This window comes from Streptomyces cinnamoneus (genome assembly GCF_002939475.1).
In the GTDB taxonomy this organism is placed as follows: Bacteria; Actinomycetota; Actinomycetes; order Streptomycetales; family Streptomycetaceae; genus Streptomyces; species Streptomyces cinnamoneus_A.
This window is the reverse complement of sequence record NZ_PKFQ01000001.1, coordinates 2,400,603-2,625,106: the sequence shown is the minus strand read 5'-3', so window position 1 is coordinate 2,625,106 and position 224,504 is coordinate 2,400,603. Positions and strand designations below refer to the sequence as shown.

Below are 224,504 nucleotides of genomic sequence, written 5' to 3'. Positions count from 1 at the left end.
CGGACGAGGCCCGCACCGGGGGCCGGCCGCCGGGCGCCGGGGCCCCCTCGGCCACCGGGCCCTCCGCCGCGGACCGGCCCCGCCAGCCCGCCGGCAAGTCCACCCGCAACCTGCCCGGTCTCGCCTTCGCCGCCGTGGGCGTGGCCCTCGCCTGGGCCGTGCACCGGCTCGTCCCCGCGGTCCCCATGCTCACCGCCGCCGTCGTCCTCGGCATCGCCGCCGCGCACGTGCCCGGCATCCGGGCACGCGTGCGTGGCGCCGGAAAGCCGGGGCTGACGCTCGCGGGCAAGCGGCTCATGCGCGTCGGCATCGTGCTGCTCGGCCTCAAGCTCAGCCTGGACGACGTGCTCGGCCTCGGCTGGGCGACCGCGGCGATGGTCGTGGCGGTGGTCGTGGCGACGTTCTTCGGAACGCTGTGGCTGGGCCGCCGGCTCGGGCTGCGCGGCGACCAGCCCCTGCTGATCGCCACCGGCTACTCCATCTGCGGCGCCTCCGCGATCGGCGCCGTGAGCGAGGTGTCGGGCAGCGACGAGGAGGACGTGGCCACGTCCGTGGCCCTGGTGACGCTGTGCGGCACGCTCGCCATCGCCGTCCTGCCGCTGCTGCACCACCCGCTCGGCCTCGACGACGCGCAGTTCGGGCGCTGGGCCGGAGCCAGCGTGCACGACGTCGGCCAGGTCGTGGCCACCGCCCAGACGGCCGGTTCCGCGGCGCTCGGCGACGCGGTGCTGGTCAAGCTGATGCGCGTGGCGCTGCTCGCGCCCCTCGTCGCCGCCGTCGCCGTGTCCGCGCGCCACCGCCGCCGGAGCGGAGGGCAGGCCGCCGGGGCGTCCGGGACCTCCGGCAAGCGGCCGCCCCTCGTACCGCTCTTCGTCGTCGGCTTCCTCGCGGCGGTCGCGCTGCGGACGACCGGCTGGGTGCCCGGCAGCTGCCTGGAGGCCGCCCAGCACGCCCAGGAACTGCTGCTCGCCGCCGCCCTCTTCGGCCTCGGCAGCGCCGTCCACCTGCCCTCACTGGTCCGCACCGGCGGGCGGGTCGCCGCGCTGGGGCTGTGCTCGTGGGTGGTCGTGGCGGGGGTCTCGTACGGGGGCGTGCTGCTCACCACCTGACGTCCGGCCGGTTCCCCGCGCCGGAACCCGAGGAGGGGACGGGGCCCGGCAACGACCGCCGGGCCCCGACCGGGGCGTAGCCGGGGGTGGGGTCGTGGGGTCGTGCACGAGGGCAGGTCGTGGCCGGGGGCGGGCCTGGAGGGACGCAGGTCGTAGGCGGACCCCCGCCGGGCCCTTCGGCGTGGCGCCTCCCGGATCCGCCGGCGCAGAGCCTCCCGGCCCTTCGGCGTAGGGCTTACGGACGACGGAAGTCCGGTCGCCGGACAGGCGCGGCGCGAGCCCTCCGCTTCCTACGCTTCTCGCCATGACCGCCACCGACGCAGACGCCGCCGACCGGGGGACCGGCGACGGCGTCCTCGGGCGCCGCCACCGCGCCCTGACCCTCGGGATCATCACCGTCGTCTCCCTCATCGCGTTCGAAGCCAGCGCCGTCAACACCGCGATGCCCGTCGCGGCCCGCGCGCTCGACGGCGTCGGGCTGTACGCGTTCTCCTTCTCCGCCTTCTTCACCGCCAGCCTCTTCGCCATGACGCTGTCGGGGGAGTGGTGCGACCGCACCGGCCCGCTGACGCCCCTCTTCACCGGCATAGCCGCCTTCGGCGCCGGGCTGGTGGGCGCCGGTTCGGCGCAGCGGATGTGGATGTTCGTGGCCGCCCGGGGCGTCCAGGGCCTGGGCTCGGGGCTGGTGATCGTCGCCCTCTACGTGGTCGTGGGGCGGGCCTACCCGGAGCGGTTGCGGCCGGCGGTGATCGCGTCGTTCTCGGCGGCGTGGGTGGTGCCGGTCATCGTCGGGCCGGTGGTGGCGGGCACGGTGACGGAGAACGTCGGCTGGCGGTGGGTCTTCCTCGCCATCCCCGTGCTGATCGCCCTGCCCCTCGCCGTGATGCTGCCGGCCCTGCGCAAGCTGCCGCCCTCCGAGCGCACCGGGTCGGTGGACGGGCGCCGCGTCCTCCTCGCGCTCGGCGTCGCCGCGGGCGCCGGCCTCCTGCAGTACGCCGGGCAGGAGCTGCGGCCGCTGTCCCTCCTGCCCGCGGTCGCCGGCCTCGCCCTGCTCGTGCCGTGCGTACTGCGCCTGCTGCCGGCCGGCACCTTCCGGGCCGGGCGTGGTCTGCCGTCGGTGCTGCTGCTGCGCGGCCTGGCCCAGGGCTCCTTCCTGGCCGCCGAGACCTTCGTCCCGCTGATGCTGGTGACCGAGCGCGGGATGTCGGCCACGCTCGCCGGGCTGTCCCTCACCGGGGGCGGGCTGACCTGGGCGCTCGGCTCGTACACCCAGAGCCGCCCGCGCCTGGAGCGCCACCGGGAGCGGCTGTCGGCCCTCGGCATGGCCGTGCAGGCCCTGGCGGTGGCGGCGGTGCCGCTGGTGCTGATCGACGCGGTGCCCGTGGGTCTGGTGGCCCTCTCGTGGCTCCTCGTCGGCTACGGCATGGGTCTGACGATCTCCAGCTGTTCGGTCCTGACGCTCCGCCTCTCCCGGCCCGGTGAGGAGGGCGCCAACTCCGCCTCCCTCCAGGTCTCCGACGCGCTCGGCAGCATCACGCTCGTCGGCCTGGCGGGTGTGCTCTTCGTCTCGTCCGGCGGCGCCTCCGTCGCCGCCGCGGAAGACGGCACCGCGGCGGCCCCGCCCCTCGCCTTCGTCGCCGTCTTCGCCCTCGCGGCGGCGTCCGGGCTGGCCGGCGCGTGGGCGGCCACCCGGCTGAGGCCGAGGGACCAAGGGGCGGCCGGCGGGTAGGCGCCGCGACCGGCCGGCGTCGCCGTGTGACCTCGGTCCCACCCTCGGGTGAGCCCCGTCCGCGCCACCCGAAGGGCGCACGGAGCACCGGTAGGCTGACGCGGTTGCCGATTCGCCGACCAGCCGACGGAGACCGTGACTACCACCACCGCGAACCACCATCTCTCGCCCGCTTTCCCCGGCCGGGCCCCTTGGGGTACCGCGAACAAGCTGCGCGCCTGGCAGGAGGGCGCGATGGGGAAGTACATCCAGACGCAGCCGCGCGACTTCCTCGCCGTGGCCACCCCGGGCGCCGGAAAGACCACCTTCGCCCTCACCCTCGCGTCCTGGCTGCTGCACCACCACGTCGTCCAGCAGGTGACCGTGGTCGCGCCCACCGAGCACCTGAAGAAGCAGTGGGCGGAGGCCGCCGCCCGCATAGGCATCAAGCTCGACCCGGAGTACAGCGCGGGCCCGCTGGGCCGCGAGTACCACGGCGTCGCCGTGACCTACGCCGGTGTGGGCGTGCGGCCCATGCTGCACCGCAACCGCTGCGAGCAGCGCAAGACGCTCGTCATCCTCGACGAGATCCACCACGCCGGCGACTCCAAGTCCTGGGGCGAGGCGTGCCTGGAGGCGTTCGAGCCGGCCACCCGGCGGCTCGCCCTCACCGGCACCCCCTTCCGTTCCGACACCAACCCCATCCCCTTCGTCACCTACGAAGAGGGCAACGACGGCATCCGCCGCTCCGCCGCCGACTACACCTACGGCTACGGCAACGCGCTGGGCGACGGCGTCGTGCGGCCGGTCATCTTCCTCTCGTACAGCGGCAACATGCGCTGGCGCACCAAGGCGGGCGACGAGCTGGAGGCCCGGCTCGGCGAGCCGATGACCAAGGACGCGATCTCGCAGGCGTGGCGCACCGCCCTCGACCCGCGCGGCGACTGGATGCCGAACGTGCTGCGCGCCGCCGACCAGCGGCTGACCGAGGTGCGCAAGTCGATCCCCGACGCCGGCGCGCTCGTCATCGCCTCCGACCAGGAGTCGGCCCGCGCCTACGCCAAGCTCATCCGGGAGATCACCGGTGAGGGCGCCACGCTCGTCCTGTCCGACGACAGCGGCGCCTCCCAGCGCATCGACGACTTCTCGCAGGACGGCTCCCGGTGGATGGTCGCCGTCCGTATGGTGTCCGAGGGCGTGGACGTGCCGCGCCTCGCGGTCGGCGTGTACGCGACGACGATCTCCACGCCGCTGTTCTTCGCCCAGGCCGTCGGCCGCTTCGTGCGCTCCCGGCGGCGCGGTGAGACCGCCTCCGTCTTCGTGCCGACGATCCCGACGCTGCTGACCTTCGCCAACGAGATGGAGGTCGAGCGGGACCACGTCCTCGACAAGCCCAAGAAGGAGGGCGAGGAGGATCCGTACGCCGAGTCCGAGAAGGAGATGGACGAGGCGAACAAGCAGCAGGACGAGGACACCGGCGAGCAGGACATGCTGCCCTTCGAGGCCCTGGAGTCCGACGCCGTTTTCGACCGGGTCCTCTACGACGGCGCCGAGTTCGGCATGCAGGCCCATCCGGGCAGCGAGGAGGAGCAGGACTACCTCGGCATCCCCGGCCTGCTGGAGCCCGAGCAGGTGCAGCTGCTGCTCCAGAAGCGGCAGGCCCGGCAGATCGCGCACAGCCGCCGCAAGCCGGACGAGCAGGCCGACCTCCTGGAGATCCCGGCCGAGCGGCGGCCGGTGGTCACGCACAAGGAGCTGCTGGAGCTGCGCAAGCAGCTCAACACCCTCGTCGGCGCGTACGTCCACCAGAGCGGCAAGCCGCACGGTGTGATCCACACGGAGCTGCGCCGGGTCTGCGGCGGTCCGCCGTCGGCGGAGGCCACGGCGGGGCAGCTCACCGAACGCATCAACAAGGTGCGCGAGTGGGCCACCCGCATGAAGTGACCTGAGCGACGCGGCGGGGCCCGGACGACACGTCCGGGCCCCGCCGCCGTGCGGAGGGCGGATACGGGCGTGATCAGCCCTCTGCGGCAGCCGGCAGCGCGGCAGCGCGGACACGGGCGTGATCACCCGTCCGCGACGGCCGCCGAGCGCGGGGCAGGGGCGCCTCCGCACGGGCGGCAGGCCGCCGGCGACCCCGGCCGGCCTGCCGCATCTCCGCGGCGCGTCGTCCCACCTCTGCGCCCAAGTCCCGTGTTTTCCCCGCGCCATGCCCGGATTGTGGGCAGACTCTTCCGCTGAGCGGACCGGCGGCGCTACGGTGCCGGTCACGCACACGCCCCGTGGCAGCGCCGCCGCGGAGCGCAGCCGGACCATGCGTCAAACCACCGGCGGCCTCTCTTCGCGCGCTGCCGGACGGGACCGGCGGCGCACCCCACCGTGACGAGGGCCGCCCTCATCGGAGGAGGGGCGTCGTGACCGCGGAGACTTCGCAGACGCTCGACAGAGGACTGCGCGTCCTCAAACTGCTCGCCGACACCGATCACGGTCTGACCGTCACCGAGCTGTCCACCAAGCTCGGCGTCAATCGCACGGTCGTCTACCGTCTGCTGGCCACCCTGGAACAGCACGCGTTCGTGCGCCGCGACATCGGCGGCCGGGCCAGGGTGGGCCTCGGCGTGCTCAGGCTCGGCAGGCAGGTGCACCCGCTGGTGCGGGAGGCGGCCCTGCCCGCCCTGAGATCGCTGGCCGAGGACATAGGGGCCACCGCCCATCTCACCCTCGTCGACGGCGCCGAGGCGCTCGCGGTCGCCGTCGTCGAGCCGACCTGGACCGACTACCACGTGGCCTACCGCGCCGGGTTCCGGCACCCCCTGGACCGTGGCGCGGCCGGCCGGGCGATACTCGCCGCCCGCCGGGGCGAGGTCGACGACCCCGGGTACGCGCTCACCCACGGCGAACTGGAGGCCGGGGCGAGCGGGGCGGCGGCGCCCCTGCTCGGCGTGAGCGGGATCGAGGGGAGCGTCGGCGTGGTCATGCTCGCCGACACGATCCCCCAGCGGGTCGGGCCCCGGGTCATGGAGGCGGCGAAGGAGGTGGCGGACGCGCTGCGGTAGCCCCGGCGTGCCGGCCTCCGGCCGGCGCCGGCACCGGCCGCGGGCGGCCCTGGCCGCCCGCGTCCGGCACCCGGGCCGCTCGTGGCCCGCCCCCACCGGGCCGCCCACGTGCCGCGGCCGACTCACGCGTCAACTAGATTCGCAGCATGCCAGCTGAGACCCCGTCCGCGCCGGCGGCCGCGAAGAACAAGCGCACCCGTACGCTCGCCCTCTGTGCCGTGCCCGTCGTCGCCCTGCTCGCGGTGGCCGCGTCGGTGCCGCTGCCCTTCGTCATCGCCCAGCCGGGGTCGACCACGGCGAACGTGCTCGGCGAGCACAAGAACAAGCCGGTGATCACCATCACCGGGGCGGAGACCCGCCGGACCACCGGGCAACTGCGCATGACCACCATCGAGGCCACCGGCCCCGGCACGGACGTCAGCCTGGGCGACGTGGCCGACAGCTGGTTCCGCACCGACCGGGCCGTGATGCCGCGCGGTTCCGTCTACCCCGCCGGCCAGTCCGACGAGCAGATCGAGCGGCACAACGTCGCCGAGATGGAGAAGTCCCAGGACGCCGCCTCCCAGGCCGCCCTGCGCTACCTCCACCGGTCGCCCGGCGACGTGAAGGTCGACCTCAGCCTCGCCGACGTCGGCGGCCCCAGCGCCGGGCTGCTCTTCGCGCTCGGCATCATCGACAAGCTCGACGGCGACGGCCGCGGCGGCGACCTGACCGGCGGGCGCAGCATCGCCGGCACCGGCACCATCGAGCCGGACGGCACGGTCGGCGCGGTCGGCGGCGTCTCCCTCAAGACGCAGGCGGCCGGGCGGGACGGCGCCACCGTCTTCCTCGTGCCCAAGGGGGAGTGCTCGGACGCGCAGGCCGAGCTGCCCAAGGGCATGCGGCTGATCCCGGTGACCGACCTCAAGGACGCCGTGTCGTCCCTGCGGAACCTGGCGGCCGGGCAGCGCGTGCCCACCTGCGGGTCGTAGGCACGCGGCGGCACGCCCCCGCCCCCGGCGCGGTCCCCGGCCCGCAGTCCTCAAGCCCCAGGTCCTGAAGCCCTCAGTCCTCCGACGCCTGCTTCACCAGCGGGATGATCCTCAGCGGCACCGGATTCTCCATGACGATCGCCGTGGACGCCCGGACGATGCCCTCGAAGCCCACCACCCGGTCGATCACCCGCTGGAGATCGGCGTTGGAGCGCGCCACCAGCCGGCACAGCATGTCGCCGTGCCCGGTGGTGGTGTGCAGTTCCAGCACCTCGGGGACCGACGCCAGGTGGGTGCGGACGTCCGCGCCCTGGCCCTGCTTGATCTCCAGCGTCGCGAACGCCGTCACCGGATAGCCCAGCGCCGCCGGATCGACCTGCGGGCCGAAGCTGCGGATCACCCCCTGCGCCTGGAGCCGGTCCAGCCGCGCCTGCACCGTGCCGCGGGCCACGCCCAGCCGCCGGGAGGCCTCCAGCACGCCTATGCGGGGCTCCTCCGCGAGCAGCTCGATCAGCCTGCCGTCCAAACGATCGATCACCCTGACCCACCTCTCGTGGTCATCCTGTACAGAACGTCCGGCACCACCGGGAAACCGCTGGGCACATTGCCCAGCAGATACGCAAACTATTGCGCACCTTGTGGATCGGAGGGACCCTGCGGCCATGACTCAGACCACGGATCACACCCTCTCCACCGAACGGCAGGCCGACCCCTTCCCGGTCAAGGGGATGGACGCGGTGGTCTTCGCCGTCGGCAACGCCAAGCAGGCCGCCCACTACTACTCCACCGCCTTCGGCATGAAGCGCGTCGCCTACCGCGGACCGGAGAACGGCAGCCGCGAGACGGCGAGTTACGTCCTGGAGTCCGGCGGCGCCCGGTTCGTCTTCACCACCGTGATCAAGGCGACCACCGAGCACGGCCGGTTCCTCGCCGAGCACGTCGCCGAGCACGGTGACGGCGTCGTCGACCTGGCCATCGAGGTCCCGGACGCGCGTGCCGCGTACGCCTACGCCGTCGAGCACGGCGCCACCGGCCTGACCGAGCCGTACGAGGTGTCGGACGAGCACGGCACGGTCGTCCTCGCCGCCATCGCCACCTACGGCCAGACCCGCCACACGCTCGTCGAGCGCGCCGGCTACACCGGCCCCTACCTGCCCGGCTACGCCGCCGCCGACCCGATCGTCGAGCCGCCGGCCAAGCGGAACTTCCAGGCCATCGACCACTGCGTGGGCAACGTCCAGCTCGGCCGGATGGACGAGTGGGTCACCTTCTACAACAAGGTCATGGGCTTCACCAACATGAAGGAGTTCGTGGGCGACGACATCGCCACCGAGTACTCCGCGCTCATGTCGAAGGTCGTCGCCGACGGCACCCGCAAGGTGAAGTTCCCGCTCAACGAGCCGGCCATCGCCAAGAAGAAGTCGCAGATCGACGAGTACCTGGAGTTCTACGGCGGCCCCGGCGTCCAGCACATCGCGCTCGCCACGAACGACATCGTCGCCACCGTACGGGCCATGCGGGCCGCCGGCGTGCAGTTCCTGGACACCCCGGACTCCTACTACGACACGCTCGGCGAGTGGGTCGGGGAGACCCGCGTGCCCGTCGAGACGCTGCGCGAGCTGAAGATCCTCGCCGACCGCGACGAGGACGGCTACCTGCTGCAGATCTTCACCAAGCCCGTGCAGGACCGGCCGACCGTCTTCTTCGAGATGATCGAGCGCCACGGCTCCATGGGCTTCGGCAAGGGCAACTTCAAGGCCCTCTTCGAGGCCATCGAGCGCGAGCAGGAGCGGCGGGGCAACCTCTGACGGTCCCGCACCCCTGACGCGTTCGCGATCTTCCCCCTGCCGCCCCCGGGTGGCAGGGTGAGGGCATGGGCGATCTGACCGAGCTCCTGCGCGAAGGGCTGCCCGCCGAGGCCGTCCTCACCGACCCCGACGTCACCGGCTCCTACGGACGCGACATGGCGGGCTTCTGCGCCGCCGGCGCCCCGGCCGTGGTCGTCCTGCCCCGCACCGTCGAACAGGTGCAGCACGTCCTGCGGACGGCCACCGCCCTGCGCGTGCCCGTCGTGCCGCAGGGCGCCCGCACGGGCCTGTCCGGGGCCGCCAACGCCACGGACGGCTGCATCGTCCTCTCCCTCGTCAAGATGGACCGGATCCTGGAGATCGACCCCGTCGAGCGGATCGCGGTCGTCGAGCCGGGCGTCGTCAACGCCGTCCTCTCCCGCGCCGTCGCCGAACACGGCCTCTGCTACCCGCCGGACCCCTCCAGCTGGGAGCAGTGCACGATCGGCGGCAACATCGGCACCGCCTCCGGCGGGCTGTGCTGCGTCAAGTACGGGGTCACCGCCGAATACGTCCTCGGCCTCGACGTGGTCCTCGCCGACGGCCGGCTGCTGACCACCGGCCGCCGCACCGCCAAGGGTGTCGCCGGCTACGACCTCACCCGCCTGTTCGTCGGCTCCGAGGGCAGTCTGGGCGTGGTCGTACGGGCCGTCCTGGCGCTCCGGCCGGCCCCTCCCGCGCAGCTCGCCCTGGCCGCAGAGTTCCCGTCCGCCGCGGCGGCGTGCGAGGCCGTACGGCAGATCATGGCGCGCGGCCACGCGCCGTCCCTGCTGGAGCTGATGGACCGCACCTGTGTCCAGGCCGTCAACTCCCTGGCCAAGATGGGCCTTCCGGAGACGACCGAGGCCCTCCTCCTCGCCGCCTTCGACACCCCCGACCCCGCCCCCGACCTCGCCGCCGTCGCCGCCCTGTGCACGGACGCCGGAGCCACCGAGGTCGTCCCCGCCGAGGACGCGGCCGAGTCCGACCTGCTGCTCGAAGCCCGCCGGCTGGCCCTGCCCGCCCTGGAGAGGCTCCGGCCCGCCACGATGATCGACGACGTGTGCGTGCCGCGCTCGCAGCTCGCCGCCATGCTGGAGGGCACCGCCGCCATCGCCCGCGCGCACGACCTGACGATCGGCGTGTGCGCGCACGCCGGCGACGGCAACACCCACCCCGTCGTCTGCTTCGACCCCGCCGACCCCGACGAGGCGCGGCGGGCCCGCGCCTCCTTCGAGGAGATCATGGCGCTGGGCCTGGAGCTGGGCGGCACCATCACCGGCGAGCACGGCGTGGGCCTGCTGAAGAAGGAGTGGCTGGCCCGCGAGGCGGGCCCCGTCGCCATGGAGGTGCAGCGCGGCATCAAGGCCGTCTTCGACCCGCTCGGGCTGCTCAACCCCGGCAAGGTGCTGGACGTTCCCGGCGATCACTCCATCGGGTTCCCCGCCGCCACCTGACCGCACCCGAAGGGGCCACTCCCGCTCCCTCCTCCAGCCCCCGCTCACGCGCCGGAGGCCAGCAGCTCCGCCAGGCCCTCGTCGAGCGCGAGCCACCCGCGCTCCGCCCCCGCCGGCACCGCCCGCAACGTCCGTTCCAGCCACTGGGCCAGCGGGCCCGCGGGCGCCCTGAGCAGGGCCCGTCCCTCCGGCGAGGACAGCGCCACGCCCACCACCGCCCGTCCCGCCTCCATGCCCGGGAACACCCGCACATCCCCCTCGCCGACCGCCCGGAACACCCCCTCCACCAGCAGGTCCCTGGCGAAGGTCCAGGTCACCGGCCTGTCCGAGCGGACGTGGAAGGTGATGTGGACGGCCAGCGGATCGGCCGAGCGATAGCTCAGCCGGGCCGGTACCGGGATGCTGCGCCCCGCCGACAGCACCATGTCGAGGTCCAGCGATCGTTCCACCACGATGTGCATCAGTGCGCCCTCTCTGCCGTGCTTCCTCGGTGCACGGCTCCTCGCGCCCCGCACGGCACGCCGCGCGCACGAGGACCCGCAACCGTAGAGAGCGTGCGTAGCCCGGGTCATGACGCGGCTTCACGTGACCGGCGGGATTTTTTTCCGGGCGGCGGGACAGTCGCACGTGTGAGTGGTCCGGCCCCGGGGAGAGGCACGTAAAGGCAGGGGCCGTTCAGTGAGCGCTCGGAGTTCGCACGCGCAGCCGGCCGGTCAAGGGGACCCGACCAAGGGTGCCGTGCTGCCGGCAAAGGCTGTTCCGGGCCTTTCTTGGGGCGCGGGGCCGGGCGACTGGGAGATACGGGGGCCCGTGGCGTGCCCGGGCGCTGGAACCGGACCATTTGCTTGTCTCGGCGGAAGGACCCGTCGCCGGCGTTTTCTCCGGGCTGTCCGGTGGGCCGCGGGTGCCCCGGGGCGGTGGGTTCAGACCTGGACCATCTCGAAATCCTTCTTGGGGTTCCCACTTTCAGGGCACGTCCAGTCGGCGGGCACATCCACCCACCGCGTCCCCCGGGCAATGGCCTCTTCCGGAAGTCCCATTTCTTCCTCGTAGAGCCATCCGCAAATCGGGCACATCCAGCTTTTGTATTCCATGGAGTCCTCTTTGTGTTTGATCGGTGGTGGATACAACGAACGTATCGCGGCTGCATCCGAAGCCGATCGGTTTGCGCCATGGCGGTGATGGTCTTCGCATCGACTCGCAGCAGATTCGACGTCATGAGGCAAGAGAGTCGATGGACGTCGCGGAGGGGTGACACGTCACGACCCGGCCACCCTCCGGCCGCGGAAAGGGAATGTCGCCGTGGGTGGGGCCGTCCCCCCACTCGTCACACCTGCCCCAACAGTGCCCATCCTGGGAGGCTCTCGTCGTCCATGCCGACGGGCCGGAAGCCGCGGAAGCACGATGATCCGGCCGGTGGCGCCATCCGGTCGAGTGATCTCGCGCTTCTCCCGGACGCCTGCGCGATGCTCTTCGTACAGTTTTGCGAATTTATCCCGACCGGGTGCCGTGCACTTGGCTCCGATGTCTTCTCGCGGTCGCTCGAACGCGGACTTTCGGTTGGTCTCCTTCTTCCTGGTCGTCCGTTCTTCGTTAATGTCGTCCAGGACAGGCGGAGGCGGCTCCCGGCCGCTGTGGTACGCAGGACGCGTACCCCGTGCTCGATTCGAGGGTCGTGGTCCGTCCCCGCTCGCGTCACCATGCGATCAGGGGTCGTCGATGCCGGAGACGGCGGACAGGTCAAGAGTGTTGTTCATGAACGGAGTTGGGGGCGTCGATGACCTCACCCAGCCTTGATGGGAATGTGCCCGGGCCAGGCTATTACCCCGACCCGTCCATCCCCGGCTACATCCGCTACTGGAGCGGCACCGCCTGGGTGCCCGGCACCAGCCGGCCCGCGCCCGCCGAGGGCGAGCCGATGCCCGCGCCGCCCGCCTCGGTGGCCGCGTCGCTGCCCGCGCTCGCGGCACCCGTGCCGCCCACCGCGCGGCAGGCCCCGCAGACGGCGGGGCGCCCGGCGGAGGAGACGGGTCCGGTGTTCCTGGACGAGGAGCCGGAGCCCGGGCAGGAGCGGGCCGCGCGGGGCGGCGCCTGGCAGGCCGACGCCACCCGGCAGGACGGCTTCGGCGGCGAGAACGACCGTCGGGTCTCCTGGGGCGACGCCTCCTCTGCCGCCCCCGAGCACGCCTCCGCCCTGCCGAAGGCCCGCGACCCGCGGCTACCCCCCGCCGGCGCCCCCGACGCGGCGGCGGCCCCGGCGGACGGCGGCGCCCCGGCGTCCGGCGCCCCGGGCCGCGGCACGCTGCAGATGCGGCCCCGGCCGCAGGGTGCGGCCCCCAGCGGCCCGCAGACGCGGCCGGCGGTCGGCGAGCAGCGCGCGGAGCCCGCCCCGGCGGCCGTGCCCGCCGCGCAGGCGTGGCCCGGCCCGCGCACCGAGGAGCCGCCGGCCGAGCCGCTGCGCGCGGCCTCGCTGCCCGTGCGGCGCGAGGAGAGCGCCCCGGTGCCCGCCGCCGCGGTCCCCTCCCAGGCCCAGGCCCAGGCCCCGGCCTCCGCGCCCGCCCCGTCCGCCGACCGGCCCGTGGGCTGGGCGCAGCAGGTGCACCAGCTGGCCCAGCAGCAGCCGCAACCCGGCGCGGGCGAAGGGGTGATGCCCTGGAAGCCGCCCGTGGACGACCCGTTCCTGCGGGCCGCGCGGGCGCAGGGCCGCCCGGCGCCGCTGGGGCGGCGGCTCGCCGCACGGCTGCTGGACACGGTGGTGCTGGGCGCGGTCGTGTCGGCCGTGGGCGTGCCGCTGTGGGGCAAGTCCGTCGAGCACATCGACGCCAAGGTGGAGCAGGCCCGGCAGACCGGCCGGACGGTGACGGTCTGGCTGATCGACGGCACGACGGGCACCTACCTGGCGATCGTGGCGGCCGTGCTGCTGGTCGTCGGCGTGCTGTACGAGGCGCTGCCGACCGCCAAGTGGGGGCGCACGCCGGGCAAGAAGCTCTTCGGCCTGCGGGTGCTGGACATCGAGTCGCACGACACCCCCTCCTTCGGCCGGACGCTGCGGAGGTGGCTGGTCTACGGCGGGCTGGGCGTGCTCGCCGTGGGCGTGGTCAACGCGCTGTGGTGCCTGTTCGACCGGCCCTGGCGACAGTGCTGGCACGACAAGGCCGCCGGCACGTTCGTGGCGTCCGCGGACGACGGGCGGGACGGCTGACCCGGACGGCATACGGCCGGATGCGCCGGACGGGGGGCTGGGTTCTACTCGGGCCATGAGCACCGATCAGCCGGAGCAGCCGCCCGACGACGATCCGTTCCGCAAGCGCCCGCCGGAGCCCGGGGCGCAGCCCCCGCCCTACCCGGGCGCGGCCGCTGGGGGCGGGGGCGCCTCGTTCGGCGCGCCCGACCCCCTGGCGGGCATGCCGCCGCTGGCGAGCCGCTTCAAGCGGCTGATCGCGCGCATCGTCGACGGCCTGCTCGTGAGCATCCCCGTCAGCGCGGTCTTCTACGGCGCGTACTGGGGTCACCACCCGTGGAACGACCAGGGCAGGTCCACGGGCTTGGGCATCATCATCTCCGTCGTCTACTTCGTCTACGAGGGCCTGATGCTCACCTCGCGCGGGCAGACCGTCGGCAAGATGCTGATGAAGATCCGCGTGGGCATGCTGGAGAACGGCGCGATCCCCGCGGGAACCCCCGGCTGGACGCGCGCCGCCGTCTACTCCCTGCCGCAGATCGTGCCGTGCTGCGGCTTCGTCTTCTGGCTCGTCAACGTGCTGTGGTGCACCTGGGACGAGCCGTACCACCAGTGCCTCCACGACAAGGCGGCCAAGACAGTGGTGGTCTCAGCCGTGCACTGAGTGCTCTCCCACGGCGTGCGTCGCCGCCCGTCCCACGGGCGCCGCGGCGCGCGCGGGCGTCGCGGGGCGCCCGGCGGGGCGGGCCGCGGCCCGGGCCTGCCGGCGGGGGACCGCGAAGGCGACGGCGAGTCCCAGGGCGAGGGCGGCGAGAGCCACGACCGCCGCCGTGCCGCCCGACACCGTCGGTGACAGCAGCAACAGGGCGACGGTCGAGATGACCACGGTGGCCGAGCCGTAGGCGATCTGTGCAGGAGTCGGACGCGGCATGGCGGGATCCGTCCTCAAGGCATCGACATAAGGGGGGCAGAGCCGGGCTGGTGCGTACCGCTATTCGACTCTACGGGGCTCTCTGCCCTGAGGGAACTGCCAGTAAGCGTGACCTAACCCACGGTGCTGGGAGCACAAGGGGCGCACAGGGTCGTCGGCCCGTCAGAACACGAGACCGGCGCGCCCGTTGTCATCCGATATCCGCAAGTTAAAGATCGCATAACGTACTTGCTCAGCGGTGTGCAGTCAAGGTCTGTCTTTTCTTGCTTCTCTCCGGTCAAATACCTCCACAGTTCTTACTGGGGAGGACATTCACAAGTGAAGAGCAGCCAACGGAGGATCGCCAGATCCGCCGCAGTGTCCGTCGTGGTCGCGGCCGTCGGCACCGCGACCCTGATGGCAGGGGTCGCGCAGGCGGCGGGCGTGACCGGCCCGGCCGACCGGGGCCCCGCTCCCGTCGAGCGCCACGACCCGGCGCAGGTCGGCAGCAACGTCGAGCACGACCTCAAGGGCCCGTTCAGCAAGAAGCAGGAGGCCCAGCGCAAGGCGGCGCTGGAGCAGGTCATATCCGGGGACGCCCGGACCGAACAGCGCGGCGCCTCGAAGGTCGTCCAGCTCGGCAGGGGCAAGTACGTCGAGCTCGGCCGCGAGAAGACCGACAAGATCTTCACGATCCTCGTCGACTTCGGCGACAAGGTCGACGACACCACCATGTACGACCCGGACGGGCCCGACGGCCCCAAGCCGCCCGTCAAGAAGTACGGCGGCAAGCCCGGCCCGGCGCACAACACGATAGCCAAGCCGGACCGTGCGAAGGACAACAGCACGGCCTGGCAGAAGGACTACAACCGCCAGTACTTCCAGGACCTCTACTTCTCGCACGACAAGGACAAGGAGTCCCTGGCGAAGTACTACGAGAAGCAGTCCTCGGGCCGCTACTCGGTCGACGGCCAGGTCACCGACTGGGTCAGGGTCCCCTGGAACGAGGCCCGTTACGGCTCCAACTACTGCGGCTCCACCAACTGCCCCAGCGCCTGGGACCTGATCCGCGACGCGGTCAACCAGTGGGTCGCGGACCAGAAGGCCGCCGGCCGCAGCGACGCCGACATCAAGGCGACGCTCGGCCAGTACGACCAGTGGGACCGCAACGACTACAACCACAACGGCAACTTCAACGAGCCCGACGGTTACATCGACCACTTCCAGATCGTGCACGCCGGCGAGGACGAGTCCGCGGGCGGCGGCGCGCAGGGCAAGGACGCGATCTGGGCCCACCGCTGGTACGCCTACGGCTCGGACGCCGGCAAGACCGGCCCCGCCGGCAACAAGGCCGGCGGCACCCAGATCGCCGACACCGGCGTCTGGGTCGGCGACTACACCATGCAGCCCGAGAACGGCGGCCTCGGCGTCTTCGCCCACGAGTACGGCCACGACCTGGGCCTGCCCGACGAGTACGACACCACCGGCACCGGTGAGTCGTCCGTCGCCTTCTGGTCCCTGATGTCCTCCGGCTCCTGGCTGGGCACCGGCAAGGAGACCATCGGCGACCTGCCCGGCGACATGAGCGCCTGGGACAAGCTCCAGCTCGGCTGGCTCAACTACGACAAGGCCAAGGCCGCGACGCGCTCGACCCACAAGCTGGGCGTCGCCGAGTACAACACCCGCGACAAGCAGGCGCTCGTCGTCGACCTTCCCGCGAAGAAGGTCACCACCGACGTCGTGAAGCCCGCCGAGGGCGGCAAGCAGTGGTGGAGCGGTCAGGGCGACGACCTGAAGAACACCCTCACCCGGAACGTCGACCTCACCGGCAAGTCCAAGGCGACCCTGGACCTGTCCGGCTGGTGGGACATCGAGGAGAACTACGACTACCTCTACACCGAGGTCTCCACGGACGGCGGCGCCAACTGGACCCCGGTCGACGGCACCGCCGACGGCAAGGCCATCACCCGTGACGGCGGCGACAAGCCCGCGCTGACCGGTGTCTCCGGCGCGTACAAGAAGCTCTCGTACCCGCTCGACGCCTACGCCGGCAAGAAGATCGGCCTCCGCTTCCGCTACGCCACGGACGGCGGCACCTCGGGCAAGGGCTTCGCTGCCGACGCCATCACGCTGACCGCCGACGGCACCGCCGTCTTCGCGGACGGCGCCGAGGGCGACGACAACGGCTGGACGGCGGGCGGCTTCTCGCGCATCGGCGCCTCCTTCACCAAGGAGTACGCGCAGTACTACATCGCCGAGAACCGGCAGTACGAGTCGTACGACAAGACCCTCAAGTCCGGCCCGTACAACTTCGGCTTCAAGAGCACCAAGCCGTCCTGGGTCGAGCACTACCCGTACCAGACCGGTCTGCTGATCTGGCAGTGGGACACCTCGCAGGCGGACAACAACGTCGGCGTCCACCCGGGCACCGGCCGCATCCTGCCGGTCGACGCCCACCCCAAGGCCGAGAAGTGGGCCGACGGGTCGCTGATGAAGAACCGCTTCCAGGCCTACGACTCGACGTTCAGCTGGTTCCCGGCCGGCGGCTACACCGTGCACTCCGACGGCGTCGCGGCCCGCGTCAAGGGCAAGCTGGGCGTGCCGGTCTTCGACGACCACAAGAACACGTACTACGACGCGTCGAACCCCACCGGCGGTGTGAAGATCACTGACACCAACACCCGGATCCGGATCCTCACCCAGGCCCCGAGCGGCTCCACGATGACGATCCAGGTGGGCCCGTCCACCAAGTAAACCCCTGCTGAGCGGTTTCGCCGCAGGTCAGCACCGTACCGGCCGTCGCCCTCTAGCGGGTGGCGGCCGGTCGTGCCGAGAATGCCTCACATGATGGTCTTATTGACACCCTTTCCCACAGGGGGGTGGTGAGGCCCATGGCAGGCGGTGGGTACGCACAGCTCCCCGACGGCAGTGTGGTCGTCGCCCTGTCCCTGGCCGCGCCGCCCGACGGCGGCGCCGCCCCCGGCGCCCGCGTGCGCGTCCTCGTCCACGCCGCGAACCGCCAGCGGGCCCTCACCCGGCTGCGCAACCTCGGCCTGCGCGCCGTCTACCTGCGGGGCAACACCGAGCCCCCGACGCCCGACGAGATCACGGCGGTGCTCCACCACCCGGACGGGATCCTCTGGCGGCCCGTGCCGCACCGGGACAACGAGTCCTGGCACCCGATCGCCGGCCTGCTGCGCGGACGGCCCGCCGGAGCCGCCGAAGCGGGCTGAGACAGGTCTTAGCCGCCCAGGACGACCGGCTTGCCGCTCAGCTCCACGCCGGCCTCCCGGAGCTCCTCCAGCGTGCGGTCGGTGGTCTCCCGCGCGACCCCGGCCGTCAGGTCCAGCAGCACCCGCGTGGTGAAACCCTCGCGGCGGGCGTCCAGGGCAGTCGCCCGGACGCAGTAGTCGATGGCGATGCCGACCACGTCCACCTCCCGCACGTCCCGCTCGCGCAGCCACTCCGCCAGCGCCGTGCCGTTCTCGTCGGTGCCCTGGAAGGCGCTGTAGCCCGCCTCGTAGGCGCCCTTGTCGAAGACCGCCTGGACGGCCCCCGAGGTGATGGCGGGGGAGAAGTTGGGGTGGAAGCCGCTGCCCTCCGTGCCGGCCACGCAGTGGCGCGGCCAGGAGCGCTCGAAGTCCGGGCGGTCCGAGAAGTGCTCGCCGGGTTCGACGTGCATGTCGCGCGACGCCACGACGTGCGCGTACCCGGCCGGAGCCGCGGCCACCAGGTCGGTGATCGCCGCGGCGACGTCGGAGCCGCCGGCCACCGCGAGGCTGCCGCCTTCGCAGAAGTCGTTCTGCACGTCGACGATGATCAGTGCACGATTCATGGTGCGGATCCTTTGTGAAGGGCCCTCGGCCGACGGTGCGGGACGGTGCGGATCAGCGGATCGACTGCGATCGGTGCGGTCAGTCGACGATCGGTCGACGCGGTCGGATGCCAAAGATGTGATCAGCTGCCGATCACTCCCATGTGACCGAGGGTAGTGATTGCGGTGGGGTTGCGGGAGGGCGCCCCGGGATCGCCGGCGGGGCCGCCCGGGCGTACGCGGCGGTGTGCCCGCCCGTGCCCGGGGCCGCCCCCGCGCCCCCCGCGGGCTCAGACGTACTCGGTGGGCAGGACGGGCTCGCCCCGTGAGAGCTGGGTCGCCGACATCGGCAGCTCGGCCCGCGCCGCCGCGTGCCGGTCACGCGCCGCGTCCAGGGGCTCCCGGGCGACCACCTCGCCCGCCCGCACCAGCTCCACCAGCAGCTGCCGCCCGGCCAGCTCCGGCGGCACCTCGCCGGTGCCCACGACCTCGGCCTCGGCCACCCCGGCCGCGTCCAGGCGCCGGGCGGCCCACTTGCGTCCGCCGTGCGAGGACTTGCCGCCCATCGACTTCTTGGCCACCGGCCGCAGGTCCTCGCCCAGGCCCGGGGCGTCCGCGCGGGCCACGAGCTTGTAGACCATCGAGCAGGTGGGATGGCCGCTGCCGGTCACCAGCTGAGTGCCCACGCCGTAGGCGTCCACGGGCGCGGCGGCCAGCGAGGCGATCGCGTACTCGTCCAGGTCGCTGGTGACCACGATCCTGGTGTCGCGGGCGCCCAGCTCGTCCAGCTGCTGCCGCACCCGGTGGGCCAGCAGGAGCAGGTCACCGGAGTCGATCCGCACCGCGCCCAGGCCCGTCCCGGCGACCTCGACGGCGGTCTTCACGGCCTCGTGCACGTCATAGGTGTCCACGAGCAGGGTCGTGCCCTCGCCGAGCGAGTCCACCTGCGCGGTGAAGGCGTCCCGCTCGCTGTCGTGCAAAAGGGTGAAGGCGTGCGCACTGGTGCCGACGGTCGGAATGCTGTAGCGGAAACCGGCGGCCAGGTCGGAGGTGGAGGAGAAGCCGCCCACGTAGGCGGCCCGCGCGGCGGCCACGGCCGCCAGCTCGTGGGTGCGCCGCGCGCCCATCTCGATCAGGGGCCGGCCGCCCGCGGCCACGGCCATCCGCGAGGCCGCGGCGGCGACCGCGGAGTCGTGGTTGAGGATCGAGAGGATCACGGTCTCCAGCAGCACCGCCTCGGCGAAGGTGCCCTCCACCCGCATGATCGGCGAGCCGGGGAAGTAGACCTCGCCCTCGGGGTAGCCCCAGATGTCGCCGCGGAACCGGAAGTCGGCGAGCCAGGCCAGCGTGGGCTCGTCCACGATCCGCCGGTCCGCCAGGAAGTCCAGCACGCCGGTGTCGAAGCGGAAGTTCTCCACGGCGTCCAGGACCCGGCCGGTGCCGCCCACGACGCCGTAGCGGCGGCCGTCGGGCAGCCGGCGGGTGAAGACCTCGAAGACCGAACGGCGCGCCGCGGTGCCGGACCGCAGCGCACCTTGCAGCATCGTGAGTTCGTACCGGTCGGTGAAGAGCGCCGTCGACGGCACCGTCACCGGCAGTCCCAGGTCCGCAGTGTTCATGAAAGCGATGCTACCCCCAATACTCGTCAGAGTGACGATTTCCCGGGCTCCCCCTCTCGGGGCACGGGATTCCGTTTGCCCGGGACCCGTTTGTGCGTCGGGTGCCGTCGAGTGGCAGCATGGGAAACGTGAGTGTTGCACCGGTCGAGATCGAACGGCCCGAGACGGGCGAGTCGCCGTACGCGGTGGCGGAGCCTGACGTCCCCTGGGTGACCCTGGTCCACAACGACCCCGTCAACCTCATGAGTTATGTGACGTATGTGTTCCAGGCCTACTTCGGCTACTCCAAGGACAAGGCGCACCGGCTGATGCTCGACGTCCATCACAAGGGCCGCGCGACGGTCTCCAGCGGCAGTCGTGAGGAGATGGAGCGCGACGTGCAGGCGATGCACGGCTACGGGCTCTGGGCGACCCTCTCGCAGGACCGTTGATGGCCGGGCACTTCGAGCCGCTGCCGGGCGGCGGGGCCGCCGTGGCCCTGGACGAGGTCGAGGTCTCCATCCTGCGCAGCCTGGCCGTCCAGTTGCTGGAGCTCATCGGGCCGGGTGAGGCCGAGGGCCCCGAGGCCGCGGACCCGCTCGCACGCCTGTTCGCCGAGGGTCCCAGCGAGCCGCCCGCCGACCCGGCGCTGGCCCGGCTCTTCCCGGACGCCTACGGCACCCCCGGCGCCGAGCAGGACCAGCAGGAGCGGGCGCACGCGTCCGAGTTCCGCCGCTACACCGAGAACGACCTGCGCGCCCGCAAGCGCGAGGACGCCCTCGGCGTCGTGCGCTCGCTGGACTCGCTGACCGTGGCCGGCGACAGCGCCGCGGTGCTGCGGCTGTCGCCCGACGGCTGCCGGCAGTGGCTCGGCGCGCTCAACGACCTCCGGCTGACCATCGGCGCCCGGCTGGAGATCACCGACGAGGACGACGGCGAGGCCCTCTTCCGGCTGCCGGACGAGGACCCGCGCAAGCCCATGGTGATGGCCTATCTCTGGCTCGGGGGGCTCCAGGAGACCCTCGTGGAGGCACTCATGTCCTGAGCGCCCCGGAATGGCCCATTCCGGGGTCGTTTCGCCGGCCCCCGCTCAGAGGTGGCTCAAATCCGCATAACGATCAAGTCACCGTGGTGGTGGCTATTGGTAGCCCCGGTCACCTGTGTCCGGATTTTTTTGTGCGGTGCGCCACATCCGCGTCGATGATCTCATCTTTACACGTGATACTTCTTGCCGACCTGCCTCTGTGACGCCACCCCTGTCACAGCGGAAGCGCTAGCCGACCGACCGTCGGCGCTGAGCAGGACTCCATCCGGGGGGATCGGAACCCGATCCGGAGCAACCGGATCGGTATGGAGAAAGGCGCACCACCATGACCTCTGAGCAGGTCGCGGACCGCACCGCCGGCGACGCCGCGGTGCAGGACGGCAGCGGAAGCGGCAAGGAGGCTTCCGAGGGTTACGAGCGGGGGCTCGGCAACCGACAGATTCAGATGATCGCCATTGGTGGCGCCATCGGCACCGGTCTGTTTCTCGGCGCGGGCAGGGCTATTTCCAAGGCCGGACCCAGCCTGATCCTGGCCTATGCGATAGCGGGCCTGGTCATCTTCTTCATCATGCGAGCGCTCGGTGAGCTGCTCATGTACCGCCCGGTGTCGGGCTCCTTCTCGGACTACGCCCGGGAGTTCCTCGGCCCCTTCTGGGGCTACGTGACCGGATGGACGTACTGGCTCTTCTGGGTCGTCACCGGAATCGTCGAGGTGACCGCCGCGGCCTCCTACGTGCAGTACTGGAACAAGTCGATCCCACAATGGGTCTCGGCGCTGGTCTTCACCGTCATCCTCTACTTCGTCAACCTGATCTCCGTGAAGCTCTTCGGTGAGCTGGAGTTCTGGTTCTCCATGGTCAAGGTCACCGCCATCATCGGCATGATCCTGATCGGTGTCGGCGTGCTGACCATCGGTTTCTCCGACGCCGGTGACACCGCCACCGTCACCAACCTCTGGAACGACGGCGGCTTCTTCCCGCACGGCGTCGGCGACACCCTGATGACCCTGCAGATCGTGATGTTCGCCTTCCTCGCCGTCGAGCTGGTCGGCGTCACCGCGGGCGAGGCGAAGGACCCGGAGAAGACGCTCCCCAAGGCGATCAACACCGTGCCGTGGCGCATCGCCGTCTTCTACATCGGCGCGCTGATCATCATCCTGGCCGTGGTCCCGTGGGGCGAGTTCATGCCGGGCGTCAGCCCGTTCGTGGCCGCCTTCCAGAAGATCGGCCTGCCGGCCGGCGCCGGCATCGTCAACTTCGTCGTCCTCACCGCGGCGCTGTCGTCCTGCAACTCGGGCATGTACTCCACCGGCCGCATGCTGCGCGACCTGTCGCTCAACGGCCAGGGCCCGAAGTTCTTCGGCCAGCTGACCAAGAAGGGCCTGCCGCTGCGCGGCACCACCTTCTCCGCCGCGCTGATGCTGGTCGGCGTCGTGATCAACTACGAGTGGCCGGGCAAGGCGTTCGACTACGTCGTCTCCTTCGCGACCATCTCCGGCATGTGGGCCTGGATCGTGATCCTCGTCGCCCAGCTGCGCTACCGCCGCAAGGCCGACCGCGGCGAGCTCCCGCAGTCCGCGTTCCGTGCCCCCGGCGCGCCGTGGACCAGCCTCTTCGCCCTCGCCTTCATCTTCATGGTGATCGTGATGATGGGCATCGACAAGGACGCGCGGGTCTCGCTGTACTGCGCCCCGGTCTGGGCCGCGATCATGTGGGTCTCCTACCTCGTCCTGAAGAAGCGGAACCCGCAGGCGTTCGAGCGCAAGGACTACAGCCTCACCAAGTAGTCCGCACCGCAGTGGGCCCCCGTCGTACCGACCCCGGTACGGCGGGGGCCCGTGCTCTTCCCCCCCGCGCCGCCCGACGGCCACCCCCAAGGGGCACTTCGCGCGCCGCACTATTCTCAAGCGCATGCTGACCATCACACAGGCCCTGTACGACCAGATCGTCGCGCACGCCCGCGCCGACCACCCCGACGAGGCGTGCGGCGTGGTCGCGGGCCCCGCCGGCAGCGGGCGGCCCGAGCGGTTCGTCCCCATGCTCAACGCGGCCCGCTCGCCCACGTTCTACGAGTTCGACTCGACGGACCTGCTGAAGCTCTACCGCGAGATGGACGACCGCGACGAGGAGCCCGTCGTCATCTACCACTCCCACACGGCCACCGAGGCCTACCCCTCCCGCACGGACGTCACCTACGCGAACGAGCCGGGCGCCCACTACGTCCTGGTCTCCACCGCGGACACCGACGGCTCCGGGCCGTTCCAGTTCCGCTCGTTCCGCATCGTGGACGGGCAGATCACCGAAGAGGACGTCCAGGTGGTGGCCGGCTCCTGACCCTGCCCACAGGGCAAGATCGAACGGTCCGGATGCCGGGACGAACATACGGCGGCTGTACAGGGAATCGATACGATGCGGCCACGGTTGTCCCCTAGGAACCTCTTCGCACTCCGACAGGAGCTCACCCATGGCCATCGAGGTCCGCATCCCCACCATCCTCCGCACCTACACCGACGGCCAGAAGGCGGTCGAGGGCGGCGGCGCCACCATCGATGAGCTGTTCAAGGACCTGGAGAGCCGCCACCCCGGCATCCGCGAGCGTCTCGTCGACGAGGCCGCCGGGGGCGAGCTGCGCCGCTTCGTGAACGTGTACCTCAACGACGAGGACGTCCGCTTCCTGGCCGGCATCGGCACCGAGCTGGCCGACGGCGACAGCGTCACCATCCTCCCGGCCGTCGCCGGCGGCAAGGCCTGACGGCCCGCGGGAACCGCCCGATCATGCGCTACGAGAGCCCCCTGGCCGCGGTCGGCAACACCCCGCTCGTCCGCCTGCCGCGCCTGTCGCCCAGCGACTCCGTCCGGATCTGGGCCAAGCTGGAGGACCGCAACCCCACCGGGTCGGTCAAGGACCGGCCCGCCCTGCACATGATCGAGCGGGCGGAGGCGGACGGGCGGCTGACCCCGGGCGCCACGATCCTGGAGCCCACCTCCGGCAACACCGGTATCTCCCTGGCCATGGCCGCCCGCCTCAAGGGCTACCGCATGGTGTGCGTGATGCCCGAGAACACCAGCGAGGAGCGGCGCCAGCTGCTCGCGATGTGGGGCGCCGAGATCATCCCCTCGCCGGCCGCCGGCGGCTCCAACACGGCTGTGCGCGTGGCCAAGGAGCTGGCCGGGCAGCACCCGGACTGGGTGATGCTCTATCAGTACGGCAACCCCGACAACGCCGGTGCCCACTACGCCACCACCGGCCCCGAGATCCTCGCGGACCTCCCCGAGATCACCCACTTCGTCGCCGGCCTCGGCACCACCGGCACCCTGATGGGCGTCGGGCGCTACCTGCGCGAGCACCGGCCCGGCGTCGAGATCGTCGCCGCCGAGCCCCGCTACGACGACCTGGTCTACGGCCTGCGCAACCTCGACGAGGGCTTCGTGCCCGAGCTGTACGACGCCACCGTCCTCACCACGCGCTTCTCCGTCGGCAGCGAGGACGCCGTCCGCCGCACCCGCGAACTCCTGGCCCAGGAGGGCATCTTCGCCGGCGTCTCCACGGGGGCGGTCCTGCACGCCGCGCTCGGCGTCGCCCGCAAGGCCGTACGGGCCGGCAACAGCGCCGACATCGCCTTCGTCGTCGCCGACGGGGGCTGGAAGTACCTCTCCACCGGCGTCTACACCGCTGCCACCACCGAAGAGGCCGTCGAGGCGCTGCACGGACAGCTGTGGGCATAGCCCAGTGCGCCCCCTGTCCGCGCCGGTCCGTAAAAAACAGAACTGTGCACGGGTGAACTGCTACTACCGATGTTGGCAAGCGGCTGACATCATCCCGTAGGAGACGCACATGAACTGTCCCGCATGTGGATCTTCGGACATGAGGCAACTCAACAATGGAAACTGGCAGTGCGGAAACTGCGGCGCAGTCACGGCTGGACCGTGCAGCGTGGGATGCGCTCGCCCCAGAGACACGTGAGCGCCTCGCGGCGTTCATGTCGCCCGAGGTGTTCACGGTGACGGCCGGCAGCAAGGAGTCGGCCGAGCGCTTCCAGCGCTTCATGGACACCCTGGACCGCGCCGAGCGGCACCGGCCGCTGTAGGCGCGCGCGGGCACCGGCGGGGTGCCCCTGTCCGACGCGCCCTCCTCCGCACGCTCCGGCCGAAGGGCCCCGACCGCGCTCCGTCCCGGGCGCGGGCCGGGGCCTTCGTGCTGCAGCCGGCCACCGCCGGGGTCAGGTCCGTCCTGGTGATTCCGCCCACACGCCACCCCGCGAAGGAGCCACCGCTCGTTTCTCGCCTTACCCTCGACTGCACCGCATGGCCACGTAAAACGCCATAACACCCGTCAACCGCATGGCCCCCCGTAACCAGCCCACGGAGGTTCAGGCCCGTATGAAGCTCACCGTCGTCGGATGCTCGGGCTCGTTCCCGTCCACGGAATCGGCCTGCTCGAGCTATCTGGTGGAGGCCGAAGGCTTTCGGATCCTCCTCGACATGGGCAATGGCGCCCTCGGCGAGCTGCAACGCCACATCGGTCTCTACGACCTCGACGCCGTTCTCCTGTCTCATCTGCACCCGGACCACTGCATCGACATGTGCGGCTATTTCGTCGCCCGTTACTACCGCCACGACGGCGGCCGCGCCCACGCGATCCCGGTCTACGGGCCCGAGGGCACCGAGCGCCGCCTGGTCACGGCGTACGGGGACGTGCCGGACGAAGCCTGCATGAGCGAGGTCTTCGACTTCCGCACGCTGACGCCCGGAGGCTTCGCCCTCGGCCCCTTCACGATCCGCGCGGACCGGGTGCGCCATCCCGTCGAGGCCTACGCCTTCCGCGTCGAGCACGAGGGCTCCTCGCTGGTGTACTCCGGTGACACCGGCCCCTGCGAGGCCCTGCGCAAGCTGTCGGAGGGCGCGGACCTGCTGCTGTGCGAGGCGTCCTTCACGCACGGCAAGGAGGACATCCCCGATCTGCACCTCACCGGCCTCCAGGCGGGCGAGACCGCGGCCGCGGGCGGCGTCGGGCGGCTGGTGCTCACGCACATCCCGCCCTGGACGGACCCGCTGACCAATCTGCGCGACGCGCGCTCGGTCTACGAGGGGCCGGCGGAACTGGCCCACGCGGGCGCGGTGTACGAGTTCTAGCGGAGGCCGCCCGCCGCATGACGAAGCCCCCGGAACCGTGTGGTTCCGGGGGCTTCGGCGATGTGGACGGGCCGGCCGTCAGGCCTTGGTGACGTCCTCGAGCTCCTCCTCGGGCTCACGGCCCGGGGTGGGGAGGTTGAACTTGGTGATCGCGAAGCGGAACACCACGTAGTAGACCGCCGCGAAGGCGAGGCCGATCGGGATGATCAGCAGCGGGTTGGTGGCCTTGCTCCAGTTGAGCAGGTAGTCGATGAGGCCGGCCGAGAAGCCGAAGCCGTCGTGGACGCCCAGGCTCCAGGTGACCGCCATGGACAGACCGGTGAGCAGCGCGTGCACCACGTACAGCAGCGGGGCGATGAAGAGGAAGGTGAACTCGATCGGCTCGGTGACGCCGGTGACGAAGGAGGTCAGGGCGAGCGAGATCATCATGCCCAGGACGGCCTTGCGGCGCTCGGGGCGGGCGGAGTGCGCGATGGCGATCGCGGCGGCCGGGAGGCCGAACATCATGACCGGGAAGAAGCCGGACATGAACTGGCCGGCGTCGGGGTCGCCGTGGAAGAAGCGCGGGATCTCGCCGTGCCAGACCTGGCCGGCCGAGTCGGAGAAGCTGCCGACCTGCTGCTGGAAGAAGGTGTTCAGGAACTGGTGCATGCCGACCGGGATCAGACCGCGGTTGAACACGCCGTAGATGCCGGCACCGGCGGAGCCCAGGCCGGTGAGCCAGTCGCTGAAGTCGGTGAGGGCGTCACCGATGGGCTGCCAGGCGAGACCGAAGAAGACACCGAACAGCACGCCGATGAAGGCCATCAGGATCGGCACGAGACGGCGGCCGTTGAAGAAGCCCAGCCAGTCGACGAGCTTGGTGCGGTGGTAGCGCTGCCAGACGATGGCGCTGACCAGGCCGACCAGGATGCCGCCGAGGACGCCCGGGTCCTGCGGCTTGCCCTTGGGCAGGGCCTCGGTGATCGTGCCGTCCGCCGGGAACGCGGTGAGCACGTTCTTGTAGACGAGGAAGCCGACCAGGGCGGCGAGGGCGGTCGAGCCGTCCGCCTTCTTCGCGTAGCCGATCGCGACGCCGATGCAGAACAGCAGCGGCAGGTTGGCGAAGACGGCGTCACCGGCGGTGGCGAAGACGGTGGCGACCTTGCCCCACTCCAGGCCGTCCTTGCCGAAGACGTCGTCCTGGCCGAGACGGAGCAGGATGGCCGCGGCGGGCAGCACAGCGACCGGCAGCTGAAGGCTGCGGCCGATCTTCTGCATGCCCTGCAGCAGGCCGGCGCCCCACTTCTTCGCGGGGCTCTCCTTTTTCGCCTTTTCGGGCTTTTCAGGCGCCGCCTTCGCCGCCTTCGCTGCCGTACTCATCGGATTCCTCCAGGTGAGGCGGGCGCTCGGGGAAAGGGGGACGGCCCGCATTATGGTCTACACCAGTGACTGGTTTAGACCTGTTGTAGCACGTGAGTCGGGCATAAAGGAATCCGTCGTTCCGAGTGGCCTGGGCCACACACGCGAAGGCGGTGCGACGCGTCGCCTCTGCGTCACACCGCCCTCACGGGACGTTCATCCAGCCCACCTCTACCCACCCGGCGGCGGGCCGAACTACTTCACGTTCTCCTTCTCGGTCTCCTCCGCCAGCTCTTCCGGTTCGCGCCCCGGAGTCGGCAGGTCGAAGACCGTGATCGCGAACCGGAAGACCGCGTAATAGACGACCGCGAAACACAGCCCGATCGGGATGATCAACCACGGTTTCGTCGCCAGGCCCCAGTTGATGACGTAGTCGATCAGCCCGGCCGAGAAGCTGAACCCGTCGTGCACCCCCAGCCCCCAGGTGACCGCCATCGAGACGCCCGTCAGCAGCGCGTGCACCACGTACAGCAGGGGCGCGATGAAGAGGAACGAGTACTCGATCGGCTCGGTGATGCCCGTGACCAGCGACGTCAGGCCCACCGACAGCATCATCCCGCCGACCGCCTTGCGGCGCGCGGGCCGGGCGCAGTGCGCGATCGCCAGCGCCGCCGCCGGCAGCGCGAACATCATGATCGGGAAGAAACCCGAGGTGAACTGCCCCGCCGTCGGGTCCCCGGCCAGGAAGCGGTTGATGTCGCCGTGCACCACCGTGCCGTCCGGCTTGGTGTACGAGCCGAACTGGAACCACACGAAGACGTTGAGGAACTGGTGCAGGCCCACCACCAGCAGCGCGCGGTTCGCCACCCCGAAGATCCCGGCGCCCGTGGCGCTGAGGTCCACCAGCCACTTGGAGAAGCTCGTGAGCGCGTCGCCCACCGGCGGCCAGATCCACAGGCACAGCGCCGCGAAGACGATCCCCACGAACGCCATGATGATCGGCACCAGACGGCGGCCGTTGAAGAAGCCCAGCCAGTCCACCAGCTTCACGCGGTGGAAGCGCTGCCAGAACCAGGCGGCCAGCAGGCCCATCACGATGCCGCCGAACACCCCCGGGTTCTGGTACGCGGCCGCCGCCGGCGCCCCGGCCGGGGTGACGCACACCCCGGCCAGCAGGCCCAGCGCGGTGTGGGTGGACCCCGGCGGGCACGGCTCCGGGAACTGGTGCAGCACCGCGTAGTAGACGAGGAAGCCCGCCACCGCCGCCAGCGCCGTCGAGCCGTCCGCCTTCTTGGCCATGCCGATCGCCACACCGACCGCGAACAGCAGCGGCAACCCCAGCGAGGAGTCGAGCAGCGCCCCGCCCGCCCCGGCCATCACCTTGGCCACGTCCGTCCAGCCCAGCCCGTCCTTGCCGAACACATCGGGCTGACCGAGCCGGTTGAGGATGCCCGCCGCCGGCAGCACCGCGATCGGCAGCTGAAGACTGCGCCCCATCTTCTGCAGACCCTGGAACAGGCCGTGCAACCGCTTCTTCCTCCGCGGGGCCGCCGCGGCGATCGAACTCATGTGTCCTCCCGGCTGCTGGCATACTGGTGTAGACCACTTGCGGCGCGGATTCCGGCCCCCGGGAGCGCGTCTGCCGGGTGGTCGCCATCCTTCGTCAGATGGTGGACAAACGCCCGCATAGTTGGTCTGAACGTGGGTTACCGTGTGAAAGCCGGTCGGCGGCACCGCCGAAAGGCGTAAGACAACCAGGAGTGCACATGGCCAGCAAGGCTGAGAAGATCGTCGCCGGCCTCGGCGGGATCGACAACATCGAAGAGATCGAGGGCTGCATCACCCGCCTCCGCACCGAGGTCAGCGACCCCTCCCTCGTCGACGACGCCGCCCTCAAGGCCGCCGGCGCCCACGGCGTCGTCAAGATGGGCACTGCCATCCAGGTCGTCATCGGCACCGACGCCGACCCGATCGCCGCCGAGATCGAAGACATGCTGTGAGCTGAACCACCGAGCTCCACGGGAGCCCCGTCCCGGTAACCGGCCAAAACGGTCAACCGGAACGGGGCTCCTCTGTTGTCCCGATAGGCTCATCACCATGTCTCGCATCGACGGCCGCACCGCCGACCAGCTCCGCCCCGTGACCATCCAGCGCGGCTGGAGCAAGCACGCCGAAGGATCCGTCCTCATCTCCTTCGGCGACACCAAGGTCTTCTGCACCGCCAGCGTCACCGAGGGCGTGCCCCGCTGGCGCAAGGGATCCGGCGAGGGCTGGGTCACCGCCGAGTACTCGATGCTGCCCCGCTCCACCAACACCCGCGGCGACCGCGAATCCGTACGCGGCAAGATCGGCGGCCGCACCCACGAGATCTCCCGCCTCATCGGCCGCTCCCTGCGCGCCGTCATCGACTACAAGGCCCTCGGCGAGAACACCATCGTCCTCGACTGCGACGTCCTCCAGGCCGACGGCGGCACCCGCACCGCCGCCATCACCGGCGCCTACGTCGCCCTCGCCGACGCCATCACCTGGGCCCAGGGCAAGAAGCTCGTCAAGCACGGCCGCCAGCCGCTGATCGGCACCGTCTCCGCCGTCAGCGTCGGCATCGTCGACGGCGTCCCCCTCCTCGACCTCTGCTACGAGGAAGACGTCCGCGCCGAAACCGACATGAACGTCGTCTGCACCGGCGACGGCCGCTTCGTCGAGGTCCAGGGCACCGCCGAGGCCCAGCCCTTCGCCCGCGACGAACTCAACAGCCTCCTCGACCTCGCCGTCGCCGGCTGCACCTCCCTCGACGCCGCCCAGCGCGAGGCCCTCGCCACAACCCTCTAACCAGGGGCAACCCTGGGGCCCCTCCCCGGCGTTCCTACGCATGCGGACACGCGTCCGCACCCGAAGGGCAGGCGCGCGGCCCCCGCCGCGCGCCCGTCGTCACCCAGGGAGGGGACTGTTCCATGCCCGCACGCCGCCGTCTCGCCGTCACCGGCACCGCACTCGCCGCCGCCTTAGCGGTCATCCCGCTCGCCACCGGGTGCGACGCCGCCAAGAAGGCGGTCGACTGCGCCCGCGTCGGCGTCGAGATCACGGGCAACGCCGACGACCTCCAGCGCACGGTCTCCGACGCGAACGGCACCTCCGACGCGGCCGACAAGATCCTCGACACCCTCGACCGCGACACGAAGAAGCTCAAGGAGAAGACGGACAACGTCGACGTCCGCAAGGTCCTCGACCACCTCCAGCAGGCCCTCACCAACGTCCGCGACGCCCTCCGCGACGACCGCAAGCCCGACCTCACGCCCCTGAAGGACGCCGCCGGCGAACTGGGCAAGGTCTGCACGAGGGACTGACCGGGCCACCCGGGATAATCCCCCTATGAAGCGCCTGATCCTCGCCACCCGCAACGCCAACAAGGTCACCGAACTCCGCGCCATCCTCCAGACCGCCGGCCTCGACGTCGAACTCGTCGGCGCCGAGGCCTACCCGGACGTCCCGGACGTCAAGGAGACCGGCGTCACCTTCGCGGAGAACGCCCTCCTCAAGGCCCACGCCCTCGCCCGCGCGACCGGCCACCCCGCCGTCGCCGACGACTCCGGCCTCTGCGTCGACGTCCTGAACGGCGCGCCCGGCATCTTCTCCGCCCGCTGGGCCGGCAAGCACGGCGACGACAAGGCCAACCTCGACCTGCTGCTCGCCCAGCTCTCCGACATCGACGACGCCCACCGGTCGGCCCACTTCGCCTGCGCGGCGGCCCTGGCCCTCCCGGACGGCACGGAACGCGTCGTCGAGGGCCGCCTGGAGGGCACCCTCCGCCACGCCCCCACGGGCACGGGAGGCTTCGGCTACGACCCGATCCTCCAGCCCCTGGGCGACAGCCGCACCTGCGCCGAGCTGACGGCGGAGGAGAAGAACGCGATCAGCCACCGGGGGAAGGCGTTCCGGGGGCTGGTGCCGGTGGTGCGGGAGCTGTTGGGATAAGGAGATGGCCTGCGAATCGATATGTTGAATCGCAGGCCATTTCCGTGCGGCGGAAGGGATTCGAACCCTCAAGCCCGATCAAGGGCCACAGATCCTAAGTCTGCTGCGTCAGCCAGTTGCGCCACCGCCGCCAGTCGCCAGCCATGCTATCGGGCTGGGGGCGGCAGCGGCTCCACGGGTTCAGATCCAGGACGACGTCTGCCTCGTCCGCCTTCGGCCCCGGCACCAGGTGCTGGTCACGGCGTGACAGTTGGGGCGGAGCAGCCGGAGATCCTCCCGTCGCACACCACCCCTCGCACACGTCAACGACCGCACCTCCGTTCGGTGGCGTCGTCCGGGTGGGGAAGCAGACAGCCGCCGAAGGGAACGCGGGGCGTCGTTTCACCGTCACTCAGGGGGGACGGGACAGGCCCGTGGAACGTGTGACCCGCCCGGAGCGAGGAAGAGAGCCCGATGACCGACCGCGTCGTGGCCCGGTGGGCCCGTGTGCGCACTGTTGCGGCGATCCTCGTGGGGATGGGTGTGCTGGTGCTCGGCGGGGTGTGGCTGGAGCAGGCCACCGACCGGGCGAGCGTCGTGGACAGGGCGCCCAAGACCGCGGCGGCGCAGAAGGCCCGTGCCGACGGGCGGGAGTCGCAGGTGGAGGTCGAGGAGTCGGCCTCGGCGACGCGGCCCGGTGTGCGGGACTGCGGGATCGGGGAGCCGGTCCAGGAGCCGGCGTTCATCACCTTGGACTGCGCGAACGCGGGCCGGGTGGCGAGCGGCATCCACTGGGACGCCTATGAGAGCGACGGGGCCGCGGGCACCGGTGTGGTACAGGTGTCGGGAGGGGCGGGTGCCGTGGCCGGCAAGTCGTTCCCGGCGCGGTTGCGGCTGTTCGGGCCGAAGAACGTGGACGGTCTGATGGCGTTCACGGCGCTTGAGGTGACGTACACGGGCGCCACGCCCACGGGGAAGTCGATGGAGGTGTTCTCGATCGCGTGATGGGCATGGGCATTCGTGGCCGGATCGCGCTCGCGATCTCCTTCGTCACCGCGCTGGCCGTCGTGGTGCTGGGGGTGGCGGTGCATCACATCTCCGGCCTGGAGCGGGACAGCCAGGCCATGGCGTACCAGGACGAGCTGCTGAGTTCGGCGCTCCAGGTGTACCAGCGGGACGGTTCGCTGGCGCTGGGCGCGCAGCTGGACGACGCGACGTTGCCGTCGCCGCTGGCGCGGGTGGTGGTCAAGGGCGAGTCCGGCATGTACATCAGTGGCGGTGACGACCCTCGCGTGTGGGCGGCGACGCCGGTGGGGGACGGCAAGGTGCTGTCGGTGTCGGCGTCGTACCCCGCCCGTGACCCGTTGCAGACGGCGCTGGACAAGGCGCTGGTGGTGGCGGGCGCGGCGACGGTCGCGCTGATGGCGGTGGTGGCGTGGTTCGTGGCGCAGAGCCTGTCGCGGCGGCTTCGGCTGAGCGCGGCGGCGGCGCGGCGGATCGCGGCGGGGGAGACCCCGGACGCGGACGCGCTGAACGGCGGCGGCCGTGACGAGGTGGCCGAGCTGGGCCGGTCGGTGCACCACATGGCGACGTCGTTGGCGGCGCGGGTGTCGGCGGAGCGGCAGTTCACGGCGGACGTGGCGCATGAGCTGCGGACGCCGGTGGCGGGCCTGGTGGCGTCGGCGGAGCTGCTGCCGCATCCGCGTGCGGTGGAGATGGTGCAGGAGCGGGCGCAGACGCTGCGGGCGCTGGTCGAGGACCTCCTGGAGGTCTCGCGGCTGGACGCGGGTGTGGAGAGCGCGCAGTTGGACGCGGTGGAGCTGCCGTCGCTGGTGCGCGGGATCGTCAAGCGGGCGCGGGGCCAGCGCGGGGTGGAGGACGTGACGGTCGCGGTGGTCGGCGAGGGCCGGATCGTGGCGACGGACGCCCGTCGTGTGGAGCGGATCCTGGTGAACATCCTGGCCAACGCGGCGAAGCACGGCCGGCCGCCGATCGAGGTGACGGTCGAGGGCACCCGGATCGTCGTCCGGGACCACGGTGACGGTTTTCCGCCGGGGCTGGTGGACCAGGGGCCGCGCCGGTTCCGTACGGCGGCGCCGGAGCGTGGCACGGGCCATGGCCTGGGGCTGACGATCGCGGTGGGGCAGGCGGCGGTGCTGGGGGCGCGGCTGGAGTTCGGTGCGGCGGAGGGCGGTGGCGCCCGGGCCGTCCTCGACCTGCCGGAGGCCGAGGACGTGCCGGAGGAGGGCGCGCCGGTGTGCCGGGGCGGCGCGAGGGTCGCGGGGGCGTGAGGCCGCGGGGGCCGGGGTGCCGCCGGGCTGGTGCGGGTTAGAGGCCCAGGTCCTTGATGATCTTGGCGACGTGGCCGGTGGCCTTCACGTTGTAGAGCGCGCGCTCGACCTTGCCGTCCTCGTCCACGATGACGGTGGAGCGGATGACGCCGGTCACGGTCTTGCCGTACAGCTTCTTCTCGCCGAAGGCGCCGTAGGCCGTGAGGACCTTCTTCTCGGGGTCGCCGACGAGGGTGACCTTGAGGTCCTCCTGCTCGCGGAACTTGGCGAGCTTCTCCGGCTTGTCGGGGGAGACGCCGATGACGTCGTAGCCGTGGCCGGCGAGGAACGCGAGGTTGTCGGTGAAGTCGCAGGCCTGCTTGGTGCAGCCGGGGGTGAGGGCGGCGGGGTAGAAGTAGACGATGACCTTGCGGCCCTTGCGGTCGGCGAGCGAGACCTGCTTGCCGTCCGCGTCGGGCAGGGTGAAGGCGGGGGCGGTGTCACCGGGCTGGAGTCGCTCGCTCATGACTCTCCTCGTGTTGGCGTCGTGGTGGCCTGGACGGTCCCGAGCGTAGTCAGGACGCTCGGGTCACGGAACGGGGGTGCCGCGGGGCACGGGGCCGCGCCAGCTGACAGACTGTAGTCATCACTCTTCATCATTCTTATCGACGAGACGGAGGCAGCGCGGTGGCGGAAGCCAGGACCCCTGCGCAGATCGAGGCGGACATCGCCCGCCGGCGGCAGGATCTTGCCGTGGTGCTCGACGAGATCGGGGTGCGGATGCACCCGAAGACGATCGTCGGTGATGCCAAGGCGAAGGTCGCCTCGAAGGTGGACCAGACGGCGGGCCGGGCGTATGTGGCGGCGAACCGGGTCGTGTCGGAGGTGCGCGCCCGGTTCGTGACGGAGGACGGTCAGCCGCGTCTGGAGCGGATCGTTCCGGCGGCGATGGTGGCGGTGGGGATCGTCGGCCTGCTGACCGTCCGGTCGTCGAAGGCGTCGAAGGCGTCGAAGCCGGTGAAGCGTTCGCGCGGCCGCAAGCGCTAGGCGGGTGCCGCCTCCGTTCCGGCCCGATGCCGGGCGGATGGCGGCCCTGTGGTCTCACTTGGGGGCCCGGCCAGGTACGGTCATGGCGTGAGTACGCATACCACCCACGACAAGCTCCCCATCCGGATGCTCCACGACCGGGTGTTGGTCCGGACCGACATTCCCGAGGGCGAGCGCCGTTCCACCGGCGGCATCGTCATTCCGGCGACCGCGGCGGTGGGCCGCCGGCTGGCCTGGGCCGAGGTGGTGGCGGTCGGGCAGAGCGTGCGCACGGTGGAGCCGGGGGACCGGGTGCTGTACGACCCGGAGGACCGCGCCGAGGTGGAGGTCCGGGGCGTCGCGTACGTGCTGATGCGCGAGCGGGATCTGCACGCGGTGGCCGCGGAGCGGCTGGAGGGGTCGGAGGACTCCACGGGGCTGTACCTCTGACCTGCCCTTTACCCCTTTTTCGGGCGTTTGTTCGCCCTGATGCGTGCCTGTTGATACCGTCGTAGGCACCCGACGAGACGCGCCGTACCGGGTCAGGACAAGACGACGCACCCCCTGGAAGCGATTCTCCCCGGAGGTGCCGTCATGGCATGGGTCCTGCTCGTCGTCGCCGGTCTGCTCGAGGTCGGCTGGGCGGTCGGCATGAAGTACACCGAGGGCTTCACGAGGCTGTGGCCGAGCGTGGGCACGGTCGCGGGCATCGTGGCCAGCATGCTGCTGCTGGCGCAGGCCGCGCGGACGCTGCCGATCGGCACCGCCTACGGCGTGTGGGTCGGCATCGGCGCGGCCGGCGCGGCGGTGCTCGGCATGGTCGTGCTGGGCGAGCCGGTGACCGCCGCGCGGATCTTCTTCATCTGTCTGCTGCTGGTGGCCGTGGTCGGCCTGAGGGCGACCTCCGGCCACTGACCGCCGCCGGGCCCGCACCGTGGCCGCCGGTCAGTAGTCGTCGTATCCCAGCAGGTCGCGCTGCCGGTCGGCCGGGTGCCGTTCCTTGTCGTTGGGCGGGAACGGGCCGAAGGTCGGCGGGCCGGGTGGTGTGGGGAAGCCGGGCGGTGTGATCGGCGGCGGCACCGGGACCGTGGGCGGCCGCGACGGGAACGTCGGTGCCGGCGGTGTCCGCGGCGGCACCGACGTGGCCGGCGGGGGGCTGCTGGCCGCCGGGGGCGTCGTGGGCGCGGGCGGTTCGAGCGTCGGGACGCCGGCGCCGCTCTGCAGCTGGAGGTCGAAGTCCTTCGGCTCGGTGCCCTCCAGCGCGTCGGCGGTGTAGGCCGCCCAGATCTGGGCCGGGAAGCCGCCGCCGTTGATGCGGGCCCGGCCCGCGGCCCCGTACAGCGGCTTCTGGTCGCCCGTCTCGGAGTCCTGGCCCATGACGGCGACGACGGTCGCGAGGTCCGGGGTGTAGCCGGCGAACCAGGCGGCCTTGTCCTCCTCGGCCGTGCCCGTCTTGCCTGCCGCCGGCCGCCCCGCGGCCTGCGCGGCCCGGCCGGTGCCGCTCTCGACCACGCTCTGCAGGATCGAGGTCGTGGTGTCGGCGGCCTCGCGCGAGACGGCCTGCCGGACGTCCTCGCCGTCCGGCAGCGTGAGGTCCTCGGCGCTCTTGGAGACCTTCTCGACGAGCGTGTACGGGCCGTGCCGCCCATGGTTGGCGAGGGTGGCGTAGGCCTGCGTCATGTCCAGCACGCTGGCGGTGGCGACGCCGAGGGCGATCGAGGGGGTCGCGGTGAGGTCGGGGGTCCGGGCGGGGATGCCGAGGGACACGGCGGTGTCCTTGACCTTCGCCGGGCCGACGTCCTGGGCCATCTGGGCGTAGACGGCGTTGACCGACAGGTCGGTGGCCTTGGTGACGGTGATGTGGGGGTTGGAGTAGTCGTCCTCGTTGGCGGGGGCGTAGCCCACGGGCCCGTCGGGGCCCTGCACCTGCCGTTTGTTGGTGCCGTCGTAGACCGTGTTGGGCGTGATGGGCTGGCCGTTCTGGGTGGTGGAGCCGTTGTCGACGGCGGAGGTGAAGACGAACGGCTTGAAGGTGGAGCCCACTTGGTAGTCGCGGCGGGTGGCGTTGTTGACGTACTGCTTGGTGTAGTCGATGCCGCCGTAGAGGGCGACGACCTTGCCGGTCTTGGGATCGATGGAGGCGCCGCCGGCCCGTACGTACCGGTCGGCCTTGTTGTCGTCGCTCAGCTCGCTCATCAGCTGGTCGCGCACGGCGGCGGTGAACGCGTCCTGTTTCTTGCGGTCGATGGTGGTGGTGATGCGGTAGCCGCCGGTGGCCAGCGTCGTGTCGTCGACGATCTTGTTGCTGATGAGGTAGTCCTTGACGGCCTCGACCACGTAGCCGCGCTGTCCCGACATGCCGAGACGGGCCTTGGCCTTGCCGGGCGTGGGGAACCTCATCGCGGCGCGCGCGTCGCGGTCGAGCCACTTCTTCTTGACCATGCCGTCGAGGACGTAGTTCCAGCGGGCCAGGGCGCGCGGCTTGTTCTCCGGGTGGGCGCCGACGTCGTAGGAGCTGGGGGCGTTGAGGAGGGTGGCCAGGTAGGCGCCCTCGGCGGTGTCGAGCTTGTCGGAGTCCTTGTTGTAGTACGCCTGGGCTGCGGCCTGGATGCCGTAGGCGTTGCGGCCGAAGTAGCTGGTGTTGAGGTAGCCCTCCAGGATGTCGTCCTTGCTCTCCTCGCGGTCCAGCTTGATCGCGATGAAGAACTCCTTCACCTTGCGGCTGATGGTCTGTTCCTGGCCCAGGTAGTAGTTCTTGACGTACTGCTGGGTGATGGTGGAACCCGACTGCTTGCCCTTGCCGGTCGCGGTGTTCCAGGCGGCCCGCAGCATGGCCTCGGGGTTCACGGCGGACTCGGAGTAGAAGTCGCGGTCCTCGGCGGCGAGGACGGCGTGCTGGACGTCCTTGGGGACCTTGCTCAGCGGCACGCTCTCCCGGTTCACCTCGCCGTCGCGGGCGAGCTGGGTGCCGTCGGAGTAGAGGTAGACGTTGCTCTCGGCGACCGCCGCCTTGTTGGCCGCGGGGATGTCGACCAGCATGTAGCCGGCGACCAGGCCACCCACGATCAGCAGGACGATCAGCAGGAAGCCGCCGAGGACCATGCGCCAGGTGGGCAGCAGCCGGCGCCAGCCGGTGCGCCGGGGCCGGCGGGGGGCACCGGGCGGTCCGCCCGCCGGTGCGCCGGAGGCGCCGGTGCCCCGCGGTGCCCAGCCCGGCGGCGGGTGGCCAGCACCAGCGGGACGCTGCTGTGACTGCTCGTCGCTCATGTCTCCTGGGACTCCTCGGCCGCCGCCGGGGTTGTGCGGCCTCGGCGGAGCGGTGTCGTGGGGTGCGGTTCCGGACAGGGGCGCGCTCCGCAATGAGCCCCTCAAGACACTGTCGCATCATGCGTTCTGACTGAAGGGCGCAGCGCACGTTTGTCGGCTCCATAAGGGGCGTTCGGGTCAGTCCGACCACACCTTGGGGTGAAAATCCGTGGTTCGCGGTGGCTGTCGCGGGCTAGGCTCCTGCGGCTCGGGTGGGGCGGCCGAGGGGGTGGGCCGGGTGACGTGACGCGACCAGTGAGGGGGTGAGCGGGATGCGGCTGTACGCGGCGGTGGCGGTCAGCGGCTTCCGGCGCCACGCGACCTACCGGGTCGCGACGGCGGCCGGCGTGTTCACCAACACGGTCTTCGGCTTCATCGTCGCCTACACCTTCGTCGCCCTGTGGGCCGAGCGCCCGCACCTGGGCGGCTACGACCGTACGCAGGCGCTGACGTTCGTCTGGGTGACGCAGGCGTTGCTGGCGGCGGCGTCCCTGCTCGGCGGGGGCTTCCAGGAGGAGCTGCAGGAGCGCATCCGGTCGGGGGACATCGTGGTGGACCTCTACCGGCCCGCCGACCTGCAACTGTGGTGGCTGGCGGCCGAGCTGGGGCGGGCCGCGTTCCAGTTGCTCGGCCGGGGCGTGGTGCCGCTGGCGGTGGGCGCGCTGGCCTTCGAACTCGCGCTGCCGGCGGATCCGTTGCTGTGGCTGGTCTTCCTGCTGTCGGTCCTGCTGGGCATCGTGGTGGGCTTCGGGCTGCGCTATCTGGTGGCGCTGTGCGCCTTCTGGCTGCTCGACGGCGCCGGGGTCAACACGCTCAGCGGGCTGCTGTGCATCTTCTTCTCGGGGATCCTGCTGCCGCTGAACGTCTTCCCGGGGGCGCTGGGCGAGGTCGTGCGGGTGCTGCCGTGGGCGACGATGCTCCAGGTGCCGGCGGACGTCCTCCTGGGGCGGCACCACGGGGCGGGGCTGGCGGCGGCGCTGGCGTTCCAGGCCGCGTGGGCGGTGGTGCTGCTCGGCGCCGGGCGGGCGGTGCAGGCGGTGGCCACCAGGAAGGTGGTGGTGCAGGGTGGCTGAGGCGCGTACGGGCGGACGGGAGGCCGTCCGCGCACGGGACGACGCCGGGCCGGGCGCGTACTCCCGCGCCTACCACGGCGTTCGGGCCTACGGTCTGATCGTCGGGATGTGGGTGCGCTCCACGATGGCCTACCGGACGTCGTTCGTGATGATGACGGCCGGCAACTTCCTCGGCTCCGGGCTCGACTTCGCCGGCATCCTCATCATGTTCTCGCACATCGAGGTGCTCGGCGGCTTCAGCCTGGCCGAGGTGGCCTTCCTCTACGGCGCCACCAGCGTCTCCTTCGGCCTCGCGGACCTCCTGCTCGGCAACATGGACCGGGTGGGCCGCCGGGTGCGCGACGGAACGATGGACACCCTGCTGGTGCGGCCCGTGCCGGTCCTCGCGCAGGTGGCCGCCGACCGCTTCGCCCTGCGCAGACTGGGCCGCGTGACGCAGGGCACGCTGGTGCTCGTCTGGTCGCTGTCCCGGCTGGACATCGCGTGGACGCCGGTGCGGCTGCTGCTGGTGCCCGTGATGCTGGTCAGCGGGGCGGCGATCTACGGCGCGGTGTTCGTGGCGGGCGCGGCCTTCCAGTTCTGGGCGAACGACGCCTCGGAGGTGCAGAACGCGTTCACCTACGGCGGGGCCACCCTGTTGCAGTACCCGCCGACCGTGTTCGCCACGGAGCTGGTGCGGGGCGTGACGTTCGTCGTGCCGCTGGCCTTCGTCAACTGGCTGCCGGCGCAGCGGGTGCTGGGCCGGGACGATCCGCTGGGGCTGCCGGGCTGGCTGGACTTCGCCTCGCCGCTGGTGGCGCTGGCGTGCTGGGTGCCGGCGGCGCTCGCGTGGCGGGCCGGGCTGCGCGGCTATCGCAGCACGGGGAGCTGAGGGGCTGATGGGGAGATGACGACCGTGGACGACTTCATCGTGCTCGACGGCGTCGAGAAGGTCTTCGACGTGCGCCGCAAGGCGGGTTTCCTGCGCCGCGAGCGGCACCGGGTGCGGGCGGTGGACGGCATCAGCTTCCGCGTCCCGCGCGGGGAGATGGTCGGCTACATCGGCCCCAACGGCGCCGGCAAGTCGACCACCATCAAGATGCTCACCGGCATCCTCACCCCCAGCGGGGGCCGGCTGCGCGTGGCGGGCATCGACCCCTCCCGCGAGCGTACGCGGCTGGCGCGCCGCATCGGCGTGGTCTTCGGGCAGCGCACGACCCTGTGGTGGGACCTGCCGCTGCGCGACTCCTACGGGCTGGTGCGCCGCATGTACCGCATTCCCGACGCCCGTTACCGCGCCAACCTCGACCGCTGCGTCGAACTGCTCGACCTGGGCGAGCTGCTGGACGTCCCGGTGCGTCAGCTCTCGCTCGGCCAGCGGATGCGCGGCGACATCGCGGCCGCCCTGCTGCACGATCCCGAGGTGCTCTACCTGGACGAGCCGACGATCGGCCTGGACGTCGTCAGCAAGGCGAAGGTGCGGGAGTTCCTGCGGGACGTGAACGCCGAGCAGGGGATGACCGTCCTGCTCACCACGCACGACCTGACCGACATCGAGCAGCTGTGCAAACGGGTGATGGTCATCGACCACGGGCGGCTGGTCTACGACGGGGGCCTGGACGGCCTGCACGCGGTGGGGGAGAGCGAGCGGACGCTCGTCGTCGACCTGGAGCGGGAGTTCCCGCCGATCGACGACGTGCCGGGGGCGCGTCCGGTGCGCGTCGAAGGCCCGCGCCAGTGGCTGGCCTTCGCCGCGAGCCTGAGCGCCGCGCCGATCGTCGCGGCCGTCGCCGAGCGGTACCCGCTGGTGGACCTTTCGGTGCGCGAGCCGGACATCGAGGAGGTCATCGCGAGGATGTACGCGGACCGGGCCGACCCGTAGCCTGCGGAGCCAAGGGTTCCGTCCGGTGCAGGCCTTAGTGTGGGTTGCCATGAGCAGCGAACTTCCTGAGATGCGAGCCTCCGACGCGGAGCGTGAGCGTGTTGCCGAGGCGTTGCGCGAGGCCGTCGCCGAAGGGCGGCTGGACATGGAGGAGTTCGACGAGCGCCTGGAGGCCGCCTACAAGGCCCGTACGCACGCCGACCTGGAGCCGCTCGTACGGGACCTGCCGGTGCCGTCGGCCGCGTCGGCCGCCCCGGAGCGGGCGGAGGCGGGCGACTGGGCCGCCCGGATCGGCGGTACGGCGACCTCCCGGGGCGCCGTCGGCATCGTCGGCGGCTTCCAGCGCAAGGGCGGCTGGACCGTGCCCCGTGTGTTCACGGCCTTCTGCTTCTGGGGCGGCGGTGAGATCGACCTGCGCGAGGCGCGTTTCGAGGACCGCGAGGTGGTCATCCGCTGCATCGCCGTCATGGGCGGCATGCAGGTCACCGTGCCGCCGGACCTCGACGTGCACGTCAGCGGCATCGGCGTCATGGGCGGCTTCGACGACAAGGCCTCCGGCACGGGCACTCCGGGCTCGCCCACGGTGCGCGTCACCGGCTTCGCCTTCTGGGGCGGCGTCGGCGTCGACCGCAAGGTCACCAAGGCCGAGCGCAAGCGGCTGCGCGAGGAGCGCCGCGAGCAGCGGCGGCTGGAGCGCGGCGACGGGTGGGGGGACGGGCGCAAGACGCTGGAGTGATCGTTTCCGCAGCCGCTCCCCGACCGGCTCCCGCCGCCCCCGCCCGCTCAGAGCGCCGCGGCCGGCTGCGCCTTGAGCTTCTCCACGTCCAAGGTGTCGGCCATGGCCCGGTAGCCCGCGTCGCTCGGGTGCAGGTGGTCGCCGCAGTCGTACGCCGGCAGCAGCCGCTGCGGCTGCTCCGGGTCGCGCAGTGCCTGGTCGAAGTCCACGACGTCGTCGAAGACGCGCCCGGCGCGGATCTCCTCGTTGACCCCCTGGCGCACGGCCTCGTGCTGGGGACCGGCGCCCGTGCGCCCGCCGAACGGCGTCAGAGTGGAGCCGATCACCCGCAGGCCCCGCAGGTGCGCCCGGTCGACCAGCTGCCGCAGCCCCGCCGTGATCCGGCCGGGGTCGGCCTGCTGGGGCTGGCGCAGGATGTCGTTGATGCCCAGTTCCACCACCACGACGCGGACGCCCGCGCGGGAGAGGACGTCGCGGTCGAAGCGCTCCAGGGCGCTGGGATTGGCGGTGGGCGACGCCCCCTGGCCGCTGAGCAGGACGCGGTTGCCGCTGATGCCCTCGTTGAGGACGCCGTAGCGCGGGGCGCCGGGCTCGCTGTTCAGGCGGGCGGCGAGGTAGTCCGTCCAGCGGTGGTCGGCGTCCACCGTGGCGGACACGCCGTCCGTGATCGAGTCGCCCAGCACCGCGACCGAGCCGTGGGCCTCGGAGTTCCAGACGTCCACACCGGTGAGGTAGCGCCAGTAGGTGGTCCGGGTGACGAAGGGCGCGCCGTCGGTGGCGTCGGCCTGGTCGCCGTCCGCGAGGTAGGACGTCTGGCGGGCGTGCGGGTGGAAGGTCGCCGGGCCCGAGGGCGTGGGCGAGTACGTGGTCACCAGCAGGTCGGCCGCGTAGGGGACGGTGAACCGGACCGGGTCGCTGACCAGCGCCTGACCCGCCGGGATGATCGCCGTGGGCTGCCCGCCGAAGGTGATCGGCCGCATGCTGCCGGGCTCGGCGGCCGGGCTGTGGGGGGCCGCGGCCAGCGCCAGGGTGGCGTGGCTGATGGCCAGGGGCTGGGTGCCGTAGAGGTTGGAGAGCTGGATGCGGGCGCTGCTGCCGGCGAGCGTGGTGTGTACCACGTTCCGGATGGTCTGGTCCGCGAATCCGTGCGCGGTGTTCGGTTCCGCGGCCGCGGGGGAGGTGGACCAGGAGCCGGTCCAGCCGCCCGTCACGGCGGGCGCGGCGGAGCGGCGGGGCGCGCGCGGGCCCCGGTCCGAGTCGTCCCCGGGGCCGCCGACCCCGAGGAATATCGCGGTCGAGACCACGATCACCACGGCCGCCAGCGCGGCGAGCACGGCGTAGGCCGCGCCGCGGGGCAGGGGTGGCCTGTTCATGTGCGGATGTCTCCTGGGGACGGCGGAGCGTACGGCTCCGGTGGGGGGAACCGGGGTCGGACAGCCGGCCGGCGGCGGCACCCGCGCGGTCCGGCCGCCGCCTCATGATCCCACGTGGGGTGGGGGCGGTCGCGGCGGCAGGGGGGAGGCGGGGGCGCGTGCGCCGGGTCGCGAGCGACGTGACCGGTGCGACTTGTCAGACGCGGGGAACTCATGGACCGTTCCCCGAGTCGGTCGGGTAGGGACAATGCACGTGAGGACGGCCGGACCGGTCGGAACGGGTGGTGCGGATGAAAAGGTCGCAGGGCTCGCGGCAGGGTGCGCAGGATCTTCGGGGCCGCCGGAGTGGGGGGAGCGGCCCGGGCGGGCGGCCGGCTGGCGGCCGGGAGGCGGGCGCGGCGTCCGCTGCTGGAGTGATGCCCACTGCGCCGGGCGGATTCACCTACAGCGCGGCCGACGAGGAGAAGCGGCGCGGCGTGCGCCGCATGAAGGCGCTGGCGACGGGCCTGCTGCTGGCCGTCGCCCTGGTGTACGCGCTCGCGACGTGGGCGCAGACCTCGACAGCCGCGGGTGCCGGCGCCTGGGCCGGTTACGTGGCGGCCGCGGCGGAGGCCGGCATGGTCGGTGCGCTGGCCGACTGGTTCGCCGTCACCGCCCTCTTCCGGCGACCCCTCGGCCTGCCGATCCCGCACACGGCGATCATCCCGACCAAGAAGGACCAGCTCGGGCAGAACCTCGGTGAGTTCGTCGGGGAGAACTTCCTCTCCGGCGAGGTGATCCGCCTCCGGCTGCGCGCCGTCGGCATCGGCTCCCGCCTGGGCGCCTGGCTCGCCGAGCCCGCCCACGCCGACCGGGTGACCGCCGAACTGGCCACGGCGCTGCGCGGCGCCCTGACCGTCCTGCGCGACGCCGACGTGCAGGCCGTGGTCGACGAGGCCATCACCCGCCGGGCGGAGGCGGTGGAGATCGCGCCGGGCGCCGGCGCCCTGCTGGAGAAGGTCGTCGCGGACGGCGGCCACCGCAGGGTCGTCGACCTGGTGTGCGTACGGGCCCACGACTGGCTCGTCGAGCACAGCGACTCGGTGATGCAGGCCGTCACGGGAGGCGCCCCGGGCTGGACCCCGCGGTTCGTGGACCGCAAGGTCGGCGAGCGCGTCTACAAGGAACTGCTGCGCTTCGTGACGGAGATGCGCGACATGCCGGACCATCCGGCGCGCGGCGCGGTCGACCGCTTCCTCGCCGACTTCGCGCACGACCTCCAGACGGACGACGACACCCGGACCCGCGTCGAGCGCCTGAAGTCGGACGTGCTGGGCAGGGGCGAGGTGCAGGACGTGATCGCCTCGGCCTGGTCCTCGGTGCGGGCGATGGTCGTGGCGGCGGCCGAGGACGAGCGCAGCGAGCTCCGGCAGCGGACCCGCGCCTCGATCCTCTCCCTGGGCGCCCGGATGACGGCCGACGACCGGCTGCGGGGCAAGGTCGACGGCTGGCTGGAGGACGCGGCCGTGTACGTGGTGACGACCTACCGGGACGAGGTCACCTCCCTGATCACGGACACCGTCGCCGGCTGGGACGCGGAGCACACCTCCCGCAAGATCGAGGCCCACATCGGCCGCGACCTGCAGTTCATCAGGATCAACGGCACGGTGGTGGGCGCGCTGGCGGGCCTCGCGATCTACACGGTGTCGAGGCTGCTGGGGGCGTAGTCCCGGGTCGGGGACCGGTTCGGGGACCGGCTCGGGGCCGGCGGGAAGGGGCGGTTAAGGGGAAGGAATCCACCCCGCCACGACCTAGGGTCGACGTCGTGTTGAAGAAACGTCCCACTTTGCTGTGGCTGCTGGCCCCGTACGTGCTCTACCTGGGCGTCCTGCCCTTGGTGGACCGCGTCCGCCCCACCGTCCTCGGCCTGCCCTTCCTCTTCTTCTGGCTGCTGCTGGCGACCCTGCTGACCCCGCTGGCCGTCTTCCTCGCCTGGCGGGGCGACCGCAGGCGAGGCCGCGCATGAGCGCCGACGCGACGATCGCCACAGCCGTCTTCGGCGTCTTCATGGTCCTCACCGTCGCCCTGGGGCTCCTCGCCGTCCGCGGCCGGGGCAGCGGCGGCGGCATCACCGAGTGGTCGGTGGGCGGCCGCAGCCTGGGGACGGTCTTCATCTGGGTGCTGATGGCCGGTGAGGGCTACACGAGCTTCAGCTACCTCGGCGCCGCCGGCTGGGGCTACAACTACGGCGCCCCGGTCCTCTACGTCATCGCGTACATGTCGTGCGGCTACGCCATCGGGTACGTCGTCGGCCCCACCCTGTGGGCCTACGCCCGCCGGCACGGCCTCGTGACCATCACGGACATGGTGGCCCATCGCTACGGCCGCCCCTGGCTCGGCACGGCGGTTGCCGTCCTGGCGACGGTCTGCCTGCTGCCGTACATCCAGCTCCAGATCACGGGCATGGGCGTGGTCGTCTCGACCATCTCCTACGGCGCGATCAGCCTGAACTGGGCCTACTTCATCGCGTTCGCCGTGACGACCGGCTTCGTGGTGGTGAGCGGGCTGCGCGGCAGCGCCTGGGTGTCGGTGCTCAAGGACGTGCTGGTCATCGGCACGCTGGGCTTCCTCGCCGTCTACGTGCCCCTGCACTACTTCGACGGCTACGGCCCCTTCCTGGACCGCGTCGTGGCGGAGAAGCCGGACTGGCTGACCTTCAGCGGCCACGGCGGCAGCGGCCTGGACGGCAGCTGGTTCGTCAGCACGAGCCTGCTGAACTCCCTGACGGTCGTCATCTTCCCGACCACCGTGGCGGGCTATCTGGGGGCGCGCAACGCCGACGCCCTGCGGCGCAACGCGATGCTGCTGCCGCTCTACAACGTGCTGCTGTTCGTGCCGATGCTGCTGGGCATGGCGGCGGTCTTCGTGGTGCCGGGGCTGACCGGCGCGGGGTCGAACCTCGCGCTCTTCAAACTGGTGGTCGACTCGCTGCCGGCCTGGGCGGTGGGCCTGATCGGTGTGGCGGCGGCGCTGTCGTCGATCGTGCCCATGGCGGTGTTCATGCTGGTCATCGGCACGATGTGGGGCCGCAGCGCGCTGGGCGCCGTTCCCGCGCTGGCCCGGCGGCCGGACCGGCAGAAGGCCGCGGCGCAGATCGTCGTGGTGGCGTCCGGGGTGCTGGCCCTGGTCATGACCTACACCGCCCCCAACACGCTGGTGCGGCTCTCGCTCATCTCGTACGAGGGCATGGCGCAGCTCGTACCGATGATCCTGCTGGGCCTGGTGTGGCGGCGGTTGACGCTGTGGGGAGCGGTGAGCGGTCTGGTGGCGGGCGGTGCGCTGGTGTGCGCCCTCGTCTTCACCGAGCACGACCCCGTGGGGGGCGCGAACGCCGGGGCGGTGGCGCTCGGGCTGAACGTGGCGGTGGCGCTGGTGGTGTCGTGGCTGGGGCCGAAGCCCGTGGACGCGCGTCCCGACGACGAGGTGCTGGCCCGGGATCCGGGGCGGGACGGGTCCGCCGGTGCCGTTGTCGGTGGCGGGGTCTAGGATCGGGACCAGTCGGTGAGATGCGACCGGGAGTTCGATCCGGTCGCGCTCGCCCCGGGGGTTCGACGGAGGGGGAGTGCCGTGGTGAAGACCACGCTGCGTACGCACATGAGCGTGCTGCTCTATGTCCTCGCCGAACTGTTCCTCGCGCAGAGCACCTTGAGCGGTCTGATGAGCGCCGTCGCGTTCGCCGCCGCCACCTCCGTCGTGACCGCCGCCGCGCTGCTGCTGAGCGCCGTGGCCGCGGCCCGCACGGGCAGCGGGCCGCTCACGCCGACGCGCATACGCACCGCGATACGGGACCGGGAGCTGCGTACGGCGTTCCTCGCCCAGCGCGATCCCGACGCCCAGGGCCGTCGACGGCCCCGAGCGCCCGGCCGTCCCCTCCTGACGGCCGCATAGGCGCCCCGCGGGCCCGAGGGCCCGTGGACATGCCGGTAAGTCACCCCGGCATGTCACCGACGTCCGCGGACCGACCGCAGCCACGCCGCGTTCCCGCCACACCCCCGTGCCCCTCCGCGCACCGGTCGCACACCGGTCGATGGACGGGTGGGGGCCCGGCCGGCCCTGCTTCAGGCAGGCACCGGCCGGGCGCCGGGCGGCACCGGGCGGGCTGCGGACCTCCGCAGCGTCGCGCCAACCCATGCGGCTCGTCACGCCGAACGCGCAGTTCCCGCTTCTTTCGGCACGACGGGACCCCTGGAGGGCTCACCCATGTCTCTTTTCCCGACCCTTGGTTCACTTCTCTCCCACCTCGCCGACGCGCTCGACCCGCTGTTCGGCGCCTCGGCGACGGCCGCTGCGATCATCCTGGTGACGCTGGGCGTACGGCTCGCCCTGCACCCGCTGGCCCGGTCGGCGGCGCGCGGCGAGCGCAGGCGCGCCGAGTTGGCCCCGCAGGTGGCGAAGCTCCGGCGCCGCCACAAGAACGACCCGGAGCGGCTGGTCCGCGCGATGGGTGAGCTGCACAAGAAGGAAGGAGTGTCCCCGCTGGGCGGCTTCCTGCCGATGCTGCCCCAGCTGCCGGTGTTCTACGTGATGTACCACCTGTTCTCCACCGGCTCCGGCGGTTCCGGACTGCTCGACCACGCGCTGCTGGGGGCGCCGCTCGGCGGCCGCTGGGCGGACGCGCTCGGCGACGGCGGGGTGTTCGGCGCCCGGGGCCTGGTCTATCTGGGCCTGTTCGCGCTCGTCGCGGCGGTCGCCACGTGGACGTACCGCACCGCCCGCGCGGCGGCGGCCGCGCTGCCCGGCACGGACGGCACGGCGGGAGCGGACGACCCGGCCACGGCGGCGATGGCGAAGGTGGCCAAGGTGGCGCCCCTGCTGTCCTTCGGCACGCTGGTCACGGTCGCCGTCGTCCCGCTCGCGGCCGGGCTGTACCTGGTGACCAGCACGACCTGGAGCGCGGTGGAGCGGGCCTGCCTGAAGGGGCTGCGCACGCCGCGGACCGGGGGCGGGAAGAGCGGGAGCAAGGGCAAGTCGGCGGTGGCGTAGGGGAGAAGCACCGTCCCCACCCCGGCGGGGAGCCGTCCCCCACCCCGGCGGGGAGCCGTGGGTCACACAGGGGGAGTCGTGCGTCACACAGGGGTCCAGGGACCGAAAGGGGGCTTGTGGAGTGGACGTCCGTTCTTGGACGATCAACGCGGGGCCGACGACGTTGTGAGGCGGGGGTGGGGCGATGAGACTGCTGCGTGTCGGGCCCGCCGGGGCGGAGCGCCCGGCGCTGCTGGAGGAGGACGGGACGCTGCGCGACCTGTCCGCGCTGGTACGGGACGTGGACGGGGCACTGATCGGCGACGAGGCCGCGCTGTCCCGCATCCGGGCGGCAGCGGGGGCCCGCATCCTGCCCGCCCTCGACCCGCACGGTCTGCGGATCGGCCCGCCGCTGGGCCGTATCGGCAAGATCGTCGGCATCGGGGTGAACTACCGGGACTTCGTCGCCACGGCCCGCATGGCCACGCCGGCCGAACCGGTGCTGTTCCTCAAGGCCCCGGACACGGTCGTCGGCCCGGACGACACCGTGCTGGTGCCCCGCGGCAGCGAGAAGACGGACTGGGAGATCGAGCTGGCCGTCGTCATCGGGCGTACGGCGCGCTCTCTGCGGACGGACGACGAGGCGATGGCGGCGGTCGCCGGCTACGCCCTGGTGAACGACGTCTCGGAACGCGAGTTCCAGAACGAGCGGGGCGGCCAGTGGGACAAGGGCAAGAACTGCGAGACCTTCAACCCGCTGGGGCCCTGGCTGGTGACCGCCGACGAGATACGCGACCCCCAGGACCTGCGCATGCGGTTGTGGGTCAACGGCGCGCTGATGCAGGATTCCAGCACGGCGGAGCAGATCTTCCCCGTGGCCTTCCTGGTGCGCTATGTGAGCCGCTTCATGACGCTGTATCCGGGGGACGTCATCAATACGGGCACACCGGCGGGGGTGGCGGTCTCCCGCCCCGCGCCGAAGCCGTATCTGCGGGCCGGGGACGTGATGGAACTGGAGATCGAAGGACTGGGACGGCAGCGGCAGCAGGTCAAGGACGCCTAGCGGCCGACTGAAGGGCGAGACGGGGGCGTGAGGGTGGTCCGTACGGGGGCACGCATGCGTGTACTGCCGCGTTCCTTCCCGACGGCTGGGCATATTTTCGGATATGAGTGAGGAGGAGCGCGCACGCTGGCGGCCCACCCGCCCGGCGGCCACGGTCACGGCCGCCCTGATCAGCGTGGGGGGCGTCCTTCTGGCCTGCGCCTTCACCGCCGCCGACCGCACCGAACCGGTGCCGGCCGGCCCCGGGCCCTGCGTGCCGGGTACGTGCCCGGAGACGTACCCCGAGCCGCACAGCGGGCCCTTCGCCGGCCGGGACAACGGCGTGAACGTCTTCGTCGGCGGCGACTTCACGGTGCGCCAGGCGGCGGGCGAGGCCGAGGGGCGCGTGGTGACCCTGGGTGCCTTCCAGATGGCCAAGGGCGGGGGCGTCCCGGAGTACTACCGTGTGGGCGCGGCGGGCACCGGGTCCCGGGTGCCGCCCGACAACGGCCTGCCGTACCTGCGCGTGGGCGGTGACCTGCGGATCGCCCCGCACCAGCGGCTGCTGGCCGAGGAGGGCACGGCCTCCGGCACCGTGGCGTACGCCGGCGCCCTGACGGGGACGGTCGCCCCCAAGGCGGCGCACGACGAGGCCGCGGTCGCCGAGTACCGGCAGCTGCGCGAGGAGCTGACCTCGGCCAGCACCTGCTACGCGTACGACAAGGGCGTGCCGCGCAAGGCCACGGGCACCGCGGTCAACCAGGGGAACCGCACGCTCTTCACCGGCGACGGGAAGTCCGCGCTCCAGGTCTTCAACGTCCCCTTCGACCTCACCGGCCGGTCCGACGCCCCCCAGGACCTCGTCTTCGAGGCCGTGCCGCGCGACGCCACCGTCCTGGTCAACCTCACCAACGCGCGCGGCAGCGCGAAGAAGGTCGTCAACAGCTCCGCCACGGCCCTCGTCGGGGTCCGCCGCGAACGCCTGCTGTGGAACATCCCCGACGCGAAGGAGATCCGGCTCACGGGCAGCGGCCAGCTCGACGGCGCGGTGCTCGCCGGACGCCGCGCCGGCCTCACGCATCTGACGGTGCCGGTGGTGAACGGGCGGTTCTTCACGGCCGGTTCGCTGACCCACGAGTCGGGGGCGGGCGCGGCGGGCCAGGCCATCCACGCCTACCCCTTCGAGGGCACCCTCCCCGAATGCGGCACGGGCCCGACCGCCGACCCGGACACGGCCGAGCCGGCCCCGTCCCCGGTCCCGAGCGCCCCCGCCACGCTGCCGGCCGACGCGGCGGCCGGCCCGCCCGACGTCGCGGGGGCGGCGGCCGTGGCCGGGGACGCCCGCGGGCTGTCCCACGGCGGCCCGCCGATGGAGACGTCGATGGCGGTCGGCGCCACGCTGATCGCCCTGGGCGCCGGCCTGGCGCTGACGGTGCTGTACCGGACGCGGCCGGAGGACTGAGGGGCGGCACGGCAGGGCGGAGGCGGGGGCGGGGCAGGGTGGGGGCAGGGCGGGGGCGCGTGAGGTTCTGACCGTGGGCGGTCAGAACCAGTGCAGGCAGTGCGGGGGGCGCTCGGCGCGGAAGAGGGCGTCGGCGAGGGCGGCCGCCCCCGGGCGGTGGGCCCGGACGTGTCCGGCGCGCACGAGCGTGCTGGGGGTGGTGCCACCGAGGTAGACCGAGCCCAGGTCGCTCACGTCCAGGGACAGGTCGGGCTCCCGGTCCGTCGGTACGCAGTCGGCTTCGCCGCCCCGGACGGTCAGCAGGTAGCGGCCGTGCTCGCCGAGGAACGGGTCGTCGACGTCGAGGACGAGCTCGCCGTCCGCGCACCAGCCGCGCGCGGTCAGCGCACGCGGGACGTCCAGCAGCCGCACCCAGAGCCAGTCGTCGTCGCTCACCTGGCCGGCGCGGAAGTCCTCAAGCTGCCAGCGCAGCGGGTGCTCGGGCGGCAGGCGCTTGAACACGACCTGGGTGACCAGGTCGTGTCCGAGTACGAACCGGGCCAGGGCCGTGAAGGCGGCGTCGTCGGTGGCGATGGTCTCGTCGACGGTCAGGGTGTTGGACTCGACCGAGTAGCTGGCGTACCCGTCCGGGACGCCGTCGGGGTCCCGGTGGACGGCGACATGGCGGGGTGCCGACGACACTGGGGGCTGCCCGGCGCCCAAGGCCCACCAGCGGTGCGGCCGGGACAGCGCGCCGGGCTGGGCGCGGCGGTACCGGTCGTAGACCTCTTCCAGGATCCCGCCGCACTCGGCACGCCGCAGCAGCTCGACCGAACCGGTGTCCGAGCCGGCGTCCGGGCCGGCGTCCGAGCCGGTCGCCGGGATGCCGGCCGTTCCGCGGGCCCGGGGGCGGGCGAAGGCGGCCTGGTGGCGCGCCACGGTCAGCTGCTGCGCGTAGGTCGCCGGTCCGTAGCCGAACCGGCGGTAGATCAGCGCCTCGGAGGCCAGCAGTACCGAGAGGAACTCCCCTCGGGATCGCAGCTCGACGAGCTGATGCCGCATCATCGCGGTGAGCACGCCCTGGCGCCGGTGCGAGGGCAGGACGCCGACGCCGGTCACGCCGGCGGCCGGGACGAGGGCCTCACCGGGCAGAGTGAGCTCGAAGGAGTACGCGCTGGCGGTACCGACGGGCCGCCCGTCCGCGGCCACGGCGAGCAGACTGCGGTCCGTTTCGAGCGCCGACCACCAGAGCCCGCCGCCGTCCTCGGCCGGGGTCTCGGGGAAGCGGCCGAACGCGGCGTGAAGGGTGTCGACGAAGACGTCGAGATCCTTGTCGGTCGTAGGACGGATCTCCATTGCTGCCGCTGCCTCCCCGGGATACGGGCACCACGGGTCGTGGTACCCCGCCACAGTGCAGCGGTGACGCGTGGCCAGGGCAAGCGAATTACGGCCGGGCGGCGGCTGGCCCCGGCACCCCGGCCCCGGGCCGGACCCGGCGGGCCCGGGGTGAGTCGCGGGCCCCGGGGTGAGTCGCGGTGGGGCCGGGGTGAGTCGCGGGTGCTGGTGCGCGCTTCTAGAGAGTGCCGTCTGTGAGGGCTCGCGTGAAGAAACGGAACTCGGCGGGGCTGAAGGTGAGTAGGGGGCCGTGGGGGTGCTTGGAGTCGCGTATGGCTATGGGGGCGGGGTGGGCTTGGGTGGCGACTTCTACGCAGTTATCGCCGCCAGAGCTGTAGCTGCTCTTGTGCCAGAGGGCCTGCGGGGTGATGGTCATCTGCGTGCCTCCTGCTCGCTTCTCAGCTTGCTGGCTTCTGCGCTCTCGCTCTGTAAGGCGATGACGAATGCCGACCATGCCTCGCGGCGGAACAGAAACCCGCCGCGTGAAGGGGTTTTGCTGTCGCGTATGGCAATCGACCCGTCGGGGGTGTGCTGCCACTCCAAACACGACGGGTTCTGATCCCCACTGTATGAGGACTTACGCCATCTATGTGCAGAGAGTCTGTTGTGTAACACGTGGTGCCTCTCAGCTGTCACCCTCTAAATCGCGGGCGATGGACGAGATGAGGTCGACGGACTGTTGTGAGGACAGTGCCGCTGCCCGAAGGCCGTCCAGGGCGCTTCGGTATTTCTCGACTGTCTCATCTTCTTCGAGGTACAGAGCGCCGTCGAGGTACTCGACCTGCACCACGTCCAGGTCCAGCGGGTCTGGGTACGAGTAGAGGACGAATGAACCGCCCGTTGCTGTAAACGCCCCTTGAGAGAAGGGGATGACCTGAATCGTCATCATGGGTGGTCGATTCAACGCGATCAAGTGGCGCAGTTGGGCGGCCATGACCTTCGGGCCGCCGAGCTGCTGGCGCACTACACCTTCCGGCATGATGCAGAGATAGCTGGGCGCGTTGTCCTGCTGGAAGATCTGCTGGCGGTTCATGCGTAGGTCGACGAAGAAGTCGAGCTTTTCGGTGCTCATCTGCTTCTGCTCGGCGCCGGCCATGACTGCGGTCGCGTACTCCCTCGTCTGCAAGAGACCCGGGATGACTTGACTCTGGAAGGCGCAGATCTTGGCGGCGTCGGACTCGAGAGTCAGCAACTCCTTGAGCCCCGGCGGGAGGGCGTCGCTGTGCTGGCGCCACCAACTTCGCTTGCGACCCTCGGAAGCCAGTGCGATGAGCCAGTCGCGGGTCTGCTCGTCTTTGACCTGGTAGAGGTTGAGCAGCGTCTCAAGCTCCAGGCGTGTGACGCGATGGCGTCCGGTCTCGATGCGGCTGATCTTCGTGTTGTCGCCGTGGATTGCTTGTGCCGCTTCGATGGCGCTGACCTGCGCCGCTTCCCTCGCATCCTTGAGGGCACCTCCCAGCCTCCGACGTCGGGCTGTGCGGCGCGCTGGTTGTCCCATGTCTGCCTCCCCGGGCTCGTGTGACCACGCCTGGTGCGCGCATCCTCCCCAACCGTGGTCTGCAATCGCCACCCGGAAGAGTTCAATTCTCCAATTTGTAGCTCTGCCGCTTGCAGCTTCCCGGATGCTGGGTCCACCGTGAGACGGCGCTGCCGAGAGGCGCTGCGGCGCTAACTAGGGGTGCCACTCGCTGAGTTGGCGCAGAGGGCTTCCGGGGGAAGGTGGCGTGGATGACGTACAGGCCTGGCGCATACGTCGTAGACACCCGCGAGAACAGACTCGCGCAGGTGATGGGCGGCACTGGTGTGCGCGTGCAAGTGCAACGTCCCGGCGGTGGGTTGCAGTGGGAAGTCCCCGCCACCGCACTGCGCCTGGCCACGCGCGCCGAGCGCGAAGCCGCAGGGTTGGCCGGAACCGCCGCACCCGTGGGCTGCCCCGAGTGCCGCGAGCTGACCGCCGCGCAGCGGGCCGCCGTGGACCGGGGTGACCGGGCTCTCGCGGTGACCAGGACGATCGCGGTGCGGAGCCACTACCGCGCGAGCCACGCCTCGTACGAGGCGGAAACGTGGTGACCCGCGGACGGGCAGGGGATTGCCCGCACCGTGGCGGCTGGGCGGGAGGCGGGGGCGAGCTGCGGTGCGGGGAGTGCGGGACGCGGCACTTCACGGAGTACGGCGCGTTGCGGCCACCGGGGTTGCCCCAGGCCGTCGTGCCCGCCGCGTGGCAGCGCATCCGCCCCAGGCGTGCCGTCGGCTTCGCTTCGGTGGGGCAGTGAATGCGGCTCTGCGGGGTGCGGCTCTCGTCTCGCGCCTTCGGCGCAAGGCGCCGGCAGCGGAGGGGAGGGGGAGGGGCTGGGGTCCGGTCGCCGGTCCGGCGGGCCGGTCGTCGGCCGGGGTCACCGAAGCCTCCGCTGCGCTCCGGCGCGGGCTGCTGCCGCGATCCTTCCGGAGGCCCGGTGGGTGGGCGCGAAACGCCACCCGTCGCTGCGCTCCTCAGGCGTGGGGTGCGTCCCCGACGAAGTCCAGCAGGTCCTGGTTGAGCCGCTCGGGGTGGGTCATGAAGTTGCTCCTGGGCGATGGGGTGTCGCTGGGGCAGCTCTCGCCCGGCGGGGATCAGGCCGTCGATTACTCCGGCGTAGCGGGACCAAGGTGCCCTTGATATCTTCTGCTCGCGCGACGTCCACCCCGGTCGAGACAAGGGAGGTTGATGAATATGGCCCGCCAGACGCTTCATCAGCATGCCCTCATCCGGGCCGCGCGAGCGTGATCCGCGGTCCGGTCGTCTGAACGACCAGGAGTTTCGCGTGTCTTCTTTCTTCCTTGCTGCCGGTACGGATCTGATCACCGACCGCCTCGCGCTGCGGCCATGGTCCGCCGACGAGATCGCCACCGTGGTGGGCGACGGCCGGTCCGCGCACTGGGCCGAGGACTTCCCCGCCGAGGGCGACCGCGTCATCGCCGGCTTCATCGGAGCGCAGGCGGACCCGTCGAGCGAGCACGCCCACCGTCAGATCGTCGAGCGCGACAGCGGCCTGGTGGTCGGCAGCATCAGCCTGCTCTGGCCGCCGAGCGACGGCCGGGTCGAGTTCGGGTACGGCGTCGTGCCCTCGCGGCGCGGCCGCGGCTACGCCCCCGAGGCCGCACGGGCCCTCGTGGCGTACGCCCTGGCCTCGCCGAACGTCCACACCGTCTACGCCGACGTGGAGTTGGCGAACCCGGCCTCGGTCCGCGTGCTCGAGAAGGCCGGGCTCGAGCGCCGGAGCAGCGACGACGTCACGGCCCGCTTCCGCGCCGTGACGCCGGAGCCGCACCGGGCGTAACCCCGTAGGGCCGGTGGCGGATGGACCCTCGTCGCCGGCCCGCACCGATTGGATCTTCGGCTGTCCCCTGGTGTAGAACTCTCCCTCGTTTGACAAGATCACGACACTTTTTGGCTCACGGGGGAATTGACATGAAAACGACTCGGCGTTTCGTCAGCGCGCTCGCACTCGTCGCCGCGGTCGGCGGCCTCGCCGCCTGCGGGCCCGAGGACGACAAGGCCGGCGGCTCCAGCGCCTCCTCGCCGGCGGCGAAGCAGACCGACGGCGGCGGCTCCGGCGACCAGGGCGGCGGCGACTGCGGGCAGCCGCCGAAGCTGCCGGCCGGCCACAAGATGGTCGAGATCGCCGTGCCGCCGTCGAAGGGCTCGATGTCCGCCAAGGACGCCAAGCCGACCTGCACGCCCAACGACTGGATCTACCACGGCCAGGGCGAGGCGAAGTACTACACCTTCACCGCCGGCGAGGTGAAGGCCGAACTCGCCACCGGGTCCGGCTCCACCAAGACGGTCCCCGTCGGGGAGCTGTGGATGCACGCCGGCGACTGCATGACGGACACGAGCGCCGTGAAGTCGCCCTACAGCTGCTCCGGGAACATCTACGACATCACGCTGGACGGCGAGGGCAAGGTGAAGACCATCAAGGAGATCTGGCACCCCTGACGGCGACCGCGCGGGTGGGTTCCCCTCCCGCCGCTTTCAGCCCAGGGCCGGTGAGGGGGCTTGCGGCAAGAGCCCCTGACCGGGCCGCGCGGCGCCTGCCCCGGCGGTCAGGCCGCCGTCCACTCCACGAGTTTGACGACCGTGTTCCAGTTGCGGCTCGTGGCGACGATCCCGCTCTTCGCCGGGGTGGCCCTCGTCAGGACCTCCGCGAGCTTGGAACGGCCCAGGCCGTCCGGCGCGTAGAGGTAGAGCGCGCGGTCCCCCAGCCGGAACTCCTCGGGTGCGTACCGCGCCGCCTCCACGGACGCGAAGCGCGCCGCGTCGACCGGCTCGGAGAAGAACGTGACGTGCAGCTGCCTGCCCTCGAGCGAGGCCGCCGGGAACGGGCACGCGTCGGCCACCGCCCGCAGGTACGCGTGACCGCGCACGAGGACGCCGACGTCGAACCCGAAGCGCTCCCAGATGGCCTGCCGCAACTGCGCCGCGAGCGCCTCCTCGTCCTCGACGGCGCTGGTGAAGACGGCGTTGCCGCTCTGCAGATACGTGCGTACGTCACCGTGCCCGAGCTCCGTGAGCAGCTCCCGCAGGCCGGCCATGGGCACCTTCTTGTGGCCGCCCACGTTGATCCCGCGCAGAAGCGCCGCGTACGCCTTCGTCGTCATGGGCTCACCCTAAGCAGAGCCCGCCACCTACTCGTACAACTTGTCGGCGTACGACGTGCCGTAGTACTGCTCCAGTTCCTCCAGGCTGTCCTCGGGGCGCTCCAGGGCCTTGGAGATGCGGGCGCGGGAGGGGGCCGCGTCCGGGGTCCAGGTCTCCGGCTTCCACAGGGCGGACCGCAGGAACGCCTTGGAGCAGTGGTAGAAGACCTCCTCGACGTCCACGACGAGGGCCAGTCGGGGGCGGTGGCCCTTGACGACGAGGTCGTCGAAGAAGGGCGCGTCGCGGACGACGCGGGCCCGGCCGTTGATCCGCAGGGTGTCGCCGCGGCCGGGGATGACGTAGAGCAGGCCCACGTGGGGGTTGCTCAGGACGTTGAGGAAGCCGTCGACGCGGCGGTTGCCGGGGCGTTCCGGCACCACGACGGTCGTGTCGTCGAGGACGAGGGTGGAGCCCGCCGGGTCCCCCTTGGGGGAGACGTCGCAGGAGCCGTCGGCGGCGGCCGTCGCCACGAGGAGGAAGGGCGACGACGCGAGCCATTGCTTGTCGATCTCGTCCAGGCGCCTGCGGACCTTCTGCGCGGCGGCAGGGACCGGCGGGCCCAGCATGTCCCGCAGTTCGGCCTCCGAGGTGACTTCCACTATCTCGGCGGTGGTCATCGGTGCGTCCTCCCTCTCGTTGGGGATCAAGCCTCCTGAGCCTAGGTCAAGGCATTGCGCGGCGTGCGTGCGGGACGGCGGGGCGGGGGTCCGGGAGCCCGGCGCCCGATGCCGCCGGAGTGGTCTTGCCCGTCATCGTCCCGCCCCACCAGGCCGGTTGGCCAGCCGCTCCGGGGTCCCGCCCCCGGTCGCCCCTAGGGCCGGCCCCCGGCAACGCCCAGGAACCTCTCCAGCCCCTCCACCACCAGCGCGTGGTCCGCTGCCTGCGACAGTCCCGACACCGCCACCGCGCCGACGACACCCGTGCCGCGCACGCGCAGCGGGAACGCCCCGCCATGGGCCGCGTAACGGTCCGCGTCGAGGCGGGAGGCGTCCTCGAACGTGCGGCCCTTGGCCCGGAAGCGGGCGCCCACCAGGAAGGAGGACTCCGCGTACCGCTCGACGACGCGGCACTTGCGGTCGACCCAGGCGTCGTTGTCGGCCGACGTGCCCGGCAGGGCGCAGTGGAAGAGGCGCTGCGGACCGCGGCGGACCGTGACGGTCACCGCCGCCCCGCGCTCCCGGGCCAGACCGGTCAGCAGCGAGCCCAGCCGCCAGGCGTCGTCGTGGTCGAAGCGGTCCAGGACCAGCCGGCGCTCGTCGTCCTCCAGCCGCGCCACCTCGTCACCGGCGTGGGGGCCGCCGTAGCCGGCCGCCCGCCCGCTCAACAGCCCTCCTTGAGCGTCACCGTCCGGCCCTCGGCTGCCGACACCTTCGCCGCCTCCAGCACCCGCAGCGCCGCGGCCGCCTCCGCCGCCGTCACCGGCGGCCGTCCGCCCGTGCGCAGGGCCTCCGCGACGGCGGCGTAGTACGCGGGGTAGTCGCCCGGCAGCGTCGGGACCGGCTCGCCGCCGCCCGTCAGGGGTGACTCCCCGGCGCCGAGGCGGCCCCAGGAGGCGGGGGGCTCCACGCCCCACGCGTCCTGGGTGCCGCCCGGCCGCAGGCCCTCGCGCAGGGCCGCCTCCTGCGGGTCCAGTCCGTACTTCACGTAGCCCGCCGCGTCGCCCAGCACCCGGAAGCGGGGGCCGAGCTGGGCGGTGGTGGCGCTCATCCACAGGTGGGAGCGGACGCCGTTCGCGTGGGTGAGGGCGATGAACGTGTCGTCGTCCGCCTCCGCGCCGGGGCGGCGGACGTCGGCCTCGGCGTAGACGGTGACGGCCGGACCGAAGAGGGTCAGGGCCTGGTCGACGAGGTGGCTGCCCAGGTCGTAGAGGAGGCCGCCGATCTCGGCCGGGTCGCCGGACTCGCGCCAGCCGCCCTTGGGGTGGGGCCGCCAGCGCTCGAAGCGGGACTCGAAGCGCTGGACGCGGCCGAGGGTGCCGTCGGCGACGAGTCCCCGCACGGTGCGGAAATCGTTGTCCCAGCGGCGGTTCTGGAAGGCGCTGAGCAGCAGGCCGCGCGCCTCGGCCAGCGCCGCCAGCTCCTCGGCCTCCGCGGCGGTCGCCGCCAGCGGCTTGTCCACGACGACCGGCAGCCCCGCCTCCAGGGCGGCCCGGGCCAGTGGGACGTGGGTGCGGTTGGGGGAGGCGATGACGACCAGGTCGAGTTCGCCCGCCCGGGCGAGCAGCGCGTCCGCCGTGTCGGCCGTACGCACCTGGGGGTGCTCGGCGAGCGCCTGCTGCTGTCGCTCCGGGTTGGCCGTCACCACGGTGTCCAGGACGAGGCCGTCCGTCGCGGCGACGAGGGGGGCGTGGAAGACAGAGCCCGCCAGTCCGTAGCCGATGAGGCCGACGCGAAGGGGGGTGCGGGGGGTGCCGGTGGTGTCATCATCCATGCCCTCCACTTTGGCAACGCTGTTGCGTAAGTGCAAGCGGAGGGGACAATGGGCCTGTGAACGACCCCGTGACCCTCCCCGGAGCCAACCTCGGCGCCCTGCGCGACCACAATGCCGCCGTCCTGCTCGGCCTGCTGCGCGACGCGGGCGAGCGCGGCGCCAGCCGGACCGAACTGGCCGGGCGCACGGGACTGACCCCCCAGGCCGTCAGCAAGATCGCCGCACGGCTGCGGGCGGCCGGCCTCGCGACCGAGGCGGGCCGGCGGGCCTCCACCGGCGGCAAGCCGGCGACCGCCCTGCGGCTCGTGCCCGAGGCGGCGCGGGCCATCGGCCTCCACCTCGACCGCGACAGCGTCACGGCCACCCTCGTGGACCTCGCGGGCACGGCCCTCGCCACCCGCAGCGCCCCGCTCGCCTTCGGCGCGGGCGCCGAAGCGGTGCTCGACGCGGTGGCGGCCGAGGTCGCCGCCCTGCCGGCGGCACCCGGCGCGCTCCTGGGGGCCGGCGTCGCCGCCCCCGGCCCCCTCGACCACCGCGCCGGCGTCCTGCACCGCGTCACCGGCTTCCCCCAGTGGGACGGCTTCCCGCTCCGCGACGCCCTCGCCGCCCGGCTGGGCCTGCCGGTCGTACTGGACAAGGACACCAACGCCGCCGCCCTCGGCCTCGTCCTGCGCGCCCCCCGCGACGCGGGCTCCTTCGCCTACCTCCACCTCGGCACCGGCCTCGGCGCCGGACTCGTGCTCGGCGGCCGGGTGCACCGGGGGGCCCGCACCGGCGCGGGCGAGTTCGGCCACCAGGTGCTGCGGCTGGACGGCCCCGCCTGCCCCTGCGGCAGGCGCGGCTGCCTGGAGGCGCTGTGCCTGCGGGCCGTCGCCGACGGCGACACCGCCCTCGCCGCCCGCCTCCTCGGCACCGGCGCCGCCAACCTCGTCCAACTCCTCGACATCGACCGCGTGCTGCTCGGCGGCGGGACGGTGCTGGCCGGCCCGGACCCCTACGTCCACGGCGTGCGCGCCGAACTCCCCGCCACCGTTCCCGTCGCCGTCACCCCCGCCGGCGCGCGCACGGTCGTCGAAGGCGCGGCGGAACTCGTCCTCGCCCCGCTCTTCGGGCGCTCCGGCCACGCTTTCGCCCTCCGCTCGGACGAAACGACGATCAGCTCATCGGGCGGTATATGACGGCGGCTCGGGTGCGCGGGCCGCCCCCGTGGGATGACTTCAGTCCGTACGGCCACGCCCGTACGGATCCTGTGCGGCCCGGCCCACGGCCACCGCACGACGGAGTCCCCACCCGCGAAGGCCCGGTGATGTCCGAGATGCCCACGGCCCCCCCGACCCGTGCCCCCGGGCCCGCCCGCCGGGCCCTTCCCGTCGCCGCGGCCGCCCTCGCGCTCCTCGCCGCCACCGGCACCGCGCCCTCCTCCGCCGACACCCCGCAGCAGCACTGCGGCGACCCCGGCCGCGCCGACTTCCCCCTCACCTCACGGCTGAGCGGCGGGCCCGACGCCTACGAACGCGGCGCCGCCCCCCGCACGTGGCAGCTGGAGCTGCGCAACGTCACCGGCGCCGAGTGCCGCTCCATCCACCCCGTGGCCGTGCTCGCCGACAAGGGCCGCGCCCTGCGGCCCGACCACTTCCACCTGGACTTCTACGACAAGAACGGCGGCCGCTGGCTGCCCGTGCGCTTCGAGCGGACCGACGAGGCGGAGAACGTCGGCGTCCTCGACGACCGCGCCTCGGACTTCCCCGGCTTCGCCATCCCCGCCCACGGCTCCGTCGCCGTGCCCCTGCGGCTGGCCTTCACCCCCGCCGCCCCCGGCGGACCGGTGACGGCCAACGTCACGGCGGTGCAGAAGCGCGGCACCGACGGCGCCTGGGTGGGGGAGTCCGACGACTACACGTTCGCCGTCGAGCCCGCCGCCGGCCCCGCCCCGGAGCCCGCCGGCCCCCCGCGGCACCCCGGCGGGGCCGCGTCCCCCTCCGGCTCCCCCGCCCCGGGCGTGCTCGCCGACACCGGGGACCTGGGCGCCCTCCTCGGCGCGGGAGCCGTCGCCTGCGCCCTGCTGGCCGTCGGCGCGGTCCTGGTCGCCGGAGCGCGGACGACGCGGCGGAAGCCCCCGGCCGCCGACTGATTAGGCTGGGGGTGTCGGAACGGCGCACGAGCGGTGCCGTTCCGGCGTACCAGGGTCACGCCCTCGCGAGGCCGCCCAGCACGGCAGGAGGCCACTGTGGCAGAACGCAAGCCGATCGAGTCCTGGCTCACCGACATGGACGGTGTGCTGATGCACGAGGGGATCCCGGTGCCCGGCGCGGACTCGTTCATCAAGCGCCTCCGCGAGTCCGGCAAACCCTTCCTGGTGCTCACCAACAACTCCATGTACACCCCGCGCGACCTCCACGCCCGCCTCGCGCGCATCGGCCTCGACGTGCCCGTCCGGAACATCTGGACCTCCGCCCTGGCCACCGCCCAGTTCCTGGCCGACCAGCGGCCGAACGGCACCGCCTACGCCATCGGCGAGGCCGGCCTGACCACCGCCCTCCACGACATCGGGTACGTCCTCACCGACGCCGACCCCGACTACGTGGTGCTCGGCGAGACCCGCACCTACAGCTTCGAGGCGCTCACCAAGGCCATCCGGCTGATCAACAACGGTGCCCGCTTCATCGCCACCAACCCCGACGAGACCGGGCCCTCCGCCGAGGGCGCCCTGCCCGCCACCGGCTCCGTCGCCGCGCTGATCACCAAGGCCACCGGGCGCGATCCCTACTTCGTCGGCAAGCCCAACCCGCTGATGATGCGGGCCGGCCTCGACGCCATCGGCGCCCACTCCGAGACCAGCGCGATGATCGGCGACCGCATGGACACCGACGTCCTGGCCGGGCTGGAGGCCGGCATGGAGACGTTCCTGGTCCTCACCGGCCTGACCCGGCCCGAGGAGATCGACCTCCACCCCTTCCGGCCGTCCCGCGTGGTCGACTCGATCGCGGACCTCGTCGAACTGGTCTGACCCGCCCGCCCCGGATGCGCCGCGGGCGGGCCCGGCGCCCCGATGTAGCTCCTATCGGTTCGGATGATCGCCATATGGAGCAATACGGCTACGGAGCGGATGCGACACCCGCCGCGGGCGGTGAGTCTCTGGAGTACCAGGAGGTTCACCATGGCTTCAGTCCGCTTCGCCCTGTGCGGCGCCGTGGCGGCGGTGGCCGCCGCCGCGGCACCCGTCCACGCCCACGCCCACGACGGCCCCGCCACCGGGGCCCGGGCCATCGAGCTCGCCCCGGTCGCCGGCAGACCCGGCGGCGAGGTGAAGTTGCACGTCTCCGGCTGTGCCGGCGACCGGGCCACCGCCGTCTCCAAGGCGTTCGTCAGCGACGCCAGACTCGCGCGGGACCCCGCCGGGCTCTACGCCGAGGCGACCGTCCGCGACACCGTGCCCGCCGGCAGCTACCCCGTGCGGGTCGACTGCGACGGCCACAGCGCGACGGCCCACGGCCGGCTGACCGTCGTCGACAAGGCGTCCCTCGACGACCGGGCGAGGGACCTGCCCGGGCCCGGGCCCGCGGAGGACGACGAGCCCCCGGACGGCCGGGGGTACGACGACGCGTCCCACGACGAGTCCGGCCCCGGCGGCGCCTACCGCGAGGAGCCCGGCCCCGGCGCGTACGACGAACGCAGCGACCGCGCCCCCCAGCACCACCCGCACGGATCGCCGTTCGCCCCCGTCCCCGCGGGCGGCGGCGGCACCCGGCCCGCGGCGGCCCCCGAGGCGCCCGACACCGCCGGGCTCGTCCTGGCCGGCGTCACCGCGGCCATCGCGGGCGCCCTGATCTGGCACCGGCGGCGCACCGGCTCGGCCCAGCGGTAGCGGCGCGGGAAACGATCCGTGGCCCTCTCCGAAGCGCCCCTGCGCGGTGCCGGCCGCCTGCTCGGCGCGGTCGTCTGGACCGTGCTGCTGGCGACGCTGTGGCTGTGGGGGCGCGAGATCACCGAGGTCCCCCACGGCACCGGCCCGGGCGCCGGCGGCGTGACCGCCGCCCGCCTCGCGCCCGGTGCCGGCCACCGGCCGCTGCCCGCGGCCAGCCCCCGGGAGCTGGCCATCGAGGCCGTGGACGTCCACGCGCCCGTCGAACCGCACGGACTGACGCCCGAGGGCGCGGTGGAGCCGCCGCCCTACGAGCGCCCCGGCGCCGTCGCTTGGTACCGCGACGGGCCCCCGCCCGGCAGCGCCGGGGCCGCCGTCATCGTCGGCCACGTCGACACCCAGCGCGCCCCGGCGGTCTTCCACCGGCTCGGCAGCCTCCGCCGCGGCGCGAGGGTCAGCGTCGGCCGGGCGGACGGCACCACGGCCGAGTTCACGGTCGAGGACGTCTTCCTCGTCCGCAAGGACGGCTTCGACGCGGAGAAGGTCTACGGGCCGCGCACCAGCGGCCGCGCCGAACTGCGCCTGATCACCTGCGGCGGCGACTACGACCACGACCGGCACGCCTACAGCGCCAACGTCGTCGTCTCCGCCTACCTGACCGGAACCACGCACACCGGCGGCACCGGCCGTGTCTGAGCCCTGGCGGCCCCCGCGGCCCCGTCGCCCGACAGGGCGACCGGCCACGTGTCGTGGCATGACTCCCAGCGGCCCGGGGCACGTCTGTGCCAGCATGAAAAGGCACCTCCATATGCGAAGCCTCACAAGGCAGTTCACAGGCACCTCCACCGGCAGTACACCCGAGGGGGAGTGGATGTACGGCACCAACCCCGGCCGCCCGCGCCGGGCCGGCCGCAGGGCACGGGCGTGGACGGGAGCGGCGGCGGGGGTGCTGGTCCTCCTCACGGTCCCCGGCTGTTCCGACTCCTCCGAGGGGGCGACGCCCGAGAAGGCCGCCCCCGCCCAGGCGCCCGCGCAGCGGCCCAAGACCACCGCTCCCTTCTGGGTGAACCCCGACGGCACGGCCGCCCGCGAGGCCGCCAGGCTGCGCCGCGAGGGCAAGGACCAGGAGGCCGAGCTGATCGCGAAGATCGCCGACCAGCCGGTGGCGGAGTGGATGGGCGTCGACGACCCGGAGGGCCAGACGCGCGGCTTCACCCAGGCCGCCGCCAAGGCCGACCGCGACGCGCTGCTGGTGCTCTACAACATCCCCCACCGCGACTGCGGCCAGTACTCCCAGGGCGGAGCGGCCGACGGCGACGCCTACCGCGCCTGGCTGGAGCAGGCCGTCAAGGGCATCGGGGACCGCACCACGACGGTGATCCTGGAGCCGGACGCGCTGCCGCACATGGAGGACGGCTGCACGCCCCAGCAGTTCCACGAGGAGCGCTACGCCCTCCTCAAGGAGGCCGTCGGAAAGCTGAAGGCGCTGCCGAGGACGAAGGTCTACCTGGACGCGGGCAACCCCAGCTGGGTCACGCCCGCCGACCGGATGGCCGAGCCGCTGCGCCGCGCCGGCATCGACCAGGCCGACGGATTCGCCCTCAACGTCTCCAACTTCCAGACCACCCAGGACAACAAGGAGTACGGCCACCGCCTCTCCCGGCTCCTGGGCAACAAGCACTTCGTGGTCGACACCAGTCGCAACGGCAACGGCCCGCTCTCCGGCGGGAACCACGAGAAGGCCTGGTGCAACCCCTCCGGCCGGGCCCTGGGCGAGCCCCCGACGGTCCGGACCGGGGACTCCCTGGTGGACGCCTTCCTGTGGGTCAAACGGCCGGGGGAGTCGGACGGCACCTGCAAGGGCGGCCCGGAGGCCGGGCGGTGGTGGGAGACGTACGCGCTGGAGCTGGCCCGGAACTCCCGCTGAGGGCGGCCGCTCCCGCGCGCCCGCTCACTCCTGGTCCTTCTCCTTCTCCTCTTTCTTCTCCCGCTCCTTCTGCTTCTCCTGGTCCGCCTTCGCCAGGTCGTCGGCCACCGGGACCTTGACCCACACCGCCTCCGACGGCGTCCCCCTGTCGTCGATCACGTTGAGCATGTACCAGCCGGGCGGCACCAGCGAGGGGTCCTTGGGGACGGTGACCGTGACGCCGTCGGACGTCGCGGTGAAGTCCAGGGCGATGGAGCGCTGTTCGATGTTGGTCACGTGGGTGAAGGATCCCGGCCGGATCAGCCTGACCTTGGCGACCTTCCCCGTCGCGTGCGTGCGGTACGAGGTCTGCTCGCCCAGCTTCACGGTCCGCGGTTCGGTGTCCTTGATCTCCGGGCGTCCGTCGCGGAAGAGGTAGGGCGGGGTGTAGAGGTCGATCTGCTGCTGGAAGGTGCCCGGCCTGGTGTTGGCCTCGTCCCCGAAGAGGGAGTCGGAGCCGAACGTCATGACCCGCCCGTCGGGCAGCAGCAGCGCCCCGGAGTGGTAGTTGCGGCCCACCAGCGGGTCGGCGACCGGCCGCGTCGCGCCCGCGCCCGGGTCGTAGAGCTCGGCCCGCAGGACGTTGGAGTCGCTGCGGCCCCGGTAGTCGCCCGAGCCGTTGGTGGTCAGCACCGTGTCGTCCGGCAGGATGACGCTGCTGGGATAGCGGACCTTGGCGTAGAGGTCGGGGCCGTCGTGGAAGCGCGGCTTGTCGGCGTGCAGGTCGACGATGCGGGTGCGGGCGGTGGACTTGCGGTCCTCGCCCACCCCGCCGCCGCCGAGGACCATGTACCGCTGCTGCTGGGCGGGCGGCAGCAGGACGGACATCGAGGTCTCCAGGACGTCCGGGTCGCTGATGCCCGGGACCTCGGTGAATTCGTTGCTCTCCACGTCCCACAGGCCGGGGGTGCGGCCCTTGTCGGCGGGGCCGTAGCCCGCGTTGGACCCCGTGTAGAAGATCTTGCCCTTGTCGGTGAGGAAGAGGGCCGGATAGGTGGGGAAGAAGCGCTCCTGGGGGAGGTAGGTCCACTTCTTGGTGGCGGGGTCGTAGACCTCGTTCTTCCCCGGGACGACCTGGCCGATCTCGTCCAGGCCGGAGACCGAGAGCACCTTGCCGTCCTGGAGGGTGGTCAGGGTCGGGTACCAGCGGGCCTCCTCCATCGGGTCGACCGTGACGTACCGCTCGGCCACCGGGTCGAATTCGAAGGAGTCCCTGATCCCCTGGAAGTCCTTCTTGTCGAAGGAGAGCTTGTTGGCGATGCCGTAGGAGTTCCGGGCGTCGGCGCCCTCCAGGCCCACGACGGTGTAGTTGTCGGTCGTCCCCGTCTCGTTCTTCTGGCCCTTGTCCAGGGCTTCCACATAGACGCGGGCCGTGCTGGCCGTGACGGTGACCTTGCCGTCCTTGGTCTCCTTCTTGGCCCGCGGGACGAGGACGGCGTCCTTGGACTCGAAGGTCTTGTGGTTCTCCTTCCCGGTGAAGCGGGTGCCCGCCGGGAAGGTCATGGGTTTGTCGGGGTTCTCGTTGTGCACGATCATCAGCCCGCCGGCCTTGGTGACGTCGCCCTCCAGCTTCTCGTACCGCTGGGTGCCGCCCGCCACCAGGAGTTTTCCGTCGGGCAGCTGGGTGTGGCCCGCGCAGAAGAGGTCCTTCGGGGTCGGGATGTTCGTGAAGGTGTTCCGCTTCGGGTCCCACAGGACCGTCCGGAAGGACTTGGCCTTGAAATTGGCGGCGTTGTTTCCGGAGCCCGCCACCAGCAGCACCTTGCCGGTGTGCAGCAGGGCGGCGTGAATCGTGTTGATGCGGTACTTGCGCGGGACGTCGACCACGTCCCAGTGACCGTTCTTGGCTTTGTAGGCGGGTCTGTTGATGGTGTAGTCGTGGTACTGGCCGGCGGCGTATCCCCAGATGGCCGGGCCGTTCATGCCCGCCAGGACGACGACGACCGCCGCACCGACGGCCATGCGGCGGGTGCGGCGGGTGGGCTGGAACCTCATCGCTGACGTGCCCCCTCGGGCTGGGGGGCGGGACGTCCGGACCGGTACAGGGTCCACCCCCAGGCGGCGATCGGCGCGAGGGTGACCGCCAGCGCGAGCGACGCCCAGGTGCGCATGGCCACGTGGGTGTGGCCGAGGACGAAGGACGCCACCAGCGACCCGCCGAAGACCAGCAGGAAGAAGAGGTGGATGCGGAAGGTGCCGAAGAGGGTGTCGGGGCTGGCCGAGTCGCCCTTCGGGGTCACCACGAACGTGCTCTTGCGGCGCAGCACCGCGTCGGTGAGCGAACGGGCGTAGACCGGCGCGGAGAGCGCGGACATCACCATGCCGGCGAGGCCGCCCGACCCCTCGGGCTCGTGCGGGGAGACGTTGTGGCGGCGGTTCCAGATGTAGAGGCCGATCTGCAGGGCGGCGGCGTCGCTGTAGAGCATCATCCAGATCTCGGAGTTGATCGAGATGCCGGAGGCGCCGAGCCCCAGGAAGAGCGCGCAGCTCAGGGCGCCCAGCATCCAGTTGATCGCGGTCATGGGGTAGTAGATGACCATCAGGGTGTAGTTCAGGAAGGTGCCCGGCGACAGCGTGAACGGACCTTTCCAGTACTGCTTGAGGATCGTTTCGTAGGTGCCCCGGGACCAGCGCAACTGCTGGGTGAAGAAGTCCGTCCAGGCGTTCGGTCCCTCTCCCACGGCGAGGACGTCCGGGGTGTAGACCGAACGCCACCTTCTGCCGGTGGCCGGGTTGCGGTGGCGGTGCAGCTCGAAGCCGGTGGCCATGTCCTCGGTGATCGAGTCGTACAGGCCGCCGATCTCCTTGAGCGCGCTGATCCGCACGGCGTTGTTGGTGCCGACGAACATCGGTGAGCCGTAGCGGTTTCCGGCGCGCTGGATGAGGGCGTGGAAGAGGAACTGCTGGCTTTCGGCGGCCTTGGTGACCGCCGTGTCGTAGTTCCCGTACACCTGAGGTCCAACGACAAAGGCGACATCCTGGTCACGGAAGTAACCGAGCATGCGCTCCAGGAAGTTGGGCAGCGGGACGTGGTCGGTGTCGACGGAGGCGAAGAAGTCGTAGTCGTCGCCGTGCGCGTCGAGCCAGGCGTTGTAGTTGCCGTGCTTGGTCTTCGCCCGGTGCGGCCCCTTCGGCTGGTTCCACTTCTCCACGCCCTTGCGGCTGAAGTGGTGGACGCCGAGCCGCCGGCAGACCGCTTTGACCTCGGGGTCGTCCCCCTCGTCCAGCAGCCAGACGTGCACCGGGCCACGGTGGCGCACCCGGACGGCCGCCTCCAGCGTGCGGGTGACCATCTCCAGCGGTTCCTTGCCCGGAACGAAGGAGGTGAGGAAGGCGACTTTCGTGCCCGTCTCCGGGACGACCGGTATGGGGTCCCGGGCCACCAGGGTGGCGTGGGCGTTGGACGTGACGTTCAGGGTGCGGAACAGCTCGATCAGGCCGATGGACACGAGCATCACGGTGTCCAGGACCCGCATCAGCGGCGTGCCGTTCTCCCGCTGGGTCCAGTGCGAGGGCTGCATCAGCCACACCAGCAGCCCCAGGGAGACCACGGGGGCCGCCCCGAGCAGCAGCGCGGCCTTGACACGGTGCGGCTCGTCGGCGAGCAGGCTGCGGTAGCGGACGCGGTACGGGCCCGGGGACCCGCCGGGCGGGGCGGGGTCGGTGAGCGGGCCGGCCAGCCGGCTGTAGTGCTCGTAGTCGAAGCGCGGCAGCGGCTCGCGCTGCCGGGGCGGACGCGGCTGGGGCGGGTCGGTGGGCCGCGGCCGGTCTCTCGCGCCCGCCGGGGCGGGCACGCGCAGGCGCGCGGTCACCGACGGGTCGTAGGTCTGCTGCCGGGCGTCGGCAGGCGTAGACGTCATGAGTCATTCCCCCCGCACGCATGGTGACTGCGTGTGTGCCAGTTCATGACCCGCGGGCCCCCCTCCGGCCGCACGGGCGCGACGGTGCCGGCTCCCTCCGGCACCGGCCAACTCACTGGTCAGACACTGACCTTGGAATGAGCAGTGCGTTTCAGGATCTCCGACCCCGCGCCATGATCGCAAGGGTGAAACACGGTGTTTACCGGGCAAAGCGGTACGTCGAACGAAGATGCGTGCGAACGTTGCAGAAGTGGTCACTTCTGACGCGCATGTGAGTTCGTATCGCAGGAAGAACGACTCAGGGCCCCTCACCTGAGGTGAGGAGCCCTGAGTCTCGCGTGCGCCGCCAGGGACTCGAACCCCGGACCCGCTGATTAAGAGTCAGCTGCTCTAACCAACTGAGCTAGCGGCGCCTGCTGACAGAGAAAACTCTACCTGACGTTCGGGGGTGCCTCCGACCACCCCTCAGTGGACCGTAGGGGCCCACCCGCTGTCGGATCACCGCAGTCCTGTCCCTTTTGTTCACCTAAGAGGTGATTAGTTGCTACGGATTGTCACCGTTCGGGCGACATGCGGTTTCGTTCGGTCGCTGAGAAGCTGTCCCGAAGCGGTGCCCGAGTGGAAAGAAATTCACGAAAGGCGGCGAGGAGATGTCCGGTGTCATACCCCGCCAGGGCGCCCGCCGACGGCGGAGCGCCGTGCGCGGCACGCTGGTGGCGGCCGTGGGGGCCGCAGTGATAGCAGGTTCGGGTGCGGTCGCGGTGGCCGCGGAGTCGCCGGTCCCGGCCCCGGGGCGAAGACCCGGCGTGTCGGCCGGGAGGCGCGGCGGCCCGGAGCCCGCGGTCGCCTACGCGCTGCGCCATGTGGGTGACCCGTACCAGTACGGCGGCCGCGGCCCGCGCCGCTGGGACTGCTCGGGCCTCGTCCAGCAGTCCTACCGCCGGGCCGGGGTCCGGCTGCCGCGCCTGGCTGCCGACCAGTACCGCGCCACCCGGCGGGTGCCGCGGGCGCAGCTGCGCCGCGGCGACCTCCTCTTCTGGTCCGGCAACGGCCGGGCCTCCGGGGTGCACCACGTGGCGATCTACCTGGGCGGCCGGCGTTACGTCGAGGCCGCTCACGCCGGCACCAAGGTGCGCGTCTCCAGTTTCGCGAAGCACAACGCGCGCATGTTCGGCCGCGTGGCCCGCCCCGGCCGGCGCTGACGCGCCCCCTCCCCCCCTCCCGCCCGCCCCGCCGGAAGTGCCCGGCGGGGCGCCGTCGTGCCATGCCCGGGAAGATTGAAGAAGAAATTGGCCTGGACATGACCATTGGCTGGTACTAGCCTCCGCCTTGGTCTAGACCGCAATTCACTCGACTCACGGAACCCCCCACGTTCTTCGAGGAGTGCGTCATGCGCAAAAAGATCAGTGCGGCGGTCATCGGCTTGGGCGCCGCCTGTGTCTCGGTCCTCTCCACCGTCCCGGCCAGCAGCCACGGCTCCCCCGACTCACCCACCAGCCGCCAGGTGTACTGCGCGAACGGCACGGTGAGCGACTGCGGCGAGATCCAGTGGGAGCCCCAGAGCGTCGAGGGCTCCAAGGGCTTCCCGTCGCGCGGCCCCGCGGACGGCACCATCTGTTCCGGCGGCAACAGCCGCTTCGCCGAGCTCGACGACCCGCGCGCCGGAGGCTGGCCGGCCACGGCGGTCACGGCCGGGCAGAACTACAGCTTCCGCTGGAAGCTCACCGCGCGCCACGCCACCACGGACTTCCGCTACTACCTCACCAACAGCCACTACGACCCCACGAGACCGCTGACCCGGGCCGATCTCGACCCGCAGCCCTTCCTGACCGTCCCCTACGGCGGCCGGATCCCGGACGCCACCGTCACCCACCAGGGCCGGATCCCCTCCGGGAGGTCCGGCAAGCAGCTGGTCCTCGCCGTGTGGACCATCGCCGACACGGGCAACGCGTTCTACGCCTGCTCCGACGTCGTGCTCTGAGCCGGAGAGCCGTGGGGCGGCCGCTGGCCGGCCGCCCCACGGTGCTCACGCCGGCGCTCCCGCGCCGTCACTTCTCCCCGGGGTCCCGCCGGAACGCGATCCTGGCCAGCACCCCCGCGACCACCAGCGCGACCACGGCCAGCACGGCGTAGTCCGGCACGGCGTTGCCCACCCGCGAGGCGAGCTGCTCCAGACGGAACTCCTGGTCGGCGTCCAGGACGCCGGGCAGCCCGGTCGTCCCGTCGTACGCCAGGAACAGCACCCCGATGCCGATGAAGAACAGGCCCGAGACCAGCGACGTGGTGTGCAGCCGCAGCCGCCCCAGCCGCAGCTCCCGGCCGCGCAGCCAGCCGCGGCCGCCCAGCTGGAAGCGGTCCCAGAACAGGGCCAGCACGAACAGCGGCAGCGCCATGCCCAACGCGTAGACGGCCAGCATCGACGCCCCGTACACCGGATCACCGCCCACGGCGGTCACCGTCAGCACCGCACCCAGGATCGGTCCGGCGCAGAAGCCCGCGAGTCCGTACACACAGCCCAGCAGGAAGGTGGACGCGGCCGAGCGCGGGGTGATGCGGCCGGCGGCGGCCTGCGCCTTCCTGGACGCGAAGCCGAGGCCCAGGATCTGGGCGGCCCCCAGGGCGATCACCGTCCAGCCGCCGGCGGTGACCAGCAGGTCGCGGTGGCCGTTGAAGAGCCGGCTGGCGGCCGTGGAGGCGGCGCCGAGCGGGACGAGCGTGGTGGCGAGGCCGAGGTAGAACACGCCGGTGCGGGCGAGCAGCCTGCCCGGACTCGCCAGCGAGTAGGCGAAGAACGCGGGCAGCAGCAGCGCGCTGCACGGGCTGACCAGGGCGAGGGCGCCGCCCAGGAAGGCGGCCAGGTAACCGATGTCGGTCACTTGCCCGGCTTCCCGGCCGCGTCCTTCACCGCTTTGGCCTGGGTGATGGCGGCCTCGAACTCCTTCAGCGGCTGCGCGCCCGCCAGCGGCCGGCCGCCGACGAGGAAGGACGGGGTGCTCTGCACGCCGAGGGAGTAGCCCTCCTCCTGGTCCTTCTTCACCGCGGCCGCCGCCTCGTCGCCGTTCATGTCGGCGCGGAACTTCTCGACGTCCTCGACGCCGGCGGTGCGGGCCATGTCGGCGAGCTTGTCCTCGGCGAGGGCGTCGCCCTTGCGGAGCTTGGCGAAGGCCTCGTCGTGGAACTGCCAGAACCGGCCCTGCCGCCCGGCGGCCCAGGACGCGCGGGCGGCCCGCTCGGAGTCCTTGCCGAAGATCGGGAAGTTGCGGAACTCGATGCGCAGCACGCCCGCGTCCACGTACTTCCTGACCAGCTCGGGCTGGGTCTCACGGGTGAAGCGGCCGCAGAACGAGCACTGGTAGTCGGCGTACTCCACGAGCACGACGGGCGCGTCGGCCTTGCCGACGGCGAGCGGGTCGCCGTCCTTGCGCCGGCTGGTGGCCTGCTCCAGCTGGTCGTAGGTGCTCTGGCGCGGGTCGAAGGAGGGCTGGGTGCCGGCGGCGGACGACTCGTGCTCGGCGGAGCCGCCCCCGCTCTTGCCGATGGCGAGGCTCGCGGCGACGATCGCCACGACGAGGGCGACGACCGCGCCTATGGCCGCGAGGCGGCGGGAGGGCGTGGAAAGACGTGCGGACATGGGGAAGGGACTCCCGGGGTCGTACGGAATCTGGGCATGCCGGAGCACGGCCCGGACAGGGGCCGTGACGGGCGGGGCTAGATCCGCAGGACGGGGAGCAGTTCGGCGCAGCCGGCGACCGGCAGCGGCGGCGCCCTGGGAGGCGTGACCTGCCGGGCGCGGGCCCGGAGGGGGGCGGCGCGCGGGGTGCCGGGGGCGGTGAGCGGGTCGGCCTGCGCGTGCGCGACGGCGACCTCGGCGCCCTTGAGGGGCAGGTCCTGCTGGTGGCAGCTGCCGCCGGTGCCCCGGTCGTCGGCGCGGGGCGCCGCCTGCTCGACCGGGTCGCCGGTCGCGGCCGTGTACCGCGCGGCGGACGCGCCCGCGGAGACCGGGGAGCCCGCTCCGCACACGACGGGCCCGAGGACGAGTGCGAGGAGGAACAACAGCGCTGCGGCCGCCGTGCGGCGGCGGTGCTGCGGCACGTGTCGTCTCCTCTCTGTCCCGGTACGCGTCAGGGGGCGGCCCCCATGCTACGGGCCGCCCCCCCTGTGCCGTACGGACGTGGATCACGCCCGGCCGTCGGCGACGGCCCGCAGGGCGGTGCGCTGGGCGAACCAGAGGAGGGAGACGGTGGTGGCGGCCATCACCACGGCGAAGCCGAGGTGGCCGGCGGTGGAGGTCACGGCGAGGCCGGCCGCGGTGAGCACCGCGTGGCTGCCGAGCCGCAGGGCGACCAGGCCGACGGCGAGCTTGCGGGTGCTCTTGCCGCGCCACAGCCGCTTGGCCAGCTGGAGCCGCGAGCGGAGGACGGTGAGGGAGGCGACGATGTTGACGACGCCCAGGGCGCCGAGCACCCACAGGCTCTGCGGGTAGGCCTTGAACAGGTCGTAGGCGGCGGACATCATGCCCTCGAAGCCGAAGAACCAGGTGGGGAGCGGCTTGATGGCCGGGTCGCCGGCAGCCGTGGCCAGGCTCTCGCGGGGGGCTTCGGTGGCGGTGATCGTCGCGGTCGTCATGGAGAAAAGTCTCCCGGCGCGGGCGGGGCCGGGGCAGATCCGTCGGTCACCGGCCGCGGATGACATAAGTCATCGGGCGGCCGCGGGTGTCGCGCCGACGACGAAGGCCCCCACCGTGAGGTGGGGGCCTTCGTCTGTCTGTGCGCCGCCAGGGACTCGAACCCCGGACCCGCTGATTAAGAGTCAGCTGCTCTAACCAACTGAGCTAGCGGCGCCTGCTGACAGAGAAAACTCTACCTGATGTCGAGGGGTGCTCCGAACCACGCGTCACTCGGGCCCCTGCCGCCCCCGGTGCGGGGGCGGTCCCCGCGGGGGGTGGCAGGGGCTACAGGGCCATCGAGAGCAGCATCGGGCCGGCGTGCCGGTTGAGGGCGGCGGCCGCCTGGCGCAGCCGGTGGGCGTGCTGGACCGGGAGCGACAGCGCCAGCGAGCCGACCGACCGTCCGGCGGTGACCGGCACGGCGGCGCAGACGGTGCCCACCGCGTACTCCTGGAGGTCGAGGACGGGCACGGTCGCCGGCTGGGCGTCGAGCTTGCGGAAGAGGACCTGCTCGTTGGTGATCGTCCGGGAGGTGAGCCGGGCGGTCCTGTGGCGCGCGAGGTGGTCGCGCCGGTCGTCGTGGTCGAGCTGGGTGAGCAGGCACTTGCCGAGCGCCATGGCGTGGGCGGCGGAGCGGAAGTCCACCCACTCGTTGACCTTGGGGGCGCGGGGCCCGTCGGCGTACTGCGTGATCCGGATCTCGCCGTCGACGTACGTGCTCAGGTAGACGGCCGCGCCTATGGTGTCGCGCAGCGCGGACAGCGCGTGCTGGAGCTTGCGCGCCAGGCCCGCCTTGCGGTCGCCGCCCGACAGCAGGGCCAGGGCCTCGCCGGTGACGTAGCCGCCGTCGGCCGTCCGGTCCACGTACTCCTCGCGGCACAGCGTCGCCAGCAGGTGCGCGAGGTGGGCCGGGGGCAGCCCGGTCTCCCGGGCGATCTGGCCCTCGCTCACGCCGCCGCTGTACTTGGCGACCGTCTCCAGCACGCGCAGGGCGTACTGCACCGAGTGGAACGGTACGGTCGGCTCCGGCTTGAGCGCCACGGCATCCCCTTAGCGGTTTCCTCTCGGCTGTCCGCTCTCCACGATAAGGGCGAAAACCGCGGCGCGGAGAGGGTGTTGAGCAGAATTGAGCCGGGTTGCGTACCCCATGTACTGGAGCTTGTGACCTTGGCATATGCCCGTGTCGCGAGGTGGGGGGCTGGAATAACCGGAGTTTGTCTCCGGTTCCCTGAGGTCGGGCGTGGAACCGTTCCACGCGCACCACCGATCAGGGAGGCGGGCCACCGTGGCCGATGCACAGGACGACATGATCCGGGCGAGCGCCCTCGGCAGCGCCCCCGTGCCGCTGTCCGTACTCGACCTCGCGCCGGTCGGCAGCGGCCGGACGGCCCGGCAGGCGCTCGGCACGACCGTCGAACTCGCCCGGCTCGCCGAGCGGCGCGGCTACCACCGGCTGTGGGTGGCCGAGCACCACTCGATGCCCGGCATCGCCAGCTCCTCCCCGGCCGTCGTCCTGGCCCACCTCGCCGCCCACACCGAGCGCATCCGCCTGGGCTCCGGCGGCGTGATGCTGCCCAACCACGCCCCGCTGGTGATCGCCGAGCAGTTCGGGACGCTGGAGGCCCTCGCCCCGGGCCGGGTCGACCTCGGCCTGGGGCGGGCCCCCGGCACGGACGGCGCCACCGCCGCGGCCCTGCGCCGCCAGGACCGGCTCGCCGAGGGCGCGGACGAATTCCCGCAGCAGCTCTCCGAGCTGACGCGCTTCCTCGACGACGACTTCCCCGAGGGCCACCCCTACGGCCGGATCCACGCCGTTCCCGGGCCCGTGCAGGGCCGGGTGCCCGGCGGGGTGCAGCGGGCGGACCGGCCCGTCGTCTGGCTGCTCGGCTCGTCCGGCTTCAGCGCGCGGCTGGCCGGGCTGCTCGGCCTGCCGTTCTCCTTCGCGCACCACTTCTCCGCGGCCGGCACCCTGCCCGCGCTGGAGCTGTACCGGGAGTCCTTCCGGCCGTCCGCCGTCCTCGACCGCCCGTACGCCAAGATCGGCGTGCAGGCCTTCGCCGCGGACGACGCGCGCGAGGCGCGCCGCCAGGTCCTCACCGGGGCCCTCGCGATGCTGCGGCTGCGCACCGGGCGGCCGGGGCTGATCCCGTCGCCGGAGGAGGCGGAGCGGTACGCCTTCGGCCCCGCCGAGCAGGAGTTCGTCGCCGACTGGCTGCGCAACGTGGTCTTCGGCACGCCGGACGAGGTGCGCGCGGGGCTGGACGCGCTGGTCGAGCGGACCGGGGTGGACGAATTGATGATCACCACCAACGCGCACGGCCCGGCCGCGCGGCTGCGCAGCTACGAGCTGATCGCGGACGCGTACGGGCTGCCGGGCGGCGGACCCGGGCCCGCCGCCCGCTGAACCGGGGCCGGGCGGAGGCCCCGGTGTTCAGGAGCGCACCCCCGTGCTCAGCAGCGCCGAGATCCGCTCGGCCGGCACCGGGCGGGAGTAGAACCACCCCTGCCCGGTGTCGCAGCCGATCCGGCCCAGCCGTTCCGCCTGCTCCGCGCTCTCCACGCACTCCGCCGTGACCGTCAGACCCAGCCGGTGCGCGAGCTGGACGAGGGCCTCGACGATCGTCTCGTCGGCGGGGTTCGGGTGCTCCTGGGTGCGGAAGCCGTGCACGAAGGAGCCGTCGAGCTTCAGCGTGGAGACGGGCAGCCGGCTGAGGTAGGCGAGGTTGGAGTAGCCCGTGCCGAAGTCGTCGATGGCGATGGCGACGCCCATGTCGCTGAGCGCCTGGAGCTGTTGCAGGGGGCGGCCGCCCGAGCCCATCACCGCCGACTCGGTGAGCTCCAGCTGGAGCAGGCTCGGCGGCAGCCCGGTCTCGGCGAGGATCCCGGCGACGTCCGCGACCAGGTCGGAGTCCCACACCTGACGCACCGCCACGTTCACGCTGACCACGAGCGGCTCGCAGGGGTGGTCGAGCTGCCAGCGGCGGGCCTGGCGGCACGCGGTGGCGAGGACCCAGCGGCCCAGCGGGACGATCGCACCGGTCTCCTCCGCCAGGCCGATGAACCGGTTCGGGGCCAGCGTCCCGAACTGCGGGTGGTGCCAGCGCACCAGCGCCTCCACCCCCCGTACGACGCCGTCCCCGAGCCCCACCAGCGGCTGGTACTGCAGGTCGAACTCCTCGCGCTCGACCGCCGGGCGCAGGGTGCTGGAGAGCGTCTGCCGGGTGACCCGGTGGGCGTTGCGCTCGGGGTCGAAGAGGGTCCAGCGGGCCTTGCCGTCCGCCTTGGCCCAGTACAGCGTGGTGTCGGCGGCCTGCATCAGCTCGGTGGCGTGCGTCCCGGCCGCCGGGCGCTCGACCACGCCGATGCTCGCCGACACCGCCAGCCGCTGCCCGGAGACCTCGAACGGCCGCGAGAGCGCGGACTGGACGGACGCGGCGAGGTCGATCAGCTGCTCGGTGCCCCGGGACTCCTCCACGAGCAGGGCGAACTCGTCGCCCCCGAGCCGGGCCACGAGGTGGCCCCCGGGCGCCGCGCACTCCGTCAGTCGCCGGGCCACCGCGCCGAGCAGCCGGTCGCCGGCACCGTGGCCGAGGGTGTCGTTGACGGCCTTGAACCCGTCCAGGTCGAGGTAGCACAGGCCGATCCGGCCGCTGCCGCCCGCCACGGCCGTGGCGGCGAGCGCGGCCGCCAGCCGCTCGAAGAACAGACTGCGGTTGGGCAGTCGGGTCACCGGGTCGTGCATCCGCAGGTGCCGCAGCCGGGCCCGCAGGTCGCGCCGGTCGCTGATGTCGGCCACCGACAGCAGCGCGTCGCGCGTCTCGGGCAGCGGGGTGACGGTCACCTCGGCCCACACGCCCTGCCCGGCGGCCGGTCTGAGCCTGCGGGTGCAGTGGAGGCGGTCGCGGCGGCCGAGCAGCACGTCGCGGTAGGCGCTCCAGGTCCGGGAGTCCTCCGTCAGCCCGGTGAACTCCGCCGCGGGGGAGTCCTGGAGTCGGGCCGGGTCGGTGCCGAGCAGCGCGCCCAGCGCGTCGTTGGCGGTGCGTACGAGGCCGTCGCGGTCGACGACGGCCATGCCGAGCTCTGCGGCTCGGAAGGCGGCGCGGAATTCCTGAGAAGTGACGTGACGTTGCGTGACGACTGGCGTGACGACTGGCGGCTCGGAACCGGGCGTGCCGCCCTTGCCGTCGAGTGTTCCGCTCAACGCTCGCTCCCGCGTGGCATGTGTTCCCGCACGGTTCCCGTGCGGGTTTCGGGTCTCTCGTACGCGTGGTGGAAAAGGCGGCAAATGGCCGCCTGTAGGGGGATTCCGTGCTGGAAGTGTGGCGAGCATAGAGCCCGCGCAGGGCCCGTTCCAGCGGCCCGGCCGTGAGCGGGGGAGCCGTCGGCGTGGGGCCGACCGATTGTGTCTGTCCATGCCCGCCCGTGCGCGTTCCCGCCCACGGCGGCATGACGCATTTGTCGACTGCCGTTCTCGATTGACCATCCGTGACCGAGTGTGATGTACCCAGAAGTCGGCTTAGTCACTCGACTGGGGTAGTGAAACGGGGCATAACACCGCAAATAACAAGAGGGTGGATGAGGTCTCCCGATTCCGTCCCCGGAGGTCGACGTGGTGCGTCCGCAGACACCCATGGGAGTGGACCGGCCGCGCTTGCGCTGCATGGAGCGGTCCCGGCTGCGCCGTTTGGGGGCCGTGCTCACCTGTCTGTGCGCCATCGCCACCACCATGGTCGCCGCCCCGGCGCACGCGGCGGGGCCCGGCGGCCCCTGCGCGCTGCCCCGATCCCAGGCACACCACTCCGAGGGCCTGGACACCTGGAACAGCGAGTACCCCCGCCCCGTCGGGCGGCTCGACGCCGTCATGGTCTTCCTCTCGTTCCCGGACTCCAAGCCCTTCGTCACGCCCGACCGGCTCACCGCCGACCACTTCCCCGGCACCTCCCGTTTCTTCGAGCGGGCCTCCTACGGGAGGTTCTCGCTGCGCGTCCACTCCCTGAAGCGGTGGTTCCAGATGCCCCGGCCCTCCGGCGAGTACCACATACAGCGCGACTGGGACGGCGAGCAGCGCTCGGCCTACCTGCGCGACGCCATCGCGGCCGTCGACAAGAGCGTCGACTTCCGGCGCTACCACCTCGTCTACCTCGTCGCCGACCCGGACGCGCCGGGCGTCGACTCGGACGCGACGAAGGTGGTCAACCTCGACGAGCCCGTGCGGGTCGACGGCACCGAGCTGCGCCGCGTGGTCACCGTCTTCGAGCACCACCCGCCGGACCGCAACGTGCTCGCCCACGAGACCGGGCACGTCCTGGACCTGCCCGACCTGTACCACCGGCCCACGGACGGCAAGGGCGACTGGGACACCCACGTCGGCGACTGGGACCTCATGGGCAGCCAGTTCGGGCTCGCCTCCGACCCCTTCGGCTGGCACAAGTGGAAACTGGGCTGGCTGGCCCCGCGCCAGGTCGACTGCGTCAACGCGCAGGGCGCGAGCGCGCACACCCTCCTGCCCATCGAGGCGCCGATGCGTCCGGGCGTGGACGCCCGCACCCGGCTCCTGGTCGTCCGCACGGGGGCGAACAGCGTCGTCGCCGTCGAGGCGCGGGGTGCCTCCGGCAACGACTCGGCCACCTGTACGGAGGGGGTGCTGGTCTACCGGGTGCGCAGCGACACCGCCTCGGGCGCCGGGCCCATCCAGGTGCTGGACGGCCATCCGGGCGGCCACGCCTGCTGGGGCGAGTCCGTCTACCCGCCCCTCGCGGACGCCCCGCTGGGCGTCGGCGAGTCCCTGAACGCGGTGTCCGACGGTGTGCGGGTGGAAGTGCGGGGGCGCGCGCCGAACGGTGCGTGGAGGGTGCGGGTGACGCGGGGGTGAGGGCCGCCCGGGGGCCGCCGGGCGCACGAAGAGCAGGGCGCGCGACGAAGGGCCTCACCTTGCGGTGAGGCCCTTCGTCTGTCTGTGCGCCGCCAGGGACTCGAACCCCGGACCCGCTGATTAAGAGTCAGCTGCTCTAACCAACTGAGCTAGCGGCGCCTGCTGACGTGGAAGACTTTAGCACCCTGATCCGGTGGAAAGAAAATCCGTATGTTTCAGCCCGTGCTTCCCTTGGGTACCCCGCCCGCCCGGGCCGCCCGGACACAGGCCCACAGGAGCACGTCCGCGCCGGGCAGCCAGGGGTCACGGCTCTCCGGGGCGACCAGCCAGCGGGAGGCCGGCGGCTGGGGCTCGGCCTCCTCGGGCGCCGGGCACGGCGGCGGGACGGTCACGGCGTCGCCCGTGCCGAAGTACAGCAGCGGCGGTGCCGCCCGGCCGCCGCGGCCCCACTCCTCCCAGCCCAGCAGCGCCGGCAGCCGCTGGGCCGTGCCGGGGGCGGCGAAGAGCAGCAGCCGGTCCCGCTGGGCCGCCACCGGGCCCGTGCCCGGCCCGGACGGCGCCCACAGGCGGTCCAGCATCCGGCGGCCGAACAGCGCCGGAGCGCTGATCACGTCGAAGACCGTGCCGCACGGCAGCACGACCGTGGACAGCGGGCTCTCGGCCCACAGGGCGTGCACGCTACGGGGGAAGCGGCTGGCGGAGGCCAGCCAGTCGGACCCGGGGAGGGTGACGAAGGCCGACGCGGGCCGGTGGTGGGCGGGGCGTGGGCCGTGGTGGGTCTCGTACGTCCGGGAGCTCATGGCCCTATCGTCCGCGGCGGGCGGGGGGTCACCCGGGGTACTTGCGGGAAATCGGGACACCGTGGCCGACGGTGCGCTACTTTGTGGGCCGCATATGCCAGCGGCCCATGATCGAGGACCATGGGCCGTACGGGTCAGTCGACCGGGCTGCCGCCGCGCAGCAGGTCACGGCCGAATTCGACCATCTTCTTCGCGTAGTCCTCGCTCCACTCGGCGCGCTCCGCGATCACCGCGGTCGGCAGTCTGTCGAAGCGCCGGGGATCGGCGAGCTGAGCCGCCGCCACCGCCTGGTACTCCGTCGCCCGGTCGGCTGCCGCGCGGAAGGCCAGCGCCAGCTCCGTCGAGCGGGCCAGCAGCTCACGCGGGTCCTCGATGGACTCGAGGTCGAAGAAGTGCTCCGGATCGGCGACGGCCTCGGGTGGCTCGAAGAGCAGCTGCGCGGGCTTCAGGCGGCGGGGACCGCTGTCCGCCGCGCCGGGAGCCTGCCTCGGCTCGCACATGTAGGTACCTCCAGAATCGTCTGCACCGTCATCCATTGTCCTGCCGTGCGCAAGTGCGCCCCGCCTCCGGGCCCCGCGCCCCGCCCCACCAGCGGCGGGGCGGCGTGTCGCCCGGCCGCCGGTCGGGGCGCCGGGTGCCCGGGCGCCGGTCACGGCCGCCAGGCGATCCGGTGCTCCGCGAGGTGGGACAGCACCGCGTGGTTCGCCTCCCAGCCGTCCGGGAACTTCACCGTCACGCCCAGCTGCACCGGCTCCGTCGAGGGGTGCTCGTCCAGCAGCCGGTCCACGCCCGCGCGGCAGACCACGACGCACGCGTGGCGGTGCCGCGAGGCCAGCACGCACAGGCGGCCCGTCTCCAGGTGGAAGGCCGTCGCGTCCGGGCGCCCCGACAGCGGGTGCAGCACGACCGTCACGTCGAACTCCCGGCCCTGGAGCCGGTTGGCCGTGTCCACCGTGACCCCGGCGACCCCCAGCGACGCGAGCGCCGCCCGGACGGCCGCCGCCTGGTCGCGGTGCGCGGTGCCCACCGCCACGCGGTCCGCCGTCAGCGGCACCGGCTCCGGGCCGCGCTCGCTGGTCACCGCGCCCCCGCGGTCCAGCAGCCGCCGGACGACCAGGGCCACCGCGCCGACCGCCTCGGGGTCCGTGCGGGGCGTGTGCCGTGCCGGCAGCTCCAGCAGGCCCCAGCCCGACGCGGCCGCCTCGTCCAGCACCCGGTCCGGGCCGGAGCCGTCGGACGGCACGCCGAAGCCCAGGTGCCGGTCGCCGTGGTCCGTGCCGCTGCGGAAGGGCGTGTAGGGGTAGAAGGCGTCCGAGACCAGCGGCGCGGCCGAGGCCGGCAGCCGCCAGGACACCGGCAGCCGGTGCTGCGGCAGCTCCGGATTGTGCGCCAGCAGCGTGCTGACGGCACTGGCCGAGGGATCGTAGGACAGCCCCGCCCACTGGGCCGAGCCGTCACCGCCCACGACGCTGAACGGGTCCAGCTGGCCCGGGTCCCCCACGAACAGGGCCCGCTCGAACAGCCCCGCCACCGCCAGCAGCGCGTCCGACCGCATCTGGTAGGCCTCGTCGACGATCGCGTGCCCCCAGGGCTCGGCGACCTTGGTGTGCGCCCACTTCGCGGCCGTGGAGACGACGACGTCCAGCCCGGCGAGCTCCGCCGCCCTCGACGACGTCACCACGGAGCCGAGCGCGTCCAGCGCGGGGTCGTAGGGCCGGCGCTCGCTGCTGTGCAGCCGGCCGACGGGCAGGCCGGGATCCTGCTCGGCCAGCCGCAGCACCAGATCGTCGACCTGGGCGTTGGTCTGCGCGACGATCATCAGCGGGCGGCCCGCGGCGGCCAGCTCCCGGGCGGCGCGCACCACCAGCGTGGACTTGCCCGCCCCCGGCGGGGAGTCCACGACGACCCCGCGGTGCGGGCCGTGCAGGGTGTCGCGCAGGATCGCGTCGGTGGCCGCCTTCGCCGCCCCGGCGGGGTCGAAGGCGACGCCGCGCACCATGCGTACGGTCACAGGTGGTCCTCCGCGGTCACCGGGTCGGGGGTGTCGTCGGGAGCGGCCGGCGGGCCGCCGTGGGTCCACGGCGTCCGCTCGGGCCCGGGCAGCTCGGGTCCGCCCCGCGGCGCGTGCTCGAAGAGGGTCCAGCACACCCGGTCGCCGGGCTCCGGCACCGTGCCGGGATCGGGCTCCCTGCCCCGCCCCATGCCGCCCGTCAGCCGCACGGTCAGACCGGCGCCGCCCGGCCCGGACTCCGCCGGGCCCACGAACTCCGCCGGCTGGGACCTGCCGTCCGGCAGCGCCCGGTGCAGCTTCACGCCCTCGGACAGGTGCGGGGCGTCCTCCGTGCGGACGGTCACCAGCGGCCGGGGGCGGGGCACCTTGGCCTGCGAGTACTCCATCACCACGGCCGTCACCTCCCCGGCGAACGCCTCGCCGGCCAGCCGCCGGGCGGCCATCACCAGCGGGTCGTCCAGCGCCTCCTGGGCGTCGAGCTGGGCCTGCGCGCCCTCGCGGGCGGCGAGCTTGCGGGCGGCGGTCACGGCGTCGTCCCGCCGCGGCTGAGGGGGCTCCCCGGCCCGTACGCGGTCGCGGTGCGCGGTGTACGACCAGCGGTCGCGCTTCCAGCGCTCGGCGACGTGCGCCCCCTCGGGCAGGGCGCGCAGCAGGTCGACGCCCTGCCAGACGGCGTCCCACGTCGGGCGCAGCTGTGCTTCCAGCAGGGAGCGGATCTCCTCGCCCGCCCCGGGCACGCCGGCGTCGTGGCGGGCGAGGGCGGGGGCCAGGAGGGCGTTGTCGAAGGCCGGGTCCGTGGCGGGGCCGGCGGGCGGGTGGACCAGCTGTCCGTCGGGGTGGCGGGCCAGCTCGGCGCGGAGGGCGGCCTCGGGGGCGGAGAGCCCCGCGGGGGGATCGATCCAGGCGAGCAGGGCGCCCAGGTGCTGGTCCTCCAGCACGCTCTGGCCCGTCGCCCAGTGCCGGCCGAGCAGCTGGGTCATCGCCAGCAGCAGCGACGAACCGGGCACGCGGGCCCGCTCGCCGAAGTGCGTCAGCCACCGCCCCAGCAGCGGCACCCGCGGGGGAGCGGGATGCGGAGCCTCCGGCTCCTGCTCGGCGGTGCGCCGGAACCGCATGGAACGGCCGAGCAGGCGGACGTACTCCACGCCCGCCGCGCCGGGCACGAGCAGCTGTGGCGCGTCGGCGCACAGCTCGACCTCCACGGTCACCTTCTCGCCCGTCTCCGGGTCGGTCTCCTTGCGCAGCTCCGGCTCGACCACGTCGCCGAACTCCTCGACGAGGGGCAGCATCACCTCGGCCAGCTCGGCGAGGAACGCCGACCGCAGGTCGCGGTCGCGCGGCTGCGGCACGACCAGCAGCCGGGGCGCCCGCCGGTCGGTGCCCACCATCGCCCCGAGCGGAGCACCCGTCTCACCGGCGGTGGTCAGCGGCACGAACACCACGGGCCGCGCCGCCAGGTGCCGGTGCCGCACGGTGGCCAGCGGCCGGGCCCGTCCCTCCCGCACGGCCTCCAGGCGCGCGAGCGTGCTGATCAGCGACATGCCGCCCCCGCCAGGGCCTCCGCCCGCAGGGCCTGAGCCCGGCGCAGGGCCGCGACCGTGGGGTCGCCGGGGTCGCCGGCCTCCCCCCGCGCCGCGGCCAGGACCGACTCGACGGTCGTCAGGGAGCCCAGCTCGGAGCGGACGGCACGGCCGAGGGCCTGCACCGCGTCCGCCTCCCGGGCCCGGGCGCGGCAGTGGAAGGCCAGCTCGCACGCGGCCAGGCACTCCGGGGCGTACGCCGCGGCGACGGCGTCGACCGCGGCCGCGAGCTCCTTCTCGGGCCGGGTCGCGGTGCGGCCGTCGTCGGCCAGGCACAGGTCGAAGGTCGTGCCCTCGGGCAGCGCGGCGGCCAGGTCCGCCACCTGGGTCAGCCGCGCGAGCTGACGCCGGGTCGTGGACAGCTGCTTGCGGACGTCCACGAGCGCGGCGGCCGGGACGTTGGAGAAGTTCCGGGGGCAGACCAGCAGCGCCCGGTGGCGCACCGCGGCGTGCTCGGCGGCGTGCTCGGCGACGCCCTCCAGGGCGAGGACGTACACCGCCGCCTGCCGCGCGGCCGCACCCACCTTCGCGGAGTCGGCCGCGCCGTCGATCATCGCGAAGGACTTGATCTCCACGACGGTCCAGCCGCCGTCGGGGTGGACGACCACTGCGTCCGGCTCCAGATACGCGGGCGTGCCCCCGACGGTCAGGGCCAGCAGGGGATGGTCCAGCAGGGCCCACCGCCCGGCGGCGGTGGCCTCGCGCAGGGCGAGGGCCGTGCGGGCCGTACGCCCCTCGGGGCCGGCGGCGGAGAGGTCGGGCACGTCGACGTCGTCCGGGCCGGGCACGGGCGTGCCGTCGGCGAGCCGCTCGTGCAGCAGCCGGATCAGCTCCGCGCCGCCGTCGGCCTTGACGCGCGCCTCGAAGGAATGGCCGCGGACGAAGGCGAACTGTGACTGGCCGAACGCGGCCGGCGCGCCCAGCGCCCGCGCCAGCGCGCCCTTGTCCACCCCGGCGCCGTCGAGCAGGGCCCGGCGGTGGCAGCCGGGGTTCGCGGCCAGCGCCGCGAGGGCGCGGGCGTCCAGGGGAACGGGCGCGGCCGGGCCGCGCAGCTCAGCGAGCCGCTGTCGCAGCGCTGTCGGGGCTGCCCTCTCCGGCTTCGCCCCGGGCCTGCTGTCGGGGGATGTGGTGGTCACTGGCGTCCGCCTCGCGAAGTGTCTCCGGCGCTCCCGGGCGGCCGGCTCCGGCCGGGGAGCCGGGGGCGGTCGTCCGGGGAAGCGCTGTACCCGCCGAAGTCTCGCATCCGCCACTGACAGCCGCGTCCGCCTCGGTGGTTTTCCCGGCCACCGGGTGGGTGAAGCGGCTGCGGACGTGGTCGGTGAGCCGCAGCACAGGGCCGGCCAGCAGGTAGCCGGCGCCCATGACAGCGGCACCGGCGGCGGCGTCCAGGAAGTAGTGGTTGGCGGTGCCCATGACCACGAGGGTGATGAGCAGCGGGTAGAGCACGCCCAGGGCCTTGCCCCAGCCGGAACGCGTGTGGCGCCAGAGCACGGCCCCGCACCACAGGGCCCAGCCCACGTGGAGGCTCGGCATGGCCGCGTACTGGTTGGTCATCCCGCCGAGTCCGCGCGGGGCGCTGGCGTCGCCGCCCCACCAGCCGTACTCCGAGTACTGGCGCATCGTGTCGATGAAGCCCACACCCTCGTCGAGGAGGCGGGGCGGGCAGGTGGGAAGGAGGGTGAAACCTATGAGGCCGATGAGGGTGGACGCCAGCAGCCAGGTCCGCAGCTTGCGGTAGTGCTCCGGCCGGCGCCTGAACAGCCAGACCAGGAGGGCCGGGGTCAGCAGGTAGTGGAGGGAGGCGTAGGCGAAGTCGGCGGGTATGCCGAGCAACGGATGATCGGTGAACAGCCGGTTGAGCGGGTGCTCGAAGTTTATTCGGAACGTTTTTTCAAAATCGAGGATCGACAGCCCGTGATCCACGGCCGACTGCACGTCGCCCCGGACCAGCAGCCGGCCCGCCGTGTAGAGCCCGTACACCACGGCGATGAGCGGCAGCTCGGTCCACCAGCGCGGCCGCTTCCCCAGTGGTGCGGTGCGGTACATCGGAAGGCTCTCCAGGGGTTCAGGCGGCCGACAAGGGCGATATGCAACCGTACGGCGTACGCCGCGGCGCACGCACACCGCCCCGCGCCTTCCTCGGATCCCGCAAGGCGCGGGTGAGGAGACGCCTGCTCCGGCGCGAAGGTTGCCTCCGGGTGACGTGAGTGATGATGGAGACGGAAAGTCCCCGCACATCTTGAGGAGCCCTCGCATGGCACCGCGCATCCTGCTGGCCCGGCACGGACAGACGGAGTGGTCGCTGTCCGGGAAGCACACCGGCCGCACGGACATCCCGCTCCTCGACGAGGGGCGGCGCGGCGCCAAGCTGCTGGGCGAGCGGCTGCACCGCGCGCCCTGGGACGCCCTTCCGGACACCGAGGTCCGCACCAGCCCGCTGGTGCGCGCCAAGGAGACCTGCGAGCTGGCCGGCTTCGGCGACCGGGCCGCCGACTGGGACGCGCTGATGGAGTGGGACTACGGCGCGTACGAGGGCATGACCCCGGCCGAGATCAAGGCCGGCCGTCCCGACTGGCTCATCTGGCGCGACGGGGTCCCCGAGGGGGAGACCATGGCGGAGGTCACGGCGCGGGCGGACGAGGTCGTGGCGTGGGCCCGCTCGGCGGACCGGGACGTGCTGGTCTTCGCCCACGGCCACATCCTGCGCACGATCGCCGCCCGCTGGCTGGGCGAGGACATCTTCTTCGGCTCCCGCATCCGCCTGGACCCCACCTCGCTGTCCATCCTCGGCTGGGCCTACGGGGCGCCCGCGCTGGAGCGCTGGAACGACACCGGCCACCTGGCGTAGGAGGGCGGGCGTCCCTAGACCGTCTGCGCCGCCGCCGCGTGGCGGGTGAGGAACTCCGCGACCGCGGGGTTCGCCGCGTACCGCCGCAGCACGCGCGCGGTGGCCGTCAGCATCGTCCGGATGCGGGCCGACTGCACCTGGTCCAGCAGCTCCAGGGCCCGCCCGCCCGCGGCGGCCGCCTCCTCCGCGGCGCCGTCGCGCGCCAGGTCGCTCGCCAGCTGGGCGGTGTACAGCGCGATGTTGCGCGTGAAGTGCCGGTCCTGGAGGGCGACCGCCCGCTCCGCGTGGTCCGCCGCGCGGCGCCAGTCGCCGAGGGCCGACCAGCACTGGGCCTCCAGGCCCTCCAGCTCGGCCTCCCCGAAGAAGGTCATCCACTCCGGGTCGGCGTCGCTCCGCCCGCGCTCGAACAGCGCCCGGGCCCGCAGCAGCGCCTCCTCGCAGGCGGGCCGGTCCTCCAGCCGCGCCCAGCCACCCGCCTCCCGCAGCGCCAGCAGGGACATCAGCCGTGCCGAGCCCAGCTGCCGCCCCGCCCGCTGGGCCGCCTGGGCGGCCCGTACGGCCTCGCGCGGGCGGCCCGCGTCCCGGGCGAGGAAGGCGGTGTTGCAGAAGGCGTGCGCCTCCAGCGCCGGGTCGCCGGCCACCCGGGCGGTGGCCAGGGCCTCCGCGTAGTGGGAGCGGGCGTCGGCGAACCGGCCCGAGTCGTGGGCCAGCCAGCCCACCGAGATCGCCAGCTCGCCCGCGCCCGCGTGCAGCCGGTCGGCCACGGACTGCCGCCGCGTCTTCGCGTCGAGCAGTTCGTACGCCGCCTTCAGCGGCCGGTTGGCGCGCCGGTAGAGGCCGTCCGCGCCGTGCCGGTCGTCGAGCAGCCGGATGCGCCGGACCGCCTGCTCCACGGCCAGCGCCTCGCTCTCGCCCGCGCGGCGCTGCGCACGGGCGGGCGGGGCGCCGCCCAGGGAGACGGCGGCCACGGCGGCCGTACCGGAGGTCATGAACGCGCGACGCCGCACGTCGCTCTCCTTGCTGCTCTCGGTGGAGCTGTCCGCCGCACGGGGGGTACGGCTTTCGGCGGGGCTCTCGGAATGCCCGGGGGGCGCGGAGCCCTTCTTGCGCGCCCCCCGTCCGCGCACCGCCTCACGCGGGGCGAAGCCCATGTCCGCCAGGTCCCGGCCGGGGAACATGTGCCGGAACACCCGCTCGTAGGCGTAGTTGGGACAGCGGATCTCGCCGGACTCGACGCGGCCGACGTAGCGCGCGTCACACGAGACGTGCTCGCCGATCTCACGGGCGGCCCGGCGCACGGCCGCCGCGAACTCCCCAGGTGAGCGCTGCCCTCGCAGCTCCCGGAAGGCGGTGTTCGGACGGGGGGACGAGGACGCGTGGGGCGACGCCATGGCCGGACCCTCTCCGTGGCGAGCCGCTTCGCGGGCACCCCGCGGAGCGGGCGGCTGTGCTGCCGTGTGGCGTGACGACCGTACCGGCTGTGGCGGGACGACTACACCTGGTTTGGCTACAAAACGGATATCCCACCTGCGATCCGCCATGAACTGCCATCCTTTGCGGCGGCATGGCGCCGTAGCCGTTGACGCGCCCGGGCCGTTGAACCCCTTGAGCGCGCTCGACGCGGAGCGGCACGGCGTGAGGAGGGTTTCCCGTGGTGGAGGCCGGAGTGGACATCGGCGGCTCGCGGACGACGGCCCTGCACCAGCCGCGTCAGGACCACAGCCCGTCGGCCGGGGTAGCGACCGAGGCGGGGCCCTGCGACCTCGTCACCGTCCCCGCCCGCCAGGGCTTGGAGGCGGTGGACATCCTGCGGCTGCGCGACGGCGTCGGACCCGTGCTGCACGACGGCGACTGCGACACCCTCGGCTTCCTCGTCCCGGCCGGCACCGCCGCCGCCTGGGACGTCCCCGGCAGCGCCTGCACCCAGACCCACGGCCGGGGCCTGCGCCTGGGCCCCGTCGCCGAGCCCCCCGTCAACGGCACCGGCTGGCTCGTGGCCCCCGACGCCGCCTACGCCTCCGCCACCGACCCGGCCGTGCTGCGCGCCGCCCTCGGCGAGGCGGCCCGCACCATCGAGGCCGTCGACCGCTGCCGTTAGGTCCCGCCCGGGCGAGGGCACCCGCCGCCACCGGCGATACTGGACGGATGGCGAAGGGCAGGCGGAGACAGGAGCGCGCACGCGCGGCGGAAGCGATATCCGCGCAGGTGGCGGGCGGTCTCGCGGAGCTGGTCCCGGACCGTGACCGGCCCCGGGCCAGGACGCTGCTGATCGACGGGGCCCCGCAGTCCCACGTGGACCTGGACGACCCGGCTCACCTGGACTTCTCCTACCAGCGGCGGCTCGGCCACATCGCCGACCTGGTCGCACCGCCCGGCAGGCCCGTCCAGGCCGTGCACCTGGGCGGCGGCGCCTTCACCCTCGCCCGGTACGTCGCCGCCACCCGGCCCCGGTCGACCCAGCAGATAGTCGAGATCGACGCGCCGCTCGTGCAGTTCATACGGTCCGAGCTGCCGCTGGAGGGCACCTGGCGGATCCGGGTGCGTGCGACCGACGCCCGGGAGGGTCTCGGCAAGGTGCCGGACGGCTGGGCCGACCTGATCATCGCCGACGTCTTCAGCGGCGCCCGCACCCCGGCGCACCTCAACAGCGCCGAGTTCGTGGCGGAGGTCCGGCGGGCGCTGCGACCCGGCGGCTTCTACGCCGCCAACCTCGCCGACGGACCGCCCCTCACCCACCTCAAGGCCCAGCTGGCCACCGTGCGGACCGTCTTCCCCGAACTCTGCCTGACCGCCGACCCGGCCGTGCTCCGCGGGCGCCGCTTCGGCAACGCCGTGCTGCTGGCCTCCGACCGCGAGCTGCCCCTCGCCGAGCTGACCCGCCGCGCCGCCACCGACCCGCACCAGGGGCGGGTCGAACACGGCCGCGCGCTGGAGGACTTCACGGGCGGGGCGGCACCCGTCACCGACGCGAGCGCCCGGCCCTCCCCGGCGCCGCCGCCCTCCGTCTTCGAATAGCCCCTCGCCACCGGCGCCTCACCCCTCCCGGCGGTAGGGCGGCAGCTGGCCCGTGCGCATCAGCTGCGCGTACCAGCGCGCACTGGACTTGGGGACGCGGGCCTGCGTGGCGTAGTCGACGTAGACCATGCCGAACCGCTTGCTGTAGCCGTACGCCCATTCGAAGTTGTCGAGGAGCGACCACAGGAAGTAGCCGCGCACGTCGGCGCCGTCCGCGAGGGCGCGCAACAGCGCGTCGAGGTGGGCGTGCAGGTAGGCGATGCGCTCGGGGTCGTGCACCGCGCCGTCCGCGTCCGGCTTGTCGTCGTACGCCGCGCCGTTCTCGGTGACCAGCAGGGGCAGGCCGGGGGCCTCGTGGGTGAAGCGCATCAGCAGGTCGTGCAGGCCCGTGGGGTCGACCGCCCAGTCCATCGCCGTCCGCTTGCCCGGCGGCTGATGGAAGGTCACACCCGTGGCACCCGGCCAGGGGGAGGGCTCGCCGCCGGGGACGGGGCGGCCGTCAGTGGCGGCTGACACCACGGTGGGCGCGTAGTAGTTGACGCCCAGCGCGTCGAGGGGGTGCTTGATGACGCCGGTGTCGCCGTCGCGGACGAACGACCAGTCCGTGAGCACGGCCGTGTCGGCCAGCAGGTCGTCGGGGTATGCGCCGTGCAGCATGGGCCCGGTGAAGATACGGGTGGCCAGGGCGTCGATGCGCCGCTGAGCGTCCAGGTCCGCCGGGGAGGGCGTGTGGGCCCGGACGGCGGCGGGGTTGAGGGTCACCGACAGCCGGGCCGCCGGGGGGAGCACGGCGCGGAGCGCCTGGGCGCCGAGCCCGTGGGCCAGGTTGAGGTGGTGGGCGGCGCGCAGGGCTGCCTCGTCGTCCGTCCGGCCGGGGGCGTGGACCCCCGAGGCGTAGCCCAGGAAGGCGCTGCACCAGGGCTCGTTGAGAGTGGTCCACAGCTCGACGCGGTCGCCGAGCGCCAGGCCCACGAGGTGCGCGTAGTCGGCGAAGCGCAGTGCGGTCTCGCGTGCGGGCCAGCCGCCGGCCGTCTCCAGCTCCTGGGGCAGGTCCCAGTGGTAGAGGGTCACCACCGGCCGGATGCCGTGCGCGAGGAGGTCGTCGACGAGCGCCCGGTAGAAGTCCAGGCCGCGCCGGGCGGCCGGGCCCCGGCCGGTGGGCTGCACGCGCGGCCAGGAGACCGAGAAGCGGTACGCGCCCAGGCCCAGCGCGGCCATCAGCCGCACGTCCTCCTGCCGGCGGTGGTAGTGGTCGGCGGCCGTGTCCCCGGTGTGCCCGCCCAGCACCTTGCCGGGGGTGCGGCAGAAGGTGTCCCAGATGGAGGGCGTCCGCCCGTCCTCCAGGGCCGCCCCCTCGATCTGGTACGCCGCGGTGGCGGCGCCCCACAGGAAGTCCGGCGGAAAGTTCACGGTCATTCGAAACGCTCCGGAGTAAGGGGAAGGGGACGACGCGTGGATCAGCCCTTGACCGCACCTCGCATGATGCCGCCGACGATCTGCCTGCCGAACAGCGCGAAGGCGAGCAGCAGCGGCAGGGTGCCCAGCAGCGCGCCCGCCATGATCACGGCCTGGTCGGGCACGTAGCCGCGGCCGAGCCCGGTGAGGGCCACCTGCACGGTCGGGTTCTCCTGGGTCAGCGCGATGACGGGCCAGAAGAAGTCGTTCCACGCCTGGACGAAGGAGAGCATCGCCAGCACGGCCATCGCGGGCCGGGCCGCGGGGAAGACGACGTGCCACACGACGCGCCAGCTGTTCGCGCCGTCGACCCTGGCCGCCTCGACCAGCTCCGCGGGCAGCGCCTCCACCAGGTACTGCCGCATGAAGAACACCCCGAAGGCGCTGACCAGCGTGGGCAGCACCACGGACTGCAGCTGGTCGGTCCACCCCAGCCGGGCGGTCATCAGGAACAGCGGGACGACGCCGAGCTGCGGCGGGACCATCATCGTGCCCACCGTCAGCAGCAGCAGGCCCCGCCGCCCCCGGAACCGGAGCCTGGCGAAGGCGAAGCCGGCGATCGTGCAGAAGAAGACGGTGCCCAGCGCCACCGTCCCCGCCACCAGCACCGTGTTGAACAGCGCGAGCCCCATGTGGGCCTCGCCCCACGCCCTGACGAGGTTGTGCGGCAGGTCGCCGCCGAACCACAGGGGCGGTGGCGTGCGGGCGAGCCGCGTGTTGTCGCGCGAGGCGGTGACGGCCGTCCAGAACAGGGGGAACAGCGAACCGAGGGCGAACAGCGACAGCACGGCGTAGGCGAGGGGCCCGCCGTGCAGGTGCCGTCCCGCCCGGTGGACCGGGGCCGCCCGCCGTCCGCCGCCCGTCCTCCCGCGCACGCGCATCCCCCTATCCGTCCCCGCCGCGCCGCCGCGCGACCAGCCCGCCCACCGCGGCGATCAGCAGCAGGAGCAGGAACATCGTCCAGGCCACGGCCGAGGCCCGCCCGAGGTGGTAGTTGAACCAGCCCTGCTCGTAGAGGTAGAGGCCGAGCGTCTGGAACTGGTGCGAGGCCCCGCCCTTCTGCCCGGCCGCCCCGCCGAAGAGGAGCGGCTCGCCGAAGAGCTGGGTCGCCCCGATCGTCGAGACGACGACCGTGAAGAGGATCGTCGGCCGCAGCGCCGGCACGGTGACGTGCCGGAACTGCTGCCGGCGGGACGCGCCGTCCAGCGCCGCCGACTCGTAGAGCTCGTCCGGCACCGCCTGCATGGCCGCCAGGTAGATCAGCGCGTTGTACCCCGTCCACCGCCAGATCACGATGGAGGCGACCGCGCACTGCGAGCTCCAGGTCCCGTTCTGCCAGTCGACCGGGCCGATGCCCAGCGCACCCAGCGCCCAGTTCACCATGCCGTAGTCACGCCCGTAGAGCAGCACGAAGACCAGCGTCGCCGCGGCCACCGACGTGGCATAGGGCGTCAGCAGCGCGACCCGCCAGAACGTGGCGGCCCGCAGCCGGTGGTGGAGCAGATGGGCCAGGCCCAGCGCCATCAGCAGCTGCGGGACGGTCGAGAGCACACCGATGGTGAAGGTGTTGCGCAGGGCGTTCCAGAAGAAGTCGTTCTCCAGCAGCCGGACGTAGTGGTGCGCCCCGGCCCACTCCGTGTGGTGCAGGGAGGTCAGCTCCACCCGGTGCAACGAGGCCCAGCCCGTGTAGAGGAGGGGGAAGAGCCCGAAGGCGGCGAAGAACAGAAGAAAGGGCGCCACGAACGCGTACGGGCTGTAGCGCAGGTCCCACCGGTAGAGCCGGCCGCGCCAGGGCCCCGGCCGCGACCGGCCGCCCCCGCGCTCCCCGGGCGCGGCCCGGGCGTCCTCCGCGACCGAGGTCGTGGCGGTCATCCGTCCACCACGTTCGCGATCTCCCGCTGCGCCGCCTCCCAGCCCTGCCGGGGGGACCTGCCCTGCTGCTCGACCTGGGCGATGCCGACGTCGGTGAACGCGAGCCCGATCTGCTGCTCCCAGGGGCCGAAGACGAGGGTGGGGATGTCGCGGGCCGCCGCCGTGAAGATCTCCCCGGTGGGGGCGCCGCTGAAGTAGGGGTTCCGCGCCCGGCCGACCTCCGGCATGGCGTACGCGGCGGGGGTGGAGGGGATGCTGGCCTGCCGCTCGAAGAGCCTGGCCTGCTGGGCCGGTGCGGTGAGCCAGACGGCGAGGTCGATCGCGGCGGCCTTGTGCCGGGCCGCCTTCGGGACGCCGATGAAGGAGCCGCCCCAGTTGGCGGGCCGGGGGGCGGCGGCCACGTCCCACTTGTTCCGGCCGGCCGGCCCGGACTTCTCCTTGATGTAGCCGAGCATCCAGGGCGGGCAGGCCACGGTGGCGAAGCGCCCGTTGGCGTACGCCTGGTCCCAGGACTTGTCGAACTGCCTGAGCCGCGCGGTCAGGCCGGTGCGCACCGCCCGCATGGCCAGGTCCCAGGACGCCCTGACGGCCGGGCCGCTCCCGTGGAGGGGCCGGCCGTCGCGGGTGTAGTAGCGCTCGGCGTAGCCGTGGATCGAGGCGTTGTAGAGGCCGGCCGCCGAGTCGCTGAAGACCGTGCCGGCCGGGGCCCGCCTGCGGTAGGCCCTGCCGGCGGCGAGGTACTTCCGCCAGTCACCGGCCCACAGCCTGCCGACCGCCGCCCGGTCGGTGGGCAGCCCGGCCCGCCGGAAGAGGTCCTTCCGGTAACACACGGCGATCGGCCCGATGTCGGTGCCGAGGCCGATGGTCCGGCCGGTGCGCGTGGTGGCCTGGGCCCACTTCCACGGCAGCCAGTCGGACCTGCGGACCCCCTTCGCCCGCGAGAGGTCCTCGAATAACTCCGCCTGCCCCGCCGCCAGCTCGTGGACGTTGCCGACCTCCATGGCCTGGATGTCGGCCAGTCCGGCGCCCGCGGCGAGGTGGGTGAGCAGCTGGGGGTAGTAGACGTCGTTGCGCTCGATCACGCTTTCCTTGATCACCACGTCCGGGTGCAGGCGCTCGTACTCCTCGTAGAGCCCGGCCTGCTTGTAGCCGAACACGCCGAAGGTGCCGATCGAGACGGTGGTCCTGCCGCCGCCCCCGGGTCCGCCCCGGCCGTTACCGCCGTCCTGGGCGCAGCCCCCGAGCAGGCTCGCGGCGAGGACGAGCACGACGCCGATGACGAGGACCACCGCCCGGCGCCGGTACGGACCGCTCGACCACGCCGCCACTCAGCGCTCGGGGACGACGTTCTCGGCCTGTGGGCCCTTGGGCCCCTGGGTGACGTCGTAACTGACCCGCATGTTCTCCTCAAGGGACTTGAAGCCCGTTGCCTGGATGGCGGAGAAGTGGACGAACACGTCCGGGCCTCCGTCGTCCTGGGTGATGAAGCCGAACCCCTTGTCGGCGTTGAACCACTTCACTGTGCCTGTAGCCATCGGTCTGACCCTTCGTCCGGTGCCGACACTTCAGCTTTCCCGGCTACGGGGCGAACTTCCCTCATCCGCGCCGTGCGTCACTCCTGGGGACTACAAAACGACAGGAGCCCGGTCCGCTTTCGCGAACCGGGCTCCTGCTCGGTGAGGGTGAGTAACGGGACTCGAACCCGCGACATCCTGGACCACAACCAGGTGCTCTACCAGCTGAGCTATACCCACCGTGTCCGGTGCGTTTCCCACCGGCCGAGAAAAAGTGTACAGGGTCTTGAGGGGTGCTCGCTCCCGGCTTTCGCCGTGCCGGGAGCGAGCTGCGTCACGTCCCTCGGAACATCACTCCGACAGGCCAGTCACGCGGGCAGGACGTGCCGGGCCGCGATCGCCTTCGCCGTGTCGGAGTCCGGGCCGGGCTGCGGCACGAAGACCGCCTCGCGGTAGTAGCGCAGCTCGGCGATCGATTCGCGGATGTCGGCGAGCGCCCGGTGGTTCCCGCTCTTCTTGGGGCTGCCGAAGTAGGCGCGCGGGTACCAGCGGCGCGCCAGCTCCTTGATCGAGGACACGTCCACGATCCGGTAGTGCAGGTGACTCTCCAGAGCGGGCATGTCCCGCAGCAGGAATCCCCGGTCGGTGCTGACCGAGTTCCCGCAGAGCGGGGCCTTGCCCGGCTCCGGGACGTGCTGGCGGACGTACTCCAGGACCTGGCGCTCCGCTTCCTCGAGCGTGGTCCCGCCGTCCAGCTCCGCCAGCAGCCCGGAGGCCGTGTGCATCTGGCGCACCACCTCGGGCATGGTGGTGAGCGCCTCGGCGGGCGGCCGGATGACGATGTCCACGCCGTCCCCGAGGATGTTCAGCTCAGAGTCGGTGACCAGGGCGGCCACCTCGATGAGCGCGTCGTCCGACAGCGAGAGCCCGGTCATCTCACAGTCGATCCACACCATGCGATCGTTCATGCGTCTCACCCTACGGGGCGTTCCCGCTGGCCGGGCAGGCGTGGGGTGTAGAGGTCGGATTCCGGCTTGCCCGGGTCCGCGGCATTCGCCCCCGGACCACCTCCATGGCCCGGCATATGACCGATATGCCCGCTATGGGGAGGTGCTGCGCCCAGCGGCGCCCCCGTCATCGCGTGGGAGGCCGCCAGAGCCGTGCGGCGCATCGCCATCAGTGACGGCTCGCCCGCGCGCGGTTCGACCGGCTCCGGCCGGTCGAACCGGTCACCGCGCTCCGCACGGTCCGCCCGCTCGCCCCGCTCCGGACGGTCCACCGTGCCGCCCTGCGGACGGCGTGCCCGGTAGGCCGCCCGGTAGGCGGCCGGGGAGGACCCCAGCTGCCGCCGGAAGTGGCCGCGCAGTGCCACCGGCGAGCGGAAGCCGCAGCGCCCGGCGACCTCGTCCACGGAGTAGTCCGAGGTCTCCAGGAGCCGCTGCGCCTGGAGCACCCGCTGAGTGATCAGCCACTGCAGCGGGGCGCTCCCGGTGAGCGAACGGAACCGCCGGTCGAAGGTGCGCCGGCTCATGTACGCGCGGGCCGCCAGCGTCTCCACGTCGAACTGCTCGTGGAGGTGCTCCAGCGCCCAGGCGACGACCTCGGCGAGCGGGTCGGCGCCGATCTCCTCCGGTAAAGACCTGTCGAGGTAGCGCTCCTGCCCGCCACTGCGGCGCGGCGGCACGACGAGGCGGCGGGCCAGGGCCCCCGCGGCGTCGGCGCCGTGGTCGGTGCGGACGATGTGCAGGCACAGGTCGATGCCCGCCGCGGTGCCCGCGGAGGTCAGGACGTCCCCGTCGTCCACGAAGAGCTCCCGCGGGTCCACGTGGACCGACGGATAGCGCTTCGCGAGCGTGGGGGCGTACATCCAGTGGGTGGTGGCGGGCCTGCCGTCGAGCAGTCCGGCGGCGGCCAGTACGAAGGCGCCGGTGCACAGCCCTACGATGCGGGCGCCCTCCTCATGGGCCCGGCGCAGCGCGTCCAGCGCGGCGGCGGGTGGCGGCTGGGTGATCGACCGCCAGGCCGGCACGACGACGGTGCCCGCCCTGGAGAGCGCTTCCAAGCCGTACGGTGCGGTCAGTTCCAGGCCGCCGGTCGTTCGCAATGGCACATCTTCGCCCGCGCACACCAGCAACCGATATCGCGGAACCCCGGCGTCCTGCCGGTCGATCCCGAAGACGGAGAGCGGAATGGAGCTTTCAAAGATAGGGCCGCCGCTGAAAAGCAGCACTGCGACGATCTCCCGGCGGCGGCGTCCGGAGAGCTTGCGCGCCGTCTCCGGTACGGTCGTGGAGTCCTGGCTCATGGCGCTAAGCCCCCCTCGGCGGTCGAGTCCTCTCGGTCCTGCACGTTTCCCCTCGGTCCTGAACGGTTCCCCCGCCGGTCATGGCCAAGATCGAATCTACTGCGTCGTTCGGAGACGCGACGACCAGTTCACCACCCGCCTCTAAGTCGACATGACAACTTGGCGCGAAGCGTTCGATCACGAAGCGTTGCACTTGCAGGGCGCGGTGAAAAGTACGCCTCTCGCCCCTGCCCACACTCCGTAGGCGGGAACCGCCCTGTGCGGTCCTTTCCTTGCTGGTCGACCGGCTGTTTGGAGGGCCTTCGGCCAAGGTGTGAAGTTCGGCCGGAACTTGGCTGAAAACCGTCGGGTGCAGGCGTGCGAGGGGGTCAGTCCAGGGGGTGGCCGGAGCCCGGGCGGCGGGGTCCGCGATGGCTCCCCCCGCCGGTCCGGCCGTGCCGTCCGCGGTGCGACGCGGACTGCTCCGCGAGGGCCCTGGCGGCGGTGCGCTCGGACTGCCGCAGAAGGGCGCGGCAGGCGCAGGTGAGGGCGACCAGGCCGGCCGCGGTGCCGGCGGCGCCGCCGAGGGACTGACCGCACATCAGCAGCACGACCGGGACCAGGGCGCAGCTGAACGCCGCCCAGCGGACCACGTCGCTCACCGGATCGGGGGACCCCCCCTCTGGGGCGTCCTCGCGGGCGACATCACGGGTTCCGGGCACGGAGCGACTCCCTGCTGGCAGCTGCTGGCGGTACTACAACGCCGGTCCGGGGGCGTGAGTCACTGGCCGGTGGGTACCAGGGAGTAGGGCCCGGGCCATTGCGCTACGCGCCGCGCTCGTGCATGCTCCGGGGAACGCCCGCGGGGTCCCGGTCCCGTGCGGCGGCCTCTGGGCAGGCAGCGAGTGTCGCCGTACCCTGGGGGGTAAGCACTTGAAAAGATGAATCCCGGACGGATTTGGCCGTCCAAGATCCATCAGCTGCGCACCCCTCGACAACTCCAACCAGCCCACCGCCGATCCCCTCAGTCCGAGGACTTCCTTCGCCGAGACACCGATGGCCGGTCACGAATTCTCCGAACCTGCGGACCGCAAGCGGATCGCCGATCAGACGGCGCATCCGGAAGCGGCGGAAGAAACACGTCGTTCCTGCGATCCGGCGTTCCAGCACGGCGTCGTGGTGGGCTTCGACGGGTCTACGTCGAGTGAACGCGCGCTTGCGTATGCAATCGGCATGGCGCGCCGTGCCGGCTCCGGTCTGATCATCGTCCACGTGGCCAACCGGCTGCCGACGACCGTCTGGGCGGGCTGTGAACCGCCGGTCTTCGTGGACGTCCCCGATCACCGCACCGAAGTGCTGGGCCTGGAGCTGGCCTGCGCCGACTATTTGTCCGAAGTGCCCTGGATTCTTGTGGAACGTGGCGGGGACATCTGCCATGAACTCGAAGAGGTCGGCAGGGAGTACGCGGCGGACGCGATCGTGGTGGGTTCCACCCACGGCCTGGTCGGCCGGATCTTCGGCTCGGTGGCCGGACGGCTGGCGAGGCGGGCGCAGCGGCCCGTCGTCGTCATCCCCTAGCGGCCGGAGCGCCGGCCGGTGCGGCCAACTTCCTTGGCACCGCGCGGATATGGCGCCGAACGCGGCTTGACAGCGCCGTGAAATCTACTCGCGCGTAGAGGTGGCAGCCGCCGTCGGGCCGGGTACAACACCGGCAGCCGGGCCGGGGGCGACCCCGGCGGACGGCGCTGTGCGTGCCGCCGTGCGGGAGGTGACGGTTCCCGGGACCGGTGGCATCGCCGCCGGCGCGAGGGCGACGCCGGCGCAGGGGAGGCGGTCCCCCGCGCGCGTGGTGGCACGCGCGGGGAACCGTCCCCTTTCTCGCGGCGAAGCCGCCGCCGCTCTCGCGGAGGGGGTCGTTCGCCGCCGGGGTGACCCGGTCGGCGGGCGCGGGGACAGGCCGCTCCCGGACGGGTCACCTGGTCACTCGACCGTGACCGACTTGGCCAGGTTGCGCGGCTTGTCGATGTCACGGCCCATGGCCTTCGCCGTGTAGTAGGCGAAGAGCTGGAGCGGGATGCCCATGAGGATGGCGTCCAGCTCGTCCTCGTTCTTGGGCACCACGATCGTGTGGTCGGCCTTCTCCTGCTCCTGGTGCGCGACGGCGAGGATGCGGCCGCTGCGGGCCTTGATCTCCTCCAGCGCGGCGCGGTTCTTCTCCAGCAGCTCGTCGTTCGGAACGATCGCGACCGTCGGCATGGCGGGCTCGATCAGGGCCAGCGGGCCGTGCTTGAGCTCGGAGGCGGGGTAGGCCTCGGCGTGGATGTACGAGACCTCCTTGAGCTTGAGGGATGCCTCGCGGGCGACCGGGTAGCCCCGGACGCGGCCGATGAACATCATCGACTTGGCCTCGGCGTACTCCTTGGCCAGCTCCTCGATCTGCGCCTCGTTCGCCAGGATCTCCTCGATCTGGGCGGGCAGCTTGCGCAGGCCCTCGATGATCCGCTTGCCGTCGGCGACCGACAGGTCGCGGGTGCGGCCCAGGTGCAGGGCGAGCAGGCCGAAGGAGACCACCATGTTGGTGAAGCACTTGGTGGAGACGACGCAGACCTCGGGGCCGGCGTGGACGTAGATGCCGCCGTCGGTCTCGCGGGCGATCGCCGAGCCGACCACGTTCACCAGGCCGAGGACGCGGGCGCCCTTGCGCTTGAGCTCCTGGACGGCGGCGAGGACGTCGTAGGTCTCACCGGACTGGGACACCGCGATGTAGAGGGTGTCGGGGTCCACGACCGGGTTGCGGTAGCGGAACTCGGACGCCGGCTCGGCGTCGGCGGGGATCCGGGCCAGCTCCTCGATCATCTGGGCGCCGATCTGGCCGGCGTGGTACGAGGTGCCGCAGCCGAGGATCTTCACGCGGCGCACGGCGCGCGCGTCACGGGCGTCCAGGTTCAGGCCGCCCAGGTGCACGGTGGAGAAGCGGTCGTCGATGCGGCCGCGCAGCGCGCGGTCCACGGCCTCGGCCTGCTCGTGGATCTCCTTGTGCATGTACGTGTCGTGGCCGCCCATGTCGTACGACTCGGCCTCCCACTCCACGGTGGTCGGCTGGGCGGAGGTGCGGGAGCCCTCGGTGGTGTACGTGCGGTAGTCGTCGGCCTTGAGGGTGGCCATCTCGCCGTCGTCGAGGGTGACGACCTGGCGGGTGTGGCTGACCAGGGCGGCGACGTCGGAGGAGACGAACATCTCCTTCTCGCCTATGCCCAGCACCACGGGGGAGCCGTTGCGGGCGACGACGATGCGGTCCGGGAAGTCGGCGTGCAGGACGGCGATGCCGTACGTGCCCTCGATGTGGCGGACGGCCTCGCGGACCTTCTCCTCCAGCGTCGCGGCCTCGGAGCGGGCGATGAGGTGGGCGAGGACCTCGGTGTCGGTGTCGGAGACGAAGACGTAGCCCTCCGCCGTCAGCTTGGCGCGCAGGTCGGAGGCGTTGTCGATGATGCCGTTGTGGACGACGGCGACCTTCTCCTCCGCGTCCAGGTGCGGGTGGGCGTTGACGTCGTTCGGCGCGCCGTGGGTGGCCCAGCGGGTGTGGGCGATGCCGGTGGTGCCCGCGAAGCGCTTGGGCAGGCGGGACTCCAGCTCGCGAACGCGACCCTTGGCCTTGGCGGACTTCAGGCCGCCGGCCTTGCCGCTGGCGTGCAGGGCGATGCCGGCGGAGTCGTAGCCGCGGTACTCCAGGCGCTGGAGGCCCTCCAGCAGCAGGGGTGCGACGTCACGCTTGCCGATGTATCCGACAATTCCACACATAGGTGACCCTCCCAGGTAAGCGTTCGATGGTGCTCGGTGCGAAGACGGCGGTGGCGGGCGGCGGGGAAGCGGGAACGGGGCGGCCGTGCGGGACCGTCCCCTGGTGCTCCGGCCGCCTCAGCCGTAGACGATGCGGCGCAGCTGCCGCAGCGAGAGCTCGGGTGGAGCCACCGCGCGGTGCGGCAGCTCGGCCGCGATCCGCTCGAAGATCTCCGCGTTGTTCAGCCCGCCGGACTGTAGCTCGCGGTGGCGGCGACGGACGAATTCCTCGGCCGTCTCGTCGAAGTACGCCAGCACGTCCAGCACCACCCGGGTGGCCTCGCCGCGCTGTAGCGGCGTACTGCGCACCAGGTGGTCGACCAGGTCGTCATGGGACATGCGGCGTTCGAGCACCCGTCGATACTGAGGGGAACGAAAGTGTTTCGCAAGAATCCTGCCCGAAATCGGGCAGGCGCGCCAGTGAATCTGGGGGGATACGACTAGAAACGCTTGAGGATGGCCTGTTTTGCCGCGGTGAACTCCTCGTCCGTGAGGACCCCGGAGTGGTGCAGCTCACCCAGCTCGCGCAGCCGGCGCAGCAGGGCGTCGTGATCGTCGGCGGCCGAGGCGGCCGGGTGCGCGGCCTCGGCGGCGGGGGCCCGGCCCGCGGGGAGGGCGGCGAGCGGCCCGGGCGGCGCCGGCTCGGCGACGGGGGCCGCGCCCGGGTGGGGCAGCCGGGCCACGACGGCGGCGGCCACCAGCGCCATCAGGGCGTCCTTCTTGAAGCCGAACAGTTCCACGGCGTGCGGATCGTGCTTGGGCGGGGCCTCGGTCGGCGCATGGGGCACGGTGAAGCGGAGGTAGCCGTTCTCCAGCCCGGCGGCGGGCTGCCACTCCACGCCGGAGACCTGGGTCACGGGGAGCAGCCGGGTGCCCGACGACTTCTTGCCCTCCTCGGTCTTCCAGTTCCACTCCAGCCGGATCCGCTCGCCGTCGAACGAGGCCGTGCCGTCGCCGGCGCCCACCGAGATCGGCACGGCCGGCCCCGGCAGCAGGTAGCGGTCGGTGGGGCCGGCCGGGACCTGCTCCAGCAGCAGGGCGTTGCGCACCTCGTCGACGAAGTACTCGGCCACGCCCGTGCGGTCCGCGTCGACGGTCAGCTGGTACGGGTCGGCGGACTCCGGCAGCCGGCCGCGGGTCACCTGGGACAGCGGGTCCGCGCCGCCGCGCAGTCGCAGCCGGAGGCGGCCGCCGCGGCGGGCGGGCTCGAAGGCGAGGCCCGCCACCGCCGCGAGCGGGACCGCCAGCTCGCCAAGGGTCTGCCGGAGCACGTGGACCCCGCGCTCCCTGCCGGGCACGATCCGTATCGTGTCGCCGTCGAAGACCCAGGTGCCGTCCGTCTGGAGGATCTCAGCCATGGACGGGATTCTCTCAAACCGATCTTGCCGCAGGGGTGGCGCGGACCACCCCTGCGCCCGGGCGGCACCGGGTCAGTCCGTCAGCCCCAGCTCCCGGGCGATCAGCATGCGCTGCACCTCGCTCGTGCCCTCGCCGATCTCCAGGATCTTGGAGTCGCGCCACATGCGGGCGACCGGGTACTCGTTCATGAAGCCGTAGCCGCCGTGGATCTGGGTGGCCTCGCGGGCGTTGGTGACGGCCACCTCGGAGGAGTAGAGCTTCGCCAGCGCGGCCTCCTTCTTGAAGGGCTCGCCGTGGATCAGCCGGGAGGCCGCGTCCCGCCAGGCCACGCGCGCCGTGTGCGCCCGCATCTCCATGTCGGCGATCTTGAACTGGATGGCCTGGTTGGCGCCGATCGGCCGGCCGAAGGCATGGCGCGTCCCGGCGTAGGAGACGGACTCGTCGACGCAGCCCTGGGCCAGGCCGGTGGCCAGCGCGGAGATCGCCACGCGCCCCTCGTCGAGTATGCGCAGGAACTGGGCGTAGCCGCGGCCCTCCTCGCCCAGCAGGTTGGCGGCCGGCACCCGCACGTCGGAGAAGGACAGCTCGCGGGTGTCCGAGGCGTTCCAGCCGACCTTGGAGTAGGGGGCGGCCACCGTGAAGCCGGGCGTGCCGGACGGCACGATGATCGAGGAGATCAGCGGCTTGCCGTCCTCCTTGCGGCCGGTGACGGCGGTGACGGTCACCAGGCCGGTGATGTCGGTGCCGGAGTTGGTGATGAAGCACTTGGTGCCGTTGATGACCCATTCGCCCGTGGCCTCGTCCCGGCGGGCGGTGGTGCGGGTGCCGCCGGCGTCCGAGCCGCACTCCGGCTCCGTCAGGCCGAACGCGCCCAGCGACTCGCCCGAGCACAGCTTCGGCAGCCACTGCCGCTTCTGCTCCTCGGTGCCGAAGCGGAAGATCGGCATCGCGCCGAGGGAGACGCCCGCTTCCAGGGTGATGGCCACGGAGGAGTCCACCCGGGCCAGCTCTTCGAGGGCCAGGCCGAGAGCCAGGTAGTCGCCGCCCATGCCGCCGTACTCCTCGGGGAACGGCAGGCCGAACAGCCCCATGCGGCCCATCTCCCGCACGATCTCGTACGGGAACTCATGGCGCTCGTAGTAGTCGCCGATCTTGGGGGCGACCACGTCGTGCGCGAACTCCTCGACCGTGCGGCGGAGTTCCTCGTGCTCGGGGGTGAGGCGGTGGTCCAGCGACATGGCTACGGCTCCTGGTGGGAGAGGGCGCGAAGGGTGCGGGACGGGCTGGGTCGGCCCAGGTGGCCGGCCATCCACACGCTGGTGGCGGTGAGGAGGCCGAGGTCGACCCCGGTGGAGACACCGAGGCCGTTGAGCATCCAGACGAGGTCTTCGGTGGCGAGGTTGCCGGTGGCGCTCTTCGCGTACGGGCAGCCGCCGAGGCCGCCGGCGGAGGCGTCGACGGTGGTCACGCCGTGCCGCAGCGCGGCGAGGGCGTTGGCGAGGGCCTGGCCGTAGGTGTCGTGGAAGTGCACGGCCAGCCGGCCGGTCGGCACGCCCGCCTCGTTGAGCGCGGTCAGCAGCGCGGTGACGTGGCCCGGCGTGGCGACGCCGATGGTGTCGCCCAGGCTCAGCTCGTCGCAGCCGAGGTCGAACAGGCGGCGGCTGACGCGGACCGTCTGCTCGATGGGGACGGCGCCCTCCCAGGGATCGCCGAAGCACATGGAGAGGTAGCCGCGCACGCGCGCGCCGGCCTCCCGCGCGGCCGCCACGACGGGGGCGAACATGGCCAGCGACTCGTCCACCGTGCGGTTGAGGTTGGCCTTGGCGAACGCCTCGGTGGCGCTGCCGAAGACGGCGATCTCGCGGGCGCCGAGCGCGAGGGCGCGGTCCAGGCCGCGCTGGTTGGGGACGAGCACGGGGAGCCGGGCCGGCACGTCGCCGAGCATCGGCATCAGCTGCTCGGCGTCGGCCAGCTGGGGCACCCACTTCGGGTGCACGAAGCTGGTCGCCTCCACGGTGTCCAGGCCGGCGGCGGCGAGGCGGTGGACGAACTCGGCCTTGACCTCGGTCGGGACGACCGTCTTCTCGTTCTGCAGGCCGTCCCGGGGGCCGACCTCGTGGATGCGCACGCGCGCGGGGAGCGAGGGGTCGGGGACGGTCATGGGAAGTCCCGTGCTCATGACTCCTCCCGGGGCGTGACGACGGCGAGGACCTGGTCCATGGCGACCGTGCTGCCGGCGGTCACGTCCAGCTCGGTGACCGTGCCGGCGTGCGGGGCGGAGATGACGTGCTCCATCTTCATCGCCTCCACCACGAGCAGGCTCTGGCCGGCGGTGACCTCGTCCCCGACGGCGGCCTTCACGAGGGTGACGGTGCCGGGCATGGGGGCGGTGAGCGTGCCGGCGTGGGCGCCGGCGGCGCCGCCGGTCAGGGCGGCCTGGACGGGGTCGTACGGCAGGAGGTGCCAGGTGTCGCCGTCGTGGGCCAGCCAGACGGCCCCGTCGGGGGCGTGGGCGACGGTGAGGGTGCGGGTGGTGCCGTCGAGCTCAAGGGTGGCTCGTTCGCCGGTCCCGGGCCCTGGGGGCGGCGCGGATTCCGGGAGCGGGCCCCCGGGGCGCCGGGAGGGCAGCAACCTCGCGCTGCCGGAGGCGGCGGGGACGTCCTCTCCCGAGGGCGTCAGCCGGAACTCCGCCTCGGAGGCGGCACCGCGCACGTGGACCGTCACCGGGGCGTGGCCCGGGACGCGGAAGTGGTGGGCCGTCCAGGCGGCTTCACCGCCGAGGCGCCAGCCGCTCGGCACCGAGAACGGGTCCACCCACCCGGCCGGGGGCCGGGGGGCGTGCCCCTCGTTCCGGGAGGGGGCGGGAGCGGGGGACAGCTCCGCCTGGCGCAGCAACCCGCCCGCCACGTACACCTCCTGCGGCACCTCCGCCGGAACGAGCGCCGCCGCGTCCCGGTCGACCAGGCCCGTGTCGAGGTCGCCCGACACGACGGAGGGGTGGGCCAGCAGCCGCCGCAGGAACCCCACGTTCGTGTCCACGCCGAGGACCGTGGTCTCCGCGAGGGCGGCCCTGAGCCGCCGCAGCGCCGTGGCCCGGTCCGGTCCGTGGGCGATCACCTTCGCGAGCATCGGGTCGTACGAGGTGCCGACCTCGACGCCCTCCGAGAGGCCGGAGTCCACCCGGACGCCGTCTCCCGCCGGCTCGCGCAGCAGGCGCACCGTGCCCGCCGACGGCAGGAAGTCGACGCGGTCACCGCTCACGCGGGCCGTCTCGGCGCAGATCCGCGCCTCCACGGCGTGGCCGGTCAGGGTCACGTCCTCCTGGGCGACGCCCAGTCGCTCGCCGGCGGCGACGCGGATCTGCCACTCGACCAGGTCCAGGCCCGTGACCAGCTCCGTCACCGGGTGCTCGACCTGGAGACGGGTGTTCATCTCCATGAAGTAGTACGAGGAGGGGTCGCCGCCCGGGACGATGAACTCCACCGTCCCCGCTCCCGCGTAGCCGCAGGCGCGGGCGGCCTGCACGGCGGCCTCGCCCATGCCGGCGCGCGTGGCGTCGTCCAGCAGGACGCTCGGCGCCTCCTCGATGATCTTCTGGTGCCGCCGTTGCAGCGAGCACTCGCGCTCGCCGAGGTGGACGACGTGGCCGTGGCCGTCCGCCAGGACCTGGATCTCGATGTGCCGGGGCCGGTCGACCCAGCGCTCGACGAGCAGGGTGTCGTCGCCGAAGGAGCCGCGCGCCTCGCGCCGCGCCGCCGCGATCTCCTCGCCCAGCAGCGCCTCGTCCCGCACGAGCCGCATGCCCTTGCCGCCGCCGCCGGCCGACGGCTTCAGCAGCACCGGCATCCCGATCGCGCGCGCCGCCGCGGCCAGCTCGGCGTCGCTCAGGCCGCTGCCCGTCGAGCCCGGCACGACCGGCACGCCCGCGGCCCGCACGGTCTCCTTGGCGCGGATCTTGTCGCCCATCAGCTCGATCGCCGGGGCGGGCGGGCCGATGAAGGCCAGCCCGGCCTCGGCGCAGGCACGCGCGAAGGCGGCGTTCTCGGCGAGGAAGCCGTAGCCGGGGTGCACGGCCTGGGCACCGGAACGCGCGGCCGCGTCCAGCAGGCGCGGTATGGACAGATAGCTCTCCACGGCGGCCGCCGGGCCGATCCGGACGGCGGTGTCGGCCTCGCGGACGTGCCGGGCGTCCGCGTCGGCGTCGCTGAACACGGCGACGGAACGGATGCCGAGCGCGCGCAGCGTGCGGATGACCCGCACGGCGATCTCGCCTCGGTTGGCGACAAGGACAGTCTCGAACATGTTCCGCCTCACATCCGGAAGACGCCGTAGCCGGGCTCGCCCAACGGCGCGTTGGCACACGCGGTCAGGGCCAGACCCAGCACCTGCCGGGTCTCCAGGGGGTCGATGACGCCGTCGTCCCACAGCCGCGCCGTCGCGTAATAGGCGCTGCCCTGCGTCTCGTACTGCTCGCGGACGGGGGCGCGGAAGGCCTCCTCGTCCTCCACGCCCCACTCCTCGCCGCGCGCTTCGAGCTGGTCGCGCTTGACGGTCGCGAGCACCGAGGCGGCCTGCTCGCCGCCCATCACCGAGATCTTGGCGTTGGGCCACATCCACAGGAAGCGGGGGGAGTAGGCCCGTCCGCACATCGAGTAGTTGCCGGCGCCGTAGGAGCCGCCTATGACGACCGTCAGCTTGGGCACGCGCGCGCACGCCACGGCCGTCACCATCTTGGCGCCGTGCTTGGCGATGCCGCCCGCCTCGTACTGCCTGCCGACCATGAAGCCGGAGATGTTCTGGAGGAAGACCAGGGGGATGCCGCGCTGGTCGCACAGCTCGATGAAGTGCGCGCCCTTCTGGGCGGACTCGGAGAAGAGGATGCCGTTGTTGGCGATGACACCAACCGGGTGGCCGTGGATCCGGGCGAAACCGGTCACCAGGGTCTGCCCGAACTCCGCCTTGAACTCGGCGAAGCGTGACCCGTCGACGACGCGGGCGATGACCTCGCGCACGTCGTACGGCGTCCGGGAGTCGACCGGGACCGCGCCGTAGAGGCCCGCCGGGTCGGCCGCGGGCTCCTCCACCGGCTCCACGGACCACGGCAGCTCGCCGCGCGCGGGAAGCGTGGAGACGATGGTGCGGACGATCCGCAGGGCGTGCTCGTCGTTCTCGGCGAGGTGGTCGGTGACGCCCGACACCTTCGAGTGGACCTCGCCGCCGCCCAGTTCCTCGGCCGTGACGACCTCACCGGTCGCGGCCTTCACCAGCGGCGGGCCGCCCAGGAAGATCGTGCCCTGCCCGCGGACGATCACCGCCTCGTCGCTCATGGCCGGCACGTAGGCGCCGCCGGCCGTGCAGGAGCCGAGGACGGCCGCGATCTGCGGGATGCCGGCGCCGGACATACGCGCCTGGTTGTAGAAGATCCGGCCGAAGTGGTCGCGGTCGGGGAAGACCTCGTCCTGCATCGGCAGGAAGGCGCCGCCGGAGTCGACCAGGTACAGGCAGGGGAGCCTGTTCTCCAGGGCGATCTCCTGGGCGCGCAGGTGCTTCTTGACGGTCAGGGGGTAATACGTGCCGCCCTTGACCGTGGCGTCGTTGGCGACGACGACGGTCTCGCGGCCGGACACCCGCCCGATGCCGGCGATGACGCCGGCGGCCGGGGCGGCCCCGCCGTACAGGCCGTCGGCCGCCAGGGGTGCGATCTCCAGGAACGGTGACCCGGGGTCCAGGAGGGCGTCCACGCGGTCGCGCGGCAGCAGCTTCCCGCGCGCGGTGTGCCGGGCGCGCGCCTTCTCGCCCCCGCCCAGGCGCGCGGCGGCGAGCTTCTCGCGCAACCGCGCCACCAGCTCGCGGTGCGCGGCCTCGTTGGCCCGCCAGGCGTCGGACGCCGGATCCACGGCGCTCCCCAGCACCGGTGCCTGCTGCATGTGCTCGAGCTCCCTTGCTCGGTTAATGAGCGTTAACACATCCGCCTTCAGGTTAACGACCACTAACGCCGCTGTCTAGAATTACCTTCGTGAAAGACGCACCGTCCCGTCCCCGGACCGCCTCCGCCCCCACCCGCCGCGAGCAGATCCTGGGCGAGGCCGCCCGGCTCTTCGCCGAGCGCGGCTTCCACGGCGTGGGGGTGGACGAGATAGGGGCCGCGGTCGGCATCAGCGGCCCCGGCCTCTACCGCCACTTCGCCGGCAAGGACGCGATGCTGGCCGAGCTGCTGGTGGGCATCAGCGGGCGGCTCTTCGCCGGTGGCCGGCAGCGCGTCGCCGAGGCCGCCGGGGCGGGTGGCGGCCCGGCCGCCGTGCTCGACTCGCTCATCGACGGCCACATCGACTTCGCCCTCGACGACCGCGCGCTGATCACCCTCCACGACCGCGAGCTGGGCCAGCTGCGCGACAGCGACCGCAAGCTGGTGCGCTCCCTCCAGCGCCAGTACGTCGAGCTGTGGGTCGACGTCGTGCGCCAGCTGTACCCGGGCGCCGCGGAGGCCGAGGCCCGGGCGGCCGTCCACGCCGTCTTCGGGCTGCTCAACTCCACCCCGCACCTCGGCCGCCCCGGCGCCCTGCCCGGCCGCGACGCCACGGCGGCCCTGCTGCGCCGGCTGGCCCTGGGCGCCCTGGCGGCCCTGTCCGGCTGATCCCCGGGCCCCGGGGCGCGGCCGGCCGGCCCCGCACCGAACGGATCTGGACAGCCCGGTGACCGGCGGGTAACTTCCTGCCAGAGGCGCTGAGCAAGCGCTTACCCATGGCGCGGGAGGGCGACAGGCATGCGGCGCACGGAGTGCAACGAGGACCACGGAGGGGACCGCCGGCCCATGACCGAGCCCTCCACACCCCTCGACGACCTCCTCGGCCTGCTGGACCTCGAGCAGATCGAGCAGGACATCTTCCGGGGCACCACCGACCGCCCCATCCTCGTGCCGCGCGTCTTCGGCGGCCAGGTCGCCGCGCAGGCCCTCGTCGCCGCGGGGCGCACGGTTCCGGACGACCGGGCGGCGCACTCGCTGCACTCCTACTTCCTTCGCCCCGGCGACCCTGCCGTGCCCATCGTCTACACCGTCGACCGCATCCGCGACGGGCGCTCCTTCACCACGCGCCGCGTGGTCGCGGTCCAGCACGGCCAGCCCATCTTCCACCTGTCCGCCTCCTTCCAGACGTACGAGGAGGGCCTGGAGCACCAGGAGCCGATGCCGGCCGCCCCGGACCCGGCGTCGCTGCCGACCGCCGCCGAGACGCTCGGCGCCCACGCCGGGCTGCTGGGCGGCCCCGACGTCGTCCGGCGGATCCTGGAGGCGCGCGAGGCGGTGGACCTGCGCTACGTCGACGGGCCGCCGTTCGCCAGCGTGGGCGAGCCCCGCGAGCCGAAGTCGCAGGTCTGGTTCCGGACGAACGGCAAACTGGCCGACGATCCGATGCTGCACGTCTGTCTGGCCACGTACGTCTCGGACATGACGCTCCTGGACTCCGTGCTGCTCGCCCACGGGCGCGGCGGCTGGGCGGTGGGGGACGTGGTCGGCGCGAGCCTGGACCACGCGATGTGGTTCCACCGCCCCTTCCGGGCCGACGAATGGCTGCTCTACGACCAGGAGAGCCCCACGGCGCAGGGCGGCCGGGGCCTGGCCCGCGGGCGGATCTTCACGCAGGACGGGCGGCTGGCGGTGTCGGTCATCCAGGAGGGACTGGTGCGGATACCGCAGGGCTGAGGCGGGCTCGGCAGCCTGTCACGGGAGCCTCCCCGTTACCATTCTGAGTGATCGTCAGGGGACGCACGGGGAGGGGACGCGCATGACGCGCGAAGGCGCGCCGATGGCCATGGCGCTCAGAGGGCTGCTGATGGCAGGGGGCGTGGCCGTGATGGTCCTCGGCGTCGTCCTGCTGTTCTTCTGGCACGCGGAAGTCGTCGAACTCACCGGCGCCCCCAGGCTGGTGTCGGCACTGGGCCTGCGAGCCGCAGAAGCCGCCGTGCTCTACGGCGGCTCCTGGCTGGTCGTCCGGGGCTGGAACGGCGGCCCCCGGCGGAACGGCTAGCGCGTGTCTCTTTGATGGGTTGGTCAGTTGATCGGATGTATCTGTCCGGTTATTGATCACTGATGCGATGTGGGGACGGATCGAGCCGCTGATGCCGGCCGATCCGGTCCGCGGGCGGCGGTGGGCGGACCACCGCCGCACCCTTGAGGCCATCGCGTGGAAGTACCGCACCTGTTCGCCCTGGCGTGATCTTCCCGACGAGCTCGGCTCGTTCCAGACCGCTCACAAGCGGCTGATCCGATGGGCAGTGGACGGCACCTGGGAAATGATCCTCGCCGCTGTCCTGGCGGCAGCGGACGCCGACGACGACATCGACTGGACGGTGTCGGTGGGCTCCACGGTCGTCCGAGCCCACCAGCACGCTGCTGGAGCCCGCAAAAAGGGGCGGCCTGCTTCGGCGAGCCCGCCGATCACGCGCTCGGCCGCTCCCGCGGCGGGCTGAGCACTAAGGTCCACCTGGCCGCGGACGGTCACGCACGCCCCCTGGCCTTCACCATCACCGCAGGCCAGGCCGGTGACGCGCCCGCCTTCGAGACGGTGATGTCCCGCATCCGCGTGCCCCGCACCGGGCCGGGCAGACCCCGGACACGGCCCTTCGCCGTCCTGGCCGACCGCGCGTATTCTTCACGAGCCATCCGCACCCATCTGCGGCATCGAGGCATCCGAGCGGTCATTCCGCAGCCGTCCGACCAGGTCGGCCACCGTCTGAGACGAGGCCGGCTCGGTGGCGTCCGCCCGGCTTCGACCGCGAGGCCTACAAGCAACGCAACACCGTCGAACGCTGCATCAACCGCCTCAAGCAATGGCGCGGCATCGCCACACGCCGCGACAAACTCGCCATCGCCTACCAGGCCGCACTCCACCTCGCCGCCATCCTCATCTGGGCACGACAATAACCAAAGAGACAGAACCTAGCCCCCGAGCCTCTGGCCCAGGGCAGCCGCCCCCGCACACAGCTCCCTACCGCCGATAACACGGCAGTGGCAGACTGGTAAACGGGGCCCCTCCCGGAAGGGGGCGGCGTATGGACCACTCGGACGCGACTCGGCCCCTGGAGGCGTTGCCCGAGATCGAGGAGGCGGCCGCAGCCGAGCTGCTGTCGCAGCTCAAGACCTCGCTCGGTACGTATCAGCAGCTCCTGGACGACCTGCAGGCACAGCGCATCGACTTCGATTCCTTCCGTCGCCAGGCGTTCCGTGCCGGGCTCATCATGCGTGACAACGGCGCTCTGCTCCTCGATCTGTCGACTGCGACCTGGTACTGGTACGACGGCATCCGGCTCCGCACCATGGGCTCCTTCCGGGACCAGGAGCCACCGGCGGACCGGGCGGCGGGCGGATCCGCGGCCGCGGAGGGCTGAGCCATGGCTCCACCGGGAGAGAACCAGGCCCTGCAGACCGCCTTCGAGGCGTGGATCGTCAGGCAGCAGAACAACGCGAGGATCCTGGGCAAGGGCCTGCTGGAGATGGAAGACGCCCTGGCCAACGGCACCAAGCAACTCGGCGATTACTACGGGCCCACCCTGGAGGAAACTGTCGAGGAGCATCTGCAGTCCCTCCGTCAGGCCTTCTCCGCCGCGCAGGCCGACCTGCATGCCGCCGTGGAGGCCGGGGCCGCCGGGTTCAAGGAATTCCTCGCCAACACGGCGAAGTGGTCCCCCCAGGCGATCGCCGCGTTCCTGCAAGACAACGCCACCAAGGTCGGCGGCCTGGGAACCGCTGCCCGCGTCGCCGCCGGCCGCGTGGCGACGGCGGCCCCCGCCGCCGGTGCCGACGCGGCGACGATCGCACCGGGCGCGACCGCCCCCGGCGCGGCAGCCGGCGAAGGAGCCGCTGCAGGCGAGGGGGCCGCACTCGGTGAGGGCGCCGCGGCGGGCGAAGGAGCCGCCCTTGGTGAGGGCGCCGCCCTTGGTGAGGGCGCCGCAGTCGGTGAGGGCGCCGCAGTCGGTGAGGGCGTCGCCGTGGGCGAAGGCGTCGCCGTCGGCGAAGGCATCGCCGCGGGCGAGGCCGTCGCGGCAGGCGAAGCCGTGGGCGGTGCGGCCGCCGCCGAGGGCGTGGGCGGCATCGCGGGGCTCGGCCTCGGCTCACTGCTCACGGGCGGCGTGATCATCCTGGCGCTCGCCGGCGGGGCGGTCTACCTCTGGAACCGCACCCACCAGGAGGCGCCTGCGCACCCGCCGTCCGCCCCGGCCCCGCAGCAGCCCGGCAACCCCGCGCCGGGGAACCCCTCGTCGCCCCAGCCGTCGAACCCGTCCACCCCGTCGAACCCGCAGCCCGCCGCTCCCACGAGCTTCGACGTCAACGGGACGTACAACGGCACCCTGAACGGTGCTCGTTGCGAACAACCCGAGTGCTTCGTGACGATCACCAAGCAGTCCGATCCCTCCGGACCGGGCCCCGACGAGGCCGGGCACATCACCGTCACCCTCACCGAGGTGAACTACACCCCGGCGTTCACCGGGGTGGCCAGCACCGTGAACGAGACGCTGGGACCGATGGACGCGAAGCTGCTCCAGGACGGCACCGTCCAGGGTTCGGGCACGACGACGGACACCGACACCAGCCCCGGCGGCAATACCCGGACCGGGCCGTACACGATCAGCGGGAACATCGCCAACGGTACGACCGGGTCGCCCTCCTACACCCTCACCCTGACCCTGGACGGCCAGTACAGCCTCACGGGCACGCGCTGAGCGCCCCGTAGGGGCGCCGTGGTGCCGCATGACGAAGATCCGCCGGACAGGCCCTAGTAGTGCTTTGTTAGGTGGTGTCGTAGGGCTGCCATGGGACGGTCTGTCGGCAGGTGGGGCAGGTTCCGGTCCAGGTGGCGATGAGCTGCTGGAGGAGGTCCAGGGCCTGGTAGAGGGTCAGGCCCTGGCAGGGGCTTTTGGGTGTGTCCGCTGTTCGGTCAGGAACAGATGGGCGGCAGTGACGAGGGTGACGTGCCGGTGCCAGCCGGCGAACGAGCGGCCCTCGAAGTGGTCCAGGCCCAGGGCTGTTTTCAGCTCGCGGTAGTCATGCTCGATCCGCCACCGGGCTTTCGCCAGACGGATCAGATCCTTGGCGGGGAGGTCGGCCGGCAGGTTCGAGATCCAGTACTTCACTGGTTCGCTTTCGCCCTCGGGCCATTGGGCGATCAGCCAGGACAAGGGGATGGTGCCGTCGGCAGCCGGCTTCGGGCGACGGCCCGCGAGCCGGACGCGCAGGAACACGAAATGCGAGCTCATTGCCGCTTTCGATCCCTTGCGCCAGGTCACGGTCCGCCCACGGCTGCGACCTGCGGCCAGCACATGCTCGCGCAATGACACCGGCCGGGTGCGATAGCGGGGCAGTGGCCTGGGGCCGAGCCCGCCGTATTCACGCTGGTGCGGCACCGCGTCCTGGCCGTGGGCGGTCATCTCGCCCTTGACCTGGAGTACCCAGGCCAGGCCGCGTTCGTCCAGACCGTGACGGAAATCGGCGTTCGCGCCGTAGCCGGTGTCCGCGACCAGGGCAGCAGGCCGCAGCCCGCAGCCGGCGAGTTCGTCGAGCATGTCCAGGGCCAGCTGCCACTTGGCCCGGTGACGCTCGCTGCCGGGGATCCGGCAGGCCTGCCTGCGGACCTGCGCGTCGGGACCGTCCCAGGCAGCGGGCAGGAACAGGCGCCAGGACAGCGGGCACGAGGCCTCCCCGGAGGCGGCATGGACGCTGACACCGATCTGGCAGTTGCCGACCTTGCCTAAAGTGCCGGAGTACTGCCGGGCGACCCCGGGCGAGAAACGGCCGTCCTTGGGGAAACCGGTGTCGTCCACCACCCATACCTGCGGCCGGACCACGGCCACAGCCCTCCACGCCAGCCGGGCCCGCACCTGCTCGACCTGCCAGGTCGAAGACGTCATGAACTGCTGCAGCTGCTGATGATCGACACCAAGCCGCTCAGCCATCGGCTGCATCGACTTCCTGCGGCCGTCCAGCAGCAGCCCCCGCAGATACAACCCGCCCTTCGCCCGCTGATCCCGCCGCACCAACGGCGCGAACACATCCGACACGAACTCCTCTAACCGGCCCCGCACCGCGGCAAGCTCCCCAGCCCTCATACAGCCAGCGAACTACCGCCCACCCACCACGACAAGGGCCACCTAACAAAGCACTACTAGTGACCTGAGTCAGAGATCTTTTGGTAGTTCCGTCCGATGTCGCTGACTCCGATGCGGCGGCCCTATCCTCGGTAGTGCCGGGCCCGTCCGAGAAGCAGAGGCCCGTCGAAGGCTCGCGATCTAACGAAGAATCTCCGACTCAGGTCACTAGGCCGTGACCGCCAGTCCCGCCGCGTCCAGCAGATACGCCGTCATCGGTTCGTAGAAGCGCGGGTCGGCGACGTGGTCGTCCAGCGGCACCGTCACCTGGAGCGTGCCCTCGGCCTCGGCGAGGAAGAGCGCGGGGTCGTTGGAGTCCGCGTAGCCCACGGCGTCGATGCCGCGCTGCGCCGCGCAGCCCGCCCAGCCGTGGTCGGCCACCACGAGGTCCGGCAGCGGGCGGCCCAGGGCCGCCAGGCCGTCGAGGATCGCGGCCATGGGGGCGGGGGAGTGGGTGTGCCACAGCGTCGCCCCGCGCTCGTACACGGCCACGTCCGCCACCTGGTAGACCGAGCCCTCGTCGGCGCGCAGCCCGCTGGGGATGGAGACGATCTCGCATCCCGCCGTCCGCAGAGCTGCCGCCGTCGCACGGTGCACGTCCAGCAGGCCCCCCGGGTGCCCGGTCGCGAACAGCACCCGCTGCCCGCCCTCGGCCGCCTTGCGCAGGAAGGCGGCGGCCCGCTCCAGCGCCGCCACCGTCAGGCCGGGGTCGATCGTGTCCTGCCCCGCGCGGTGGCCGAGGTCGTCACTGACACCGCAGCGCTCGGCCATGACGGCCAGGACGTCCTGCTCGTCCGTCCAGCGGTCGCCGAGCTCCAGGCCGAACCAGAAGTTCCGGTCCCCCTGGGAGAGCCTGCGGTAGTGGTCGAGGTTGTTCTCGCGGGGAGTGGCGACATTCCCCGCGATGCGCGTACGGACGAGGTGATCGATCAGTTCGGTACGGCTGGGTGGTATCGGCATGCCCTCATTCTCCCCCGGGATCACGCGATGGACGTCCTGTCCATATGGCGAAGCCGCACCCTTCAGTTCGTACATGTGCGGATTCCCCCTACCTGCCTACCCTCGGTACGTCCACCCCACCCGCTCCGACGTTGACGCGACCGTGATCCGTCGGCGCCCGTCCGTGATCCGAGAGGCTCCGAGCATGAGCACCCCCGCCCCCCGTGAACCGCGCGGCCCCGTCGACTCCTCCCGCATCCCGCGCTACGCCGGCCCGGCGACCTTCGCCCGGCTGCCCCGCCTCGACGAGGTCGGCACCACCGACGTCGCCGTCGTCGGCGTGCCCTTCGACACCGGCGTCTCCTACCGTCCGGGCGCCCGCTTCGGCGGCAACGCCATCCGTGAGGCCTCCCGCCTCCTGCGCCCGTACAACCCGGCCCAGGACGCCTCCCCGTTCGCCCTCGCACAGGTCGCGGACGCGGGCGACATCGCCGCGAACCCGTTCAACATCGACGAGGCCGTGGAGACCGTCGAGGCGGCGGCCGACGACCTCCTCGGCACCGGCGCCCGCCTGATGACGCTCGGCGGCGACCACACCATCGCGCTGCCGCTGCTGCGCTCGGTCGCCAAGAAGCACGGCCCCGTCGCCCTGCTGCACTTCGACGCGCACCTGGACACCTGGGACACCTACTTCGGCGCCGAGTACACCCACGGCACGCCGTTCCGCCGGGCCGTGGAGGAGGGCATCCTCGACACCGAGGCGCTGTCCCACGTCGGCACGCGCGGCCCGCTGTACGGCAAGAAGGACCTCACCGACGACGAGAAGATGGGCTTCGGCATCGTCACCTCCGCCGACGTCATGCGGCGCGGCGTCGACGAGATCGCCGACCAGCTGCGCCAGCGCGTCGGCGACCGCCCGCTGTACATCTCCATCGACATCGACGTCCTGGACCCGGCCCACGCGCCCGGCACCGGCACGCCGGAGGCGGGCGGCCTGACCTCCCGTGAGCTGCTGGAGATCATCCGCGGCCTGTCCTCCTGCAACCTCGTCTCCGCCGACCTGGTCGAGGTCGCCCCCGCGTACGACCACGCGGAGATCACGTCCGTGGCGGCCTCGCACGCGGCGTACGAGCTGACGACGATCATGTCCCGGCAGATCGCGGCCGCCCGCGGCTGAGGCCCGTCCGGGGCGGGTGGGGCCCGCTCGCGCCGTAAAGAGCGCGTCAGGCCAGGCCCGTCCCCCGACAAGGGCTCGTAAGGGAACCGTCACGGAGCGTGCCGAGACGGTTGGCTGAGGTGATCGTTCCACCTCCGCCGACCGTCGAAGGCCACTCCGCTGATGCTGCACCTGGCTCCCGAACAGCACCCAGAACAGGCCGTCCGCCCACGTCCGTCGGCCCCGGGCGGCGGACGGCGCCGGCACCGCCGCGTGGGCGGCGGGGTCGTCGAGCCCCGGCAGCTGATCGCCTCCTTCCCGGACGCGGTCCGCAAGCTGCACCCGAGGGTGATGGTCAAGCACCCGGTGCTGTTCGTCGTCGAGACCGGCTCGGTCCTCACCACGCTCTCCGCGATCCTCGCCCCCTCGGTCTTCGCCTGGCTCATCAGTGTCTGGCTCTGGCTGACCGTCGTCTTCGCCAACCTGGCCGAGGCCGTCGCCGAGGGACGCGGCAAGGCCCAGGCCGACACCCTGCGCCGCACGCGCGCCGGCACCGTCGCCCGCAGGCTGCGCACCTGGCGGGTGGGCCTGGACCACCGCGCGTGGGTGGAGGAGCGGGTGCCGGCCGGCGACCTGCGGCCGCACGACGTCGTGGTCGTCGAGGCGGGTGAGACCGTCCCCGGTGACGGCGAGGTCGTCGAAGGGATCGCGGCCGTCGACGAGTCGGCCGTCACGGGCGAGTCCGCGCCGGTCCTCCGGGAGTCCGGAGGCGACCGTTCCAGCGTCACCGGCGGCACCCGGGTGCTCTCCGACCGGATCGTCGTGCGGATCACCTCGCGCCCCGGCAACAGCTTCCTCGACCGCATGATCTCCCTGGTCGAGGGCACCAGCCGGCAGAAGACCCCGAACGAGCTCGCGCTCAACATCCTGCTCGCCGCGCTGACCGTCGTCTTCCTCCTCGCCGTGGTCTCGCTCCAGCCCATGGCGAGCTGGGCGGGCGCCCCGCAGAGCATCACCGTGCTCGTCGCCCTGCTGGTCACCCTGATCCCGACCACCATCGGAGCACTGCTCTCCGCCATCGGCATCGCCGGCATGGACCGGCTCGTCCAGCGCAACGTCATCGCCCTCTCCGGCCGGGCCGTGGAGGCCGCCGGCGACGTCGACACCCTGCTCCTCGACAAGACCGGCACGATCACGCTCGGCGACCGGCAGGCGGCCTCCTTCGTCCCGGTCCAGGGCGTCACGCCCGAACTCCTCGCCGACGCCGCCCAGCTGTCCTCGCTCGCCGACGACACCCCCGAGGGTCGGTCCGTCGTCGAGCTCGCCCGGCGGTACGGCGTCCAGCACCACCCCGGGGAGTTCGCACACGGCCGCTTCGTGCCCTTCTCGGCCGAGACGCGGATGAGCGGGGTCGACTTCGCCTTCGAAGGCGAGTTCTGCCGCATCCGCAAGGGCGCAGGCAGCGCGGTCGCCCAGTGGGTCACCCGGCGGGGCGGCCCGGTGCCGGCCGAGGCCGGCTGGATCTGCGACACCATCGCCGCGAGCGGCGGCACGCCCCTGCTCGTCGCCGTCGAGGACCCGGACGGGGCCCGGGTGCTGGGCGCCGTCCACCTCAAGGACGTCGTCAAGCCGGGCATCGCGGAGCGCTTCGCCGCGCTGCGCGCCATGGGCATCAAGACCGTCATGGTCACCGGCGACAACCCGCTCACCGCCAAGGCCGTCGCCGCCGAGGCCGGCGTCGACGACTACCTGGCCGAGGCCACGCCCGAGGCCAAGCTGGCCCGCATCAAGGAGGAACAGGCCGGCGGCAAGCTCGTCGCCATGACCGGTGACGGCACCAACGACGCCCCGGCCCTCGCCCAGGCGGACGTCGGCGTCGCCATGAACACCGGCACCGCGGCCGCCAAGGAGGCCGGGAACATGGTGGACCTGGACTCCAGCCCCACCAAGCTCGTCGAGATCGTCGAGGTCGGCAAGCAGCTGCTGATCACGCGCGGCGCGCTGACGACCTTCTCCATCTGCAACGACGTCGCCAAGTACTTCGCCATCGTCCCCGCCATGTTCGGCGGCGTCGCCGGCTACGAGGGCCTGGAGAAGCTCAACGTCATGGGCCTGCACAGCCCGACCTCCGCCATCGCCTCGGCGATCGTCTTCAACGCCCTGGTCATCGTCGCCCTCATCCCCCTCGCCCTGCGCGGCGTCCGCTACGTGCCCTCCTCCGCTCACGCGCTGTTGCGCCGCAACCTCAGCGTGTACGGGCTGGGCGGCCTGGTGGCGCCGTTCGCCGGCATCAAGGCCATCGACCTGCTCATGCAGTTCGTGCCCGGCATGTAGGACGCGCACGCGCGCGCCGGACGCGACTTTCGTCGCGGCGGGATGAAATCCGCTGCACACGGCGTTGGGGCCTTCCGTCAGCAGTACGAGGGCGGAGACAGCGGGAGGTCTCGGGTGGCCGCGACGGACACAACCGGTCAGGGCTGGGCCCGAAGGCTCACGGGCTACTGCTGGCGGTACCGCGCCACGGTGCTGCTCGCGCTGGGCTCCTCCCTCGCCGGCATGGCCGTCATGGCGCTCGTCCCGCTCATACCCAAGCTGATCATCGACGACGTCATAGGCAGCCACCAGCGCCCCCTCGCCCCCTGGGCCACCCTCCTGGTCGTCGCCGCGGTCGTCGTCTACGGCCTCACCTACGTGCGCCGCTACTACGGCGGCCGGCTCGCGCTCGATGTCCAGCACGACCTGCGCACCGAGATGTACGACGCGATAGCCCGCCTGGACGGCAGGCGGCAGGACGAGCTGTCCACCGGCCAGGTCGTCGGCCGCGCCACCAGCGACCTCCAGCTCATCCAGAGCCTGCTCTTCATGCTGCCGATGATGATCGGCAACATCCTCCTCTTCGTCATCTCCCTCGTCGTGATGGCGGTCCTCTCCCCGCTGCTCACGGTCGTCGCCCTCGCCGTCGCCCCCGCCGTCTGGTTCCTCGCCAAGCGCAGCCGCGTCAAGCTCTTCCCCGCCACCTGGTACGCCCAGGGGCAGGCCGCCGCCGTCGCCGGCGTCGTGGACGGCGCCGTCACGGGCGTACGCGTCGTCAAGGGGTTCGGGCAGGAGGCCCAGGAGGCCGGCAAGCTCCGCGAGGTCAGCCGCAGGCTCTTCGCCGGGCGGCTGCGGACCGTCCGCCTCAACTCCCGCTACACCCCGGCCCTCCAGGCCGTCCCCGCCCTCGGCCAGGTCGCCATGCTCGCGCTCGGCGGCTGGATGGCGACGCGCGGACAGGTCACCCTCGGCACGTTCGTCGCCTTCTCCACGTACCTGGCGCAGCTCGTCGGCCCCGTCCGCATGCTGACCATGGTCCTCACCGTCGGCCAGCAGGCCCGTGCCGGCGTCGAGCGCGTCCTCGAACTCGTCGACACCGAACCGGTGGTGACGGAGCGTCCCGGCGCCCACGACCTGCCCGCGGACGCCCCCGCGACCGTCGAGTTCGACGACGTCACCTTCGGCTACGACCCCGGACGGCCCGTCCTGGACGGCGTCTCGCTGCGCCTGGAGCCCGGCGAGACCGTGGCCGTCGTCGGCGCCTCCGGCAGCGGCAAGTCCACGCTCGCGCTGCTGCTGCCGCGCTTCTACGACGCCACCTCGGGCACGGTCCGGGTCGGTGGCCAGGACGTGCGCGACCTCACCCTCTCCTCGCTGCGCGCGGCCATCGGGCTGGTGCCGGAGGACAGCTTCCTGTTCTCCGACAGCATCCGCGACAACATCGCCTACGGCGTGCCGGGCGCGAGCGACGAGCGCGTCCGCGCGGCCGCCCGCGCCGCACAGGCCGACGGCTTCATCTCCGCACTGCCCGACGGCTACGACACCAAGGTCGGCGAACAGGGCCTGACCCTCTCCGGCGGCCAGCGGCAGCGCGTCGCGCTCGCCCGCGCGATCCTCACCGACCCCCGGCTGCTGCTCCTCGACGACGCCACGTCGGCCGTGGACGCGCGCGTGGAGCACGAGATCCACGAGGCGCTGCGCGGCGTCATGGCCGGCCGCACGACCCTGCTGATCGCCCACCGGGCCTCGACGCTGGCCCTGGCCGACCGCATCGCGGTGCTCGACGGCGGCCGGCTCGTCGACGTGGGCACGGCCGCGGAGCTGGAGGAGCGCTGCGCGCTGTACCGCCAGCTGCTGACCGACCCGGAGGAGCTGGCCGGGCTCGCCAAGGACCCGGCCGGGGCCGTGGCCGGCACCCCCGCGCCGGCCGGTGACGCCCGGCGCCACCCGGTCGACGGGGTGACCCCGCACCTGTGGGTGCGTGGGGACACGCCGGGGGCGCACGGCGCGCTCGCCGGCATGCCCGCCACCCCCGAGCTGCTCGCCAAGGTCGAGGCGCTGCCGCCCGCCACCGACTCCCCGGACATCGACGAGGAACGGGCCGCGCTGCCCGAGGAGTCGTACGGGCTGCGGCGGCTGCTGCGCGGCTTCGGGGCGCCGCTCGCCCTGAGCCTGCTGCTCGTCGCGGTGGACGCCCTCGCGGGGCTGCTGCTGCCCGTCCTCATCCGGCACGGCATCGACCAGGGCGTCGAGCGCCTGGCCCTGGGCGCCGTGTGGACCGCCTCGGCGCTCGCGCTGCTCGTCGTGGTCGCGCAGTGGGCGGCCCAGGTCGGTGAGACGCGGCTGACCGGGCGCACGGGCGAGCGCGTCCTGTACGCGCTCCGCCTGAAGATCTTCGCCCAGCTCCAGCGGCTCGGCCTCGACTACTACGAGCGCGAGCTCACCGGGAAGATCATGACCCGGATGACCACGGACGTCGACGCCATGTCGACGTTCCTGCAGACCGGACTCGTCACCGCGGTCGTCTCCGTCTTCACCTTCTTCGGCATCCTCGTCGCCCTCCTGGTGATCGACGTCGAGCTGGCCCTGGTCGTCCTCGCCACGCTGCCCCCGCTCGTCGCCGGCACGTTCTTCTTCCGGCGGCAGAGCGTCAAGGCGTACGAGCTCGCCCGCGAACGCGTGGGCGTGGTCAACGCGGACCTCCAGGAGACCGTCGCCGGGCTGCGCGTCGTGCAGGCCTTCCGCCGCGAGGCGACCGGGGCGCGCCGGTTCGCCGAGCGCAGCGACCGCTACCGGCGCGCGCGGGTGCGCGGCCAGTGGCTGATATCGGTGTACTTCCCGTTCGTGCAGCTGCTGTCGTCCGTGGCCGCGGCCGCCGTGCTGACCGTGGGCGCGGGCCGGGTGAGCGACGGCACGCTGACGGCGGGCGCGCTGGTGGCCTACCTGCTCTACATCGACCTGTTCTTCGCGCCTGTCCAGCAGCTCTCGCAGGTCTTCGACGGCTACCAGCAGGCCACGGTCTCGCTCGGCCGGGTGCAGGACCTGCTGCGCGAGCCGACGACGACGCCGGTGGCCGCCTCGCCCCGCACGGTGCGGAAGCTGAGCGGCGAAGTCGTCTTCGACGACGTGCGCTTCCAGTACGAGGCCGGCGAGGACGCCCTGTCCGGGATCCGGCTGACGATCCCCGCCGGGCAGACGGTGGCGTTCGTCGGCGAGACGGGTGCGGGCAAGTCGACGCTGGTCAAGCTGGTGGCGCGGTTCTACGACCCCACCGCGGGGGCGGTCCTGGTGGACGGCCACGACCTGCGCGAGCTCGATCCGGTCGCCTACCGCCACCGCCTGGGCGTCGTGCCGCAGGAGCCGTACCTCTTCCCCGGCACCGTGCGCGACTCGATCGCCTACGGCCGCCCGGACGCGAGCGACGCCGAGGTGGAGGCCGCGGCGCGGGCGGTCGGGGCCCACGAGATGGTCGCCGCGCTGGACGGCGGCTATCTGCATCCGGTGGCCGAGCGCGGCCGCAACCTCTCCGCCGGCCAGCGCCAGTTGATCGCCCTGGCCCGGGCCGAGCTCGTCGACCCGGACGTCCTGCTGCTGGACGAGGCCACGGCCGCCCTGGACCTGGCGACCGAGGCGATGGTCAACCGGGCCACGGACAGCCTGGCCGGGCGCCGCACGACCCTGGTGGTCGCGCACCGGCTGACCACGGCGGCCCGCGCCGACCGGGTGGTGGTCCTCGACCGCGGCCGCGTGGTGGAGGACGGGACGCACGACGAACTGCTCGCGCAGGACGGGCGGTACGCGGAGCTGTGGCGTACTTTCACGGGCGAGGGCGTTCCGGCCCGGCGGGTGGGTGCCGTAGGTTGACCAAGGAATGATCTTGGCCAGCGGAACGGGGACCCATGCGCAAGCTCACGTACTTCATCTCCACGACCCTCGACGGGTGCATCGCCGGCCCCGGCGGTGAGTACGACTTCATGTACCCGGTCCTCGACGAGGACTTCACCGCCGCGCTCGTCGCCAGCCACCCCGACGCCCTGCCGGGCCATGTGCGCCCGCACCTCGGGCTCGGGGACGAGAACCGCGACTTCGACACGGTGATCATGGGGCGCGGCACGTACGAGCCGGGACTGAAGGCGGGCTTCACCAGCCCGTACCCGCACATGAAGCAGTACGTGGTGTCGGAGTCCCTCGCCGAGAGCCCCGACCCGGCCGTCACCGTCTTCTCCGGCGACCCGCTGGAGCTCGTCCGCGAGCTCAAGGCGCAGGAGGGCAAGGGCATCTACCTGTGCGGCGGCGGGAACCTCGCCGGCCAACTGCGTGAGGAGATCGACGAGCTGGTGGTGAAGATCTACCCGTTCGTCGCCGGGGACGGCATCCGGTTGTTCTCCGGTGAGTTCGCCCCCGAGCGGTACGAGTTGAAGGACTCGCACACCTTCAAGAACGGCGCCATCGTCGCACGGTACGCCAAGGTCACGACCGTCTGACTCTGGCGTTGCGGATGTTGCCCCGGGTAGGTTCGCGGCGACCTTTGCGAACCCAGGGGAGGGCGCATGCGCAAGGCTCTCAGAATGCTGCTGGCGCTGACGATGTCCATAGGGGCAGTCGGCGCCGGCGGCGCGACGGCAGGGGCGGCGACCAACGCCACCGAGCCGGACATCAAGGCACGCATCCTGAAGATTCCCGGGATGAGCCTCGTCAGCGAGGAGAAGCCGGACGACGAGCACCGCTATCTGGTGCTGACCTACAAGCAGCCCGTCGACCACCGGCACCCGGAGAAGGGGACGTTCGAGCAGCGGTTCACGCTGCTGCACAAGTCGGTGGACCGGCCGACCGTCTTCTACACCTCCGGTTACAACGTCAACACCAAGCCCAGCCGCAGCGAGCCGACCCGGATCGTCGACGGCAACCAGCTGTCGCTGGAGTACCGCTTCTTCACCCCGTCCCGCCCGCAGCCGGCCGACTGGTCCAAGCTGGACATCTGGCAGGCGGCCAGCGACCAGCACCGCCTCTACCAGGCCCTCAAGCCCGTCTACGGCAAGAACTGGCTGGCCACCGGCGGCAGCAAGGGCGGCATGACGGCCACCTATTACCGCCGTTACTACCCGAACGACATGAACGGCACCGTCGCCTACGTCGCGCCCAACGACGTCGTCAACAACGAGGACTCGGCCTACGACCGGTTCTTCGCGGGCGTCGGCGACCAGGCCTGCCGCACCCAGCTGAACTCGGTGCAGCGCGAGGCGCTCGTGCGCCGCGACGAGATCGTCGCGCGCTACCAGAAGTGGGCCGGCGAGAACGGCAAGACCTTCAAGGTCGTCGGCAGCGCCGACAAGGCCTACGAGAACGTCGTCCTCGACCTCGTGTGGGCGTTCTGGCAGTACCACCTCCAGAGCGACTGCGCCTCCGTGCCCGCCACGAAGGCCTCCACCGACGACCTGTACAAGTTCGTCGACAACATCTCGGGCTTCGACGCCTACACCGACCAGGGCCTGGAGCAGTTCACGCCGTACTACTACCAGGCGGGCACCGAGCTGGGCTCGCCGAGCCCCAAGTTCGCCCACCTCAAGGGCCTGTTGCGCTATCCCGACAGCTACCAGCCGCGCACCTACGTGCCGCGTGACATCCCGATGACGTTCCGGTCCGGCTCGATGGCGGACGTCGACCGCTGGGTCCGCGACAACAGCAAGAACATGCTGTTCGTCTACGGCCAGAACGACCCGTGGAGCGCCGAGCCGTTCCACCTCGGCAAGAACGCCTCCGCGCGGCACACCTACCGGTTCTACGCGCCCGGCGGCAACCACGGCTCGAACATCTCCCAGCTCGTCGCCGACGAGCGGGCCGTGGCCACGGCCGAGGTCCTGCGCTGGGCGGGCGTCGCGCCCAAGGCCGTGCAGCAGGACGAGCGCCAGGCGAAGCCGCTGGCGCCCTTCGACAAGAAGATCGACCGCCAGACGGTCGAGCGGCAGGCCACGCTGCGCCCGTAAGCGCGCCCGCCCGTTCCGCGTGCCCCGCACCGCCCGGTGCGGGGCACGCGGCCGTCCGGGCCCCTACAGGCGCCGTGCGCAGCCCACTGGGGCCGCGCCGCCCACCTGGACGTACAGGTCGGTCGACGGCGGGCAGTCGTCCCGCGTACGGGCCAGCTCGGCCACCTCGAACTCCGGGGCGTGCGGCTGTGAGCCGTCGCAGGCCGTCTCCTTCACCACGCCGTGCCGCTCGCTGTACACGCAGTCGCCCGCGACGGTGAGCGGGCCGCCGCCCCGGCCCGGGTCGCCCGGGTGCGGCGGCCGGAGGTTGCGCATGCAGGCGTAGCCCTCGGGGACGCTCTCCGTCTCGGAGGTGCCGGTGTCCACGGCGGTGACGTGCAGGACGAAGTCCGTGGTGTCGGGGCAGCGCGGGCCGCCGGACCGAGGGCCGAAGTAGCGGGCCAGGACGCTCGCCGTGGCCCGCCCGCTGAGGCAGTCGACCTCGGTGAAGGACGCCCGGCCCCGCCCGGCGCACGTGCCCCGGTCCAGGAACGTCGCGCCGGCGCCCCGGCCCGGGCCGGCCGGGGCGGTGACCTCCTCGCCCCGCGCGACGGCCGCCGGGGCCGGGGGCGCGGCGGCCTGACAGCCGGCGAGCGCGCACGCGCCGCACAACACGGCGAACGCGAACAGCGCCTCGGGCAGCGCGCGATGCCGCATGTTCTCCCCCAAACCCCCGTACGAGCGTCCACAGTTACCCGATGCCCACCGGCGCACGCCAGGCGTGCGGGGGGCCTTGCGGAGGGTGAGCCCGCGCCCCCGGCCCGCCGCCGTCGGCCGCCACCGGTGCGTAAGGAGGGGGTGCACCGGCGGCGGTGCGCGGCCGGCCGCAGGCGGCGGAGAGGGAGGTCGGCGGCGCCGACACCGCTCTGCGGAGACCCACCGGCAGCACGCCCCTTGGACGGGCCGCGCGCCGCGGCGGTTCCGCGCTAGGGGGTGCGGCGCGCCCGGCCGACGCCCCGCACCCCGCCCGGCCGCAGGGGCCGGCGCAGGGTGAGCAGCCGCGCGCGGGGGGCCAGCCGCCGCACCATCGCGAGGACCGACTCCGTCCGGGAGCGGTCGGCGTCCAGCACGGTGAAGAGGTTGACCCCCAGGTAGAAGGTGACCGCGGCGCACGCCAGGTCGCGCGGCGGGGTGAGCCGGGCGAGCGGAGTCCCGCCGACGACCCGCTCCAGGGTCTCCTCCACGAACGCCATCCACGGCTCGACCCGCACCCGGATCCCCTCGCGCAGCTCCGGCCTGGCGACGGCGGCGGCGACCAGCTCGGACAGCAGCGTGATGTGGCCGCCCTCGAGGTCGTCGCGGTAGATGCGGGTGGCCGCCTCGGCGAGGTCCTCCACGGTGCGGGCCTCGGCGACGGTGGCCGTGTGCCGTGCCATGCGTTCGGCGGACGAGCGGTCGAGGGCGGCGAACAGCAGCTGGTCGACGCCGCCGAAGTGGTAGAAGACCAGCGCCGAGTTGACCCCGGCCTCCTTGGCGATCGCCCGCGCGCTGGCCTTGGCGTAGCCCTGCGCGCGCAGGACCGCGCCGGCCGCGGCGATCAGCCGGTCCTTGGTCTCCACCGCCATGTGCCGCCTCTCCGGGAGCGCGTTCATCATACGGTCGACCGGTGGTCAAAAGGTGCGGTCCGGCCACTGTTCGTGCAGCAGGCGGACGGTCTCGGTGACCGCGGGGCGGCGGGCGGTGCCGGTGCGCCAGTAGGCGAACAGGCGGCGCACCGGGACGGGGTCGAGGGGGACGGCCCGTACGCCCTCGGGGAGCGGGCCGCGGCCCAGCCGCGGCAGCAGGGCTATGCCCAGGCCCGCCGCGACGAGCGCGACCTGGGTGTGGTTCTCGGCGGCCTGGTAGGCGAGGTCCGGCTCGCTGCCGGCCGCGCGCAGGGCGCCGACGAGCCAGCCGTGGCAGACGGTGCCGGGCGGCTGGCCGACCCACCGCTGGTGCGCCAGGTCGTGGTGGGCCAGCCGCTCGCGCCCGGCGAGCGGATGGCCCTCCGGCACCAGGACGTCACAGAGGTCGTCGCCGATCCTCGCCCGCCGCAGCCCCCCGGGGGCGGGCAGCGGGATGGTGTCCCACTCGAAGGTGACCGCCAGGTCGAGCACGCCCTGCGCCACCAGGTCCACGGACAGGTGCGGGTCCACCTCGCTCAGGCGCGCGTCGAGGGCCGGGTGCTCCCGGCGGAGGGCGGCCAGCACTCCGGGCAGCAGGCCGCGCGCCGCCGACGCGAACGCCCCGACCAGCAGCCGGCCGGTGGGCAGGCCCCGCTGCTCCTCCAGATCGGTCTCCGCGCGCTCGACCAGGGTCAGCAACTGGCCGGCCGTCTCCGCCAGCCGGGTCGCGGCGTCGGTCAGGGCGACGCCCCGGCCGCGGCGCTCCAGCAGGGTGGTGCGGGTCTCCCGCTCCAGCTTGGTGATGGCCTGGGAGACGGCCGACGGCGTGTACCCCAGGGCGACGGCGGCCGCGCTGACCGAGCCGTGTACGGAGACGGCGTGCAGAGCGCGGAGGCGGGACAGGTCCAGCATGACGGCGACAACCCCCCATTGTTGAGTGCTGCTGAATCCCATCATGAAGAAACGCGCGCTGGTGCTACACAGTCGGGGCCGTGAGGATCGGTTCATGCGTCCGCTCCACATCCTCCTCGCCGTGTCCGTGGCCGCCCTGTGGGGCGTCAACTTCGTCGTCATCGACGCGGGGCTCGACCGGTTCCCGCCGCTGCTCTTCTGCGCCCTGCGCTTCCTCGCCGCCGCCGTTCCCGCGGTGTTCCTCGTCGGCCGCCCCCAGGTGAAGTGGCGGTGGATCATCGGCGTGGGACTGGTACTGGGCGTGGGGAAGTTCGGGCTGCTGTTCATCGGGATGCGCGCGGGCATGCCCGCCGGGCTCTCCTCGCTGGTGCTCCAGGTCCAGGCGGTCTTCACCGCCCTGTTCGCCATGGCGGCCCTCGGGGAGCGCCCCGGCCGCGCCCGGCTGGTGGGCATGGGCGTCGCCCTGGCCGGCATCGGCGTGGCCGCGGTCGACGAGGGGTCCTCCGGACCGCTCCTGGGCTTCACCCTCGTGCTGGCCGCCGCCGCGTTCTGGGGCGTGTCCAACGTGCTGACCCGCAAGGCGGCACCCCCGGACGCGCTGCGCTTCATCGTCTGGGTGAGCACCGTGCCGGTGCTGCCGCTGCTCCTGCTGTCCCTCGTCTTCGAGGGGCCCGCGGCCGACGCCGGGGCGCTGCGCTCGGCGGACTGGAGCGGGGTGGGCGCGGTCCTCTTCGTCGCCTGGGTCTCGACCGTGCTGGGCTTCGGCGCCTGGGGGTTCCTGCTGCGCTGCTACGACGCCTCCGCCGTCGCCCCCTTCACCCTCCTGGTGCCCGCCTTCGGGATGTCCTCGGCGGCCCTCCTGCTGGGGGAGGGCGTGAGCCCGCTGCGCTGGTGCGCGGCGGCCCTGCTGGTCGGCGGGGTGGCCCTCACGTCCCTCACGTCCCGCGCGGCGCGGCCGCGTGCAGTCCCCGCAGGTACTCCGCTCCCGCCCCGGCCAGCTGGGCGAAGTCCGCTGCCTGCGGATGCCAGCGCTTCTCGTACTCCCAGCTGAGCCAGCCGTCCCAGCCCGCCCGGCCCAGCGTCCCCACGCAGGCGCCCAGCGGCAGCACGCCCGCGCCGAGCGGCACCGGGGAGAGGTCCTCGGCCGAGGCCACGTCCTTCACCTGGACGTAGCCCAGATGGGGGGCGAGCGGCGGGAAGCTGACCGCCGGCTCCTCCCCGCCCAGCCACGTGTGCAGCACGTCCCACAGGGCGCCGACGCTGCCGTGCCCCACCGGCCCCAGGATGCGCACGGCGTCCTGGGCCCGGCGGTGCGAGTCGTGGGTCTCCAGCAGGACCCGCACGCCCGTGGCCGCCGCCAGCGGCGCGATCGTCCCCAGCCGGCGGGCCGCCGCCGCGTCGGCCTCCGCCGCCTCCTGCTCGCCCCCACCCGGGAACACCCGTACGAACTGGGCCCCGAGGTCCCCGGCGAGCCGCACCAGCGCGTCCAGCTCCGCCAGCACCGGTTCGTCCGGGCCCGGCCGGGCCACCCGGGCGTAGCCCGCCAGGCCCAGGACCGTCACACCGGCCTCCGCGAACGCGACCGCCACCGCCGCCCGCTGCGCCGGCGTGATGCCGGGGTGCACGGGCTCCTCGGGGTGCGCCCGCAGTTCCACGCCGTCGTAGCCGTGCCGGGTGGCGAGCCGCAGCACGTCGGGAACGGGCAGTCCGGGCACACCGAGAGTCGAAAAAGCCAGCTTCATGCCCAATCGGTTTCCCCGGACGACGGTGGGAAATGCCCCTTGTGCGGAACTGGGGGGAGGATCTCTGCCGATGAGGGCCGGGAGCGTCAGGGAAATCCGGATAGCGATGAACGGCGTGACGGGCCGCATGGGCCGGCGCCAGCACCTCGAACGGTCGGTCCTCGCCCTGCGGGAGGAGGGCGGCATCGACCTCGGCACCGGCACGGTGCTGTGGCCCGTACCCGTCCTCGTCGGCCGCGACGGGCGGAAGCTGGCGGCGCTGGCCGCGCACCACGGGATCGAGCACTGGACCACCGACCTGGACGCCGTGCTCGCCGACCCGGGCATCGACGTCTACTTCGACGCCCAGGCGACCACCGCCCGCGAGCGCGCCCTGCGCCGGGCCCTCGCCGCCGGCAAACACGTCTACTGCGAGAAGCCGACCGCCACCACCTACGCCGGGGCCCTGGGCCTGGCCAGGCTGGCCCGGGACGCCGGGGTGCGGCACGGCGTCGTCCAGGACAAGCTCTTCCTGCCCGGGCTGCGCAAGCTGCGCAGGCTCGCCGACGGAGGCTTCTTCGGCCGCGTGCTCTCCGTCCGCGGCGAGTTCGGCTACTGGGTCTTCGAGGGCGACTGGCAGAGCGCCCAGCGGCCGTCGTGGAACTACCGCTCGCAGGACGGCGGCGGCATCGCCGCCGACATGTTCCCGCACTGGGAGTACGTGCTGCGCGAGCTGTTCGGTCCCGTACGGGCCGTGCAGGCCCGGCTCATCACCCACATACCCCGCCGGTGGGACGAGCGCGGCCGGCCCTACGAGGCCACCGCGGACGACGCCGCCTACGGAATCTTCGAACTGGAGGGCGGAGCCGTGGCCCAGTTCAACTCCTCCTGGGCCGTCCGGGTCCACCGCGACGAACTGCTGGAGCTCCAGGTCGACGGCACCGAGGGCTCGGCCGTGGCCGGCCTGCGCCACTGCCGCGCGCAGCACCGCTCCGCCACGCCCAAGCCCGTGTGGAACCCCGACCTGCCCGCCACCGAGACCTTCCGGGCCCAGTGGCAGGAGGTGCCCGGCAACGGCGACGCGGGGGAGGGCGTCAACGCCTTCAAGGCCCAGTGGGAGCTGTTCCTGCGCCATGTGGCCGTCGGCGGGCCCTGGCGCTTCGACCTGCTGGCCGGGGCGCGCGGCGTGCAGCTGGCGGAGCTGGGCCGCAGGTCCTCCGCCGAGGGCCGCCGCATCGCCGTGCCGGAGCCGGCCCTGTGATCCGGCTGCCGGACGCCTCCGGGAGGCTGCGCCGCCACGTGCCCCGGGCGGCGGCACACCCCCCGCCGAAGGGGCCGCCGCCCGCGAGCCGGGTGCTCCTGGCCGCCGCCCACGTCGTCGCCGACCCCTTCGGCGACACCACCCCGCACGGCCCCGCCCGCCTCGACTGGGAGGCCACCCTGGCCTTCCGCCGGCACCTGTGGGCGCACGGGCTGGGGGTCGCCGAGGCCATGGACACCGCCCAGCGCGGCATGGGCCTGGACTGGCCGGCCGCGGCCCGGCTCATCCGCCTCTCGGCCGCCGAGGCGAAGGCGGTGGGCGGCCGGATCGTGTGCGGGGCGGGCACGGACCAGCTCCGGCCGCCGTACGCCCGCCTGGCGGACGTCGCGGCCGCCTACGAGGAGCAACTGGCGGTCGTCGAGGAGGCGGGCGCCCCCGCCGTCGTGATGTGCTCCCGCGCCCTGGCCGCCGTCGCCACGGGGCCGGAGTGCTACGAGGAGGTGTACGGGCGCCTGCTGCGCCAGGCCGCCGCCCCCGTGATCCTGCACTGGCTCGGCCCCGCCTTCGACCCGGCCCTGGAGGGCTACTGGGGCGCCACGGACCCGGGCGCCGCGCTGGAGACCTTCCTGCGGATCGTCACCGCCCACGCCGGCAAGGTCGAGGGCGTGAAGGTCTCGCTGCTGGACGCCGGGACGGAGCGCGCGCTGCGGCGGCGGCTGCCGCCCCGGGTGCGCTGCTACACCGGCGACGACCTCCACTACCCCGCACTGATCGAGGGGGACGGGCAGGGGCACAGCGACGCCCTGCTGGGCGTCCTCGACCCGCTGGGGCCGCTGGCGGCCCGCGCCACGCGGCTGCTGGACGCCGGGGACGGCCGCGGCTTCCGGGCGCTGCTGGACCCGACCGTGGCGCTGGCCCGGCACCTGTTCGAGCCGCCGACCCGCTTCTACAAGACGGGCATCGTCCTCCTCGCCTGGCTCGCCGGACACCAGGGGCACTTCACGATGGCCGGCGGCCTGCACGCGGGGCGCTCGCTGCCGCACCTGGCGAGGGCCTACGAACTGGCCGACGACCTGGGTCTGTTCCCCGACCCGGAGCGGGCGGAGGCCCGCATGGCGAGCCTGCTGGCGGTGCACGGGGTGGGCCGGTGAGGGGCACGGAGAGGTTCAGCCTGAACCAGGCGACCGTCCGGCAGTGGTCCCTGCCCGACCTGGTGGCGGGCTGCGCGGCGGCCGGGGTGCGGCACGTGGGGCTGTGGCGGGAACCGGTCCGGGAGTACGGTCCGGCGGCCGTCGCGCGGCTCGTGCGCGCCGCCGGGCTGAGCGTGAGCAGCCTGTGCCGGGGCGGTTTCCTGACCGCCCCCGACCCGGCCGGGCGGGCGGCGGCGCTCGCCGACAACCGGGCCGCGATCGAGGAGGCGGCCGCCGTCGGCACGGACACCCTCGTGCTCGTCTGCGGCGGCCTGCCGCCCGGCAGCAGGGACCTGGCCGGGGCGCGCGAGCGCGTGGCCGACGCCCTCGCCGCCCTGGTCCCGCACGCGGCCGGGTGCGGGGTGCGGCTGGCGGTCGAGCCCCTGCACCCGGTGTTCGCCGCCGACCGCTGCGTGGTGTCCACGCTCGGGCAGGCCCTGGCCCTCGCCGAACGCTTTCCGGCGGAGTGGGTCGGGATCGTCGTGGACACCTACCACCTGTGGTGGGACGACACCGTGGCCGAGGGCCTCGCCCGGGCGGGTGAGGGCGGCCGGATCGCCGCCTTCCAGCTGGCCGACTGGGTGACGCCGCTGCCCGAGGGCGTCCTGTTGGGACGGGGGCAGCTGGGGGACGGGTCGGTGGACCTGCGCTGGTTCCGCGAGCGGGTGGAGGCGGCGGGCTACACCGGCCCGACCGAGGCGGAGATCTTCAGCCCGGCGCTGTGGGCGCGCGACGGCGCCCAGGTGCTGGCGGAGACGCTGGAGCGGTACCGGGCGCACGTGCTCTGAACAGGTGTTCTGACGGTAAGTAACGGAAAGATAACACCTTGGACCAGGTGCAACCCCGCGGCCGCCCGGTGGGTCGTAGTTCACGTCGGCTTCCCGGGGGGAGGGGTCCGGGGGGATGCGGGGAGGCCGGCTCGGGGGGAGCACGAGGGGCCCGGTCGTCGGACCGGGCCCCTCGCATCGTCCCTGCCGGGACGCCCGGCGCACGGGGAGCCGGAGAAAGCGGAACCACGGTCATCCACAGGCCCGAACGCGCTGTCGGACCCCGGCGGTACCGTCAGGGCATGGTGCAACTGGCTGTGGTCGAGGGTGTCCTGGAGCGGATCACCTATGCCAACGAGGACAGCGGCTATACGGTCGCCCGCGTCGACACCGGGCGCGGCGGCGGCGACCTCCTCACGGTGGTCGGCGCGCTCCTCGGCGCGCAGCCGGGAGAGTCGCTGCGCCTGGAGGGCCGCTGGGGCTCCCACCCGCAGTACGGACGGCAGTTCACCGTCGAGAACTACACCACCCTGCTGCCCGCCACGATCCAGGGCATCCGCCGCTATCTGGGCTCCGGCCTGATCAAGGGCGTCGGCCCGCGCATCGCCGACCGCATCGTCACCCACTTCGGCACCGACACCCTGGACGTCATCGAGCAGGAGCCGGAGCGCCTCATCGAGGTCCCCGGGCTCGGCCCCAAGCGCACCAAGTCGATCGGCGCCGCCTGGGAGGAACAGAAGGCCATCAAGGAGGTCATGGTCTTCCTCCAGGGCGTCGGCGTCTCCACCTCCATCGCCGTGCGCATCTACAAGAAGTACGGCGACGCCTCCATCTCCGTCACCCGCAACGAGCCCTACCGGCTCGCCGCCGACGTCTGGGGCATCGGCTTCCTCACCGCCGACCGCATCGCCCAGTCCGTCGGCATCCCGCACGACAGCCCCGAGCGGGTCAAGGCCGGCCTCCAGTACGCCCTGTCGCAGTCCACCGACCAGGGGCACTGCTTCCTGCCCGAGGAGCGGCTGATCGCGGACGCCGTCAAGCTGCTCCAGGTCGACACCGGCCTCGTCATCGACTGCCTCGCCGAGCTGGCCGCCGAGGAGGAGGGCGTGGTCCGCGAGACCGTCCCCGGCCCGGAGGACGAGGGGCCCGTCACCGCCGTCTACCTCGTGCCCTTCCACCGGGCCGAGCTGTCCCTGGCGGGGCAGCTGACGAGACTGCTGCGCACGGACGCCGACCGGCTCGCGGGCTTCCAGGACGTCGACTGGGACAAGGCGCTGACCTGGCTCGCGGGGCGCACGGGCGCCGAGCTGGCGGCCGAGCAGCAGCAGGCCGTCAGGCTGGCCCTCACGAGCAAGGTCGCGGTGCTCACGGGCGGCCCCGGCTGCGGCAAGTCCTTCACCGTCCGGTCGGTGGTCGAGCTGGCCCGCGCGAAGAAGGCCAAGGTCGTGCTCGCCGCGCCCACCGGCCGGGCGGCCAAGCGGCTCTCGGAGCTGACGGGGGCCGACGCCTCCACCGTGCACCGGCTGCTGGAGCTCAAGCCCGGCGGTGACGCCGCCTACGACAAGGACCGGCCCCTGGATGCCGACCTGGTCGTGGTGGACGAGGCCTCGATGCTGGACCTGCTCCTGGCCAACAAGCTGGTCAAGGCCGTGCCGCCGGGCGCCCACCTCCTGCTCGTCGGGGACGTCGACCAGCTGCCCTCGGTCGGCGCGGGGGAGGTGCTGCGCGACCTCCTCGCCCCGGGCAGCCCGGTCTCGGCGGTCCGGCTCACCCGGATCTTCCGGCAGGCGCAGCAGTCCGGCGTGGTGACCAATGCACACCGCATCAACTCCGGAGTGCCGCCCATCACCCTGGGGATGACGGACTTCTTCCTCTTCGCCGAGGAGGACACCGAGGAGGCCGGCCGGCTCACCGTGGACGTGGCGGCCCGGCGCATCCCGGCGAAGTTCGGGCTCGACCCGCGCCGGGACGTCCAGGTCCTGGCCCCCATGCACCGGGGCCCGGCGGGCGCCGGCACGCTCAACGGCCTGCTCCAGCAAGCCATCACACCCGCCCGCCCCGACGTGGCCGAGCGGCGCTTCGGCGGCCGGGTCTTCCGGGTCGGCGACAAGGTCACCCAGATTCGCAACAACTACGAGAAAGGGCAGAACGGAGTTTTCAACGGCACCGTCGGGGTGGTCACCGCCCTCGACGTCGTCGAGCAGCGGCTGACCGTCCGCACGGACGAGGACGAGGAGGTCGGCTATGACTTCGACGAGCTCGACGAGCTCGCCCACGCGTACGCGGTGACCATTCACCGCTCGCAGGGCAGCGAGTATCCGGCGGTGGTGATCCCCGTCACCACGGGTGCGTGGATGATGTTGCAGCGCAATCTGCTCTATACGGCGGTAACCAGGGCAAAAAAACTCGTGGTGCTGGTCGGATCCCGGAGAGCCCTGGGGCAGGCGGTGCGCACGGTATCGGCGGGACGGCGCTGCACGGCCCTGGACCACCGCCTCGGCGGAGGATTTCCGGGCGGTGGGACGGGGGGCGGCAAAGGTGGCGTTCGTCTCTGACGGGACCGAATGGTTTACCAATCAGGGCGAACGGGGCAGGATGGCCAGGCCGAGGCGGCACTCAGTGCCGTTCTTAGGTCCTATGGCCGACCCCGAGTGCACGAGCATCGTCCAAATGGGGGAAGGTAGGGGAAGTCAGGGCACCTCGAAGAAGAGGCACAACGTCGGTGAGGGATGACGTGAGCGACAACTCTGTAGTACTGCGGTACGGGGACGGCGAATACACCTACCCGGTGGTCGACAGCACCGTCGGCGACAAGGGCTTCGACATCGGTAAGCTCCGCGCCCAGACCGGTCTGGTGACCCTCGACTCGGGCTACGGCAACACCGCCGCCTATAAGTCCGCCATCACCTACCTCGACGGTGAGCAGGGCATCCTGCGCTACCGCGGTTACCCGATCGAGCAGCTCGCCGAGCGCAGCTCGTTCCTGGAGACCGCGTTCCTGCTGATCAACGGTGAGCTGCCGACCGTCGACGAGCTGGCGACCTTCAAGGGTGAGATCACCCAGCACACGCTGCTGCACGAGGACGTCAAGCGGTTCTTCGACGGCTTCCCCCGTGACGCCCACCCCATGGCGATGCTCTCGTCCGTGGTCAGCGCGCTGTCGACCTTCTACCAGGACAGCCACAACCCGTTCGACGAGAAGCAGCGCCACCTGTCCACGATCCGGCTGCTGGCCAAGCTGCCGACGATCGCGGCCTACGCGTTCAAGAAGTCGATCGGTCACCCGATCGTCTACCCGCGCAACGACCTCGGCTACGTCGAGAACTTCCTGCGCATGACCTTCTCGGTGCCCGCCGCCGAGTTCGAGCTGGACCCGGTCGTGGTCAGCGCCCTGGACAAGCTGCTGATCCTGCACGCCGACCACGAGCAGAACTGCTCGACCTCGACCGTGCGCCTGGTGGGCTCCTCGCAGGCCAACCTCTTCGCGTCGATCTCCGCCGGTATCAACGCCCTGTGGGGGCCCCTCCACGGTGGCGCCAACCAGGCCGTGCTGGAGATGCTGGAGTCCATCCAGGCCTCCGGCGGCGACGTCGACGCCTTCATCCGCAAGGTGAAGAACAAGGAGGACGGCGTCCGCCTGATGGGCTTCGGCCACCGGGTCTACAAGAGCTTCGACCCCCGGGCGAAGATCATCAAGGCCGCGGCGCACGACGTCCTCTCGGCCCTCGGCAAGTCCGACGAGCTGCTCGACATCGCGCTCAAGCTCGAAGAGCACGCGCTCAGCGACGACTACTTCGTCTCGCGCAACCTCTACCCGAACGTGGACTTCTACACCGGTCTCATCTACCGGGCCATGGGCTTCCCGTCCGAGATGTTCACCGTGCTCTTCGCGCTCGGCCGGCTCCCCGGCTGGATCGCCCAGTGGCACGAGATGATCAAGGAGCCGGGCTCCCGCATCGGTCGTCCGCGCCAGATCTACACGGGCGTCGTCGAGCGTGACTTCGTCCCGGTGGAGCAGCGCTGACCCGGATCCCGGACCGCTGCCGCCGAACGGCGTGAAGGCGCCCCGCACCGAGCAGGTGCGGGGCGCCTTCGTGTGTCCGCGCCCCTCGCGTCCGGCCCCACGCCCTCCCGGGCGGCCTCCGCCGGCGGGTGCGCGTGAGCGCGGCATGTGAAAAGCGCCCCGGCTCCGATCCCCCCACGGGTCGGAGCGAGGCGCTTTTCGTCCCGGCGCGGATTCCCCCCACGGGATCCGGCCGGGAGCCGGTGGACGCGATCTGCCGGGACGCGTACGTACGGGAGGGCCGCTCAAAGCTCCCCGGGTACGTGCCCCGGCCACGCGTGGCCGGTACCGTCCCCCAAGACGACCCAGCACTGACTGGTTAGACCAACGTCCCCCCACGATGGTTACCTCCCAATGCCTGTGATCTAGGTCTCCTGCCATAAGTGGACGTAAAAGGGCAAGGGCCTACTTGTGGGGATTCCGTGAAGGCCTCCGGGGTTAGGCGCGCCCGGTCAGTTCGTAACCGGCCTCGTCGACGGCGGCGCGGACGGCCTCGTCGTCCAGCGGGGCCGCGGCGGTCACGGTGACCAGCCCGGTGGCCGCGACGGCCTGCACCGAGGTCACCCCGGCGAGCGCCGAGAGTTCGCTGTTCACCGCGGACTCGCAGTGCCCGCAGGTCATGCCGGTCACCTTGTAGACGGTCGTGGTCATGGGCGTACTCCTTGGAGGACTCGACTCGTTCACGCCGGGATCCGGCGTGAATGGCGACAGCGTACCCCCTGGGGGTATCCCCAGGGGGTGGGGCCTCAGCCTCTGGAGCGTCTGTTGCCCGGACGCTGGGCCACCCAGGTCCGGATGGTGTCCGCGAACCAGTACGGTTTGCCTCCCTCGGTGAGGTCGGGGGCCGGCAGCATCCCGTGCTTGCGGTACGAGCGGACGGTGTCGGTCTGCACACCGATGTGCGCCGCGATCTCCCGGTAGGACCAGAGTCGACGGTCGGTCATCTCTCGCGCCTCTCCGCCGCGCCGCGACCACGGAGGGGGATCCGTTGGGGAAGTCGCGGCGCCGCCGTTCTCGTTCGCCAGCCTGTTCCCGGAGAACGACACAGAGTGACCAAGCGGGGTTCGCTGTCGGAATCCTGTGACGGAAGGCTTGCGTCCCCGTGACGCCCGTGACGAGAAGGTGACGCGGTGACAGGAGGTGTCACGAGCCCCCCGGCGAGGCCCCCCGGCGAGGCCCTCCGGCGGGGCCGCCCCCGCCTCAGCCGACCTCCGCCAGCCGCACCGGCCGGCCCTCCCGCCGTGAGACCTCGCAGGCCTCGGCGATGTGCAGCGCCCGCAGCCCCTCGGCCCCGGGACAGGGATTGCCGGCCTCGCCCCGCGCCGCCCGGACGAACGCCGCCAGCTCCGCGCGGTAGGCGTCCTCGAACCGCTCCAGGAAGCCGCTCCAGGGCCGCACCGGCGCCCCCGGCCCCGCCGGGTCGGCCGAGGTCGCGGGCGTGCGGCCGGTCAGCCCCACGACCCACTGGTCCCGTTCGCCCGACAGTTCCGTCCGCACGTCGTACCCGGCGCCGTTGTACCGCGTGGCGGTCGCCGTGACGAGCGTGCCGTCGTCGAGGGTGAGCAGGGCGGCGGCGGTGTCCACGTCGCCGGCCTCGCGGAAGAAGGCGGCGCCCGCGTCCGTGCCCCGGGCGTACACCTCCACCACCTCACGCCCCGTCATCCAGCGCACCGCGTCGAAGTCGTGGACCATGCAGTCGCGGATCAGCCCGCCCGACTGCGGGAGGAAGGCGGCGGGCGGCGGCGCGGCGTCCGAGGTGACGCACCGGATGGTGTGCACCCGGCCCAGCGCCCCGGACCGCAGGGCCGCTCGGGCCGCCCGGTACCCGGCGTCGAAGCGCCGCTGGAAACCGATCTGGAGCAGGGTGCCCGCCGCCTCGACCTCGCGCAGGGCCCGCACCGTCCCCGCCAGGTCCAGCGCGACGGGCTTCTCGCAGAACGCCGGCAGCCCGGCGCGGGCCGCACGGGTGACCAGGGCGGCGTGGGCCGCGGTCGCCGTGGCGATGACCACGGCGTCCACGCCCGCCGCGTGGAAGACCTCGCTCACCGAGCCGGCCGCCCGGGCGCCGGTCGCGGCGGCCAGGTCCGTCGCCCGGGCCGGGTCGGCGTCCGCGATCACCAGCTCGCCGACCCCGTCCGTGCGCGTCAGGGTCGCGGCGTGGAACGCCCCGATGCGTCCCGCCCCGAGCAGCCCGACCCGCAGACCGCCGCTCACCGCCCCTCCGGGGCGTAGAGGGCGGGCCGCTCGGCGAGCGTGACGGGCGTGCGCGCGCCGGTGGCCTGGGCCCGCACGCCCGCCTCGCACGCGGCGGCGGCCGCGTAGCCGTCCCAGGCGCTCGGGCCGGTGACCTCGCCGCGCCGGGTGGCGTCCACCCATGCCTGCACCTGGCGGTCGTAGGCGTCGCGGAAGCGTTCGACGAAGTCCGCGGCGATCGGTCCGCCCCACCGGCCGCCGGCGTCGACGCACAGCCCGTGCGCGTCTCCGACGCGGGCCGTGCCGCGCTCGCCGACGGCCTCGCAGCGCACCTGGTAGCCGAAGCCGCAGTTGACGAAGATCTCGACGTCGACGACCGCGCCCCCCGAGGTCTCCAGGAGCACGAGCTGGGGATCGCTCAGCCCCTCGGGCGCCGCGGAGGAGGGGGCGGGCCGCAGGACGGTGACCGCGGTGACCTCCTGCTCCAGCAGCCAGCGGGTGACGTCGATCTCGTGCACCACCGAGTCGTTGATCATCATCTGCCCGGTGAAGCCGGGCGGCGTCGAGGCGTTGCGGTGGACGCAGTGCAGCATCAGCGTCCGCCCCAGGTCGCCGCGCGCCAGCAGCGACTTCAGCTGGGCGTACTCCTCGTCGTAGCGCCGCATGAACCCCACCTGCACCCGCCGGTGCCCCAGCCGGGTCTCCGCCTCCAGCACGCGCAGCGCCGACGCGGCGTCCGGGGTGAGCGGCTTCTCGCAGAGCACCGGCAGGTCGTGGGCGAACGCCTCCAGCAGGGCCGCCTCGTGGGCCGGGCCGGGGGAGGCGATGAGCACGGCGTCGACGCCGTCGGCGGCCATGGCGGCCGCCGGGTCCGTCCAGGAGGTGCAGCCGTCGATGCGGGCGGCCACCGCCGCGGCCCGGTCGGCGTCGATGTCCACGACGGCGGCGACCCGGGCGCCACTGACGACCTCGTCGATGCGCCGGGCGTGGTCCGAGCCCATTCTGCCGGTGCCGATCACGGCCACGCCGAGGGTTCTGTCTCGCGTCATTGCTCGTTCCTCGGGGGAGGGGACTGGTCAGGCGCCGCAGGAGCGCAGGAAGGCGCGGGTGCGGCGGGCGATGGGGAGGGGCTTGTCCGGCGGGCAGGGGTACATGTCCTGCTCCACGATGGCGAAGAGGTCCACGCCGAGCCCCTGCGCCGCGGCCAGGACGGGTTCCAGCGCCGGCACCCCGCCGGGCGGTTCGCACATCACGCCCTGCCGCACGGCGGGCCCGAAGGGGGTGCCGCGCCGGGTGACGTCCGCGAGGACGTCCGGGTCGACCTGCTTGAGGTGGAGGTAGCCGACGCGCTCGCCGTACGTCTCGATGAGCTTGACGCTGTCGCCGCCGCAGTAGGCGTAGTGCCCGGTGTCCAGGCAGAGGTGGACGAGGTCCGGGTCGGTGGCGTCCAGGAAGCGCTCGACGTGCGCCTCGGTGTCGATGTGGGTGTCGGCGTGCGGGTGGACCGCGAGGGCGAGCCCGTAGGCGTCCAGGACCTCGCGGGCCAGCCGCTCCATGCCGCGGGCGAGCAGGCGCCACTGGTCGGGGGTCAGTTCCGGGTCCTCCAGCAGTTCGGCGGTCTTGTCGTCGCGCCAGAAGGAGGGGATGACGACGAGGTGACCGGCGCCCATGGCCCGGGTCAGCTCCGCCACCCGTGCCACCTGCTCCCAGGTCTCCTCCCAGACGGCGGGCCCGCGGTGCAGGGCGGTGAAGACGGTGCCGGCCGAGACCTTCAGCCCGCGCCGGTCCGTCTCCTCCCGCAGGACGCGGGGGTCGGTGGGCAGGTAGCCGTACGGGCCCAGCTCGATCCACGCGTAGCCCGCCTCGGCGACCTCGTCGAGGAAGCGCCGCCACGGGACCTGCGCCGGGTCCTCGGCGAACCAGACGCCCCAGGAGTCCGGCGCCGAGCCGACCCGGATGCGGTCCAGGGCGGGCGGCAGAGGGGGGCGGGCGGCGGCATCCATGCGGCGGCTCCTCTCGACGGTCGTCGTCGACCGGCCAAGGGCTGGGTTGCCCGTAGCTTCACGGCTGGCCGAAAGGGTGTCAAGGGTTCGTCCGGACATATGGACGTAACGTCAAGAGTCGCCGGGGGACGTCCTTATGTAAGGACAAATGCTTGACACGGTGGCGGCCCCCCGGCTAGACCTGCTTCAGCGGCTCCCGGGAGACGGGAGCCGGAGCGGGAGGGGAGAGGGAGAGCATGACCGGGCCTTACGACCTCATCGCCATGGGCCGGCTCGGGGTGGACCTCTATCCGCTCCAGACCGGCGTGTCCCTGGCACAGGTGGAGACCTTCGGGAAGTTCCTCGGCGGATCCGCGGCCAACGTCGCGGTCGCCGCCGCCCGGCTCGGCCGGCGCACCGCGCTGATCAGCCGCACCGGCGACGACCCCTTCGGCCGCTACCTCCACGACGCGCTGCGCGACTTCGGCGTGGACGACCGCTGGGTGACGCCCGTGGCCGCGTACCCCACGCCCGTCACCTTCTGCGAGATCCACCCGCCGGACGACTTCCCCCTCTACTTCTACCGCCGCCCCAAGGCCCCCGACCTGGAGATCCACCCCCACGAACTCGACCTGGACGCCGTCCGGGCCGCCCGGATCCTCTGGACGACCGGCACGGGCCTGAGCGAGGAGCCCAGCCGCACGGCGACGCTCGAAGCGCTCGCGTCCCGGGCCGGGAGCGGGACCACCGTCGTCGACCTCGACTGGCGGCCGGTGTTCTGGGGCGGCGAGGGCGGCGCGTCCGGAGCCGGCGGCCGCAGCGGCCCCGCCGCCGTCGCCGCCGCCCGCCCCCACTACGCGGCCGCCCTCGCCCACGCCACCGTGGCGGTGGGCAACGCCGACGAGTGCGAGGTCGCCACGGGCGAGCGCGAACCCCACGCCGCCGCGCGGGCCCTGCTGGCCGCCGGCGTCGAACTGGCCGTCGTCAAACAGGGCCCCGAGGGCGTCCTCGCCGTCCACCGCGACGGCACCACCGTCTCCGTACCGCCGGTGGAGGTGGACGTCGTCAACGGGCTCGGCGCGGGCGACGCCTTCGGCGGCGCGCTCTGCCACGGGCTGCTCGCCGGCTGGGACCTGGAACGCACCGTGCGGTACGCGGGCGCCGCCGGGGCCCTCGTGGCCTCCCGGCTCGCCTGCTCCTCGGCCATGCCGACGCGCGACGAGGTCGAGCGACTGCTGGAGGGCTCCCCGTGACCATCCGGATCCCCGACCTGGTGAACGTGCGCACCCACCACCCCGAGGCCGTCGCCGAGGCCGCGGCCCGGCGCCGCCGCCGCCCCCTGATCGGCGACAGCGGCCGGCTCATGATCGTCGCCGCCGACCACACGGCGCGGGGCGCGCTCGGCGTCGGCGACCGCCGCCTGGCCATGGCCAACCGGGCCGACCTGCTGGAGCGCCTGTGCCTGGCCCTCTCCCGGCCCGGCGTCGACGGCGTGCTCGCCACCGCCGACATCCTCGACGACCTGCTGCTCCTCGGTGCGCTGGAGAACAAGGTCGTCATGGGCTCCATGAACCGCGGCGGTCTCTTCGGCGCCTCCTTCGAGATGGACGACCGCTTCACCGGGCCCCGCGCGCGGGACCTCGCCCGACGCGGCTTCGACGCCGGCAAACTGCTGCTGCGCATCGACTACGACGACCCCGGCTCGCTCACCACGATGGAGTCCGCCGCCCGCGCCGTCGACGACATGGCAGCCCACCGCCTCCCGGTCTTCGTCGAGCCGTTCATGTCCCGCCGCGTCGGCGGCAGGGTCCTCAACGACCTCGGAGCCGAGGCCGTCACCACGTCCCTCACCATCGCCTCGGGCCTCGGCTCGGCGTCGGCCTACACCTGGCTCAAGGTGCCCGTCACGGACGACGCCGGGGACATGGAGCGGGTGATGGGGGCGACGACCCTGCCCGCCGTCCTGCTCGGCGGCGACGTCGGGGACGACCAGGACGCGGCGTACGAACGGTGGCGGCTCGCCCTGCGCCTGCCGACGGTGCGGGGGCTGGTGGTGGGCCGGGCGCTGCTCTACCCGGCCGACGGGGACGTGGCGGCCGCCGTCGACACGGCGGTGGGGCTGCTGTGAGGCCCGGCACCGGCCGCCCCCGGCCCGGGGCGCCCGTTCCGGAAAGGGACGGGACGGGGAAGGACGACCCGCCGCGACGGCGCGCGACCCCCGCCGCCCGGACCGGCGGGGCCGGACCCGACCGCAGCGAACGAAGGGCACTTGCATGACGTCCCCCCGCCGCCACCTGCCCGCCGGCACCGCCGGCGCCGGCCCCTACGACCTGGCCGTCGACCCGGCCTCCGCCGGCTGGACCCACTCCTCCCTCCGCGTGCTCACCCTCCCGCCCGGCGGCACCCACACCTTCGCCACCGGCGACAGCGAGTGGATCGTGCTCCCGCTGTCCGGCGGCTGCGCGGTCGACACCGAGGGCCGGCACTTCGTACTCCAGGGCCGGACGGACGTCTTCACCGCCGTCACCGACTTCGCCTACGCCCCGCGCGACGCGCACGTCACCCTCACCTCCCGGGCCGGCGGCCGCTTCGCGCTCACCGGCGCCCGGTGCGCGCGCCGCCTGGCGGCCCGCTACGGGCCCGCCTCCGCCGTCCCCGTCGAACTGCGCGGCACCGGCGTCTGCTCGCGCCAGGTCAACAACTTCGCCGCCGCCGGCGTCTTCGACTGCGACAAGCTCATCGCGGTCGAAGTCCTCACCCCCGGCGGCAACTGGTCGTCTTACCCGCCGCACAAGCACGACGAGCACCGTCCCGGCGAGGAGTCCGAGCTGGAGGAGGTCTACTACTTCGAGGTCGCGGGCGGCCCGGCCGGCTCCGGATACCAGCGGGTGTCCCCCTCGCGGCCCGGCGGCACCGACGTGCTCGCCGAAGTCCGCACCGGCGACGCCGTGCTGATCCCCGACGGCTGGCACGGCCCCTCCATGGCCGCGCCCGGGCACACCCTGTACTACCTCAACGTCATGGCCGGACCCGGCGCCGAGCGCGAGTGGCTCATCCGCGACCACCCCGACCACGCCTGGATCCGCGGCACCTGGCCCGGCCAGCCTGTCGACCCGCGCCTGCCGCTCTACCTCCCGGGAGGGGACCGATGACCCGCCGACTCACCGTCGCCCAGGCCCTGGTGGAGTTCCTCGCCCACCAGTACACCGAGCGCGACGGCCGCCGACGGCGGCTGGTCGCCGCCTGCTGGGGCATCTTCGGCCACGGCAACGTGGCCGGCGTCGGGCAGGCCCTGCTGGAGACGGGCGACGCGCTGCCCTACCTCCAGGGCCGCAACGAACAGGCCATGGTGCACGCCGCCGTGGGTTACGCCCGCCAGTGCGACCGGCTCTCCGCGCACGCGGTCACCACCTCCATCGGGCCCGGCGCCACCAACCTCGTCACCGGCGCCGCCCTCGCCACGGTCAACCGGCTGCCCGTGCTCCTCCTCCCCGGCGACACCTTCGCCACCCGGCCCGCCGACCCCGTCCTGCAACAGCTCGAACACCCCGGTGCCGGAGACGTCTCGGTCAACGACTGCCTGCGCCCCGTCTCCCGCTACTTCGACCGCGTCGTCCGCCCCGAGGCGCTGATCCCGGCCGCCCTCCAGGCGGCGCGGGTGCTCGCCGACCCCGTCGAGACCGGGGCCGTCACCCTCGCCCTGCCCCAGGACGTCCAGGCCGAGGCGTACGACTGGCCCGAGGACTTCTTCACCGACCGCGTCTGGCACGTGCGCCGCCCCGCCCCCGACCCCGCCGAACTGGCCGCAGCCGTCAGCGCGGTGCGCGCCGCCCGCCGCCCGCTGCTGATCGCCGGCGGGGGCGTCCACCACAGCGAGGCCGAGGACGCCCTGCGCGCCCTCGCCGACGCCACCGGCATCCCGGTGGCCTCCACCCAGGCGGGCAAGGGCTCGCTGCGCCACGACCACCCGGCCGACGTGGGCGGCGTCGGCCACACGGGCACCGCCGTGGCCGACGCGCTGGCCCGGGGCGCCGACCTCGTCATCGGCGCCGGCACCCGCTACAGCGACTTCACCACCGCGTCCTCGACCCTCTTCGCCGCGCCCGACGTGCGGTTCGTCAACCTCAACATCTCCTCCTACGACGCCCACAAGCTCGCCGGCCTGCCGCTGGTCGCCGACGCCCGCGCCGGGCTGGAGGCGCTGACGGAGGGGCTGAAGGGCCACCGGGTCGCGGAGGACTACGTCAGGGCGTACACCGCCGGGAAGGCCGAATGGGAGGCGGCGGTCGACTACGCCTACTCCTGGCGCGCCGACGGCGACGGCCGGCGGCCCACCCAGGCGCAGGTCGTCGGCGCGCTCGACGCCGTCGTCGGCGACGAGGACGTGGTGATCAACGCGGCGGGCTCGCTCCCCGGCGACCTGCACAAGCTCTGGCGGGCCCGCTCCCGCCGCCAGTACCACCTCGAATACGGCTACTCCTGCATGGGCTACGAGATCCCGGCGGCCATCGGGGTGCGCCTGGCCGCCCCGGACCGGCCGGTGTGGGCGCTCGTCGGCGACGGCACGTACCTGATGATGCCGACCGAACTGGTCACCGCCGTACAGGAGGGCATCGCCATCAAGGTGATCCTGGTCCAGAACCACGGCTACGCCTCGATCGGCGGGCTCTCGCGGGCCGTGGGGGGCGAGGGGTTCGGCACCGCGTACCGCTTCCGGGCGCCCGACGGCACGTACACCGGCGACCCGCTGCCCGTGGACCTGGCCGCCAACGCCGCGTCCCTGGGCATGTCCGTGCTCCGCGCCCGCACGGTCCTCGAACTGCGCGACGCCCTCGCCGAGGCCCGCGCCTCGGACCGGCCCACCTGCGTCCACGTCGAGACCGAGACCGCCGACCCCGTGCCCGGGACACCCCCGGCGCAGGCGTGGTGGGATGTGCCCGTGGCCGAGACCGCGACCCGCCCGGCGGCCGTCGCCGCCCGGGAGGAGTACGAGCGCGACGCCGCCGCCCGCCGCCGTTACCTGTGAGCGTGAGAGAGAGGCCAGGCATGAAGACCGTCCACCACTGGATCGACGGCAAGGCCGTCGAAGGGACCTCCGGCCGGTTCGGCGAGGTCACCGACCCGGCCACCGGGGCCGCGACGACGCGGGTCGCGTTCGCGTCCGCCGAGGAGGTCGACGCGGCCGTCGCGGCCGCCAGGGCCGCGTTCGCCACCTGGGGGTCCTCGTCGCTGGCGGCCCGCACCGCGGTGCTCTTCCGCTACCGCGCCCTGCTCGACGCCCACCGCGACGAGCTGGCCCGGCTGATCACGGCGGAACACGGCAAGGTCCACGCCGACGCGCTCGGCGAGGTCGCCCGCGGCCTGGAGATCGTCGAGCTGGCCTGCGGGATCACCACGCAGCTCAAGGGCGAGCTGTCCACGGAGGTCTCCAGCCGCGTGGACGTGGCCGCGATCCGCCAGCCGCTGGGCGTCGTCGTGGGCATCACGCCCTTCAACTTCCCGGCCATGGTGCCGATGTGGATGTTCCCGCTGGCCGTCGCCTGCGGCAACACCTTCGTCCTCAAGCCCAGCGAGAAGGACCCCTCACCCGCGGTCCGCCTGGCGGAGCTCGCCGCCGAGGCCGGGCTGCCGCAGGGCGTCCTCAACGTGGTCAACGGCGACAGGACCGCCGTCGACCGGCTGCTGGAGCACCCGGACGTCGCCGCGGTCTCCTTCGTCGGCTCCACCCCCGTCGCCCGTCACATCCACACCACCGCCTCGGCCCACGGCAAGCGCGTCCAGGCCCTCGGCGGCGCCAAGAACCACATGCTGGTCCTGCCCGACGCCGACCTCGACGCGGCCGCGGACGCCGCCGTCTCGGCGGCCTACGGCTCGGCCGGCGAACGCTGCATGGCGATCTCCGCGGTCGTCGCGGTGGGCGACACCGGCGACGAGCTGGTGGCGAGGATCCGCGAGCGCGCCGAGAGGGTCAGGATCGGCCCGGGCGACGACCCCGCCTCGGAGATGGGCCCCCTCATCACCCGCGCCCACCGCGACAAGGTCGCCTCCTACGTCCGCGGCGCCGCGGCCCAGGGCGCCGAGGTCGTCCTGGACGGCACCGGCTTCACCGTCGCCGGCTACGAGAACGGGCACTGGATCGGCCTGTCCCTGCTGGACAAGGTGCCGCCCGGCGCCGACGCCTACCGCGACGAGATCTTCGGCCCGGTGCTGTGCGTGCTGCGCGCCGCGACCTACGAGGAGGGCGTGGCCCTCATCAACGCCTCGCCGTGGGGCAACGGCAGCGCCGTCTTCACCCGCGACGGCGGCGCGGCCCGCCGCTTCCAACTGGAGGTCCAGACGGGGATGGTGGGCGTGAACGTGCCCATCCCCGTGCCCGTCGGCTATCACTCCTTCGGCGGCTGGAAGGACTCGCTCTTCGGCGACCACCACATCTACGGCAGGGACGGCGTGCGCTTCTACACGCGCGGCAAGGTCGTCACGACCCGCTGGCCCGAAGCACCGGTGAGCGCCACCGGCGCGGCGCCGGACGGCGGTGTGGACCTGGGGTTCCCCAGCCACCGGTGACCCCGCCCCCGCCGGGGGCACAGCGCCACGGCGCGGCGCGCGGGCCCGGGGCCCCGCCCCGGCCCCGCGCCCACCCCCCTTGACCCGGTTAAGGGTGATCCGCACCGTAAGCTCACCCCATGGGCTGGGCGACCGCGCTGAAGAAGACCGCCCGCGCCGGGCTGACCGTCGAGCGGACCAGGCTCGAACCGCTGGTGGCGGTCCGCGGCGCGTGCGGGGTCGCGGTCGTCATCGGCCTCCTCCTGGCCCACGGCTCCCCGACGCTCGCCGTCTCGTCCGCCTTCGGCGCCTTCGCCTCCGGCCTGGCGACGTTCCAGCGCAGCTGGCGCCCGCGCCCGATGCTCGCGCTCGGCGTCGCGGCCAGCCTCGGCTTCAGCACGTTCGTCGGCTATCTCGCCGCAGCCGACCACGCCCTCTTCGTCGCGCTGCTGGCGGTGTGGACCCTGCTGGCGGGCATGGCGTGGGCCCTGGGCCCGGTGTCCGGCTTCGTCGCCAACCAGACGATCGCGGTCATGCTCGTCACGGTCACCCTGCCGACGTCCGTCGGCGGCGCGGCCGAACACGCCGCGCTCATCGTCTTCGGCGGCCTCGTGCAGGCCGCGCTCATCATCGCCTTCCCCATCCGTCCCTGGGGCCGCCAGCGCGACGCGCTCGCCGACGCGCTGGCCGCCGAGGCCGACTACGCGCGCCGCCTCCGGCACGACCCCGTGGCCCGCTTCGACCCCCAGCCCCTGATGGAGGCCCGCAGCGCCGCCGAGCTGACCCCGCGCCAGGCCCGCAACCGCCCACGCCAGCTGGGCGGCCCGCGCGGCGTCGCCGAGCGCATCCGGCCCGTGCTCGCCTCGCTCGCCGACCCGGTCCTGGGCGCACCCGCCGAGGGCCCCGAGCGCGACCACGTCCGCGACCTGCTGGCCGCCGCGGCGACCGTGCTGGACGCGGTGGCGCGGGCGATCCGCCGGGGCGAGCCGGTGCGGCTGCCCCCGGAGACCGTGGCCGCCCTCGAAGTGCCCGAGACGGGGTCGGTGCTCACCGGTCCCGCGCGCCGGTCCGCGATGCGGCTGATCGCGCTGCTCGCCGACGCGGTGGAGGCCAGCGACGAGCCCGTACAGGCCACGCGCCCCACGACGCCGGCCGAGCGCCGGCACCTGCTGCGGCCCACCGTGACCGGGCTCGTGCCCGTGGCCTGGCGGGCCCTGCGGCGCGAGGCGCGCTCGTCCTCGGCGGTCGCACGGCACGCGGTGCGCGTGACGGCGGTCTCCTGCGCCGGCTACGTCCTGGGCACCGCGCTGCCCCTGGGACACGGCTACTGGGCCCCCATGACCTCGGTGATGGTGATGCGGCCGGACTTCGCCCAGACCTACCAGCGGGGCGTCGCCCGCTTCGCCGGCACCTTCGTCGGCCTGTGGGTCGCGGCGGGGATCAGCGCGCTCTTCCACCCCGGCGTGTACGTGTGCGCGGCGCTGGCCGTCGTCAGCATCGGCATGCTCTACCTGCTGTTTCGCACGGGCTACATCGTGGCGTCCGCGTGCATCGGCGCCTACGTCGTCTTCCTGCTGGGCATCGCGGGCGAGGGCTGGTCGCAGACCGTCCAGGCGCGGCTGGCCCTCACCCTGCTGGGCGGGCTGCTGGCGATGGCCGCGTACGCGGTCTGGCCCACCTGGGAGACGCCCAGGCTGCGCGACCGGCTCGCCGACTGGCTCCAGGCCAACGGCGGGTACGCGCTGGCCGTCGTCGAGGTCTACGCCCGCCCGGCCGAGCGCAAGCCGCGCCGGGTGCGCGAGGCCCTGCTCGACGGGCGGGCCGCGCGCATGGAGTGGGAGGAGGCCGCGGCCCGCGCCCAGAAGGAACCGGTGCGGCACCGGGGGCTGTCCCGCAGCTCGGAGCGGGCGGGGGAGTCGGCGCTGGCGACGATGGGGCGCGTGACCATGCTGATGGAGGCTCATCTCCCGGACAAGACGGCCCGGCCGAACCCGGACGCCGAGGAGTTCGGGCGCGCCCTGCGGGCCGCGCTGCCGGACGCCGTGGCGGCGGTGCGGGAACGGCGGGCGCTGGACTGGTCCGGGCCGCGGGCGGTGCTGGAGGTGTGGCGGGAGCGGGAGGGCGACGAGGGCGTGGCGGTGCGGGGCGCGGACCTGCTGGTGGACGCGCTCGACGAGCTCGCCGAGGCCCTCTCGCCCGGCCCGCGCGGACGCAACCGGGCGGCGCGGCGGCGGTGAGGGGGCTAGGGGCTGTCCGCCCCGGTGCCGGAGCGTGGCGTGTCGGACCGCGGGGTGTCCGGGTGCGGCGTGTCTGACGGCGGGGTGCTGAACAACCGGTCCAGGTGGGCGTCCAGCAGCGCCGTCGCCTCGGCGGGGGGCAGCACCTCCAGCAGGACGTACGTGGTCAGGCCGTCGACGAGGCACAGCAGCGCCATGGCCTCGGCGGCCGGGTCGCGGTCGGCGGCGACCTCGCCGCGGTCGACCGCCTGCCCGATCCAGCCGGCGAGCAGCGTCCGCAGCATCGGGGTGCCCTCCTGGGCGCGGCGGCGCAGGCGTTCGTCGTGGACGGCCCGCGCGACGTAGGCGACCTCGACCAGCTGGCCGCTGCGGCGCCGGTCGTCCAGCGGCAGGATCTCCGTCATCGTCTCGCGCAGGAGCGTGCGGGGGGCCGGCACGCCGGGCAGCGCCTCCAGGCGCGCGCGGATGCGCCGGGTGGCGAGTTCGCCGATGTGGTCCAGGGCGAAGAGCAGCATCTCGTCCTTGCTGCGGAAGTAGTGCTGCAACTGGCCGAGGGAGATGCCGGCCTCCGCCGCCACGTCGCGCAGGCTCGCGCCGTCCAGGCCGCGGTCGCAGGCGATGCGCCAGAGGGCTTCGGCGATGCGGTGGCGGCGTTCGTCGCGGTCGACGCGCTTGGGCACGGGGACGCCTTTCGCTGGGGGCCGCCGGAGCCGGCTCCGGCTTTACAGGTCAATTGTATTGCTATAGCTTAACGCCCGTTCGATTTCGCAATACGATCGACTTGGAAAAGGGGGGTGTCATGGCGTGGACCCTGCGGCCGCCGGCCCACCGGGTCGGCCCCCCGGCCCGGCGCTGGTGGACGGCCCAGGCCCTGCTCGTGGTGACCGGCCCCGCGGTGCTCGCGGCCACCGTGCTGCTCGTCCTCTCCCTCCTCTTCTTCCCCGGCGCCCTCCCCTGGCTCGCCCCCCTGGTGGTCGTGGGGCTGGTGGTGCCCGCGCTCGGCTATGCGCTGGCCATGCCGGCCCTGCGGTACCGGGCGCACGCCTGGGAGGTGGGGGAGTCGGCGCTCTACGCGTCGAGCGGCTGGTACCGGCTCCGGCGCCGCGTCCTGCCGCTGGCCAGGGTGGAGTCCGTCGCCCTGCGGCGCGGGCCGCTGCAGCGGCGCTTCGGGCTCGCCACCGTGGCCGTCACCACGGCGTCGTCGGCGGCCGACGTGCGGATCACGGGGGTGTCCGGCACGGAGGCCCGTCGGCTGGCGGACCGTCTGCGGGCCGCGGCCGGACTGCCGGCGGGGGAGGCGGCGTGAGGGTCCTGGCCACGGCCGACCGGCGGTGGACGCGGTACGCGCCGCTCACGTTCTGGGTCTGGGGAGGTGTCCTGATGGTCGCCGGCACGGTGTGGAGGATCGTCAGGGCGACGGGGACGGAACCCTGGCGGACGGGCGTCGTCCGGCACCTCTGGGCGGGCCTGGGAGGTGACGCCCTGTGGGTCTCCGTCCCGCTGGCTCTGGCGGCCGTGACGGGACTGGGCGTCGCGGGGGCGGTGGCGTTCTACGCCGGGCACTGGTGGGGGTACCGGCTGGAGCGCGGGCAGGACGGCGGCCTCGTCGTCCGGCGCGGCCCGAGGGGGAGGAACGCCGTCGCCATCGAGGAGGCGCGGCTGTACGGGGTGGCGCTGCGGGAGCCGTTGCTGCTGCGCGCCGGCGGAGGGGCGTCCGTACGGGCCGTGGCGGGGGGCCTCGGCGACCGCGACCAGAACCGCCGGCGCAGCGTCGTGCTGCCCCCGGCCCCCAGGGGCGAGGCGGTGCGCGTGTGCGCGGAGGTGCTGGGCGGGGCCGTGGACGCGCAGGGCCTGCGTCCGCATCCGCGGGCGGCCCTGCGGCGGCGGGTGGTGTGGGCGCTGGGGTGGGGGGTGCTGCCGGTGACGCTGGCGCTCGGGGTCCTGGGGTGGCTGCTGGCGCTGCCGGTGCTGGGGTACTGCGCGGTGGGGTGGACGCTGCTCGCGGCGCCGGTGGCGTACGGGCTCGCGCGCGACGCGTACCGGGCGCTGGGGCACGCCCTGCGGGGGCGTCACCTCGTCCTGCGGTCCGGGACGTTCGGACGGGAGACGGTGAGCCTCGACCGGAGCGCCGTCCTTGCATGGACTTTTACCGACACGCCCCTTTCGCGGCGGGCGGGTGTGGTGACCGTCACGGCAGCGGTTCCGGGAGGGGAGGGCGGCTACCGCATCCGTGACATCTCCGCTGCCGAGGCGGTGGGTTTCGTGGAGTCGGCGGCTCCGGGAAGCCTGCGGGAGTTCCTGACGCCGTGACGGGTTGAGAGGTCCGCCACATATTCGCGCCCAAGTTTTTGTTATCAACGGACCGGCCCTGGGTCTCCTAGGTGTCGGAACGAACGCCAACGTGGCGGTGCGGAGAGAGGTACGGGCGTGAAGAGTGTGAACGTGGCCGTGATCGAAGCGGCGCGAGCCGGGGACGCGGCGGCACAGGACGAGCTCGTGGCCACCCACCTGCCGCTGGTCTACAACATCGTCGGCCGTGCGCTGAACGGCCACGCGGACGTCGACGACGTCGTCCAGGACACCATGCTCCGCGTGATCAACGGCCTCGACGGCCTGCGGGACCCGGCCAGTTTCCGCTCCTGGCTCGTGGCGATCACCATGAACCAGATACGCAGCCACTGCCGGGAGGACCGCCCCGAGGCTCCCGTCAGTGGCTTGCAGGAGGTGGTCGGCGAAGTCGCCGACCCCAAGGCCGACTTCGTCGACCTCACGATCGTCCGGCTCGGCCTGGAGGGCCAGCGCAAGGAGGCTGCCGAGGCCACGCGCTGGCTCGACGACGGCGAGCAGGAGGTCCTGTCGCTGTGGTGGCTGGAGGCCGCCGGCGAGCTGAAGCGCGCGGAGGTGGCCGCGGCGCTCGAACTGTCGCCGCAGCACACGGCCGTACGCGTCCAGCGCACCAAGGCCCAGCTGGACATCGCCCGGGGCGTGGTCCAGGCGCTCGCCGCGCAGCCCCGCTGCCCGCAGCTCGGCGAGGTGGTGGCCCACTGGGACGGTGTCCCCTCGGCGCTGTGGCGCAAGCGAATAGCCCGCCACGTGCGCTCCTGCGGCCGTTGCACCGGAGCGCTGTCCGCGCTGGTCCCGGCCGAGGGGCTGCTGGTCGGCCTCGGTCTGGTGCCCGTCGTGGGGGCGCTGGCCGGCTGGTGGGGCGGCGGCTCGGACCTGGGGGCGGCGCCGGTGGGCTACGCCTCGCACGCCCCGGCCTCCTCCGCCGCGCACTCCTCCGCCGCGTACGCGTCGCCGTCCGCCTCGCCGTCGGCGTCCGCGGCCGGGCGGCCGCGCAGCCACCGGGCCGGCGCCCGGCACCACCGCGGAGGCGGCGGCCGGTCCCGGGCCACCCGGCGGGCCGTGGTGGGCGCGGGCGTGCTGGCCCTCGTGGCCGGCGGCGTGCTGGGCGGGATGCGGTTCTTCGAGGACGAGCCCGGCACCACCGTCAAGACCCAGGCCGCCGACTCCTCCAGCGACCTCAAGCAGCTGGCGGCCCAGGAGCCCTCCCCGCTGCTGCCCACGCCCTCGCAGTCCGCCACGCCGAGCGCCTCCGCCTCGGCGTCCCCCTCGCCGAGCGCCTCCTCGCCCACGCCCGAGCAGTCCTCCAAGGCCCCCGAGGCCAAGCCGTCCACCGCCGCGCCCGAGCGCACGGCCCCCTCCCGCGCCGAGAAGAGCAAGGCCCCGGCCCCGGGCGGCAAGGGCGGCGGCGGCTCCATGGGCCAGCAGGTCGTCTCCCTGGTCAACGCCGAGCGCGCGAAGGTGGGCTGCTCGCCGGTCACCTCCAACAGCCTGCTGGACGCCGCGGCCCAGGGCCACTCCGACGACATGGCGGCCCGCGGCTTCTTCGACCACACCAACCCCGACGGCAAGGGCCCCGGGGACCGCATCACGGCCGCCGGCTACCAGTGGAGCACGTACGGCGAGAACATCGCCTACGGGCAGCAGGACGCGGCGGCGGTCATGGACTCCTGGATGCACAGCGACGGGCACCGCAAGAACATCCTCAACTGTTCCTTCAAGGAGATCGGCATCGGCATCAACAAGGCCCCGGGCGGCCCGCGCTGGACCCAGGTCTTCGGGGCGCGCTGAGGGGCCGCCGGGCGGGCCCGGACGATCTGACAACCGCATACGACCTGGGAAAAACCAAGTTTTCCACAGCGGAAACTCTCCAGTTGCCATGACGGAAACTCCATGCTTCACTTTCCGTCATGGCAACAGACGAGTGTGCACGTGACATGACCCCTGAGCCGGACAGGCCGTCCATGCCCTCCCGGGAGAGCGCCGCGCTGTCCCTGGCGCTGGCCACCGAGGCCCAGGGCGCGGTCGGGTCCCTGGCCCCCGGCCGCTGGTACGGGACGAGCCTCTCCGCAGCCCTGGCCGGCGTCTATTTCTCCCAGCTGCTGCCCGACCCGCTGGACCTGGTCGGCCTCGCCCTGATGTACGTGCTGATGCTGACCGTCATCGTGGTCCAGCTGAGCTCCAGCGGCGTCAGGCACCGCATGCACCCCTCCATGAAGCGGGGAGCGATCCTCTGCGGGGTCCTCGGCTTGGTGACGTTCCTCGGCGCGATGGTCCTGGAAGACTGGGCGGGCATGCCGTGGATATGGGTGCCGGCGGGTCTGCTGGTGGCGGGGGGCGTCCACGTCCTCGACCACAAGGCGCGCCAGAAGGGCATACCCACACCGTGACCACCCCCGAAGACGGCTTCAACGACACGATCCACGCCCCGAACCGGCTGAGGATCTGTGCCGCGCTGGACGCCGTCGAGGAAATCGAGTTCGCGACGATCCGCGAGACTCTGGGGGTGAGCCCGTCCGTCCTGAGCAAGCACGTCACGGTCCTGTCCGACGCGGGCTATGTGGAACAGCGCCGCGGCGTGCGCGACACGCGCCAGCGCGTATGGCTGAAGCTGACCAAGACCGGCCGAGCCGCCTACCACGCCCACCTCGCCGCCCTGCGGGCGATCGTCAACGCGGACCTGGGCGAGGGCTGAGGGCAAGCCGGCGGGGGCCCGGCCGCCCCGGTCCCTCACTCCTCCGCCACCCCCAGGTGCTCCAGCAGCACCCGCCGCAGTTCGCGGGCCGCGCGGGGCGGGGCGGTGTCCTTGCGGTGGGCCACGGCGATGGTGCGGCGCATGCGGTCGTCCTCGAAGGGGGTGACGCGCAGGCCCGAGCGGGCCGCGACCATGCCCGGTACGACCGCGAGGCCCAGCCCCGCCCGTACGTACCCCAGCACCGCGTCCATCTCGCCGCCCTCCACCGTGAAGGAGGGGTCGAAGCCGGCCGCCCGGCAGGCCGCCGTGGTGATCTCACGGAGGTCGTAGCCGCGGCGGAACATCACCATCGGCCGGTCCCGCAGCTCCGCCACGCGCAGCCGGCGGCGCCGGGTCAAAGCCGGGACGTCGGGGGAGGTGACGGCCACGAGATCCTCGTGGATCAGCTCCGTGGTGGCCAGGGCGGGGGCGCCCACCCCCAACGGGGTGATGACCAGGGCCAGGTCGAGCCCGCCGACGGCCAGGGTCCGCACGAGGTCCTGTGACCCGCCCTCGTCGACGTGCAGGTCGATGCCCGGGTAGCGCGCGTGGAAGGTGCGCAGCACATCGGGGACGAGGCTCGCGCACAGACTGGGCGGGGCGCCCAGGCGCACGCGGCCGCGCCGCAACTGCGCGACCTCCTGCACCTCGCGGCGCGCCGTCTCGGTGTCGGCGAGGATCCGGTGGGCCAGCGGCAGCAGGGCCTCGCCCGCGTCGGTCAGGGTGATGTTCCCGCGGGCCCGGTGGAACAGCTCGGCGCCCAACTCCCTCTCCAGCGCCCGGATCTGCTGGGACAGCGACGGCTGGGCGACGTGCAGCGCCTCGGCGGCGCGCGTGAAGTGGCGCGCCTCGGCGACCGTGGCGAAGTAGCGGAGCTGTTGGAGTTGCACAGCGGCAGCATAGGCAGCATCGATAGGAGGTGCCTATGGAAACCAGCTCCACCATGTCTTGGACGCATGAAGCGCACCCGCCTAGCGTCGACTTCCATGGCACTGGCGACCCGGACGGAGAAACCTCCGTCCCTCATCGGCTCCGTGTGGCGCTCCACCGTCGGCAAGAAGGCGGTCATGGCGGTCACCGGCTTGATCATGCTGGCGTACCTGGTCGCCCACATGCTGGGCAATCTGAAGGTGTTCTTCGGAGCCGGGGAGTTCAACCACTACGGACACTGGATCCGCACCATCGGCGAGCCCTTCCTGCACCGCGAGTGGTTCCTGTGGCTCGCCCGGGTGGCGCTCGGCACCTCGGTGGTCCTGCACGGCGTGGCCGCGTACCAGCTCAGCCGCCGCGACATCGCCGCCCGCCCGGTGAGGTACGAGGGAGCCCGCGGCAAGAAGGCGCCCCGCGCGAGCTACGCCACCCGCACCATGCGCTGGGGCGGGGTCATCCTCGGCCTGTTCGTCGTCTGGCACATCCTCGACTTCACCACCCTCACCGTGAACCCCAACGCCCAGGAGGGCCGGCCCTACGAGAACCTCGTTGCGTCCTTCGGCCGCTGGTACGTCAGCGCCTTCTACATCGCCGCGATGCTCGCCCTCGGCCTGCACGTCCGCCACGGCTTCTGGAGCGCGGCCCAGACCCTGGGCGCCGCCTCCCCCCGCCGCGACCGGGCGCTCAAAACCCTGGCCAACGTTCTCGCCGCCCTTTTGACCTGCGGCTTCGTCGCCGTACCCCTCGGTGTCCTGACGGGAGTCGTGAGCTGAAGCATGTCCGCGTACACGCACTACACCGTCGGCGAGCCCCTCGCCGACACCAAGGCCCCCACCGGCCCCGTCGCCGAGCGCTGGGACCGCCGCCGCTTCGAGGCGAAGCTGGTCAATCCCGCCAACCGCCGTAAGCACACCGTCATCGTCGTCGGCACGGGCCTGGCCGGCGCCGCCGCCGGCGCCACGCTCGCCGAACAGGGCTACCGCGTCGTGCAGTTCTGCTACCAGGACTCCCCGCGCCGCGCCCACTCCATCGCCGCCCAAGGCGGCATCAACGCCGCCAAGAACTACCGCAACGACGGCGACTCCGTCCACCGGCTCTTCTACGACACCGTCAAGGGCGGCGACTTCCGCGCCCGCGAGTCCAACGTCCACCGCCTCGCCCAGGTCTCCGTCGAGATCATCGACCAGTGCGTGGCCCAAGGCGTGCCCTTCGCCCGGGAGTACGGCGGCCTGCTCGACACCCGCTCGTTCGGCGGCGTCCAGGTCTCCCGCACGTTCTACGCCCGCGGCCAGACCGGCCAGCAGCTGCTGCTCGGCGCCTACCAGGCGCTCAGCCGCCAGATCGGCGCCGGGAACGTCGAGATGCACGCCCGCACCGAGATGCTCGACCTGATCGTCGTCGACGGCCGGGCCCGCGGCATCGTCGCCCGCGACCTGATCACCGGCCGCGTCGACACCCACCTCGCCGACGCGGTCGTCCTCGCCAGCGGCGGCTACGGCAACGTCTTCCACCTCTCCACCAACGCCAAGAACTCCAACGCCACCGCCGTCTGGCGCGCCCACCGGCGCGGCGCCCACTTCGCCAACCCCTGCTTCACCCAGATCCACCCCACCTGCATCCCGCGCTCCGGCGACCACCAGTCGAAGCTGACGCTGATGAGCGAGTCGCTGCGCAACGACGGCCGCATCTGGGTGCCGAAGGCCAAGGGCGACACCCGGCCGCCGGCCGGGATCCCCGAAGGCGAGCGCGACTACTACCTGGAGCGGATGTACCCCTCCTTCGGCAACCTCGTCCCCCGCGACATCGCCTCACGCGCAGCCAAGAACGTCTGCGACGAGGGCCGCGGTGTCGGCCCCGGCGGACAGGGCGTCTACCTCGACTTCGCCGACGCCATCGCGCGCATGGGCCGCGACGCGGTGGAGGCCCGGTACGGCAACCTCTTCGAGATGTACGAGCGGATCACCGCCGAGAACCCGTACGAGGTGCCCATGCGCATCTACCCGGCCATCCACTACACCATGGGCGGCCTGTGGGTGGACTACGACCTCCAGACCACCGTCCCCGGCCTCTTCGCCGTCGGCGAGGCCAACTTCTCCGACCACGGCGCCAACCGCCTCGGCGCGTCCGCGCTGATGCAGGGACTGGCCGACGGCTACTTCGTCCTGCCGTCCACCATCAACGACTACCTCGCCCGTCACCCCCACGACGAGATCGCCCCCGGCCACCGGGCGGTCACCGAGGCCGTGGACGCGGTGACGGATAGGCTGAGCCGCCTCCTCGCCGCCGACGGCGACCGCACCCCCGAGTCCTTCCACCGCGAGCTGGGCGAGCTGCTGTGGGACGAGTGCGGCATGGCCCGCACGGAGACCGGACTGCGCAAGGCACTGGACCGCATCCCGGCCCTGCGCGAGGAGTTCTGGCGCCGCGTCAAGGTGCCCGGCACGGGCGAGGAGCTCAACCAGCAGCTGGAGAAGGCCAACCGCGTCGTCGACTACCTGGAGCTGGCCGAGCTGATGTGCCTCGACGCCCTGCACCGCACCGAGTCCTGCGGCGGCCACTTCCGCGAGGAGAGCCAGACGGCGGACGGCGAGGCGGCCCGCGACGACGAGGCGTTCGCCTACGTGGCCGCCTGGGAGTTCACGGGAGAGGGCACCGCGCCCGTGCTCCACAAGGAAGACCTGCGTTTCGAGTACGTCCACCCCACCCAGCGGAGCTACGCGTGAACCTCACCCTGCGCATCTGGCGCCAGCGCACCCCCCAGGACGCCGGAGCGATGACCACCTACGAGGTCACCGGCATCAGCGAGGACATGTCCTTCCTGGAGATGCTCGACCACCTGAACGAGGAGCTGATCCTCGAAGGCGACGAACCCGTCGCCTTCGACCACGACTGCCGCGAGGGCATCTGCGGCGCCTGCGGCATGGTCATCAACGGCCAGGCGCACGGACCCGAGCGGACCACCACCTGCCAGCTGCACATGCGCCACTTCCGCGACGGCGACACCATCGACGTCGAACCCTGGCGCGCCGCCGCCTTCCCGGTCGTCAAGGACCTGGTCGTGGACCGCTCGGCCTTCGACCGGATCATCGCCGCCGGCGGCTACGTCTCCGCCCCCACCGGCTCCGCGCCGGACGCCCACGCCACGCCGGTCCCCAAGCCCGCCGCCGACCTCGCCTTCGAGCACGCCGAGTGCATCGGCTGCGGCGCGTGCGTGGCCGCCTGCCCGAACGGCTCGGCGATGTTGTTCACCTCGGCGAAGGTGGTCCACCTCAACGTGCTCCCCCAGGGCGCCCCCGAGCGCGAGTCACGGGTGACGGACATGGTGGGAGCCATGGACGACCAGGGCTTCGGGGGCTGCACCAACACCGGGGAGTGCGCCGTGGCCTGCCCCAAGGGCATCCCCCTCCAGTCCATCGCCACGATGAACCGGGAGTACCTGCGGGCCACGCTCAAGGGTGCCCGCCGGCGGCCCTGAAGCCCCCCGTCGCGCCCGGCGGCCTCACAGCCACCGGCCCAGCGCCACCCCCGCCGAGGCCGCGCCCAGGCCGCACACCACACTGGCCGCCGCGTTGGCCAGCGCGTAGCCGCGCGCCCCGCCCTGGGCCAGGCGGAGGGTCTCGTAGGAGAAGGTCGAATACGTGGTCAGCGCCCCGCAGAAGCCGGTGCCGAGCAGGAGCCGCACCCGGTCGTCCGGCAGGGCGCCGGTGAGGAGGCCGAGGATCAGGCAGCCGGCCACGTTCACCGCGAAGGTGCCCCAGGGGAAGACCGAGTCGTGCCGGGACTGGACGGCCCGGTCGGTGAGGTAGCGCAGGGGGGCGCCGGCCATGGCGCCGGCGACGACGAGGAGCCAGTTCACCCGCGGGCGCTCCCCGGGCGGCCGGCGTAGCGGACGACCTCCACCTCGTCGAGGGTGATGAGCCCCTCGCCGACCAGCTCCTCCAGCACGGGCAGGAAGCCGCGCACGTGCTGCTCGGTGTCCACGATCACGACCGCCACCGGCAGGTCCTCGCTCAGCGACAGCAGCCGTGAGGTGTGCACGCGCGACGACGCCCCGAAGCCCTCGACGCCCCGGAAGACGCTGGCGCCCGCCAGTCCCGCCGCGCGGGCGCGGCGGACGATCTCGGAGTACAGGGGCCGTCCGTTCGCCGTGTCGGACTCGCCGAGGTACACCGTCACCCGCAGGGCGGTGCCGTGGAGCCGGGCGGGGCCGTCGCCGGGGAGCGTCACCGGGTCCTCGCCCTCCGGCGGCCGGCGATCAGCCGGCGCGTGAGCGCGGCCGTCAGCCACACGGCCGCCATCGCCGCGGCCAGGGTCGCGGCGAGGTAGGCGAGCGCGGTGGCAGCGTGACCGTCCTCCGCGAGCCGCACGGCGTCCACCGCGTACGTCGAGAAGGTCGTGAAGCCGCCCAGCACGCCCGTGCCGAGGAACGGGCGCAGCAGCCGGTGCGGCGAGGCCAGTTCCGTCACGGTCACCAGCAGCACGCCGATCAGCGCGCAGCCCAGCACGTTGACGGTCAGCGTCGTCCAGGGGAAGGCGCCGCCCGCCGTCGGCCACAGCAGGCCGGCGCCGTAGCGGGCCGCGGCACCCACGGCGCCGCCCAGCGACACCGCGCACACCACCGCCCCCTGTCCGAAGTCCGGGCGGCGGCGGGCCGGAGGAGGCGGCACGGCGGCCGTCGTCGCTGGTCCCGGCTGTGTCATGCCCACCGGCTCAGGCTAGCTCAGCCCTTCGCGGGCCGCCCCGCCACCGCGGCCAGACAGGCCTCGGCGCGGTCGGCGTCCATCAGCCAGTCCTGGTAGTCGGCCGGGTCGGCGTAGCCGTTGACGTAACGGTGGGCGATCCCGGGGTGTTCGGAGGCGGCCGCGAGGACGCGCTGGAAGTGCTCGGGGTGCGGCCCCAGCACCATGTTGGTGAAGGCCGTGCCGTGCCGGGCGTGCTCCCACCAGACGGCGAACGTCTCGTGCATCCAGGCCCGGTCGAAGGGGCGCTCGCCGCGCTCCACGATCGCGTCCAGGTAACGGGCCGCGCAGCGCGCCGCGTTGTTCGAACCCTGCCCCGTGACGGGGTCGTTCAGGACGACCGCGTCGCTCATGCCCAGGACGTACGAGCCCGGCGCCACCTCCGCGACCGGGTGGCGGACGACGGGCGTGAGGCCGCCGGTCAGCACGGCCCGCGCGTCGGTCGGCTGGGCGGCGGCGCACAGCTCGTACTCCCAGGGGGCGTACGAGCGCAGCAGCTCCAGGGAGCGCGCCAGCGCGGCGCCGGGGTCCGGCCCGTCGCTCCAGCAGTCGAACGGGCCGCCGGGGTGGCCCTCCCACAGCATGATGTCGCACGGGCCGCTGACCGTCAGCGCGGGCAGCAGGAAGTACTCGCCGGTGCCGGGGACGGCGCACACGCGCGCGTACCCCGGCGGCTGCCGCGTGTCCGGCATGACGCCGTGCAGGTAGAGGCAGGCCAGGGCGCGCTGGGGGCTGTCGTAGGGGCTGTGGCGCTCGTCCCGGCCGAAGACCTCCGCGAGGGGGCCGTGGCCGGTGGCGACGAGCGTCAGGTCGTACGCGGAGGCCGTGGCCGCCAGCTCGTCGGCGGCGACCGGGCGGTACTCCACGCGACCGCCCCGCTCTTCGAGGAGCTCCAGCCAGTGGGCGGTCTTCAGCCGCTGGTCGACCGACTGCGCCGGCTCGTCGAGCGCGGAGGAGATGGTGACGCTCCGGACGCCCGGCGGGTCGACCAGGGTCAGCTGGAGGCCGCCGATGGGCGGGGTGGCGGCGTCCCAGAGGTTCAGGCCCGCCCGCCGTTCCAGGGCGAGCGCCGGGCCGTACATCAGCTGGCTGGACATCACCCGGCCGGTGCGGATCTCCGCGGCCTTGCGGGCGGAGAACACCGTGACGTCGTAGTCCGCGGCGCGCAGCCCCAGGGCCAGTTGCAGCCCCGCCTGGCCCGCGCCGACGATCGCGATCCTGCGCATGGTTGCCTCCGAAAGCCGGTGTCGGGGACCGCACCCGTTGTAGCCGTCCGCGCCGCGCGCTGTACAGATGGCCCGCACGCCCCACCGGAGCCAAGAACGGGAGCCAATCGATCCGGTTCATACCTCGAACGGTCCGGAATTAACCATGTATCGGGCTCTTCGCTGCATTTTCAGACTCTGTGAGAAGACTGTCCAACTCCTGTCCCCTTTCTGGGGCATGCTTGTACGGGGTGATCCGCTTCCGGATTCACGGACGCACACCCCGGACCGACGTGGATGGGTGACACATGACCACGACCGAGGACCCCGCACTCGCCCCCCTGACCGGACCGCCGCCCGCCGACTCGCGGGCCCGCGCCGCACTGCTCGCGCTCGCCAAGCAGACCGCCAAGGACGGCCCCGGGCCGCACGCCACCGAGGCCCAGTGGGCCAAGGGCAAGCTGACCGTGCACGAGCGGCTCGCGCTGCTCTTCGACGAGGGCTCCTTCCAGGAGACCGAACCGCTGCGCCGGCACCGGGCCACCGGCTTCGGCCTGGAGGACCGGCGCCCGTACACCGACGGCGTCGTCACCGGCTGGGGCACGGTGCACGGCCGTACCGTCTTCGCCTACGCACACGACTTCCGCATCTTCGGCGGCTCGCTCGGCGAGGCCCACGCCCAGAAGATCCACAAGCTGATGGACCTGGCGCGGGAGGCCGGCGCCCCCCTCGTCAGCCTCAGCGACGGCGCCGGGGCCCGCATCCAGGAGGGCGTCACGGCCCTGGCCGGTTACGGCGGCATCTTCCGCCGCAACGTGGCCGCGTCGGGGGTGATCCCGCAGATCAGCGTGATGCTCGGGCCGTGCGCGGGCGGCGCCACCTACTCGCCCGCGCTCACCGACTTCGTCTTCATGGTGCGCGGCACCGCGCAGATGTACATCACCGGCCCCGACGTGGTGCACGCCGTCACCGGTGAGCGGATCACCCACGACCGGCTGGGCGGGGCCGACGTCCACGCCGCCGTCTCGGGCGCCGCCCACTTCGCCCACGAGGACGAGGGGGAGTGCCTGTCGGAGGTGCGCTACCTGCTGTCCCTGCTGCCGCAGAACAACCGCGAACTGCCGCCGTCCGTTCCGTCCGAGGACCCGGCCGACCGGCGCTGCGAGGCGCTGTTCGACCTGGTGCCGGCCGACCCGGGCCGCTCGTACGACATGCGGCTGGTGATCGAGGAGATCGTCGACGACGGCGACTGCGTCGAGGTGCACGCCTCCTGGGCGACCAACATCGTCTGCGCGCTGGCCCGGCTCGGCGGCCACGTGGTGGGCCTCGTCGCCAACCAGCCCGCCTCCCTCGCCGGCGTGCTCGACATCCACGCCAGCGAAAAGGCCGCCCGCTTCGTCCAGATGTGCGACGCCTTCAGCATCCCGCTCGTCACGCTCGTCGACGTCCCGGGCTTTCTCCCGGGCAAGGACCAGGAGCACGGCGGCATCATCCGCCACGGCGCCAAGCTGCTGTACGCCTACTGCAACGCCACGGTGCCGCGCATCTCCCTCGTCCTGCGCAAGGCGTACGGCGGCGCCTACATCGTCATGGACTCCCAGTCCATCGGCGCCGACCTCACCTACGCCTGGCCCACCAACGAGATCGCGGTCATGGGCGCGGAGGGGGCGGCCAACGTGGTCTTCCGGCGCGAGATCGCGCAGGCCGCCGACCCGGAGGCCGTCCGCGCCGACCGCATCAAGCAGTACCGCGAGGAGCTAATGCACCCCTACTACGCCGCCGAACGCGGGCTGGTGGACGACGTCATCGACCCGGCGGAGACCCGGGCCGTGCTCATCCGCTCCTTGGCGATGCTCCGCGCCAAGCGCGCCGACATGCCCGCCCGCAAGCACGGGAACCAGCCGGTATGAGCGCGGTGGCCCACCGGGGCCGGGAGCCGGCCGAGTCCGTTCTCCGCGTCGTGCGCGGGGACCCGGACGCCGCGCAGCTCGCCGCCGCCACGGTCGCGCTGCTCGCCGCCCTGCGCGGGCGGGCCGGCGGCGACGGCGCCGGGGACGGGAGGAGGCGGCCCGCGCGGTGGCGGCCGCCGGTCGCGTACGAGCCGCCGGGCGCGTGGGGCTCCGGGATGGGGCGTCAGTACGGTGGATCATTAAGGGGAATCATCTGAGAAGCGGCCAACCGGACCAATCCGAGCGGTTCGGGTCACCCGGACGCTTCACGGACGAAACCTTTGCGACCTCCGGACGTTGATCCGGGCTCCCGGCCGTAACCGGCCGGGTGCTCGTCCCGTACGACCAAGCAAAGGTGTCTCCCCATGTCACGAATCGCCAAGGCCGCAGTCGTCACCGCCGCCGTGGGCGCCACTCTCGCCGGTGTCACCGGCGGCGCGGTCGCCGACTCCGGAGCCAAGGGTGCGGCTGTCGGTTCTCCGGGTGTCATCTCGGGCAATGTCATCCAGGTTCCGATCCACATCCCGATCAACCTCTGCGGCAACTCCATCGACATCGTCGGTCTGCTCAACGCGGCGTCGGGCAACATCTGCGTCAACGACTGAGGTCCGCCGCACGCGGTCGATCCAGCGGCTCCGGGACGCTCCCCGGCCCGGAGCCGCGAGGAGCGCATGGCGCCCCCGGCGAGATCGCCGGCGGGCGCCATGCGTGTTTCCGCACCCCGGCCGGATGACTGGGCGACGACTCCGATGCGCAGTACGATCATTACGCTGCGTACAAGGGGGTGCGTCGGCAGGGGGCGAGGGGGCGGAGATGGTGGCTGGAGGTTCGGCATCGGCGAGGGCCCAGGAGGCACGGCGGTGCGAGCGCGAGCTGCGTGAGCAGCTGCGGGCGGCGCAGCGCGAGGCCCGGCGGTGGGAGGCGGCGAGCGAGGGCGAGCGCAGGGTGGCCGCCCAGCTGCTGCTGTTCACCCGGCGCGGCTGGCGGCTGCTGGTGGACCGACGCTGGCCGGGGACGCGCTCGGCGAACGTCGACATGCTGCTCGTCGGACCGGGGGGCGTGTTCGTGATCGACGTCAAGAACTGGCAGGCGGCGCCCGAGGCCGCCGACGGTCACCTCACCGCCGGCCCGCAGCGGCGCGACGGTGAGATCGGCAAGTTGCTGGCTGTGACGAGGGTGGCCGAGGGGGCCGTCGCGTCGCTCGGCATGTCGCCGGTGGCGGTGCAGCCGCTGATGGTCTTCGCGGGCCGCTCCGTCGACGACCGGCTGGGGCGGGTGCGGCTGCTGGGGGAGCGGGAGGTGGCCCCTGCCCTGATGGCCGAGCGCACCCGGATCCCGGCGGCCGGCGTGCGGGCCATCGCCGACCACCTGGAGGCGGTGTTCCCGGCGTACGAGGGCTCGTCCGTGCGGCCCGGCGCCGGCGACGGCCCGGAAGCCGCTCCCGCGGACCCGGCCGCCCCCGCCGGGGACGACGCGCTCTTCGACGTCGGCGGGCTGGGGGAGGCAGCCGTGGAGGCCGCCCGCCGGGGCCCGGTCGAGCAGTGGATGACCTTCCTCCACCCCGACCAGGTCGCCCTCGTCCGGCGCAACTGGTCCGGCCCGGCGCGGGTCAGCGGCCCCGCGGGCACGGGCAAGACCGTCGTCGCCCTGCACCGCGCCGCGCACCTCGCGCAGCGGACCACGGGCCGGATCCTCTACGTGACCTTCGCCAGCAACCTGCCCCGGGTCCAGAACACGTTCCTGCGGACCATGTCCCCGGCGGTGGCGGACCGGGTGGAGTTCCGCAGCCTGCACTCCTGGGCCCAGCGGTTCCTCGACGAGCGCCACATCCCCCATCACCTGCACGGTGACCGGGCGGAGGACGCCTTCAGCCGCGCCTGGGTGCGCCGCGGCCGGCAGAGCCCGCTGTCCTCGCTCGACCCCAGCCCCCGCTACTGGCACGAGGAGATCGACTGCGTCATAAAGGGCAGGGGCATCACCCGCTTCGAGGAGTACGCCACGCTCCGCCGCCACCGCCGCCGCACGAACCTGCGCCGTCCCCACCGCGAGGCGGTCTGGGCGCTGTACGAGGAGTACGAGCGCGTCCGCACCGAGCGCGGAGTGCACGACTTCAACGACATCCTCAGCCTCGCCCTGGCCGAGGCCCGCGCCCGCCCGGGCCGCAACCCGTACGCCGCGGTCATCGCCGACGAGGTGCAGGACCTCACCCTCGTGGGCGTGCGGCTGCTGCACGCCCTCGTGGGCGACGCCCCCAACGGCCTGCTCCTGGTCGGCGACGGGCAACAGGCCGTCTACCCGGGCGGCTTCCGGCTCTCCGACGCCGGGATCGACGTGCGCGGCGACCGCGGACAGGTGCTGCGGACGAACTACCGCAACGCCAAGGAGATCCTGGACGCGGCCCTGACCGTCGTCGCCGAGGACGCCTTCGACGACATCGACGGCACGCGCACGGCGGGCCTGCGCGAGGTGGAGCTCACGTACCACGACGGCCAGGTCACCCGCTCGGTCTCCCGCACCCCGGCCGAACACGACGCGGCCCTCCTGGCCGCCCTGCGCGCACGCGGCCCCCGCAGCTGGCCCGACTCCGCGGTGCTGTGCCGCTCGAAGCGCGAGATAGGCCACTACCGCCGTCTGTTCGCCCAGGCCGGGATCCCCCTGTGCTCACTGGAACGCTACGACGGCCATCCGGTCGAGGCCGTGAAGCTCGGCAGCTACCGCCGCGCCAAGGGCCTGGAGTTCAAGCACGTCTACCTTCCCGACCACACCAGCCCCCCGCTGCCGCCGTGCGCGGACCAGGAGATAGCGGAGGAGCGCGAGGAACTCTTCCGCACCCAGCTCTTCGTCGCCATGACGAGGGCCCGGGACACGCTGTGGCTGGGCAGCGTCACGACGCCCCGCGGAACAGCGCCCGCACGCCGGTGACTTGACGGGCCGGCGAGCGCGGAGAAGACTGCGAGTCCATGTCCATCGATCATCTGTACTCGTAGTCGGCGATCGTCAGCCCTCGGCTCGCGCTGCCGGGAATCGGAGGGTGCCGTGGCCGGGGCCGAACTGGTGCTGCGCTCGACCCGGGTCGTGACGCCCGGGGGAACGCGGCCGGCCGCCGTGGCCGTGTCCGACGGCCGGATCGCGGCGGTGCTGCCGTACGACGCGCGGGTGCCGTCGGGCGCGGTGGTCGAGGACCTGGGCGAAGACGTGCTGTTGCCCGGCCTCGTCGACACCCACGTGCATGTGAACGATCCCGGGCGCTCGGAGTGGGAGGGCTTCGGGACCGCCACGAGGGCGGCGGCGGCCGGTGGCATCACGACGCTGGTCGACATGCCGCTCAACAGCCTGCCGCCGACGACCACGGTGCCCCATCTGCGGGCCAAGCAGGAGGTGGCACGGCCCGCGGCCCGCGTCGACGTGGGCTTCTGGGGCGGCGCGCTGCCCACGAACGTGGCCGACCTGCGGCCCCTACACGAGGCGGGGGTGCTGGGCTTCAAGTGCTTCCTCTCGCCGTCGGGCGTGGAGGAGTTCCCTCCGCTGGACCGGGGGGAACTGGGGGCGGCGGCCGCGGAGATCGCCGCCTTCGGGGGCCTGCTGATCGTGCACGCCGAGGACCCCGGGCACCTGGCCGCCGCCCCGCCGTGCGACGGGCCGGCCTACGCCGGGTTCCTCGCCTCGCGCCCGCCCGCGGCGGAGAACGACGCGGTGGCCGCGGTGGTGGAGACGGCGGCGCGGCTGGGGACGCGGATGCACATCCTGCACCTGTCCTCCGCCGGGGCGCTGCCCGTGATCGCGGCGGCCAAGGCGCGAGGGGTGCCGGTGACGGTGGAGACCTGTCCGCACTTCCTCACGCTCACCGCGGAGGAAGTCCCCGACGGGGCGACGGAGTTCAAGTGCTGCCCGCCCATCCGCGAGGCGGCCAACCAGGACGCCCTGTGGGCCGCGCTGGCGGAGGGCACCATCGACTGCGTGGTCTCCGACCACTCGCCGTGCACCACCGACTTGAAGGTGCCCGACTTCGGCAGGGCCTGGGGCGGCATCGCGTCGCTCCAGCTGGGCCTGCCGGCCGTGTGGACCGAGGCGAGGTGCCGCGGGCACACGCTCGACGACGTGGCCCGCTGGATGGCCACCGCCCCGGCTGCCCTGGCCGGCCTGCGCCACAAGGGCGCCATCGAGGCCGGCCGGGACGCCGATTTCGCGGTCCTCGCCCCGGACGAGACGTTCACGGTCGACCCCGCCGCCCTCCACCACCGCAACCCGGTCACCGCCTACGCCGGCCGCACCCTGCACGGCGTCGTCCGCTCGACCTGGCTGCGCGGCCGCCGGATCGCGACCCACGGCGAACCGGTGGGGACGCCTTCGGGGCGGCTGGTGGAGCGGGGAGCGTAGGCGGGACTCCCGGCCGGTCCTCGGCGGGCTCGGGCTGGGCTCGGGCCGGGCTCTGGCCGGGGCGCGCGAGGGGCGCGCTGGTGTGAGACCCGGCTCGGCTTGCCTCGGACTCCCGCCTGCCTGAGGCTGCTGCGGCCTGAAAAGGCTGCCTGACCAGCAAAAGCGCCCCTCCCGAGGGGAGGGGCGTGCGATATGGGGAGAGCGCCCCCGGCAGGACTCGAACCTGCGGCCAAGCGCTTAGAAGGGAGTGGTTCTCTCCCGGGTGATCAAGGGTACGACCTGCTGCGGAGCGGCAGTAGGATCGCACAGCACGGCCAACGTCACCGTGTATCCACCGGAGCCAAGTATTCCATTTCTTGTTGCTTGGGTTGATGGCGTGGCGTGCCTTGGTCTCCCTCTAGCCCGTACCTCAATGCTGCGCTTGGCGACGGCTGTCGGTGAAAGACGCCCGGATGGCCTGCAGTCCGTGTTCCGAAACATGCTGCGGCTCAGAGCTGGTCTCGCTAGCCTGTGCGTGACTGTGCTTCGTTGTCGCGCTTAGGGGAATGAGGAAGAGCAGGTTGACTGGTGTTTCTCATGCCAAGGCTCGGCTATGGAAATCGATGCAAGGTTTTCGGCCCGATGCCCAATTGGACCGTATCGAGTTTTCCGATGATGCTGCTTTCCCGGGGCAGGTAGTAGATTTTCGATCCTTCACGGTTGTTTGTGGAACACATGGGTCGGGCAAGAGTTCCCTGCTTGGCTACATTGCTGAATGCCTAAATCGAGGTTCCACTCATCCCGACGAGCCGCCGTTTGTTGGAAAAGGGAGAGCGGGCTACACCTGCCGAAAGTATCGCCCGTCCCTCCATGGCGAATGTCGCATTTTGTTGCGCAAAAAAGATGAGGTGGTCAACTGTGTGGTTGACCTGGGAAAGCCTATTGAAGAGCATCCATCCGAGCCGGATGGGCCCTGTGATGTCTATACGCGCCTCCTGACGCCATACACACTGTCAAGCGAAGTGCAGATGTTCTTTCAGGATTTCGATTTGGAGTGCCTGAAGTCGGTTGATTCTTTAGGAGGGCCGGAGGTCCAGACGCGGAACGACTTGGATGCCCTCAGGGATATCTTGGGCGTTCCTTACGATGAGGTTATATATCTGCCAGTGGAGACAGATTCCCTCGCTCCTATCTGGCCGTACGTCAAGGCTCGAAGGGGAAACGTTTGGATCGACTCGCACTCTATGAGCTACGGCGAACTGTGTACCCACTTCATTAGGTGGGCCGTTCAAGACTCACGCGGGGGGATCATCCTCCTTGATGAACCTGAGGCGAATATTGCACCGCGTGGGCATGCGGCTCTGCTGGATGAGTTGGCGAGGTTGGCAAGGAAAGCGAAATGCCAGGTAGTCCTGGCCACTCACTCTGCGGAATTCTTAAGTCGAGTTCCTCTGGATTGGGTGAGAATGTGTGTACGCCCTACGGTGAGCCCCGTAGTTACCACTCCTACGCGTGCGTCCGACTTGCGCGACACTCTTGGTGTTGAGAATCCACTGAGGTGCGTAATTGTGGTGGAAGATGTGGTTGCGAAGTACGCAACTACAGTAATTCTCGCGGCCCACAAATTTGCGGCCATCAGTGAATGCGAGATAGTGGCTGCTGGATCGTGGTCTGACGTCTTGGTGACGGTTAGAACGCTTTCGACCTCAAGTCGACTGAAGGTCGTGGCTGTGTTGGACGGGGATCAAGCAAGCAAGGCTTGTAATGAATCCTCGATCTTCTGCCTGCCGGGGGAGGAGCCGCCAGAGAAAGTCTTATTTAGATATGCCGCCGCCAGGCCGGATGAGATGGCGAGCAGATTGGACTGCTCGCTAGCTTCCATGACTGTGTACCTAGCAGAAGCATTCGGCCTTGAGCATCACCGCTGGCTTCCTGTTCTTTCGCGCCGAACGGGGCAGGACTGGCGTTACTGTCTGCGGGTTATGTTTAATATCTGGCACGAGGACCCAGTTAATCGTGAAAAATGCGAGGCCCTCGTCAGGGGTATCGAGGAGAGCGTTTCGAGGTCGTCTTAGGGTTTTCGCCTGCTTGGCCTGATCGAATGACAAAATGGGGCTCGGGAGCTCCAGTCGAGTGAGGCGCCATCAGGCGCCTCGCATCCTCTCGTTGTGGTCGAGAGTGTCAGCACCGAGTCGATCGATGTCTGGCATCACAACTTTGGGGGGCGCTAGACAGTAAGAGCGCCCCCCAAAGTCCTTTGTGACTACGAAAGAAGGGTCTTGGGGCCTTCTGATTGGCTCTCGGGCCATTCCTTTGCGAGGGTGGAGAAGAGAATGCTGTCTCTCCATACCCCGTTCGTGTGCACGTGGTCGCGGAGGACTCCCTCGCGCGTGAAGCCCAGACGTTCGATCAGGTTGATCGATGCGAGGTTGTCGGGGCCGATGGCGGCGCTGATGCGGTGGAGGCCGAGCGTGCGGAAGCCGAAGTCAATCATCGTGCGGGCTGCGTCGGTGGCGTAGCCCTTGCCCCACTCGGACGCCGCGACCGCGTAGCCGAGCTTGCCGGCGCGGACGCCGCTGAGGCCGATGCGGCAGAAGCCGATGACGTGGTCGCTCGGCGGGGCGACGATCGCCAGGTAGTACTCATCGCGGGGTTCTCGCTGGGCTCGGCTTATGGCGCCTTCGAGCATTTCCTGAGTGCCCTGGCGGTCTCTGCTGTCGAAGGAGAGCCAGGTGGTCACCCGGTCATCGCCCACGATTTTCAGGGCATCGTCGACGTCGTCCATCGTGAAGTCGCGGAGGACGACGGCATCACCTGCGAGTCGGATGGGGTACGGCACGTAGGTTCTCCTTCAGCGGGGCAGCGACCTGAGGGGGGTACGGGTGAACATCTCGATCCGCTCTTGGAGCTCGCTTCCGGAGGGGGCGAGCGGTGAGCGGCTGAGGGCCTTGTGTACCCGCATGGCGCTGTTGATGATGCCGTTGATTCGGTTCTCCGGTGCCAGCTCCAGAATCGGGCTTACCGCCTCGTCGGCACCCTCCAACTGCCCTAGGTGGATACGCGCGATGGCAAGGTCGGCTCGGCTGCCGGCCGCGTCCCCGAAGGCCCATTCCGGGCCGCTCGTGTCGGCGTAGACGTCAACCGCCTGGGCGGCGTAGTCCTGAGCGGTGCCGGCCTCCGAGGGGAGCCAAGCGAGTGCATCCGCCGCGTAGTAGATCTGGCGCGTGCGGCCGAACGAGCACAGCCCGCCGAGCTCGTCGACCTCGTCCGAGCGAACCTCGTTCCAGGCGTCTTCGGCTCGACGGATCGCTGCGTGGGTCTGGTTGACGTTGCCGAGCGCTGCCCAGGCGCGGGCCTCGCTGATCGGGAGCCAAACAGAGGTTGTGCTGTGGCTTAGGGCAGCGAATTCCGCTCCGGACTGCGCGTACTTCACGGACTCGTGGAGCCGTCCGGCCCAGTAGGCGATGAGGGCCTGGAGCCCGCGGATCCACGCGCGGAGCCCGTTGTGATCGGCGTTCTCGGCGCAGAGGTAGGCGGCCCGAGCCTGGGTCATTGCCGCGTGAGGGTCAGCGAGATCGTGGGATGCCTTCGCGAGTAGTCCGCTGGTCACGCCTGTCAAGAAGTACAGCTGCCGAGCCTGCTCGGGACGCTGCCGGCTGTCTAGGAGGGTGTACAGCGTCTCCTGGGTCTGGACCAGGTCGCCGAGGAGCTCTGAGAGAGGACGCTGGGGGTAATCGGTCGCCAGCTGGCGAACGTCCTCGTGGATCTGCTCCATCACTTCGCCGGTGAGGTTCCCCTGGTTCGCCGTGAGAGCGAATGCTTTTGCCCGTCGCGCTGCCAACGTGATCAGCTCCTTGTCTAGGTCGGGCTGGCCAGCTGCGACCACCAGTCCCGAAGGCGTGCGCTCCACCGCAGAGGTTGCTGCCTCCCACGGTCGGAGTAACTCGTTCAGCGGCTTGCCGAACATTGCCTGCAGGACGCGGCGGGTTACAGGGGTGGTGTTGCCCCGCTCGCCACTGGCGAGACGCCGCAAGTGGCGGGTGCTGAGGGTGGCGTCTTCGTTGAGACCGTCGGCGATGCGGCCGAACTCCGCGGCGATCTCCTCGTAGGTGCGGTCCTGCTGCCAGAGCAGGTGTTCAAGCACTGTCCGGGGTTCTCGGCCGTTCCTGCTCGCGGTGTCAGCCACGGTGCCCTCCCTGTGTCCCCGTGTCCTACATGCCTTCAGGGTGCAACGAGTAGTGGGGGTGTGTCCGCGCCTGGTCCGGCAGGGGTCCGCCGTTGGTCCGGCAGTGGTCCGGGTCAGGCCCTCGTGTGGTCATGGTGACTCATCTGAGAGTTGTCGGCGGGAGGAATCGACGATGAGTCAGGCACTTCTGATGCGGGATGAGGGAAGGCGTGCAGGCGCCTCACTTGTGACGTACAAGCTCCTCAAGCACGGCAACGCGCTCCTTCAACTGCGCGACTTCGGCTCGGATCGCATCAAGGTCGCCCGGTCGGTCAGGCTGGCGGGCCTTGTCTGCGACGAAGCTTCCTCTCGCGCCGGCGGACTCGATGAGCCCCTCCTCGCGCAGGATGCGAAGGCCGTTCTGCACGGTCTGAGTAGCGACACCGAATCGCTCCGCCAGCTGCTTGTGAGTGGGCAGCTTCCGGCCCGGCTTGAGCACTTCATCAGCGATGTCCTTGCGGATCGCGTCGGCAATCTGCACGGACGGCAGGCGGGGGTCATCCGGGTCGATGCTCATGCTCGCAAGCGTATCCAGCAGCTCGAACTAGAGCGAGGTCCCCCGAAGGGGTTGTGATCTAGCTTGAGGTAGTTCAAGCTAGCCGTGCGCGGTCGTCTCCGGCCAAGAGAATTCCGGCCGCGCTGCACCAAGACCTGTCCCGATCAAGAACAGGAGTGGTGATGGCTACGTCATTAATCGGGGGTACGCGTACCGCTCATTTGGTGGCGCGTCCCTCCGGAGCGACTCTGGCGTTCGAGCTGGCGCCGGACCCCGGCTTGGCCGGCGCCTTGTGCGTCGCGGTCGAGCCGGAGCTGTTCTTCCCCGAGAAGGGGGACCACAAGACCGCCAACCTGGCGCGGGAGATCTGCGCCCGCTGCCCGGTGATCGAGGCATGCCTGGCTGACGCCCTCAAGATGGAGGGCGGCCGCAGCCACAGCAGCCGATTCGGCATCCGTGGCGGTTTGACCCCGAACCAGCGCTACCAGCTCTCTCGGCGCATGCGCCAGTCCGCTAGCGCCTCAGAGGCCGCTTCGCGTCCGGTTGAGGTCTCGACGGTTCCGGAGCGCAAGCCCGCTCCGTGCGGTACGCGCCGCGGCTACTTGCGACACCGCCGCGAGGGCGAGAACGCGTGCGAGGCGTGCCTGAACCACGCCGCGGGCGGGCGTCGCCGTCTCACCGCCGGCACGGCCGAGGGGGCGGCGGCATGAAGCCCACCATCGGAAGGCCCGCCGGGATCAGCGCGCTGGACGTGCCGCTTGAGCAGGTGCTGCAGGAGCTGCGGGCCGCGCAGGCCGGCGACGAGCTGGCCGAGCAGCGACACCAGTTCCTCGACCTGGACCCCGACCTCGTGCGCGCCGACTACACGCAGCCCGCACCGTACGGCGGGGACGGGCGACACGGCACCGCCGGGGATGCGCGATGAGTGAGTGGTTCCTCAACTCCGACCGCCCGCTCTACACCCGCCAGCCCGAACCCCGCGACTGGTGGACCGGCGTCGCCGAGTCCTTCTACAGCTTCCTGGACTTCTCCGACGCGATGCTGCGCCGGTCCCTCGCTGTCCATGAGGCGGGGCACGCAGTGCTGAACATGGCGTTCGGCATCCCGATCGCCGAAATCGGCGTGCGCGATGACCTCGGCAAAGTCCCCAGCGACGGGTTCGCAGCGTGGGTGAGGACTTGTGGGAACTGGAGCGTTCCCTACGTGCGCTATCTCGCGATGTGCGCGGCGGGGGAGCGGGCCCAGGAACGGTGGATGCGCGAGCTGGGCCTGTGGACCCCTGAACGTGCCTGGGTAGTCGAACGCTGCGCAAGCAGCGACCGTGAACTCGTCGCCGACAGCCTGCGTACGGCGCGAGGTATGGAACTGCACTTCGGGGACGGGAACGGGACGGCGGGTGGCATGCACTACGCCACCATTCAGACAGCTGCCGACTCAGCCCTCGCTCACCTGTGGGACCAGGTCCTTCACCTGGCCGCTGCGGTGGATGAGCACGGTCGCCTCACCGGCCGCCAGGCCGCGCACCACGCCGACATGACCGGGGTCGCCATCCCGTGCGACGAGCACGAGGCGGTGGCGGCATGAGTGACCTGGGCAGCTGGCAGGAGCAGCGCCGCCGAGACCGGCTGGCCGATCGGGAGCAGGATCGGGCCGACACCGCTGCGCGGGCAGTGGAGCGGCGCGAGGACCGTCGGCTGGAGCGTGAGCAGGACCGGGCGGACCGGGCGGCCGCCAGGAGTGAGAAGCGGCAGGACAAGGCCGGCCGCGCCGAGCGCTGGCGCACCCGGAGGGCATGGCTCGTCGATCACGGGGCGCTGATGTGCACGGGCGTCGTCATGGCTTGCGCCATCGTTCCGGCTCTGGCCGCGCAGTTCACCGCGTTGTCGACCGCCGGTGTTGGGCCGCTGCTGGCCGCGCTGCTGGCGGCGATGCTCGAAGGCGGGGCGTGGGCGGCGACGTTCGGGGCCGCGGAGGCCGCCCGGCAGGACCGCCCGACCGGCCGCTACCGGGCTGCCACATGGGCCTGTGCGGCGGTGGCTGCTGCGATTAACTTCTCGCACGGCAGCCACGACTACGGCCTGTGGCTCGGCGTCGTCCTGGCCGTCGCGTCGCTGTTCGCGGTGGGGATGTGGGAGCTGCACCTGAACGGCTCCCATACCCCCTCCCGGGAGGAGCGTGAGCGGGCCCGGCATGAGCGTCGCCGCCGGTGGCACCACCGCAAGGTGTGCCGGATTGCTGGCCGGCTCATCACCGCAGCCCCTCATGGGACGCTCACCGCGGAGGAGGCGTTCATCGCCGCGTGGCGCGTCCACCACGGCGCCAACCCGGGGCTGACCGCTCAACTCCTGGCCGACCGGCTCGCAGCGGAAGCGGGGCTGGGCGAGGTCGTCGAGCAGGCCGCCGACAGCGGCCCGCAACGGGTCACCGCCCGACTGTGGACCGTCGGCGACGAGGGGCTCCCGGTCCTCGGCCGTACCTGCCCCGTACCCCTCAAGAAGCAAGAGAACCGGCCCGACTCCGTGGCGGATCGGTCGATGGCTGGCCTGCGGGTTTCCGCGCCTGTGCCGCTCGACGGGTCGGCCGACTCTTCGGCCGCCCGGCCGCTGGCACCGCTGCCGGTCCGACCGGTACGCAAGGCGGCCGACGGCCCCGCTGGGAAGCCGCGGAGTCGGGCCGTCGCGGAGTCGACTGGGTCGGCGCCCCGGCGGGCAACCGGTCGGGTACCGGTCGCTGCCCGGTATGAGGCAGCCGGTCGACGGACCGACGACGAGCTGCTCGACACCGCGCGTAAGCAGACCGCGGCGTGGCCCGATGACGAGCTGAACGCGGAGCGGTTGCGGACCACGTTGCGGATCGGTGCGGCGAAGGCCCGGTATCTGCGCGACATCCTCCAGGCCGAGCGTGCCGAGATCACCGCCCAGTTCCAGGACGACGAGACCGACCGACGGCACGGCCTACACCTCGTCACCGACGACGCGGCCACCATGCCCGCCGGCCTGCAGGACCTCTTGGTGCCGTCCGGCGGAGACCGCTGATGCCCGCCGCGTTCGCCGAGTGCTACGACCCGACCGGGGCCCGGCACGGGATACCCACGTACCCGTGGCGCCTGGCCCCGGACGGGCTGGCCACCCGCCGACAGCTCCGCGCTCACGGACTGCGTCCCGGCGGGCAGCCGGTTGTCGCGCAGGTGATGTTCCACTCCCGCCGCCGGAAGACCGGGGTGCAGGTGGGCTACCTCTACCGCGTCGACCGCGCCCTGCCCGTACGTCCTATGACCCCGGGCCGGGCCGCGGCGCTGGCGGCGGCGATGCTCGCCCGCCGCACCTGCCCCACCTGCCGCCAGGACGCCGGCTACTGCATCCCCACCTCGCTCGGGGAGTGCGTGACCTGCGCCTATCCCGAAGACCAGCGCGTTCTCTGACCACCTTCGGTTCATCCAAGGAGATCTGTCATGCGCACCGTTACGTACAAGTGGAGCGCTGAGCTCTACGTGCACGGTAGGGCCGTCGCGGCTCACGGCACCGTCAGCGGGCCTCGCGGCTACAGCGTGGATGACGCCTACCGGGACTTCTGCGCGGCCATGGCCCAGCGCGGCGTGCAGCACGTTGTAGGCAGCTTCCGCGTCCGGCGGACTCAGGGCTGATCAGCCCCTTCCTGCACTCGCGGGGCCCGGACGGTCGGCCGTCCAAAGCGCCGTCCGGGCCCCTGACTCCCACTTCAAGGAGCAGTTTTCATCGTGACGGAGATAGACGTTTCCGGACCGCCTGTTGAGGCGCCCGAGGAGAAGACGGCGGAAGTCGTCGACATCACCACCAAACGCCCCGCCGCCCCGGCTCCCGCCCCGGTCGAAGCGTCCGCACCTGCCCCGCCGGCAGAGACGGACGAGCACGAGGGCGGGGCGCGCGCTTCGGCCGGGGCTCCCGAGCCGGAGCAGGTGGCTAGGCCGGGTGCCCTGGAGGTGGACGACTCCGGCCCGGTGCTGGTCGACCGGTTGGCGCCGGTCTCCTCGGGTCCGGGGCTGCTGGACCGGGTCAGGGACTCCAAGCGGCTGGACGTTCTGCCTGGCTGGCTGAAGTCCCGGGCGGAGTTCACGGATGCGGCGGCATGGCTGGCCGGCCATGTGGGCCACACCGTTGCTTTCCACGCGGTGCGCTCCCCGCTGTATGCGGCGAAGCTCATCGGCCGGTCCCCGGCGGGTGCTGCGCGCATCATCGGCGGGCGGATGCGGTGGGTCGCCGACATCGAGAGCGAGCCGCTGCGGCAGGCTGCCGCGAGCGCGGAGAACGCTGAGGAGTACCTGAAGCTGACCCGGCAGCGGGACCGTAGGGTGCGCTGGCGTGGCGCGGTTGCCGTCGCTACCCTCCCCGTGCTCCTGGCCCTGACCCTGTATCTGGTCTACGGGGCCTCGTTATGGCTTCAGCTGGCGGTACTGGCAGTGACGGTGTGCTGGTGCGGCATCCTGGGCGCGCCGGCGGACAAGCCGCTCTCCAGCCGGGCCGTCATCAAGCCTGAGGTGCAGAAGCTCACCAGCGACATGGTGGTCAAGGCCATGGCCTCCATCGGCATTGGCCAGATCGCCTCAGCAGTCGCCAAGGGCCTGGACGGCATCAAGTTCGTCGCCCCGATCACCAGGGAAGGCCCGGGCTGGCGCGCCGATATCGACCTCCCGCTCGGTGTCACCGTCGGCGATGTGGCCGACCGGCGAGCCCGGCTCGCCTCCGGTCTGCGTCGCCCGCTGGGCTGCGTGTGGCCGGAGGCCGACCCGGCCGAGCACGAGGGGCGCCTGATCTTGTGGGTCGGCGACCGGGACCTGTCCAAGACCGGCATCGTGAAATGGCAGCTCGCGAACGCGCGCCGTCACGATGTGTTCAAGCGTGTCCCGTTCGGCCTGGACCCGCGGGGGCGCAGTCAGTCGGTGCCGCTGATCCAGCACAACGTGCTGATCGGCTCACAGCCCGGCCAGGGCAAGACTGCCTCGGTGCGTGTGCTCGCCTGCGGGGCGGCTCTGGACCCGAGCGTGGAGCTATGGCTGCACGAGAACAAGGGCACCGGCGACCTGGACGCCCTTGCCTGCGTCTCACACCGGTTTGTCTCCGGCATTGACGACGAGTCGGTCAAGTACGCGGCCGACTCCCTCAAACTGCTGCGCGAGGAGGTCATGCGCCGGGCTGCGGCCATCAAGAAGCTGCCGCGGGACCTGTGCCCGGACAAGCGCATCACCCGCGAGATCGCCGACAAGCGCTCCCTGAAGCTCTGGCCCTTGCTCGCCGTCTTCGATGAGTGCCAGAACGTCTTCGCCCACTCCGCCTACGGCAAACAGGCGGGCGAGGACGCCGAGTTCGTCATCAAGCTCGGGCGGGCCCTGGGCGTGATCCTCGTGCTGGCCACCCAACGGCCGGACAAGGACTCGCTGCCTACCGGCATCAGCGGCAACGTCTCCATCCGCTTCTGCCTGAGGGTCGCGGGACAGGTGGAGAACGACATGATCCTCGGCACCTCCGCGTACAAGAACGGCGTGCGCGCCACTGCCTTCCGCCCGGAGATCGACGCCGGTAACGGCTACCTCGCCGGCGCCGCACCGCTGCCGACCGTAGTGCGCACCGCCTACCTGGACGACCCGGCCACCAACGCCATCGCCCAGCGCGCCCTCGCGCTGCGCAAGGGCGCGGGCACCCTGTCCGGGTTCGCCCTCGGGGAGGAGAGCGAGACAACTGCGGGGCCGTCGTACGACCTGCTCGCCGACATCGCAGCCGTCGTCCCCGCGAGCGAGGAGCGGGTGTGGAACGAGCGAATCGCTGCCCGTCTCGCCGAACTGCGGCCGGACGTCTACGCCGGATGGAAGGGCGAGAACGTCACCTCCGCGCTGAAGCCGCACGGCATCAAGACCACCGGCGTGGCTGGAACGACGGACGACGGAGCCCGCACCACACGGCGCGGCATCGTCCGAGCCGACCTCACCAAAGCCATTGCAGAGCGTGACGGAAATCCGGGCATCGCATAGCCCTCGATCGCCGCTACCGGTAGCAGGGCCACCTGCTACCGGTAGCACCCCCGCTAGCACCCCACACTGCCCGCCACCAGCGATCTAGCGCATAGCACCCCACCTGCGCAAACCCCGGAAACCGCCCTGGAGGGCCCCCGATGACACCCACGCTCCTCGCTATCACCTGCCTGATCATCGTCACACTCGGTTACGCGGCGATGTGCGCTGCCAGCCCGTTCGGCCGCTGCCGCAAGTGCCGCGGACTCGGCTTCGCCATGAAGACCGACCGCAAAGGCCGCCCCCGACGCGGCCGCCCCTGCCGCCGCTGCGACGGCCACGGCATCCGCATCCGCGTCGGCCGCCACCTCTACAACGCTGCCGCACGCCTCCACCGCGACGGCACCCGGTGATCCGCCGCCCGCTCTACCTCGCTCTCATCGCCGTCCTGCTCGGTCTCGCCGTCGGCAACTGCTCCGGCCAGGACACCGGCCCAGCCGCCCCGCCACCCGCCACCCGCCACCACAGCCCAACTCCCGTGAAAGGAGGCCCGCCGTGGCCCTGACCGTCTCCATGGTCTTCCTGTTCGGCCTCGTGCTCTGCTTCCTCCTGCGCTCCAAGTCCCTCGGCTACGGCTCCGCGTTCATCGCCATCATGTTCGGCTTCCACCTCGCCTCGACCGGCGCGGCCGGACCGGTGAACCAGCTGACCGCGGCTGTCGTCAATGCCCTGGGCAACCTCTGACCCGAGAAGAGGCCCCCATGCCCGCACCCGGCACCACCCCACCGCCTGGCGCTATCAGCCTCATGGCCGCCGGCAACCTCCGCGACGCCCTGGCCGCCCACGCCCGCGGCGACGTCCCCGCGGCCATCAGCGCGCTGATGAGCATCGACCCCGAGTCCTGGCAGGCCATCGAACACCGCCTCGCCCGCCTCGGCGCAACCACCGCCGACCTCCTCAACACGATGAGGGAGTTACGCCCGTGAACCCCGATCTCCTCGCCGCCGGCGTCCTCCTCGGCCCCGGCCTGATCCTCGGTCCGGTCTGCCTGTTCGGACACCGCCTGGCCCGCCGGCACGACGAAGCCGCCGCGGCCGCCATCGCCGCCTTCCGCCCCACGCCGCCCACGCCCGCCCCGGTCCCGCCGTCCCCGGGCGAACCGCAGCCCGTGGCCGTCGTCGTCCACCTCGATGCCCACCGCCGCAGGACCCGGAGGGCCGCATGACGAACATCCCCCCTCCCCGCCGCCTGCACCACGCGATCCGGGACCTGTTGGCCCGCCACCGGCTGGCCATCCACTACTGGGCGGGCTGGGTCTCCACGAGTAGGAGCGGTCGAACGGTCGGCCCCTGGCCCGTCCTGGCCCTGCACCGCTTACCCGACCCCGACTGCACCACCTGCGGCGGCCAGGGCGAAGTGACCTGCGCCGGCCCCGACGTGGACGAACCGGGCTACGACGACTGCCACTGCGCACCGTTCCAGCCCCTGGCCTTCATCTGGCTCCCCAAGATCCCACGCTTCCCCCGCCGCCGACGCCCGGCTGCGCACGACTCCTGGTGCACGGATCCGGCCTGCGCCCACGACCAGCTGCCGTTCTGACCCCCAAGAGGAGAGACGTGTTCGACATCCGCATCATCTGCGACAGCCGCGACGTCGATGCCATCACCCGGCGCCTGTCCGGCGCATTCGACATCAGCGCCATGAGCCGCCCCTACCCCGCTCGCGGTGGTGACAGGGTCCGCCTGTACATCACGGCTGACCACTCCCAGTGCGTCACGGTCGACCGTGCATCTGCCGCATCAGTCGCCCAGGACTGGCCGGACGCCGAGACCGCCTACAAGGGCGCCCCGCCGGTCCTCAAGGAGATGAACAACGTCCTGGGGCTGTCCTTGCAGCTCGGTCGGCCCGGCGGCCGCACCCCCGCCGCCGAACGCGAACAGCGACTTCGTAAAGCGGCGCTGCTCGACCGCATCGCCCTGGACGAGGCCGCCACCTACGCGCCGGACGTGGCTGCCAACGCGGTGGAGGCCGCCGAAGCCGCTGCCCTTGCCTTCGCCCGAGCAGACCACGAGCCGGGATGCGGCGAACAGCCGATGGGGCATGAGGGCGAGGCGTCCTACCGCGGCTACGTCCGCCAGGCCTACGCCCGCTGGCGCACCGGCCAGTAGATACGCCCGGGGCGGGCGTCTCCGGCCAAGGAATTCCGCCCGCCCCGGTCTCCAGTCCCGATCAAAGAAACAGGAGACCCTCAGCATGCCCTATCCCGAACCTGGTGCACCCGACGCCACCGCTTTGTGGGCGAGTGCGCAGGTCACCGCGCTCGCCGCGAACATCAGGGACTGGACCGTCCCCGAGTACGGCTGCACCGAGTGGTCGCAGCTCTCCGCTGACGACCCTCGCCGCGCGGCCGCCATCATCGAGGCAGCCGAGCAGTGGCGCCGCCACGTCGCCGAACAGGCCCGGCTCGACCGGCTCGCCGAGGATGACCCCGACCGCTGGTTCGCCGAGGTCACTGCGGACGCCAACGCGTATGCCCGGAAGATCGCCGGATCGCTCGCCCGTACGCCTACCGTCGCCGAGCTCAAAGCTCGCCGCGCGGACACCGGCCGTATCTGGGAACAGAAGGCCACACCCGGGGTGGCCCCCGATCCGGATCCCCGGTGGCGGCGGTCGCTGCCTCACCTACAACGGCGACACGGAGGCGGCGGCGTGACGCCCGATGCCACCGTGCGCAACCTGATGCCCCTGCCTGTCAGCGAGCTCCCCGCCGACTGCGAGGCCATCGAGCCTCCGCCCGCCCTGATCAATGAGGATGGGAAGGGCAAAGGCCCCTCGCAGGCGTCTCAGCTCGTCGCCCTCGCCCGCCAGCGCTACGACGTCTTCATGTCCGAGGACGGCAGGCCCTACGCCGTCACCCAGGGCGGCCCGAACATCGCCCTGCCTCTGCGTGGAAAGGCTGGCCTGCGCTCCCAGCTCGCCCGCCTCTACACCGACGTCACCGACGGCAACGTTCCCTCTCAGTCCGCCCTGGCCGACGCCATGACCGTCTTGGAAGGAGTCGCCGCCGTGGCCGAGCCCTGCACCCCGCAGTTGCGTACCGCCCGCCACGAGGACCGCATCGTCGTCGACCTCGCCACCCCCGACGGCCGCTGCGTCCTCATCGGCCCCGACGGCTGGGAGCGTAGTCCCCGCTCGCCGGTTCTCTTCCGTCGCTCCGGTGCCATGAAGGCTCTCCCCATGCCCGTCCGCGACGGCGACGGCCTGGCCAAACTGCGAGGCCTGATGAACACCAGCGACGAGGGATTCCACCTGCTCGTTGCATGGCTGGTCGCCTCGTTCATCCCGGACCTGCCTCACCCGATCCTCACTTTCCGAGGTGAGCAAGGCACCGGCAAGTCCAAGGGCGCCGCCATGGTGATCGGCATCGTCGACCCCTCCGGCGCTCCGAAACGGACCGCACCGCGGGACGTGAAGTCCTGGGCGACGCAGGCCTTCAACTCCTGGGCACTGTGTATCGACAACGTCTCGTACATCCCGGACTGGTTCTCCGACGCGCTGTGCCGAGCAGTGACCGGGGACGGAATCGTCGACCGTGCCCTCTACACCGACGATGACGTCGTGGTCCTGGAATTCCGCCGGGTGTTGGCCATGACCACTATCGACGCGGGCGCCCTCGCCGGAGATCTCGCCGAGCGTCTGCTCACCATCGAGCTGCACACCATCCCGGACCGGAACCGGCGAGAGGAAGCCGAGCTGGACCGTGCGTACCGGGACGCCCACCCTGCCGTCCTCGCCTCGCTCTTCGACCTCCTCGTCGAAGTCCTGAGGGTCCTTCCCGAGGTGGAGCTCACCCACCGCCCACGCATGGCCGACTTCGCCCGCGTTCTGGCGGCAGTCGACCACGTCACGGGCTGGGACACCCAGGGCAGCTACCGTGCCACTGCCGCCGATGCGGTCGCCGATGTTCTGGAAGGCGAGCCGTTCGCTCGTGCAGTAGTCGACCTCGTCCGCGCAGCCGGCCCCGCCGGGGTCCGTATGACCGCGGGCGACATCCTGAAAAAGGTCGCCACCCCGGAGAAGCTCCCGAAGAAGTGGCCCAAGGACGCCACCCGCGCCGGCGGTCAGCTTAAGCGTCTCGCTCCCGCGCTGAGGGCGATCGGCATCGACGTGGACGATACGGAGCGTGAACCCGACGGCAACCGCTCCCGCCTCTACCGGCTCACCTCATTAGAGGGAAGCCGCATTCCAGCACCCGGAGCACCCGCAGCGCCCGGAACCGCAGATGACCAGCATGAGCGCCCGGGGGCTGACAATGAGCCCAGCACCCGCACAGCGCCCGGCAGCACTCGTGAGCACCCTGTTCCGGGTGCTGCGGGAGCTGCACCGGGTGCTGAGGCGACGCCAGCACCCGGGATCCGCTTCCCCTTTGAACAGCGGGAAGAGCCGCTGGCGGGTGCTGCGGGCACTCCGGGTGCTGAGTTGCAGCACATCTCTGTTTCGACCGTCCTCTGCGCGGTCTGCCGCACTCCGATTGACCCTTCCCTCGTCACGCAGGGTGCAACAGCTCACCCCTGCTGCGAGCCGAGCGAGAGGACGGCGCAGTGACGACGTCCACCTCCGGCATGCGGTCGATGCTCACCCTCGCCGAGCTCTGCGCCGAACTCCGGATCTCTCCATCGACCTTCTACGACTGGCGCGCGAAGGGCCGCGCGCCGCGCTGCATCAAGCTCCCGAACGGAGACCTCCGGATCCGCCGCAGCGACTTGAACACCTGGCTCGACGATCGGGAGGACCGAGACTGATGGACACCACGTACAACGTCAAGGTCTGGAAGATCGGGACGCGCAAGCAGGCCCGCGGCACCACGTACACGGTCCGCTGGACATTGGACGGCAGGGAATGGCGGGCCCCGTTCGTGACACGCGCCCTCGCCGATGCGTTCCGCTCCGAGCTCGTCAGCGCCACCCGGCGGGGCGAGGCCTTCAGCCTCACGACCGGGCGGCCTGTATCTCACCAGTCCGGGGCGAGCGCCGTGAACTGGTACGACTTCGCCCTTCGGTTCACCGACGCTCAATGGGCTCGGACTTCGGGGAACAATCGCAAGAACGTCGCGAAGGCGCTGATGACGACCACCGTCGTGCTCCTGCGTGCCCAGCCGAGCAGCTTCAAGCCCATTGATGTCCGCAGGGCCCTGCGGGAGTGGGCTTTCAACACCAAGCGTCGCGACTCGGCCCCGGCCGACGTCGTGGCGATCCTCAGGTGGATCGAGCGGAACACCCTCACCATGGCCGCGTGGGAGGACCCTCGTAAGGTCGAGGAGGTGCTGAATGCCCTGGCCACCAAGCTGGACGGCATGCCCGGGGCCGCATCGTCGGCAAAGCGCAACCGCCGGATCCTGAATGTGGCCATGGAGTACGCGGTCAAACACCGGATCCTGCGAGAAAACCCCCTTCCGAAGGGCAGAGGGACTTCCCCCAAGACGTCGTCGGCCGTGGACAAGCGCTGCTTGGTCAACCCCGCCCAGGCGGGGGCGTTACTCGGCTGGATCTGGCAGCGCCCTCGCGGGGGCCGGCGGCTGCACGCGTTCTTCGCCACCATCTATCTCGCCGGGCCACGGCCGGAGGAAGTCGTGGCGATGCGCGTACGGGACGCGATCCTGCCGGCGGAGGATGCCGAGGATCAATGGGGGGAACTGCTCTTCCATACGGCACAGCCCGAGGTCGGCAAGCAATGGACCGATACGGGTGACGTGCACGAGGAACGCGGGCTGAAGGGCCGAGCCACCGATGACACCCGGACCGTGCCTTGCCGCCCGGCCCTGGCGAAGATCCTGCGCGACCACATCGAGGCGGAGGAGCTGAAGTCCGGCGACTTGCTGTTCCCCGGCGAGAAGGGCGACCTGCTCGCCGGGTCGGTCTTCCGCCGGGCCTGGCGCTCCGCGCGAGGGAAGGTCCTCACCCCGGACGAGTACGCGTCGCCGCTCGGCAAGCGCGTCTACGACCTGCGGCACACCTGCCTGACGACGTGGCTCAACAACGGGATCCCGCCTGCCCAGGTCGCCGAGTGGGCCGGCAACAGCGTTCCCGTTCTCCTCGCCACGTACGCACGATGCATCTCCGGCCAGCTCAAGGACCTGCAGAAGCGCATCGAGGCTGGTGACGATCTCGCGGACCTGTACGGCGGGGGCTGACCGCCGACGGGAAACGCCACCGCGTATCCACCGTGGCCACCCGCAGACGCCCGGTGACAGCCGGAGGCAGCCGGACCCTCCCGGAGATCGCCCGGGGGAGGTCCGGTGCCCGGCAGTGCGGCCGTACGTCGTCTGACCAGCAAAAAGGCCCTCCCCAAGGGAGGGCCTGCGGTGCGCCCCCGGCAGGACTCGAACCTGCGGCCAAGCGCTTAGAAGGCGCCTGCTCTATCCACTGAGCTACGGGGGCCGGTGTGTGCGGCGGTCGCGGACGGCTGAAGCCCCGGGCTCGGTGGTGCCGTGACCTTGCCGGGGACAAGGATAGGGCTCCGCGTACCTCGTCCCGGTTGCTTCACCTCCGTAACACGATGTGGAGGTTCGGTGAAGCGGTCCTGATAATCGCAGGCAGGTGCGATTTTCGCATCGTTTTTGACGCCTCAGTCGCCGGGTGTTGTCTACTCGTTATGCCTGGGCCCCTTGCGCCACGCCTCACGCGACAAGGGCTATACGCTTCAAAAACACACCAGAATTGGGCATTCTGCACGTGTGGCGACCTTGGACGTACGGCCCCGGCTCCTTGACGCGCTGTCCGCGCTGCGTGACCGCGTGGACGCCGCACGCTTCCCGCTCCCCCTCCCAGGCGCCGCTCGCGCCCGGCGGAACCGGGACGAGCTCCTGGCGCAGCTCGACGACTACTTGGTGCCCCGCCTGTGCGCCCCCGAAGCTCCGCTGCTCGCGGTCGTCGGGGGATCCACCGGGGCCGGCAAGTCCACCCTCGTCAACTCGCTCGTGGGGCGTCGGGTCACTGAGGCGGGCGTGTTGCGGCCGACAACCAGAACGCCAGTTCTGGTGTGTCATCCCGACGATCATCACTGGTTCGCCGGTCCGCGTGTGCTGCCCAAGCTCCAGCGCGTATGGGTGCCCGCCCAGGAGAGCACCGCCTTCGACCCGGAGGCGCTGGACGGCTCAGGGGGCGCGGAGGCGCACGAAGAGAGCGAGAGTGAGCCGCTCGCGCTGCGCATCGAGACCGATCGCGCGCTCCCGCACGGCCTCGCGCTCCTCGACGCGCCCGACATCGACTCCCTCGTCGCGCACAACCGCGATCTCGCCGCCTCACTGATCTGCGCCGCCGACATCTGGGTGCTCGTCACCACCGCCACCCGCTACGCCGACGCCGTGCCCTGGCACCTGCTGCGCACGGCCAAGGAGTACGACGTCACCCTCGTCACCGTCCTGGACCGGGTCCCCCACCAGGTGGCCGTCGAGGTGTCCCGGCAGTACGACGCGCTGCTGGAGCACGCCGGCCTGGGCGACGTGCCCCGCTTCACCATCCCCGAGCTGCCCGAGTCCGCCGACGGCAACGGGCTGCTGCCCGCCACCGCCGTCGCCGGGCTGCGCGACTGGCTCGCCCAGCGCGCCGAGGACCCCGCCGCGCGGACCGTGGCGACCGCCCGTACCGCGCGCGGCGTGCTCTCCTCGCTGGGCTCACGGCTGCCCGGCCTCGCCGGCGCCTCGGCCGTCCAGCACGCGGCCGCCGTCCGCCTGCTGGCGCGCGTCGAGGACGCGTACGGGCGTGCCGCCCGGCGCGTGCGGCGCGAGGTCGAGGCCGGCGAGGCGCTCGCCGGCGACGCCCTGACCCACTGGCGCGGCTATCCCCACGACAGCAACCCCGACGAGCTCCTCACCTCCCTCACCGCTTCCCTGATCGCCCTGCTCAGCTGTGCCGCCGACGCCGCCGACGAGGAGATCGCCGCCGGCTGTGCCGGTGACCCGGCGGCCGAGGTCGCGCTGGCCCCCCGCGACCCGGACGGCGCGAGCGCGCGCATCGGCGTGGCCGTGCGCCGCTGGCGGCGCTGCCTGGAGGAGATCGCCCAGGAGGAGGTGCGGGCCGCCGAACGCGACCGAGGTACCGAGGCCGAGCGCACGGCCGCGCTGCTGGGCGCGGCCCTGCTCGGCGGCCGCAGGGCGGCCGCCGCCGGCGAGACGCTGGCCGAGACGTTCGGGGCCGGCATCGCCCTGCGGTTGCGGGACCGGGGCGGGGAACTGCTGACCGACTGCCTTGAGCGGGTGCTCGACTCCGAGCGGGACCGCAGGGCGGCCCCCCTGGAGGCCCTGGAGATGACCCCCGACCACCAGGTCGAACTCATCGCGGCGCTGTCCCTGTTGCAGAAAGAGAGGTGACTTCACTTGCCAGCGCAGCCGACCCCGTCGACCGCTGACGCGCCCGCCCACGCACCGGTCCACGCACCGGTCGACGTGGCGATCGACGCGGCAGCCGACGCAGTGGACGACGCGGCAGTCGACGGAGCATCCGTCGCGGCGTCCGATGCGACGCCTTCCACGCCTTCAGCGTCGTCAGCACCTTCAGCGTCTTCGCCCTCCGCACCGGCCCCGGCGTCCGAGGCGCCACCCGGTTCCGCCGATGCCGCCCCGCCGCGCCTCGGGGCCGTGTCGGCCCCCACGTCTCCCCGCCGCGGCGACCGCGTCTGGAACGACGGCCTGATCGCCCGCCGCACCCGCCCCGCCCCCGTCACCCGGCCCCTGCCGCCACCCGAGCGCCAGACTCCGCCCGTACGCCCCTCCGCGCCGCGCGCGCCCCGCGGCATGACCTCGCCCGCCGGGCAGGCGCTGCGGCCCAGGCTCGACGCGCTGCGCGAGCTGGTCGGGCTCTCCCGGGCCCGGCTGGACCGGCGGACCCTCGCCGAGGCGGGGCGGGTGCTGGAGGAAGCGGCGGCCCGGCAGCGGCACTCGCTGGACCTGACGGTCGTGGCCATCGCCGGGGCGACGGGCAGCGGCAAGTCGACGCTGTTCAACGCGCTCGCCCGCGCCCAGCTCTCGGAGGCGGGGGTGCGGCGGCCCACGACCGCCATGCCCGTCTCCTGCGCCTGGACCGACCGGGCCGACGGGCTCCTCGACCGGCTCGGCATCCCGGCCCGCGCCCGCCGGCAGCCGGTGCGCCCGTACGACCCCACCCTCAGCGGCCTGGTCCTGCTCGACCTGCCCGACCACGACTCGGCGGCCACCGGTCACCGCGAGCAGGTCGACCGGTTGCTGGGGCTGGTGGACGCCGTGATCTGGGTGGTGGACCCGGAGAAGTACGCGGACGCCGTGCTGCACGAGCGCTATCTGCGGCCCCTGGCGGGATACGCGGAGGTGACGTTCGTCGTCCTCAACCAGGTCGACCGGCTGACGGGCGACGCCGCCGACCAGGTGCTGGACGACCTGCGGCGGCTGCTGGACGAGGACGGGCTGGCGCTCGGCGAGCACGGCGAGCCGGGGGCGGCGGTGCTGGCGCTGTCGGCGCTGACGGGCGCGGGCGTCGGCGAACTGCGGGAGGCGCTCGGACTGTTCGCGGCCCGGCGCTGCGCGGCGGAGATGCGCCTCACGGCGGACGTGGACGGGGTCTCGTCCCGGCTGCGCGCGGCCTACGTGGCGGACGGGCGCCCGGGCCTGACCGAGTGGGCGCGTCAGGAGTTCGAGGACCGGCTGGCCGAGGCGGTGGGCGCCCAGGCCGCCGGCCTCGCGGCCGAACGGGCGTGGCGGCGGGAGGCCGAACGGGCCTGCGGCTCGTCGTGGGCGCGGTTGCGGATGTGGTGCGAGCGGCGCGGCAAGGGCGCGCCGGGCACGGCCGGCGACGGCGCGGGCGACGGCGAGCAGACGCTCGTGGCGGGCGTTCCGGTGCCGCGCCGCACGGCGTCCCGGCCGTTGGTCGAGCGGGCCGTGAGGGCCCTGGCGTACGAGGCCTCCGCCGGGCTGCCCGGGCCGTGGGCCCAGGCGGTGCGGGAGGCGGCCGGGCGCGGCGCGGAAGGCCTGGCCGAGGCCCTGGACGAGATCGCCGCGTCGGCCGCCGCGGACATGGTGGCGGGCGCCGCCGCGGGCGCGCGGCGCCCCGGTGGCGGCGGTGCCGGTGGCCGGCACGGGGGCGGCGGCCGCACGGGTTCGTGGCGTACGGGCGCCGGGCACGTGGCGCCGGAAGCGGAGGACTCCGGCCGGGCGACGCTCCGGCGGGGGCGCGCCGCCGGAGCGGGGGCGTCGGAGCGGCCCCGGTGGTGGCGGGCGCTCGCGACGGGGCAGAAGACCCTGCTGGCCGTGCAACTGCTGGGCACGGCGTGGTTCGCGGGCGCCTGCGTGGGGGAGCTCGGCGGGCCCTGGTGGGGGCCCGGCGCACTGATGGTCGGCGGCGCCGCGACGGCCCCGGTGCTGGGCTGGGGCGGACGGCTGGCGGCGCGGGGGCCCGCGCGCGGGTTCGGACTGGAGACGGAGCGCCGCCTGCGGAGCGCGGCGGCGGTGTGCGGCCGGGCGCGGGTGCTGGAGCCGGTGGTGGCCGAGCTGCTGCGCTACCGGGAGGTCCGGGCGCAGTACGTGATCGCGGCGGGTGAGGTGTGAGGGCTGGGGCCTGCGGGCTCGGCTGATGCCTCTGGTGCGCCTGAGGGTGACCGGGTTTTCCCCAGCCAGCTGCTGGTCCACAGCCCTCAGCGCACCGTGACGATCGCGGGCACCATGAGCTCACAGGCCGGGTCACAGGCGGCGATGTGACGGCGTGACAGGGGTGGCCCGGCCGGCCGACGGGGGAGGCGTTCGCAGTGAACGAGACACTGGTGACGGTCGTGGGCAACGTCGCGACGCAGCCGGACTTCAGGCAGGCGGCGAACGGCTCGGCCGTCTCGCGGTTCCGGCTGGCGGCCACGGTGCGCCGCTGGGACCGCCAGCGACAGGAGTGGGCGGACGCCTACACGAGCTTCTACACGGTCTGGGCGTGGCGGGCGCTGGCGGCGAACGTGGTCGGCTCGGTGTCGGTCGGAGAACCGCTCATCGTCCAGGGGAAGTTGAGAATTCAGGAGCAGGAGCGCGAAGGAAAGCGGTGGTTGTCGGCGGACATCGACGCCGTGTCCATCGGGCACGACCTGGCGCGCGGCACCTCGGCTTTCCGGCGGGTGGTTCCGGCGAAGCCGCTGCCCGTGGATCCGGTGCGGATGGCCGGCGCTCAGGGCGGTTCGCCGCCCGGGGGACGGCGCGACGCTCCACGGGCGATGCCGTACGACTCACCGGGCGCCCCGTCAGACCGGCCGCCGAATCCCGGCCCTGACGCCCCGGAAGTGCTTCCGGTCCTGGTCGGCGGGGGTGTCGAGGTGCCGCCGGCGGAGGAGCAGGCCATGGCGGCGCCCCTCTGAAATGGGGGGTTTGTCCCGGCGATTTGTCGATAATCCCAGGTCGAACCGCCTTAAGCGATAACGATTCCGATTCGGATCGCTTATGCGACGTCATGAGTGGGGATCGCCTTCTGCCCGCTCCTTAAGATCCCCTCCATAGCAACGGGGGCTACTGCGTTTTGAGTTGCCCGGAAGGGCGCGTCCGCCATGGCCCACAGCCGGCCCTCGCGTGACACGCGCCCGCCCGAAAGGAAATCCATGAACTCTGTGAAGAGGCGGGGTGCGGCTCGCCTGGCCGCGGCCGTGCTGGCGTCCGGCCTGGCCGTCGCCGGCACCGTCGCCGGGGCGGGTTCCGCGGCGGCGGACGACGCACCGCACAACCAGGGCGGTGTCACCGCGACGCTCGGAAAGATAACGGCCGGCGGCGGTGCCGTCGTGCACGACCGCCGCAAGACGGGCCCGGTCATGGCCGGTCTGTTCGAGATGAAGGTCGACGGCGGCGGCACGCTCCAGACGTACTGCATCGACATCCTCACCAATACGGTCGACGGCGCCAAGTACAAGGAGACGGGCTGGGGCGAGTCGTCCCTGCACGACAACAAGAACGCGGGCAGGATCCGCTGGATCCTCCAGCACTCCTACCCCCAGATCAACGACCTCGCCGCCCTCTCCAAGGACTCCGGCGCCGGAGTCCTCGACGCGAACACCGCGGCCACGGGCACCCAGGTCGCCATCTGGCGCTACTCGGACAACGTCAACGTGGAGGCGAAGAACCCCGCGGCCGAGAAGCTCGCCGACTACCTCTACGAGAGCGCCAAGGACGTCGAGGAGCCGAAGGCGTCCCTCACGCTCACCCCGCCGGCCGTCTCCGGCAAGCCCGGGCAGCGCATCGGCCCGGTCACCGTGCACACCAACGCGGGCAGCGTCGCCGTCGCCCCCTCCGGTGACGCCGTCGCCAAGAACGTGAAGGTCGTCGACGAGGCCGGCAAGCCGGTCATCACGACGGCCGACGGCGGCCGGCTGTTCTTCGACGTGCCGGCCGGGGCCCCCGACGGCTCCGTCTCGTTCAAGGCCTCGGCCGCCACCAAGGTCCCGGTCGGCCGCGCCTTCATCGGCGACCACACCAAGACCCAGACGATGATCCTGGCCGGCTCCAGCGAGAGCACCGTCTTCGCCACCGCCACGGCGAACTGGGCGTCGAAGGGTGCGATACCCGCCCTGACCGCCAAGAAGGACTGCGCCAAGGGCGGCGTGGAGATCACCGCGGAGAACAAGGGCGACCAGCCCTTCGTCTTCGAGCTGGACGGCAAGACGCACACGGTGCAGCCCGGCGGCTCCGAGACCACCCTGGTGAAGGTCGGCGAGGACCAGGCGTACAAGATCACCATCACCGGGCCCAACGGCTTCTCGAAGACGTTCTCCGGGATCCTCGACTGCAAGACCGCCGAGGGCGGCAGCGCCGGCGGCGCGGGCGGCGGCGCCGGCGGCGCCGGTACGCCCTCCGCCTCCCCGAGCCCCGCGACGGGCGGCGTCGCCACGACCGGCTCCACCACCGGCGGCGACCTGGCCAGCACCGGCAGCAGCAGCACGACCCCCGTCATCGCGGGGGTGGCGATAGCCCTCATCGTGGCCGGCAGCGGCGCCGTGTACCTCCTGCGCCGCAGGAAGGCCTAGCCGAGAGGGGGCCCGGCGGGACGGAGGGGCCCCGCCGGGGAAGGCCTGACGGAAACCCGCGCCCACGGTCGGTGACCGGGCATCGCCCGCCGGTCACCGGCTCGCGGGCCCGTCGGCCGCAATGCGTTTCCGCCCAGGGCTTCCGGTACGGCAAGATGGGGTGTATCTGCCCTCCCGCGGCGGAGCCGCACATTGGCCCTTCTCGATTGCCGGACGGTTTCTCTTGGCTGAGTACATCTACACCATGCGCAAGACGCGCAAGGCGCACGGCGACAAGGTCATCCTCGATGACGTGACGCTGAGCTTCCTGCCCGGTGCGAAGATCGGTGTGGTCGGCCCCAACGGTGCCGGTAAGTCCACCGTCCTCAAGATCATGGCCGGTCTGGAGCAGCCGTCGAACGGCGACGCGTTCCTGTCGCCGGGCTACAGCGTCGGCATCCTGATGCAGGAGCCGGAGCTGGACGAGTCCAAGACGGTGCTCGAGAACGTCCAGGACGGCGTCGCCGAGGTCAAGGGCAAGCTCGACCGCTTCAACGAGATCGCCGAGCTGATGGCGACCGACTACTCCGACGCGCTGCTCGAGGAGATGGGCAAGCTCCAGGAGGATCTGGACCACTCCAACGCCTGGGACCTCGACGCCCAGCTGGAGCAGGCCATGGACGCGCTGGGCTGCCCGCCCGCCGACTGGCCGGTCGTCAACCTCTCCGGTGGTGAGAAGCGCCGCGTCGCGCTGTGCCGCCTGCTGCTGGAGGCCCCCGACCTGCTGCTCCTCGACGAGCCCACCAACCACCTCGACGCCGAGTCGGTGAACTGGCTGGAACAGCACCTGGCCAAGTACGCGGGCACCGTCGTGGCGATCACCCACGACCGCTACTTCCTCGACAACGTCGCCGAGTGGATCCTCGAGCTCGACCGCGGCCGCGCGATCCCCTACGAGGGCAACTACTCCACCTACCTGGAGAACAAGGCCTCCCGTCTGAAGGTCGAGGGTCAGAAGGACGCCAAGCGCCAGAAGCGCCTCAAGGAAGAGCTGGAGTGGGTCCGCTCCAACGCCAAGGGCCGCCAGGCCAAGTCCAAGGCGCGTCTGGCCCGTTACGAGGAGATGGCGGCCGAGGCCGACAAGATGCGGAAGCTGGACTTCGAGGAGATCCAGATCCCGCCGGGCCCGCGTCTGGGCTCCGTCGTCGTCGAGGTCAACAACCTCTCCAAGGCGTTCGGCGACAAGGTCCTCATCGACGACCTGTCCTTCACCCTGCCGCGTAACGGCATCGTCGGCGTGATCGGCCCGAACGGCGCCGGCAAGACCACGCTCTTCAAGATGATCCAGGGCCTGGAGAAGCCGGACTCCGGCTCCATCAAGGTCGGCGAGACCGTCAAGATCTCGTACGTCGACCAGAGCCGCGCCAACATCGACCCGAAGAAGACGCTGTGGGCCGTCGTCTCCGACGAGTTGGACTACATCAACGTCGGCCAGGTCGAGATGCCGTCCCGCGCCTACGTCTCCGCGTTCGGCTTCAAGGGCCCGGACCAGCAGAAGCCGGCCGGCGTGCTCTCCGGCGGTGAGCGCAACCGCCTCAACCTCGCGCTCACCCTCAAGCAGGGCGGCAACCTGCTGCTCCTCGACGAGCCGACCAACGACCTCGACGTCGAGACCCTGTCCTCGCTCGAGAACGCGCTGCTGGACTTCCCCGGTGCCGCTGTGGTCGTCTCCCACGACCGCTGGTTCCTGGACCGGGTGGCCACGCACATCCTGGCCTACGAGGGCGACTCCAAGTGGTTCTGGTTCGAGGGCAACTTCGAGTCGTACGAGAAGAACAAGATCGAGCGCCTGGGCCCGGACGCGGCCCGTCCGCACCGCGCCACCTACAAGAAGCTCACCCGGGGCTGATCGTGGCGCCCCACCACGAGGAGGCCGTCGCCGCATGACGCAGCGGCTTTCCTTCGCCGACGCCGGAGAGGCGGCCGACCTGGCCGCCTTCCTGGCCCGGCTCATCCACTACGACCGTGCCGCCGCCGTCCGGCTCCAGGCCGGCGGCGGCGTGCTCGGCGTGTTCGGCCGCCCGCCGTCGTTCGAGGTGCTCGCCATCCGCACGGCCCGGCTGACCGGCCACGCCCTGCTGGACGTCACCGTCTCCGCGGGCCGGCTCGCCGACGCCATCGACGGGGGAAGCCCCCTGCCGGACGGCGGCCTGGAGGTCACCGTCCCCGAGACCGTCACCGGCCCGCCCTGGGCCGGGGTCCTGCCGCCGCGCGGCGGCTGGCGGCGGGTGCCGGGGCTGCCCGGCACCGAGGCCGTGCGCGGGGCGGTCAGCGCCGCGGTGGCGGAGTTCCGCGCCCGGGACAAGGCGCTGCCCGAGCAGCGCCGCACCCGTGCCGAGCGCGACCGCATGGGCCGGGAGATCTGGTCGCGGACCCTGGGCGAGACCGGACTGCCCCTGCGCGCGGTCCACGCCGCCCAGTCGCTGGGCTTCCTGCGGCCCGTACCGGCCCAGGCGGGCGCCGGCGGCGGCGTGCCGTCGCCGTCCGGAGCGCTGGACCTCTTCGCCGCACGCGGCTGGCTGCGCCTGCGGACGCCCTACGGCTCCATCGCCGTCAGCACCGGCGGCGGCCTCCGCGACCTCACGGTCACCCCCGCCTGAGGGGGACCGGCCGCCGGGCTCAGCCCGCCGCGTTGACCATGGAGGCGGCGGCGTACGTCAGGTAGTCCCACAGCTGCCGCTCGTGCTCGGGGGCCAGGCCCAGCCCGTCCACCGCGTCCCGCATGTGCCGCAGCCACGCGTCGTGCGCGGCGCGGTCGACGGTGAAGGGCGCGTGCCGCATCCGCAGCCGGGGGTGGCCGCGGTTCTCGCTGTAGGTGCGCGGACCGCCCCAGTACTGGATCAGGAAGAGGACGAGGCGTTCCTCGGCGGGGCCGAGGTCCTCCTCCGGGTACATGGGCCTGAGCAGCGGGTCCCCGGCCACACCCTGGTAGAAGCGGTGGACCAGGCGCCGGAAGGTCTCCTCGCCGCCGACCTGCTCGTAGAAGGTCTGCTCCTGAAGCGTGCCGCGCGGAATCTCTTTCACGCCTCCATGGTCTCAGACGCCCCGGCCGAGGACCGGCGCCTTAGGACCATTCCCGGCACCCGGCCCCCGCCCGCGCGGCGCCTCAGTCCCGCCGCACCGTGATCGTCGTCCACGCGCCCACGTGCACCCGGTCCCCGTCCTGGAGCGGCACCGGCACATAGGGCTGGATCGGCTCCTCGGAGCCGTTGACCGTGGTGCCGTTGGTGGAGTCCTGGTCGACGACCGCCCAGTCGCCGTCCGGCTGCTGGACGAGCATCGCGTGCTGGTGCGAGACGCCCGGGTCCTCCGGCGGCCTGGACAGGTCGATGTCGGGGGACTCCCCGGTGCTGTGCCGGCGGCGGCCGATGGTGACCTGGTGCCCGCTGAGCGGGAAGCGCAGCTCGGGGGAGTAGGCGGGCAGGTTCAGGCCCGCCGCCTCGGGGCCGCTGCGGTTCATCATCGCCAGGAAGTACTCCCGGTCGGGCGCGACCACGGCGACCCAGCCCGCGGACTGCGCGGGCACCCCGGGCGACGGCGGCACCGGCCGGGGCGCGCCCTCGGCCACGGACTGCGCACCCTGATGCTCGTACGACGCGTACGCCCCGTACGGCTCATGCGCCCCGGGCGCGTCATAGGGCTCGTACCCGTACCCGGGCTGGGCGGGCGGTGCCGGCGGGGCGGGGGGCGCGGCCGGGGCCGGCGGTGCGGCGGGGGCGGACCGCGGAGGGGACAGCACCCAGTCGTCCTCGGCGCTGCCGTAGCCCTCGTGGGACTCCTGGGGCTCCAGCGGTTCCGCCGGGCGGTTGATCCGCGACGGCCGCGAGCCGTGGTAGTCGAAGCTCTGCGGAGGCTGGGTGTGCTGGGACGGAGGCGGCGGGGCCGACTGGAAGCCCTGCGCCGACGGGGGCGGCGGCGCGTAGGGCGTGGCCGACCTGGTCAGGAAGTTGTAGCGGCACTCCTCGCAGAAGGGTGCCTGCGCCTCCCGGGGCGTGCGGCACTGCGGGCACAGCTCCGCCTGCACTGTGGGGTCGCCGCCGCCGGGCGGATAGCCGTAGCCGCCACCGGGCGGCGCGGGCGGGGGCGGGGGAACGGCACCCGGGGGCCTTGCCGGCCCCGACATCCGGTGGCCGCACACCTCGCACCAGTCTTCGGCCTCCGACTGGTGGCCGTTCGGGCAGGTCGGCATGTCGGTCGATTCCCCCTCTAGCGCCGTGTCGACAAAATCCCCGCGCGGACGACAGGTCGTGCGCGGACGAGCCGTTCGCTCTACTTCACTTCTTCACGCGGACGGTTTTGGTGGAGCGCGTCTCCAACGTCATCTCCGCCTCCTCCGAGACCTTCGCCTTCAGCCGCACAGTACCGTTCGCCGCGTCCACGACGTCCACCACCTTGGCCAGCAGCTTCGCGGTGTCCGCGTGGCCCGAGCGGCTGGCCAGCTGCACGGCCCGGCCGAGCTTGGCGGTGGCCCCGTCGAGGTCCCCCGACTTGCGCAGGTCCAGGCCCTGTTGGATGGCCTGGGCCAGCTCGGCCTGGCCGGTGTAGTGGGCGACCTGCGGGTTGAGGGCCGTCGACGCCACCAGGTCGTCCGTCCACACCGCGCGCACCAGCCCCTGCGCCAGGACGTGCGGGGGCGCGCCGTCGGGAGTGGGCAGGACCAGGGAGACGCGGGCGGCGAGCATCTCCTGTCCCACGTGGGCGCTCGGCACCCGCACGCAGACGTGGTAGTCGCGGGACTCGTCGCCCCAGGAGCCGGTCGGGTAGTCACCGGCCCGCGGGCCGGCCTCCCGGCGGCGGTCGCTCAGGTCCTCGACCGTGGGGGCCACCTGTTTGACGAACACCACCTCGGCGCCCTGCGGGGTCCACAGCCGCAAGGAGACGTCCCCGACCTCCTTGCCCATGACCGCCTCCATCATGCGGGTGAAGTCCTCGGCGAGGCCGGCCGGATCGGCGACGATGTCGGCGCTGCCGAGCAGGGCGGAGGCTATGCCGGTGACCTCCTGGACCTTCCAGTCCGTCCCCACGCCGCGCGCGTCGCAGGTGAACCTCCCCGCGCAGGCGTCCAGGGAGGCCCTCAGGGCATCCGGCTCCTCGTGCTCGTTGCGGCCGTCGGTGAGCAGGATGCCGTGGCGTATGGAGGCGTCGGAGGAGGACAGCAGCCGGTCGGCCGTGCGCAGCCACGTGCCGATGGCGGTGCCGCCGCCCGGACTGAGCTTGCGCAGCGCCTCCTTGGCCTGCCCCCGGGTCGTGGCGTCGGCCACCGCGAGCCGCCCGCCGGCCGGATAGACCTCCCGGGCCTGGTGGGTGCCGGCGACGACGGCGAAGGCGACGCCGTCGCGCAGGGCGTCGACGGCGGCGGCCGTCGCCTCCCTGGCACTGCGCATCTTGGCCGGCGGATAGTCCATCGAGCCGGAGCAGTCGACCATCAGCACCACGGCCGCGTCCGGCGCGGGAGCGCTCAGCGGGAAGGCGGACGGCGAAGGGGACGCCGAAGGCACCGGCACCGCCGGGCCGCCGCCGTCCGCGGTGACCGTGACGATCGCGTTGACCTCGCGGCCGCCCTCGGGGAGGTTGACGTTCTGGTACACCTCGACAGAGAACCCCGGCACTCCCGGATGCGTGAGTCCCGCCCCCCGGCTGCCCGTCCGATCCGCCATCTGATCCGCCTCCTTCGTACTCCCCGTGGTCCGAGCGGTGGTGCTCACATGGGCGTGCGGCGGGCGGACGGCCATGCGGGCCCCCAGGAAGCCGGCACCGCCTTACGATCCCCCCGTGGACGCTCGGGCCGTCAGGCCGATCCTGCCCCCTCGGGCCGGGCCGGGAACGGCAGTACCGCCACTGTTACGTTGTCGTGGCCCCCGCCGTCCAGGGCGTGGGCGAGCAGACGCCGTGCGCACTCCAGCGGCCGGGAGCGGGCGTCGGGGGGCACGATGGCCGCCATGTGCTCGGCGGACTCGGCGTAGTTCCACAGGCCGTCCGTGCAGACGATCACCACGCCGGGCCGGTCGGGATGGTACGAGGCGGTGTGCGGCTCGACCTCGTAGGCGTCCGCCCCGAGCCAGCCGGTGATCGCGTGGGCGCGCTCGTCGGCGTAGGCCTCGGCCTCCGACATCAGGCCCGCGGCCACCATCTGCGCGGCCCACGAGTCGTCCTCGGTGAGCCGGGCGGGCTGGGTGGAGCGGTCGTCGGGCACCCAGTAGGCGCGGCTGTCGCCGACCCAGCCGACCGTCAGCAGGTCGCCGGTGACGACCGCGCTGACGATCGTGCAGGCGGGCGCGTTCTCCTGGCGGTAGCGGTCGTGCTCGCGGGCCTCGGCGGCGGTGGCCGCCAGCGAACTGACGGCCTCGGCGGCGCGGACCACGGCGTGATGGGTGGCCTCGCGCGGCGGGGTGCCCCCGGCGAGCGCCGTCGTCAGCTCGTCGTGGGCGGCGGCACAGGCGGCGGCCGACGCCTCGTCGGGCCGGGCGGCGGAGGAGACCCCGTCGCTGACGACCGCGACGACGACCGGCGGCCCGTCGGGGAGGTCGGTGGTGGACACGGTGAACGCGTCCTCGTTCCGGTGGTGGCGCAGGCCGCGGTCGCTGACCGCCGCGACGCCTGCCGACTCGTGCTCCATGTGATCCCGTTCGTGCGGCTGTGCTTGCCCGCAGTGTTCGCAGTACCCGTCGTTGTCGATCATGCCCGACCGGCAGGCCGGGCAGGCCCTGCCGGTGCCGGCGCCGTGGGCCGGCTGGGCGGGCACGGCGCCGCCCGGCGGGGCGGCGCGGTGGTCGTCCGCTCCCCGGACCACCGGCGTGTCCGTCCGCCGCCACCCCGTGTCGCCGGGGGGTGGCGCCGCCGACAGGTCCGCGCCGCAGCCGCCGCAGAAGTTGTCGGCCGGCTCCAGTGGCTCGTGACAGACGGGGCACGCCGTCAGCTGTGGGGGCAGTTGCGACATCGATCACACCCATGTCCTGGGGCGGTAACGGTTGGCCCGTTCCACCAGTTCGATCCGTTCCTCACCGCGCTGGGCGAGCCGGGCCAGCACGCGGTACGAGCGTTCCAGCCCGAACCGCAGGCCCCGCTCGTCCAGGGCGCTGCCGAGCAGCGGCCCGGAGTCCGGCGGCGCGCCGCCGGCCGTGCCGCCGCCGGACAGCACCCAGTCGAGGGCGGTGCCCAGCACCTCCGTCGCCAGTTGCTCGCGCCGCACCGCGTCCAGCCCGAAGTCCGCGAGCCGCTCCACCTGCCCGGCGGCCGCCCGCAGGTCGTCGCCCAGCCGGGCCTCCCGCGGGGAGCGCTGCCGCAGCCGGGCGCGCACGGCTGCGATGCGCGCCGCCGTATAGTGGATGGACGCCTCCGACACGGACTCCAGCGCGCTCACCCCGCCGGCCCGGTCACCGGCGGCGAGCCGCACCCGGGCCAGCGCGAAGGCGGCGCTGACGAAACCGGGGTCGGTCGACCACACCAGCCGGTAGTACTCGGCGGCGTTGTCGAGCTGGCCGAGCGTCTCCGCGCACACGCCCAGCGCCAGCTTCGGGGCGGGCTCGCCGGGGAACGCGTCGTAGACGGCGTCGAAGGACAGGGCGGCCCGCTCGTGGTCGCCGGTGGCGAGCGCGTGGACGCCCCGGTACCAGATGGTGCGCCAGTCGTCGGGCCGGGCGGCCTCCAGCGCGGCGAGCGTCTGCGCCGCCGGCTCGTCCTCACCCAGCTCCAGCCGGGCCCGGACGCGGCGCAGCCGCAGTTCCGGCGAGTCCACGGGGGCGGCGCGCAGGGCGGCGTCCAGCTCGGCCGGCTGGGAGGCGAGGAGCCCGGCCAGGAAGCCCGCGTTGGGGTCGTCGGCGTCGACCCGGGGGAGCGGCAGGGCCAGCGCGGCGGCCCGCGCGTCGAGGGGCGCGACGGCCACGGCGGCCGCGCCGCCCGCGGGCACCGGGCCCGCGGCCGGCGCGGCGGCGGCCCCCCGCGCCCGACGGCTCGTCACCCGCGCGCCCAGCGCCGAGACGTCGTCGGTGCGGGCCCGGAAGAGCGCGGTGTCCACCACCTTGGGCTCCGGCCCGAACAACGTGGACAGCGCGGGCCGGGGCGTGCCCGTCTGGAGCGCCACGATCTCCCGCAGCACCCCCGTCAGCTGCTCCGCCATCTCGTCGGCGGACGCGAACCGCCGTGCCGGATCGGGGTCGGTGGCCCGCACCAGCAACCGGTAGAAGGACTCGTAGCGGCCGAAGACCTCGATGTGGCCCGGGTCGGGCAGACTGGCGGCGAAGACGTTCGTGTAGCCCTGGAAGTCGAAGGTGAGCACGGCCAGGGTGCGCGCCACCGTGTAGAGGTCGGAGGCCACCGAGGGGCCCACCTCGGCGACCTCGGGGGCCTGGTAGCCGACCGTGCCGTAGATGGGGCTGTCGTGGTCGTCCATGCGGCGGACCGCGCCCATGTCGATGAGCTTGAGCTGGTCCTGCTGCTGGATGGCGTTGTCGACCTTGAAGTCGCAGTAGAGCAGGTTGCGGCTGTGCAGGTGGGCCAGCGCCTCCAGGGCCTCGATGCCGTAGGCGCACGCCTGCTCGACCGGCAGCGGGTCGCGTCTGCCGTCGGGGGCGCGCCGGTCGTTGGCGATCTCCTTGAGCGACTTCCCGCCCACGTACTCCATGACGATGTAGCCGTCGAGGCTGCCGGTGCGCTGGTCGAGGTGCTCGACGAAGTTGTAGATGCGCACGATGTTGGAGTGTTCGATCTCGGCGAGGAAGCGCCGCTCGGAGACGGCGGCGGCCAGCGCGTCCTCGTCCCCCGTGTCGAGCAGGCCCTTGAGCACCACCCACCGGTCGGAGACCGCGCGGTCGATCGCCAGGTAGATCCAGCCCAGTCCGCCGTGCGCGAGGCAGCCGGCCACCTCGTACTGGCCGTGCACCACGTCGCCCGGGTGCAGCTTGGGCACGAACGAATACGGGTGGCCGCACTTGGTGCAGAAGCCCTCGACGCGCCCGGGCCGGTCACCGCGCGCACGCCCCACCGCGGCACCGCAGTCGCTCCTGCTGCAGAACCGCTTGCGCTCGGGCACCTCCGGGTCGGCCAGCACGGCGGTGCGCGGATCGGGCCGCGGCACGCCCGGCATGGCCACCAGGCCGGCGCCCAGCCGGTGCCGGCCGGACGAGCCGCCGGTGGACTGCCGGCCGCTGCGCACCGACACCGACGGCGGGCCCGTGCCCTCGGTGTCGGCGGAGGCCGACAGGGACAGCCGGCCGGACACCGAGCGCCGCGAGCCCGACGACCGGGAGGAACGTCCCGAGCCGGCCGAGCCCCGCCGCGACGGTCCGGACGAGGAGCCGGAACCGGAACCGGAGGACGAACGGCCGGAACCCGGGCCGACCTGGCCCTCGGCCACGGCCCCGCCCCGCCCGCCCGGGCGCGTGACGCCCGTGGCCGGCGAGGAGAGCCGCCCGCCCGGCGAGACGACCGGGGCGAGCCCGCAGACGTCGCAGTACAACTCGCCGCCGCCGACGTCCTCGTACGAACCGGCGCAGTCCTGCCGCTGACAGCTCGTGCCGTTCACGCGTCCCCCCTGTGGTCGGCGGGCCCCGCGGCGGCCGGCCCGGCCGGCGGGTCCGGCGTGCCCGTCACGGCCCGCTGGTAGCGCAGGACCGCGTTCTCCGCGGCGACCAGGTCGCAGGGCGCGCTCCACAGCATGCGCCGCGCCACGTCGTACCGCTCGACGACGAAGAGGTCCTCGGCCAGCCCGAGCCGCGACGCCTTCGCCCTGTACGCGTCCAGGCGGCCGCGCAGCTCGGCCCGGACGGCCAGGGGCGCGGTCACCGCCGTCAGCGACTCGCGGGCCCGCAGCAGCTCCTCGTCGGCCCGCTGCTCCAGGCCGTCCAGGAGCGGCGAGAGCCGGTGCCACCGGGCGTGCCTGCGGTGCTCGGCGGCGGCGGACAGCTGCTCGTACAGCGCGGTGGGCGGCCCGGAGACGGCCGGCACCTCATAGGCGGCGATCTTCGAGAGGACCTCGGTCCGCGCCAGGCGGGCCTCGCCGAGGGTGCGGTCGGCGCGCGAGAGGACGTCGCGCACGCGCATCAGCCGCTGCTCGGCGTCCTGCCGGACGTCCAGCACGGCTTCCACCTCCCGGCGCACGTCCTCCAGGGCCCGGGCGGCGCGGTCGTAGCGGGTGGTGTCGGGGCGGCCGCCACCGGGGGCCGCGCTGGGGGAGGCGCCGGCCCAGAAGGCGAGCGGATCCGATATCACCTCGGATCGCAGCGCGGCCAGTTCGCGGGCGATCTCCTCCAGGTCGTCGCCGGAGGGGTGCTCGCCCGGACGCACGCCCACGGAGTGGGCGAGGGCGCGGGTGCGCTGCAGCTCGGCGGCGAGCAGGTCGATGCGGGCCGGCAGCGCGGACCAGACGGCGTCGGCCGTGACGACCACGTCCAGCGCCTGGGCGTACCAGCCGTTCATCCGCTCGACCAGCTCCGTCAGGCTCATGCGCTCGCTGAGCCGGGCGGCGGGGCCCAGGGCGAGCGCGGTGGCCGCCGGGGGGCCGGAGGGCAGGATCAGGGCGGTGCCCGAGAGCAGGTCGGTGAGCTCGGACAGCTCCGTCTGGGTGGGCCAGCGCCGGCGGCCGCGCAGCTCGCGGGCCGACTCCAGCGCGTCGGTGTAGGCGTCGAAGTACACCCACAGCTGGGTGATGAGCTGCTCGGTGGCCGTCCACCGGCTCAGGGTGGTGCCGTTCAGCTCGGCGCCTTCCAGGAGCCGCCGGCCGGCGTGGTCCTGGAGGGCGAGCAGCGAGGACTCGACGGCCTCGTGCTCCGCGGCGAGCCTCGCCAGCGCACGGTCCACCTCCTCGCGGCTCAAGGCCGGCCCGGTGGGCCCCGCGACCGCCATCGATCCCCTCTCCTGTCGTGTCCGCGGCGCGCGCCGCAGGGTCCGTCAGTCCTTGTACTTCGGCTGCGGCGGCGCGGTGATCCCCTTGAGGTCGGCCGCCAGCCACTTGCGGTAGGCCAGCATCCAGGGGCTGTCGTCGCCGCCGCGGCGATAGTCCTCCAGTACTGCGTTGACCCGGCGTACCAGGTCTTCGTCGCCCAGGTTCATCGCCACGCCGTACGACTCGGTGGTGAACGGTTTGCCGACGAGTCGCACGGACGGGTCCTGGGCCGCCTGCCCGGCGGCCAGCGCGCTGTCGGTGATCACCGCGTCGACCTGTCCCAGCTGGAGCCGCACCAGGCAGTCGAGCTGGTTGGGCACGGTCAGCACGGAGGCGCCGTGCGACTCGTGCCTCAGCTCGCTCTCGCCCGTGGAGCCCTTGGCCGTACAGACTTTCTTCCCCTTCAGGCTGTCGTCGAACGCCGTGACCGGTGAGCCCTTGGGGGCCAGCACCTGCTGCCCGGCCTCGAAATAGGCCGTCGAGAAGGCGACTTGCTTGATCCGGTCGCAGTTGATGGTCATGGTGCGCGCGATGATGTCCACCTTGCCCTTTTCCAGCGCGGGTATGCGCTGGTTGGTGGGGATCGCCAGAAAGGTGACCTTGTCGGGGTCGCCGAGGACGGCCTTGGCCACGGCCCGTACGAGGTCGATGTCGAAGCCGCTCAGCTCGCGGGTGGCCGGGTCGCGGTAGCCCCAGCGGTAGCTGTTCTGGTCGACGCCCGCGATCAGCCGGCCGCGGTCCTTGATGCGCCGTACGGCCGGGCCGTCGGTGGTCCGCGGCCGCAGGCTGGCCTCCGGGTCCGCGCACGCGGCGGACGCCGGGCCGGCCGGCGGGCGGGCCGCCGCGGGGGCCGCCCGGTGAGCGCCGCCGGCGTCCGCGGGGACCGGCCACAGCACCGCGGCGGCCACCACGGCCACCGCGCACGGCGCGGCCCGCACCGCCGCCGCGACCGCTCCCCCGGACCGCCCGCCCATGCCCCCGCCTCCCCGCGTCACCGGTACTCCGACAGCCTGCGCCCGATGCCGAGCACCGCGCCCGCGGCGCCCAGCACGGCCAGCACGGCGGCTCCGGCGGCCAGTCCGGTGAGCGCGTCGCGCCCGCCGTCCGCGGCGCGCCGGAAGTCGCCCTGCTCGCTCACCAGGGCCCGGCGCAGCGCGGTGTCCACCCGGTCGAACGTCTCGGCCGTGCTGTCCTTGTCGCCGATCACCTTCGGCAGCGCGCGTTCGTAGTAGCCGCCGACGTCGGCGGCCCGGGCGTCGGCGTGCCGCCGCTGCCACTCCCGTACGGCCTCCATCGCGTCGGTCACCGGCTCGCGCCCCGTGGAGCCGTCCGCCAGGGAGCGCGCCCGGTCCAGCAGGCTGCCGGCTCCGGCGTCCGGGCCGGTGCCGCCGATCAGCCGGTGCATGCCCGTCAGATAGCCGGCCTCGTAGGCGTCGTCGCCGCCCGGAGTGAGCACGGCGCCGCGCGCCACCAGGGTCAGGCTCTCGTCGCCCCGGGCCTGGAGCGCGGCGATCCGGGCCTCGTTCAGCACCTGGAGGGACCTGGCCCCGTGCTCGTGGGAGTCGCCCAGCTGGGCGCGGGCCAGGCCGTGGCCGGCCGCGAGCCACAGCAGCGTCAGCGTGGCGGCGCCGGTGGCTGCCAGCATCCCCCGGTTGAGGACCCGGTTGGTGCGCAGGTAGTTGCGGCGCTGGGCCCAGCCGAGGGCGCCCAGGGCCAGGGCGCCGGTGCCCAGCGCGGCCCAGGGCCAGGCCTCGGCGCGGGCGTAGTCGGCGCCCAGCCTGCCCGTCTCGGCCTCGTACAGCCCCCGGGCGGCGGGCAGCAGCTCCTCGCGCATCCGCTCGCTCGCATAGCGCAGGTAGGCGCCGCCCAGCGGGAGGCCTTGCCGGTTGGTGGCGCGGGCGGTCTCCACGAGACCGGTGTAGAGCGGCAGCTGCGCGTTGAGCAGGGATATCTGCCGGCGCGCGGTGTCCGAGCCGCTGGTGTTGGCGGACGCCCGCACCAGGAGCTCGGACGCGAGGGAGATGTCCTGCTCGTACCGCCGCCGGACCGCGGCCGGCTCCTGCCCCCCGGCGAGGAAGCCGCCCGCGGCGGTGGTGTCGGCGTCGGCGAGCGAGCGGTAGATGTCGGCGGCGTCGGCGCTCAGCGGCTGGCTGCGCCCGACCACGGCGTCCGCGGCCGCCGCGCGGTCGGTGACCTGCCAGGCGGTGACGGCGCCGAACAGGACCAGCAGGCCGGCCAGGGCGGCCCCGATGATGCGCAGTCTGCCCGGTTCGGTCGTGGCCGAGGCTCTCAGCCGGTCCACGCCCTCGCGCCAGGCAGTGCGTCGCGTGCCAGGATCCGGCTGCCCTGATGACACGTGACCTCCCCCTTGGTCGCCGGCGGTGTCCCGGCGCCGGTGCGGCGGCGCCAGGACGGGTGCCCGGCCAGCAGTATGGCCGCAGGGACTGACAAACACACCGGTCGTGCATCGATCTTGTTCGGATCGGGATCTTCACGACGGGGCGTCCGTGCCGGCCGTCCCTTCTCTACACGTGTGCCGGGTCTGTTCGGTTCCCGTACGAGTCCGGGCGCTAGCCGCCGGCGTAGTGGGCGCGCAGCCGGGCGTGGGCCGTCTCCGGCGCCCCCGCGTGGTCCAGGGCCAGCAGCGCCGCGCCCAGCACGGGCGGGGCGGTCACCACCCGGGGCACCGCCAGCGGGGCGCGCCGGGCCAGGAGCGCCCCGATCCGCTCGTGCAGCAGCCGGTGGCCGGCCGCGAGCACCCCACCGCCCAGCACCACCGGGACCTCGTGTTCCAGCAGGTCCAGCCGGGCCAGCGCGGTGGTGGCCATCGTGACCACCTCCTCGGCCTGGCGCACCACGACGGTCCGCGCGACCTCGTCACCGGCCGCGGCCACCGCGAAGAGCACCGGCGTCAGCCGGTACCGGTCCTCCCACGGGACGTGTCCCAGGTGCAGGGCCTCCACGAGCTCCGCCATGCCGGCCAGCCCGAAGTGGGCGGGCAGCGCGGCGGACAGGGCCGTGGCCTCGCCCCGGCCGTCCGCCGCGCGGGCCGCCAGCCACAGCGCCTCCTCCGCGAGGTAGCCGCCGCCGCCCCAGTCGCCGGAGATCCGGCCGAGGGCGGGGAAGCGGGCCGTCCGCCCGCCGGGCGCGAGCCCCGCGCAGTTGATGCCGGCCCCGCACACGACGGCCACGCCCGTGGGTTCGCCCCCGTCGGGCAGCCCGGCGCGCAGCAGGGCGAAGGTGTCGTTGACGACCGTCACCGAGGGGGCCCACCCCTGGGCGGCGATCTCCGCCGTCAGCCGCTCCTCCTCCACCGGCAGGTCCGCGTTGGCCAGGCACGCCTGGACGTGCGCCACACGGGGCGCACCGCACGGAGCGGCCCTCTCCACCACCTCGGCCACGATCCGCGCCAGGTCCGCCACCGCCGGCCCGGTGCCCGTGCGTACCGGCTGGAAGCCCCCGCCGCGCGCCGACGCCAGCACCCGGCCGCCGGTGTCCACCAGCGTCACGTCGGTCTTGCTGTTGCCCGCGTCCACGGCGAGCAGCGCCGCGGTCACGCCCACGCGAGGTGCTCCCGGTTGTGAGCGATCAGGCTGTCGGTCAGCTGGTCCGCCTGGGCGATCCGGCCCACCAGGGGATGCGCCAGGAGTGCCTCGAACACCCGGTCGCGCCCGCCCTTGAGGGCCGCTTCCAGGGCCAGCTGTTCGTACGCCGTCACATGGGCGACCAGACCCGCGTACAGCGGCTCCAGGGGGCGTGCGGGCAGGGGGTGGGCGCCGCGCGCGTCCACCGCCGCGGGCACCTCGATCACGGCGTCGTCGGGCAGGAAGGGGAAGGTGCCGCTGTTGAACGTGTTGACCACCTGGACGTCACCGGCGCCCGTCAGCAGCGAGGAGGTCAGCGCGACGGCCGCCTCCGAGTAGAAGGCGCCGCCGCGCCGGGCGAGGAGCTCCGGTTTCTCGTCGAGCGCCGGGTCGGCGTACAGCGCCAGCAGCCGCTTCTCCATCTCCGCGACCTCGGCCGCCCGCGAGGGCCTGCCCTTCAGCTCCCGCACGACCTCGTCGTGCTGGTAGAAGTAGCGCAGGTAGTACGAGGGCACGGCGCCCAGCCGGTCCAGCAGCCCGCGCGGCATGCGCAGGTCGGCCGCGACGGCGTCGCCGTGCTCGGCGAGCAGGCGCGGCAGCACGTCCTCGCCGCCCACGAGCACCGCGCGCTCCCACGTGAGGTGGTTGAGGCCGACGTGGTCGAGCGACACCTCCTCCGGGGCGACCCCCAGCAGCCTCGCGAACTTGCGCTGGAAGCCGATGGCCACGTTGCACAGCCCGACGGCCCGGTGCCCGGCCGTCAGCAGGGCACGGGTGACGATCCCGACCGGGTTGGTGAAGTCCACGATCCACGCGCCGGGGTTGCGGCGCCTGATCCGCTCGGCGATGCCGAGCACCACGGGCACCGTGCGCAGCGCCTTGGCGAGGCCGCCGGCACCGGTCGTCTCCTGGCCCACGCAGCCGCACTCCAGCGGCCAGGTCTCGTCCTTGTCGCGGGCCGCCTGACCGCCGACGCGCAGCTGGAGCAGCACCGCGTCGGCGCCGTCGACGGCCGCGTCCAGGTCGCCGGTCCAGGAGACCCGGCCGGGGTGGCCCTGCCGGGCGAAGATCCGCCGGGCGAGGGCGCCGACGAGCTCCAGCCGGTCCGCGACCGGGTCGACGAGCACCAGCTCCGTCACCGGCAGCGCGTCGCGCAGCCGGGCGAACCCGTCGGCGAGTTCCGGGGTGTAGGTCGAGCCTCCGCCGACCACTGCGAGTTTCATGTCGATCAGCCCTTTACTCCGGTGAGGGTGACGCCTTCGACGAAGGCTTTCTGGGCGAAGAAGAAGACGAGGACGACCGGGGCCATGACCAGCGCCGTCGCCGCCATCGTCAGGTTCCAGTTGACGCCGTGGGCGCTCTTGAACGACTCCAGGCCGTAGGAGAGGGTCCAGGCGCCCGGGTTCTGCGCGGCGTAGATCTGCGGTCCGAAGTAGTCGTTCCAGCAGAAGAAGAACTGGAAGAGCGCGACCGCCGCTATGCCCGGCTTGGCCATCGGCACGACGATCCGCGTCAGCGTGCGCAGTTCGCCGCAGCCGTCCACCTTCGCCGACTCCAGGTACTCGCGGGGGATCGTCAGCAGGAACTGCCGCAGCAGGAAGATGGAGTACGCGTCGCCGAAGGCGAGCGGAACGATCAGTGGCCACAGCGAGCCCGACAGGTGCAGCTGCTGGGCCCACACCAGGTACATCGGGACGACCACCACCTGCGGCGGCAGCATCATCGTGGCGACGACCAGCAGCACCGCCGGCCGCCGGCCCCGGAAGCGGAACTTCGCCAGGGCGTAGGCGACCGGCAGGGAGGAGCACACGGCGAAGAGCGTGCCCAGCCCCGCGTAGATCAGCGAGTTGCGCCACCAGTCGAGGAATCCGGGGGCGTCGAGCACGGCCTCGTAGTTCGACCAGTGCCAGCCGCGCGGCCACAGCTCGCCGCTCATGGCCTGTTCGTCGCTCATGACGGACGTCAGGAAGACGAAGACGAACGGCAGGAGGAAGAACAGGGCCGCCGCCACAGCCGTGGTGTGCACGGCTATCCAGTGGAGGACCCGGCCGCGGGTGGTGCGGCCGGAGCGCCTGCGCGTCGTCATGGGTCAGTCCTCCGCGGTGAGCAGACCGGCTCGCCTGCGCATCAGCAGGGAGGTCACCGCCATGGCGATGACGAAGAGCACGAGCGAGAGCACGCACGCGGCACCGGTGTTGAAGTTCTGGAAGCCGAGCGAGTAGATCAGCTGCGGCACGGTGAGCGTGGAGTGGTCGGGATAGCCCGGCTGGACGGTCGAGCCGGGGCCGGTGTTGACGCCGGAGGCCAGCTTCCCGGCGACCAGCGCCTGCGTGTAGTACTGCATGGTCTGCACGACGCCCGTCACGACCGCGAACATCACGACGGGAGTGATCGACGGCCAGGTGACGTAGCGGAACTTCGCCAGCGCCCCCGCCCCGTCGAGCTCGGCGGCCTCGTACTGCTCCCGGGGCACGTCCAGCAGGGCCGCCATGAAGACCACCATCAGGTCGCCGACGCCCCACAGCGACAGCAGCACCAGCGACGGCTTGGCCCAGTCGGGGTCGTTGAACCACCGGGGGGCGGTGACGCCGAGCGCCGACAGGGCCTCGTCGACCGGTCCCGTACCCGGGTTCAGCAGGAAGACGAAGGCGACGGTCGCGGCCACCGGCGGCGCCAGGCAGGGCAGGTAGAAGGCGGTGCGGAACAGCCCCACCCCGGACGTGAGCCGGGTGACCAGCAGCCCGACGCCCAGCCCGAAGACCACCCGCAGGGTCACCATCACCACCACCAGCCACAGCGTGTTCCACAGGGCCGGTCCGAACAGCGGCATCTGGCCGAGCACGTACTTCCAGTTGCGCAGCCCCACGAAGGACGGCGCCCGGATCTGGTTGTAGTGCATGAAGGAGAAGTAGACGGTGGCGACGAGCGGGTAGCCGAAGAAGACGGTGAAGCCGACCAGCCAGGGGGAGAGGAAGCCGAGGGTGCGCAGCCGTCGGCGCAGGTGCTTGCGGCGCAGTCCGGGGGCGGGGGAGCGGGGGGCCATGGCGGGGTTCCTCAGGTGGCGGACTGGAGGTTGTCGTCGTCTATCTGCCGGTCGAGCGCGCGCAGCCCCTTGTCCAGGTCGCGGACCTTGCCCGCCTCGACGTCGTAGGCGAAGTCCTGGAACGTGACGATGTACTGCCCGCCGTTGACCGAGGGCGGCATGCCGGTGCTGCGCGGGTCGCGGGCGATGCGGAGGAAGGTCTGGAAGGCGGGGTCGGCGTCGAGCCGCGGTGAGGCGAGCGCGGCGTTCGTGGACGGCACGTTGTGGATGGCGTTCGCGAAGGCGACGACCTGGTCGGTGTCGGTCGTCAGGAACTTCACCAGCTCCCAGGCGGCGTTCTGGTGCTTGCTGCTGTGGGCGATGCCGGCGACCGTGCCCGTCAGATAGCCCCGGCCGTAGGTGTCGGCCCGGTCGTCCGGCACCGGCATCGGGGCGGTGGCCCAGCGGAATCCCGGTGCGGCCTTCGCCAGCATCAGGCCGCGCCATTCACCGTCCATGTGCATCGCCAGCTTTCCGGTGAGGAAGGCGTTCTGCGAGGACATCTCCTCGCCGAACGTGGCGCGGAAGGTCTCCAGCGGGCCGTAGCCGCCGAGCGCCGTGACGAGGTCCCGCTGCGTGGTGAGGAACCGCTTCGTGGCGGGCTCCCGGGCGAGCGCCGACTTGCCCTTGTCGTCGAAGTACCGCGGCCCCCACTGGGCGAAGAACCGGTCGACGCTGTTCTGGTAGAGCCGGAGGTTCGGCATGAAGCCGAGCTGCCGGTACGAGCCGTCGGCCGCGCGCTCGGTGAGCTTGACGGCGGTCTCCTTCAGCTCGGACAGGGTGCGCGGCGCCCGGGAGACGCCCGCCTTCTCGAAGGCGTCCAGGTTGTAGTACATCCCGTAGGCGTCGGCGAGCAGCGGCAGCGCGCACTGCCTGCCCTCGTAGGCGGAGTAGTCCAGCAGCGTCCGGGGGAAGACGGCCGTCTTGTCGACGCCCGACTTCGCGAGGAACGGGTCGAGGTCGACCCACATGCCCGACGAGCAGTACTGGCCCACGTTGTTGGTGGTGAAGGACGAGACCACGTCGGGGGCGGCGCCCCCGCCGGCCCGGAGCGCCTGGTTCACGGTGGCGTCGGTGACGTTGCCCGTCGTCTTCACCCGGATGTTCGGATGGAGCCGGTGGAACCGGGCGAGGGAGTCGTCGATCGCCTTGACCTCGCGCTTCTCCGACCAGCCGTGCCAGAACCGCAGGGTGACGGGCCGGGTCGGGTCGTCGGCGGCGCTTCCGGCACCGGGGTTGGCGCAGCCGGGCAGCAGCAGCCCCGCGATCATCAGGAGGGGGAGGAGCACGGTCGGGGGTAACCGGCGACGGCTGCGCGGCATGGCAGTCCTTCCATCGCGACGGGCGGGTGGGGAGACGACGCGGGCGGAACGGGGGAGCGGGCCGGTTTCAGGCGGTGTCGAAGGCGGTGTCCCGTACGTCCGCGAGCGCGACCTGGAGCGCCCCGGTCAGCACCGGTGCCTCCTTGAGGGCGCTCAGCCGCAGCCGCGGCCGAGGAAGGGCCAGTCCGGTCAGTTCCGTTTCGACCAGGTCGCGCAGCCGCTCGCCCCCGGCCCGGCAGACCTCGCCGGAGAGCACCACCAGTTCGGGGTCGACGACGGCCACGACCGCCGCCAGACCCGTGGCGAGGCGGGCGGCGAGCTCGGCCAGGACCGCCTCGCCCGCCCCCGGGGTCGCGGCGGCCAGGGCCAGCGCCTCGGACACGGTCGCCGCGTCGATGCCGTGGGCGCGGGCCAGCCGGAGGACGGCGGGCGAGCCGGCGAGCATCTGGAAGCCGCCCCCGGCGTCCGGGCCCGCGAAGGTCTCGGGGCCGCCGCGCGCGAGCGGCGCCCCCGGCAGGGGCATGTAGCCGATCTCGCCGGCGCCGCCGTGCGCACCCCGCAGCAGGGTGCCGCCGAGCACGACGGCGGCGCCGACCCCTTCGTCGGCCCACAGGAGCACGAAGTTCCGGCAGTCCCGGGCGGCACCCTCGTGACGTTCGGCGAGGGCGGCCAGATTGACGTCGTTCTCGATCGTGACCGGCGTGCCGGTGGCCTCGGCCAGGTCGTCGGGGAGCACGAGGGAGCTCCAGCCGGGCAGGTGCGCGGCGTAGCGCAGCCGCCCGGTGCGCGGATCGAGCGCCCCGTGGGTGGCCACGACGGTGCGGTGGACGTCGCGCGCGGTGATCCCGGCGGCGCCGAGCGCCGCCGTGAACGCCTCGGCGACCTGCTCGACGGTGCGGGCGCGCCCCGGCTCGTCCGTGGCCCGCGCCCGGGTGCGGTGCTCGCCCAGCACGGCGCCGGTGATGTCCGCGACGGCCGCCGAGATGCCCTCCTCGTCCACGGCGAGGGCGGCGACGTGCGCGATGCCCGGATTCACCTCGTACAGCAGGGCGCTGGGGCCGGGCCGGCCGGTGACGTTCCCGGTGGCGCGGACCAGGCCGGCCGCCTCCAGGCGGCCCAGCAGCTGGGAGGCGGTGGGCTTGGACAGCCCGGTCAGCTCGCCGAGCCGGGTGCGGGTGAGGGGGCCGTGGGCCACCAGCAGGTCGAGCGCGGCACGGTCGTTCATGGCCCGCAGGACGCGTGGTGTTCCGGGGGTACCGGCTGCGGCCATGGCGTTGAAGCACCCGCCCTTCGACGACGCCGGTGCCGGCGCCACGGCGCCGGCCCAGGTCTGTAAAGAAGGTTTCCTATCGGTGAGGGGAAGCTATGCGGGTGCCCGGCGGGGCGTCAAGGGGTCGCCCCCCGGGCAGGTGTCCGGGCCACGGAAATTCACGCGACGTCACGGCCGTCCCGCTGTTAGGTTCGCGCCTCATGGAACCACTGGGCGAGAACGACATACGCGCCTCCTTCGTCAACTGCTCCAAGGGGGAAGCCCGCAGGATCAGCCTGCCCCGGGACCTCGCGGACCTGCCCTGGGAGGACCTCGACTTCCTGGGCTGGCGCGACCCGGGCGCCCCGGACCGCGGCTATCTCGTCACCGTGCGGGACGGGAAGCCGGCCGGCGTCACCCTGCGCGTGCCGCAGGGCGGCCCCCGGAGCTTCACGAAGACCACCATGTGCTCGCTCTGCCTGACCGGACACCCCGGCTCGGGCGTCTCCCTGCTGGCCGCCCGCAAGGTCGGCGCCTCCGGGCGCGACGGCAACACGGTCGGCGCCTACATCTGCGCGGACCTGGCCTGCCCGCTGTACGTGCGCGGCAAGAAGGTGCCGCTGATGACGATGCGGTACAAGGAGTCGCTCTCCGTGGAGGAGCGCGTGGCCCGGATGCGGGGCAACGTCGACCAGTTCCTGGACAAGGTCCTCCAGGAGGGCTGAGCCTCCCGCGCGGGGCGCACCGGAGACGACGAAGGGCTCCCTCGCCACATCGGCGGTGAGGGAGCCCTCGCGCTGGCCGCCCGCGGCGGCTACTTCCCGAGGGTCGCCCCGGGCGGCACCGGGGCCGGCTGCGGTATCGGCGTCGTGGCCTGCGACTGCGGCGACGTGGGGTTGTTCAGGGCCGAGGGCGCGGCCACGGCCGCCGTCGGGTCGGGGAGCGGCGCCGGCTCCTCCTCGGCCACGCGCAGCGGGGCGCCCATGCGGATGCCCGCCAGGTCCAGCGCCTGCTTGATCCGCCAGCGCAGCTCGCGCGCGACGCCCGCGGCGGAGCCCGGCATGGTCTTGGCCTGCACCCGGACGACCACCGACTCGAGCGTCACGGAGTCCAGGCCCATGACCTCGACCGGCTCCCAGATCTTCTCGGTCCAGGCCGGTTCCTTGGCCATCTCCTCGCCGGCGGCCGCGATGACCGTACGGGCCCGGTCCAGGTCCTCGTCGTAGCGGAGGGTGACATCCACCTCGGCCATGGCCCAGCCCTGGCTGAGGTTGCCGATGCGCTTGACCTCGCCGTTGCGCACGTACCAGATGGCGCCGTTCGCGCCGCGCAGCTTGGTCACGCGCAGGCCCACCTCGATGACCGTACCGGTGGCGACGCCCGCGTCGACCTCGTCGCCCACGCCGTACTGGTCCTCCAGGATCATGAAGACGCCGGAGAGGAAGTCGGTGACCAGGTTCCGGGCGCCGAAACCGATGGCGACACCCGCCACACCGGCGCTGGCCAGCAGCGGCGCCAGGTTGATCTTGAGGACGGACAGCACCGTCAGCGACGCCGTTCCCATGATCAGGAACGATGCGACGCTGCGCAGGACCGAGCCGATGGCCTCCGAGCGCTGCCGGCGCCGCTCGGCGTTGACGAGCAGGCTGCCCAGGGCGGTGCCGTCGACCGCCTGCGCCGTGCGGTTCATGCGCGCGATGAGCTTGGTGATGGCGCGGCGGATCAGGGAGCGCATGGCGACCGCGATCACGACGATCAGGATGATGCGCAGGCCGTTGCTGAGCCAGACGGACCAGTTCTCCTCGACCCAGCCCGCGGCGTCGTTCGCCGTGCGCGTGGCCTCGCCCAGGGACGGCGCGGCGGGCGGCGGCGAGTCTGCGGCCAGGGCAGCGGACCAGAACACAGCAGGAACCCTCCGGTGTGGGACAGACCCGCGTCGAGAAGCGGCGCGGGGCAGACCCACCACACTAACGGGGCAGACAAGGTGCTCCGTTGTTCTGTTCGATATGGGACGGGTCTTGCGCGTGCGTGGTCGAGATGTGCTCCAAAACACCTGAGACCCGTTACCCGGTGATGGTGGCGCTTCGGCCAGGGGCCAGGGGACACTTGCAGGAGATCGTCCCGGCGCGAGCCACGCGCCGCCGGCGTACAAGGAGGCACCCGTGCCGCATGTCCTGGTCCTCAACGCGTCGTACGAGCCGCTCGGCGTCGTACCGCTCCGCCGCGCGCTCATCCTCGTCCTCAACGAGAAGGCCATCAGCCTCGAGGACACCGGCGCCTATCTGCACAGCGCGTCCTGCACCATCCCCGCACCCAGCGTCGTCAGGCTGAAGCGCTTCGTGCGGGTCCCCTTTCGCGGCCCCGTCCCGCTCACCCGCCGTGCACTCTTCGCCCGTGACGGCGGGCGCTGCGCGTACTGCGGTGGCGTCGCAACCAGCGTCGATCACGTCGTCCCGCGCAGCCGGGGCGGGCAGCACGCCTGGGAGAACGTGGTGGCGGCCTGCCGCCGCTGCAACCACGTCAAGGCCGACCGCCACGTCGCCGAGCTGGGCTGGCGGCTGCGCCACCAGCCGGCACCGCCGACCGGTCTGGCGTGGCGGATCATCGGCACGGGCCATAGGGACCCGCGCTGGCTGCCTTACCTGGAGGCATACGGCGCGGAGGACGCGATGGCCCGGATCGACGGCATTTCCGCCTGAGACGACCGGGCCATCGTCGCAGGGGCACCCGGTGCGGTGGCCCCTGCCCGGCGATGGCCCGGTCTCGGGCGCGCGGGCCGCCGGCCTCAGTGCGGCTGCTGCGCTCCGCCGTCCTTGCCCGGCTCCCGCACGGCGTACGCCTCGACCGTCCACAGCGAGTAGCCGAAGCGGGTGGCCCGCTTCTCGCCCTGGACCCGCACGAAGCGTGCGTCCGGTGCGTCCATGCGCACGGACTCCGTCCCGCCCTTGCCGTCGGTGACGACCGCCGCGTCCCGCCAGGTGCGGCCGTCCGGCGACACCTGGATCCGGTAGCGGACCGGGTGGGCGTCCTGCCAGTGCAGCACCAGACGCCCCAGCCGCACCGGGCGGCCCAGCTCCAGCTGCCACCAGGCGTCGTCCCGCTGCCGGGAGGACCAGCGGGTCCGCGGATCCCCGTCGATCGCCGCCGAGGCCGGGAAGCGCGCCGCCTCGTCGCCCGAGGACGTCGCGCGCGCCCCGCGCGCCAGATCGGTGTCCCCGGTCGGCGGGTACGCCCGGACGGTCACCGTCCGCTCCTGGCCGCCCAGGCTGACCGGCACGGTCAGGTCCCGGGCCGGCGCCCCCGCCGGGACCGACAGCTCGATCCGGGCGGTGGCCACGCCGCCGCGCGCCACGGTCAGCTCCGCCGGGGCCTTGACGGTGACGCCCTGGGGGGCCTTGACGACGAGCTTCTCGGTGACCGGCTCCGGCCGCCGGTTGATCATCCGGGCCTGGAGCACCGCCGGCCGCCCGCCGGCCTCCGCGTCCGTCGTGCCGGGCGTCAGTTCGAAATCGGCCGTGGGGGTGTCGGCGTACCAGGGCGCGACCTCGTGCACCGCGGGCGGCGCGGCCGCCGTGTTCCCCTCCCACACCACGCGCAGCGCGTCGGCCCGCACGCCCTTGCCCGGCACCTGCGTCCAGCCGCTGTCCGACAGCGGCCCCAGCCGCTGCCAGCCGCCGGCCGCGTCGTGGGCCCAGGCCGTGCCGTGCACCCCGGGCGCCGGGTCGGTGAGCAGGGTGACCACGGTCAGCGGGTGCGGCTCGGGCAGCCGCACGTCCAGGGGCGCGCCCGGCCGCGGGACCACGGCGGTGGCCGGGGCGCCGTCGGTGGCCTCGCCGGCGGTGCGCACCGGGCGGTCGACGCCGGTCCAGCCGTTGGCGCTCGCCAGCGCCCGGTCCAGGAAGGGGGACAGCACGCCCTTGCCCACGGTCGCCCGGCCGGCCCGGATCCTCTCGCGCAGCCGCTGCACGTCCAGCTGTGCCTGCCAGGCGGCGGCGCCGTCGCCACGGGCCTGGGCGGTCAGCATGTCGACGGCCCGCACGCCGGCCTCGCCGTGTCTGGTCAGCTGTTCCAGCCAGGGCCGCACCTCGCCGCCGAGGGCGGGGCCGAGCCGGCTCTGGGCCCCGGCCATCGTGCGGAACGCGGCCCGCAGCCGGTCGGCGGCGGTGGAGAGCCGGCCCGCGTCGGCGGCCGAGAGGGCGGCCCAGAACTCGTCCAGCAGCGGCTTGAGGTACGCGGACTCCTCGCCGCCCAGCACCGACGACGCGTCGTTGCCGGCCAGCGCCCCCAGCGCCTCGCGGCTGGCCGCGTCGTCGCCGGCCAGGTCGGCGACGGCCGCCCGCCAGGACTCCTCGGGCCGGTAACCCCGGGGGTTCCAGGCGTAGTCGGCGGTGGTGAACAGCGGGATGCGGGAAGCGGTGGGCTGCGCGGAGGCGTTGGCCAGCAACGCGGCCGAGCCGGCGGCGACGGCCGGCTCCCGGCCGGTGTACGGGCCGAGGAAGAGGCGGTCCTGCGCGAAGTCGTTGACCGGGTAGTTGTCCATCGTCACCAGCGGGTGGCCGAAGGCCGCGCGGGCTTCGGCCAGTTCACCGCCGGTGATCGTCTTGGGCACGACGCCCACGCCCGTCCACGCCACCTCCACGCGCCGGTCGAGCGCGTCGGCCAGCGCCCGCCGGAAGGCGGTGCGGCCCTCCTGGTAGTACTCGGTGGGCAGCAGCGACAGCGGCGCCGCCTCGGGGCCCTTGCCGGCCACATGCTCGGCGAGCGCCCCCGCCACCTTCGCCTGCGCCTTCGCCGCGGCCTTCGGACCGGAGCCGAACGCGTCGGCGTCCGCGCCGCAGTGCCACTCGCTGTAGCTGACGTCCTGGAACTGGAGCTGGAAGGCCCGCACGCCGAGCGCCCACATCGCGTCGACCTTGCGCTTGAGCGCACGCACGTCCTCCGCGGAGGAGAAGCACATCGCCTGGCCCGGCGAGACGGCCCAGCCCAGCGTCACGTGGTTGCGACGGGCCCCCTCGGCCAGCTCCCGGAAGGCGGCGCGCTGTTCGGCGGGATAGGGGTCGCGCCAGCGGGCCTGGCGGTACGGGTCGTCGCCCGGCGCGTACAGATAGCGGTTCTGCTTGGTGCGGCCCATGAAGTCCAGCTGCGCCAGCCGCTCGCTCAGCGACCACGGCTGCCCGTAGAAGCCCTCGGTCAGCCCGCGCACCGCCGTGCCCGGCCAGTCGCGGATCACCGCCCCGGCGAACGCCTTCCCGCCGTCGTGGTCCACCGCCAGCTGACGCAGGGTCTGGGCCGCGTGGAACAGCCCGTCCTCGCCCACGCCCGCCAGGGCCACCGTCGGCCTGCCGTCCACCTGCCCCGTGGCCAGCCGGTAGCCGCCCGTCGGCAGGTCGTCGAGGGGCCCGGCACCGAGCGCCCGCAGGGCGTCCTCGGCGCCCAGACCGCCCGCCTGGACGATCAGGCCGCTCGGCGGCGGCGTGCCGCCCGGCTGGGCGTCCACGACCGTGCGGGCGCCCAGGGCGTGCAGGATCGCGCGCAGCGCCTCGATCGTGCGGGGGTCGGTGCCCTGGTCGGCCATGAGGGTGACGTCCTCACCCACGCGGACGTAGGGGCCCTGGGCGCGCGCCGACTGCGGGCGCGGCCAGATTGGCGGCAGGGCGCCGGCGGCCTCCCGGTCCGGGGTGCCGGGGGAGCCGGCCGCCGCGGCGGCGTCGCCGGGGCGGGGCTCGGCGAGGGCGCCCGTGGCGTTGCCGAGCAGCCCGCCGAGCAGGGCGGCGGTCAGCACGGTGACCCCGGCCCGGCGGGGGCCCGGCCGGGCCGGCCGGCCCGGGCCGGCCGCACGCCCGTGGCAGGGGTCGCTGCCCAGGAACCGCATGGCTTTCTCCTCGCCCCCAGGGTCTTTTCCGGGTGGATCCGCCCGTTCCCGCCCCCGCTCCGGCGCCGTGGGCCGGGGGCCCGGGGACGGGGCCCCGGTGACGGGAGGGGACGGCGTGGGGGAACGTCCGGTCGGGCGACGAGCCCATCACCAGGCGTGGAGCATGTCAACGCAGCTGACCGAACTGCCGGTAATGCCCGGCGCGTCGAGGCGCGGGGACCCGAAAGTGTGTGGGCCGCCTCGGGGCGTGGGTAGGCACTGGCAATCGGCACGGGGCGACGACGGAGGCCTTCCATGGACAGAGCGCGCCTTGCCGCGGCGCACGGCGTCGCCACCTCCTACGAGAGCGCCCCCGGCCGCAGCGTGCCGGTGCCGGAGGACACCGTCGTCGCCGTCCTCGCCGCCCTGGGCGTCGACGCCTCCACCCCCAGGGCCGTCCGCGACGCCCTGGAAGCCCGCGAACGGGCCGAGCGCACCCGGCTGCTGCCGCCCACGGTCGTCCTGCGCCCCGGCGGGGAACGGCTGCCGGCCCTCCCCGAGGGCACCACCCTGCGCGTGGACACCGAGGACGGCCGGGCCCTCGCCTGGGACGGCGCCGCGCCCCTCCCGCTCGGCGGCCACGTGCTGCGCGCCCACGCCCCCGACGGCCGGTCCGCGAGCGCCCCCCTGATCGTCGCCCCCGGCCGGCTGCCGGCACCCCCCGAGCGCGCCCACGGCTTCCTCGTCCAGCTCTACTCCCTGCTGTCCGCCCGCTCCTGGGGCATGGGCGACCTCGCCGACCTCGCCGAGCTGGCCGCCTGGTCGGGCCGTGCCTTCGGCTCCGACTTCGTCCAGATCAACCCCCTGCACGCCGCCGTCCCCGGCCCGCCCACCGACCCCTCGCCCTACCGCCCCTCCTCCCGCCGCTTCCCCGACCCCGTCCACCTGCGGGTGACGGAGGTGCCCGAGTTCGCCCACCTCTCCGGCGAGGCCCGGGCCGAGGCGGACCGGCTCCTGGCCCGGGCCGCCGGGCTGCGCGACGCCGTGCTGCGGGACGGCGCGCTGATCGACCGGGACGCCGTCTGGGAACTGAAGCGCCGGGCGCTGGAGCTCGTGCGGGCCGTACCGCTGGGCCCGGGCCGGCGCGCCGCCTACGACGCCTTCCTCGCCGAGCGGGGCCAGGCCCTCGACGACCACTCCACGTGGTGCGCCCTCGCCGAGGTGCACGGTCCCGACTGGCGGGCCTGGCCCGGGGCGCTGAAGGACCCCCGCTCGGCCCGCACGGCCCGCGCCCGTGGCGAGCTGCTCGACCGCGTCGACTTCCACTGCTGGCTCGCCTGGCTCACCGACGGGCAGCTCGCCGCCGCCCAGCGGGCCGCCCGCGAGGCCGGGATGCGCATCGGCCTGGTCCACGACCTGGCCGTGGGCGTGCACCCGTCGGGTGCCGACACCTGGGCCCAGCAGGACGCCTTCGCCGCCGGCATGTCCGTGGGCGCGCCCCCCGACGCCTTCAGCCCGCGCGGCCAGGACTGGGGCCTGCCGCCCTGGCGGCCCGACGCCCTGGCCGCCACCGGCCACGCCCCGTACCGGGAGCTGCTGCGGGCCCTGTTCCGGCACGCGGGAGCCCTGCGCGTCGACCATGTGATGGGCCTGTTCCGGCTGTGGTGGGTGCCGCAGGGCTGCGAGCCCGGCCGCGGCACGTACGTGCGCTACGACGCCGAGGCCATGCTGGGCGTCCTCGCCCTGGAGGCGCACCGCGCCGGCGCCGTGGTCGTCGGCGAGGACCTGGGCACGGTCGAGCCCGGAGTCCGCGAGGCGCTGGCCGAGCGGGGGGTGCTGGGCACGTCGGTGCTGTGGTTCGAGCGGTCCTACGGGACGGGCGAGAAGGGCGAGGAGGGCGGCGACGAGCCGCTGCCCCCCGAGCGCTGGCGCCCCGGCGCCCTGGCCACCGCCACCACCCACGACCTGCCCAGCACCGCCGCCCGGCTCACCGGCGACCACGTCGCGCTGCGGCACCGCCTCGGCCTGCTCACCCGCCCCCTGGCCGAGGAGCAGCGGGAGGACGCGGCGGCCGTCGCGCAGTGGCTCGCCCTGTTCGGGCGGCTCGGCCTGCTCCCGGAGGGGCCGGGCGACGAGGAGGCCGCGGTCCGGGCCGTCCACCGCTTCCTGCTGCTGACCCCCGCGCGGCTGATCGGCGTCTGGCTGCCGGACGCGGTGGGCGACCGCCGCCCGCAGAACCTGCCGGGCACCTGGGACCAGTACCCGAACTGGCGGCTGCCCCTCGCCGACTCCGCCGGCCGGCCCCTGTCGCTGGAGGAACTGGCCGCCTCACCCCGGCTGCACGCGCTGATGGAGGAGGTGCGGGGGGCCGGGGGACGCCGATAGGCCACCCCGGACGCGCGCGGCGCGCGGGGGTCCGATACGTTGAGGCCGTGAGCAATAAGGTCAACAAGAACGCCGTGCGCGCCGGTGCCATCTCCGCCGGCACGCTGATGCTGCTGCTGATGTCGTCCCCCGCGTTCGCGCTCACCCGCGACGACGGCGACGACCCGGGCCCGCACCTGAGCACGATCAACACGCTCGGCCTCTACGTGGCCGCACCGATCGTCCTCTTCCTCGTCATCGCGGGTCTGACCATGGTGCTCGCCCGGGGTTCGGACAACCCCCGCACGCACGCGCACCACACCCACCACCCGCGTACGCGCTGACCCCTCTCGTCCCGACGCAGCCCTCAGCCGGCTGCGGCCCGCCCCGTGCGGAGCCGCAGCCGGTTTTTTGCTTGCCGCCTCCGCCTGCCGCCACGCCTCCCGCCCTGGTGGGGACGGCGTGGCTCCGTCGTCTCCGGGCCGGGTGCGCGGGCCCCGCGATCAGTTCTTATGGAGTCTTTAACTTACGGTGACGTAACCTACGGGGCCGTAAGTAGATCCCCCCAGGCAGGAGCCGTCCGTGACCACAGCCCCCACCCTCAGTCATGGCCGGGCATGGAGCGACACCAAGCTGCTGTACGCCCTCGAAGAGGTCGTCGCCACCGAGCTCGACCGCCACCTGAAGGTGGCCAAGGAGTGGATGCCCCACGAGTACGTGCCGTGGAGCGAGGGCCGTGACTTCGACGGCGTCATGGGCGGCGAGGCCTGGGCCCCCGAGCAGTCCAAGGTCTCCGCGATCGGCCGCACCGCCCTCGTCGTCAACCTGCTGACCGAGGACAACCTCCCCAGCTACCACCACGAGATCGCCTCGCTCTTCGGCCGCGACGGCGCCTGGGGCACCTGGGTGCACCGCTGGACGGCGGAGGAGGGCCGGCACGGCATCGTGATGCGGGACTACCTGCTCACCTCGCGCGCCGTCGACCCGGTCGCCCTGGAGCGCTTCCGCATGCAGCACATGTCGGAGGGCTTCGAGTCCGACAACCGCCACAGCATGCTGCACTCGGTGGCCTACGTCGCCTTCCAGGAGCTGGCCACCCGCATCTCGCACCGCAACACCGGCCACCACTCCGGTGACCCGGTCTGCGACCGCATGCTCTCGCGCATCGCCACCGACGAGAACCTGCACATGGTCTTCTACCGCAACCTGCTGGGGAAGGCCTTCGAGCTGGCGCCCGACCAGACGATGAGCGCGGTGCGCGACGTGGTGGTCGACTTCCGGATGCCCGGCCACGGCATCCCCGGCTTCGAGCGCGCGGCCGCCCAGATGGCCATCGGCGGGATCTACAACCTGCGCATCCACCACGACGACGTGCTCCAGCCGGTGCTGCGCTTCCTCAAGGTCCTCCAGATCGGCGGGCTCGGCCCCGAGGGCCTGCGCGCCCAGGAGGAGCTGGGCCTGTTCATGGGCGGCCTCGACGACCAGGCGCGGAAGTTCGACGAGAAGCGCGAGGCGCTCCTCGCCCGGCGCCGGGCGAGGGCGGAGCGGGACGCCTGACCTCCCGCACCGCCGCCGGCATGCCCGAGGGCGCCCCGGACCACCACGGTCCGCGGCGCCCTCGGCGCTTGGGGGGTCAGCCGGTCAGGAGGCGGCCGCCGCGTCCGCCGCCTGGGCGCGCAGGGCCCGCTCGACCCCGGCGCGCGACTCCGTGACCAGACGGCGCAGCGCGGCGTTCGGCTCCGCCGACGCCAGCCAGGCGTCCGTCGCGTCCAGCGTCTCCTGCGAGACCTGGAGCAGCGGGTACAGGCCGACCGCGATCTGCTGGGCCATCTCGTGGCTGCGCTTCTCCCAGACGTCCTTGACCACCGCGAAGTACTTCTCGGCGTAGGGGGCGAGCAGCTCGCGCTGGTCGGACTGCTGGAAGCCGCCGATGACCGACTCCTGCACCGCGTTGGGCAGCTTGTCGGAGTCGACGACCGAGGCCCACGCCTCGGCCTTGGCCTCGGCCGTCGGGCGGGCGGCCCGGGCCCAGGCGGCGTGCTCCTCGCCCGCCGAGGTCTTGTCGCGCTCCAGCTCGGCGGCGATGGCCTTCTCGTCCGCCCGGCCCGTGGCGGCGAGCCGCCCGAGCAGGTCCCAGCGCAGCTCCGTGTCCACGGCCAGGCCCTCGATGGACTCGCTGCCGTCCAGCAGGCCGGCGAGCAGGGCGAGCTGCTCGTCGGTGCGGGCGGTGGCGGCGAAGGCCCGGGCCCACGCCAGCTGGTGGTCGCTGCCGGGGGTGGCCGCGCGCAGGTGCTCCAGCGTGGCCTCGGTCCACTTCGCGAGGCCCGTCTCGCGCCAGGTGGGCGCCGCGTACAGGTCGATGGCGGTCTTGACCTGGCGCTGGAGCGACTGCACCACGCCGATGTCCGACTCCTTGGCCACGCCCGAGAGGACCAGGTCGAGGTAGTCGCGGGTGGCCAGCTCGCCGTCACGGGTCATGTCCCAGGCGGAGGCCCAGCACAGCGCGCGGGGGAGGGACTCGGCGAAGTCGCCCAGGTGCTGGGTGACGGTCGCCAGGGACTCGGCGTCCAGGCGCACCTTGGCGTACGACAGGTCGTCGTCGTTGAGCAGCACGACCGCGGGGCGGGCCCTGCCGACCAGCTGAGGGACCTCGGTCAGTTCGCCGTCGACGTCGAGCTCGACGCGGTCCTTGCGGACCAGCTTGCCGTCCTCGTGCTCGTACAGGCCGATCGCGATGCGGTGCGGGCGGAGCGTCGGCTCCCCCTTGGCGCCGGCGGGCAGCGCGGGGGCCTCCTGCCGGACGGCGAAGGCGGTGATGACGCCGGCCGCGTCCGTGGTGACCTCGGGGCGCAGGACGTTGATGCCGGCGGTCTCCAGCCACTTCCTCGACCACGTGCTCAGGTCGCGGCCGGAGGTCTTCTCCAGCGCGCCCAGCAGGTCGGACAGGCGGGTGTTGCCGAAGGCGTGCTCCTTGAAATAGGCCTGCACGCCGGTGAAGAACTCGTCCATGCCCACGTAGGCGACGAGCTGCTTGAGGACGGAGGCGCCCTTGGCGTAGGTGATGCCGTCGAAGTTGACGAGCACGTCGTCCAGGTCGCGGATGTCCGCCATGATCGGGTGGGTGGAGGGCAGCTGGTCCTGCCGGTACGCCCACGTCTTCATGGAGTTGGCGAAGGTCGTCCACGAGTGGGGCCACTTGCTGCCGGGGGCGTAGGCCTGGCAGGCGATGGAGGTGTAGGTGGCGAACGACTCGTTCAGCCAGAGGTCGTTCCACCACTCCATGGTGACCAGGTCGCCGAACCACATGTGGGCCAGCTCGTGCAGGATGGTCTCCGCGCGCACCTCGTACGCGGCGTCCGTGACCTTCGAGCGGAAGACGTACTGGTCGCGGATGGTGACCGCGCCCGCGTTCTCCATCGCGCCCGCGTTGAACTCCGGCACGAAGAGCTGGTCGTACTTGGCGAAGGGGTAGGCGTAGTCGAACTTCTCCTGGAACCAGTCGAAGCCCTGCCGGGTGACGTCGAAGATGGCGTCGGCGTCGAGGAACTCGGCCAGCGACGGGCGGCAGTAGATGCCCAGCGGGACGGTCTGCCCGTCCTTCTCGTACGTGCTGTGCACCGCGTGGTACGGGCCCGCGATCAGCGCGGTGATGTACGTCGAGATGCGGGGCGTCGGCTCGAAGCGCCAGACGTTGTCGGCCGGGCGCTTCGGGGTCGGCGAGTTGGAGACGACGGTCCAGCCCTCGGGGGCCTTCACGGTGAACTGGAACGTCGCCTTCAGGTCCGGCTGCTCGAAGGAGGCGAAGACGCGGCGGGCGTCCGGCACCTCGAACTGGGTGTACAGGTAGGCCTGCTGGTCCACGGGGTCCACGAACCGGTGCAGACCCTCACCGGTGTTGGTGTAGGCGCAGTCCGCGACGACCGTCAGGTCGTTGCGCCCGGCCTTGAGGCCCGGCAGCGCGATCCGGCTGTCCGCGAAGACCTCGGCGGCGTCGAGCGCGGCGCCGTTCAGCACGACCTCGTGCACGGCCGGCGCCACCAGGTCGATGAAGGAGTCCGCCCCGGCCTCGGAGACGTCGAAGCGCACGGTGGTGACGGACCGGAAGGTGCCGCCCTCCTGCGCGCCGGAGAGGTCGAGGTCGATCTCGTACGAGTCGACGCTGAGCAGCCGCGCCCGCTGCTGTGCTTCCTCACGGGTCAGATTCGTTCCGGGCACCAGAGCATCTCTCCTCAGCGTCGGTATCGCGGTTTCCTCGCGGTTTCGGCCATCCTTCCACGCCCGTCGCCGTATGTACCGGTGCGTACGCTGACGGCGGAGGGGGCTGGACACGCGAGAGGGCCGGGCACCCCCTGACGGGGTGCCCGGCCCTCCGCGCGGTTGCGGGGTGCGTCAGCCGCGCAGCTCCGCCGCGACCAGCTCGGCGATCTGGACGGCGTTGAGCGCCGCGCCCTTGCGGAGGTTGTCGCCGGAGAGGAAGAGGGCCAGGCCGTGGTCGACCGTCTCGTCCTCGCGGATGCGGCCCACGTAGGACACGTCCTTGCCCGCCGCCTGGAGGGGGGTGGGGATCTCGGACAGCTCGACGCCCGGGGCGTCCTGGAGCAGCTCGTACGCGCGCTCGACGCTGATCGGGCGCTCGAAGCGGGCGTTGACCTGGAGCGAGTGGCCGGAGAAGACCGGGACGCGGACGCAGGTGCCGGAGACCTTCAGGTCCGGGATCTCCAGGATCTTGCGGGACTCGTTGCGGAGCTTCTGCTCCTCGTCCGTCTCGTGGCTGCCGTCGTCGACGATCGCGCCGGCCAGCGGGAGCACGTTGAAGGCGATGGGGCGCTTGTAGACGCCCGGCGCGGGGAACGGCACGGCCTCGCCGTCGTGGGTCAGCTCGGCCGCGCGGCCGCCGATCTCGCAGACCTGGCCCTCCAGCTCGGCCACGCCGGCGAGGCCGGAGCCGGAGACGGCCTGGTAGGTGGTGGCGATCAGCGCGGTCAGCCCCGCCTCGGCGTGCAGCGGACGGAGGACCGGCATCGCGGCCATCGTGGTGCAGTTCGGGTTGGCGATGATGCCCTTGGGGCGGTTCGCGACGGCGTGCGGGTTGACCTCGGAGACGACCAGCGGCACCTCGGGGTCGCGCCGCCAGGCGGAGGAGTTGTCGATCACGACGGCGCCCTGGCCGGCGACCTTCTCGGCCAGCGCCCTGGAGGTGGCGCCGCCGGCGGAGAAGAGCACGATGTCCAGGCCGGTGTAGTCGGCGGTGGCGGCGTCCTCGACGGTGATCTCCGTGCCCTGCCAGGGCAGGGTCGTGCCGGCGGAGCGGGCCGAGGCGAACAGGCGCAGCTCGTCGACCGGGAATTTCCGCTCGGCGAGGATCTTGCGCATGACTCCGCCGACCTGACCGGTGGCTCCGACGATTCCGATCCGCACGAGGGCTCCCTACTCACGTTCAGCACGTACGTCCTACGACGGCTGACCTGGCTCTACGGTTCCATCATGCGGTGCTACCCGCCCCAAAAGTCCAATCCATTGTCCGAGGGGCGGACGGCGACGGGGCGGGCGCCGTACCGCGCGCCCGCCCCGTCTCCTTCGGCCGTGGCC

The 224,504-nt window shown here is 72.7% G+C and carries 206 protein-coding genes, 6 tRNA genes, 1 pseudogene and 1 riboswitch (1 of these 214 only partly in view); of the genes and pseudogenes, 120 read left to right on the top strand and 93 right to left on the bottom strand.

Annotated features, from left to right (window positions below):
• The 5 genes from CYQ11_RS11245 to CYQ11_RS11225 all read left to right on the top strand — a co-directional run.
• Positions 1–1,109 carry the 3' portion of a YeiH family protein gene (locus CYQ11_RS11245; RefSeq protein WP_099200333.1) on the top strand. Its footprint begins 67 nt before the window's first position, so 1,109 of the gene's 1,176 nt are visible here — the last part of the coding sequence; the start codon falls outside the window, past its left edge; its stop codon occupies positions 1,107–1,109.
• 304 nt (positions 1,110–1,413) lie between these two features.
• Positions 1,414–2,838 (top strand): MFS transporter, encoded by a 1,425-nt coding sequence (locus tag CYQ11_RS11240; protein ID WP_099200334.1) that lies wholly within the window; start codon positions 1,414–1,416, stop codon positions 2,836–2,838.
• 135 nt (positions 2,839–2,973) lie between these two features.
• The gene (locus CYQ11_RS11235; RefSeq protein ID WP_099200335.1) at positions 2,974–4,761 is read left to right on the top strand and encodes a DEAD/DEAH box helicase; all 1,788 of its coding nucleotides are present in this window, start codon (positions 2,974–2,976) and stop codon (positions 4,759–4,761) included.
• A gap of 470 nt (positions 4,762–5,231) precedes the next feature.
• Positions 5,232–5,873 carry an IclR family transcriptional regulator gene (locus CYQ11_RS11230; protein WP_099200336.1) on the top strand — a complete coding sequence of 214 codons (642 nt, stop codon included), beginning with the start codon at positions 5,232–5,234 and terminating at the stop codon, positions 5,871–5,873.
• Positions 5,874–6,019: 146 nt separating this feature from the next.
• Positions 6,020–6,844, top strand: coding sequence for a YlbL family protein (locus CYQ11_RS11225; protein ID WP_099200337.1), 825 nt, complete (start codon positions 6,020–6,022; stop codon positions 6,842–6,844).
• A gap of 73 nt (positions 6,845–6,917) precedes the next feature.
• Here CYQ11_RS11225 and CYQ11_RS11220 read toward each other — a convergent pair whose 3' ends face one another.
• Entirely contained in the window at positions 6,918–7,382 is a 465-nt protein-coding gene (locus CYQ11_RS11220; protein ID WP_099200338.1) for an Lrp/AsnC family transcriptional regulator, read from the bottom strand.
• Positions 7,383–7,506: 124 nt separating this feature from the next.
• On the opposite strand from CYQ11_RS11220, the gene hppD reads away from it, so the two are divergent.
• Together hppD and CYQ11_RS11210 are read left to right on the top strand one after the other, a co-directional pair.
• The gene (hppD, locus tag CYQ11_RS11215) at positions 7,507–8,652 is read left to right on the top strand and encodes a 4-hydroxyphenylpyruvate dioxygenase (protein ID WP_099200339.1); all 1,146 of its coding nucleotides are present in this window, start codon (positions 7,507–7,509) and stop codon (positions 8,650–8,652) included.
• Positions 8,653–8,717: 65 nt separating this feature from the next.
• A complete protein-coding gene (locus CYQ11_RS11210; protein ID WP_099200340.1) occupies positions 8,718–10,127 on the top strand; it encodes an FAD-binding oxidoreductase in 1,410 nt (469 codons plus the stop codon).
• Between the two features lie 44 nt (positions 10,128–10,171).
• On the opposite strand, the gene CYQ11_RS11205 is transcribed toward CYQ11_RS11210, so the two are convergent.
• A complete protein-coding gene (locus tag CYQ11_RS11205) occupies positions 10,172–10,588 on the bottom strand; it encodes an SsgA family sporulation/cell division regulator (protein WP_099200341.1) in 417 nt (138 codons plus the stop codon).
• Between the two features lie 462 nt (positions 10,589–11,050).
• On the bottom strand, positions 11,051–11,203 hold the full coding sequence (locus CYQ11_RS11200) for a rubredoxin (protein ID WP_205041817.1): 153 nt from the start codon (positions 11,201–11,203) through the stop codon (positions 11,051–11,053).
• A gap of 728 nt (positions 11,204–11,931) precedes the next feature.
• Between CYQ11_RS11200 and CYQ11_RS11195 the strand changes: the two genes are divergently transcribed.
• Both CYQ11_RS11195 and CYQ11_RS11190 read left to right on the top strand, forming a co-directional pair.
• Positions 11,932–13,329, top strand: coding sequence for an RDD family protein (locus CYQ11_RS11195; protein WP_398780654.1), 1,398 nt, complete (start codon positions 11,932–11,934; stop codon positions 13,327–13,329).
• Between the two features lie 55 nt (positions 13,330–13,384).
• Positions 13,385–13,972 carry an RDD family protein gene (locus tag CYQ11_RS11190; RefSeq protein WP_099200344.1) on the top strand — a complete coding sequence of 196 codons (588 nt, stop codon included), beginning with the start codon at positions 13,385–13,387 and terminating at the stop codon, positions 13,970–13,972.
• Here CYQ11_RS11190 and CYQ11_RS11185 read toward each other — a convergent pair.
• On the bottom strand, positions 13,958–14,239 hold the full coding sequence (locus CYQ11_RS11185; RefSeq protein WP_099200345.1) for a hypothetical protein: 282 nt from the start codon (positions 14,237–14,239) through the stop codon (positions 13,958–13,960). The genes CYQ11_RS11190 and CYQ11_RS11185 overlap by 15 nt on opposite strands.
• Positions 14,240–14,635: 396 nt before the next feature.
• On the opposite strand from CYQ11_RS11185, the gene CYQ11_RS11180 reads away from it, so the two are divergent.
• Entirely contained in the window at positions 14,636–16,972 is a 2,337-nt protein-coding gene (locus CYQ11_RS11180; RefSeq protein ID WP_099200841.1) for an immune inhibitor A domain-containing protein, read from the top strand.
• Positions 16,973–17,109: 137 nt separating this feature from the next.
• Entirely contained in the window at positions 17,110–17,451 is a 342-nt protein-coding gene (locus tag CYQ11_RS11175) for a hypothetical protein (RefSeq protein WP_099200346.1), read from the top strand.
• Positions 17,452–17,459: 8 nt separating this feature from the next.
• Here CYQ11_RS11175 and CYQ11_RS11170 read toward each other — a convergent pair whose 3' ends face one another.
• Both CYQ11_RS11170 and CYQ11_RS11165 read right to left on the bottom strand, forming a co-directional pair.
• Positions 17,460–18,053: a nicotinamidase gene (locus CYQ11_RS11170; RefSeq protein ID WP_099200347.1), complete on the bottom strand. Its 594-nt coding sequence runs from the start codon at positions 18,051–18,053 to the stop codon at positions 17,460–17,462.
• A 269-nt stretch (positions 18,054–18,322) separates the two neighbouring features.
• Complete coding sequence (locus CYQ11_RS11165) at positions 18,323–19,651, bottom strand: nicotinate phosphoribosyltransferase (RefSeq protein WP_099200348.1); 1,329 nt, start codon at positions 19,649–19,651, stop codon at positions 18,323–18,325.
• A gap of 119 nt (positions 19,652–19,770) precedes the next feature.
• Here CYQ11_RS11165 and clpS point away from each other — a divergent pair, with 119 nt between their 5' ends.
• From clpS to CYQ11_RS11130, 7 genes are all read left to right on the top strand, one after another.
• A complete protein-coding gene (clpS, locus tag CYQ11_RS11160; RefSeq protein WP_099200349.1) occupies positions 19,771–20,082 on the top strand; it encodes an ATP-dependent Clp protease adapter ClpS in 312 nt (103 codons plus the stop codon).
• Positions 20,082–20,675: a DUF2017 domain-containing protein gene (locus CYQ11_RS11155; RefSeq protein ID WP_099200350.1), complete on the top strand. Its 594-nt coding sequence runs from the start codon at positions 20,082–20,084 to the stop codon at positions 20,673–20,675. The genes clpS and CYQ11_RS11155 overlap by 1 nt, the downstream gene beginning before the upstream one ends.
• A gap of 325 nt (positions 20,676–21,000) precedes the next feature.
• Positions 21,001–22,461 (top strand): amino acid permease, encoded by a 1,461-nt coding sequence (locus CYQ11_RS11150; protein WP_099200351.1) that lies wholly within the window; start codon positions 21,001–21,003, stop codon positions 22,459–22,461.
• A gap of 124 nt (positions 22,462–22,585) precedes the next feature.
• Positions 22,586–23,008: a M67 family metallopeptidase gene (locus CYQ11_RS11145; protein ID WP_099200352.1), complete on the top strand. Its 423-nt coding sequence runs from the start codon at positions 22,586–22,588 to the stop codon at positions 23,006–23,008.
• 130 nt (positions 23,009–23,138) lie between these two features.
• A complete protein-coding gene (locus CYQ11_RS11140) occupies positions 23,139–23,426 on the top strand; it encodes a MoaD/ThiS family protein (RefSeq protein WP_099200353.1) in 288 nt (95 codons plus the stop codon).
• 23 nt (positions 23,427–23,449) lie between these two features.
• On the top strand, positions 23,450–24,400 hold the full coding sequence (locus CYQ11_RS11135; protein ID WP_099200354.1) for a PLP-dependent cysteine synthase family protein: 951 nt from the start codon (positions 23,450–23,452) through the stop codon (positions 24,398–24,400).
• A gap of 654 nt (positions 24,401–25,054) precedes the next feature.
• Positions 25,055–25,807, top strand: a complete 753-nt coding sequence (locus tag CYQ11_RS11130; RefSeq protein ID WP_099200355.1) for an MBL fold metallo-hydrolase — start codon at positions 25,055–25,057, stop codon at positions 25,805–25,807.
• 78 nt (positions 25,808–25,885) lie between these two features.
• Here CYQ11_RS11130 and CYQ11_RS11125 read toward each other — a convergent pair whose 3' ends face one another.
• Both CYQ11_RS11125 and CYQ11_RS11120 read right to left on the bottom strand, forming a co-directional pair.
• Positions 25,886–27,067, bottom strand: a complete 1,182-nt coding sequence (locus tag CYQ11_RS11125; protein ID WP_240003535.1) for a PTS transporter subunit EIIC — start codon at positions 27,065–27,067, stop codon at positions 25,886–25,888.
• A 336-nt stretch (positions 27,068–27,403) separates the two neighbouring features.
• Positions 27,404–28,717, bottom strand: coding sequence for a PTS transporter subunit EIIC (locus CYQ11_RS11120; protein WP_099200357.1), 1,314 nt, complete (start codon positions 28,715–28,717; stop codon positions 27,404–27,406).
• Positions 28,718–28,815: 98 nt separating this feature from the next.
• On the opposite strand from CYQ11_RS11120, the gene CYQ11_RS11115 reads away from it, so the two are divergent.
• The 4 genes from CYQ11_RS11115 (at position 28,816) to rdgB (ending at position 31,120) form a co-directional block, all read left to right on the top strand.
• Entirely contained in the window at positions 28,816–29,148 is a 333-nt protein-coding gene (locus tag CYQ11_RS11115) for a PTS sugar transporter subunit IIB (RefSeq protein WP_275666413.1), read from the top strand.
• 97 nt (positions 29,149–29,245) lie between these two features.
• A complete protein-coding gene (gene rph / locus CYQ11_RS11110; protein WP_099200359.1) occupies positions 29,246–29,977 on the top strand; it encodes a ribonuclease PH in 732 nt (243 codons plus the stop codon).
• Between the two features lie 122 nt (positions 29,978–30,099).
• Positions 30,100–30,492 carry a hypothetical protein gene (locus tag CYQ11_RS11105; RefSeq protein WP_099200360.1) on the top strand — a complete coding sequence of 131 codons (393 nt, stop codon included), beginning with the start codon at positions 30,100–30,102 and terminating at the stop codon, positions 30,490–30,492.
• Between the two features lie 25 nt (positions 30,493–30,517).
• Entirely contained in the window at positions 30,518–31,120 is a 603-nt protein-coding gene (gene rdgB, locus CYQ11_RS11100) for an RdgB/HAM1 family non-canonical purine NTP pyrophosphatase (RefSeq protein ID WP_099200361.1), read from the top strand.
• 45 nt (positions 31,121–31,165) lie between these two features.
• On the opposite strand, the gene CYQ11_RS11095 is transcribed toward rdgB, so the two are convergent.
• A tRNA-Leu gene (locus tag CYQ11_RS11095) sits at positions 31,166–31,251 on the bottom strand.
• Positions 31,252–31,573: 322 nt separating this feature from the next.
• On the opposite strand from CYQ11_RS11095, the gene CYQ11_RS11085 reads away from it, so the two are divergent.
• Positions 31,574–32,104 (top strand): hypothetical protein, encoded by a 531-nt coding sequence (locus CYQ11_RS11085; protein ID WP_099200362.1) that lies wholly within the window; start codon positions 31,574–31,576, stop codon positions 32,102–32,104.
• A 5-nt stretch (positions 32,105–32,109) separates the two neighbouring features.
• Positions 32,110–33,390, top strand: coding sequence for a sensor histidine kinase (locus CYQ11_RS11080; protein ID WP_099200842.1), 1,281 nt, complete (start codon positions 32,110–32,112; stop codon positions 33,388–33,390).
• 37 nt (positions 33,391–33,427) lie between these two features.
• Here CYQ11_RS11080 and bcp read toward each other — a convergent pair whose 3' ends face one another.
• A complete protein-coding gene (bcp, locus tag CYQ11_RS11075; protein WP_099200363.1) occupies positions 33,428–33,895 on the bottom strand; it encodes a thioredoxin-dependent thiol peroxidase in 468 nt (155 codons plus the stop codon).
• A gap of 161 nt (positions 33,896–34,056) precedes the next feature.
• Between bcp and CYQ11_RS11070 the strand changes: the two genes are divergently transcribed.
• The 3 genes from CYQ11_RS11070 to CYQ11_RS11060 all read left to right on the top strand — a co-directional run bounded on the left by CYQ11_RS11070 (position 34,057) and on the right by CYQ11_RS11060 (position 35,310).
• Positions 34,057–34,416, top strand: coding sequence for a DUF3618 domain-containing protein (locus tag CYQ11_RS11070; protein ID WP_099200364.1), 360 nt, complete (start codon positions 34,057–34,059; stop codon positions 34,414–34,416).
• A 126-nt stretch (positions 34,417–34,542) separates the two neighbouring features.
• Complete coding sequence (locus CYQ11_RS11065) at positions 34,543–34,845, top strand: GroES family chaperonin (RefSeq protein ID WP_048831771.1); 303 nt, start codon at positions 34,543–34,545, stop codon at positions 34,843–34,845.
• Positions 34,846–34,885: 40 nt separating this feature from the next.
• Positions 34,886–34,957, top strand: a riboswitch (guanidine-III (ykkC-III) riboswitch).
• A 32-nt stretch (positions 34,958–34,989) separates the two neighbouring features.
• Positions 34,990–35,310: a DMT family transporter gene (locus CYQ11_RS11060; RefSeq protein ID WP_099200365.1), complete on the top strand. Its 321-nt coding sequence runs from the start codon at positions 34,990–34,992 to the stop codon at positions 35,308–35,310.
• Between the two features lie 30 nt (positions 35,311–35,340).
• Here the strand turns inward: CYQ11_RS11060 and CYQ11_RS11055 are convergent, their stop codons facing one another.
• The gene (locus CYQ11_RS11055; RefSeq protein WP_099200366.1) at positions 35,341–37,662 is read right to left on the bottom strand and encodes a transglycosylase domain-containing protein; all 2,322 of its coding nucleotides are present in this window, start codon (positions 37,660–37,662) and stop codon (positions 35,341–35,343) included.
• 311 nt (positions 37,663–37,973) lie between these two features.
• Between CYQ11_RS11055 and CYQ11_RS11050 the strand changes: the two genes are divergently transcribed.
• The 4 genes from CYQ11_RS11050 to CYQ11_RS11035 all read left to right on the top strand — a co-directional run bounded on the left by CYQ11_RS11050 (position 37,974) and on the right by CYQ11_RS11035 (position 41,371).
• On the top strand, positions 37,974–38,774 hold the full coding sequence (locus tag CYQ11_RS11050; RefSeq protein ID WP_099200367.1) for an ABC transporter permease: 801 nt from the start codon (positions 37,974–37,976) through the stop codon (positions 38,772–38,774).
• A gap of 106 nt (positions 38,775–38,880) precedes the next feature.
• Entirely contained in the window at positions 38,881–39,645 is a 765-nt protein-coding gene (locus tag CYQ11_RS11045) for an ABC transporter permease (protein ID WP_099200843.1), read from the top strand.
• 15 nt (positions 39,646–39,660) lie between these two features.
• On the top strand, positions 39,661–40,635 hold the full coding sequence (locus CYQ11_RS11040) for an ABC transporter ATP-binding protein (protein ID WP_099200368.1): 975 nt from the start codon (positions 39,661–39,663) through the stop codon (positions 40,633–40,635).
• 70 nt (positions 40,636–40,705) lie between these two features.
• Positions 40,706–41,371, top strand: coding sequence for a DUF1707 SHOCT-like domain-containing protein (locus CYQ11_RS11035; RefSeq protein WP_181143634.1), 666 nt, complete (start codon positions 40,706–40,708; stop codon positions 41,369–41,371).
• A gap of 47 nt (positions 41,372–41,418) precedes the next feature.
• Here the strand turns inward: CYQ11_RS11035 and CYQ11_RS11030 are convergent, their stop codons facing one another.
• Entirely contained in the window at positions 41,419–42,744 is a 1,326-nt protein-coding gene (locus tag CYQ11_RS11030; RefSeq protein ID WP_099200369.1) for an SGNH/GDSL hydrolase family protein, read from the bottom strand.
• Between the two features lie 416 nt (positions 42,745–43,160).
• On the opposite strand from CYQ11_RS11030, the gene CYQ11_RS11025 reads away from it, so the two are divergent.
• From CYQ11_RS11025 to CYQ11_RS10995, 7 genes are all read left to right on the top strand, one after another.
• Complete coding sequence (locus tag CYQ11_RS11025; protein WP_275666414.1) at positions 43,161–44,450, top strand: DUF445 domain-containing protein; 1,290 nt, start codon at positions 43,161–43,163, stop codon at positions 44,448–44,450.
• Positions 44,451–44,548: 98 nt separating this feature from the next.
• Positions 44,549–44,749 (top strand): DUF3311 domain-containing protein, encoded by a 201-nt coding sequence (locus CYQ11_RS11020; RefSeq protein ID WP_240003494.1) that lies wholly within the window; start codon positions 44,549–44,551, stop codon positions 44,747–44,749.
• A complete protein-coding gene (locus CYQ11_RS11015) occupies positions 44,746–46,269 on the top strand; it encodes a sodium:solute symporter family protein (RefSeq protein ID WP_099200372.1) in 1,524 nt (507 codons plus the stop codon). The genes CYQ11_RS11020 and CYQ11_RS11015 overlap by 4 nt, the downstream gene beginning before the upstream one ends.
• Before the next feature lie 108 nt (positions 46,270–46,377).
• On the top strand, positions 46,378–46,671 hold the full coding sequence (locus CYQ11_RS11010) for a DUF6412 domain-containing protein (protein WP_099200844.1): 294 nt from the start codon (positions 46,378–46,380) through the stop codon (positions 46,669–46,671).
• Between the two features lie 312 nt (positions 46,672–46,983).
• The gene (locus CYQ11_RS11005) at positions 46,984–47,766 is read left to right on the top strand and encodes a YidC/Oxa1 family membrane protein insertase (protein WP_099200373.1); all 783 of its coding nucleotides are present in this window, start codon (positions 46,984–46,986) and stop codon (positions 47,764–47,766) included.
• Positions 47,767–47,950: 184 nt separating this feature from the next.
• Positions 47,951–48,808, top strand: coding sequence for a fumarylacetoacetate hydrolase family protein (locus CYQ11_RS11000; RefSeq protein ID WP_099200374.1), 858 nt, complete (start codon positions 47,951–47,953; stop codon positions 48,806–48,808).
• A 103-nt stretch (positions 48,809–48,911) separates the two neighbouring features.
• Positions 48,912–50,249 (top strand): choice-of-anchor A family protein, encoded by a 1,338-nt coding sequence (locus CYQ11_RS10995; RefSeq protein ID WP_099197500.1) that lies wholly within the window; start codon positions 48,912–48,914, stop codon positions 50,247–50,249.
• Positions 50,250–50,330: 81 nt separating this feature from the next.
• On the opposite strand, the gene CYQ11_RS10990 is transcribed toward CYQ11_RS10995, so the two are convergent.
• The 4 genes from CYQ11_RS10990 to CYQ11_RS10975 all read right to left on the bottom strand — a co-directional run bounded on the left by CYQ11_RS10990 (position 50,331) and on the right by CYQ11_RS10975 (position 53,121).
• Positions 50,331–51,584, bottom strand: coding sequence for a GNAT family N-acetyltransferase (locus CYQ11_RS10990; RefSeq protein WP_099200375.1), 1,254 nt, complete (start codon positions 51,582–51,584; stop codon positions 50,331–50,333).
• 217 nt (positions 51,585–51,801) lie between these two features.
• Complete coding sequence (locus tag CYQ11_RS10985) at positions 51,802–51,999, bottom strand: DUF397 domain-containing protein (protein WP_099200376.1); 198 nt, start codon at positions 51,997–51,999, stop codon at positions 51,802–51,804.
• Complete coding sequence (locus CYQ11_RS10980; RefSeq protein ID WP_099200377.1) at positions 51,996–52,238, bottom strand: DUF397 domain-containing protein; 243 nt, start codon at positions 52,236–52,238, stop codon at positions 51,996–51,998. Before CYQ11_RS10980 ends, CYQ11_RS10985 begins: the two co-directional genes overlap by 4 nt.
• Positions 52,239–52,248: 10 nt before the next feature.
• On the bottom strand, positions 52,249–53,121 hold the full coding sequence (locus CYQ11_RS10975) for a helix-turn-helix domain-containing protein (protein WP_099200378.1): 873 nt from the start codon (positions 53,119–53,121) through the stop codon (positions 52,249–52,251).
• Between the two features lie 230 nt (positions 53,122–53,351).
• Between CYQ11_RS10975 and CYQ11_RS29490 the strand changes: the two genes are divergently transcribed.
• From CYQ11_RS29490 to CYQ11_RS10960, 4 genes are all read left to right on the top strand, one after another.
• Positions 53,352–53,693, top strand: coding sequence for a hypothetical protein (locus tag CYQ11_RS29490; RefSeq protein ID WP_181143633.1), 342 nt, complete (start codon positions 53,352–53,354; stop codon positions 53,691–53,693).
• On the top strand, positions 53,687–53,896 hold the full coding sequence (locus CYQ11_RS30890; protein ID WP_424154028.1) for a DUF6255 family natural product biosynthesis protein: 210 nt from the start codon (positions 53,687–53,689) through the stop codon (positions 53,894–53,896). The genes CYQ11_RS29490 and CYQ11_RS30890 overlap by 7 nt, the downstream gene beginning before the upstream one ends.
• Before the next feature lie 528 nt (positions 53,897–54,424).
• Complete coding sequence (locus CYQ11_RS10965; protein WP_240003495.1) at positions 54,425–54,940, top strand: GNAT family N-acetyltransferase; 516 nt, start codon at positions 54,425–54,427, stop codon at positions 54,938–54,940.
• 131 nt (positions 54,941–55,071) lie between these two features.
• Complete coding sequence (locus CYQ11_RS10960; RefSeq protein ID WP_099200380.1) at positions 55,072–55,599, top strand: hypothetical protein; 528 nt, start codon at positions 55,072–55,074, stop codon at positions 55,597–55,599.
• 107 nt (positions 55,600–55,706) lie between these two features.
• On the opposite strand, the gene CYQ11_RS10955 is transcribed toward CYQ11_RS10960, so the two are convergent.
• From CYQ11_RS10955 to CYQ11_RS10940, 4 genes are all read right to left on the bottom strand, one after another.
• Positions 55,707–56,261, bottom strand: coding sequence for a DUF1697 domain-containing protein (locus CYQ11_RS10955; protein ID WP_099200381.1), 555 nt, complete (start codon positions 56,259–56,261; stop codon positions 55,707–55,709).
• Between the two features lie 27 nt (positions 56,262–56,288).
• The gene (locus CYQ11_RS10950) at positions 56,289–56,918 is read right to left on the bottom strand and encodes a pyridoxamine 5'-phosphate oxidase family protein (RefSeq protein ID WP_099200382.1); all 630 of its coding nucleotides are present in this window, start codon (positions 56,916–56,918) and stop codon (positions 56,289–56,291) included.
• Positions 56,919–57,112: 194 nt separating this feature from the next.
• Positions 57,113–57,625, bottom strand: coding sequence for a heme-degrading domain-containing protein (locus CYQ11_RS10945; protein ID WP_181143632.1), 513 nt, complete (start codon positions 57,623–57,625; stop codon positions 57,113–57,115).
• Positions 57,622–58,731 (bottom strand): Gfo/Idh/MocA family oxidoreductase, encoded by a 1,110-nt coding sequence (locus tag CYQ11_RS10940; RefSeq protein WP_099200383.1) that lies wholly within the window; start codon positions 58,729–58,731, stop codon positions 57,622–57,624. Before CYQ11_RS10940 ends, CYQ11_RS10945 begins: the two co-directional genes overlap by 4 nt.
• 56 nt (positions 58,732–58,787) lie before the next feature.
• Between CYQ11_RS10940 and CYQ11_RS10935 the strand changes: the two genes are divergently transcribed.
• The 6 genes from CYQ11_RS10935 to CYQ11_RS10910 all read left to right on the top strand — a co-directional run bounded on the left by CYQ11_RS10935 (position 58,788) and on the right by CYQ11_RS10910 (position 64,520).
• Complete coding sequence (locus CYQ11_RS10935; RefSeq protein ID WP_240003496.1) at positions 58,788–59,909, top strand: ROK family protein; 1,122 nt, start codon at positions 58,788–58,790, stop codon at positions 59,907–59,909.
• Between the two features lie 137 nt (positions 59,910–60,046).
• Complete coding sequence (locus tag CYQ11_RS10930; RefSeq protein WP_146104671.1) at positions 60,047–60,862, top strand: hypothetical protein; 816 nt, start codon at positions 60,047–60,049, stop codon at positions 60,860–60,862.
• Between the two features lie 96 nt (positions 60,863–60,958).
• Complete coding sequence (locus tag CYQ11_RS10925) at positions 60,959–61,738, top strand: HAD-IIA family hydrolase (RefSeq protein WP_099200385.1); 780 nt, start codon at positions 60,959–60,961, stop codon at positions 61,736–61,738.
• 150 nt (positions 61,739–61,888) lie between these two features.
• Positions 61,889–62,596 carry a hypothetical protein gene (locus CYQ11_RS10920; protein WP_099200386.1) on the top strand — a complete coding sequence of 236 codons (708 nt, stop codon included), beginning with the start codon at positions 61,889–61,891 and terminating at the stop codon, positions 62,594–62,596.
• A gap of 18 nt (positions 62,597–62,614) precedes the next feature.
• Positions 62,615–63,289 carry a class F sortase gene (locus CYQ11_RS10915; RefSeq protein WP_099200387.1) on the top strand — a complete coding sequence of 225 codons (675 nt, stop codon included), beginning with the start codon at positions 62,615–62,617 and terminating at the stop codon, positions 63,287–63,289.
• Between the two features lie 175 nt (positions 63,290–63,464).
• Positions 63,465–64,520 carry a glycoside hydrolase family 6 protein gene (locus tag CYQ11_RS10910; RefSeq protein ID WP_099200388.1) on the top strand — a complete coding sequence of 352 codons (1,056 nt, stop codon included), beginning with the start codon at positions 63,465–63,467 and terminating at the stop codon, positions 64,518–64,520.
• Between the two features lie 24 nt (positions 64,521–64,544).
• On the opposite strand, the gene glxA is transcribed toward CYQ11_RS10910, so the two are convergent.
• The 3 genes from glxA to CYQ11_RS10895 form a co-directional block, all read right to left on the bottom strand.
• On the bottom strand, positions 64,545–66,554 hold the full coding sequence (gene glxA / locus CYQ11_RS10905) for a radical copper oxidase GlxA (protein ID WP_099200389.1): 2,010 nt from the start codon (positions 66,552–66,554) through the stop codon (positions 64,545–64,547).
• Positions 66,551–68,419, bottom strand: a complete 1,869-nt coding sequence (locus CYQ11_RS10900; RefSeq protein WP_099200390.1) for a glycosyltransferase family 2 protein — start codon at positions 68,417–68,419, stop codon at positions 66,551–66,553. The genes glxA and CYQ11_RS10900 overlap by 4 nt, the downstream gene beginning before the upstream one ends.
• A 339-nt stretch (positions 68,420–68,758) precedes the next feature.
• A tRNA-Lys gene (locus tag CYQ11_RS10895) sits at positions 68,759–68,832 on the bottom strand.
• A gap of 237 nt (positions 68,833–69,069) precedes the next feature.
• On the opposite strand from CYQ11_RS10895, the gene CYQ11_RS10890 reads away from it, so the two are divergent.
• Entirely contained in the window at positions 69,070–69,621 is a 552-nt protein-coding gene (locus CYQ11_RS10890; RefSeq protein ID WP_099200391.1) for a C40 family peptidase, read from the top strand.
• A gap of 188 nt (positions 69,622–69,809) precedes the next feature.
• Complete coding sequence (locus CYQ11_RS10885; RefSeq protein ID WP_099200392.1) at positions 69,810–70,400, top strand: lytic polysaccharide monooxygenase auxiliary activity family 9 protein; 591 nt, start codon at positions 69,810–69,812, stop codon at positions 70,398–70,400.
• Positions 70,401–70,467: 67 nt separating this feature from the next.
• Here CYQ11_RS10885 and CYQ11_RS10880 read toward each other — a convergent pair whose 3' ends face one another.
• The 6 genes from CYQ11_RS10880 to CYQ11_RS10855 form a co-directional block, all read right to left on the bottom strand.
• Positions 70,468–71,295: a cytochrome c biogenesis CcdA family protein gene (locus CYQ11_RS10880; RefSeq protein WP_099200393.1), complete on the bottom strand. Its 828-nt coding sequence runs from the start codon at positions 71,293–71,295 to the stop codon at positions 70,468–70,470.
• Positions 71,292–72,050: a DsbA family protein gene (locus tag CYQ11_RS10875; protein ID WP_099200394.1), complete on the bottom strand. Its 759-nt coding sequence runs from the start codon at positions 72,048–72,050 to the stop codon at positions 71,292–71,294. Before CYQ11_RS10875 ends, CYQ11_RS10880 begins: the two co-directional genes overlap by 4 nt.
• Before the next feature lie 77 nt (positions 72,051–72,127).
• Complete coding sequence (locus tag CYQ11_RS10870; protein ID WP_146104670.1) at positions 72,128–72,511, bottom strand: hypothetical protein; 384 nt, start codon at positions 72,509–72,511, stop codon at positions 72,128–72,130.
• Between the two features lie 84 nt (positions 72,512–72,595).
• Positions 72,596–73,045 carry a hypothetical protein gene (locus CYQ11_RS10865; RefSeq protein ID WP_240003497.1) on the bottom strand — a complete coding sequence of 150 codons (450 nt, stop codon included), beginning with the start codon at positions 73,043–73,045 and terminating at the stop codon, positions 72,596–72,598.
• 141 nt (positions 73,046–73,186) lie between these two features.
• Positions 73,187–73,260 (bottom strand) — tRNA-Lys (locus CYQ11_RS10860).
• Between the two features lie 110 nt (positions 73,261–73,370).
• Positions 73,371–74,126 (bottom strand): IclR family transcriptional regulator, encoded by a 756-nt coding sequence (locus CYQ11_RS10855; RefSeq protein ID WP_099200396.1) that lies wholly within the window; start codon positions 74,124–74,126, stop codon positions 73,371–73,373.
• A gap of 265 nt (positions 74,127–74,391) precedes the next feature.
• Here CYQ11_RS10855 and CYQ11_RS10850 point away from each other — a divergent pair, with 265 nt between their 5' ends.
• Entirely contained in the window at positions 74,392–75,489 is a 1,098-nt protein-coding gene (locus tag CYQ11_RS10850) for an LLM class flavin-dependent oxidoreductase (RefSeq protein WP_099200397.1), read from the top strand.
• A gap of 27 nt (positions 75,490–75,516) precedes the next feature.
• On the opposite strand, the gene CYQ11_RS10845 is transcribed toward CYQ11_RS10850, so the two are convergent.
• Positions 75,517–77,286: a putative bifunctional diguanylate cyclase/phosphodiesterase gene (locus CYQ11_RS10845; RefSeq protein ID WP_099200398.1), complete on the bottom strand. Its 1,770-nt coding sequence runs from the start codon at positions 77,284–77,286 to the stop codon at positions 75,517–75,519.
• 429 nt (positions 77,287–77,715) lie between these two features.
• On the opposite strand from CYQ11_RS10845, the gene CYQ11_RS10840 reads away from it, so the two are divergent.
• Positions 77,716–78,957 carry a M6 family metalloprotease domain-containing protein gene (locus CYQ11_RS10840; protein ID WP_099200399.1) on the top strand — a complete coding sequence of 414 codons (1,242 nt, stop codon included), beginning with the start codon at positions 77,716–77,718 and terminating at the stop codon, positions 78,955–78,957.
• A gap of 85 nt (positions 78,958–79,042) precedes the next feature.
• Here the strand turns inward: CYQ11_RS10840 and CYQ11_RS10835 are convergent.
• The 7 genes from CYQ11_RS10835 to CYQ11_RS10805 form a co-directional block, all read right to left on the bottom strand.
• Positions 79,043–79,116, bottom strand: a tRNA-Lys gene (locus CYQ11_RS10835).
• Between the two features lie 56 nt (positions 79,117–79,172).
• On the bottom strand, positions 79,173–79,757 hold the full coding sequence (locus CYQ11_RS10830; protein ID WP_099200400.1) for a bifunctional DNA primase/polymerase: 585 nt from the start codon (positions 79,755–79,757) through the stop codon (positions 79,173–79,175).
• 134 nt (positions 79,758–79,891) lie between these two features.
• Positions 79,892–80,257 carry a DUF8844 domain-containing protein gene (locus CYQ11_RS10825; protein ID WP_099200401.1) on the bottom strand — a complete coding sequence of 122 codons (366 nt, stop codon included), beginning with the start codon at positions 80,255–80,257 and terminating at the stop codon, positions 79,892–79,894.
• Between the two features lie 149 nt (positions 80,258–80,406).
• Positions 80,407–81,756, bottom strand: coding sequence for an AAA domain-containing protein (locus CYQ11_RS10820; RefSeq protein WP_099200848.1), 1,350 nt, complete (start codon positions 81,754–81,756; stop codon positions 80,407–80,409).
• A gap of 8 nt (positions 81,757–81,764) precedes the next feature.
• Positions 81,765–83,309 carry a hypothetical protein gene (locus tag CYQ11_RS10815; protein ID WP_099200402.1) on the bottom strand — a complete coding sequence of 515 codons (1,545 nt, stop codon included), beginning with the start codon at positions 83,307–83,309 and terminating at the stop codon, positions 81,765–81,767.
• Positions 83,300–84,484: a hypothetical protein gene (locus tag CYQ11_RS10810; protein WP_398780664.1), complete on the bottom strand. Its 1,185-nt coding sequence runs from the start codon at positions 84,482–84,484 to the stop codon at positions 83,300–83,302. Before CYQ11_RS10810 ends, CYQ11_RS10815 begins: the two co-directional genes overlap by 10 nt.
• Complete coding sequence (locus CYQ11_RS10805; protein ID WP_099200403.1) at positions 84,402–85,394, bottom strand: phosphatase PAP2 family protein; 993 nt, start codon at positions 85,392–85,394, stop codon at positions 84,402–84,404. The genes CYQ11_RS10810 and CYQ11_RS10805 overlap by 83 nt, the downstream gene beginning before the upstream one ends.
• Before the next feature lie 208 nt (positions 85,395–85,602).
• Between CYQ11_RS10805 and CYQ11_RS10800 the strand changes: the two genes are divergently transcribed.
• Positions 85,603–86,196 carry a histidine phosphatase family protein gene (locus CYQ11_RS10800; RefSeq protein ID WP_099200404.1) on the top strand — a complete coding sequence of 198 codons (594 nt, stop codon included), beginning with the start codon at positions 85,603–85,605 and terminating at the stop codon, positions 86,194–86,196.
• A 14-nt stretch (positions 86,197–86,210) separates the two neighbouring features.
• Here the strand turns inward: CYQ11_RS10800 and CYQ11_RS10795 are convergent, their stop codons facing one another.
• Positions 86,211–87,587 carry an NsdA family TPR-like regulatory protein gene (locus CYQ11_RS10795; protein ID WP_099200405.1) on the bottom strand — a complete coding sequence of 459 codons (1,377 nt, stop codon included), beginning with the start codon at positions 87,585–87,587 and terminating at the stop codon, positions 86,211–86,213.
• Positions 87,588–87,847: 260 nt separating this feature from the next.
• On the opposite strand from CYQ11_RS10795, the gene CYQ11_RS10790 reads away from it, so the two are divergent.
• A complete protein-coding gene (locus tag CYQ11_RS10790; protein ID WP_099200406.1) occupies positions 87,848–88,294 on the top strand; it encodes a hypothetical protein in 447 nt (148 codons plus the stop codon).
• A gap of 47 nt (positions 88,295–88,341) precedes the next feature.
• Positions 88,342–89,211 carry a spermidine synthase gene (locus CYQ11_RS10785; protein ID WP_099200407.1) on the top strand — a complete coding sequence of 290 codons (870 nt, stop codon included), beginning with the start codon at positions 88,342–88,344 and terminating at the stop codon, positions 89,209–89,211.
• Between the two features lie 18 nt (positions 89,212–89,229).
• On the opposite strand, the gene CYQ11_RS10780 is transcribed toward CYQ11_RS10785, so the two are convergent.
• The 9 genes from CYQ11_RS10780 to CYQ11_RS10740 form a co-directional block, all read right to left on the bottom strand.
• A complete protein-coding gene (locus CYQ11_RS10780) occupies positions 89,230–90,627 on the bottom strand; it encodes a GH1 family beta-glucosidase (RefSeq protein ID WP_099200408.1) in 1,398 nt (465 codons plus the stop codon).
• Between the two features lie 41 nt (positions 90,628–90,668).
• Positions 90,669–91,547, bottom strand: coding sequence for a carbohydrate ABC transporter permease (locus CYQ11_RS10775; RefSeq protein WP_099200409.1), 879 nt, complete (start codon positions 91,545–91,547; stop codon positions 90,669–90,671).
• A 4-nt stretch (positions 91,548–91,551) separates the two neighbouring features.
• Complete coding sequence (locus tag CYQ11_RS10770; protein WP_099200410.1) at positions 91,552–92,538, bottom strand: carbohydrate ABC transporter permease; 987 nt, start codon at positions 92,536–92,538, stop codon at positions 91,552–91,554.
• On the bottom strand, positions 92,535–93,866 hold the full coding sequence (locus tag CYQ11_RS10765) for an ABC transporter substrate-binding protein (protein WP_099200411.1): 1,332 nt from the start codon (positions 93,864–93,866) through the stop codon (positions 92,535–92,537). Before CYQ11_RS10765 ends, CYQ11_RS10770 begins: the two co-directional genes overlap by 4 nt.
• Entirely contained in the window at positions 93,867–94,073 is a 207-nt protein-coding gene (locus tag CYQ11_RS10760; protein ID WP_099200412.1) for a cold-shock protein, read from the bottom strand.
• 146 nt (positions 94,074–94,219) lie between these two features.
• Positions 94,220–94,292 (bottom strand) — tRNA-His (locus CYQ11_RS10755).
• 128 nt (positions 94,293–94,420) lie between these two features.
• Positions 94,421–95,020 carry an oligoribonuclease gene (orn, locus tag CYQ11_RS10750; RefSeq protein ID WP_099200413.1) on the bottom strand — a complete coding sequence of 200 codons (600 nt, stop codon included), beginning with the start codon at positions 95,018–95,020 and terminating at the stop codon, positions 94,421–94,423.
• Positions 95,021–95,025: 5 nt separating this feature from the next.
• A complete protein-coding gene (locus CYQ11_RS10745) occupies positions 95,026–96,357 on the bottom strand; it encodes a helix-turn-helix domain-containing protein (protein WP_099200414.1) in 1,332 nt (443 codons plus the stop codon).
• 368 nt (positions 96,358–96,725) lie between these two features.
• Positions 96,726–97,058, bottom strand: coding sequence for a hypothetical protein (locus CYQ11_RS10740; RefSeq protein ID WP_398780666.1), 333 nt, complete (start codon positions 97,056–97,058; stop codon positions 96,726–96,728).
• A 334-nt stretch (positions 97,059–97,392) separates the two neighbouring features.
• On the opposite strand from CYQ11_RS10740, the gene CYQ11_RS10735 reads away from it, so the two are divergent.
• Positions 97,393–97,914 (top strand): universal stress protein, encoded by a 522-nt coding sequence (locus CYQ11_RS10735; protein ID WP_099200416.1) that lies wholly within the window; start codon positions 97,393–97,395, stop codon positions 97,912–97,914.
• A gap of 402 nt (positions 97,915–98,316) precedes the next feature.
• Here the strand turns inward: CYQ11_RS10735 and glmS are convergent, their stop codons facing one another.
• The 7 genes from glmS to CYQ11_RS10700 all read right to left on the bottom strand — a co-directional run bounded on the left by glmS (position 98,317) and on the right by CYQ11_RS10700 (position 107,462).
• Complete coding sequence (gene glmS / locus CYQ11_RS10730; protein ID WP_099200417.1) at positions 98,317–100,137, bottom strand: glutamine--fructose-6-phosphate transaminase (isomerizing); 1,821 nt, start codon at positions 100,135–100,137, stop codon at positions 98,317–98,319.
• A gap of 117 nt (positions 100,138–100,254) precedes the next feature.
• Positions 100,255–100,530, bottom strand: a complete 276-nt coding sequence (locus CYQ11_RS10725) for a hypothetical protein (protein ID WP_099200418.1) — start codon at positions 100,528–100,530, stop codon at positions 100,255–100,257.
• Between the two features lie 86 nt (positions 100,531–100,616).
• Entirely contained in the window at positions 100,617–101,534 is a 918-nt protein-coding gene (locus tag CYQ11_RS10720) for a DUF4429 domain-containing protein (protein WP_099200419.1), read from the bottom strand.
• A 72-nt stretch (positions 101,535–101,606) separates the two neighbouring features.
• Entirely contained in the window at positions 101,607–102,773 is a 1,167-nt protein-coding gene (locus tag CYQ11_RS10715) for an acyl-CoA dehydrogenase family protein (RefSeq protein ID WP_099200420.1), read from the bottom strand.
• Between the two features lie 2 nt (positions 102,774–102,775).
• Positions 102,776–103,714: a hydroxymethylglutaryl-CoA lyase gene (locus CYQ11_RS10710; protein WP_099200421.1), complete on the bottom strand. Its 939-nt coding sequence runs from the start codon at positions 103,712–103,714 to the stop codon at positions 102,776–102,778.
• Positions 103,711–105,837: an ATP-binding protein gene (locus CYQ11_RS10705; RefSeq protein WP_099200422.1), complete on the bottom strand. Its 2,127-nt coding sequence runs from the start codon at positions 105,835–105,837 to the stop codon at positions 103,711–103,713. The genes CYQ11_RS10710 and CYQ11_RS10705 overlap by 4 nt, the downstream gene beginning before the upstream one ends.
• Positions 105,838–105,845: 8 nt before the next feature.
• On the bottom strand, positions 105,846–107,462 hold the full coding sequence (locus CYQ11_RS10700; protein WP_099200423.1) for a carboxyl transferase domain-containing protein: 1,617 nt from the start codon (positions 107,460–107,462) through the stop codon (positions 105,846–105,848).
• An 89-nt stretch (positions 107,463–107,551) separates the two neighbouring features.
• Here CYQ11_RS10700 and CYQ11_RS10695 point away from each other — a divergent pair, with 89 nt between their 5' ends.
• From CYQ11_RS10695 to CYQ11_RS10670, 6 genes and pseudogenes are all read left to right on the top strand, one after another.
• Complete coding sequence (locus CYQ11_RS10695; protein ID WP_099200424.1) at positions 107,552–108,169, top strand: SACE_7040 family transcriptional regulator; 618 nt, start codon at positions 107,552–107,554, stop codon at positions 108,167–108,169.
• A gap of 177 nt (positions 108,170–108,346) precedes the next feature.
• A complete protein-coding gene (gene tesB, locus CYQ11_RS10690; protein ID WP_099200850.1) occupies positions 108,347–109,234 on the top strand; it encodes an acyl-CoA thioesterase II in 888 nt (295 codons plus the stop codon).
• Between the two features lie 82 nt (positions 109,235–109,316).
• Positions 109,317–109,559: a hypothetical protein gene (locus CYQ11_RS10685; protein ID WP_099200425.1), complete on the top strand. Its 243-nt coding sequence runs from the start codon at positions 109,317–109,319 to the stop codon at positions 109,557–109,559.
• Between the two features lie 67 nt (positions 109,560–109,626).
• Positions 109,627–110,455: pseudogene (locus CYQ11_RS10680) on the top strand (IS5 family transposase).
• A 128-nt stretch (positions 110,456–110,583) separates the two neighbouring features.
• A complete protein-coding gene (locus tag CYQ11_RS10675; protein WP_086566351.1) occupies positions 110,584–110,919 on the top strand; it encodes a hypothetical protein in 336 nt (111 codons plus the stop codon).
• Between the two features lie 3 nt (positions 110,920–110,922).
• On the top strand, positions 110,923–112,251 hold the full coding sequence (locus tag CYQ11_RS10670; protein WP_099200426.1) for a hypothetical protein: 1,329 nt from the start codon (positions 110,923–110,925) through the stop codon (positions 112,249–112,251).
• A 174-nt stretch (positions 112,252–112,425) separates the two neighbouring features.
• Here CYQ11_RS10670 and CYQ11_RS10665 read toward each other — a convergent pair whose 3' ends face one another.
• Both CYQ11_RS10665 and CYQ11_RS10660 read right to left on the bottom strand, forming a co-directional pair.
• Positions 112,426–113,634: an IS701 family transposase gene (locus CYQ11_RS10665; protein WP_099200427.1), complete on the bottom strand. Its 1,209-nt coding sequence runs from the start codon at positions 113,632–113,634 to the stop codon at positions 112,426–112,428.
• Between the two features lie 207 nt (positions 113,635–113,841).
• Positions 113,842–114,633, bottom strand: coding sequence for a phosphatase (locus tag CYQ11_RS10660; RefSeq protein ID WP_099200428.1), 792 nt, complete (start codon positions 114,631–114,633; stop codon positions 113,842–113,844).
• Positions 114,634–114,817: 184 nt separating this feature from the next.
• On the opposite strand from CYQ11_RS10660, the gene speB reads away from it, so the two are divergent.
• The 5 genes from speB (at position 114,818) to CYQ11_RS10635 (ending at position 124,065) form a co-directional block, all read left to right on the top strand.
• Positions 114,818–115,789: an agmatinase gene (gene speB, locus CYQ11_RS10655; RefSeq protein WP_099200429.1), complete on the top strand. Its 972-nt coding sequence runs from the start codon at positions 114,818–114,820 to the stop codon at positions 115,787–115,789.
• 162 nt (positions 115,790–115,951) lie between these two features.
• Positions 115,952–118,102, top strand: coding sequence for a potassium-transporting ATPase subunit KdpB (kdpB, locus tag CYQ11_RS10650; protein ID WP_099200430.1), 2,151 nt, complete (start codon positions 115,952–115,954; stop codon positions 118,100–118,102).
• Between the two features lie 114 nt (positions 118,103–118,216).
• Positions 118,217–121,945, top strand: coding sequence for an ABC transporter ATP-binding protein (locus CYQ11_RS10645; RefSeq protein WP_240003498.1), 3,729 nt, complete (start codon positions 118,217–118,219; stop codon positions 121,943–121,945).
• A gap of 35 nt (positions 121,946–121,980) precedes the next feature.
• Positions 121,981–122,565 (top strand): dihydrofolate reductase family protein, encoded by a 585-nt coding sequence (locus tag CYQ11_RS10640; RefSeq protein ID WP_099200432.1) that lies wholly within the window; start codon positions 121,981–121,983, stop codon positions 122,563–122,565.
• A 66-nt stretch (positions 122,566–122,631) separates the two neighbouring features.
• Positions 122,632–124,065 carry a S28 family serine protease gene (locus CYQ11_RS10635; protein WP_099200433.1) on the top strand — a complete coding sequence of 478 codons (1,434 nt, stop codon included), beginning with the start codon at positions 122,632–122,634 and terminating at the stop codon, positions 124,063–124,065.
• A 63-nt stretch (positions 124,066–124,128) separates the two neighbouring features.
• Here CYQ11_RS10635 and CYQ11_RS10630 read toward each other — a convergent pair whose 3' ends face one another.
• The 3 genes from CYQ11_RS10630 to CYQ11_RS10620 all read right to left on the bottom strand — a co-directional run bounded on the left by CYQ11_RS10630 (position 124,129) and on the right by CYQ11_RS10620 (position 126,620).
• Entirely contained in the window at positions 124,129–124,761 is a 633-nt protein-coding gene (locus CYQ11_RS10630; protein ID WP_240003499.1) for a hypothetical protein, read from the bottom strand.
• Between the two features lie 269 nt (positions 124,762–125,030).
• Complete coding sequence (locus CYQ11_RS10625; RefSeq protein WP_240003064.1) at positions 125,031–125,669, bottom strand: TetR/AcrR family transcriptional regulator; 639 nt, start codon at positions 125,667–125,669, stop codon at positions 125,031–125,033.
• Positions 125,670–125,714: 45 nt separating this feature from the next.
• Entirely contained in the window at positions 125,715–126,620 is a 906-nt protein-coding gene (locus tag CYQ11_RS10620) for a LysR family transcriptional regulator (protein ID WP_099197317.1), read from the bottom strand.
• 94 nt (positions 126,621–126,714) lie between these two features.
• Here CYQ11_RS10620 and CYQ11_RS10615 point away from each other — a divergent pair, with 94 nt between their 5' ends.
• Positions 126,715–127,671 (top strand): EamA family transporter, encoded by a 957-nt coding sequence (locus CYQ11_RS10615; RefSeq protein ID WP_099200434.1) that lies wholly within the window; start codon positions 126,715–126,717, stop codon positions 127,669–127,671.
• Here the strand turns inward: CYQ11_RS10615 and CYQ11_RS10610 are convergent.
• Positions 127,556–128,362 (bottom strand): sugar phosphate isomerase/epimerase family protein, encoded by an 807-nt coding sequence (locus tag CYQ11_RS10610; RefSeq protein WP_146104669.1) that lies wholly within the window; start codon positions 128,360–128,362, stop codon positions 127,556–127,558. The two genes, CYQ11_RS10615 and CYQ11_RS10610, sit on opposite strands and share 116 nt — an antisense overlap.
• A gap of 106 nt (positions 128,363–128,468) precedes the next feature.
• On the opposite strand from CYQ11_RS10610, the gene CYQ11_RS10605 reads away from it, so the two are divergent.
• From CYQ11_RS10605 to CYQ11_RS10580, 5 genes are all read left to right on the top strand, one after another.
• Entirely contained in the window at positions 128,469–129,602 is a 1,134-nt protein-coding gene (locus tag CYQ11_RS10605; protein WP_181143631.1) for a Gfo/Idh/MocA family protein, read from the top strand.
• Positions 129,599–130,753, top strand: a complete 1,155-nt coding sequence (locus CYQ11_RS10600) for a dihydrodipicolinate synthase family protein (protein WP_240003500.1) — start codon at positions 129,599–129,601, stop codon at positions 130,751–130,753. Before CYQ11_RS10605 ends, CYQ11_RS10600 begins: the two co-directional genes overlap by 4 nt.
• Positions 130,750–131,580: a sugar phosphate isomerase/epimerase family protein gene (locus CYQ11_RS10595; RefSeq protein ID WP_099200435.1), complete on the top strand. Its 831-nt coding sequence runs from the start codon at positions 130,750–130,752 to the stop codon at positions 131,578–131,580. Before CYQ11_RS10600 ends, CYQ11_RS10595 begins: the two co-directional genes overlap by 4 nt.
• Positions 131,581–131,861: 281 nt before the next feature.
• Positions 131,862–134,114: an SF1B family DNA helicase RecD2 gene (gene recD2, locus CYQ11_RS10590; protein WP_099200436.1), complete on the top strand. Its 2,253-nt coding sequence runs from the start codon at positions 131,862–131,864 to the stop codon at positions 134,112–134,114.
• A gap of 179 nt (positions 134,115–134,293) precedes the next feature.
• Positions 134,294–135,583, top strand: a complete 1,290-nt coding sequence (locus CYQ11_RS10580; protein WP_099200438.1) for a citrate synthase — start codon at positions 134,294–134,296, stop codon at positions 135,581–135,583.
• A 477-nt stretch (positions 135,584–136,060) separates the two neighbouring features.
• Here the strand turns inward: CYQ11_RS10580 and CYQ11_RS10575 are convergent, their stop codons facing one another.
• The 5 genes from CYQ11_RS10575 to CYQ11_RS10555 all read right to left on the bottom strand — a co-directional run bounded on the left by CYQ11_RS10575 (position 136,061) and on the right by CYQ11_RS10555 (position 139,818).
• Positions 136,061–136,273 (bottom strand): heavy-metal-associated domain-containing protein, encoded by a 213-nt coding sequence (locus CYQ11_RS10575; protein WP_099200439.1) that lies wholly within the window; start codon positions 136,271–136,273, stop codon positions 136,061–136,063.
• Between the two features lie 95 nt (positions 136,274–136,368).
• Positions 136,369–136,566 (bottom strand): helix-turn-helix transcriptional regulator, encoded by a 198-nt coding sequence (locus tag CYQ11_RS10570; RefSeq protein ID WP_099200440.1) that lies wholly within the window; start codon positions 136,564–136,566, stop codon positions 136,369–136,371.
• 256 nt (positions 136,567–136,822) lie between these two features.
• Positions 136,823–137,824, bottom strand: coding sequence for a Gfo/Idh/MocA family protein (locus CYQ11_RS10565; RefSeq protein ID WP_099200854.1), 1,002 nt, complete (start codon positions 137,822–137,824; stop codon positions 136,823–136,825).
• Positions 137,825–137,832: 8 nt separating this feature from the next.
• Entirely contained in the window at positions 137,833–138,864 is a 1,032-nt protein-coding gene (locus CYQ11_RS10560; RefSeq protein WP_099200441.1) for a Gfo/Idh/MocA family protein, read from the bottom strand.
• A gap of 27 nt (positions 138,865–138,891) precedes the next feature.
• Positions 138,892–139,818 (bottom strand): sugar phosphate isomerase/epimerase family protein, encoded by a 927-nt coding sequence (locus CYQ11_RS10555; RefSeq protein ID WP_181143630.1) that lies wholly within the window; start codon positions 139,816–139,818, stop codon positions 138,892–138,894.
• Positions 139,819–140,054: 236 nt separating this feature from the next.
• Here CYQ11_RS10555 and iolC point away from each other — a divergent pair, with 236 nt between their 5' ends.
• From iolC to CYQ11_RS10525, 6 genes are all read left to right on the top strand, one after another.
• Positions 140,055–141,050, top strand: coding sequence for a 5-dehydro-2-deoxygluconokinase (gene iolC, locus CYQ11_RS10550; RefSeq protein ID WP_099200442.1), 996 nt, complete (start codon positions 140,055–140,057; stop codon positions 141,048–141,050).
• Positions 141,047–141,925, top strand: a complete 879-nt coding sequence (locus CYQ11_RS10545) for a Cgl0159 family (beta/alpha)8-fold protein (RefSeq protein WP_099200443.1) — start codon at positions 141,047–141,049, stop codon at positions 141,923–141,925. Before iolC ends, CYQ11_RS10545 begins: the two co-directional genes overlap by 4 nt.
• A 145-nt stretch (positions 141,926–142,070) precedes the next feature.
• On the top strand, positions 142,071–142,949 hold the full coding sequence (gene iolB / locus CYQ11_RS10540; protein ID WP_099200444.1) for a 5-deoxy-glucuronate isomerase: 879 nt from the start codon (positions 142,071–142,073) through the stop codon (positions 142,947–142,949).
• Positions 142,946–144,823 carry a 3D-(3,5/4)-trihydroxycyclohexane-1,2-dione acylhydrolase (decyclizing) gene (gene iolD / locus CYQ11_RS30885; RefSeq protein ID WP_099200445.1) on the top strand — a complete coding sequence of 626 codons (1,878 nt, stop codon included), beginning with the start codon at positions 142,946–142,948 and terminating at the stop codon, positions 144,821–144,823. The genes iolB and iolD overlap by 4 nt, the downstream gene beginning before the upstream one ends.
• A 20-nt stretch (positions 144,824–144,843) precedes the next feature.
• A complete protein-coding gene (locus CYQ11_RS30880) occupies positions 144,844–146,361 on the top strand; it encodes a CoA-acylating methylmalonate-semialdehyde dehydrogenase (RefSeq protein ID WP_099200446.1) in 1,518 nt (505 codons plus the stop codon).
• Between the two features lie 119 nt (positions 146,362–146,480).
• Positions 146,481–148,577, top strand: coding sequence for an FUSC family protein (locus CYQ11_RS10525; protein WP_099200447.1), 2,097 nt, complete (start codon positions 146,481–146,483; stop codon positions 148,575–148,577).
• Positions 148,578–148,582: 5 nt separating this feature from the next.
• Here CYQ11_RS10525 and CYQ11_RS10520 read toward each other — a convergent pair whose 3' ends face one another.
• Positions 148,583–149,257: a TetR/AcrR family transcriptional regulator gene (locus CYQ11_RS10520; protein WP_099200448.1), complete on the bottom strand. Its 675-nt coding sequence runs from the start codon at positions 149,255–149,257 to the stop codon at positions 148,583–148,585.
• A gap of 119 nt (positions 149,258–149,376) precedes the next feature.
• On the opposite strand from CYQ11_RS10520, the gene CYQ11_RS10515 reads away from it, so the two are divergent.
• From CYQ11_RS10515 to CYQ11_RS10495, 5 genes are all read left to right on the top strand, one after another.
• Positions 149,377–149,883, top strand: a complete 507-nt coding sequence (locus CYQ11_RS10515) for a PH domain-containing protein (protein ID WP_099200449.1) — start codon at positions 149,377–149,379, stop codon at positions 149,881–149,883.
• On the top strand, positions 149,880–150,887 hold the full coding sequence (locus tag CYQ11_RS10510; protein WP_146104668.1) for a PH domain-containing protein: 1,008 nt from the start codon (positions 149,880–149,882) through the stop codon (positions 150,885–150,887). The genes CYQ11_RS10515 and CYQ11_RS10510 overlap by 4 nt, the downstream gene beginning before the upstream one ends.
• A gap of 117 nt (positions 150,888–151,004) precedes the next feature.
• Positions 151,005–152,711, top strand: coding sequence for a sigma-70 family RNA polymerase sigma factor (locus CYQ11_RS10505; RefSeq protein WP_099200450.1), 1,707 nt, complete (start codon positions 151,005–151,007; stop codon positions 152,709–152,711).
• Between the two features lie 146 nt (positions 152,712–152,857).
• Complete coding sequence (locus tag CYQ11_RS10500; protein ID WP_099200451.1) at positions 152,858–153,310, top strand: hypothetical protein; 453 nt, start codon at positions 152,858–152,860, stop codon at positions 153,308–153,310.
• Positions 153,307–153,615, top strand: a complete 309-nt coding sequence (locus tag CYQ11_RS10495) for a transcriptional regulator (protein WP_240003501.1) — start codon at positions 153,307–153,309, stop codon at positions 153,613–153,615. The genes CYQ11_RS10500 and CYQ11_RS10495 overlap by 4 nt, the downstream gene beginning before the upstream one ends.
• A 35-nt stretch (positions 153,616–153,650) precedes the next feature.
• Here CYQ11_RS10495 and CYQ11_RS10490 read toward each other — a convergent pair whose 3' ends face one another.
• On the bottom strand, positions 153,651–154,544 hold the full coding sequence (locus CYQ11_RS10490) for a LysR family transcriptional regulator (protein ID WP_099200453.1): 894 nt from the start codon (positions 154,542–154,544) through the stop codon (positions 153,651–153,653).
• 96 nt (positions 154,545–154,640) lie between these two features.
• On the opposite strand from CYQ11_RS10490, the gene CYQ11_RS10485 reads away from it, so the two are divergent.
• From CYQ11_RS10485 to CYQ11_RS10475, 3 genes are read left to right on the top strand one after another with little or no spacing between them, the layout of a single operon-like run.
• A complete protein-coding gene (locus CYQ11_RS10485) occupies positions 154,641–155,357 on the top strand; it encodes a succinate dehydrogenase cytochrome b subunit (protein WP_099200454.1) in 717 nt (238 codons plus the stop codon).
• A gap of 3 nt (positions 155,358–155,360) precedes the next feature.
• On the top strand, positions 155,361–157,307 hold the full coding sequence (locus CYQ11_RS10480) for a fumarate reductase/succinate dehydrogenase flavoprotein subunit (protein ID WP_099200455.1): 1,947 nt from the start codon (positions 155,361–155,363) through the stop codon (positions 157,305–157,307).
• Positions 157,304–158,059, top strand: a complete 756-nt coding sequence (locus tag CYQ11_RS10475; RefSeq protein WP_099200456.1) for a succinate dehydrogenase/fumarate reductase iron-sulfur subunit — start codon at positions 157,304–157,306, stop codon at positions 158,057–158,059. The genes CYQ11_RS10480 and CYQ11_RS10475 overlap by 4 nt, the downstream gene beginning before the upstream one ends.
• 24 nt (positions 158,060–158,083) lie before the next feature.
• Here CYQ11_RS10475 and crcB (CYQ11_RS10470) read toward each other — a convergent pair whose 3' ends face one another.
• Genes crcB (CYQ11_RS10470) through CYQ11_RS10455 form a run of 4 tightly spaced genes read right to left on the bottom strand, consistent with a single transcriptional unit; the run spans position 158,084 to position 160,549 of the window.
• A complete protein-coding gene (gene crcB / locus CYQ11_RS10470; RefSeq protein ID WP_099200457.1) occupies positions 158,084–158,440 on the bottom strand; it encodes a fluoride efflux transporter CrcB in 357 nt (118 codons plus the stop codon).
• Positions 158,437–158,811, bottom strand: coding sequence for a DUF190 domain-containing protein (locus tag CYQ11_RS10465; RefSeq protein WP_099200458.1), 375 nt, complete (start codon positions 158,809–158,811; stop codon positions 158,437–158,439). Before CYQ11_RS10465 ends, crcB (CYQ11_RS10470) begins: the two co-directional genes overlap by 4 nt.
• A complete protein-coding gene (gene crcB / locus CYQ11_RS10460) occupies positions 158,808–159,284 on the bottom strand; it encodes a fluoride efflux transporter CrcB (protein WP_099200459.1) in 477 nt (158 codons plus the stop codon). Before crcB (CYQ11_RS10460) ends, CYQ11_RS10465 begins: the two co-directional genes overlap by 4 nt.
• Before the next feature lie 20 nt (positions 159,285–159,304).
• The gene (locus CYQ11_RS10455; protein WP_099200460.1) at positions 159,305–160,549 is read right to left on the bottom strand and encodes a styrene monooxygenase/indole monooxygenase family protein; all 1,245 of its coding nucleotides are present in this window, start codon (positions 160,547–160,549) and stop codon (positions 159,305–159,307) included.
• A 287-nt stretch (positions 160,550–160,836) separates the two neighbouring features.
• Here CYQ11_RS10455 and CYQ11_RS10450 point away from each other — a divergent pair, with 287 nt between their 5' ends.
• The 6 genes from CYQ11_RS10450 to CYQ11_RS29045 all read left to right on the top strand — a co-directional run bounded on the left by CYQ11_RS10450 (position 160,837) and on the right by CYQ11_RS29045 (position 168,908).
• A complete protein-coding gene (locus CYQ11_RS10450) occupies positions 160,837–162,438 on the top strand; it encodes an acyl-CoA carboxylase subunit beta (protein WP_099200461.1) in 1,602 nt (533 codons plus the stop codon).
• The gene (locus CYQ11_RS10445; protein ID WP_099200462.1) at positions 162,435–162,695 is read left to right on the top strand and encodes an acyl-CoA carboxylase epsilon subunit; all 261 of its coding nucleotides are present in this window, start codon (positions 162,435–162,437) and stop codon (positions 162,693–162,695) included. Before CYQ11_RS10450 ends, CYQ11_RS10445 begins: the two co-directional genes overlap by 4 nt.
• Positions 162,696–162,842: 147 nt before the next feature.
• Positions 162,843–163,082: a chaplin gene (locus tag CYQ11_RS10440; protein WP_099200463.1), complete on the top strand. Its 240-nt coding sequence runs from the start codon at positions 162,843–162,845 to the stop codon at positions 163,080–163,082.
• Between the two features lie 208 nt (positions 163,083–163,290).
• Positions 163,291–165,399, top strand: coding sequence for a nuclease-related domain-containing DEAD/DEAH box helicase (locus tag CYQ11_RS10435; RefSeq protein ID WP_099200464.1), 2,109 nt, complete (start codon positions 163,291–163,293; stop codon positions 165,397–165,399).
• A gap of 114 nt (positions 165,400–165,513) precedes the next feature.
• A complete protein-coding gene (gene allB / locus CYQ11_RS10430; protein ID WP_099200465.1) occupies positions 165,514–166,854 on the top strand; it encodes an allantoinase AllB in 1,341 nt (446 codons plus the stop codon).
• Between the two features lie 899 nt (positions 166,855–167,753).
• The gene (locus CYQ11_RS29045) at positions 167,754–168,908 is read left to right on the top strand and encodes an AAA family ATPase (protein WP_181143629.1); all 1,155 of its coding nucleotides are present in this window, start codon (positions 167,754–167,756) and stop codon (positions 168,906–168,908) included.
• Between the two features lie 188 nt (positions 168,909–169,096).
• Here the strand turns inward: CYQ11_RS29045 and CYQ11_RS10425 are convergent, their stop codons facing one another.
• From CYQ11_RS10425 to CYQ11_RS10415, 3 genes are all read right to left on the bottom strand, one after another.
• Positions 169,097–169,672 carry a GNAT family N-acetyltransferase gene (locus tag CYQ11_RS10425; protein ID WP_205041768.1) on the bottom strand — a complete coding sequence of 192 codons (576 nt, stop codon included), beginning with the start codon at positions 169,670–169,672 and terminating at the stop codon, positions 169,097–169,099.
• A gap of 12 nt (positions 169,673–169,684) precedes the next feature.
• The gene (locus tag CYQ11_RS10420; protein WP_205041811.1) at positions 169,685–171,019 is read right to left on the bottom strand and encodes an NsdA family TPR-like regulatory protein; all 1,335 of its coding nucleotides are present in this window, start codon (positions 171,017–171,019) and stop codon (positions 169,685–169,687) included.
• A gap of 220 nt (positions 171,020–171,239) precedes the next feature.
• Positions 171,240–171,575, bottom strand: coding sequence for a GntR family transcriptional regulator (locus tag CYQ11_RS10415; protein WP_240003502.1), 336 nt, complete (start codon positions 171,573–171,575; stop codon positions 171,240–171,242).
• Positions 171,576–171,736: 161 nt separating this feature from the next.
• Here CYQ11_RS10415 and CYQ11_RS10410 point away from each other — a divergent pair, with 161 nt between their 5' ends.
• The 16 genes from CYQ11_RS10410 to CYQ11_RS10335 all read left to right on the top strand — a co-directional run bounded on the left by CYQ11_RS10410 (position 171,737) and on the right by CYQ11_RS10335 (position 183,724).
• Positions 171,737–172,264 carry a WhiB family transcriptional regulator gene (locus tag CYQ11_RS10410; protein WP_099200466.1) on the top strand — a complete coding sequence of 176 codons (528 nt, stop codon included), beginning with the start codon at positions 171,737–171,739 and terminating at the stop codon, positions 172,262–172,264.
• Positions 172,261–172,479 (top strand): hypothetical protein, encoded by a 219-nt coding sequence (locus tag CYQ11_RS10405; RefSeq protein ID WP_099200467.1) that lies wholly within the window; start codon positions 172,261–172,263, stop codon positions 172,477–172,479. The genes CYQ11_RS10410 and CYQ11_RS10405 overlap by 4 nt, the downstream gene beginning before the upstream one ends.
• On the top strand, positions 172,476–173,138 hold the full coding sequence (locus tag CYQ11_RS10400; RefSeq protein ID WP_099200468.1) for a hypothetical protein: 663 nt from the start codon (positions 172,476–172,478) through the stop codon (positions 173,136–173,138). Before CYQ11_RS10405 ends, CYQ11_RS10400 begins: the two co-directional genes overlap by 4 nt.
• Complete coding sequence (locus CYQ11_RS10395) at positions 173,135–174,589, top strand: DUF2637 domain-containing protein (RefSeq protein ID WP_099200469.1); 1,455 nt, start codon at positions 173,135–173,137, stop codon at positions 174,587–174,589. Before CYQ11_RS10400 ends, CYQ11_RS10395 begins: the two co-directional genes overlap by 4 nt.
• Positions 174,589–174,975 (top strand): RRQRL motif-containing zinc-binding protein, encoded by a 387-nt coding sequence (locus CYQ11_RS10390; protein ID WP_099200470.1) that lies wholly within the window; start codon positions 174,589–174,591, stop codon positions 174,973–174,975. Before CYQ11_RS10395 ends, CYQ11_RS10390 begins: the two co-directional genes overlap by 1 nt.
• Before the next feature lie 30 nt (positions 174,976–175,005).
• Entirely contained in the window at positions 175,006–175,197 is a 192-nt protein-coding gene (locus CYQ11_RS10385; protein WP_099200471.1) for a hypothetical protein, read from the top strand.
• 93 nt (positions 175,198–175,290) lie between these two features.
• Positions 175,291–177,555 (top strand): P-loop NTPase family protein, encoded by a 2,265-nt coding sequence (locus CYQ11_RS10380; protein ID WP_104650981.1) that lies wholly within the window; start codon positions 175,291–175,293, stop codon positions 177,553–177,555.
• 140 nt (positions 177,556–177,695) lie between these two features.
• The gene (locus tag CYQ11_RS10375) at positions 177,696–177,947 is read left to right on the top strand and encodes a hypothetical protein (protein ID WP_099200473.1); all 252 of its coding nucleotides are present in this window, start codon (positions 177,696–177,698) and stop codon (positions 177,945–177,947) included.
• 142 nt (positions 177,948–178,089) lie between these two features.
• The gene (locus tag CYQ11_RS10370; RefSeq protein WP_099200474.1) at positions 178,090–178,278 is read left to right on the top strand and encodes a hypothetical protein; all 189 of its coding nucleotides are present in this window, start codon (positions 178,090–178,092) and stop codon (positions 178,276–178,278) included.
• Positions 178,279–178,295: 17 nt separating this feature from the next.
• Entirely contained in the window at positions 178,296–178,520 is a 225-nt protein-coding gene (locus CYQ11_RS10365) for a hypothetical protein (RefSeq protein WP_146104667.1), read from the top strand.
• A complete protein-coding gene (locus tag CYQ11_RS10360; protein WP_099200476.1) occupies positions 178,517–178,759 on the top strand; it encodes a hypothetical protein in 243 nt (80 codons plus the stop codon). The genes CYQ11_RS10365 and CYQ11_RS10360 overlap by 4 nt, the downstream gene beginning before the upstream one ends.
• Positions 178,756–179,133, top strand: coding sequence for a hypothetical protein (locus tag CYQ11_RS10355; protein WP_099200477.1), 378 nt, complete (start codon positions 178,756–178,758; stop codon positions 179,131–179,133). Before CYQ11_RS10360 ends, CYQ11_RS10355 begins: the two co-directional genes overlap by 4 nt.
• Positions 179,134–179,150: 17 nt before the next feature.
• On the top strand, positions 179,151–179,702 hold the full coding sequence (locus CYQ11_RS10350) for a hypothetical protein (RefSeq protein WP_099200478.1): 552 nt from the start codon (positions 179,151–179,153) through the stop codon (positions 179,700–179,702).
• 85 nt (positions 179,703–179,787) lie between these two features.
• On the top strand, positions 179,788–182,139 hold the full coding sequence (locus CYQ11_RS29940) for an AICE element replication initiation protein (RefSeq protein WP_205041813.1): 2,352 nt from the start codon (positions 179,788–179,790) through the stop codon (positions 182,137–182,139).
• 17 nt (positions 182,140–182,156) lie between these two features.
• The gene (locus tag CYQ11_RS10340) at positions 182,157–182,336 is read left to right on the top strand and encodes a helix-turn-helix transcriptional regulator (RefSeq protein WP_099200859.1); all 180 of its coding nucleotides are present in this window, start codon (positions 182,157–182,159) and stop codon (positions 182,334–182,336) included.
• Positions 182,336–183,724 carry a tyrosine-type recombinase/integrase gene (locus CYQ11_RS10335; RefSeq protein WP_099200479.1) on the top strand — a complete coding sequence of 463 codons (1,389 nt, stop codon included), beginning with the start codon at positions 182,336–182,338 and terminating at the stop codon, positions 183,722–183,724. Before CYQ11_RS10340 ends, CYQ11_RS10335 begins: the two co-directional genes overlap by 1 nt.
• Positions 183,725–183,898: 174 nt before the next feature.
• On the opposite strand, the gene CYQ11_RS10330 is transcribed toward CYQ11_RS10335, so the two are convergent.
• Positions 183,899–183,971: transfer RNA gene (locus CYQ11_RS10330), tRNA-Arg, on the bottom strand.
• A 305-nt stretch (positions 183,972–184,276) separates the two neighbouring features.
• Here CYQ11_RS10330 and CYQ11_RS10325 point away from each other — a divergent pair.
• The 6 genes from CYQ11_RS10325 (at position 184,277) to CYQ11_RS10295 (ending at position 193,184) form a co-directional block, all read left to right on the top strand.
• Positions 184,277–185,902 (top strand): dynamin family protein, encoded by a 1,626-nt coding sequence (locus CYQ11_RS10325; RefSeq protein ID WP_099200860.1) that lies wholly within the window; start codon positions 184,277–184,279, stop codon positions 185,900–185,902.
• Between the two features lie 267 nt (positions 185,903–186,169).
• The gene (locus CYQ11_RS10315; protein ID WP_099200481.1) at positions 186,170–188,107 is read left to right on the top strand and encodes a GTPase; all 1,938 of its coding nucleotides are present in this window, start codon (positions 186,170–186,172) and stop codon (positions 188,105–188,107) included.
• Between the two features lie 197 nt (positions 188,108–188,304).
• Entirely contained in the window at positions 188,305–188,892 is a 588-nt protein-coding gene (locus CYQ11_RS10310; protein ID WP_099200482.1) for a single-stranded DNA-binding protein, read from the top strand.
• A gap of 237 nt (positions 188,893–189,129) precedes the next feature.
• Positions 189,130–190,545 (top strand): Cys-Gln thioester bond-forming surface protein, encoded by a 1,416-nt coding sequence (locus CYQ11_RS10305; protein ID WP_099200483.1) that lies wholly within the window; start codon positions 189,130–189,132, stop codon positions 190,543–190,545.
• A 223-nt stretch (positions 190,546–190,768) separates the two neighbouring features.
• Positions 190,769–192,433 (top strand): energy-dependent translational throttle protein EttA, encoded by a 1,665-nt coding sequence (gene ettA / locus CYQ11_RS10300; protein WP_099200484.1) that lies wholly within the window; start codon positions 190,769–190,771, stop codon positions 192,431–192,433.
• Positions 192,434–192,467: 34 nt separating this feature from the next.
• On the top strand, positions 192,468–193,184 hold the full coding sequence (locus CYQ11_RS10295) for a DUF8010 domain-containing protein (RefSeq protein ID WP_099200485.1): 717 nt from the start codon (positions 192,468–192,470) through the stop codon (positions 193,182–193,184).
• A gap of 19 nt (positions 193,185–193,203) precedes the next feature.
• Here the strand turns inward: CYQ11_RS10295 and CYQ11_RS10290 are convergent, their stop codons facing one another.
• The 14 genes from CYQ11_RS10290 to CYQ11_RS10225 all read right to left on the bottom strand — a co-directional run bounded on the left by CYQ11_RS10290 (position 193,204) and on the right by CYQ11_RS10225 (position 210,676).
• On the bottom strand, positions 193,204–193,608 hold the full coding sequence (locus CYQ11_RS10290) for a globin (RefSeq protein ID WP_099200486.1): 405 nt from the start codon (positions 193,606–193,608) through the stop codon (positions 193,204–193,206).
• Positions 193,609–193,690: 82 nt separating this feature from the next.
• Entirely contained in the window at positions 193,691–194,773 is a 1,083-nt protein-coding gene (locus CYQ11_RS10285; protein WP_099200487.1) for an FHA domain-containing protein, read from the bottom strand.
• 85 nt (positions 194,774–194,858) lie between these two features.
• The gene (locus CYQ11_RS10280; RefSeq protein WP_099200488.1) at positions 194,859–196,241 is read right to left on the bottom strand and encodes a vWA domain-containing protein; all 1,383 of its coding nucleotides are present in this window, start codon (positions 196,239–196,241) and stop codon (positions 194,859–194,861) included.
• 131 nt (positions 196,242–196,372) lie between these two features.
• Positions 196,373–197,521 (bottom strand): protein phosphatase 2C domain-containing protein, encoded by a 1,149-nt coding sequence (locus CYQ11_RS10275; RefSeq protein ID WP_099200489.1) that lies wholly within the window; start codon positions 197,519–197,521, stop codon positions 196,373–196,375.
• A 3-nt stretch (positions 197,522–197,524) separates the two neighbouring features.
• Complete coding sequence (locus CYQ11_RS10270; RefSeq protein WP_099200490.1) at positions 197,525–200,104, bottom strand: serine/threonine-protein kinase; 2,580 nt, start codon at positions 200,102–200,104, stop codon at positions 197,525–197,527.
• Positions 200,101–201,423 (bottom strand): coiled-coil domain-containing protein, encoded by a 1,323-nt coding sequence (locus CYQ11_RS10265; RefSeq protein ID WP_099200491.1) that lies wholly within the window; start codon positions 201,421–201,423, stop codon positions 200,101–200,103. The genes CYQ11_RS10270 and CYQ11_RS10265 overlap by 4 nt, the downstream gene beginning before the upstream one ends.
• A 45-nt stretch (positions 201,424–201,468) precedes the next feature.
• On the bottom strand, positions 201,469–202,437 hold the full coding sequence (locus CYQ11_RS10260) for a glutamate ABC transporter substrate-binding protein (protein WP_099200492.1): 969 nt from the start codon (positions 202,435–202,437) through the stop codon (positions 201,469–201,471).
• Positions 202,438–202,454: 17 nt separating this feature from the next.
• Complete coding sequence (locus CYQ11_RS10255; RefSeq protein ID WP_181143628.1) at positions 202,455–203,819, bottom strand: GlnX family signal transduction membrane protein; 1,365 nt, start codon at positions 203,817–203,819, stop codon at positions 202,455–202,457.
• Positions 203,820–204,033: 214 nt separating this feature from the next.
• Complete coding sequence (locus tag CYQ11_RS10250; RefSeq protein WP_099197743.1) at positions 204,034–205,026, bottom strand: N-acetylglucosamine kinase; 993 nt, start codon at positions 205,024–205,026, stop codon at positions 204,034–204,036.
• Positions 205,017–206,270 (bottom strand): 6-phospho-beta-glucosidase, encoded by a 1,254-nt coding sequence (locus tag CYQ11_RS10245; protein WP_099200494.1) that lies wholly within the window; start codon positions 206,268–206,270, stop codon positions 205,017–205,019. Before CYQ11_RS10245 ends, CYQ11_RS10250 begins: the two co-directional genes overlap by 10 nt.
• Positions 206,271–206,275: 5 nt before the next feature.
• Entirely contained in the window at positions 206,276–207,133 is an 858-nt protein-coding gene (locus CYQ11_RS10240) for a carbohydrate ABC transporter permease (RefSeq protein WP_099200495.1), read from the bottom strand.
• Between the two features lie 3 nt (positions 207,134–207,136).
• The gene (locus CYQ11_RS10235) at positions 207,137–208,090 is read right to left on the bottom strand and encodes a carbohydrate ABC transporter permease (RefSeq protein WP_099200496.1); all 954 of its coding nucleotides are present in this window, start codon (positions 208,088–208,090) and stop codon (positions 207,137–207,139) included.
• An 11-nt stretch (positions 208,091–208,101) separates the two neighbouring features.
• A complete protein-coding gene (locus CYQ11_RS10230; RefSeq protein WP_099200497.1) occupies positions 208,102–209,451 on the bottom strand; it encodes an ABC transporter substrate-binding protein in 1,350 nt (449 codons plus the stop codon).
• 67 nt (positions 209,452–209,518) lie between these two features.
• Complete coding sequence (locus CYQ11_RS10225) at positions 209,519–210,676, bottom strand: ROK family transcriptional regulator (protein ID WP_099200498.1); 1,158 nt, start codon at positions 210,674–210,676, stop codon at positions 209,519–209,521.
• Positions 210,677–210,921: 245 nt separating this feature from the next.
• On the opposite strand from CYQ11_RS10225, the gene CYQ11_RS10220 reads away from it, so the two are divergent.
• A complete protein-coding gene (locus tag CYQ11_RS10220) occupies positions 210,922–211,425 on the top strand; it encodes an FBP domain-containing protein (protein ID WP_099200499.1) in 504 nt (167 codons plus the stop codon).
• Positions 211,426–211,514: 89 nt separating this feature from the next.
• Here the strand turns inward: CYQ11_RS10220 and CYQ11_RS10215 are convergent, their stop codons facing one another.
• Positions 211,515–212,603, bottom strand: a complete 1,089-nt coding sequence (locus CYQ11_RS10215) for a mechanosensitive ion channel family protein (RefSeq protein ID WP_099200500.1) — start codon at positions 212,601–212,603, stop codon at positions 211,515–211,517.
• Between the two features lie 259 nt (positions 212,604–212,862).
• Here CYQ11_RS10215 and CYQ11_RS10210 point away from each other — a divergent pair, with 259 nt between their 5' ends.
• Positions 212,863–213,399, top strand: a complete 537-nt coding sequence (locus CYQ11_RS10210) for an HNH endonuclease (RefSeq protein WP_099200501.1) — start codon at positions 212,863–212,865, stop codon at positions 213,397–213,399.
• Positions 213,400–213,485: 86 nt separating this feature from the next.
• Here CYQ11_RS10210 and CYQ11_RS10205 read toward each other — a convergent pair whose 3' ends face one another.
• Positions 213,486–216,572, bottom strand: a complete 3,087-nt coding sequence (locus CYQ11_RS10205; RefSeq protein WP_099200502.1) for a glycoside hydrolase family 84 protein — start codon at positions 216,570–216,572, stop codon at positions 213,486–213,488.
• Positions 216,573–216,866: 294 nt separating this feature from the next.
• Here CYQ11_RS10205 and malQ point away from each other — a divergent pair, with 294 nt between their 5' ends.
• The 3 genes from malQ to CYQ11_RS10190 all read left to right on the top strand — a co-directional run bounded on the left by malQ (position 216,867) and on the right by CYQ11_RS10190 (position 220,472).
• Positions 216,867–218,936, top strand: a complete 2,070-nt coding sequence (gene malQ, locus CYQ11_RS10200) for a 4-alpha-glucanotransferase (RefSeq protein WP_104650980.1) — start codon at positions 216,867–216,869, stop codon at positions 218,934–218,936.
• A 47-nt stretch (positions 218,937–218,983) separates the two neighbouring features.
• The gene (locus tag CYQ11_RS10195) at positions 218,984–219,259 is read left to right on the top strand and encodes a hypothetical protein (protein ID WP_240003504.1); all 276 of its coding nucleotides are present in this window, start codon (positions 218,984–218,986) and stop codon (positions 219,257–219,259) included.
• A gap of 238 nt (positions 219,260–219,497) precedes the next feature.
• Positions 219,498–220,472 carry an acyl-ACP desaturase gene (locus CYQ11_RS10190; RefSeq protein ID WP_099200504.1) on the top strand — a complete coding sequence of 325 codons (975 nt, stop codon included), beginning with the start codon at positions 219,498–219,500 and terminating at the stop codon, positions 220,470–220,472.
• A gap of 84 nt (positions 220,473–220,556) precedes the next feature.
• Here the strand turns inward: CYQ11_RS10190 and pepN are convergent, their stop codons facing one another.
• Both pepN and CYQ11_RS10180 read right to left on the bottom strand, forming a co-directional pair.
• Positions 220,557–223,130: an aminopeptidase N gene (pepN, locus tag CYQ11_RS10185; RefSeq protein ID WP_099200505.1), complete on the bottom strand. Its 2,574-nt coding sequence runs from the start codon at positions 223,128–223,130 to the stop codon at positions 220,557–220,559.
• Between the two features lie 174 nt (positions 223,131–223,304).
• Complete coding sequence (locus CYQ11_RS10180; protein WP_099200506.1) at positions 223,305–224,333, bottom strand: aspartate-semialdehyde dehydrogenase; 1,029 nt, start codon at positions 224,331–224,333, stop codon at positions 223,305–223,307.
• Between the last annotated feature and the right edge of the window lie 171 nt (positions 224,334–224,504).

What these genes read in the sequence shown, in the direction of transcription:
- CYQ11_RS11240 (WP_099200334.1), top strand. Translation starts at nt 1,414, where the DNA reads ATGACCGCCACCGACGCAGACGCCGCCGACCGGGGGACCGGCGACGGC.
- CYQ11_RS11225 (WP_099200337.1), top strand. Translation starts at nt 6,020, where the DNA reads ATGCCAGCTGAGACCCCGTCCGCGCCGGCGGCCGCGAAGAACAAGCGC.
- hppD (WP_099200339.1), top strand. Translation starts at nt 7,507, where the DNA reads ATGACTCAGACCACGGATCACACCCTCTCCACCGAACGGCAGGCCGAC.
- CYQ11_RS11210 (WP_099200340.1), top strand. Translation starts at nt 8,718, where the DNA reads ATGGGCGATCTGACCGAGCTCCTGCGCGAAGGGCTGCCCGCCGAGGCC.
- CYQ11_RS11205 (WP_099200341.1), bottom strand. Translation starts at nt 10,588, where the DNA reads ATGCACATCGTGGTGGAACGATCGCTGGACCTCGACATGGTGCTGTCG.
- CYQ11_RS11200 (WP_205041817.1), bottom strand. Translation starts at nt 11,203, where the DNA reads ATGTGCCCGATTTGCGGATGGCTCTACGAGGAAGAAATGGGACTTCCG.
- CYQ11_RS11190 (WP_099200344.1), top strand. Translation starts at nt 13,385, where the DNA reads ATGAGCACCGATCAGCCGGAGCAGCCGCCCGACGACGATCCGTTCCGC.
- CYQ11_RS11185 (WP_099200345.1), bottom strand. Translation starts at nt 14,239, where the DNA reads ATGCCGCGTCCGACTCCTGCACAGATCGCCTACGGCTCGGCCACCGTG.
- CYQ11_RS11180 (WP_099200841.1), top strand. Translation starts at nt 14,636, where the DNA reads ATGGCAGGGGTCGCGCAGGCGGCGGGCGTGACCGGCCCGGCCGACCGG.
- CYQ11_RS11175 (WP_099200346.1), top strand. Translation starts at nt 17,110, where the DNA reads ATGGCAGGCGGTGGGTACGCACAGCTCCCCGACGGCAGTGTGGTCGTC.
- CYQ11_RS11170 (WP_099200347.1), bottom strand. Translation starts at nt 18,053, where the DNA reads ATGAATCGTGCACTGATCATCGTCGACGTGCAGAACGACTTCTGCGAA.
- CYQ11_RS11165 (WP_099200348.1), bottom strand. Translation starts at nt 19,651, where the DNA reads ATGAACACTGCGGACCTGGGACTGCCGGTGACGGTGCCGTCGACGGCG.
- clpS (WP_099200349.1), top strand. Translation starts at nt 19,771, where the DNA reads ATGGGAAACGTGAGTGTTGCACCGGTCGAGATCGAACGGCCCGAGACG.
- CYQ11_RS11155 (WP_099200350.1), top strand. Translation starts at nt 20,082, where the DNA reads ATGGCCGGGCACTTCGAGCCGCTGCCGGGCGGCGGGGCCGCCGTGGCC.
- CYQ11_RS11150 (WP_099200351.1), top strand. Translation starts at nt 21,001, where the DNA reads ATGACCTCTGAGCAGGTCGCGGACCGCACCGCCGGCGACGCCGCGGTG.
- CYQ11_RS11145 (WP_099200352.1), top strand. Translation starts at nt 22,586, where the DNA reads ATGCTGACCATCACACAGGCCCTGTACGACCAGATCGTCGCGCACGCC.
- CYQ11_RS11140 (WP_099200353.1), top strand. Translation starts at nt 23,139, where the DNA reads ATGGCCATCGAGGTCCGCATCCCCACCATCCTCCGCACCTACACCGAC.
- CYQ11_RS11135 (WP_099200354.1), top strand. Translation starts at nt 23,450, where the DNA reads ATGCGCTACGAGAGCCCCCTGGCCGCGGTCGGCAACACCCCGCTCGTC.
- CYQ11_RS11130 (WP_099200355.1), top strand. Translation starts at nt 25,055, where the DNA reads ATGAAGCTCACCGTCGTCGGATGCTCGGGCTCGTTCCCGTCCACGGAA.
- CYQ11_RS11125 (WP_240003535.1), bottom strand. Translation starts at nt 27,067, where the DNA reads ATGCAGAAGATCGGCCGCAGCCTTCAGCTGCCGGTCGCTGTGCTGCCC.
- CYQ11_RS11120 (WP_099200357.1), bottom strand. Translation starts at nt 28,717, where the DNA reads ATGAGTTCGATCGCCGCGGCGGCCCCGCGGAGGAAGAAGCGGTTGCAC.
- CYQ11_RS11115 (WP_275666413.1), top strand. Translation starts at nt 28,816, where the DNA reads ATGGTGGACAAACGCCCGCATAGTTGGTCTGAACGTGGGTTACCGTGT.
- rph (WP_099200359.1), top strand. Translation starts at nt 29,246, where the DNA reads ATGTCTCGCATCGACGGCCGCACCGCCGACCAGCTCCGCCCCGTGACC.
- CYQ11_RS11105 (WP_099200360.1), top strand. Translation starts at nt 30,100, where the DNA reads ATGCCCGCACGCCGCCGTCTCGCCGTCACCGGCACCGCACTCGCCGCC.
- rdgB (WP_099200361.1), top strand. Translation starts at nt 30,518, where the DNA reads ATGAAGCGCCTGATCCTCGCCACCCGCAACGCCAACAAGGTCACCGAA.
- CYQ11_RS11085 (WP_099200362.1), top strand. Translation starts at nt 31,574, where the DNA reads ATGACCGACCGCGTCGTGGCCCGGTGGGCCCGTGTGCGCACTGTTGCG.
- CYQ11_RS11080 (WP_099200842.1), top strand. Translation starts at nt 32,110, where the DNA reads ATGGGCATTCGTGGCCGGATCGCGCTCGCGATCTCCTTCGTCACCGCG.
- bcp (WP_099200363.1), bottom strand. Translation starts at nt 33,895, where the DNA reads ATGAGCGAGCGACTCCAGCCCGGTGACACCGCCCCCGCCTTCACCCTG.
- CYQ11_RS11065 (WP_048831771.1), top strand. Translation starts at nt 34,543, where the DNA reads ATGCTCCACGACCGGGTGTTGGTCCGGACCGACATTCCCGAGGGCGAG.
- CYQ11_RS11060 (WP_099200365.1), top strand. Translation starts at nt 34,990, where the DNA reads ATGGCATGGGTCCTGCTCGTCGTCGCCGGTCTGCTCGAGGTCGGCTGG.
- CYQ11_RS11055 (WP_099200366.1), bottom strand. Translation starts at nt 37,662, where the DNA reads ATGAGCGACGAGCAGTCACAGCAGCGTCCCGCTGGTGCTGGCCACCCG.
- CYQ11_RS11050 (WP_099200367.1), top strand. Translation starts at nt 37,974, where the DNA reads ATGCGGCTGTACGCGGCGGTGGCGGTCAGCGGCTTCCGGCGCCACGCG.
- CYQ11_RS11045 (WP_099200843.1), top strand. Translation starts at nt 38,881, where the DNA reads ATGTGGGTGCGCTCCACGATGGCCTACCGGACGTCGTTCGTGATGATG.
- CYQ11_RS11040 (WP_099200368.1), top strand. Translation starts at nt 39,661, where the DNA reads ATGACGACCGTGGACGACTTCATCGTGCTCGACGGCGTCGAGAAGGTC.
- CYQ11_RS11035 (WP_181143634.1), top strand. Translation starts at nt 40,706, where the DNA reads ATGCGAGCCTCCGACGCGGAGCGTGAGCGTGTTGCCGAGGCGTTGCGC.
- CYQ11_RS11030 (WP_099200369.1), bottom strand. Translation starts at nt 42,744, where the DNA reads ATGAACAGGCCACCCCTGCCCCGCGGCGCGGCCTACGCCGTGCTCGCC.
- CYQ11_RS11025 (WP_275666414.1), top strand. Translation starts at nt 43,161, where the DNA reads ATGCCCACTGCGCCGGGCGGATTCACCTACAGCGCGGCCGACGAGGAG.
- CYQ11_RS11015 (WP_099200372.1), top strand. Translation starts at nt 44,746, where the DNA reads ATGAGCGCCGACGCGACGATCGCCACAGCCGTCTTCGGCGTCTTCATG.
- CYQ11_RS11010 (WP_099200844.1), top strand. Translation starts at nt 46,378, where the DNA reads ATGAGCGTGCTGCTCTATGTCCTCGCCGAACTGTTCCTCGCGCAGAGC.
- CYQ11_RS11005 (WP_099200373.1), top strand. Translation starts at nt 46,984, where the DNA reads ATGTCTCTTTTCCCGACCCTTGGTTCACTTCTCTCCCACCTCGCCGAC.
- CYQ11_RS11000 (WP_099200374.1), top strand. Translation starts at nt 47,951, where the DNA reads ATGAGACTGCTGCGTGTCGGGCCCGCCGGGGCGGAGCGCCCGGCGCTG.
- CYQ11_RS10995 (WP_099197500.1), top strand. Translation starts at nt 48,912, where the DNA reads ATGAGTGAGGAGGAGCGCGCACGCTGGCGGCCCACCCGCCCGGCGGCC.
- CYQ11_RS10990 (WP_099200375.1), bottom strand. Translation starts at nt 51,584, where the DNA reads ATGGAGATCCGTCCTACGACCGACAAGGATCTCGACGTCTTCGTCGAC.
- CYQ11_RS10985 (WP_099200376.1), bottom strand. Translation starts at nt 51,999, where the DNA reads ATGACCATCACCCCGCAGGCCCTCTGGCACAAGAGCAGCTACAGCTCT.
- CYQ11_RS10975 (WP_099200378.1), bottom strand. Translation starts at nt 53,121, where the DNA reads ATGGGACAACCAGCGCGCCGCACAGCCCGACGTCGGAGGCTGGGAGGT.
- CYQ11_RS29490 (WP_181143633.1), top strand. Translation starts at nt 53,352, where the DNA reads ATGACGTACAGGCCTGGCGCATACGTCGTAGACACCCGCGAGAACAGA.
- CYQ11_RS10960 (WP_099200380.1), top strand. Translation starts at nt 55,072, where the DNA reads ATGAAAACGACTCGGCGTTTCGTCAGCGCGCTCGCACTCGTCGCCGCG.
- CYQ11_RS10955 (WP_099200381.1), bottom strand. Translation starts at nt 56,261, where the DNA reads ATGACGACGAAGGCGTACGCGGCGCTTCTGCGCGGGATCAACGTGGGC.
- CYQ11_RS10950 (WP_099200382.1), bottom strand. Translation starts at nt 56,918, where the DNA reads ATGACCACCGCCGAGATAGTGGAAGTCACCTCGGAGGCCGAACTGCGG.
- CYQ11_RS10940 (WP_099200383.1), bottom strand. Translation starts at nt 58,731, where the DNA reads ATGGATGATGACACCACCGGCACCCCCCGCACCCCCCTTCGCGTCGGC.
- CYQ11_RS10930 (WP_146104671.1), top strand. Translation starts at nt 60,047, where the DNA reads ATGCCCACGGCCCCCCCGACCCGTGCCCCCGGGCCCGCCCGCCGGGCC.
- CYQ11_RS10920 (WP_099200386.1), top strand. Translation starts at nt 61,889, where the DNA reads ATGGCTTCAGTCCGCTTCGCCCTGTGCGGCGCCGTGGCGGCGGTGGCC.
- CYQ11_RS10910 (WP_099200388.1), top strand. Translation starts at nt 63,465, where the DNA reads ATGTACGGCACCAACCCCGGCCGCCCGCGCCGGGCCGGCCGCAGGGCA.
- glxA (WP_099200389.1), bottom strand. Translation starts at nt 66,554, where the DNA reads ATGAGGTTCCAGCCCACCCGCCGCACCCGCCGCATGGCCGTCGGTGCG.
- CYQ11_RS10900 (WP_099200390.1), bottom strand. Translation starts at nt 68,419, where the DNA reads ATGACGTCTACGCCTGCCGACGCCCGGCAGCAGACCTACGACCCGTCG.
- CYQ11_RS10890 (WP_099200391.1), top strand. Translation starts at nt 69,070, where the DNA reads ATGTCCGGTGTCATACCCCGCCAGGGCGCCCGCCGACGGCGGAGCGCC.
- CYQ11_RS10885 (WP_099200392.1), top strand. Translation starts at nt 69,810, where the DNA reads ATGCGCAAAAAGATCAGTGCGGCGGTCATCGGCTTGGGCGCCGCCTGT.
- CYQ11_RS10875 (WP_099200394.1), bottom strand. Translation starts at nt 72,050, where the DNA reads ATGTCCGCACGTCTTTCCACGCCCTCCCGCCGCCTCGCGGCCATAGGC.
- CYQ11_RS10865 (WP_240003497.1), bottom strand. Translation starts at nt 73,045, where the DNA reads ATGACGACCGCGACGATCACCGCCACCGAAGCCCCCCGCGAGAGCCTG.
- CYQ11_RS10850 (WP_099200397.1), top strand. Translation starts at nt 74,392, where the DNA reads ATGATCCGGGCGAGCGCCCTCGGCAGCGCCCCCGTGCCGCTGTCCGTA.
- CYQ11_RS10840 (WP_099200399.1), top strand. Translation starts at nt 77,716, where the DNA reads ATGGGAGTGGACCGGCCGCGCTTGCGCTGCATGGAGCGGTCCCGGCTG.
- CYQ11_RS10830 (WP_099200400.1), bottom strand. Translation starts at nt 79,757, where the DNA reads ATGAGCTCCCGGACGTACGAGACCCACCACGGCCCACGCCCCGCCCAC.
- CYQ11_RS10825 (WP_099200401.1), bottom strand. Translation starts at nt 80,257, where the DNA reads ATGTGCGAGCCGAGGCAGGCTCCCGGCGCGGCGGACAGCGGTCCCCGC.
- CYQ11_RS10820 (WP_099200848.1), bottom strand. Translation starts at nt 81,756, where the DNA reads ATGGTGCGCGGCGTCGCCTTCGACCCCGCCGGGGCGGCGAAGGCGGCC.
- CYQ11_RS10815 (WP_099200402.1), bottom strand. Translation starts at nt 83,309, where the DNA reads ATGTCGCTGATCAGCACGCTCGCGCGCCTGGAGGCCGTGCGGGAGGGA.
- CYQ11_RS10805 (WP_099200403.1), bottom strand. Translation starts at nt 85,394, where the DNA reads ATGTACCGCACCGCACCACTGGGGAAGCGGCCGCGCTGGTGGACCGAG.
- CYQ11_RS10800 (WP_099200404.1), top strand. Translation starts at nt 85,603, where the DNA reads ATGGCACCGCGCATCCTGCTGGCCCGGCACGGACAGACGGAGTGGTCG.
- CYQ11_RS10795 (WP_099200405.1), bottom strand. Translation starts at nt 87,587, where the DNA reads ATGGCGTCGCCCCACGCGTCCTCGTCCCCCCGTCCGAACACCGCCTTC.
- CYQ11_RS10785 (WP_099200407.1), top strand. Translation starts at nt 88,342, where the DNA reads ATGGCGAAGGGCAGGCGGAGACAGGAGCGCGCACGCGCGGCGGAAGCG.
- CYQ11_RS10780 (WP_099200408.1), bottom strand. Translation starts at nt 90,627, where the DNA reads ATGACCGTGAACTTTCCGCCGGACTTCCTGTGGGGCGCCGCCACCGCG.
- CYQ11_RS10775 (WP_099200409.1), bottom strand. Translation starts at nt 91,547, where the DNA reads ATGCGCGTGCGCGGGAGGACGGGCGGCGGACGGCGGGCGGCCCCGGTC.
- CYQ11_RS10770 (WP_099200410.1), bottom strand. Translation starts at nt 92,538, where the DNA reads ATGACCGCCACGACCTCGGTCGCGGAGGACGCCCGGGCCGCGCCCGGG.
- CYQ11_RS10760 (WP_099200412.1), bottom strand. Translation starts at nt 94,073, where the DNA reads ATGGCTACAGGCACAGTGAAGTGGTTCAACGCCGACAAGGGGTTCGGC.
- orn (WP_099200413.1), bottom strand. Translation starts at nt 95,020, where the DNA reads ATGAACGATCGCATGGTGTGGATCGACTGTGAGATGACCGGGCTCTCG.
- CYQ11_RS10745 (WP_099200414.1), bottom strand. Translation starts at nt 96,357, where the DNA reads ATGAGCCAGGACTCCACGACCGTACCGGAGACGGCGCGCAAGCTCTCC.
- CYQ11_RS10735 (WP_099200416.1), top strand. Translation starts at nt 97,393, where the DNA reads ATGGCCGGTCACGAATTCTCCGAACCTGCGGACCGCAAGCGGATCGCC.
- glmS (WP_099200417.1), bottom strand. Translation starts at nt 100,137, where the DNA reads ATGTGTGGAATTGTCGGATACATCGGCAAGCGTGACGTCGCACCCCTG.
- CYQ11_RS10720 (WP_099200419.1), bottom strand. Translation starts at nt 101,534, where the DNA reads ATGGCTGAGATCCTCCAGACGGACGGCACCTGGGTCTTCGACGGCGAC.
- CYQ11_RS10715 (WP_099200420.1), bottom strand. Translation starts at nt 102,773, where the DNA reads ATGTCGCTGGACCACCGCCTCACCCCCGAGCACGAGGAACTCCGCCGC.
- CYQ11_RS10710 (WP_099200421.1), bottom strand. Translation starts at nt 103,714, where the DNA reads ATGAGCACGGGACTTCCCATGACCGTCCCCGACCCCTCGCTCCCCGCG.
- CYQ11_RS10705 (WP_099200422.1), bottom strand. Translation starts at nt 105,837, where the DNA reads ATGTTCGAGACTGTCCTTGTCGCCAACCGAGGCGAGATCGCCGTGCGG.
- CYQ11_RS10700 (WP_099200423.1), bottom strand. Translation starts at nt 107,462, where the DNA reads ATGCAGCAGGCACCGGTGCTGGGGAGCGCCGTGGATCCGGCGTCCGAC.
- tesB (WP_099200850.1), top strand. Translation starts at nt 108,347, where the DNA reads ATGACCGAGCCCTCCACACCCCTCGACGACCTCCTCGGCCTGCTGGAC.
- CYQ11_RS10685 (WP_099200425.1), top strand. Translation starts at nt 109,317, where the DNA reads ATGACGCGCGAAGGCGCGCCGATGGCCATGGCGCTCAGAGGGCTGCTG.
- CYQ11_RS10675 (WP_086566351.1), top strand. Translation starts at nt 110,584, where the DNA reads ATGGACCACTCGGACGCGACTCGGCCCCTGGAGGCGTTGCCCGAGATC.
- CYQ11_RS10670 (WP_099200426.1), top strand. Translation starts at nt 110,923, where the DNA reads ATGGCTCCACCGGGAGAGAACCAGGCCCTGCAGACCGCCTTCGAGGCG.
- CYQ11_RS10665 (WP_099200427.1), bottom strand. Translation starts at nt 113,634, where the DNA reads ATGAGGGCTGGGGAGCTTGCCGCGGTGCGGGGCCGGTTAGAGGAGTTC.
- CYQ11_RS10660 (WP_099200428.1), bottom strand. Translation starts at nt 114,633, where the DNA reads ATGCCGATACCACCCAGCCGTACCGAACTGATCGATCACCTCGTCCGT.
- speB (WP_099200429.1), top strand. Translation starts at nt 114,818, where the DNA reads ATGAGCACCCCCGCCCCCCGTGAACCGCGCGGCCCCGTCGACTCCTCC.
- kdpB (WP_099200430.1), top strand. Translation starts at nt 115,952, where the DNA reads ATGCTGCACCTGGCTCCCGAACAGCACCCAGAACAGGCCGTCCGCCCA.
- CYQ11_RS10640 (WP_099200432.1), top strand. Translation starts at nt 121,981, where the DNA reads ATGCGCAAGCTCACGTACTTCATCTCCACGACCCTCGACGGGTGCATC.
- CYQ11_RS10635 (WP_099200433.1), top strand. Translation starts at nt 122,632, where the DNA reads ATGCGCAAGGCTCTCAGAATGCTGCTGGCGCTGACGATGTCCATAGGG.
- CYQ11_RS10630 (WP_240003499.1), bottom strand. Translation starts at nt 124,761, where the DNA reads ATGCGGCATCGCGCGCTGCCCGAGGCGCTGTTCGCGTTCGCCGTGTTG.
- CYQ11_RS10625 (WP_240003064.1), bottom strand. Translation starts at nt 125,669, where the DNA reads ATGGCGGTGGAGACCAAGGACCGGCTGATCGCCGCGGCCGGCGCGGTC.
- CYQ11_RS10620 (WP_099197317.1), bottom strand. Translation starts at nt 126,620, where the DNA reads ATGCTGGACCTGTCCCGCCTCCGCGCTCTGCACGCCGTCTCCGTACAC.
- CYQ11_RS10615 (WP_099200434.1), top strand. Translation starts at nt 126,715, where the DNA reads ATGCGTCCGCTCCACATCCTCCTCGCCGTGTCCGTGGCCGCCCTGTGG.
- CYQ11_RS10610 (WP_146104669.1), bottom strand. Translation starts at nt 128,362, where the DNA reads ATGAAGCTGGCTTTTTCGACTCTCGGTGTGCCCGGACTGCCCGTTCCC.
- CYQ11_RS10605 (WP_181143631.1), top strand. Translation starts at nt 128,469, where the DNA reads ATGAACGGCGTGACGGGCCGCATGGGCCGGCGCCAGCACCTCGAACGG.
- recD2 (WP_099200436.1), top strand. Translation starts at nt 131,862, where the DNA reads ATGGTGCAACTGGCTGTGGTCGAGGGTGTCCTGGAGCGGATCACCTAT.
- CYQ11_RS10575 (WP_099200439.1), bottom strand. Translation starts at nt 136,273, where the DNA reads ATGACCACGACCGTCTACAAGGTGACCGGCATGACCTGCGGGCACTGC.
- CYQ11_RS10570 (WP_099200440.1), bottom strand. Translation starts at nt 136,566, where the DNA reads ATGACCGACCGTCGACTCTGGTCCTACCGGGAGATCGCGGCGCACATC.
- CYQ11_RS10560 (WP_099200441.1), bottom strand. Translation starts at nt 138,864, where the DNA reads ATGACGCGAGACAGAACCCTCGGCGTGGCCGTGATCGGCACCGGCAGA.
- CYQ11_RS10555 (WP_181143630.1), bottom strand. Translation starts at nt 139,818, where the DNA reads ATGGATGCCGCCGCCCGCCCCCCTCTGCCGCCCGCCCTGGACCGCATC.
- iolC (WP_099200442.1), top strand. Translation starts at nt 140,055, where the DNA reads ATGACCGGGCCTTACGACCTCATCGCCATGGGCCGGCTCGGGGTGGAC.
- iolB (WP_099200444.1), top strand. Translation starts at nt 142,071, where the DNA reads ATGACGTCCCCCCGCCGCCACCTGCCCGCCGGCACCGCCGGCGCCGGC.
- iolD (WP_099200445.1), top strand. Translation starts at nt 142,946, where the DNA reads ATGACCCGCCGACTCACCGTCGCCCAGGCCCTGGTGGAGTTCCTCGCC.
- CYQ11_RS30880 (WP_099200446.1), top strand. Translation starts at nt 144,844, where the DNA reads ATGAAGACCGTCCACCACTGGATCGACGGCAAGGCCGTCGAAGGGACC.
- CYQ11_RS10525 (WP_099200447.1), top strand. Translation starts at nt 146,481, where the DNA reads ATGGGCTGGGCGACCGCGCTGAAGAAGACCGCCCGCGCCGGGCTGACC.
- CYQ11_RS10515 (WP_099200449.1), top strand. Translation starts at nt 149,377, where the DNA reads ATGGCGTGGACCCTGCGGCCGCCGGCCCACCGGGTCGGCCCCCCGGCC.
- CYQ11_RS10500 (WP_099200451.1), top strand. Translation starts at nt 152,858, where the DNA reads ATGACCCCTGAGCCGGACAGGCCGTCCATGCCCTCCCGGGAGAGCGCC.
- CYQ11_RS10485 (WP_099200454.1), top strand. Translation starts at nt 154,641, where the DNA reads ATGGCACTGGCGACCCGGACGGAGAAACCTCCGTCCCTCATCGGCTCC.
- CYQ11_RS10480 (WP_099200455.1), top strand. Translation starts at nt 155,361, where the DNA reads ATGTCCGCGTACACGCACTACACCGTCGGCGAGCCCCTCGCCGACACC.
- crcB (WP_099200459.1), bottom strand. Translation starts at nt 159,284, where the DNA reads ATGACACAGCCGGGACCAGCGACGACGGCCGCCGTGCCGCCTCCTCCG.
- CYQ11_RS10455 (WP_099200460.1), bottom strand. Translation starts at nt 160,549, where the DNA reads ATGCGCAGGATCGCGATCGTCGGCGCGGGCCAGGCGGGGCTGCAACTG.
- CYQ11_RS10450 (WP_099200461.1), top strand. Translation starts at nt 160,837, where the DNA reads ATGACCACGACCGAGGACCCCGCACTCGCCCCCCTGACCGGACCGCCG.
- CYQ11_RS10445 (WP_099200462.1), top strand. Translation starts at nt 162,435, where the DNA reads ATGAGCGCGGTGGCCCACCGGGGCCGGGAGCCGGCCGAGTCCGTTCTC.
- CYQ11_RS10440 (WP_099200463.1), top strand. Translation starts at nt 162,843, where the DNA reads ATGTCACGAATCGCCAAGGCCGCAGTCGTCACCGCCGCCGTGGGCGCC.
- CYQ11_RS10435 (WP_099200464.1), top strand. Translation starts at nt 163,291, where the DNA reads ATGGTGGCTGGAGGTTCGGCATCGGCGAGGGCCCAGGAGGCACGGCGG.
- CYQ11_RS10415 (WP_240003502.1), bottom strand. Translation starts at nt 171,575, where the DNA reads ATGAGCATCGACCCGGATGACCCCCGCCTGCCGTCCGTGCAGATTGCC.
- CYQ11_RS10410 (WP_099200466.1), top strand. Translation starts at nt 171,737, where the DNA reads ATGGCTACGTCATTAATCGGGGGTACGCGTACCGCTCATTTGGTGGCG.
- CYQ11_RS10405 (WP_099200467.1), top strand. Translation starts at nt 172,261, where the DNA reads ATGAAGCCCACCATCGGAAGGCCCGCCGGGATCAGCGCGCTGGACGTG.
- CYQ11_RS10400 (WP_099200468.1), top strand. Translation starts at nt 172,476, where the DNA reads ATGAGTGAGTGGTTCCTCAACTCCGACCGCCCGCTCTACACCCGCCAG.
- CYQ11_RS10395 (WP_099200469.1), top strand. Translation starts at nt 173,135, where the DNA reads ATGAGTGACCTGGGCAGCTGGCAGGAGCAGCGCCGCCGAGACCGGCTG.
- CYQ11_RS10390 (WP_099200470.1), top strand. Translation starts at nt 174,589, where the DNA reads ATGCCCGCCGCGTTCGCCGAGTGCTACGACCCGACCGGGGCCCGGCAC.
- CYQ11_RS10385 (WP_099200471.1), top strand. Translation starts at nt 175,006, where the DNA reads ATGCGCACCGTTACGTACAAGTGGAGCGCTGAGCTCTACGTGCACGGT.
- CYQ11_RS10375 (WP_099200473.1), top strand. Translation starts at nt 177,696, where the DNA reads ATGACACCCACGCTCCTCGCTATCACCTGCCTGATCATCGTCACACTC.
- CYQ11_RS10365 (WP_146104667.1), top strand. Translation starts at nt 178,296, where the DNA reads ATGCCCGCACCCGGCACCACCCCACCGCCTGGCGCTATCAGCCTCATG.
- CYQ11_RS10355 (WP_099200477.1), top strand. Translation starts at nt 178,756, where the DNA reads ATGACGAACATCCCCCCTCCCCGCCGCCTGCACCACGCGATCCGGGAC.
- CYQ11_RS29940 (WP_205041813.1), top strand. Translation starts at nt 179,788, where the DNA reads ATGCCCTATCCCGAACCTGGTGCACCCGACGCCACCGCTTTGTGGGCG.
- CYQ11_RS10340 (WP_099200859.1), top strand. Translation starts at nt 182,157, where the DNA reads ATGCGGTCGATGCTCACCCTCGCCGAGCTCTGCGCCGAACTCCGGATC.
- CYQ11_RS10335 (WP_099200479.1), top strand. Translation starts at nt 182,336, where the DNA reads ATGGACACCACGTACAACGTCAAGGTCTGGAAGATCGGGACGCGCAAG.
- CYQ11_RS10305 (WP_099200483.1), top strand. Translation starts at nt 189,130, where the DNA reads ATGAACTCTGTGAAGAGGCGGGGTGCGGCTCGCCTGGCCGCGGCCGTG.
- CYQ11_RS10295 (WP_099200485.1), top strand. Translation starts at nt 192,468, where the DNA reads ATGACGCAGCGGCTTTCCTTCGCCGACGCCGGAGAGGCGGCCGACCTG.
- CYQ11_RS10285 (WP_099200487.1), bottom strand. Translation starts at nt 194,773, where the DNA reads ATGCCGACCTGCCCGAACGGCCACCAGTCGGAGGCCGAAGACTGGTGC.
- CYQ11_RS10280 (WP_099200488.1), bottom strand. Translation starts at nt 196,241, where the DNA reads ATGGCGGATCGGACGGGCAGCCGGGGGGCGGGACTCACGCATCCGGGA.
- CYQ11_RS10275 (WP_099200489.1), bottom strand. Translation starts at nt 197,521, where the DNA reads ATGTCGCAACTGCCCCCACAGCTGACGGCGTGCCCCGTCTGTCACGAG.
- CYQ11_RS10265 (WP_099200491.1), bottom strand. Translation starts at nt 201,423, where the DNA reads ATGGCGGTCGCGGGGCCCACCGGGCCGGCCTTGAGCCGCGAGGAGGTG.
- CYQ11_RS10260 (WP_099200492.1), bottom strand. Translation starts at nt 202,437, where the DNA reads ATGGGCGGGCGGTCCGGGGGAGCGGTCGCGGCGGCGGTGCGGGCCGCG.
- CYQ11_RS10245 (WP_099200494.1), bottom strand. Translation starts at nt 206,270, where the DNA reads ATGAAACTCGCAGTGGTCGGCGGAGGCTCGACCTACACCCCGGAACTC.
- CYQ11_RS10240 (WP_099200495.1), bottom strand. Translation starts at nt 207,133, where the DNA reads ATGACGACGCGCAGGCGCTCCGGCCGCACCACCCGCGGCCGGGTCCTC.
- CYQ11_RS10235 (WP_099200496.1), bottom strand. Translation starts at nt 208,090, where the DNA reads ATGGCCCCCCGCTCCCCCGCCCCCGGACTGCGCCGCAAGCACCTGCGC.
- CYQ11_RS10230 (WP_099200497.1), bottom strand. Translation starts at nt 209,451, where the DNA reads ATGCCGCGCAGCCGTCGCCGGTTACCCCCGACCGTGCTCCTCCCCCTC.
- CYQ11_RS10225 (WP_099200498.1), bottom strand. Translation starts at nt 210,676, where the DNA reads ATGAACGACCGTGCCGCGCTCGACCTGCTGGTGGCCCACGGCCCCCTC.
- CYQ11_RS10220 (WP_099200499.1), top strand. Translation starts at nt 210,922, where the DNA reads ATGGAACCACTGGGCGAGAACGACATACGCGCCTCCTTCGTCAACTGC.
- CYQ11_RS10205 (WP_099200502.1), bottom strand. Translation starts at nt 216,572, where the DNA reads ATGCGGTTCCTGGGCAGCGACCCCTGCCACGGGCGTGCGGCCGGCCCG.
- malQ (WP_104650980.1), top strand. Translation starts at nt 216,867, where the DNA reads ATGGACAGAGCGCGCCTTGCCGCGGCGCACGGCGTCGCCACCTCCTAC.